This is a genomic window from Stenotrophomonas maltophilia group sp. RY12688 (assembly GCF_052149045.1).
Classification (GTDB): domain Bacteria; phylum Pseudomonadota; class Gammaproteobacteria; order Xanthomonadales; family Xanthomonadaceae; genus Stenotrophomonas; species Stenotrophomonas sepilia.
In genome coordinates, this window is sequence record NZ_CP197389.1 from 1 (window position 1) to 227,116 (window position 227,116).

At 67.3% G+C, this 227,116-nt stretch carries 198 protein-coding genes, 1 pseudogene and 2 riboswitches (1 of these 201 cut by a window edge); of the genes and pseudogenes, 118 read left to right on the forward strand and 81 right to left on the reverse strand.

All coding sequences use genetic code 11. From position 1 onward, the window contains the following. Window positions 1-100 precede the first annotated feature (100 nt). The 15 genes from dnaA to ACS0OT_RS00075 all read left to right on the forward strand — a co-directional run bounded on the left by dnaA (window position 101) and on the right by ACS0OT_RS00075 (window position 17,091). Window positions 101-1,432 (forward strand): chromosomal replication initiator protein DnaA, encoded by a 1,332-nt coding sequence (gene dnaA / locus ACS0OT_RS00005; protein WP_329953717.1) that lies wholly within the window; start codon window positions 101-103, stop codon window positions 1,430-1,432. A gap of 275 nt (window positions 1,433-1,707) precedes the next feature. Beyond that, complete coding sequence (dnaN, locus tag ACS0OT_RS00010; protein WP_005411731.1) at window positions 1,708-2,808, forward strand: DNA polymerase III subunit beta; 1,101 nt, start codon at window positions 1,708-1,710, stop codon at window positions 2,806-2,808. Window positions 2,809-3,795: 987 nt separating this feature from the next. Beyond that, complete coding sequence (gene recF, locus ACS0OT_RS00015) at window positions 3,796-4,890, forward strand: DNA replication/repair protein RecF (protein ID WP_005421208.1); 1,095 nt, start codon at window positions 3,796-3,798, stop codon at window positions 4,888-4,890. Window positions 4,891-5,002: 112 nt separating this feature from the next. Then, a complete protein-coding gene (gyrB, locus tag ACS0OT_RS00020; protein WP_005421206.1) occupies window positions 5,003-7,462 on the forward strand; it encodes a DNA topoisomerase (ATP-hydrolyzing) subunit B in 2,460 nt (819 codons plus the stop codon). A gap of 67 nt (window positions 7,463-7,529) precedes the next feature. Continuing rightward, on the forward strand, window positions 7,530-8,375 hold the full coding sequence (locus ACS0OT_RS00025; RefSeq protein WP_442255964.1) for a CPBP family intramembrane glutamic endopeptidase: 846 nt from the start codon (window positions 7,530-7,532) through the stop codon (window positions 8,373-8,375). Between the two features lie 71 nt (window positions 8,376-8,446). Beyond that, complete coding sequence (locus tag ACS0OT_RS00030; protein WP_005421202.1) at window positions 8,447-9,253, forward strand: M48 family metallopeptidase; 807 nt, start codon at window positions 8,447-8,449, stop codon at window positions 9,251-9,253. A 132-nt stretch (window positions 9,254-9,385) separates the two neighbouring features. After that, window positions 9,386-10,579 (forward strand): tetratricopeptide repeat protein, encoded by a 1,194-nt coding sequence (locus tag ACS0OT_RS00035; RefSeq protein ID WP_005421200.1) that lies wholly within the window; start codon window positions 9,386-9,388, stop codon window positions 10,577-10,579. Window positions 10,580-10,722: 143 nt separating this feature from the next. Beyond that, on the forward strand, window positions 10,723-11,391 hold the full coding sequence (locus tag ACS0OT_RS00040; RefSeq protein ID WP_005421199.1) for an energy transducer TonB: 669 nt from the start codon (window positions 10,723-10,725) through the stop codon (window positions 11,389-11,391). A 94-nt stretch (window positions 11,392-11,485) separates the two neighbouring features. Beyond that, window positions 11,486-12,247: a TonB-system energizer ExbB gene (exbB, locus tag ACS0OT_RS00045; RefSeq protein ID WP_005411738.1), complete on the forward strand. Its 762-nt coding sequence runs from the start codon at window positions 11,486-11,488 to the stop codon at window positions 12,245-12,247. Window positions 12,248-12,308: 61 nt separating this feature from the next. After that, on the forward strand, window positions 12,309-12,734 hold the full coding sequence (locus ACS0OT_RS00050; RefSeq protein ID WP_005421196.1) for an ExbD/TolR family protein: 426 nt from the start codon (window positions 12,309-12,311) through the stop codon (window positions 12,732-12,734). A 3-nt stretch (window positions 12,735-12,737) separates the two neighbouring features. Continuing rightward, on the forward strand, window positions 12,738-13,151 hold the full coding sequence (locus tag ACS0OT_RS00055) for an ExbD/TolR family protein (protein ID WP_005411740.1): 414 nt from the start codon (window positions 12,738-12,740) through the stop codon (window positions 13,149-13,151). A gap of 182 nt (window positions 13,152-13,333) precedes the next feature. Further along, a complete protein-coding gene (gene cls, locus ACS0OT_RS00060; RefSeq protein ID WP_005421195.1) occupies window positions 13,334-14,794 on the forward strand; it encodes a cardiolipin synthase in 1,461 nt (486 codons plus the stop codon). A 40-nt stretch (window positions 14,795-14,834) separates the two neighbouring features. Continuing rightward, a complete protein-coding gene (locus ACS0OT_RS00065; protein ID WP_049438866.1) occupies window positions 14,835-15,104 on the forward strand; it encodes a hypothetical protein in 270 nt (89 codons plus the stop codon). A 9-nt stretch (window positions 15,105-15,113) separates the two neighbouring features. Next, window positions 15,114-15,857, forward strand: coding sequence for a pyridoxine 5'-phosphate synthase (locus ACS0OT_RS00070; protein WP_005421190.1), 744 nt, complete (start codon window positions 15,114-15,116; stop codon window positions 15,855-15,857). A 142-nt stretch (window positions 15,858-15,999) separates the two neighbouring features. Further along, window positions 16,000-17,091 (forward strand): PA0069 family radical SAM protein, encoded by a 1,092-nt coding sequence (locus ACS0OT_RS00075; RefSeq protein WP_262090445.1) that lies wholly within the window; start codon window positions 16,000-16,002, stop codon window positions 17,089-17,091. A 55-nt stretch (window positions 17,092-17,146) separates the two neighbouring features. Here ACS0OT_RS00075 and ACS0OT_RS00080 read toward each other — a convergent pair whose 3' ends face one another. The 3 genes from ACS0OT_RS00080 to ACS0OT_RS00090 all read right to left on the reverse strand — a co-directional run bounded on the left by ACS0OT_RS00080 (window position 17,147) and on the right by ACS0OT_RS00090 (window position 20,527). Then, window positions 17,147-17,854, reverse strand: a complete 708-nt coding sequence (locus tag ACS0OT_RS00080; RefSeq protein WP_414604504.1) for a 2OG-Fe(II) oxygenase — start codon at window positions 17,852-17,854, stop codon at window positions 17,147-17,149. A 108-nt stretch (window positions 17,855-17,962) separates the two neighbouring features. Continuing rightward, window positions 17,963-18,979, reverse strand: coding sequence for a class 1 fructose-bisphosphatase (locus ACS0OT_RS00085; RefSeq protein WP_065179052.1), 1,017 nt, complete (start codon window positions 18,977-18,979; stop codon window positions 17,963-17,965). A gap of 345 nt (window positions 18,980-19,324) precedes the next feature. Continuing rightward, the gene (locus ACS0OT_RS00090; RefSeq protein ID WP_053496721.1) at window positions 19,325-20,527 is read right to left on the reverse strand and encodes an amino acid aminotransferase; all 1,203 of its coding nucleotides are present in this window, start codon (window positions 20,525-20,527) and stop codon (window positions 19,325-19,327) included. 171 nt (window positions 20,528-20,698) lie between these two features. On the opposite strand from ACS0OT_RS00090, the gene ACS0OT_RS00095 reads away from it, so the two are divergent. Then, a complete protein-coding gene (locus ACS0OT_RS00095) occupies window positions 20,699-22,792 on the forward strand; it encodes a TonB-dependent receptor family protein (RefSeq protein ID WP_442255966.1) in 2,094 nt (697 codons plus the stop codon). A 156-nt stretch (window positions 22,793-22,948) separates the two neighbouring features. On the opposite strand, the gene ACS0OT_RS00100 is transcribed toward ACS0OT_RS00095, so the two are convergent. Beyond that, window positions 22,949-23,293: a hypothetical protein gene (locus tag ACS0OT_RS00100; protein ID WP_053496719.1), complete on the reverse strand. Its 345-nt coding sequence runs from the start codon at window positions 23,291-23,293 to the stop codon at window positions 22,949-22,951. A gap of 146 nt (window positions 23,294-23,439) precedes the next feature. Here ACS0OT_RS00100 and ACS0OT_RS00105 point away from each other — a divergent pair, with 146 nt between their 5' ends. The 3 genes from ACS0OT_RS00105 (at window position 23,440) to ligD (ending at window position 27,412) form a co-directional block, all read left to right on the forward strand. Next, complete coding sequence (locus tag ACS0OT_RS00105; protein WP_442255967.1) at window positions 23,440-23,838, forward strand: hypothetical protein; 399 nt, start codon at window positions 23,440-23,442, stop codon at window positions 23,836-23,838. A 163-nt stretch (window positions 23,839-24,001) separates the two neighbouring features. After that, window positions 24,002-24,922, forward strand: a complete 921-nt coding sequence (gene ku / locus ACS0OT_RS00110) for a non-homologous end joining protein Ku (protein WP_065186799.1) — start codon at window positions 24,002-24,004, stop codon at window positions 24,920-24,922. Between the two features lie 3 nt (window positions 24,923-24,925). Further along, window positions 24,926-27,412 carry a DNA ligase D gene (ligD, locus tag ACS0OT_RS00115; RefSeq protein WP_442255968.1) on the forward strand — a complete coding sequence of 829 codons (2,487 nt, stop codon included), beginning with the start codon at window positions 24,926-24,928 and terminating at the stop codon, window positions 27,410-27,412. A 71-nt stretch (window positions 27,413-27,483) separates the two neighbouring features. Here the strand turns inward: ligD and ACS0OT_RS00120 are convergent, their stop codons facing one another. From ACS0OT_RS00120 to ACS0OT_RS00135, 4 genes are all read right to left on the reverse strand, one after another. Next, window positions 27,484-27,876: a hypothetical protein gene (locus ACS0OT_RS00120; RefSeq protein WP_442255969.1), complete on the reverse strand. Its 393-nt coding sequence runs from the start codon at window positions 27,874-27,876 to the stop codon at window positions 27,484-27,486. Window positions 27,877-28,025: 149 nt separating this feature from the next. Beyond that, complete coding sequence (adhP, locus tag ACS0OT_RS00125) at window positions 28,026-29,054, reverse strand: alcohol dehydrogenase AdhP (protein ID WP_053496716.1); 1,029 nt, start codon at window positions 29,052-29,054, stop codon at window positions 28,026-28,028. Window positions 29,055-29,150: 96 nt separating this feature from the next. Beyond that, window positions 29,151-29,789, reverse strand: a complete 639-nt coding sequence (gene eda, locus ACS0OT_RS00130) for a bifunctional 4-hydroxy-2-oxoglutarate aldolase/2-dehydro-3-deoxy-phosphogluconate aldolase (RefSeq protein ID WP_065186797.1) — start codon at window positions 29,787-29,789, stop codon at window positions 29,151-29,153. 111 nt (window positions 29,790-29,900) lie between these two features. Then, window positions 29,901-30,491, reverse strand: coding sequence for a cysteine dioxygenase family protein (locus tag ACS0OT_RS00135; protein WP_065179059.1), 591 nt, complete (start codon window positions 30,489-30,491; stop codon window positions 29,901-29,903). A gap of 239 nt (window positions 30,492-30,730) precedes the next feature. Here ACS0OT_RS00135 and ACS0OT_RS00140 point away from each other — a divergent pair, with 239 nt between their 5' ends. Beyond that, entirely contained in the window at window positions 30,731-31,786 is a 1,056-nt protein-coding gene (locus tag ACS0OT_RS00140; RefSeq protein WP_065186796.1) for a LacI family DNA-binding transcriptional regulator, read from the forward strand. A 105-nt stretch (window positions 31,787-31,891) separates the two neighbouring features. On the opposite strand, the gene phhA is transcribed toward ACS0OT_RS00140, so the two are convergent. Continuing rightward, window positions 31,892-32,785 (reverse strand): phenylalanine 4-monooxygenase, encoded by an 894-nt coding sequence (gene phhA / locus ACS0OT_RS00145; RefSeq protein ID WP_329953781.1) that lies wholly within the window; start codon window positions 32,783-32,785, stop codon window positions 31,892-31,894. A gap of 125 nt (window positions 32,786-32,910) precedes the next feature. On the opposite strand from phhA, the gene ACS0OT_RS00150 reads away from it, so the two are divergent. After that, window positions 32,911-33,396, forward strand: a complete 486-nt coding sequence (locus ACS0OT_RS00150; protein WP_329953782.1) for an Lrp/AsnC family transcriptional regulator — start codon at window positions 32,911-32,913, stop codon at window positions 33,394-33,396. A 39-nt stretch (window positions 33,397-33,435) separates the two neighbouring features. Here ACS0OT_RS00150 and ACS0OT_RS00155 read toward each other — a convergent pair whose 3' ends face one another. Further along, a complete protein-coding gene (locus ACS0OT_RS00155) occupies window positions 33,436-34,428 on the reverse strand; it encodes a patatin-like phospholipase family protein (protein WP_053496711.1) in 993 nt (330 codons plus the stop codon). Between the two features lie 234 nt (window positions 34,429-34,662). Continuing rightward, a complete protein-coding gene (locus ACS0OT_RS00160) occupies window positions 34,663-35,679 on the reverse strand; it encodes a TIGR00266 family protein (protein ID WP_005421115.1) in 1,017 nt (338 codons plus the stop codon). A 159-nt stretch (window positions 35,680-35,838) separates the two neighbouring features. Between ACS0OT_RS00160 and ACS0OT_RS00165 the strand changes: the two genes are divergently transcribed. After that, the gene (locus tag ACS0OT_RS00165) at window positions 35,839-38,109 is read left to right on the forward strand and encodes a TonB-dependent receptor (RefSeq protein WP_164230492.1); all 2,271 of its coding nucleotides are present in this window, start codon (window positions 35,839-35,841) and stop codon (window positions 38,107-38,109) included. Window positions 38,110-38,221: 112 nt separating this feature from the next. Here ACS0OT_RS00165 and ACS0OT_RS00170 read toward each other — a convergent pair whose 3' ends face one another. After that, complete coding sequence (locus ACS0OT_RS00170) at window positions 38,222-39,061, reverse strand: acid phosphatase (RefSeq protein WP_164230490.1); 840 nt, start codon at window positions 39,059-39,061, stop codon at window positions 38,222-38,224. Window positions 39,062-39,322: 261 nt separating this feature from the next. Between ACS0OT_RS00170 and ACS0OT_RS00175 the strand changes: the two genes are divergently transcribed. Both ACS0OT_RS00175 and ACS0OT_RS00180 read left to right on the forward strand, forming a co-directional pair. After that, window positions 39,323-40,201 (forward strand): hypothetical protein, encoded by an 879-nt coding sequence (locus tag ACS0OT_RS00175; protein WP_070488845.1) that lies wholly within the window; start codon window positions 39,323-39,325, stop codon window positions 40,199-40,201. Window positions 40,202-40,212: 11 nt separating this feature from the next. After that, entirely contained in the window at window positions 40,213-41,415 is a 1,203-nt protein-coding gene (locus ACS0OT_RS00180; RefSeq protein WP_065179780.1) for a DUF4785 domain-containing protein, read from the forward strand. Window positions 41,416-41,539: 124 nt separating this feature from the next. Here the strand turns inward: ACS0OT_RS00180 and ACS0OT_RS00185 are convergent, their stop codons facing one another. Next, window positions 41,540-42,361 carry an ABC transporter ATP-binding protein gene (locus ACS0OT_RS00185; RefSeq protein WP_053496707.1) on the reverse strand — a complete coding sequence of 274 codons (822 nt, stop codon included), beginning with the start codon at window positions 42,359-42,361 and terminating at the stop codon, window positions 41,540-41,542. Between the two features lie 151 nt (window positions 42,362-42,512). On the opposite strand from ACS0OT_RS00185, the gene ACS0OT_RS00190 reads away from it, so the two are divergent. The 4 genes from ACS0OT_RS00190 to ACS0OT_RS00205 all read left to right on the forward strand — a co-directional run bounded on the left by ACS0OT_RS00190 (window position 42,513) and on the right by ACS0OT_RS00205 (window position 46,586). Beyond that, complete coding sequence (locus ACS0OT_RS00190; protein WP_072167421.1) at window positions 42,513-43,715, forward strand: DesA family fatty acid desaturase; 1,203 nt, start codon at window positions 42,513-42,515, stop codon at window positions 43,713-43,715. Next, window positions 43,712-44,044, forward strand: coding sequence for a hypothetical protein (locus tag ACS0OT_RS00195; RefSeq protein ID WP_005421108.1), 333 nt, complete (start codon window positions 43,712-43,714; stop codon window positions 44,042-44,044). The genes ACS0OT_RS00190 and ACS0OT_RS00195 overlap by 4 nt, the downstream gene beginning before the upstream one ends. A 19-nt stretch (window positions 44,045-44,063) precedes the next feature. Then, complete coding sequence (gene mutM / locus ACS0OT_RS00200) at window positions 44,064-44,876, forward strand: bifunctional DNA-formamidopyrimidine glycosylase/DNA-(apurinic or apyrimidinic site) lyase (RefSeq protein WP_005421105.1); 813 nt, start codon at window positions 44,064-44,066, stop codon at window positions 44,874-44,876. A 105-nt stretch (window positions 44,877-44,981) separates the two neighbouring features. Then, entirely contained in the window at window positions 44,982-46,586 is a 1,605-nt protein-coding gene (locus tag ACS0OT_RS00205) for a glucan biosynthesis protein (RefSeq protein WP_065179774.1), read from the forward strand. Between the two features lie 513 nt (window positions 46,587-47,099). Here ACS0OT_RS00205 and ACS0OT_RS00210 read toward each other — a convergent pair. Continuing rightward, window positions 47,100-47,720, reverse strand: a complete 621-nt coding sequence (locus ACS0OT_RS00210) for a thymidine kinase (RefSeq protein WP_005421101.1) — start codon at window positions 47,718-47,720, stop codon at window positions 47,100-47,102. A 124-nt stretch (window positions 47,721-47,844) separates the two neighbouring features. Then, window positions 47,845-48,516 carry an SEL1-like repeat protein gene (locus ACS0OT_RS00215; RefSeq protein ID WP_005421099.1) on the reverse strand — a complete coding sequence of 224 codons (672 nt, stop codon included), beginning with the start codon at window positions 48,514-48,516 and terminating at the stop codon, window positions 47,845-47,847. A 99-nt stretch (window positions 48,517-48,615) separates the two neighbouring features. On the opposite strand from ACS0OT_RS00215, the gene ACS0OT_RS00220 reads away from it, so the two are divergent. Next, window positions 48,616-50,592 carry a UvrD-helicase domain-containing protein gene (locus tag ACS0OT_RS00220; protein WP_442255971.1) on the forward strand — a complete coding sequence of 659 codons (1,977 nt, stop codon included), beginning with the start codon at window positions 48,616-48,618 and terminating at the stop codon, window positions 50,590-50,592. Between the two features lie 260 nt (window positions 50,593-50,852). Further along, window positions 50,853-51,377, forward strand: coding sequence for a GNAT family N-acetyltransferase (locus tag ACS0OT_RS00225; protein WP_442255972.1), 525 nt, complete (start codon window positions 50,853-50,855; stop codon window positions 51,375-51,377). An 88-nt stretch (window positions 51,378-51,465) separates the two neighbouring features. On the opposite strand, the gene ACS0OT_RS00230 is transcribed toward ACS0OT_RS00225, so the two are convergent. Further along, window positions 51,466-52,119: a YceH family protein gene (locus tag ACS0OT_RS00230; protein WP_164093077.1), complete on the reverse strand. Its 654-nt coding sequence runs from the start codon at window positions 52,117-52,119 to the stop codon at window positions 51,466-51,468. A 101-nt stretch (window positions 52,120-52,220) separates the two neighbouring features. Here ACS0OT_RS00230 and ACS0OT_RS00235 point away from each other — a divergent pair, with 101 nt between their 5' ends. The 5 genes from ACS0OT_RS00235 to plsB all read left to right on the forward strand — a co-directional run bounded on the left by ACS0OT_RS00235 (window position 52,221) and on the right by plsB (window position 58,812). Further along, on the forward strand, window positions 52,221-53,144 hold the full coding sequence (locus ACS0OT_RS00235; RefSeq protein WP_005421086.1) for a 5'-nucleotidase, lipoprotein e(P4) family: 924 nt from the start codon (window positions 52,221-52,223) through the stop codon (window positions 53,142-53,144). Then, window positions 53,141-53,866, forward strand: coding sequence for an orotidine-5'-phosphate decarboxylase (pyrF, locus tag ACS0OT_RS00240; protein ID WP_005421084.1), 726 nt, complete (start codon window positions 53,141-53,143; stop codon window positions 53,864-53,866). The genes ACS0OT_RS00235 and pyrF overlap by 4 nt, the downstream gene beginning before the upstream one ends. A gap of 218 nt (window positions 53,867-54,084) precedes the next feature. Then, window positions 54,085-54,906, forward strand: coding sequence for a S1 family peptidase (locus tag ACS0OT_RS00245; RefSeq protein WP_065185523.1), 822 nt, complete (start codon window positions 54,085-54,087; stop codon window positions 54,904-54,906). A 316-nt stretch (window positions 54,907-55,222) separates the two neighbouring features. Next, window positions 55,223-56,176 carry a hypothetical protein gene (locus ACS0OT_RS00250; protein WP_032954728.1) on the forward strand — a complete coding sequence of 318 codons (954 nt, stop codon included), beginning with the start codon at window positions 55,223-55,225 and terminating at the stop codon, window positions 56,174-56,176. Then, complete coding sequence (plsB, locus tag ACS0OT_RS00255) at window positions 56,176-58,812, forward strand: glycerol-3-phosphate 1-O-acyltransferase PlsB (protein WP_032954727.1); 2,637 nt, start codon at window positions 56,176-56,178, stop codon at window positions 58,810-58,812. The genes ACS0OT_RS00250 and plsB overlap by 1 nt, the downstream gene beginning before the upstream one ends. A gap of 155 nt (window positions 58,813-58,967) precedes the next feature. Here plsB and ACS0OT_RS00260 read toward each other — a convergent pair whose 3' ends face one another. Beyond that, complete coding sequence (locus tag ACS0OT_RS00260) at window positions 58,968-59,171, reverse strand: YdcH family protein (RefSeq protein WP_005421068.1); 204 nt, start codon at window positions 59,169-59,171, stop codon at window positions 58,968-58,970. A 91-nt stretch (window positions 59,172-59,262) separates the two neighbouring features. Here ACS0OT_RS00260 and ttcA point away from each other — a divergent pair, with 91 nt between their 5' ends. The 3 genes from ttcA to ACS0OT_RS00275 are packed head-to-tail and all read left to right on the forward strand — an operon-like array spanning window position 59,263 to window position 61,964. Continuing rightward, a complete protein-coding gene (gene ttcA / locus ACS0OT_RS00265) occupies window positions 59,263-60,183 on the forward strand; it encodes a tRNA 2-thiocytidine(32) synthetase TtcA (protein ID WP_170944947.1) in 921 nt (306 codons plus the stop codon). A 36-nt stretch (window positions 60,184-60,219) separates the two neighbouring features. Further along, the gene (locus tag ACS0OT_RS00270) at window positions 60,220-61,125 is read left to right on the forward strand and encodes a recombination-associated protein RdgC (protein ID WP_005421064.1); all 906 of its coding nucleotides are present in this window, start codon (window positions 60,220-60,222) and stop codon (window positions 61,123-61,125) included. Window positions 61,126-61,184: 59 nt separating this feature from the next. Next, a complete protein-coding gene (locus ACS0OT_RS00275; RefSeq protein ID WP_065185525.1) occupies window positions 61,185-61,964 on the forward strand; it encodes a M48 family metallopeptidase in 780 nt (259 codons plus the stop codon). A gap of 293 nt (window positions 61,965-62,257) precedes the next feature. Here the strand turns inward: ACS0OT_RS00275 and ACS0OT_RS00280 are convergent, their stop codons facing one another. Continuing rightward, entirely contained in the window at window positions 62,258-63,124 is an 867-nt protein-coding gene (locus tag ACS0OT_RS00280) for a methylglyoxal synthase (RefSeq protein ID WP_065178669.1), read from the reverse strand. A 167-nt stretch (window positions 63,125-63,291) separates the two neighbouring features. Between ACS0OT_RS00280 and ACS0OT_RS00285 the strand changes: the two genes are divergently transcribed. After that, entirely contained in the window at window positions 63,292-65,700 is a 2,409-nt protein-coding gene (locus ACS0OT_RS00285) for an ATP-binding protein (protein ID WP_065185526.1), read from the forward strand. On the opposite strand, the gene ACS0OT_RS00290 is transcribed toward ACS0OT_RS00285, so the two are convergent. From ACS0OT_RS00290 to ACS0OT_RS00300, 3 genes are all read right to left on the reverse strand, one after another. Then, the gene (locus ACS0OT_RS00290) at window positions 65,686-67,131 is read right to left on the reverse strand and encodes an FAD-dependent oxidoreductase (RefSeq protein WP_235649674.1); all 1,446 of its coding nucleotides are present in this window, start codon (window positions 67,129-67,131) and stop codon (window positions 65,686-65,688) included. The genes ACS0OT_RS00285 and ACS0OT_RS00290 overlap by 15 nt on opposite strands. 155 nt (window positions 67,132-67,286) lie before the next feature. Next, on the reverse strand, window positions 67,287-71,741 hold the full coding sequence (gltB, locus tag ACS0OT_RS00295; RefSeq protein WP_235646186.1) for a glutamate synthase large subunit: 4,455 nt from the start codon (window positions 71,739-71,741) through the stop codon (window positions 67,287-67,289). 173 nt (window positions 71,742-71,914) lie between these two features. Then, a complete protein-coding gene (locus ACS0OT_RS00300) occupies window positions 71,915-72,304 on the reverse strand; it encodes an I78 family peptidase inhibitor (RefSeq protein ID WP_032954733.1) in 390 nt (129 codons plus the stop codon). A 111-nt stretch (window positions 72,305-72,415) separates the two neighbouring features. Between ACS0OT_RS00300 and ACS0OT_RS00305 the strand changes: the two genes are divergently transcribed. Beyond that, window positions 72,416-73,474 (forward strand): DNA topoisomerase IB, encoded by a 1,059-nt coding sequence (locus tag ACS0OT_RS00305; RefSeq protein WP_164093485.1) that lies wholly within the window; start codon window positions 72,416-72,418, stop codon window positions 73,472-73,474. On the opposite strand, the gene ACS0OT_RS00310 is transcribed toward ACS0OT_RS00305, so the two are convergent. Next, complete coding sequence (locus tag ACS0OT_RS00310) at window positions 73,462-73,770, reverse strand: hypothetical protein (RefSeq protein ID WP_139726565.1); 309 nt, start codon at window positions 73,768-73,770, stop codon at window positions 73,462-73,464. The genes ACS0OT_RS00305 and ACS0OT_RS00310 overlap by 13 nt on opposite strands. Before the next feature lie 196 nt (window positions 73,771-73,966). Between ACS0OT_RS00310 and ACS0OT_RS00315 the strand changes: the two genes are divergently transcribed. From ACS0OT_RS00315 to ACS0OT_RS00325, 3 genes are all read left to right on the forward strand, one after another. Continuing rightward, a complete protein-coding gene (locus ACS0OT_RS00315; RefSeq protein ID WP_139726566.1) occupies window positions 73,967-75,073 on the forward strand; it encodes an SDR family oxidoreductase in 1,107 nt (368 codons plus the stop codon). Between the two features lie 117 nt (window positions 75,074-75,190). Next, window positions 75,191-76,606 carry an XVIPCD domain-containing protein gene (locus ACS0OT_RS00320; RefSeq protein WP_442255975.1) on the forward strand — a complete coding sequence of 472 codons (1,416 nt, stop codon included), beginning with the start codon at window positions 75,191-75,193 and terminating at the stop codon, window positions 76,604-76,606. A gap of 3 nt (window positions 76,607-76,609) precedes the next feature. Continuing rightward, on the forward strand, window positions 76,610-77,422 hold the full coding sequence (locus ACS0OT_RS00325; protein WP_134956120.1) for a hypothetical protein: 813 nt from the start codon (window positions 76,610-76,612) through the stop codon (window positions 77,420-77,422). Here ACS0OT_RS00325 and ACS0OT_RS00330 read toward each other — a convergent pair. Continuing rightward, complete coding sequence (locus ACS0OT_RS00330) at window positions 77,381-78,478, reverse strand: serine hydrolase domain-containing protein (RefSeq protein ID WP_005421041.1); 1,098 nt, start codon at window positions 78,476-78,478, stop codon at window positions 77,381-77,383. The two genes, ACS0OT_RS00325 and ACS0OT_RS00330, sit on opposite strands and share 42 nt — an antisense overlap. A gap of 188 nt (window positions 78,479-78,666) precedes the next feature. Between ACS0OT_RS00330 and ACS0OT_RS00335 the strand changes: the two genes are divergently transcribed. Continuing rightward, entirely contained in the window at window positions 78,667-79,053 is a 387-nt protein-coding gene (locus ACS0OT_RS00335) for a BlaI/MecI/CopY family transcriptional regulator (protein WP_005421039.1), read from the forward strand. A 3-nt stretch (window positions 79,054-79,056) separates the two neighbouring features. Then, entirely contained in the window at window positions 79,057-81,048 is a 1,992-nt protein-coding gene (locus ACS0OT_RS00340; protein ID WP_442255977.1) for a M56 family metallopeptidase, read from the forward strand. A gap of 67 nt (window positions 81,049-81,115) precedes the next feature. Here the strand turns inward: ACS0OT_RS00340 and ACS0OT_RS00345 are convergent, their stop codons facing one another. The 3 genes from ACS0OT_RS00345 to ACS0OT_RS00355 all read right to left on the reverse strand — a co-directional run bounded on the left by ACS0OT_RS00345 (window position 81,116) and on the right by ACS0OT_RS00355 (window position 85,017). Continuing rightward, entirely contained in the window at window positions 81,116-81,430 is a 315-nt protein-coding gene (locus tag ACS0OT_RS00345) for an I78 family peptidase inhibitor (protein ID WP_072167401.1), read from the reverse strand. Window positions 81,431-81,508: 78 nt separating this feature from the next. Then, window positions 81,509-82,531: a ribonuclease H-like domain-containing protein gene (locus ACS0OT_RS00350; protein ID WP_088496777.1), complete on the reverse strand. Its 1,023-nt coding sequence runs from the start codon at window positions 82,529-82,531 to the stop codon at window positions 81,509-81,511. Further along, window positions 82,528-85,017, reverse strand: a complete 2,490-nt coding sequence (locus ACS0OT_RS00355; RefSeq protein ID WP_442255979.1) for a DEAD/DEAH box helicase — start codon at window positions 85,015-85,017, stop codon at window positions 82,528-82,530. The genes ACS0OT_RS00350 and ACS0OT_RS00355 overlap by 4 nt, the downstream gene beginning before the upstream one ends. A 210-nt stretch (window positions 85,018-85,227) precedes the next feature. On the opposite strand from ACS0OT_RS00355, the gene ACS0OT_RS00360 reads away from it, so the two are divergent. Together ACS0OT_RS00360 and ACS0OT_RS00365 are read left to right on the forward strand one after the other, a co-directional pair. Next, entirely contained in the window at window positions 85,228-85,746 is a 519-nt protein-coding gene (locus tag ACS0OT_RS00360) for a hypothetical protein (RefSeq protein WP_061479909.1), read from the forward strand. 40 nt (window positions 85,747-85,786) lie between these two features. After that, window positions 85,787-86,461 (forward strand): hypothetical protein, encoded by a 675-nt coding sequence (locus ACS0OT_RS00365; protein ID WP_065178684.1) that lies wholly within the window; start codon window positions 85,787-85,789, stop codon window positions 86,459-86,461. Between the two features lie 110 nt (window positions 86,462-86,571). On the opposite strand, the gene ACS0OT_RS00370 is transcribed toward ACS0OT_RS00365, so the two are convergent. Genes ACS0OT_RS00370 through ACS0OT_RS00410 form a run of 9 tightly spaced genes read right to left on the reverse strand, consistent with a single transcriptional unit; the run spans window position 86,572 to window position 98,922 of the window. Then, window positions 86,572-88,380 (reverse strand): hypothetical protein, encoded by a 1,809-nt coding sequence (locus ACS0OT_RS00370; RefSeq protein WP_262220137.1) that lies wholly within the window; start codon window positions 88,378-88,380, stop codon window positions 86,572-86,574. Then, window positions 88,377-90,545: a hypothetical protein gene (locus tag ACS0OT_RS00375; protein WP_164230198.1), complete on the reverse strand. Its 2,169-nt coding sequence runs from the start codon at window positions 90,543-90,545 to the stop codon at window positions 88,377-88,379. Before ACS0OT_RS00375 ends, ACS0OT_RS00370 begins: the two co-directional genes overlap by 4 nt. Continuing rightward, window positions 90,542-91,663, reverse strand: coding sequence for a BatA domain-containing protein (locus tag ACS0OT_RS00380; protein ID WP_164093490.1), 1,122 nt, complete (start codon window positions 91,661-91,663; stop codon window positions 90,542-90,544). Before ACS0OT_RS00380 ends, ACS0OT_RS00375 begins: the two co-directional genes overlap by 4 nt. Continuing rightward, window positions 91,660-92,556: a DUF58 domain-containing protein gene (locus ACS0OT_RS00385; protein WP_139726573.1), complete on the reverse strand. Its 897-nt coding sequence runs from the start codon at window positions 92,554-92,556 to the stop codon at window positions 91,660-91,662. Before ACS0OT_RS00385 ends, ACS0OT_RS00380 begins: the two co-directional genes overlap by 4 nt. A gap of 7 nt (window positions 92,557-92,563) precedes the next feature. Further along, window positions 92,564-93,547, reverse strand: coding sequence for an AAA family ATPase (locus ACS0OT_RS00390; protein WP_442255981.1), 984 nt, complete (start codon window positions 93,545-93,547; stop codon window positions 92,564-92,566). Between the two features lie 16 nt (window positions 93,548-93,563). After that, the gene (locus tag ACS0OT_RS00395; RefSeq protein WP_005421001.1) at window positions 93,564-94,271 is read right to left on the reverse strand and encodes a DUF4159 domain-containing protein; all 708 of its coding nucleotides are present in this window, start codon (window positions 94,269-94,271) and stop codon (window positions 93,564-93,566) included. Beyond that, window positions 94,271-95,605 carry a TldD/PmbA family protein gene (locus tag ACS0OT_RS00400; protein WP_065178690.1) on the reverse strand — a complete coding sequence of 445 codons (1,335 nt, stop codon included), beginning with the start codon at window positions 95,603-95,605 and terminating at the stop codon, window positions 94,271-94,273. The genes ACS0OT_RS00395 and ACS0OT_RS00400 overlap by 1 nt, the downstream gene beginning before the upstream one ends. Before the next feature lie 20 nt (window positions 95,606-95,625). Beyond that, a complete protein-coding gene (locus ACS0OT_RS00405) occupies window positions 95,626-97,260 on the reverse strand; it encodes a TldD/PmbA family protein (protein WP_262220139.1) in 1,635 nt (544 codons plus the stop codon). Window positions 97,261-97,290: 30 nt separating this feature from the next. Continuing rightward, the gene (locus ACS0OT_RS00410; protein ID WP_164093493.1) at window positions 97,291-98,922 is read right to left on the reverse strand and encodes a TldD/PmbA family protein; all 1,632 of its coding nucleotides are present in this window, start codon (window positions 98,920-98,922) and stop codon (window positions 97,291-97,293) included. Window positions 98,923-99,282: 360 nt separating this feature from the next. Between ACS0OT_RS00410 and ACS0OT_RS00415 the strand changes: the two genes are divergently transcribed. The 3 genes from ACS0OT_RS00415 to ACS0OT_RS00425 all read left to right on the forward strand — a co-directional run bounded on the left by ACS0OT_RS00415 (window position 99,283) and on the right by ACS0OT_RS00425 (window position 101,499). Next, the gene (locus ACS0OT_RS00415) at window positions 99,283-99,576 is read left to right on the forward strand and encodes a transposase (protein ID WP_032954795.1); all 294 of its coding nucleotides are present in this window, start codon (window positions 99,283-99,285) and stop codon (window positions 99,574-99,576) included. After that, entirely contained in the window at window positions 99,573-100,433 is an 861-nt protein-coding gene (locus tag ACS0OT_RS00420) for an IS3 family transposase (protein WP_065185370.1), read from the forward strand. Before ACS0OT_RS00415 ends, ACS0OT_RS00420 begins: the two co-directional genes overlap by 4 nt. Window positions 100,434-100,884: 451 nt before the next feature. Beyond that, on the forward strand, window positions 100,885-101,499 hold the full coding sequence (locus ACS0OT_RS00425) for a DUF938 domain-containing protein (RefSeq protein WP_005420993.1): 615 nt from the start codon (window positions 100,885-100,887) through the stop codon (window positions 101,497-101,499). A 72-nt stretch (window positions 101,500-101,571) separates the two neighbouring features. Here the strand turns inward: ACS0OT_RS00425 and ACS0OT_RS00430 are convergent, their stop codons facing one another. Then, the gene (locus ACS0OT_RS00430) at window positions 101,572-105,258 is read right to left on the reverse strand and encodes an indolepyruvate ferredoxin oxidoreductase family protein (RefSeq protein ID WP_442255983.1); all 3,687 of its coding nucleotides are present in this window, start codon (window positions 105,256-105,258) and stop codon (window positions 101,572-101,574) included. A 170-nt stretch (window positions 105,259-105,428) separates the two neighbouring features. Between ACS0OT_RS00430 and ACS0OT_RS00435 the strand changes: the two genes are divergently transcribed. Beyond that, on the forward strand, window positions 105,429-106,064 hold the full coding sequence (locus ACS0OT_RS00435; protein ID WP_139726577.1) for a tetratricopeptide repeat protein: 636 nt from the start codon (window positions 105,429-105,431) through the stop codon (window positions 106,062-106,064). 624 nt (window positions 106,065-106,688) lie between these two features. Here ACS0OT_RS00435 and ACS0OT_RS00440 read toward each other — a convergent pair. Further along, window positions 106,689-108,173: an AAA family ATPase gene (locus tag ACS0OT_RS00440; protein WP_005420987.1), complete on the reverse strand. Its 1,485-nt coding sequence runs from the start codon at window positions 108,171-108,173 to the stop codon at window positions 106,689-106,691. Between the two features lie 123 nt (window positions 108,174-108,296). Between ACS0OT_RS00440 and ACS0OT_RS00445 the strand changes: the two genes are divergently transcribed. The 9 genes from ACS0OT_RS00445 (at window position 108,297) to ACS0OT_RS00485 (ending at window position 117,273) form a co-directional block, all read left to right on the forward strand. Beyond that, window positions 108,297-108,926: a ParA family protein gene (locus ACS0OT_RS00445; RefSeq protein ID WP_005420986.1), complete on the forward strand. Its 630-nt coding sequence runs from the start codon at window positions 108,297-108,299 to the stop codon at window positions 108,924-108,926. 49 nt (window positions 108,927-108,975) lie between these two features. Further along, complete coding sequence (locus ACS0OT_RS00450) at window positions 108,976-109,452, forward strand: SixA phosphatase family protein (protein WP_005420985.1); 477 nt, start codon at window positions 108,976-108,978, stop codon at window positions 109,450-109,452. A 4-nt stretch (window positions 109,453-109,456) separates the two neighbouring features. Further along, on the forward strand, window positions 109,457-110,074 hold the full coding sequence (locus ACS0OT_RS00455; RefSeq protein WP_005420984.1) for a YceI family protein: 618 nt from the start codon (window positions 109,457-109,459) through the stop codon (window positions 110,072-110,074). Next, window positions 110,071-112,128: a phospholipase D family protein gene (locus ACS0OT_RS00460; RefSeq protein WP_262090518.1), complete on the forward strand. Its 2,058-nt coding sequence runs from the start codon at window positions 110,071-110,073 to the stop codon at window positions 112,126-112,128. Before ACS0OT_RS00455 ends, ACS0OT_RS00460 begins: the two co-directional genes overlap by 4 nt. A 10-nt stretch (window positions 112,129-112,138) precedes the next feature. Continuing rightward, a complete protein-coding gene (locus tag ACS0OT_RS00465) occupies window positions 112,139-112,573 on the forward strand; it encodes a hotdog fold thioesterase (RefSeq protein WP_049414459.1) in 435 nt (144 codons plus the stop codon). Window positions 112,574-112,691: 118 nt separating this feature from the next. Next, window positions 112,692-113,483 carry a lysophospholipid acyltransferase family protein gene (locus ACS0OT_RS00470; RefSeq protein ID WP_065185546.1) on the forward strand — a complete coding sequence of 264 codons (792 nt, stop codon included), beginning with the start codon at window positions 112,692-112,694 and terminating at the stop codon, window positions 113,481-113,483. Window positions 113,484-113,535: 52 nt separating this feature from the next. Continuing rightward, window positions 113,536-114,525: a YheT family hydrolase gene (locus tag ACS0OT_RS00475; protein ID WP_442256464.1), complete on the forward strand. Its 990-nt coding sequence runs from the start codon at window positions 113,536-113,538 to the stop codon at window positions 114,523-114,525. 56 nt (window positions 114,526-114,581) lie between these two features. Then, window positions 114,582-116,651, forward strand: a complete 2,070-nt coding sequence (locus ACS0OT_RS00480; protein WP_065185547.1) for a tetratricopeptide repeat protein — start codon at window positions 114,582-114,584, stop codon at window positions 116,649-116,651. 10 nt (window positions 116,652-116,661) lie between these two features. Further along, window positions 116,662-117,273, forward strand: coding sequence for a YbhB/YbcL family Raf kinase inhibitor-like protein (locus tag ACS0OT_RS00485; RefSeq protein WP_065185548.1), 612 nt, complete (start codon window positions 116,662-116,664; stop codon window positions 117,271-117,273). Between the two features lie 126 nt (window positions 117,274-117,399). Here ACS0OT_RS00485 and ACS0OT_RS00490 read toward each other — a convergent pair whose 3' ends face one another. The 3 genes from ACS0OT_RS00490 to ACS0OT_RS00500 all read right to left on the reverse strand — a co-directional run bounded on the left by ACS0OT_RS00490 (window position 117,400) and on the right by ACS0OT_RS00500 (window position 119,719). Further along, window positions 117,400-117,858, reverse strand: a complete 459-nt coding sequence (locus ACS0OT_RS00490) for an META domain-containing protein (protein WP_065185549.1) — start codon at window positions 117,856-117,858, stop codon at window positions 117,400-117,402. Window positions 117,859-118,025: 167 nt separating this feature from the next. Next, window positions 118,026-118,850, reverse strand: a complete 825-nt coding sequence (locus ACS0OT_RS00495) for an META domain-containing protein (protein WP_442255986.1) — start codon at window positions 118,848-118,850, stop codon at window positions 118,026-118,028. Window positions 118,851-118,924: 74 nt separating this feature from the next. Then, window positions 118,925-119,719: an undecaprenyl-diphosphate phosphatase gene (locus ACS0OT_RS00500; RefSeq protein ID WP_065178699.1), complete on the reverse strand. Its 795-nt coding sequence runs from the start codon at window positions 119,717-119,719 to the stop codon at window positions 118,925-118,927. Between the two features lie 223 nt (window positions 119,720-119,942). Here ACS0OT_RS00500 and glnA point away from each other — a divergent pair, with 223 nt between their 5' ends. From glnA to ACS0OT_RS00555, 11 genes are all read left to right on the forward strand, one after another. Continuing rightward, a complete protein-coding gene (gene glnA, locus ACS0OT_RS00505) occupies window positions 119,943-121,352 on the forward strand; it encodes a type I glutamate--ammonia ligase (protein ID WP_005420964.1) in 1,410 nt (469 codons plus the stop codon). A gap of 341 nt (window positions 121,353-121,693) precedes the next feature. Then, window positions 121,694-122,032, forward strand: coding sequence for a P-II family nitrogen regulator (locus ACS0OT_RS00510; protein ID WP_004134334.1), 339 nt, complete (start codon window positions 121,694-121,696; stop codon window positions 122,030-122,032). 22 nt (window positions 122,033-122,054) lie between these two features. Beyond that, window positions 122,055-123,485 (forward strand): ammonium transporter, encoded by a 1,431-nt coding sequence (gene amt / locus ACS0OT_RS00515; RefSeq protein WP_235649684.1) that lies wholly within the window; start codon window positions 122,055-122,057, stop codon window positions 123,483-123,485. 217 nt (window positions 123,486-123,702) lie between these two features. After that, window positions 123,703-124,449: an N-acetylmuramoyl-L-alanine amidase gene (locus tag ACS0OT_RS00520; RefSeq protein WP_235649685.1), complete on the forward strand. Its 747-nt coding sequence runs from the start codon at window positions 123,703-123,705 to the stop codon at window positions 124,447-124,449. Between the two features lie 67 nt (window positions 124,450-124,516). After that, a complete protein-coding gene (mltA, locus tag ACS0OT_RS00525; RefSeq protein WP_329888639.1) occupies window positions 124,517-125,683 on the forward strand; it encodes a murein transglycosylase A in 1,167 nt (388 codons plus the stop codon). Between the two features lie 107 nt (window positions 125,684-125,790). Continuing rightward, entirely contained in the window at window positions 125,791-126,105 is a 315-nt protein-coding gene (locus ACS0OT_RS00530; RefSeq protein WP_262090526.1) for a hypothetical protein, read from the forward strand. Between the two features lie 103 nt (window positions 126,106-126,208). Further along, a complete protein-coding gene (locus tag ACS0OT_RS00535) occupies window positions 126,209-128,254 on the forward strand; it encodes a TonB-dependent receptor (RefSeq protein WP_329888640.1) in 2,046 nt (681 codons plus the stop codon). Window positions 128,255-128,425: 171 nt separating this feature from the next. Next, the gene (locus tag ACS0OT_RS00540; RefSeq protein WP_111176882.1) at window positions 128,426-129,487 is read left to right on the forward strand and encodes a two-component system sensor histidine kinase NtrB; all 1,062 of its coding nucleotides are present in this window, start codon (window positions 128,426-128,428) and stop codon (window positions 129,485-129,487) included. Further along, window positions 129,480-130,928 carry a nitrogen regulation protein NR(I) gene (gene ntrC / locus ACS0OT_RS00545; RefSeq protein WP_329888641.1) on the forward strand — a complete coding sequence of 483 codons (1,449 nt, stop codon included), beginning with the start codon at window positions 129,480-129,482 and terminating at the stop codon, window positions 130,926-130,928. Before ACS0OT_RS00540 ends, ntrC begins: the two co-directional genes overlap by 8 nt. A 93-nt stretch (window positions 130,929-131,021) precedes the next feature. Then, entirely contained in the window at window positions 131,022-131,591 is a 570-nt protein-coding gene (locus ACS0OT_RS00550; RefSeq protein ID WP_049439225.1) for a superoxide dismutase family protein, read from the forward strand. A gap of 32 nt (window positions 131,592-131,623) precedes the next feature. Further along, window positions 131,624-132,250 carry a superoxide dismutase family protein gene (locus tag ACS0OT_RS00555; protein WP_053497798.1) on the forward strand — a complete coding sequence of 209 codons (627 nt, stop codon included), beginning with the start codon at window positions 131,624-131,626 and terminating at the stop codon, window positions 132,248-132,250. Window positions 132,251-132,371: 121 nt separating this feature from the next. Here the strand turns inward: ACS0OT_RS00555 and ACS0OT_RS00560 are convergent, their stop codons facing one another. Continuing rightward, entirely contained in the window at window positions 132,372-133,259 is an 888-nt protein-coding gene (locus tag ACS0OT_RS00560) for a hypothetical protein (RefSeq protein ID WP_329953168.1), read from the reverse strand. 93 nt (window positions 133,260-133,352) lie between these two features. On the opposite strand from ACS0OT_RS00560, the gene ACS0OT_RS00565 reads away from it, so the two are divergent. Beyond that, window positions 133,353-134,648: an acetyl-CoA C-acetyltransferase gene (locus tag ACS0OT_RS00565; protein WP_005420942.1), complete on the forward strand. Its 1,296-nt coding sequence runs from the start codon at window positions 133,353-133,355 to the stop codon at window positions 134,646-134,648. Window positions 134,649-134,809: 161 nt separating this feature from the next. Here the strand turns inward: ACS0OT_RS00565 and ACS0OT_RS00570 are convergent, their stop codons facing one another. From ACS0OT_RS00570 to ACS0OT_RS00580, 3 genes are all read right to left on the reverse strand, one after another. Beyond that, the gene (locus ACS0OT_RS00570; RefSeq protein WP_139726583.1) at window positions 134,810-136,105 is read right to left on the reverse strand and encodes a heme biosynthesis HemY N-terminal domain-containing protein; all 1,296 of its coding nucleotides are present in this window, start codon (window positions 136,103-136,105) and stop codon (window positions 134,810-134,812) included. Between the two features lie 6 nt (window positions 136,106-136,111). Next, complete coding sequence (locus ACS0OT_RS00575) at window positions 136,112-137,089, reverse strand: uroporphyrinogen-III C-methyltransferase (protein ID WP_442255988.1); 978 nt, start codon at window positions 137,087-137,089, stop codon at window positions 136,112-136,114. A 105-nt stretch (window positions 137,090-137,194) separates the two neighbouring features. After that, window positions 137,195-138,004 (reverse strand): uroporphyrinogen-III synthase, encoded by an 810-nt coding sequence (locus ACS0OT_RS00580; RefSeq protein ID WP_065195988.1) that lies wholly within the window; start codon window positions 138,002-138,004, stop codon window positions 137,195-137,197. A gap of 35 nt (window positions 138,005-138,039) precedes the next feature. Between ACS0OT_RS00580 and ACS0OT_RS00585 the strand changes: the two genes are divergently transcribed. The 5 genes from ACS0OT_RS00585 to ACS0OT_RS00605 all read left to right on the forward strand — a co-directional run bounded on the left by ACS0OT_RS00585 (window position 138,040) and on the right by ACS0OT_RS00605 (window position 141,125). Further along, entirely contained in the window at window positions 138,040-138,507 is a 468-nt protein-coding gene (locus ACS0OT_RS00585) for a YiiD C-terminal domain-containing protein (protein WP_005407593.1), read from the forward strand. Window positions 138,508-138,539: 32 nt separating this feature from the next. After that, complete coding sequence (locus ACS0OT_RS00590; RefSeq protein ID WP_061479368.1) at window positions 138,540-138,965, forward strand: hypothetical protein; 426 nt, start codon at window positions 138,540-138,542, stop codon at window positions 138,963-138,965. A gap of 57 nt (window positions 138,966-139,022) precedes the next feature. Then, on the forward strand, window positions 139,023-139,460 hold the full coding sequence (locus tag ACS0OT_RS00595) for a rhodanese-like domain-containing protein (RefSeq protein ID WP_053497787.1): 438 nt from the start codon (window positions 139,023-139,025) through the stop codon (window positions 139,458-139,460). A 100-nt stretch (window positions 139,461-139,560) separates the two neighbouring features. Next, window positions 139,561-140,079 (forward strand): protein-export chaperone SecB, encoded by a 519-nt coding sequence (secB, locus tag ACS0OT_RS00600; protein ID WP_005407596.1) that lies wholly within the window; start codon window positions 139,561-139,563, stop codon window positions 140,077-140,079. 20 nt (window positions 140,080-140,099) lie between these two features. Further along, window positions 140,100-141,125 carry an NAD(P)H-dependent glycerol-3-phosphate dehydrogenase gene (locus tag ACS0OT_RS00605; RefSeq protein ID WP_065195990.1) on the forward strand — a complete coding sequence of 342 codons (1,026 nt, stop codon included), beginning with the start codon at window positions 140,100-140,102 and terminating at the stop codon, window positions 141,123-141,125. 143 nt (window positions 141,126-141,268) lie between these two features. Here ACS0OT_RS00605 and ACS0OT_RS00610 read toward each other — a convergent pair whose 3' ends face one another. Beyond that, complete coding sequence (locus ACS0OT_RS00610) at window positions 141,269-141,724, reverse strand: YybH family protein (RefSeq protein WP_139726586.1); 456 nt, start codon at window positions 141,722-141,724, stop codon at window positions 141,269-141,271. A 136-nt stretch (window positions 141,725-141,860) separates the two neighbouring features. Here ACS0OT_RS00610 and ACS0OT_RS00615 point away from each other — a divergent pair, with 136 nt between their 5' ends. After that, window positions 141,861-142,535: a hypothetical protein gene (locus ACS0OT_RS00615; protein ID WP_065178710.1), complete on the forward strand. Its 675-nt coding sequence runs from the start codon at window positions 141,861-141,863 to the stop codon at window positions 142,533-142,535. A gap of 13 nt (window positions 142,536-142,548) precedes the next feature. On the opposite strand, the gene ACS0OT_RS00620 is transcribed toward ACS0OT_RS00615, so the two are convergent. From ACS0OT_RS00620 to ACS0OT_RS00640, 5 genes and pseudogenes are all read right to left on the reverse strand, one after another. After that, window positions 142,549-142,923, reverse strand: a complete 375-nt coding sequence (locus tag ACS0OT_RS00620; protein WP_065178711.1) for a hypothetical protein — start codon at window positions 142,921-142,923, stop codon at window positions 142,549-142,551. A 487-nt stretch (window positions 142,924-143,410) separates the two neighbouring features. Further along, window positions 143,411-144,442 (reverse strand): ACR3 family arsenite efflux transporter, encoded by a 1,032-nt coding sequence (gene arsB, locus ACS0OT_RS00625; RefSeq protein WP_005420922.1) that lies wholly within the window; start codon window positions 144,440-144,442, stop codon window positions 143,411-143,413. 13 nt (window positions 144,443-144,455) lie between these two features. After that, window positions 144,456-144,959 carry an arsenate reductase ArsC gene (locus ACS0OT_RS00630; RefSeq protein ID WP_235646199.1) on the reverse strand — a complete coding sequence of 168 codons (504 nt, stop codon included), beginning with the start codon at window positions 144,957-144,959 and terminating at the stop codon, window positions 144,456-144,458. A gap of 36 nt (window positions 144,960-144,995) precedes the next feature. Continuing rightward, a pseudogene (gene arsN2 / locus ACS0OT_RS00635) lies at window positions 144,996-145,415 on the reverse strand (arsenic resistance N-acetyltransferase ArsN2); the annotation flags it as partial. A gap of 1 nt (window position 145,416) precedes the next feature. Then, window positions 145,417-145,746: an ArsR/SmtB family transcription factor gene (locus ACS0OT_RS00640; RefSeq protein ID WP_442255991.1), complete on the reverse strand. Its 330-nt coding sequence runs from the start codon at window positions 145,744-145,746 to the stop codon at window positions 145,417-145,419. A 17-nt stretch (window positions 145,747-145,763) separates the two neighbouring features. Here ACS0OT_RS00640 and arsH point away from each other — a divergent pair, with 17 nt between their 5' ends. After that, window positions 145,764-146,492 carry an arsenical resistance protein ArsH gene (gene arsH, locus ACS0OT_RS00645; protein ID WP_065185559.1) on the forward strand — a complete coding sequence of 243 codons (729 nt, stop codon included), beginning with the start codon at window positions 145,764-145,766 and terminating at the stop codon, window positions 146,490-146,492. A 15-nt stretch (window positions 146,493-146,507) separates the two neighbouring features. Here the strand turns inward: arsH and ACS0OT_RS00650 are convergent, their stop codons facing one another. The 3 genes from ACS0OT_RS00650 to ACS0OT_RS00660 form a co-directional block, all read right to left on the reverse strand. Continuing rightward, window positions 146,508-147,194 carry a murein L,D-transpeptidase gene (locus tag ACS0OT_RS00650; RefSeq protein WP_139726589.1) on the reverse strand — a complete coding sequence of 229 codons (687 nt, stop codon included), beginning with the start codon at window positions 147,192-147,194 and terminating at the stop codon, window positions 146,508-146,510. Window positions 147,195-147,352: 158 nt separating this feature from the next. After that, the gene (locus ACS0OT_RS00655; protein WP_005420910.1) at window positions 147,353-147,625 is read right to left on the reverse strand and encodes a hypothetical protein; all 273 of its coding nucleotides are present in this window, start codon (window positions 147,623-147,625) and stop codon (window positions 147,353-147,355) included. A 212-nt stretch (window positions 147,626-147,837) separates the two neighbouring features. Next, window positions 147,838-148,833: a DUF2268 domain-containing putative Zn-dependent protease gene (locus ACS0OT_RS00660; protein WP_442255993.1), complete on the reverse strand. Its 996-nt coding sequence runs from the start codon at window positions 148,831-148,833 to the stop codon at window positions 147,838-147,840. A gap of 161 nt (window positions 148,834-148,994) precedes the next feature. On the opposite strand from ACS0OT_RS00660, the gene ACS0OT_RS00665 reads away from it, so the two are divergent. The 4 genes from ACS0OT_RS00665 (at window position 148,995) to ACS0OT_RS00680 (ending at window position 151,817) form a co-directional block, all read left to right on the forward strand. Then, window positions 148,995-149,570: an OmpO family porin gene (locus ACS0OT_RS00665; protein WP_442255995.1), complete on the forward strand. Its 576-nt coding sequence runs from the start codon at window positions 148,995-148,997 to the stop codon at window positions 149,568-149,570. A 182-nt stretch (window positions 149,571-149,752) separates the two neighbouring features. Beyond that, window positions 149,753-150,085: a YecR family lipoprotein gene (gene yecR / locus ACS0OT_RS00670; RefSeq protein WP_065185560.1), complete on the forward strand. Its 333-nt coding sequence runs from the start codon at window positions 149,753-149,755 to the stop codon at window positions 150,083-150,085. A gap of 254 nt (window positions 150,086-150,339) precedes the next feature. Then, window positions 150,340-151,314: a Dyp-type peroxidase gene (locus ACS0OT_RS00675; protein WP_139726591.1), complete on the forward strand. Its 975-nt coding sequence runs from the start codon at window positions 150,340-150,342 to the stop codon at window positions 151,312-151,314. Between the two features lie 86 nt (window positions 151,315-151,400). After that, window positions 151,401-151,817 carry a hypothetical protein gene (locus ACS0OT_RS00680; protein WP_164093071.1) on the forward strand — a complete coding sequence of 139 codons (417 nt, stop codon included), beginning with the start codon at window positions 151,401-151,403 and terminating at the stop codon, window positions 151,815-151,817. 59 nt (window positions 151,818-151,876) lie between these two features. Here the strand turns inward: ACS0OT_RS00680 and pnuC are convergent, their stop codons facing one another. From pnuC to ACS0OT_RS00705, 5 genes are all read right to left on the reverse strand, one after another. Next, window positions 151,877-152,446: a nicotinamide riboside transporter PnuC gene (gene pnuC, locus ACS0OT_RS00685; protein WP_005420817.1), complete on the reverse strand. Its 570-nt coding sequence runs from the start codon at window positions 152,444-152,446 to the stop codon at window positions 151,877-151,879. A gap of 8 nt (window positions 152,447-152,454) precedes the next feature. Next, window positions 152,455-154,644, reverse strand: coding sequence for a TonB-dependent receptor (locus tag ACS0OT_RS00690; RefSeq protein ID WP_442255998.1), 2,190 nt, complete (start codon window positions 154,642-154,644; stop codon window positions 152,455-152,457). A 70-nt stretch (window positions 154,645-154,714) separates the two neighbouring features. Further along, window positions 154,715-154,810: riboswitch (TPP riboswitch) on the reverse strand. A 98-nt stretch (window positions 154,811-154,908) separates the two neighbouring features. Beyond that, window positions 154,909-156,033: a phosphotransferase enzyme family protein gene (locus ACS0OT_RS00695; protein ID WP_065185564.1), complete on the reverse strand. Its 1,125-nt coding sequence runs from the start codon at window positions 156,031-156,033 to the stop codon at window positions 154,909-154,911. A gap of 128 nt (window positions 156,034-156,161) precedes the next feature. Continuing rightward, window positions 156,162-156,569, reverse strand: coding sequence for a glycine zipper 2TM domain-containing protein (locus tag ACS0OT_RS00700; protein WP_065185565.1), 408 nt, complete (start codon window positions 156,567-156,569; stop codon window positions 156,162-156,164). A gap of 436 nt (window positions 156,570-157,005) precedes the next feature. Next, complete coding sequence (locus ACS0OT_RS00705; protein WP_065178373.1) at window positions 157,006-157,644, reverse strand: response regulator transcription factor; 639 nt, start codon at window positions 157,642-157,644, stop codon at window positions 157,006-157,008. A gap of 75 nt (window positions 157,645-157,719) precedes the next feature. On the opposite strand from ACS0OT_RS00705, the gene ACS0OT_RS00710 reads away from it, so the two are divergent. After that, window positions 157,720-161,319, forward strand: a complete 3,600-nt coding sequence (locus ACS0OT_RS00710) for an ATP-binding protein (protein ID WP_235646193.1) — start codon at window positions 157,720-157,722, stop codon at window positions 161,317-161,319. Here ACS0OT_RS00710 and ACS0OT_RS00715 read toward each other — a convergent pair. Together ACS0OT_RS00715 and ACS0OT_RS00720 are read right to left on the reverse strand one after the other, a co-directional pair. Further along, entirely contained in the window at window positions 161,313-161,714 is a 402-nt protein-coding gene (locus ACS0OT_RS00715; RefSeq protein ID WP_053497753.1) for a c-type cytochrome, read from the reverse strand. The genes ACS0OT_RS00710 and ACS0OT_RS00715 overlap by 7 nt on opposite strands. Before the next feature lie 65 nt (window positions 161,715-161,779). Next, a complete protein-coding gene (locus tag ACS0OT_RS00720; RefSeq protein ID WP_164093067.1) occupies window positions 161,780-163,456 on the reverse strand; it encodes an electron transfer flavoprotein-ubiquinone oxidoreductase in 1,677 nt (558 codons plus the stop codon). 301 nt (window positions 163,457-163,757) lie between these two features. Between ACS0OT_RS00720 and ACS0OT_RS00725 the strand changes: the two genes are divergently transcribed. After that, on the forward strand, window positions 163,758-164,921 hold the full coding sequence (locus ACS0OT_RS00725) for an acyl-CoA dehydrogenase family protein (RefSeq protein WP_442256000.1): 1,164 nt from the start codon (window positions 163,758-163,760) through the stop codon (window positions 164,919-164,921). Window positions 164,922-165,255: 334 nt separating this feature from the next. Here the strand turns inward: ACS0OT_RS00725 and ACS0OT_RS00730 are convergent, their stop codons facing one another. Together ACS0OT_RS00730 and ACS0OT_RS00735 are read right to left on the reverse strand one after the other, a co-directional pair. After that, window positions 165,256-165,735, reverse strand: a complete 480-nt coding sequence (locus tag ACS0OT_RS00730) for a tRNA (cytidine(34)-2'-O)-methyltransferase (protein WP_164093066.1) — start codon at window positions 165,733-165,735, stop codon at window positions 165,256-165,258. A 69-nt stretch (window positions 165,736-165,804) separates the two neighbouring features. Beyond that, a complete protein-coding gene (locus tag ACS0OT_RS00735; RefSeq protein ID WP_014035556.1) occupies window positions 165,805-166,281 on the reverse strand; it encodes a hypothetical protein in 477 nt (158 codons plus the stop codon). A gap of 416 nt (window positions 166,282-166,697) precedes the next feature. On the opposite strand from ACS0OT_RS00735, the gene ACS0OT_RS00740 reads away from it, so the two are divergent. From ACS0OT_RS00740 to ACS0OT_RS00755, 4 genes are all read left to right on the forward strand, one after another. After that, window positions 166,698-169,547, forward strand: a complete 2,850-nt coding sequence (locus tag ACS0OT_RS00740; RefSeq protein WP_164093065.1) for a M16 family metallopeptidase — start codon at window positions 166,698-166,700, stop codon at window positions 169,545-169,547. Window positions 169,548-169,691: 144 nt separating this feature from the next. Further along, window positions 169,692-170,009, forward strand: a complete 318-nt coding sequence (locus ACS0OT_RS00745) for a DUF4156 domain-containing protein (RefSeq protein WP_005407628.1) — start codon at window positions 169,692-169,694, stop codon at window positions 170,007-170,009. Window positions 170,010-170,111: 102 nt separating this feature from the next. Continuing rightward, window positions 170,112-171,128: a 3-oxoacyl-ACP synthase III gene (locus tag ACS0OT_RS00750; RefSeq protein WP_005420782.1), complete on the forward strand. Its 1,017-nt coding sequence runs from the start codon at window positions 170,112-170,114 to the stop codon at window positions 171,126-171,128. Window positions 171,129-171,268: 140 nt separating this feature from the next. Continuing rightward, window positions 171,269-172,159 (forward strand): alpha/beta fold hydrolase, encoded by an 891-nt coding sequence (locus tag ACS0OT_RS00755; RefSeq protein ID WP_065185569.1) that lies wholly within the window; start codon window positions 171,269-171,271, stop codon window positions 172,157-172,159. Window positions 172,160-172,235: 76 nt separating this feature from the next. Here the strand turns inward: ACS0OT_RS00755 and ACS0OT_RS00760 are convergent, their stop codons facing one another. After that, entirely contained in the window at window positions 172,236-172,667 is a 432-nt protein-coding gene (locus ACS0OT_RS00760) for a YkgJ family cysteine cluster protein (protein WP_005407630.1), read from the reverse strand. Between the two features lie 104 nt (window positions 172,668-172,771). Here ACS0OT_RS00760 and oleC point away from each other — a divergent pair, with 104 nt between their 5' ends. The 3 genes from oleC (at window position 172,772) to ACS0OT_RS00775 (ending at window position 175,656) form a co-directional block, all read left to right on the forward strand. Next, window positions 172,772-174,430, forward strand: coding sequence for an olefin beta-lactone synthetase (gene oleC / locus ACS0OT_RS00765; RefSeq protein ID WP_005420778.1), 1,659 nt, complete (start codon window positions 172,772-172,774; stop codon window positions 174,428-174,430). After that, window positions 174,427-175,419 (forward strand): 2-alkyl-3-oxoalkanoate reductase, encoded by a 993-nt coding sequence (oleD, locus tag ACS0OT_RS00770; protein ID WP_164093063.1) that lies wholly within the window; start codon window positions 174,427-174,429, stop codon window positions 175,417-175,419. Before oleC ends, oleD begins: the two co-directional genes overlap by 4 nt. Window positions 175,420-175,500: 81 nt before the next feature. Next, window positions 175,501-175,656, forward strand: coding sequence for a DUF1328 domain-containing protein (locus ACS0OT_RS00775; protein ID WP_005407633.1), 156 nt, complete (start codon window positions 175,501-175,503; stop codon window positions 175,654-175,656). Window positions 175,657-175,732: 76 nt separating this feature from the next. Here the strand turns inward: ACS0OT_RS00775 and ddlA are convergent, their stop codons facing one another. Then, window positions 175,733-176,827: a D-alanine--D-alanine ligase gene (gene ddlA / locus ACS0OT_RS00780; protein WP_065178469.1), complete on the reverse strand. Its 1,095-nt coding sequence runs from the start codon at window positions 176,825-176,827 to the stop codon at window positions 175,733-175,735. A 497-nt stretch (window positions 176,828-177,324) separates the two neighbouring features. On the opposite strand from ddlA, the gene ACS0OT_RS00785 reads away from it, so the two are divergent. The 4 genes from ACS0OT_RS00785 (at window position 177,325) to ACS0OT_RS00800 (ending at window position 181,026) form a co-directional block, all read left to right on the forward strand. Then, the gene (locus tag ACS0OT_RS00785; RefSeq protein WP_005420772.1) at window positions 177,325-177,960 is read left to right on the forward strand and encodes a ubiquinone biosynthesis accessory factor UbiJ; all 636 of its coding nucleotides are present in this window, start codon (window positions 177,325-177,327) and stop codon (window positions 177,958-177,960) included. Continuing rightward, on the forward strand, window positions 177,957-179,612 hold the full coding sequence (ubiB, locus tag ACS0OT_RS00790) for a ubiquinone biosynthesis regulatory protein kinase UbiB (protein ID WP_139726598.1): 1,656 nt from the start codon (window positions 177,957-177,959) through the stop codon (window positions 179,610-179,612). Before ACS0OT_RS00785 ends, ubiB begins: the two co-directional genes overlap by 4 nt. Before the next feature lie 32 nt (window positions 179,613-179,644). Beyond that, entirely contained in the window at window positions 179,645-180,196 is a 552-nt protein-coding gene (locus ACS0OT_RS00795; protein ID WP_065185663.1) for an O-methyltransferase, read from the forward strand. Between the two features lie 86 nt (window positions 180,197-180,282). Further along, complete coding sequence (locus ACS0OT_RS00800) at window positions 180,283-181,026, forward strand: pseudouridine synthase (RefSeq protein WP_139726599.1); 744 nt, start codon at window positions 180,283-180,285, stop codon at window positions 181,024-181,026. A gap of 75 nt (window positions 181,027-181,101) precedes the next feature. On the opposite strand, the gene ACS0OT_RS00805 is transcribed toward ACS0OT_RS00800, so the two are convergent. Further along, the gene (locus tag ACS0OT_RS00805; protein ID WP_005420757.1) at window positions 181,102-181,635 is read right to left on the reverse strand and encodes a DUF2059 domain-containing protein; all 534 of its coding nucleotides are present in this window, start codon (window positions 181,633-181,635) and stop codon (window positions 181,102-181,104) included. A 133-nt stretch (window positions 181,636-181,768) separates the two neighbouring features. Here ACS0OT_RS00805 and arfB point away from each other — a divergent pair, with 133 nt between their 5' ends. The 3 genes from arfB to dcp all read left to right on the forward strand — a co-directional run bounded on the left by arfB (window position 181,769) and on the right by dcp (window position 185,074). Beyond that, the gene (gene arfB / locus ACS0OT_RS00810; RefSeq protein WP_005420755.1) at window positions 181,769-182,200 is read left to right on the forward strand and encodes an alternative ribosome rescue aminoacyl-tRNA hydrolase ArfB; all 432 of its coding nucleotides are present in this window, start codon (window positions 181,769-181,771) and stop codon (window positions 182,198-182,200) included. 4 nt (window positions 182,201-182,204) lie between these two features. Next, window positions 182,205-182,807: a lysophospholipid acyltransferase family protein gene (locus ACS0OT_RS00815; protein ID WP_005420754.1), complete on the forward strand. Its 603-nt coding sequence runs from the start codon at window positions 182,205-182,207 to the stop codon at window positions 182,805-182,807. A 110-nt stretch (window positions 182,808-182,917) separates the two neighbouring features. Further along, window positions 182,918-185,074 (forward strand): peptidyl-dipeptidase Dcp, encoded by a 2,157-nt coding sequence (dcp, locus tag ACS0OT_RS00820; RefSeq protein WP_065178394.1) that lies wholly within the window; start codon window positions 182,918-182,920, stop codon window positions 185,072-185,074. Between the two features lie 36 nt (window positions 185,075-185,110). Here the strand turns inward: dcp and ACS0OT_RS00825 are convergent, their stop codons facing one another. The 3 genes from ACS0OT_RS00825 to ACS0OT_RS00835 form a co-directional block, all read right to left on the reverse strand. Beyond that, complete coding sequence (locus ACS0OT_RS00825) at window positions 185,111-186,370, reverse strand: hypothetical protein (RefSeq protein WP_155761135.1); 1,260 nt, start codon at window positions 186,368-186,370, stop codon at window positions 185,111-185,113. A 182-nt stretch (window positions 186,371-186,552) separates the two neighbouring features. Then, window positions 186,553-186,999, reverse strand: coding sequence for a 3-dehydroquinate dehydratase (locus ACS0OT_RS00830; protein WP_004153636.1), 447 nt, complete (start codon window positions 186,997-186,999; stop codon window positions 186,553-186,555). A gap of 3 nt (window positions 187,000-187,002) precedes the next feature. After that, window positions 187,003-187,404, reverse strand: coding sequence for a hypothetical protein (locus tag ACS0OT_RS00835; RefSeq protein WP_061480257.1), 402 nt, complete (start codon window positions 187,402-187,404; stop codon window positions 187,003-187,005). 275 nt (window positions 187,405-187,679) lie between these two features. Between ACS0OT_RS00835 and lepB the strand changes: the two genes are divergently transcribed. Together lepB and ACS0OT_RS00845 are read left to right on the forward strand one after the other, a co-directional pair. Further along, entirely contained in the window at window positions 187,680-188,306 is a 627-nt protein-coding gene (gene lepB, locus ACS0OT_RS00840; protein WP_065185576.1) for a signal peptidase I, read from the forward strand. Between the two features lie 124 nt (window positions 188,307-188,430). Continuing rightward, window positions 188,431-189,687: an MFS transporter gene (locus ACS0OT_RS00845; RefSeq protein ID WP_065185577.1), complete on the forward strand. Its 1,257-nt coding sequence runs from the start codon at window positions 188,431-188,433 to the stop codon at window positions 189,685-189,687. Window positions 189,688-189,779: 92 nt separating this feature from the next. Here ACS0OT_RS00845 and ACS0OT_RS00850 read toward each other — a convergent pair whose 3' ends face one another. Both ACS0OT_RS00850 and ACS0OT_RS00855 read right to left on the reverse strand, forming a co-directional pair. Then, window positions 189,780-190,688 (reverse strand): LysR family transcriptional regulator, encoded by a 909-nt coding sequence (locus ACS0OT_RS00850; protein ID WP_005420736.1) that lies wholly within the window; start codon window positions 190,686-190,688, stop codon window positions 189,780-189,782. Between the two features lie 339 nt (window positions 190,689-191,027). Beyond that, complete coding sequence (locus ACS0OT_RS00855) at window positions 191,028-191,996, reverse strand: LysR family transcriptional regulator (RefSeq protein WP_053499296.1); 969 nt, start codon at window positions 191,994-191,996, stop codon at window positions 191,028-191,030. A 110-nt stretch (window positions 191,997-192,106) separates the two neighbouring features. Between ACS0OT_RS00855 and aceB the strand changes: the two genes are divergently transcribed. From aceB to ACS0OT_RS00875, 4 genes are all read left to right on the forward strand, one after another. Continuing rightward, window positions 192,107-193,729, forward strand: coding sequence for a malate synthase A (aceB, locus tag ACS0OT_RS00860; protein ID WP_005420731.1), 1,623 nt, complete (start codon window positions 192,107-192,109; stop codon window positions 193,727-193,729). A 64-nt stretch (window positions 193,730-193,793) separates the two neighbouring features. After that, the gene (gene aceA / locus ACS0OT_RS00865; protein ID WP_061480262.1) at window positions 193,794-195,095 is read left to right on the forward strand and encodes an isocitrate lyase; all 1,302 of its coding nucleotides are present in this window, start codon (window positions 193,794-193,796) and stop codon (window positions 195,093-195,095) included. A 437-nt stretch (window positions 195,096-195,532) separates the two neighbouring features. Next, window positions 195,533-196,573 (forward strand): GGDEF domain-containing protein, encoded by a 1,041-nt coding sequence (locus tag ACS0OT_RS00870; protein ID WP_032954692.1) that lies wholly within the window; start codon window positions 195,533-195,535, stop codon window positions 196,571-196,573. A 13-nt stretch (window positions 196,574-196,586) separates the two neighbouring features. After that, window positions 196,587-199,079 carry a putative peptide modification system cyclase gene (locus ACS0OT_RS00875; protein WP_235646194.1) on the forward strand — a complete coding sequence of 831 codons (2,493 nt, stop codon included), beginning with the start codon at window positions 196,587-196,589 and terminating at the stop codon, window positions 199,077-199,079. 7 nt (window positions 199,080-199,086) lie between these two features. Here the strand turns inward: ACS0OT_RS00875 and ACS0OT_RS00880 are convergent, their stop codons facing one another. Next, on the reverse strand, window positions 199,087-199,383 hold the full coding sequence (locus ACS0OT_RS00880; RefSeq protein WP_065178400.1) for an NHLP-related RiPP peptide: 297 nt from the start codon (window positions 199,381-199,383) through the stop codon (window positions 199,087-199,089). A gap of 138 nt (window positions 199,384-199,521) precedes the next feature. Between ACS0OT_RS00880 and ACS0OT_RS00885 the strand changes: the two genes are divergently transcribed. Beyond that, window positions 199,522-200,688 (forward strand): putative peptide maturation dehydrogenase, encoded by a 1,167-nt coding sequence (locus ACS0OT_RS00885; protein WP_065178401.1) that lies wholly within the window; start codon window positions 199,522-199,524, stop codon window positions 200,686-200,688. A gap of 19 nt (window positions 200,689-200,707) precedes the next feature. Here the strand turns inward: ACS0OT_RS00885 and ACS0OT_RS00890 are convergent, their stop codons facing one another. The 3 genes from ACS0OT_RS00890 to ACS0OT_RS00900 are packed head-to-tail and all read right to left on the reverse strand — an operon-like array spanning window position 200,708 to window position 205,501. Beyond that, entirely contained in the window at window positions 200,708-202,690 is a 1,983-nt protein-coding gene (locus tag ACS0OT_RS00890) for an acetyl-CoA carboxylase biotin carboxylase subunit (RefSeq protein ID WP_065185581.1), read from the reverse strand. A gap of 26 nt (window positions 202,691-202,716) precedes the next feature. Further along, window positions 202,717-204,327 (reverse strand): carboxyl transferase domain-containing protein, encoded by a 1,611-nt coding sequence (locus ACS0OT_RS00895; RefSeq protein ID WP_111174940.1) that lies wholly within the window; start codon window positions 204,325-204,327, stop codon window positions 202,717-202,719. A 10-nt stretch (window positions 204,328-204,337) separates the two neighbouring features. Next, window positions 204,338-205,501 carry an isovaleryl-CoA dehydrogenase gene (locus ACS0OT_RS00900; RefSeq protein WP_053499282.1) on the reverse strand — a complete coding sequence of 388 codons (1,164 nt, stop codon included), beginning with the start codon at window positions 205,499-205,501 and terminating at the stop codon, window positions 204,338-204,340. Between the two features lie 158 nt (window positions 205,502-205,659). Between ACS0OT_RS00900 and ACS0OT_RS00905 the strand changes: the two genes are divergently transcribed. From ACS0OT_RS00905 to ACS0OT_RS00915, 3 genes are all read left to right on the forward strand, one after another. Beyond that, window positions 205,660-206,277: a TetR/AcrR family transcriptional regulator gene (locus tag ACS0OT_RS00905; protein ID WP_442256001.1), complete on the forward strand. Its 618-nt coding sequence runs from the start codon at window positions 205,660-205,662 to the stop codon at window positions 206,275-206,277. 195 nt (window positions 206,278-206,472) lie between these two features. Further along, on the forward strand, window positions 206,473-206,991 hold the full coding sequence (locus ACS0OT_RS00910) for a c-type cytochrome (protein ID WP_065178404.1): 519 nt from the start codon (window positions 206,473-206,475) through the stop codon (window positions 206,989-206,991). Between the two features lie 173 nt (window positions 206,992-207,164). Next, entirely contained in the window at window positions 207,165-208,610 is a 1,446-nt protein-coding gene (locus ACS0OT_RS00915; protein ID WP_065178405.1) for an ExeM/NucH family extracellular endonuclease, read from the forward strand. Window positions 208,611-208,683: 73 nt separating this feature from the next. Here ACS0OT_RS00915 and ACS0OT_RS00920 read toward each other — a convergent pair whose 3' ends face one another. Then, window positions 208,684-209,541: an EamA family transporter gene (locus tag ACS0OT_RS00920; RefSeq protein WP_065178406.1), complete on the reverse strand. Its 858-nt coding sequence runs from the start codon at window positions 209,539-209,541 to the stop codon at window positions 208,684-208,686. A gap of 43 nt (window positions 209,542-209,584) precedes the next feature. Between ACS0OT_RS00920 and ACS0OT_RS00925 the strand changes: the two genes are divergently transcribed. The 4 genes from ACS0OT_RS00925 to ACS0OT_RS00940 all read left to right on the forward strand — a co-directional run bounded on the left by ACS0OT_RS00925 (window position 209,585) and on the right by ACS0OT_RS00940 (window position 215,559). Then, window positions 209,585-210,256, forward strand: coding sequence for an alpha/beta hydrolase (locus ACS0OT_RS00925; RefSeq protein WP_065178407.1), 672 nt, complete (start codon window positions 209,585-209,587; stop codon window positions 210,254-210,256). Continuing rightward, window positions 210,253-211,353, forward strand: a complete 1,101-nt coding sequence (gene zapE, locus ACS0OT_RS00930; RefSeq protein WP_065178408.1) for a cell division protein ZapE — start codon at window positions 210,253-210,255, stop codon at window positions 211,351-211,353. The genes ACS0OT_RS00925 and zapE overlap by 4 nt, the downstream gene beginning before the upstream one ends. Window positions 211,354-211,989: 636 nt before the next feature. Beyond that, window positions 211,990-214,392 carry a ribonucleoside-diphosphate reductase subunit alpha gene (locus tag ACS0OT_RS00935; RefSeq protein ID WP_053499270.1) on the forward strand — a complete coding sequence of 801 codons (2,403 nt, stop codon included), beginning with the start codon at window positions 211,990-211,992 and terminating at the stop codon, window positions 214,390-214,392. A 147-nt stretch (window positions 214,393-214,539) separates the two neighbouring features. Continuing rightward, on the forward strand, window positions 214,540-215,559 hold the full coding sequence (locus tag ACS0OT_RS00940; protein ID WP_005420683.1) for a ribonucleotide-diphosphate reductase subunit beta: 1,020 nt from the start codon (window positions 214,540-214,542) through the stop codon (window positions 215,557-215,559). A gap of 102 nt (window positions 215,560-215,661) precedes the next feature. Here ACS0OT_RS00940 and ACS0OT_RS00945 read toward each other — a convergent pair whose 3' ends face one another. Continuing rightward, window positions 215,662-216,297 (reverse strand): LysE family translocator, encoded by a 636-nt coding sequence (locus ACS0OT_RS00945; protein ID WP_329844326.1) that lies wholly within the window; start codon window positions 216,295-216,297, stop codon window positions 215,662-215,664. Between the two features lie 90 nt (window positions 216,298-216,387). On the opposite strand from ACS0OT_RS00945, the gene ACS0OT_RS00950 reads away from it, so the two are divergent. The 3 genes from ACS0OT_RS00950 (at window position 216,388) to ACS0OT_RS00960 (ending at window position 218,899) form a co-directional block, all read left to right on the forward strand. Next, on the forward strand, window positions 216,388-216,789 hold the full coding sequence (locus tag ACS0OT_RS00950; RefSeq protein ID WP_021203756.1) for an acyl-CoA thioesterase: 402 nt from the start codon (window positions 216,388-216,390) through the stop codon (window positions 216,787-216,789). Window positions 216,790-216,832: 43 nt separating this feature from the next. Continuing rightward, window positions 216,833-217,639: an NAD-dependent protein deacetylase gene (locus ACS0OT_RS00955; RefSeq protein ID WP_188239508.1), complete on the forward strand. Its 807-nt coding sequence runs from the start codon at window positions 216,833-216,835 to the stop codon at window positions 217,637-217,639. Window positions 217,640-217,798: 159 nt separating this feature from the next. Then, window positions 217,799-218,899 (forward strand): NADH:flavin oxidoreductase/NADH oxidase, encoded by a 1,101-nt coding sequence (locus tag ACS0OT_RS00960; RefSeq protein ID WP_188239507.1) that lies wholly within the window; start codon window positions 217,799-217,801, stop codon window positions 218,897-218,899. Window positions 218,900-218,902: 3 nt separating this feature from the next. On the opposite strand, the gene ACS0OT_RS00965 is transcribed toward ACS0OT_RS00960, so the two are convergent. Further along, complete coding sequence (locus tag ACS0OT_RS00965; protein WP_053499298.1) at window positions 218,903-219,814, reverse strand: LysR family transcriptional regulator; 912 nt, start codon at window positions 219,812-219,814, stop codon at window positions 218,903-218,905. 114 nt (window positions 219,815-219,928) lie between these two features. On the opposite strand from ACS0OT_RS00965, the gene purU reads away from it, so the two are divergent. After that, window positions 219,929-220,780 (forward strand): formyltetrahydrofolate deformylase, encoded by an 852-nt coding sequence (gene purU, locus ACS0OT_RS00970; RefSeq protein ID WP_442256403.1) that lies wholly within the window; start codon window positions 219,929-219,931, stop codon window positions 220,778-220,780. Window positions 220,781-221,068: 288 nt separating this feature from the next. Here the strand turns inward: purU and pncA are convergent, their stop codons facing one another. The 4 genes from pncA to ACS0OT_RS00990 form a co-directional block, all read right to left on the reverse strand. After that, window positions 221,069-221,695, reverse strand: coding sequence for a bifunctional nicotinamidase/pyrazinamidase (gene pncA / locus ACS0OT_RS00975; RefSeq protein WP_442256002.1), 627 nt, complete (start codon window positions 221,693-221,695; stop codon window positions 221,069-221,071). Window positions 221,696-221,750: 55 nt separating this feature from the next. Then, window positions 221,751-222,422, reverse strand: a complete 672-nt coding sequence (locus ACS0OT_RS00980; protein WP_061480745.1) for an epoxyqueuosine reductase QueH — start codon at window positions 222,420-222,422, stop codon at window positions 221,751-221,753. A gap of 139 nt (window positions 222,423-222,561) precedes the next feature. After that, window positions 222,562-222,775: riboswitch (cobalamin riboswitch) on the reverse strand. Between the two features lie 98 nt (window positions 222,776-222,873). Next, window positions 222,874-224,283 (reverse strand): nicotinate phosphoribosyltransferase, encoded by a 1,410-nt coding sequence (locus tag ACS0OT_RS00985; protein WP_139726613.1) that lies wholly within the window; start codon window positions 224,281-224,283, stop codon window positions 222,874-222,876. 64 nt (window positions 224,284-224,347) lie between these two features. Beyond that, the gene (locus tag ACS0OT_RS00990) at window positions 224,348-225,397 is read right to left on the reverse strand and encodes a bifunctional nicotinamide-nucleotide adenylyltransferase/Nudix hydroxylase (RefSeq protein ID WP_065178416.1); all 1,050 of its coding nucleotides are present in this window, start codon (window positions 225,395-225,397) and stop codon (window positions 224,348-224,350) included. A 239-nt stretch (window positions 225,398-225,636) separates the two neighbouring features. Between ACS0OT_RS00990 and ACS0OT_RS00995 the strand changes: the two genes are divergently transcribed. Then, window positions 225,637-227,116: the 5' portion of a patatin-like phospholipase family protein gene (locus ACS0OT_RS00995; protein ID WP_065178417.1), read on the forward strand. It continues 368 nt past the right edge of the window; 1,480 of the gene's 1,848 nt are visible here — the first part of the coding sequence; its start codon is at window positions 225,637-225,639; its stop codon lies beyond the right edge, outside the window.

The following is a 227,116-nucleotide window of genomic DNA, read 5'->3' on the forward strand; positions in this document are numbered from 1 at the left end:
GGCGCTCGGTGGTAGTCTGAGCCATCCATTTCCCCCCTTTCCGGCCTGTGTTTGGGCGCCTTGTCGCGTCCATGCCCCGGCCACCGGACGATTATTGCTGATGGATGCCTGGTCCCGTAGTCTCGAGCGCCTCGAAGCGGAGTTCCCGCCGGAAGACGTTCATACCTGGTTGAAGCCGCTGCAGGCCGATCTGCGCGTGGACAGCCTGGTGCTGTATGCACCGAATGCCTTCATCGTCGACCAGGTCCGCGAGCTGTACCTGGCCCGGATCCGCGAACTGCTGGCTCACTTCGCCGGTTTCAGCGACGTTTTTCTTGAAATCGGCTCGCGCCCGCGCCCCGTGGAGGCGCAGAACGCGCCGGTTTCCACGTCGTCGGCGCATGTGTCCAGCGAACCGCAGGTGCCGTTTGCCGGCAATCTGGACAATCACTACACCTTCGCCAACTTCGTCGAAGGCCGCAGCAACCAGCTGGGCTTGGCCGCTGCCTTCCAGGCAGCGCAGAAGCCGGGCGACCGGGCCCACAACCCGCTGCTGCTGTACGGAGGCACCGGCCTGGGCAAGACCCACCTGATGTTCGCCGCCGGCAACGCGATGCGCCAGGCCAATCCAGTCGCGAAGGTGCTGTACCTGCGTTCGGAACAGTTCTTCAGCGCCATGATCCGGGCCCTGCAGGAAAAGACCATGGATCAGTTCAAGCGCCAGTTCCAGCAGGTGGACGCGCTGTTGATCGATGACATCCAGTTCTTCGCCGGCAAGGACCGCACGCAGGAAGAGTTCTTCCACACCTTCAACGCGTTGTTCGATGGCAAGCAGCAGATCATCCTGACCTGCGACCGCTATCCGCGCGAGGTCGAAGGCCTGGAAGCGCGCCTGAAGTCGCGGCTTGCCTGGGGCCTGTCGGTCGCGATCGAACCGCCGGACTTCGAGACCCGCGCCGCGATCGTGCTGGCCAAGGCGCGCGAACGCGGTGCCGAGATTCCCGATGATGTTGCGTTCCTGATCGCCAAGAAGATGCGCTCCAACGTGCGCGACCTCGAGGGCGCGCTCAATACCCTGACCGCCCGCGCCAACTTCACCGGCCGCGCGATCACCACCGAATTCGCCCAGGAAACCCTGCGCGACCTGCTGCGCGCCCAGCAGCAGGCGATCAGCATTCCCAACATCCAGAAGACCGTTGCCGACTACTACGGCCTGCAGATCAAGGATCTGCTGTCGAAGCGTCGGACCCGCTCGCTCGCTCGCCCCCGCCAGGTCGCCATGGCCCTGACCAAGGAACTGACCGAGCACAGCCTGCCCGAGATCGGCGACGCCTTTGCCGGTCGCGATCACACCACGGTGCTGCATGCCTGCCGCCAGATCCGGACCCTGATGGAAACCGACGGCAAGCTCCGCGAAGACTGGGACAAGCTGATCCGGAAGCTGAGCGAATGATGCACGGATGCCGATGAGGCGTCATCGCACAAAACGGTGCAGAATCCGGTAGCAAGCGCGGGACACGTTGTGGATAAAAATGGCGTCTGAAATCCCGTCGAATTTATCCACAGCTTTCCCCACCCCTTGGGGGTCGGTAATACAGAGGGTTTCGATGCCTGAAACTCCTTTATTTACAAAGACTTAGCATTGTTTTCCAGCGATTCTGTCTCTACCAGCACCACCAAGCTTTTGATTTATTCCACATTTTTTAAAGCATAGGGGCACGGAACCACATGCGTTTCACACTGCAGCGCGAAGCCTTTCTCAAGCCGTTGGCACAGGTCGTCAACGTGGTCGAACGCCGCCAGACCCTTCCGGTTCTGGCCAATTTCCTGGTCCAGGTGCAGAACGGCCAGCTGTCGCTGACCGGTACCGACCTGGAAGTGGAGATGGTGTCGCGGATCGCGGTTGAAGACGCCCAGGACGGCGAAACCACCATTCCCGCCCGCAAGCTGTTCGAGATCATCCGCGCCCTGCCCGATGGCAGCCGGATCACCGTCTCGCAGACCGGAGACAAGATCACCGTGCAGGCCGGTCGTAGCCGCTTCACCCTGGCAACCCTGCCCTCCAATGACTTCCCGTCGGTTGACGAAGTGGAAGCCACTGAGCGCGTGGCCATCGGCGAAGCGACCCTGAAGGAGCTCATCGAGCGCACCGCGTTCGCGATGGCGCAGCAGGACGTGCGCTATTACCTCAATGGCCTGCTGTTCGATCTGCGCGGTGACGCCCTGCGTACCGTTGCCACCGACGGCCACCGTCTGGCGCTGTGTGAAACCGACCTGGCCAAGCCGAGCGGTTCCAAGCGCCAGATCATCGTGCCGCGCAAGGGCGTGACCGAGCTGCAGCGCCTGCTGGAAAGTGGTGATCGCGAGATCGAGCTGGAAGTCGGCCGCAGCCACGTTCGCGTCAAGCGCGACGATGTCACCTTCACCTCCAAGCTGATCGACGGCCGCTTCCCGGATTACGAAGCGGTGATTCCGATCGGTGCCGACCGTGAAGTGAAGGTTGATCGTGAAGCGCTGCGCGCCTCGCTGCAGCGCGCTGCGATCCTGTCCAACGAGAAGTACCGCGGCATCCGCGTGGAAGTGTCGCCGGGCAACCTGAAGATCAGCGCGCACAACCCGGAGCAGGAGGAAGCCCAGGAAGAGATCGAAGCCGATACCACGGTCAGCGATCTGGCCATCGGCTTCAACGTGAACTACCTGCTGGATGCCCTCTCCGCCCTGCGCGATGAGGAAGTCATCATCCAGCTGCGCGACTCCAACTCCTCGGCGCTGGTGCGTGAGTCCAGCAGCGAGAAGTCGCGCCACGTGGTCATGCCGCTGCGTCTCTGACATCAGCCCGGTTCCACGTGGAACATAACGACGCCCGGGAAGCTCCCGGGCGTTTTTTTTTACGTTCCACGTGGATCATCGGGCTGAACCCTTTCCAGCACGGAATTCGAACGGACACCATCTTCCTTGATGAACCCGGTTGCGTGCGCTTTGCTTCCCACGCCGAACTGGCGACGGGACTTTGAGTCGATGCCAGGGACTGCCTCCGAATCATGTTTGATCGGGGCCGGTACCTGGGGTCTCAACGCAGTTGCTATGGACCTGTCTGGTCGGATGCCGAAGCGCATCCACGCTGCGGCGACCGTGCTCGCTGTTCCTGAAATCCTCTCTGTCCACAGGACCCATTCGGGACAGATCGGGCCAAGCCTAGCTTCTAAATCTGGGTATAAATCTAAAGCGTGGTGGTGATGGTAGAGCCAGATTTCGTGGAAAAATTTGTTATCTACATGATTTAAAAGGAATTTATGAGGGTGAAACCCCCTGTATAGAGGCGCCTCAGGCTGGGGGGGAACCTGTGGATAGTTTCCAGACCCAGGCAAAAGGGCTTTTTTATCCACAGATTGCCCATACCTTGTGTATAAGTCATACAGTCCCGCTGTGGACAGCGTGAAACGAATGGTCCGGATTCTTTGAAATCTGTGGAACCTCCCAGGGCATCGGATCTCAGATTTGGAGGAATCCGGGCGCCCGCCCGCTCACCCGGCCGGGCAAGCGCTCATCAAACACCTGCGGCCGTGGTCCTGAAATCTTGAAATCTGGCGGGCCACGCCCCGCAACCCTGTGCAGAATTGAAGGAATTTCAGCTGCGTCCGGAGCTGGAAACGGGCATGCGGGTGAACCGGCGCCACGTGGAACCCGCGATCAGTTGGTGCGCGGGAGCTTCTGCTCCGCATCGATGCGGGGGCAGCGCGTCCGGCTTGACCGATGCAGTAAGCTGATGGATTCCCTTCCCCTCTACCGCCTCGAGCGGATGGTCGTTCGCGCCCCATGCTTATCCGCCGCCTCGCCTTGCACCAACTGCGTCGCTTCAGTGCGGTGGATCTCTTGCCCCAGCCGGGGCTGAACCTGCTCACTGGCGACAACGGTGCCGGCAAGACCAGCGTGCTGGAGGCCCTGCATCTGATGGCCTATGGCCGAAGCTTCCGCGGCAGGGTTCGCGATGGACTGGTGCGCCAGGGCCAGGAGGCGCTGGAGATCTTCGTGGAATGGGACGAACAGCGTGCCGACCACGCGCCGCATCGCCGAAAGGCCGGCCTGCGCCACAGTGGGCAGGACTGGAAGGGACGATTGGACGGTGAAGATGTGGCTCAGCTCGGCAACCTCTGCGCAGCGCTGGCGGTAGTGACGTTTGAGCCCGGCAGCCATGCGCTGGTCAGCGGCGGTGGCGAGCCCCGCCGTCGCTTCCTGGATTGGGGTTTGTTCCACGTGGAACCTGATTTCCTGTCCTTGTGGCGCCGCTATTCAAGGGCGCTGAAGCAGCGCAATGCCCTGCTCAAGCAGGGCGGCCCGTCGCGGATGCTGGACACCTGGGATCACGAGTTGGCTGAGGCCGGAGAGCCCCTTACCAGCCGGCGTCAGCACTACCTCGAGCGGCTGCAGCAGCGTGCCGTGGCGCTGGCTGCCAGTTTGGCGCCGCAACTCGGCATCCAGGCCCTGGAACTCAGTCCGGGCTGGCGTCGGCATGAGCTTCCCCTGGCAGATGCTCTGCTTCTGGCCCGGGATCGTGACCGCCAGGCCGGGTACACCTCGGTTGGGCCGCACCGGGCGGACTGGAGCGTGGATTTCCACAGCATTCCTGGTCGCGATGCATTGTCACGCGGTCAGGCCAAGCTGACCGCATTGGCGTGCCTGCTGGCGCAGGCCGAGGACTATGCAGAACAGCGCGGCGAATGGCCGGTGATCGCACTGGACGATCTGGCCTCCGAACTGGATCGGACCCACCAGGCGCGGGTATTGGAGCGCCTGCTCACCGGCCCGGCGCAGATCTTCGTCACCGCTACTGAGCCTCCGGCGGCCCTGCAGGAATTGACCCAGATCGCCCGGTTCCACGTGGAACATGCACAGATCGTGGCTGTGCCATAGTGGGCACATCAGGGCCACTCGACCCCGGCTGGTATAATTCGGGTTGGAATCCTTTCATTCTCGGCACATCGCCCCAAGCGGTGCCCGACCTGCGGAGCCTACGGCAAGCGCAATGAGCGACGAACAGAACACCCCGGCAAACAACGGCAATTACGACGCCAACAGCATTACCGCCCTGGAAGGCCTGGAGGCTGTCCGCAAGCGACCCGGCATGTACATCGGTGACGTGCATGACGGCACCGGTCTGCACCACATGGTGTTCGAGGTTGTCGACAACTCGATTGACGAAGCGCTGGCCGGCCACGCCGACCATGTCGCGGTGACGATCCACGCTGACGGCTCGGTCTCGGTGTCCGACAACGGCCGCGGCATTCCGACCGGCAAGCACGAGCAGATGAGCGCCAAGCTCGGTCGCGAGGTCTCCGCCGCCGAGGTGGTGATGACCGTCCTGCACGCAGGCGGCAAGTTCGACGACAACAGCTACAAGGTTTCCGGCGGCCTGCACGGCGTCGGCGTCAGCGTGGTCAACGCGCTGTCGCAGAAGCTGCTGGTGGACGTGTTCCAGAACGGCTCCCACTACCAGCAGGAATTCAGCAACGGCGCAGCCGTGACCCCGCTCGCCAAGCTGGAAGCCACCACCAAGCGTGGCACCACCGTGCGCTTCTGGCCGTCCACCGTCGCCTTCCACGACAACGTGGAATTCCACTACGACATCCTGGCCCGCCGTCTGCGCGAGTTGTCGTTCCTGAACTCCGGCGTCAAGATCGTCCTTGCCGACGAGCGTGGCGACGGCCGTCGCGATGACTTCCACTACGAAGGCGGCATCCGCAGCTTCGTGGAGCATCTGGCCCAGCTGAAGACCCCGCTGCACCCGAATGTCATCTCCGTCACCGGCGAGCACAACGGCATCGTCGTGGAGGTGGCGCTGCAGTGGACCGACTCCTACCAGGAGACGATGTACTGCTTCACCAACAACATCCCGCAGAAGGACGGCGGTACCCACCTCGCCGGTTTCCGTGGTGCGTTGACCCGCGTGCTCAACAACTACATCGAGCAGAACGGCATCGCCAAGCAGGCCAAGATCAACCTGACCGGCGACGACATGCGCGAAGGCATGATCGCGGTGCTGTCGGTGAAGGTGCCGGATCCCAGCTTCTCCAGCCAGACCAAGGAGAAGCTGGTCAGCTCCGACGTGCGTCCGGCGGTGGAAAACGCCTTCGGTGCGCGCCTGGAAGAGTTCCTGCAGGAAAACCCGAACGAAGCCAAGGCGATTGCCGGCAAGATCGTCGACGCCGCGCGTGCACGTGAAGCCGCCCGCAAGGCCCGCGACCTGACCCGCCGCAAGGGCGCGCTGGACATCGCCGGCCTGCCGGGCAAGCTGGCCGACTGCCAGGAAAAGGATCCGGCGCTGTCCGAACTGTTCATCGTCGAGGGTGACTCGGCAGGTGGCTCGGCCAAGCAGGGCCGCAACCGAAAGAACCAGGCGGTGCTGCCGCTGCGCGGCAAGATCCTCAACGTGGAACGCGCGCGCTTCGACCGCATGCTGTCCTCCGACCAGGTCGGTACGCTGATCACCGCGCTGGGCACCGGCATTGGCCGTGACGAGTACAACCCGGACAAGCTGCGTTACCACAAGATCATCATCATGACCGACGCCGACGTCGACGGCGCCCACATCCGCACCCTGCTGCTGACGTTCTTCTACCGTCAGATGCCGGAGCTGATCGAGCGCGGTTACGTCTACATCGGCTTGCCGCCGCTGTACAAGATCAAGCAGGGCAAGCAGGAGCTGTACCTGAAGGATGATCCGGCGCTGGACAGCTACCTGGCCAGCAGTGCGGTGGAAAACGCCGCGCTGGTGCCAGCCACCGGCGAACCGGGCATCGAAGGCCTGGCACTGGAGAAGCTGCTGCTGGCGTACGCCGCCGCGCTCGATTCCATCGAACGCAACGCGCACCGCTATGACCGCAACCTGCTCGAAGCGCTGGTCGATTTCGTGCCGATGGACATGGACAGCCTGCGCAATGCGGGCGAAGGCGAAGGCCTGGATGCGCTGGCCAAGCGACTCAACCAGGGCAGCCTGGGCAGCCCGCGTTTCAGCCTGGAACTGCAGGACGCCAACGAGGAACGCCCCGCCGCTGTGCTGGTGACCCGTCGCCACATGGGCGAGGAGCACATCCAGGTGCTGCCGATGTCGGCGTTCGAGAGTGGCGAACTGCGTGCGATCCACCAGGCCTCCAAGCTGCTGCACGGCCTGGTGCGCGAAGGTGCAACGATTTCCCGCGGCGCCAAGTCGATCGAAGTCGACAGCTTCGCGAAGGCGCAGAACTGGCTGCTCGAGGAGGCCAAGCGCGGCCGCCAGATCCAGCGATTCAAGGGTCTGGGTGAAATGAATCCGGAGCAGTTGTGGGATACCACGGTGAACCCGGAGACCCGTCGCCTGCTGCAGGTGCGCATCGAGGATGCGGTCGCTGCCGACCAGATCTTCAGCACCCTGATGGGCGATGTCGTCGAGCCGCGTCGCGACTTCATCGAAGACAATGCGCTGAAAGTCGCCAACCTGGATATCTGACACAATCGGGACCTGGCCGGTGCGCGGGGAGCTGCACCGGCCTTCGTCCCTTGAACACAGGTACCTGATGTCCGCATCCACCCCGGTCTCCGCCGCCCCGCCCCCGGTTCCGCCGGTGTCTACCCCACCGCGCGCCGTGGCACCGTTGGCAGGCTTCTTCATCGACCTGGGCATCGCCGCCGTTACCCTGGTCGGCATGAGCATGGTCTCCGGCCTGTTCTGGGGCTTCTACCGTGCAATCGTGGTCAGCCGCGCCAACGCCGAGGCCAATGGCGGACTGACACCTGACGCTGTCGGCGCGGCAGTGGGCCAGCCCGGTGCCCTGGCGCAGATCCTGATGGCCCTGATCGCCACCGGTGGCGCCGCGCTGCTGCTGTACTTCTGGCGACGCCCGGCAAGCGCCGGCGAACGCATGGCGTCGCGACAGGCGTTGCTGCGGCCGTCCACCTGGGGCTGGACCCTGCTGGTGGCCACGCTGATCGTGCTCGGCAGCAACGGCATCGCCTTCCTTTCCAAGCAGTTCGGCATCGAGCCGGTGCCCACCAACGTGGAACTGATGCAGAGCGCGATCGCTCGCTTCCCGCTGTTCCTGGTGCTGTTTGCGGTCGTCCTCGCCCCCGCCTACGAAGAGCTGCTGTTTCGCCGCGTCCTGTTCGGGCGCCTGTGGCAAGCCGGCCGCCCCTGGCTGGGCCTGATCCTCAGCAGCCTGGCGTTCGCCCTGGTCCATGAAGTGCCCGGTGTCAGCAAGAACTCGCTGCTCGGCATGGCGCAGCTGTGGCTGGTGTACGGTGGTATGGGCGCCGCCTTCTGCTGGCTGTACCGCCGCACCGGCACCCTGTGGGCGGCGATTGCCGCGCATGCGCTGAACAACGCGGTTGCGCTCGCCGCGATGGTGTTCCTGGGGTCAACGTAACGCCGTGCCCGCTTGACGAAAGATTAAGCAGGTACGCTACACACTGCGCACATGAACACGGGGGCGGACCCATGAAACAACTGCTGCTGGCTCTAGTCATCACCACCTTGGTCAGTGCCTGTGCAACCACCACCTCGCCAACCGGACGACGGCAGATGGTGGGCGGTGTGTCGCAGGCACAGCTTGACCAGCTCGGTGCGCAGGCGTTTGCCGAGACCAAGCAGAAAGAGAAGATCAGCACCGATGGCCGCCAGAACGGCTACGTGCAGTGCGTGGTCAATGCGCTGGTCGCACAGCTGCCGCCTCAGTACCGTGGGGTACGGTGGGAGACTGCCGTATTCGTCGACAAGGAACCCAACGCCTTTGCCCTGCCCGGCGGCAAAGTGGGCGTGAACACCGGCATCTTCACCGTCGCCAGGAACCAGGACCAGTTGGCTGCCGTGATCGGTCATGAGATCGGCCACGTGATCGCGCGTCACCACGAGGAACGCATTACCCGGCAGATGGGCGCGCAGACCGGCCTGGCCGTGCTGGGCGCGCTGGCCGGTGCCGCCTATGGCGATGGTGCCGCCAATACGGTCAATCAGCTGGGCGGCATGGGCGCGCAGGCGGCCTTCTTGTTGCCCGGCTCGCGGACCCAGGAAAGCGAGGCGGACGTGATCGGCCAGCGGCTGATGGCGCAGGCCGGATTCAACCCGGCCCAGGCCGTGGATCTGTGGCAGAACATGATGGCCGCCAGCGGCGGTCGAAGCCCGCAATGGCTGTCCACCCACCCCGATCCGGCCAACCGGATCCAGGAGCTGCGACGCGACGCGCCGGGCCTGGCGCCGGTCTATCAGCAGGCCCAGGCGGCCGGGCTGCGGCCAAAGTGCGGATGAGTGCGCAGTTCTATGCTGTATTGCAGCACATAAAACGATTTCTCACGCCATCTGTTTCTGATACGTTTGGCGGCTCAGATTTTTCTGACAGTCCGACTTTGCCGCTATCCGGCGGTTCGATCGAGGTGAACGATGATTTTCCGTAACCACAAAGCTGTGCTTTCCGTCCTCGTCGCGACCGCCCTGACCGGCGCCGTGGTCACCGATGCCTTCGCGCAGTCCTCGCGTTCCTCCGACCGTGGCAGCCGCGGCGGCAGCAGCAAGCAGGCCAAGGCCGAACCGCTGTACCCGAATGCGACCCGCCAGGAGCCGACCGCCAAGGCCTCGGCCAAGATGGGCAGCAAGCTGCAGAAAATGATCGACAGCTACAACAAGGAAAAGTTCCCGGAGACGCGCACGCAGGCTGACGCGATCCTGGCTGACAGCGCCTCCAACGAGTACGACAAGTCGCTGGCCGCGCAGCTGGCCTCGCAGGCCGCCTACCAGACCGACGACACCCCGGCCGCCATCGCCTACCTGAAGCAGGTCATCCAGTTCAACGGCCTGGACAACAACGGCCACTTCCAGTCGATGCTGATGCTGGGCCAGCTGCAGCTGCAGGAAGACCAGACTGCCGAAGGCCTGGCCACCCTGGACAAGTACTTCGCCGAGAGCAAGTCGACCAAGCCGGAAGAGCTGATTGCCAAGGGCCAGGCGCTGTACCAGCTGGAGCGCTACCAGGAAGCGATCCCGGTGCTGAAGCAGGCCATCGCGGGCGCTGCCGAGCCGAAGGACAACTGGAACCAGCTGCTGATGGCGGCCCTTTCCGAAGCCGGCCAGACCGGTGAGGCCGTGCAGGCCGCAGAAGCGCTGGCGGCCAAGAACCCGTCGGACAAGAAGGCCCAGCTGAATCTGGCCAACATGTACATGCAGGCTGACCAGATGCCGAAGGCCGCCGCGGTGATGGACAAGCTGCGCAGCAGCGGCCAGCTCACCGAAGAGCGCGAGTACAAGCAGCTGTACTCGATCTATGCCAACACCGAGAACAAGGAAAAGGACGTCATCGCGGTCATCAACGAAGGGTTGCAGAAGGGCATCCTGAAGCCGGATTACCAGGTCTACCTGGCGCTGGCCCAGTCCTACTACTACTCCGACCAGGTGCCGCAGGCGATCGATGCGTGGCAGAAGGCCGCCCCGCTCTCCAAGGACGGTGAGACCTACCTGAACCTGGCACGCGTCCTGCATGCCGAAGGTCGCGTCCCCGAGGCCAAGCAGGCCGCCCAGCAGGCGCTGGCGAAGGGCGTGAAGAACCAGGCTGATGCCAAAAAAATCATCAACCTGAAGTAAGTAGGAATAACGCCTGAATGCCTGCTCAGTTGATGCGCAGGCGCTCAGGATTGGTATAAGCTTGGAGGTTCCTGCGGTGTCATGCACCGCTGATCAGGGATCCCGCCCCCGGGATTCCGGCCCCACTATTGAGCTCTTGGCGCATGACGGAACAACTAGTCGTTCACCGGTACGAACAACCCGATGACAAGGGGCTGAGCTGGCCTCGCATCGTCGGCATCGCGTTTGTAATTGCCCTGCATCTGGCCGCCTTCATGATGCTCCTGATTCCCGCCGTGGCTCCCAAGGCCGTCGCGGAGAAGGAGCGCAACGTCATGGTGACCATCGTCGACGCGCCGCCGCCGCCCCCACCGCCGCCGCCGCCGCCGCCGCCGCAGGATACTCCGCCACCGCCGGTGAAGAATCTGTCGCCGCCGAAGCCGTCGCCCGTACCGCCGCCGCCGCAGGCGCCGGTTGTCGACGTGCCGGAGCCGCGCCCGAACGATATCGTCACCCCGCCGTCGCCTCCGGCGCCGCCGGCACCGCCGACCTCGATCGAGGCCAGCGTGGACATCTCGTCGAAGGCCATGAATCCGCCGCGCTACCCGCCGGCAGCCTTCCGCGCAGGTATCCAGGGCGAAGTGATCCTGATCATTGATGTCGATGCCAGCGGCAACGTCACCAATGTCACGGTGGAAAAGTCCAGCCGTAACCGCGACCTGGACCGTGCTGCGATGGAAGCGGCTCGCAAGTGGCGCTTCAACGCCGCTGAAGCAGGCGGTAAGAAGACGGCAGGTCGCGTTCGCGTCCCGGTCAACTTTGCGCTGAACTGATGCGCCCGGGTGTCCGCCTGGCCACCCCCGCTCCCGGTTCGATTGTTTAGCTTAGCTACACCCTTTATCACCACACACAACAAAGGTAAGCGTCATGCTGCAGGAAATTTTCATCGCCGCTGCTGCCGGGGGCAATCCGTCCAACGCCCTGTCGCAGATGGGCTTCGAGCACCTGATCCACGAAATGACCACCAAGCCGGGTGATTTCGCGGTTTCCTGGGTCGTGCTGCTGACCCTGATCGCCATGTCGGCCATGTCCTGGTACTGGACCGTCATCAACATCTTCCGTGCCACCCGCCTGAAGAGCGCCGCTGATCGCGTCGTCAGCCTGTTCTGGGACACCCCGAACGCGCAGGACGCCATCCGTGCGATGGAAGAGCAGCCGGCTTCGGAGCCGTTCTCGAAGATCGCCCTGGACGCTGCCCAGGCAGCCGCCCACCACCAGCGCGCTGAAGGCGGTGCTACCGGCGGCGTCGGTGAGAACCTGAGCCGTTCGGAGTTCGTCGACCGCGCTCTGCGTCAGGCCGTCACCCGCGAAAGCAACAAGCTGCAGTCGGGCATGACCCTGCTGGCTACCGTCGGCGCGACCGCTCCGTTCGTCGGTCTGCTGGGTACCGTGTGGGGCATCTACGGCGCGCTGATCAAGATCGGTGCCACCGGCTCCGCTTCGATCGACGCCGTTGCCGGCCCGGTGGGTGAAGCGCTGATCATGACCGCGATCGGTCTGTTCGTCGCAATCCCGGCCGTGTTCGCCTTCAACTTCTTCAGCAAGATCAACAGCGCGACCATCAGCAAGTTCGATACCTTCGCGCACGACCTGCACGACTTCTTCGCCACCGGTTCGCGCGTCCGCTGATTGCGGCGCGCGTCACCCAGCGACGAAGTAAGTAGTCACCAAGATCTAGACGGAGCCCGTTATGGCTTTCAGTAGTGGTAACAGCGGCGGCCCCATGGCCGACATCAACGTTACGCCCCTCGTGGACGTGATGCTGGTGCTGCTGATCATCTTCATCATCACGGCGCCCCTGATGTCCCACAAGGTCAAGGTGGATCTGCCGGAAGCCAACCTGATCCAGAAGCCGGAAGATGCTGAAAAGCGTCCGAACCCGATCACGCTGGCAGTCAAGGAAGACGGCTCGATCTACTGGAACGACGAAGAAATCAACAAGCAGACTCTCGAGTCCCGCTTGGCGACCGCCGCACAGCAGACCCCGCAGCCGCCGCTGAACCTGCGTGGTGACCGCACCACCAAGATGCGCGTCATCAACGACCTGACCAAGGTCGCGCAGGAACAGGGCATGCTGGACGTCGGCTTCGTTGCGACCAAAGAAAAGGGGCAATAAGCCATGGCATTCAGTAGTGGTGGTGGCAAGGGCCCCATGGCAGACATCAACGTCACGCCCCTCGTGGACGTGATGCTGGTTCTGCTGATCATCTTCATCGTGACCGCGCCGATCATGACGTACCCGATCGCCGTGGACCTGCCGCAGCGTGTGCTCAACCCACCGCCGCAGCTGGTCGAACCGCCGCCGCCGATCGAACTGAAGATCGACGCCAGCAACCAGGTCTCGTGGAACAACAGCCCGATCAATACCAGCGAGCTGCAGCAGCGGATGGAGCAGGAGGTCCAGCGTGACCCGACCAACCAGCCGGAACTGCGCATCGACGCCAGCCCGGATTCCGAGTACGACGTGATGGCCAAGGTTCTGGCCGCCGCGAAGAATGCTCAGATGAAGAAGATCGGTTTTGTGCAGCAGTAAACGCGACACCGCAACACAACAGTCATGACGCGACTGCAGACGCCCCTGGAGACAGGGGCGTTTTTTTGTCCTCGTCCTGGCACATGGGATCTCGTCCTGGCACATGGGATGGGGTCAGAACGCCTTTCCTTCGGAAAAGGGATCTGACCCCATCCGGCAGCATGCGCCGCTATGATCGGCGCATGCTTGCCCTCTTCGATTCCCTGCGCCATTGGCTCGACGGTATCGCCCACCTCGGCACGATCCTGGCGGTGGCTTACCTGCTGTACCTGTTCGCGCTGGCGGGCTGGATCATGCTGCAGAAGCGCGAGCCGGTGGCCACGCTGAGCTGGATCCTTTCGTTGGCACTGCTCCCCTATCTGGGGCTCTTCATCTACTACCTGCTGGGCCCGCAGAAGGTGAAGCGGCAACGGCTGCGTCGTGGCCGTGCACGCTCGGGCATGGAGCACTACAGCGATGTCTGCCCGCCCGATTCGGACTGCACCGAACTGGCCAAGGTTGCCCAGGCAACGACCGGACTGGCCCCAAGCAGTGCCACCGAAGTGACCTGGCTGGTGGACGGTGCGGCGACCTACGCGGCCTTGCTGGAAGCCGTTGCACAGGCGCACGATCACATCCATCTGGAGTACTACATCTTCAATCCGGATCACGCAGGCACCGCCCTGCGCGATGCCCTGGTCGAGCGCGCACGTGCCGGTGTGCAGGTGCGCCTGCTGCTGGATGCGGTGGGCTCATCCGCCCTGCCCCGCCGTTTCCTGCAGCCCCTGCTCGACGCCGGCGGTGAAGCGATCTGGTTCCACCCACGGCAGCTGCTGAAACCGTTCAAGCGCCCGTGGCTGAACCTGCGCACGCACCGCAAGCTGGTGATTGTCGATGGCCGCCTGGCCTTCACTGGCGGCATCAACATCACCGACGAGGAAGACGAAAGCCGCAGGCCCGACGCTTATCGCGACCTGCACATGCGCATCCGCGGTCATGTGGTGCGCAGTCTGCAGCTGGTGTTCGCCGAGGACTGGCTCTACGCCAGTGGCCAGGAACCCTCGCGGATGGATATCGCCCGCTTGTGGCCGGCCGATATGCCGCTGCGCGGGGATGGCGCGATCAACGCGCAGGTATTGGTGTCCGGCCCGGATTCGGGCTGGGAGACGATCCACCGGCTGCACGTCGCTGCCATCCAGGAAGCGCACGAACGGGTGTGGCTGGTGACGCCCTATTTCGTGCCGGGTGAAGCGGCGCGGATGGCGCTGACTTCGGCCGCGCTGGGCGGCCTGGACGTGCGCCTGCTGGTACCGAAAATGAGCGATTCGTGGTTCGTCACCCAGGCCGCGCGCTCGTACTTCGATGAGCTGTTGCATGCCGGCGTGAAGATCTACGAGTACGGCCCGCGCATGCTGCACACCAAGGCGTTCATCGCCGACGACGACGTCTGCATTGTCGGCAGTGCCAACTTCGACCACCGCAGCTTCCGCCTGAACTTCGAGCTATCGATGATGATCAGCGACCGGGACCGCGTGGCGGCCCTGGCCGAGCTGCTGCAGGGTGAATTCGATCGCGCCACCCGGGTGCATGACCAGGCCGGGCGCTCGCTGTGGCTGCACCGCCTGCCCGAGGCCTTCGCCCGGCTGGCCTCGCCGCTGCTGTGATGCAGCGCTACACTGCGGCGATCATCCGGGGAGCCCGACTATGTACTGGTTGTACCTGCTGCTGGCGCTGGGCTGCTTTGCCTTCGCGCTGAAGACCCCGAGCGCGGGGTTGATGACCCTGTGCCTGCTGGCGGCGCTCGCCTTCCTGCTGGCCTGGGTACGCGGTCGTTACGTGGCCCGTTTCGGCGACCTGCAGCGCGACCCGGCCACCCTGATCGATGCCGAGGAACTGCGCCGCCTGCGCGAGCAGGCCCAGGCGCGCCGCAACGATGACGCCAACGACAACGATCCGTCCCCTCTTTCCAAGTAGTTCCGTTCCATGACCCAGCTCAGCGTCAACGTCAACAAGATCGCCGTCCTGCGCAATTCGCGCGGCGGTGCCGAACCGGACGTGGTGCGCGCCGCCCAGGCCTGCCTGGATGCCGGCGCGCATGGCATCACCGTGCATCCGCGGCCGGACCGCCGCCACATCACCGCTGAGGACGTGCTGGCCCTGTCCACGTTGACCCGCGCGCGTGGCGTGGAATTCAACATCGAGGGCAATCCATTTGCGCCGCCGCGCGAGGGGTACCCGGGGCTGCTGCCGCTGTGCGAACAGACCCGTCCGGCGCAGGCCACCCTGGTGCCCGACGGCGATGGCCAGATCACCTCCGACCACGGTTTCGACTTCGAACGCGACGCCGAGCGCTTGCGCCCGTTGATTGCCCAACTGAAGGCGATGGGCTGCCGGGTCAGCCTGTTCGTGGATGCGGGCAACCCGTCGCTGGAGCAGGCTGCCGAGGTCGGTGCCGACCGCATCGAGCTGTACACCGGCCCCTACGCAGAGGCGCATGCGGCGGGCGACGCTGCGGCAATGCTCGAACTGTTCGCCACTGCGGCGCGGCGGGCGCAGGCGGTGGGCCTGGGCGTCAACGCCGGGCACGACCTGTCGCAGGACAACCTGCGCGATTTCCTGGGCCACGTGCCGGACGTGCTGGAGGTGTCGATTGGCCACGCGCTGATCGGCGAGGCACTGTATGACGGGCTGGATGCCACCGTGCGCGGGTACTTGGCGCTGCTTTGATGCATTGCAGCCGAGCGTAGGCTCGGCTCTACAAGGTATCCGTATCCACTGTAGAGCCGAGCCCACGCTCGGCTCAGACTTGCCCTGAACCCTTCAGACAGCCGTCGCAGCCATTGAGACGGTGGCGACGTACCCTGCCGCAATGGGTATTGCGATCAAGGGACGAGGTTCCACGTCCCACCTTGCTGGGCGCTTCGAAAGCACCGTCAGCGAGGCGGTGGACGACGGCTGGGCGGTCGATGAGAGCGAGGAGTTCCTCGCGCCGCGCCTGCGCACCGAGGTGCGCGCCGAGACCGCGCGCAGCATCATCACCCGCAACACTTCGCCAGACGTCGGCTTCAGCCAGTCGGTGAATCCGTATCGCGGTTGTGAGCATGGGTGTTCCTACTGCTTCGCGCGCCCTTCCCATGCCTATCTGAACCTGTCACCTGGCCTGGACTTCGAGACCAAGCTGTTCGCCAAGACCAATGCGCCTCAGCTGCTGCGCAAGGAACTGTCGAAACCCGGTTACGTGCCGCAGCCGATCGCGCTGGGCATCAACACCGATGCATATCAGCCGATCGAGCGCAAGTTCAAGCTGACCCGCCAGCTGATCGAAGTGATGCTGGAAACCAGGCATCCGTTCTCGCTGATCACCAAGAACGCACTGGTCGAGCGCGACATTGATCTGCTCGCGCCGCTGGCGGCGGAGAACCTGGTCAGTGTGCATTTCTCGGTGACCTCGCTGGACCCGCATCTCTCCGCGAAGCTGGAACCGCGCGCATCAGCACCCCATGCACGATTGCGCGCGATGAAGCGCCTGCATGACGCGGGTATCCCGGTGGGCGTGATGGTGGCACCGGTGATTCCGTGGATCAACGACAGCGAACTTGAAGCGGTGCTGGAGGCTGCGCACGATGCAGGCGCCAGTACCGCAGGCTACGTGCTGCTGCGCCTGCCGCTGGAAGTGGCGCCACTGTTCCGCGACTGGCTCGATACCCATCATCCCGATCGCGCCGCGCACGTGATGAGTACCATCCAGCAGCTGCGTGGTGGCAAGGACTACGACAGCCAGTTCGGCACCCGCATGCGCGGCCAGGGCGTGTATGCCGATCTGTTGAACAACCGCTTCAAGCTGGCGCGCAAGCGGTTGGGATTCAATGCGCAGAACAGCCATTGGCCGAAGCTGGATTGCAGCCGGTTCCAGAAGCCGTTGCCGCTGAAGAAGGATTCGCCGCAAGGGTCGTTGTTCTGAGGCCATCAGTCGAGCATGGCTCGACTGTACATCAAGGCCGACGAGCAGTTCGGCGTCACCCCCCAAACAACTTCTGCGCACTCTGGAACAGGATCCAGCTGGTGGCGATGAACTTGTCGCCACCCTGTGGCCGATTGCCGCGATGGGTGTGGGTGAACGCCGTCGGCGCAATCAGCAAACTGCCGGTGCGCGGCGCGATCTTCCGCCCCTGGAACAGGAACTCGGTTTCGCCCTCGTCGAAGTCGTCATTGAGGTACAGCGTCCACAGTACATGCCGGTGCAGGGTCTCGGCCTGCGCATCCTTCGGGTACAGCTCGCAGTGCCAGTACGGGTAGCCACCCTCGCCCGCGGCGTACCACTGCAGGTTGATCGCACCCGGACGAAGGCAGGTGCGGGCCAGGTCGGCCAGCTGCTGTTGCGGCATGTCGGGAAAGTCCTCGGCAGACAGGCGTCGCGGTTGGCTATTGCTGTCCTGGATCTGCAACATCAGCGGCGCGATCAATGCCTGTGGATAACGGCGTAGATAAGTCAGCAGGCCGTTGAACACCGCGATCTGCAGCTGCTGGTCGACGTCCTGCCAACCGTCCAGGCCACTGATGCGCAGATCCTTGCTGTGCTTGAGTTCGGGGAACACGCCACTGCCCACCGCACCGGGCAGCAGGCCACGCGTGGCACGCATGCGCTCGACGATGGCCGCGCAGACCTCACTGGGGACGGCGTTGTGGATGACTTCGATGAAATCGACCGGGCCCTGCTCGTGCATGCGTGCATTCCTTCGGCGGCAACGGCTTGATGGTGCCGTTTGCCGCCCGCGGTGTCACCCTGCGGTCATGTCATCGAACTGCCATGACCGCCGTCAGGCGTCGAGCCGTCAGCCCTGCGCTTCGTCGTGCGCGTGGTGGTAACGCACCGCTTCGGCCACTTCCTCGCGCGAACCCAGGAACACCGGCACGCGCTGGTGCAGCTGGTCGGGCTGGATGTCGAGGATGCGCTCGCGGCCGGTCCAGGCGGCGCCGCCGGCCTGTTCGACCAGCAGGCCCATCGGATTGGCTTCGTACATCAGGCGCAGCTTGCCGGCCTTGGACGGATCCTTCTTGTCCCACGGGTAGATGAAGATGCCGCCGCGGGTCAGGATGCGATGCACGTCGGCCACCATGCTGGCGATCCAGCGCATGTTGAAGTTCTTGCCGCGCGAGCCTTCCTTGCCGGCCAGCAGATCACTGACGTAGGCCTGCATCGGCGCTTCCCAGTGACGCTGGTTGGACATGTTGATGGCGAATTCCTGGGTGGCCGCCGGAATCTGCATGTTCTCGGTGGTCAGCACGAACTCGCCCTTCTCGCGGTCCAGGGTGAAGGCGTGGGTGCCATGGCCGACGGTCAGCACCAGCTGGGTGCTGGGCCCGTAGATGCAGTAGCCAGCGGCGATCTGCTTGCTGCCCGGCTGCAGGAAGGCGTCATCGCCCGGCAGCTCGACGTTGGTCGGGCAACGCAGCACGGAGAAGATGGTGCCGACGGAGACGTTGACGTCGATGTTGGAGCTGCCGTCGAGGGGATCGAACAGCAGCAGGAAATCACCGCGCGGGTAGATGTCCGGCACCGGCTGGCTGTGGTCCATTTCCTCCGAGGCGCAGGCGGCAAGGTGGCCACCCCAGGCATTGGCTTCGAGCAGGATCTCGTTGCTGATCACGTCCAGCTTCTTCTGTGCTTCACCCTGCACGTTGCCGGTACCGGCGTCGCCGAGCACGCCACCGAGGGCGCCCTTGCTGACTGCGATGGAAATGCTGGTGCAGGCGCGGGCGACCACGGCGATCAGCTGGCGCAGGTCGGCATTGATGCGGCCGGCGTGCTGTTCCTGGATCAGGAAGCGGGTCAACGAAGTACGGGACATGGTCGGGCAGGTCTCGGCAGCGGGAAAACGCCTATTGTCGCCCGTCTGGCGGGGGCGTGCGTGAGCGCGGGAAGGCGTAATCGTTTCCAGATGCGTTGCGCTCGTGGCGCCTTCCTTCATGGAGGCACAGGGCGAGGTACACCGTGGCCAGGACACGCCGTAAACCCATCCATGGGGGCTCGGTCGGCGCATCCATGCGCCTCACGGTCCTGGCCACGGTGTACCTCGCCCTGCGCTTCAGGGTTCGCCGCGAGCGCGGAGGGTGTGGCAAAGGCAGAGGCAAAGCAGAAGCAAAAACAAAGGCGCCTTTCGGCGCCTTTGTTGTCAAACCACTGGTGCGTTGCTTCAGCCCTTGGCGACGGTGGCCACGGCCTTGGCGACGTATTCCAGGTTGTTCTGGTTCAGCGCGGCCACGCAGATGCGGCCGGTGCCGACGGCGTAAATGCCGAACTCGTCGCGCAGGCGTTCGACCTGCTCACGGCTCAGGCCCGAGTAGGAGAACATGCCAGCCTGTTCGTTGATGAAGCCGAACTGCGGCGCACCGGCAGCGGCCAGCTTTTCGACCAGGCCCTGGCGCAGGGCGTGGATGCGCTCGCGCATCTCGGTCAGCTCCTGCTCCCACATCGCGCGCAGTTCCGGGTTGGTCAGCACGCCGGCCACCAGCGCGGCACCGTGGGTGGACGGGCTGGAGTAGATGGTGCGGATCACACGCTTGACCTGCGACTGCACGGCCTTGGCGTCAGCAGCGGTCGGCGCCACCATCGACAACGCACCCACGCGCTCGCCATACAGCGAGAACGACTTGGAGTACGAGTTGGCGACGATGAAGCTGTCGATGCCGGCTTCGGCGATGATGCGCACGGCGGCGCCATCCTGCTCGATGCCCTTGTCGAAGCCCTGGTAGGCCATGTCGATGAAGGGGAACAGCTGCTTGTCCTTCAGCAGTTGCGCGACCTGCTTCCACTGGCTGACCGTGAGGTCGGCACCGGTGGGGTTGTGGCAGCAGGCGTGCAGCAGCACTACGGTGCCGGCTTCCAGCTTGCCGAGGTCGGCCAGCATGCCGTTGAAGTCGACGCCATGGCTGGCCGGATCGAAATAGGTGTAATCCAGCACCTCGAAACCGGCCGCGCTGAACACCGCACGGTGGTTCTCCCAGCTCGGGTTGCTCAGCGCCACGGTGGCGTGCGGCAGCAGCTTCTTCAGCACGTCGGCGCCGACGCGCAGCGCACCGCTGCCACCGACGGTCTGTGCGGTGGTGACGCGGCCGGCGGCCAGCAGCGGCGAGTCTTTGCCGAACACCAGCTCTCGCGTGGCCTGCGTGTATGCCGGCAGGCCATCGATCGGCAGGTAGCCGCGCGGTTTGGCGTCAGCGGCAAGCTGCTGCTCGATCTGCTTGACGGCGCGCAGCAGCGGGATGCGGCCGCTCTCGTCGTAGTAGATGCCCACACCCAGGTTGACCTTGGTCGGGCGGCTGTCGGCGTTGTACGCCTCGGTCAGGCCCAGGATCGGGTCGCCTGGCACCAGTTCCACGTTTGCAAAGAAGGACACGGCGGTACTCGTTCGGTAGACGGAAAGGGGGAGGAAGTGCGCTACGCGGTCTGCGGCCTTGCAGCCGGAAACAGCCCATCGTAACAAAGCCTGCCGGGGCTGGCCGCCGCCGTCGTCATCCGTAGCCCCGTACCATGGCGTGCGTTGCCGCCTGATCCATCAACCTGAATCATGAATCCCGCCGCACGTCGCCATTGCCTGCCGTTGTCCATCCTCCTGCTGTCGCCCTGGGCGGCCGTGGCCGGGCCCGCACCGACCGCCCTGCCCAGCGTGCAGGTGCAGGCAGCGCGGGTGCCGGGCATCGACCCGTTCGCGTTGCCGGCCAGCCTGGACACGGTCTGGATCGACGCCGGCCGCGCCGGCGCCGGCGCACAGCTGTCCGAGGCGCTGGCCGGGGTCCCGGGCCTGGTCGCCCGTGACCGCCAGAACTTCGCGCAGGACACCCAGCTGTCGATCCGTGGCTTTGGTGCGCGCTCGACCTTCGGTGTGCGTGGGGTGCGGGTGTTGATCGACGGGGTGCCGGCGACCATGCCCGACGGACAGGGCCAGCTGTCGCATGCCAGCCTGCTCGGTGCCGAACGGATCGACGTGCTGCGCGGACCGTTCTCGGCGCTGTACGGCAATTCCTCCGGCGGCGTGCTGCAGGTCTGGAGCGCACAGGGCCAGGCCGGCGACCCGTGGCGGCTGCGCGTCAACGCGGGTGCCGACAACACGCTCAGCGTCGGCGCGCAACTGAAGGGTGCCGGCCGTGTTCTGGATTACAACATCGCCGCCAATCACTTCCGCACCGATGGCTGGCGCGACCACAGCCGTGCCCGCCGCGAATCGCTCGCTGCGCGTATCGGTGGCGATCTCGGCGGGGGGCGGCTGGAGCTGCTGCTCAATGCCTTCGATGCCCCCGATGCGCAGGACCCGCTGGGCATGAACCGTGCCCAGGTGGCGGCCGATCCGCGCCAGGCCACCGCCGTGGCGCACCAGTACAACACCCGTAAATCGGTGCGCCAGCAGCAGGCCGGCCTGCGCTGGACCCGTGAAACCAGGGCGCAGCGTTGGCAGCTGATGGGCTATGCCGGCCAGCGCGCGGTACGCCAGTACCTGCCGATCCCGCCGGCAGCTCAGACCAACAGCCCGTTGCATGCCGGCGGGGTGATCGACCTGGAGGGCGGCTATGGCGGGCTGGACGCGCGCTGGGGCTGGCACGGCGACCTCGCCGGCCGGCCGCTGGATCTGGTGGCCGGGCTCAGCGCCGACCGCCAGCGCCAGCATCGCACCGGCCATGAGAACTTCATCGGCAGCGCTCTCGGCGTGCGTGGGCAGCTGCGCAGAGACCAGATCGACACCGTGCAGAACGTCGATCAGTTCGCCCAGGCGTGGTGGCAGTGGAGTCCACGCTGGTCATTGCTGGCTGGCGTGCGTCGCAGCGCCGTGCGCTTCGAATCCGACGATCGCTACATCACCGCCCGCAACCCGGACGACAGCGGCCACCGCCGCTACCAGGCCACCACGCCGGTGGCCGGGATCAGCTTCGCGGCCAGCCCGCAGTGGCGGCTGCACGCGGCGGTGGGCCGTGGCTTCGAGACGCCCACCTTCAACGAGCTGGGGTATCGCGCCGACGGGCAGGCGGGACTGGCGCTGGATCTGGCGGCGGCGCGCAGCCGCAGCCTGGAGGTGGGCAGCAAATGGCATGCACAGGACGGAACCCAGCTCGATATCAGCCTGTTCCGCGCAGATACCGACGATGAGTTGGCAGTTGCCAGCAACATCGGCGGACGCAGCACCTATCGCAACATCGGCCGCACCCGCCGCCAGGGCGTGGAACTGCGCTACCGGCAGCCGTTGGCAGAACAGTTGGAACTGCAGGTGGCCTGGACCTGGCTGCAGGCGCAGGTGCGTGCGCCGTACCTGACCTCGAACACCTGGGTTTCCGCTGGCAGCCGCTTGCCCGGCGTACCGCGCCAGCAGGCGTTTGCCCGGCTGCAGTGGACCCCGGCCGACTGGCAGTGGGCGCTGGAGGCCGCCGCCAGCACCGATACCCTGGTCAACGACGTGGCCACGGAGCGGGCGCCGGGCTACGCGTTGCTGAACCTGGAAGCCGGTCGTCTCTGGACACTGCCAGGTGGCGAGCTGCGCGCCTTCGCCCGGCTGGAGAACGTGCTGGACCAGGCCTACATCGGCTCGGTGATCGTCAACGACGGCAACGGGCGCTTCTACGAACCGGGGCCGGGACGGCGAGCCAACGTCGGCCTGCAATGGTCGTGGCGCTGAAAGGGGTAGTGCGGGCCGCTGGCCGGCATCGCGCCGTGCACGACGTCAGGAGGTTGCCGGCCAGCGGCCGGCACTACCCGTAAATCGGGGCCGCTGGCCGGCATCGCTCTGTGTAGGGCAGCCCAGACCTTGCCGGCCAGGGGCCGGCACTACCCGTCAGTCGGGCGCCTTGGCCGGTACGAACGGCGAGGTCGGGTCGCTGGCCGGGAAGGTCTCCTCCAGCGCCTCGTCCTGGTTGTCGCTGGCGCGCTGCTTGCGTTCGCGACGTTTGAGCGGGCTTTCCTGGCCGCCGCGATGGCGGTCGCCGCCATCCTTGCGGTCCTGGGCGGCCTGTTCAGCCTCGTGCTTCACCGGCAGATGGTCGCCACCGTGCTCGGCGTCGTAGAAAGGTGCGCCGGTGCCGCGGTAGTCGGCATTGTCGGCATCGCGCTTGCCGCGCTGTTCACCGGGAATGGGCGGGTGGTTTTCCCGCAACGGGTCTCGGGAATTCTCTCGGCTCATGGTCTGGCTACCTGCGCTCGGGGCTCCCACTACACCGCGCCACAGGTAAAGCCGCCGCGAACCCGGCGTCATGAACATCTCGCTCACCCCCCGGTAACAGCACCGCGCGTATTCCTGCCCACCCGCCCCCGCTGCAGGAGCCGGCCATGCCCCGTCTTGAACGACCCGCACCGTCCGTGTTCAACGCCCTGCTCGATCCGCTCGGCCAGCGCACCGCACAACGCCGCACGCGCCGCCATGAAGATCCGCAGGCGGTGGCGCAGGACTACCTGCAGTACATGCTCAGCGACTACGAAGAGCGTCGCGGGCAGAACCACCGCAACTGGCGCGATCTATGCCCGGTCTATGCCTTCGCATTGACCACCCACGCTGCGGACTGGCCGCGCGGTGACGCCGCGGATACCTGTGAGGAACTGGCCGAACACTGGGAACAGATGCGCGGGCAGTCGGGGTTGAGCTGGTCGCAGGCACGGCCGGTGGTGGAAGACGCCTGGCGCGCGCTGGATCATATTCCTGCGGCGGCGGTGAGGCCGCTGCTGCAGTAGTGCCGGCCGCTGGCCGGCAACCTCAGGAAACTTCAGGCCGCGAGCTCTGCCGGCCCGCAGCCGGCACTGCCGTTCTCCGTAGAACCCACGTGCACGGTATCGACACGGGTGGTTTACACCGCCCATCCGAAGCTGGATGCCCTGCCCCGCCAAAGGTACGCCCATGGCCCGCCCGATCTGGACCGGCACGCTGTCGTTTGGCCTGCTCAACGTGCCGGTGTCGCTGATGTCAGGCGAACGCAAGGTCGATCTGCAGTTCCGCATGCTCGACTCCCGCGACCGCAAGCCGATCCGCTTCGAGCGGGTCAACGCCGATACCGGCGAGGAAGTGCCATGGAAGGACATCGTCAAAGCCTATGAGTACGACAAGGGCAGCTATGTCGTGCTGGAGGAAGGCGATATCCGGTCTGCGGCACCGGAAAGCCACGAAGCGGTGGAGGTGGAATCGTTCGTGGACGCCGCGCAGATCGACCCGCGCTACTTCGAGAAACCCTACCTGCTGGTGCCCGGCAAGAAGGCCGAAAAGGGCTACGTGCTGCTGCGCGAGACATTGCGCAGTACCGGCAAGGTGGGCATCGCCCGGGTGGTGGTGCGTACCCGCGAATACCTGTGCGCGGTGATGCCGCACGCGGACGCGCTGGTGCTGATGATCCTGCGCTATCCGCAGGAACTGGTGGATCCCGAAGATTACAAGCTGCCCACCGGAAAGCTCGCCGATTACCGCATCAGCAGCAAGGAAACGGCGATGGCCGAGCAGTTGATCGAGTCGATGTCCGGTGATTGGGATCCGTCGCAGTACCACGACGAATTCCGCGAACGCCTGCAGCAGGTGCTGAACAAGCGCATCAAGTCCAAGGGCGGTACCACCCGGGTGGAGGATGAGCCTGTACCGCGCGAGGATGCCAGCACCAACGTGGTCGATTTCATGGCGCTGCTGCAGAAGAGCCTGGACGCGAACAAGCGTACGCCGGCGAAGAAGACGGCAACGCGGAAAGCAGCCACCAAGCCGACGGTAAAGAAAGCCGCAAAGAAGGCAACGAAGAAGGCCGCAAAGAAAACCGCTGCACGGCGCAAGGCAGGTTGAGCCATGTCGTTGCACCAGTACCGGCGAAAGCGCCGGCTTGGCGGTGGCCTCGGGCAGACACCGGAACCTGACGACACACCCGCACACGGCAACCCGAAGCGGCGGCCGATCTTTGTCATACAGCTGCACCATGCCACTTCGCGGCACTATGACTTCCGCCTTGAGATGGACGGTGTGCTGAAAAGCTGGGCGGTGCCGAAGGGTCCTTCGCTTCGCGCTGGTGACAAGCGGCTGGCCGTGGAAGTGGAAGACCATCCGCTGTCCTACGCCGGTTTCGAAGGAGATATTCCCGAAGGCCACTACGGCGCTGGCCACGTGGAGGTCTTCGATCACGGCACATGGGCCTGCGAAGGCGATCCACTGCAGGCACTGGCAGCGGGAAAGATCGACTTCGTGCTGCATGGGCAACGTCTGGCTGGCGGCTGGAAGCTGGTGCGCACAGCGATGAAGGGACGCCAGGTACAGTGGTTGTTGATCAAACGCGACGACGAGGAAGCGCGTGATGCCGAAGCAGATGATCTGCTCCAATCCCTCATGCCGAAACGCACATCCGCAGTGAGCAAGCGCACGGTGGGCAAGTCAACGCGCGCCGCACCGGCTGCACGATCGGCGACCCGCAAGGCCGATGCGCGTTGGCATGCGCGAGCGCTGAACCTGGATGGCGCTCGTGACACGCCCTACCCGCGTGCTTTCAAGCCACAGTTGACCGATCATCGCGACAGTGCACCGGACGGCGAGCGCTGGTTGCATGAGATCAAGTGGGATGGCTATCGCCTGCTGGCCGATCTGCACGAAGGCAAGGTGACGCTGCGCTCCCGCAACGGCCTGGATTGGACCGGTGATTTCCCCGAGGTGGTACAGGCCGTGCAGGCACTGCCGGTGCGGGATGCGCGCCTGGACGGTGAGCTGGTGGTGCTGGACCGGGATGGACGCAGCGACTTCGCCGCGCTGCAGCGCGTGATCGACGGGAGTTCGAAGCAACCGTTGCGTTACATCGTTTTCGATCTGCCGGGTGTGGCCGGCGTGGACATCAGTCGTTCACCGCTGCTGGAGCGCAAGGCGCTGCTGAAGGATCTCATCGGTCCCACGCCCGGAACCCTGGCCTTCAGCGAGCACGTGATCGACCATGGCCCGCAGGTATTCGATGCCAGCGGCAAGGCGGGATTCGAAGGCATCGTCAGCAAGCAGGTGGATGCGCCCTACGTGAACACCCGTGCACGCAGCTGGGTGAAGGTGAAGCACGAAGACACCGACGAGTTCGCGATTGTCGGCTACACGGCACCGAAGGGCTCCCGGGTGGGGTTCGGCTCGCTGCTGCTGGCGACGCCGGACAAGGGCGGCTTGCGCTATGTGGGCCGCGTTGGCACCGGCTTCGACGACGAAAGCCTGCGCGCGCTGCACAAGGCGCTGCAGCCGTTGGCGGTGAAGACGCCTGTGCTGCAGCTGCCGGCGCACGTGCCGTTCCGTGCCGCCAGCGTGCGCTGGGTGAAGCCGGTGACGGTGGCGGAGGTGGCATTCCGTGGCTGGGGCAAGGAAGGCCTGCTGCGCCAGGCCAGTTTCAAGCGGCTGCGCAGCGACAAGCAGAAGGAGGACCTGGGAGTGGCCGTCTCGAGTGCTGAAGCCGGGGGCGAGGTCCAGATCACCCATCCAGAGCGGGTGGTGTTCCCAAGGCAGAAGCTCAGCAAGGGCGACGTGGCGGACTACTACCAGCGCGTGGCGCGCTGGATCCTGCCCGAAATTGCCGGGCGGCCCTTGTCACTGCTGCGCTGCCCGGATGGCGTGGGCAAGGCCTGCTTCTTCCAGAAGCACCATGGCCCCGGCCTGGGCGATGCCGTGCACGCGGTGCCCCTTCAGCAGAAGAGCGGCCGCGAGGACTACGTCTACATCGACGATGTGCGGGGCCTGCTGCAACTGGTGCAGATGAACACCCTGGAGCTGCATCCGTGGGGCGCGACCGTGGCCGATCCCGAGCACCCGGATCGCTTGGTGTTCGATCTCGATCCCGGTGAAGGGGTGGGTTGGGCAGAGGTGAAAGCTGCTGCGCGTGATGTCCGTGACCGCCTGCAGGAAGTCGGCCTGAAGAGTTTCGTGCGGCTGTCCGGTGGCAAGGGCGTGCACGTGGTGGTGCCGCTGCGGCCCAAGGCCGACTGGGAACAGGCCAAGGCGTTCTGTGAGGCGTTCGCCCGGGCGATGGCGGAGCGGGCGCCCGACCGCTACGTGGCGACAATGAGCAAGGCCAAGCGTGGCGGCGTCATTTTCATCGACTGGCTGCGCAATACGCGGGGTGCCACCAGTGTGTGCTCGTGGTCGTTGCGTGCGCGCGATTCCGCCGGTGTGGCAGTACCGCTGCGCTGGGATGAACTGGCTCGTATCAATGCCGCCGACGCATTTCCCATGGGCAAAGCGCTGGCGAGGGCGCAACGCCTGAAGAGTGACCCATGGCAGGGCATCGCGCAGTTGAAGCAGACGCTGCCGTCGCTGAAGCGGTAGTGCCGGCCGCTGGCCGGCAACGGCAGGATGGCCGAGGTTGCCGGCCAGCGGCCGGCACTACCTGCATGCGCTCAGCGCGGATCGCGCGAGGCGCGACGGCCGAACCACCAGCCGGCCAGCAGTTGCAACGGCAGCGACGCCAGCAGTGAAATGACGAACCAGAACGGGAAATCCGCACCCGCCGTCCACATGGCGTAGCCACAGCCCAGCGCGACCAGCGACCAGATCGAGAAGCCGTGCGATCGCGGCCAGCAGGGCGCGTAATAGGTGGCAAAGGAAACCCCGGCGATGCCACCGAGCACGCTGAAGGTGAGATCCCAGCCCAGCTGCACGCTGTTGTTGTCCGGCGACAGGCCCAGCAACGGTGGCAGCCAGCTGGCGACGCTGCTGACCAGCGCAAGCGACAGCACACCGCCGATCAGGGCAGCGAGGGACAGGAACAGGGTCTTGAGCATGCCAGGCATGCGCGCATTGTACGGCTGCGGCGGAGAACCCGGCATGCCGGCCAGCGACCGGCACTACCGAAATGTGGGGGGAACCGATCCGATGAATCGGCATGGCCGCCGCGTCCGTGGGAGAGGGGGACGGAGCGACGGCGGCCATGCACAGGGGGTCAGGCGGCGAAGTCGAGCACCACGCGGCCTTCGATGGTGCCCGCATGCATGCGCGCGAACACGTCGTTGATGTTTTCCAGGCGGTCGGTGCTGACCGTCGCCGCGACCTTACCCTCGGCGGCGAACTGCAGCGATTCCTGCAGGTCCAGGCGGGTACCGACGATCGAGCCGCGCACGGTAATGCCGTTGAGCACCATGCCGAAGATGTCCAGCGGGAAGTTGCCGGGCGGCAGACCATTGAGCGAGACAGTGCCGCCACGGCGCACCATGCCCAGTGCCTGTTCGAACGCCTTCGGCGATACCGCGGTGACCAGCGCACCGTGGGCGCCGCCGATTTCCTTCCTGAGGAACGCGGCCGGGTCGGTGGTGCGCGCGTTGACGGTGACCTGCGCGCCCAGCTGGCGGGCCAGTGCCAGCTTGGTGTCGTCCACGTCCACTGCGGCCACGTTCAGGCCCATCGCACGGGCGTACTGCACCGCCATGTGGCCCAGGCCACCGATGCCGGAAATCGCCACCCAGTCACCGGGCTTGGTGTCGGTGACCTTCAGGCCCTTGTAGACGGTCACGCCGGCGCACAGCACCGGCGCGATCTCGACGAAGCCCACCTCCTTCGGAAGCAGGCCGACATAGTTGGCATCGGCCAGCGCGTACTCGGCGAAGCCGCCGTTGACCGAGTAGCCGGTATTGCGCTGCGTCTCGCACAGCGTTTCCCAGCCACCCAGGCAGTGTTCGCAATGACCACACGCCGAGTACAACCAGGGGATGCCGACCCTGTCGCCTTCCTTGACGTGCCCTACCCCGCCTCCCACGGCCACGACGTGCCCCACGCCCTCGTGGCCGGGGATGAACGGCGGGTTCGGTTTCACCGGCCAGTCGCCCTCGGCGGCGTGCAGGTCGGTATGGCAGACGCCACAAGCCTCGATCTTGACCAGTACCTCGCCCGCCCCCGGGCGCGGTACCGAGACTTCCTCGATCACCAGTGGCTTGCCGAACTCACGCACGACAGCGGCCTTCATGGTGGAATTCATGTTCGGATCTCCGTAGTGCGCTTGCCCACAGAATGACGCCGGCGCGAGGCCGGCGCTTTGATCACGATCAAACCTTTGAAGATCCGCGAAGCAGGTTCAGCTGGCCAGCACCGAGGCCTCGCGGGCCAGGCGCTCGATGGCGTCCCAGTCGCGGGTCTGCAGCAGCGCCGGGGTGGTCAGCCACGAACCGCCCACGCACAGCACGTTGGGCAGGTGCAGGAACTGCGGCGCGGTCTGCGCGCTGATGCCGCCGGTCGGGCAGAAGCGCACATCGGCGAACGGGCCGTGCCAGGCGGCCAGCAGCGCGGCGCCGCCGGCCTGCACGGCCGGGAAGAACTTGAAGGTGTCCGCGCCGTGCTCCAGGCCCTGGATCAGGTCCGAAGCGGTGGCAGCACCGGGCAGGTACGGCAGATCGGCATCACGCGCGGCCGCATACAGTGCCGGCGTGGCACCGGGGGAAACGGCAAAACGCGCACCGGCCTGCTTCGCCGCCTGCATCTGCGCGGCGTTGAGTACGGTGCCGGCACCGATCACCGCGTCCGGCACGGCCTCGACCATGGCCTTGATCGCATCCAGCGCCTGCGGCGTGCGCAGGGTCACCTCGATCACCGGCAGCCCACCACGGAACAGTGCCTGGGCTACTTCGACCGCTTCATTCACATCTTCGGGGGTGTACACCGGGATCACCGGTGCCAGCTTCAACAGCGCGCGCAGGCGCGGATCAGCGCTGGACATCGTCTTGCTCCTTGCCCGCCAGGGCATCGCGGATGCTGCCGGTGCCGGCAGCGCAGCGGCGCATGATGCCATGCGGACCGCGATGGTGCCCTGCTCCGCACCGCGCCGGATTCAGGCCGGGTCGGCCTGCAGCGCCTGGATGCGGCGCTGGTACCAGTCGCCACCGAGCGGATCGAACACCGCCGAGCGCTCCATCTGCGCCTCGTACACGTGTACCGAGATCGCCAGTGCCTCATCGCTGGCATTGCGCAGGGTGTGGTACTCATGCGGGGGGATCAGGCTGCCGGCACTGCCGCAGCCCCCGCGCAGCGCGGCGTGGCGGCGGAAGCGCCAGCGCTCGCCGGCGCACTCCAGCAGCTCGTAACGGGTGATCTCCAGCTCGCCCAACCACACGCCCTCCACACACCACATGGCATCGTGGTCGTGCAGCGGCGTGCCCTGCCCTGGGCCCCAGCTCATGGCAATCACGCTGTAGCCGTGTTCGCGGCTGTGGTACAGCGGACGTCGCGCGTAATGATCACTGACCGGCCGATGCACGCATTCGGGCAACTCGATGCGGTTGTCGGTTATGGCTTCCTGCAGCGCCAGCTGCAGGTCGGCCGTGATGCGCTCGGGATCACCGGAGCTCATCGCCGCGTCGACTGCGGCGATCAACCGGTCGCGGCCGCGGAACGGCGGAAACGGAGAAGTCTGCAGGTCCATGCCTCGAATGTAGCGGAGCATGGTTAAGGGAATGTTGGCGTTCGCGCGCGTCGCGTCCACATCCAGGGTGAATACGCGCGGAAGAACGGTTCAGATGCAGAAGCAGTAGAGCGATCACAATGGAACCTTGCGCAGCAGAACCTGTCGAACACGACACGATTCAGATCCGCTGCGACATTCCGCAACTTCGCGCCCGACGGGCGCAAGGCTAGAATTCTCCGACTTACCTGGTTCTATACATGTCAGTGCGAACTATTAGCGATGCCGCGTTGCCGGCATCGAAGGGCAAGGCTGCCACGATCAACGACATCGCACGACTGTCGGGAGTTTCCAAGAAAACGGTTTCAAGAATCATCAACAACTCGCCGCTGGTGCGCAAGGACACCCGCGACAAGGTCGAGGCGTTGATGCGCGAGGTCGGTTACGTGCCCGATCCTCTCGCGCGCGGGCTGGCATTCCGCCGCTCCTTCCTGATCGGCCTGGTGTATGACGATCCGGGTGCCCAATGCATCGTCGACCTGCAGCACGGCGCGCTGGACGCGCTGCGCGGCACTGGCTATGAGCTGGTGGTGCACCCCTGCGACAGCCAGGATCCGGAATGCCCGCAGGGCGTGCGCCGTTTCGTGCAGCAGCAGAAGCTGCACGGCGTGATCCTGGGGCCGCGTGCGTCCGAATCGGCTGCGCTGGCGCAGATGCTCGATGACATCGACTGCCGCTACGTGCGCATCAACGCGCATGCCTCGGAGGATGAGAACCATGCCGTGGTCACCCATGACCGCGATGGTGCTGCCGCTGCGGCGGGCTACCTGCTTTCGCTTGGCCACCGCGACATCGCGGTGATCACCGGACCGGGTGACCGGCGTGCCGCGCGCGAACGGACGCATGGTTTCCTTGATCGGCTGGCGCAGGTCGGCCTGACCCTGCCCGGCGAGCGCGTGCTGGAAGCGGGCGACACCTTCGAGTCCGGCGTGCATGCCGCCGAACGGCTGCTGATGGGCGAGCAACGCCCCAGTGCGATTTTCGCCGGCAACGACGAAATCGCCGCAGGTGTGTACCAGGTGGCATTGCGTGCAGGCATCGCGGTGCCGCAGCAGTTGTCGATCGTCAGCTACGACGACAGCCCGTTGGCATCGCGGCTGTGGCCGCCGCTGACGTCGGTGCGGCGCCACGTTTCCGACATCGGCCGCACCGCCGCCGCCATGCTGGTCCAGGCCGACGTGCCCGACGCACCGACCGCGGCCAGCGTGCATCCGCAGTTGATGGTGCGCGGTTCCTGCCGGGCCGTGGATGGCTGAGTGTCCTGCCCTCGCCTGCGCCGCTGCAGTGGCGCAGGCAGGCAACAACGAAAGCGGCGCACCCATGTGCGCCGTTTTCAGTGCAAAGCCGTGCGCGTTGTGTGCTTACACGTCGCCGCCGTCGGCCCAGCCTTCGCCGGTGCCCTTCTGGAACACGCGGTCGTCGCCCTGCACTTCACCGGCCGGCAGATGCGCCTGGTTGGCCAGGGCCGCGTAGATCGGGGTGAAGTCCGGCGAGGTCGCCTGCATGAGCTGTTCGAAGCTGTCGATGACGAAGTAGGTCTTCTGGAAGGTATCGATGCGGTACTTCGTGCGCATGATCCGCTGCAGGTCGAAGCCGATGCGGTTGGGCGCGGCCGATTCCAGCGAGTACAGCGACTCGCCCTTCGACGACACGATGCCGGCACCGTAGATGCGCAGGCCCTCGGGCGTATCGATCAGGCCGAACTCCACCGTGTACCAGTACAGGCGGGTCAGGTTCTGCAGCGCATCCGGGCCGATCGCGTGGGCTTTGACGCCGCCACGGCCGTATGCCTCCATGTAGTCGGCGAACACCGGGTTCATCAGCAGCGGTACGTGGCCGAACAGATCGTGGAACAGGTCCGGTTCGGCGATGTAGTCGATCTGGTCCGGGCGGCGGATCCACCAGGTCACCGGAAAACGGCGGTTGGCCAGATGGTCGAAGAAATCCAGTTCCGGCAACAGGCCTTCAACCCCGACCAGGGTCCAGCCGGTGGCCGCGCCCAGCACTTCGTTGAGCTGGTCGAAGCGCGGAATCATGTGTGCGCTCATGCCCATCTCGTCCTGCGCATCCAGGAACTCCTGGCAGGCACGGCCGACCAGCAGCTCGCGCTGGCGCTGGTAAAGCGTGCTCCAGGTCGCGTGGTCGTCGGCGCTGTAAGTGTCCCATCGCTGCTCGACGAGCGCGGTGGTATACACCGGCACGTAGCCCTTGTCGGTCTGCTGGTGTTCGACGCGGCGGGGCTGGGCGAGGTCCATGCGGCACTCCTGGATGGGATACCCATGATGCTAGGGCAGGGGACGCGCAACAGGGTTGCAAAAGTTGCGCCGATTGGCCTTGTTGGCGCAATATCCTTGCGTACTCACCATGTTGCGGGGCAACAATGGCCGGAGAAGTCCAGTTCGATCGCACGGATATACGCCTGCTGGCCGAAATCCAGCGGGATGGGCGCGCCACCAACGCCGAACTGGCGGCGCGGGTGAATCTCTCTCCTTCGGCCTGCCTGCGGCGGTTGCAGCGGCTGGAAAGCGAGGGCGTGATCGTCGGCTATGGCGCGCGGCTGGAGCCACGGCAGCTGCGGCTGGGCCTGCAGGCCTTCGTGCGCGTGCAGCTGGAAAAGCACGACCAGGCCGCCATCGGCCACTTCGTGGACAGCGTGCAGGCGTGGGACGAGGTGGTGGCCTGCCACGCACTGACGGGTGACATGGACTACCTGCTGCACGTCTACGTGCGCGACCTGGAGCACTTCTCGCGCTTCCTGCTGGACCGGCTGCTCAATGCCGGTGGCGTGGCCGATGCCAATTCCAGCTTCGTGCTGCGCACGGTGAAGTGCTTCCAGGCGTTGCCGCTGTCGCAGCTGGAGTCCTGAGCAACCACCGGGCGGGCCCGGTGGCCTGACTTCAATGGATCAGCACTTGTCCTTGCGGCCCATCAGCTTGCCCAGGCGCGAGGCTTCCTCGCACTTCGGCGCGGCCACCGGTGCCGGTGCGGCTGCTGCGGCGCGCGCGCGCTGCAGCTGCTGGATCCTGGCGCGGATCTGCGGCATCGCTGCCATCGCAGCCTTTTCGCCTTCCAGGATCGCGGTGCCACGCTGGCTGAAATCGGCGGCACCGATGTCCAGTACCTTCGGGCGGATGACGATGTCGGCGCGCGCCAGTTCCTGCTCGCCCAGGCGCTGGCCCATGATCGAGATGGACTGGTTGACGATGCCCAGCATGTCGGTCGGCGCCTTGCCGCTGGCCTTGCTGGAGATGTCCACGGCGATCACGAAGTCGGCGCCGAGCTGGCGTGCGGCATCCACCGGCACCGGGCTGACCACGCCACCGTCGATGTAGTTGCGGCCGCCGATCTTCACCGGTTCGAACACGCCGGGGATGCTGCTCGATGCGCGCACTGCCTGGCCGACGTTGCCGCGCACGAAGATTGCGCGCTCGCCGGTTTCGAGCTGGGTGGCGACGGCGGCGAACGGCTTCTTCAGGCGCTCGGCGGGACGGTTGGCGACCTGCTCGTTGACGTAGTCCTGCAGCTTCTGGCCCTGCACCAGGCCACCGGAGAACAGGCGCACATCGCGGATGCTGGCTTCGTCCAGCGCGACGGCCTTGCTCTGCATCTGGAAGGCATCCATGCCGCTGGCATACAGGGCGCCGACCACGCTGCCGGCGCTGGTGCCGGCGACCACGGCCGGCTCGAAGCCGTTGGCCTCCAGCATCTTGATCACGCCGATATGGGCAAAGCCTTTGGCCGCGCCGCCGCCCAGGGCGATGCCGATCTTCACCGGCTTGGCCTGCGGGACCACGGTCGGCGCAGGCGGCGGCGTGGGGCGGACCGGATCGCCACCGCAGCCGGCCAGCAGGCCGATCAGGGCGACGGACAGCAGCATGCGGGGGCGGAACAGGCTCATCGGCAGTGCGCGCGCGGCGCCGGATTCAGGAAAGGGCGCCAGCATACCGAAGCCGCGGCGGGGCGGGCAGGGTGGGAAATATCGCCCATTCATAAAGGTAGTGCCGGCCGCTGGCCGGCAACCATAGGGAAACTGGCAACGGTCCACGGGGCTGCCGGCCAGCGGCCGGCACTACCGGGATGCGCGCCAAGGTCCATGAGGTTGCCGGCCAGCGGCCGGCACGACCGGAGGCGGTCAGAACCGGTTGTCACCATCCAGCATCCGGCCCAGGCCGCCCAGCACCGAGCCTTCGCCGCGGCTCTGGCCGCCGCCCTGCGGTGCGGCCATCCACATGCGGCCGGCCAGGCGTGAGAACGGCAGCGACTGCAGCCAGACCTTGCCGGGGCCGGTCAACGTGGCCAGGAACACCCCTTCGCCGCCGAACAGCATGCTCTTGATGCCGGCCACCCGACGCACGTCCATGTCCACCGTCGGGTGGTAGGCCACCACGCAGCCGGTATCCACGTCCAGGCGTTCGCCGGCGGCCAGCTCGCGCTCCACCACGCAGCCGCCGGCGTGGATGAACACCCAGCCGTCGCCCTCCAGTTTCTGCATGATGAAACCCTCGCCCCCGAACAGGCCGGTCATGATCTTGCGCTGGAACTGCACGCCGATCTGCACGCCGCGCGCGCCGGCCAGGAAACTGTCCTTCTGGCAGATCAGGCGGCCGCCGTGCTGGTCCAGCTTCATCGCCAGCACCGTCCCAGGGTAGGGCGCAGCGAAGGCGACCTTGCCCTTGCCATGGCCGCTCTGGGTGTAGACGGTGGCGAACAGGCTTTCGCCGGTCAGTACGCGCTTGCCGGCAGCCATCACCTTGCCCATGAAGCCGCCGCCCTGGTCGCCATTGGCGGCGCCGAACACGGTATCCATCTGCACCGTGGCGTCCTTGAACATCAGCGCGCCGGCCTCGGCAATGGCGCTCTCGCCGGGATCAAGCTCGATTTCCACGAACTGCATTTCATGGCCGACGATGCGGAATTCGATGTCGTCGGCGCGGCCGCTGGCGGCGGCGGGGACCGGGGGTGGGGTGTGGGGCATGCCCGGGGCCGCGGATTGCAGTTCAGGCACTTCGGCAATCGAGGTCCATCCGCTCATGCCCTGGCACCAGGCCAGCGCGCGCGGGTTGGCCTGCGCGTAACGGCGCGCGGCCGGGTCATCGAGCGGTCCGATTCGGTCGGCCTGGGCCGAGGCATGGAAGTACCACTGGGTCATTGCGGCGGCTCCGCGGCGCTGGAAAACCCCGAGTCTAGCGAGCGCCCCGGGGGCAGGGCGACGGGGCCATGAACGGCCGGCATTTGCGGGGCAGGTGCTGTATTGCAACAATTATCTGGTAGCGCCGTTTTACCACCCCTCCAAACACAGCCTACCGCCATGTCCCCGACCCGCACTTCCCGTGGCCGCTTCCCGGTCGCGCGCCCTCTCGTTGCCGCTCTTTCCGCCCTGCTGCCGCTGGTAGCAGCCGCCCAGGAAACCCCTGCCGCCAAGGATCCGGTTGCCCTCGACACCCTGCAGGTCACCGCGCAGCGCCGTGTCGAGAACGCCAAGGACGTACCGGTCGCAGTCAGCGCGATCCAGGGCGAGAAGCTGGATGTGCTCGGTTCGGCCGGCGATGACATCCGCTTCCTGGCCGCACGCGTGCCCAGCCTCAACATCGAGTCGTCCTACGGTCGTGCCTTCCCGCGCTTCTACATCCGCGGCCTGGGCAACACCGATTTCGATCTCAATGCCTCGCAGCCGGTGTCGCTGGTATACGACGACGTCGTGCAGGAAAGCCCGCTGCTGAAGGGCTTCCCGCTGTTCGACCTGGCCAACGTGGAAGTGCTGCGTGGCCCGCAGGGCACCCTGTTCGGCCGCAACACGCCGGCCGGCGTGGTCAAGTTCGATTCGGCCCGCCCGTCGCAGGATGCCGACGGCTATATCCGCGTCGGCTACGGCAGCTACAACAGCTGGAACGTGCAGGGCGCCTACGGCGGCCCGCTGACCGACCGCTGGTCGGCGCGCGTCTCGGCGATCTACCAGCGTCGTGACGACTGGGTCGACAACACCCGTGTGGGCGCGCCCAACAGCGGCTTCGAAGGCTATGACGAAGCGGCAGGCCGCGTGCAGTTCCTGTACGAAGGCGATGACTTCGAAGCGCTGTTCAACCTGCACAAGCGCAAGCTCAACGGCACCGCCCGCCTGTTCCGCGCCAACATCATCCAGAAGGGTGGCAATTCGCTGGTCGAGAACTTCGACCGCGACAAGGTGGCCAACGACGGCGTCAACTTCTCCGACCTGGAGACCTGGGGGGGCAGCGCGCGCCTGCAGTGGAACCTCGGCTCGGTGACCCTGCACTCGATTACCGGCTACGAGACCGCCGAATCGCTCAACCGCGGTGACATCGACGGTGGCTACGGTGCGGCCTTCCTCGGTGCCGGCAACTACGGCCCGGGCCTGATTCCGTTCTCCTCGGAGTCGGCTGATGGCCTGCCGCACCATCGCCAGTGGACGCAGGAATTCCGCGTCGAGTCCAACGAGTGGGGCCGCTTCGACTGGCAGGCCGGCGTCTTCTACTTCGATGAAGACGTGACCATCAACAACTTCAACTACGACTCGCTGGCCCCGGGCAATCCGCAGACCGGCCACGTGGTGCAGAACCAGCGCAACAAGGCCTGGGCAGTGTTCGCCTCGGGTGACTTCGACGTCACCGACCGCTTCAAGCTGCGTGCCGGCGTGCGCTACACCCAGGACAAGAAGGACTTCAGCGCCAGCGTGCTGCAGGCGGTTCCGTTCGGCACCCCGGTCAGTGGCCCGTACCTGGCCAACACCGACGTCAACGACGTCAGCTGGGACCTGAGCGGCGTCTACAAGCTCACCGACGACATCAACGCCTACGCCCGCGTGGCCAAGGGCTTCCGCGCGCCGTCGATCCAGGGCCGCCTGGCCTTTGCGCCGGGTCTGTCGCAGGCCGATTCGGAGAAGGTCATCTCGTACGAGGCCGGCATCAAGGCCGACCTGTTCGAGCGCCGCGCGCGCCTGGGCCTGAGCGTGTTCCGCTACGACGTCGATGGCCAGCAGCTGATCGCCGTGGGCGGTGCCAACAACACCGCCACCCTGCTCAACGCCGACAAGACCATCGGCCAGGGCGTCGAGCTGGACCTGGAGGCCTACCTGGCCGACAACGTCCTGCTGACCTTTGGCAGCAGCTACAACGACACCGAGATCAAGGACAAGAACCTGGCGGTGGCGATCTGCGGCGGCGGCTGCACCATCACCGACCCGACCACGGTGATCAACGGCCAGACCTACGCGCTGGTGAACGGCAACCCGCTGCCGCAGGCGCCGAAGTGGATCCACAACGCGACCCTGCGCGTGGGCTTCCCGCTCAGCGATGGCAGCGAGCTGTACGCCTACACCGACTGGGCCTACCGCAGCGCGGTGAACTTCTTCATCTACGAGTCGCCGGAATTCCGCGGCCGTAGTTCGCTGGAAGGCGGCCTGCGCCTGGGCTACAACTGGGAGTATGGCCAGTACGACGTGGCGGTGTTCGGCCGCAACCTGACCAACCAGACCCGCGTGGTCGGTGCGATCGACTTCAACAACCTGACCGGCTTCCTCAACGAGCCGCGCACCTGGGGCGTGGAGTTCACCGCGAAGTTCTGATGCGGTCGCTGCGGTAGTGCAATGAAGAAGGGCCGGCGCAATGCCGGCCCTTCTGCTTCGCACCCACCGGTAGTGCCGGCCGCTGGCCGGCAATGACCGATCGCGCAGGCGCCTACAGCGCGCTCTGCGGACGCACCTTCAGTACCGCGTTCTCGGTGGTGCAGTCGCGGCTGGAGTGCAGGCCGGCCGTGCGCGCGGCAGCGATCTCCTTGCGTGCGGCCAGCAGGTCCTTGTTGAACGCGGCGTTGTCGTGCAGGCGGGCCACGGCGGCGGCACCCATGAAGCGGCCTTCGAGGATGTCGCTCTGCCAGTGCACGTTGCATACCAGGCGGCTCTCGCCGTAGTTGCGGCCGCGGGCCTGGATGGCATCGGCGCGGTCCGGCACGATCTCCGACAGGATCAGTGCCCAGGCCCAGCCGATCGAGGTGTGGCCGGATGGATAGGAACCATTCTTGCGCAGGCCATCCTCGTCCTTCGGCGAGCAGGTCGGCTCACCGTTGACCATGAACGGGCGCGGGCGCTGGTAGTGGTTCTTGGCTGCCTTGGTAGCGGCGCTGGCGTCGATCCGGCTGCGCTCCAGCAGTCGATACAGCGCCGGAGTCTTCACCGCATCGACGTCGATGTCGGCGGCGCAGGAGAAGTGGTTTGCACCTTCGGGGAAGCCGAGTTCCGCATCGATGCCGGCCTGGGCGAAGCGCGGGCTGCCACGCAGCGCGCGGGCTTCACGGCTGACCTGTTCGTCCAGGGCGAGGGCGGCCGAACCGGCCACCGGCGGTGCCGGCACCAGATCGAGGCTGGCCGGAACAGCGCTCTTGTCCAGATAGCCCACGGCCTTGGTGGTGATGTTGGCTTCGACGGCGGTCGGTTTGGTGGCCGTGGCAGCACAGCCGGCCAGGGCCACGGCAACGGCGAGGCCGAGCAGCGGGCGGGCGGGGTGGGAAATCAACGACATGGACGGGCTCCGGAGGAAAAACACCGCGTCATGATCGCAGCCCGTATGCGGCACCGCAGTGGCCATCGGTCATACGGCCAGACCCGGCATGGTCATCACAGGAGATGAAGAACGTCATCGAAGCGTGCCAGTCTGCTGAATCCGGGCGCAGCGCACGGACTTTCACGCGGCCGCACCGTGAGCATCGGCACATCGGCAGTCACCAGGGGCCGTCCAGTTCCAGCCGGGTCGGGGGGATCCGAAGACAGAGGGAGAGAAGCGATGCGCAGCACCGCAACAGGAAGTACCGTCCTGGCCCTGCTTCTGGGGCTGGCAGCAGCACCGGCGCAGGCCGCCGACGTGGTCGGCGTGGCCTTCGTGCATGGCACCGGCGCGCAGACCAATGCCACCCAGGACTACTGGCAGCCGGCGATCATCGACACCGTGCGCCAGGGCCTGCCGAACAGCAGCAACTATGTGGTCATCAACTGTGACTTCACCCAGTACATGTGGAAACCGGAGGCCGCCGGCTGCCTGGCCAACCAGCTGACCAGTTTCATCGACAGCCGTGGCATCACCCAGCTGGTGGTGATTACCCATTCCAACGGCGGCAACGTGATGCGCTGGATCCTGTCCAATCCGACCTACGACAGCCGCTATCCGAAGATCATCCGCACGGTGCGCAAGGTCAACGCACTGGCACCGTCTTCGGCGGGCACGCCACTGGCCGATGCGGTGCTCAACGGCAATACCTTCGAAACGTCGCTGGGCTGGCTGCTGGGCTACAAGAACGACGCGGTACGCCAGCAGCAGGTGGCCAGCATGGCCACCTACAACGCGCAGAACCTGTACGGCACGGCCGGTCGCCCGGCGCTGCCCAGGCCGTTCCGCGCGGTGGTCGGCAGTGACGTGGAATCGGCGGTGTGGGACAGCAACAGCTACTGCGGTGGCTATGCCGCCAACGTCGGCCTGGAGTTCACCCAGAACTGGTTGTCGTCCTGCTCCGATGGCTTCCTGGAGTGCAGCAGCCAGAAGGCGGCCGGCACCACCTGGTTCACCGACAAAGCGCGCACCCAGGGCGCAGAACCGCTCAGCCACAACCAGAGCCGGCGCGAGTGCTTCGGCCTCGGCACCCTGCTGCGCAACGACCTGACCCAGTGAGGGAGATGACCATGACGACCCATTCCACCCTGCTGGCCAGTGCGGTGCTGGCAGTACTGTCCCTTTCCGCCGCGCAGGCCGCGCAGCCTCTGCAGGCGGCCCGCGCGGGCGATCAGGTGCCTGCCGCATTGGTGGCCGCGCCGCTGCCTGCCGATGAAAGCGAACACGCGCCATTGTCGTTTGCCTGGGCGCTGGACCCGGCGCAGCCGCTGCAGGCGGCCACGCCATATGCCTCGGTCAGCCGCAGTTACTGGCAGCAGGTCGATGGCACGCAGCTGCAGCGCGGCCTGGACCTGCCGCTGACGGCGCCCGATGCGGTGATCCAGCTGAGTCCGGCCGCAGGAGCCCGCGCGCTGCCGGCCAATACCCTGCAGGTGCGCGACCCGGCTGGCCGCAGCAGCGTGGCCCGCAGTGTCGATGCGCGCGCGCTTCAGGATGCCGGCATGCCGGTGAGTGATGGCAGCAGCATGCTGCGCACCGGCGCGACCAGTGCCGCCGGTGCGTACACCCTGCAGAGCACGCAGGCGCAGGGCCGCTATGTGGTGCAGGTGCTGGAGCCCAACAGCCCGCTGCGGTTGGAAGTGCAGGCCAACCAGGCGCAGGTGCTGGCCGGTGGCAACGTGCAGCTGCAGGCACGCCTGCTGGAAGACGGCGCCACCACCGCGCAGCTGGCATCGCGTCGTGGCGGCCTGGGGGGTGAAGCCCTGCTGGTCGCACCGGATGGCCGCAGCTGGCCGCAGCGCCTGCTGCGCACCACCGATGGCAGCCTGCGCGCGCAGGTGCGGATCCCGACCGACATCGGCACCGTGCAGGGGCTGTGGGAGCTGCAGGTGTTCGCCCAGGCCGATGGCGTGCTGCGCGATGGCAAGGTGGCCTTCGCGGTGGCACGGCCGACCGCGCGTTTCAGTGGCCAGGCAGCACCGGACCCGTCCAGCCGCCAGGTGGCGCTGCCGCTGCAGGTGGCTGCGGCAGGCCGCTACGAGGCACGCGGCACGCTGTATGCCACGGCCCGCGATGGCCGGATGAAGCCGGTCGCGCAGGCACATGCAGCCGCGTGGTTCGATGGCCCAGGCGCCGGCCAGCTGGTGCTGCCGTTCGGCGAGGCCGCGTTGCCGGCCGGTTTTGGCGCACCGTACGAGCTGCGCGACCTGCAGCTGCAGGACCAGAGCCGGATGGCACCGATCGAGTCGCGCGCGCTGGCGTTGCGGTTCTGAGGTTGCGTGCAGCGGGCCGGGGTCCGGCCCGCTGCTCCTGTGTAGAGGCGAGCCCATGCTCGGCGGCCGTTTGCCGTGATCAGGAGCAGCCGAGCATCGGCTCGGCTCTACAACGGCATGCCGATCACCCCGCGTATGCGGTCAGCCGGCCTTCCTGCTCGCAGACGGTGATCGCGCCGCCGAACACCGCAGACAGCGGTTCGTTGCGCAGCAGCTCGGCGCGGGTGCCGTCGGCCAGCACGCGGCCATCGCGCAGCAGTACCACGCGCTCGATCTCGGGAATGATCTCTTCGATGTGGTGGGTCACCAGCACCAGGGTGATGCCCTGCTGCGCCAGCACCCGCATGGTCGCCACCAGCTGCTCGCGGGCGACCAGGTCCAGCCCGGTGGAGGGTTCGTCCAGCAGCAGTGCCTGCGGCCGGTTGACCAGCGCGCGGGCGATCAGCACGCGGCGGGTCTCGCCAGCGGACAACTCGGCGTAGGCGCGGTCGCGCAGGGACAGGGCGCCGGTCATCGCCAGTGTCTCGCCCACACGTGCGCGCATATCGGCGGTCACTTCGCGGAAGGCCGGCACCACGTAGCTGGCGAAGAAGCCGGACAGCACTGCCTGTTCCACGGTCAGGCCCGGCATGTCGGCCAGATTGCTGCTGAGATCGCCGGTGACGATGCCGAGCTGCGATCGCAGCCGGTCCACCTGCCAGCGGTTCTGCCCCAGCACCCTTACCGCCACGGAGCCGTCGACCTGCGCCAGCGGGTACAGCTCGCGGGTGATCAGCTTGATGAAGGTCGACTTGCCGCAGCCGTTGGGGCCGAGCAGGGCGGTGTGCTGGCCCTGCGCGATGCGCAGGCTGAGCCCGTGCAGCACCTTCACCTGGCCGCGCACCACGGTGGCGCGGTCCAGTTCGATCAAGGGGGGCAGCTCCGCAACGGGCGGGGCGGCAGTCATGGTGCTGGCGCGTGGATCAAGGCTCGACAACTCAGGTCCCCAACTGTGAACGGTGCCACGGATGGCGATGCGATACATCGCCGCAGGGATGCAGTTTGCAACGCAAGCGCCCATCATGTCTGCCATCCCCGCGTCGATCCGGAGAGCTGCCATGTCTGATGCCCTGATGTCCCTGTTGACCGGTGGTGTGCTCGGCCTGGGAGGGTGGGCCATGCTGGCGGTGTTGCTGGTCTTCACCCAGATCACCATCTTCTCGGTAACCCTGTACCTGCACCGCAGCCAGGCCCATCGCGGGGTCGATTTCCATCCGGCGCTGGCGCACGTGTTCCGCTTCTGGCTGTGGCTGACCACGTCGATGATCACCCGCGAGTGGGTGGCCATCCATCGCAAGCACCACGCCAAGGTGGAGACCGAGGACGATCCGCACAGCCCGGTCACCCGCGGCATCGGCAAGGTGTTCTGGCATGGCGTGGAGCTGTACCGCGAAGCGCGCGGCATGCGCGCGGACATCGAGCAGTACGGGCGCGGCACGCCGGACGACGCGATCGAGCGCCACCTGTATACCCCGCACGCCACGCTGGGGCCGGTAGTGCTGCTGGCGATCAACAGTGTGCTGTTCGGCCTGCCCGGCGTGGCGCTGTGGGCGATCCAGATGGCGTGGATCCCGTTCTGGGCGGCGGGCGTAGTCAATGGCCTGGGCCACTGGTGGGGGTACCGCAACTACGAGTCGGCCGATACCTCCACCAATCTCACGCCGTGGGGGTTCTGGATCGGTGGCGAGGAGCTGCACAACAACCACCATGCCTTCCCCAGTTCGGCGCGCTTCGCGATGCGGCGCTGGGAGTTCGATATCGGCTGGAGTGCGATCCGCCTGCTGCAGGCGCTGCGCCTGGCCAGGGTGCTGCGGGTGGCGCCGGCCATGGACGTGCGCCCGAACATCGCCGTGCCCGATGCCGAAACGCTGAAGGCGCTGCTGTCGCACCGCTTCCAGGCGATGACCGATTACCAGCGCAACGTGTTCATGCCGGCCCTGCGCGAGGAGGCCGCGCAGGCCGGGGCCAAGCTGCGCCGCCTGCTGCCACGCCGGTTGCGCCGTGGCCTGGTCAACGATGGCCGCTGGCTGAAGCCGGACAGCCGCGCCCAGCTCAGCGCATGGGTGGCGCAGCGGCCGCGCATCCGCACCCTGGTCGAGTACCGCGGGCGATTGGCTGCGCTGCTGGAAGCCCGTGGCCACGACGCCGCCGAGCGCCTGCATCAGCTGCAGGCGTGGTGCCGGGAGGCCGAGGAAAGCGGTATCGCGGCGTTGCAGGCCTACGCCGCACGGTTGAAGGGCTACAGCCTGGTGGGCGCGTGAGGGCAGGGTACGGGCTTCTGCTGGCGGCGCTGCTGCCGGGTGCGGCGCTGGCCCAGGTCACCGACACCGCCAGCTATCTGCAGCGGATGGACAGCGATGGCGACGGCAGGGTCAGCGAGGCCGAGTACGTACAGTGGATGCTGTATGCCTTCGATCGCATGGACCGCAACGGTGATGGCGTGCTGAGCGCCGACGAGCTGCCCGGCGGCAAGGGCAGGGCAATCCGCCGCGAGCAGCAGCGGCAGGTGATCGTGCAGCGCTTCCACAAGCAGGATGCCAACGGTGATGGCTTCCTGGATGCCCGCGAGCTGTCCGCGCCGCCGCGTTGAGCGGGCGTAGAATCGCCCCATGCCTGAACTGCCCGAAGTCGAAACCACCCGCCGCGGCCTGGCGCCGCACCTGCAGGGCCGGCGCGTGCATGGCGTGATCCTGCGCCGCGCCGACCTGCGCTGGCCGATTCCACCGGAAGTGGCCGAGCTGCTGCCGGGGCAGCGCATCGAGGACATCCGCCGGCGCGCCAAGTACCTGCTGCTGGATACCGCCATCGGCAGCGCCGTGCTGCACCTGGGCATGTCCGGCAGCCTGCGCGTGCTGCCCGGTGATACCCCGCTGCGGGCGCATGACCACGTCGACATCAGCCTGGACAACGGCCGCCTGCTGCGCTTCAACGACCCGCGCCGCTTCGGCAGCCTGCTCTGGCAGCCGGCTGGGGAGATCCACCCGCTGCTGCAGGGGCTGGGCCCGGAGCCACTGGACGACGCGTTCGACGGCGACTACCTGTTCGCCCGCAGCCGGGGCCGCAGCGCGCCGGTGAAGACCTTCCTGATGGACCAGGCGGTGGTGGTGGGCGTGGGCAACATCTACGCCGCCGAGAGCCTGTTCAAGGCCGGCATCAGCCCGTTGCGCGAGGCAGGAAAGATCTCGCGAGAACGCTACCAGCGGCTGGCCGACGCGGTGAAGGAGATCCTGGGCTACGCCATCACCCGCGGCGGCACCACCCTGCGCGATTTCATCAGCCCCGACGGTGCGCCGGGCTACTTCGAGCAGGAGCTGCTGGTGTACGGCCGCGACGGGCTGCCGTGCCCGAACTGCGGGCGCGCGCTGAAGCACGCCACCATCGGCCAGCGCGCGAGTGTCTGGTGCAGCCACTGCCAGCGCTGAGCCGGCGGCCAGCGGCAGCTGAACGGGCAGGGCGCGTCTCCGCTGCCCGTTAACGTTTGTCTGCCTATGATGGCCGACCTTCCTCCCTGTGCCTGACGCGCCTGCATGCAACGACGCGACTTCATCCGCAATGCCTCCCTCGCCCTGGCTGCATTCGGCCTTCCGTCCCTGCCCGCGTGCGCGGCCAGCCGGCGCGGCCAGATGGGCCTGCGCCGCCTCGGCCAACCGCAGCCGTTCGACTTCGCCACCCTGAAGGGCCAGGCGCGCGCGCTGGCACAGGCACCCTACAAGAGCCACAAGCGGGTGCTGCCGGGCCGCCTGGAAGGCTTGGACTGGGACCAGTACCAGTCGATTGGCTACCGCCAGGACCATGCGCTGTGGGCCGACCAGCCCGGCAAGTTCCAGGCCAAGTTCTTCCACCTGGGCCTGTACTTCCATTCGCCGGTGCGCATGTTCGACGTGGTCGACGGCAAGGCGCAGGAACTGGCGTATGACGGCGCGGCGTTCAACTACGGCAAGAGCGGCATCAAGGATGGCGAGCTGCCGGCCGATCTGGGCTTCGCCGGGTTCCGCCTGAACACCCGCAAGGACACCGACCGCGACTTCGCCGCCTTCCTGGGCGCCAGCTACTTCCGCGCGGTCGGCAAGGAAGGCCAGTACGGCCAGTCCGCGCGTGGCCTGGCGATCGACACCGGCATGGGCAAGCCGGAGGAATTCCCGGATTTCATCGCCTACTACCTGGAACAGCCGTCGGCTGATTCGGAGACGATCGTGGTCTATGGCCTGCTGGATTCGCCCAGCGTGGCCGGTGCCTATCGCTTCGCGATCACCAACGGTGACGTGCTGCTGATGGACATCGACAGCGCGCTGTACCCGCGCAAGGCGATCGAGCGGTTGGGCATCGCCCCGTGCACCAGCATGTACCAGGTGGGCGAGAACGACCGCCGCATGGGCTGGGACTGGCGCCCGGAGATCCACGATACCGATGGCCTGTCGCTGTGGACCGGTGCCGGCGAATGGATCTGGCGCCCGCTGCTGAACCCGCGCAACCTGCGCTTCAACATGTTCGTGGACCGCAACCCGCGCGGCTTCGGCCTGCTGCAACGCGACCGCAACTTCGACCATTACCAGGACGACGGCGTGTTCTACGAGAAGCGCCCGTGCCTGTGGGTGGAGCCGAAGGGCGAATGGGGCGAGGGCTCGGTGCAGCTGGTGGAGATTCCCACCGTGGACGAGACGTTCGACAACATCGTGGCGTTCTGGAACCCGAAGGAAAAGCCGCAGCCGGGCCAGGAGCTGCTGGTCGGCTACCGCTTGTACTGGGGCGCCGAACCGCCGGCGCGCCCGCCGCTGGCGCACTGCGTGGCCAGCCGCACCGGCCTGGGCGGTGTGGTCGGCAAGAAGCGTGAGTACTTCAGCTGGCGCTTCGCGGTGGACTTCGAAGGTGGCGAACTGGCCAGGCTGATCGACAAGGCCGAGGTCGAAGCGGTGGTGGAAGCCAGCCGTGGCCGGGTCGAGATCGTGTCGGCGCGCCCGCTGCGCGAGATCAACGGCTATCGCGCGATGTTCGACCTGGTGCCGCCGGAAGGCAGTACCGAGCAGATCGACATCCGCCTGTTCCTGCGCAGTGGTGGCAAGACCCTCACCGAGACCTGGCTGTACCAGTACACCCCGCCGCCGGCCGGTGCGCCGGAGCGCACGCTGTACTGAGTGGTTTGGGATTGCAGGGCTTGCAGCCCTGCACCCGCTTCAAGCCAAGGCAACGTCAAATGCGTGCATTCCGTGGGATGGCGGGGTGGGTCCGGTTGAGGGGGGCGGCGTAAATACGTCCATGTAGCCTCGGTCGCGCCATCCATGGCGCTCACGCCCCCTCAACCGGACCCACCCCGCCTTCGACAGATCTCCGCGATCTGTCGGAACAGCTCATGGGGTCAGATCCGTTTTCCGAAGGAAAACGGATCTGACCCCGGAATTTCATTCGATATCTGACAGATTTCATCCACTCATGGCGTGGATCTACTGGCCGCCGACCAATTGTCGAAGGCGGGGCACTGTGGGTTTGCGGGGTGTGAGCCGCATGGATGCGGCGACCAAGGCTACATGGACGTACTTGCGCCGTCCCCGCACACCCACAGTGCCCCGCCATCCCACGGAATGCCAGCTTTCGCTGTTGACGTTGCTGTTGCCTCTGCAGGTGCAGGGCGCAGCCCTGCCGAACACCCCTTACAGCGGCAGGGGCGCCTGCGCCGGATCGATCCGGCCTTCGCCGCGGGTGATCTTCTTGAACTCCGCGCGGCTGACCGACACGTAGCGCTCGTTGCCACCGATCTCCACCTGCGGGCCGTCCTGCACGGCGTGGCCATGCTCGTCCACGCGCACGGTCATCGTCGCCTTCTTGCCGCTGTGGCAGATGGTCTTGATCTCCTGCATCTCGTCGGCCCAGGCCAGCAGGTACTGGCTGCCTTCGAACAGCTCGCCGCGGAAGTCGGTACGAAGGCCGTAGCACAGCACCGGAATGCGCAGCTGGTCGACCACCTCACTGAGCTGCCAGACCTGGGCGCGGGTCAGGAACTGCGCCTCGTCCACCAGCACGCAGCCCATCGGGCCGTTGGCTGCCAGATCCTGCTCCACCCAGCGCTGCAGGTCGGTATCGCGGTCGAAGGCCATGCCGTCAGCGCGCAGGCCGATCCGCGAGGCAACCACGCCGGCGCCGGCACGATCGTCCAGGCGTGGGGTCAGGATCGCCACCCGCATGCCGCGCTCGCGGTAGTTGTGCGCGCTCTGCAGCAGGGTGGTGGTCTTGCCGGCGTTCATCGCCGAGTAGTAGAAGTAGAGCTTGGCCATCGGCCAATTCTAGTCGCCACCCGGCCCGCCGTCGCGGATCGGCCGTGGCCGGGCGATCACGTGCCGGCTGTCGCGTACCCCGGTGCCAGCAGCGCCGAGGCAACGATGGCCTGGCAGGCGTGGCTCATCGCCCCGATCTGGCCAGCTCCTCGTCCTGCCATTGCCGGTAGGCCACCGGGTCCCAGTAGCGCGCCAACTGGTGCTTTTCCGGTTGCAGCACACGGGCCCCCGCATCGCCACGGCCCTGGCTGCGCATGGCGCCGTTCCAGCCGGCGCGGCTGCCGGTCTGCCGCATGCTGCCGGCCCGCAGTTCACGTTCCAGCCGCGGCGTCGCGGCCGGGTCGCCGAACTCGGCATACAGCGCGCGGCCCTCGCGTACCGCGCGCTCGCGCTCGTCGGCGGACAGCGCCTCCCAGAAGCGTTCGCGCTGTACCACCAGCCACTCGGTGCCGCGCTCGGCCGCCAGGTCCATCCATGCATAGCCCAGGGCGCGGTCGACCGGACCGCCCTGCCCGTTCCAGAGCATGTCGGCCAGCGCTGCCTGTGAGAGCTTGTCGCCGTAGCGCGCGGCATTGCGGAAGTCGTTGCGGGCCTCTTCGTGGCGGCCCCGCTCGCGGGCCTGCATGCCGAGCCCACGGAAGCGCAGGTCCGGATGGTAGACGAGGAACTCGTGCGACTGCAGCACGATCGTTTCATAGGCGTCGGCAGGCGGTGCCGGGCTGGACCCGGCCGCAGGCACGGCCAGCAGGCCCAGCAGGGTAGCCACCAGCGGGCGGGCGATGATGTTCAAGGACATGGACCACGCTCCTGTGTTCCGGAGTCGACTCAATACCTTAGGGCCAGGCGTCATGCAAGTCAGGTCGGCCCGCCGGCACCCCGCTACAATCCTGTCCCCATGCACGGTCTCAATCCCCCCCAAGCCGCCGCCGTCCTGCACATCGAAGGCCCCTTGCTGGTGCTCGCCGGCGCCGGCAGCGGCAAGACGCGGGTGATCGTGGAGAAGATCGCCCACCTGATCGGCAGTGGCCGCTATCCGGCGCGCCGCATCGCGGCGATCACCTTCACCAACAAATCGGCCAAGGAAATGCGCGAGCGCGTGGCCAAGCGCCTGCGCGAGCAGGACGCCGACGAGGTGACCATCTGCACCTTCCATGCGCTGGGCCTGAAGTTCCTGCAGATCGAACATGCCGCCGTGGGCCTGAAGCGCGGCTTCTCCATCTTCGATGCCGATGATGCCGCCGCGCAGATCAAGGACCTGATGCACGGCGCCAAGCCCGATGACATCGAGGACATGAAGAACCTGGTGTCGCGCGCGAAGAACGCCGGGCTGTCGCCCGAGCAGGCGATGGCCGCCGCACGCAGCAACCGCGAGAAGGAAGCGGCCAGCGTCTACGAGCGCTACCAGCTGCGGCTGACCGCGTTCAATGCGGTCGATTTCGATGACCTGATCCGCCTGCCGGTGCAGATCCTGGAAGAGAACCCCGAGATCGCCCTGGCCTGGCGCGAGCGCATCGGCTACCTGCTGGTGGACGAATGCCAGGACACCAACGACGCGCAATACCGCCTGCTCAAGCAGCTGGCTGGTGAGAAGGGCAATTTCACCTGCGTGGGAGACGATGACCAGTCGATCTACGCCTGGCGTGGCGCCAACCCGGAGAACCTGCAGCAGATGGGGCGTGACTACCCCACGCTGGAAATCATCAAGCTGGAGCAGAACTACCGCTGCTCCAACCGCGTGCTGCGTGCAGCCAATGCGCTGATCGCCAACAACCCGCACGAACACCTGAAGAAGCTGTGGAGCGACCAGGCCGACGGTGAGCGCATCCGCGTGTGGGAGTGCCGCAACAGTGAGCACGAAGCGGAAAAGGTCGCCGCCGAAATCGCCTTCGTGGCGCAGTCGCGCAACGTGCCGTGGAGTGATTTCTGCATCCTGTTCCGTGGCAACTTCCAGTCGCGGCCGCTGGAAAAGGCGATGCAGCTGCTGCGCATCCCCTACCACCTGACCGGCGGCACGATGTTCCTGGAACGCCAGGAAGTGAAGGACACGCTGGCCTGGCTGCGGCTGCTGGTGAACCCGGACGATGACACCGCGTTCATGCGGGCGGTGCAGTCGCCCAAGCGCGATGTGGGTGCCGGTACGCTGGCCAGGCTGGCCGAGCTGGCGCAGGAAAAGGACATGCCGATGGCGCATGTGGCCGAGACCATCGGCGCCCTGCAGCAGTTGCCGCCGCGCGCGGCCAACAGCCTGGCGCGCTTCACCGACATCCTGCGCGACCTGCGGGCGCAGATGCGCCAGGTGACGTCCGGCGACATGATCCGCAAGGTGGCCAAGGAATCGGGGTTGCTGAGCGAGCTGCGCCAGCAGGCCAAGGAAGAGGCCAGCTACCAGCGCCGGGGGAACAACATCGAGGAACTGGCGCAGTGGTTCGAGGGCGGCCCGCGCGGTGCCACCGCCGCCGACCTGGCCGGCCAGCTGGCGCTGCTCTCGCGCAGCGACAAGGACGAGGGCGGCAACCAGGTGCGCATGATGACCCTGCACGCTTCCAAGGGCCTGGAGTTCCCGTACGTGTTCATCGTCGGCTGCGAGGACGGCGTGTTGCCGCACCAGGTCAGCCTGGATGAGGGCAACCTGCAGGAAGAACGTCGCCTGCTGTACGTGGGCATCACCCGCGCCAAGATCCAGCTGTGGATGAGTTACAGCAAGCTCACGCGCAAGTTCGGCGAGCATGTGCGGCTGAAGCCGAGCCGGTTCTTCGATGAGATCCCGGCCGAGGAGATCCAGCGCGACGGTGCCGATCCGGTGGCCGATGCAGCGCGGAAGAAGGAACGGGCGAGCGCGGGGTTGGCGGCGATCGAGGCGTTGTTCGACTGATCGGCGAACGGCGCGGCCCCTCGTGGTTGGCGCCGTTCGCAATGCACTCGTGGGGGGCCGGGCGGGTGGGCCGGTCGCGACACGCCGTAAACCCATCCATGGGGGCTCGGCCGCGGCATCCATGCCGCGGACGGTCCCGCCCAGCCCACCCGCCCGGCCCCTGACAGTTTCCGTGCGCGCCAGCCACGGAAAGAAAAAAGAAAATCAAAAGCAGCAGCCGGGGTTGAGGCAGAATCGGGGTTTCGGCTGGAGGTCTGCCTGTGCAACCGATCGAGAGTGAACGTCTGCGCCTGCGTGCGATCGAGCCTGATCGCGATGCGGTGCCGATGCTGGCGCTGTTGAATGATCCGGGCTTCTTGCGTTTCATCGGCGACCGCAACGTACGCAGCGAGGAGCAGGCGCGGGAGTACATCGCGCTGCGCGTGCTGCGCAGCTATGCGTTGAACGGCTTCGGCATGTATGCGATCGAGCGCCTGGCCGATGGCGCGTGGCTGGGTAACGCCGGCCTGGTGCGGCGTGATGGCCTGCCGGGGCCGGATATCGGCTATGCGGTGCTCTCGGAATTTGCCGGGCAGGGCTACGCCGGTGAGGCGGCGCGTGCGGTGTTCGCGCATGCACGCGGAGCGCTGAGCTTGCGGAATCTGTATGGCATTACCGATCTGGACAACGTGGTGTCCGGGAAGATCCTGCTGGGCTTGGGCATGCAGGAGCGCGGAGTGATCCAGCTGCCGGGCGTGGACAGTCCGAGCCGGCTGTATGCCACGCCGGGAGCGGCGGAGGTCTGATCCCTGATGATCGTAGGTGCCGGCCGCTGGCCGGCATCCAGGCATCACCGGGTTGCCGGCCAGCGGCCGGCACTACCGGATGTGGACCTCAACCGCGCAGTTCTGCCAGCTGCGCCTGCAGCTCGGCCACGGCCGCTTCCAGCTGGGCCACGCGCTCGGCCAGGCCCGGATCGGCCGCATCGCTGCTGCCCCCGCCACTGCTGGCGTACTTGGCCGCCAGCGCCGCGCCATCCACTTCACCGCACAGCAGGTGCATGTAGCGGTCTTCGCGTTGGCCGCTGGCGCGCGGCAGCACCACCAGCAGCGCGCGCTGCTGCAGGCGCTCGACGGCGTGGCGGGCTTCGTCGATATCCGCGAACCGGTACAGACGCTCGCTGCGCGACACCAGCTCGCCCAGGGTCTGTGGGCCGCGCAGCAACAGCAGCGCCAGCAGCACGGTCTGCTGCCGGGTCAGGTCCAGCGCGGCCTGCAGGCGGTGCTCGTAGCGGTCGGCGCGCGAGGAGAAGTGCTGGCGAGCCAGGCCCAGTGCTTCCAGCTGGCGCAGCGCGTGCTGCACGCTGCCGGCGTCGACGTTCATCACCGGCTCCCGGGCGGTCTTCTGGTTGGCGGCCGACTGGGCCGCATTGACCGTCAGCGGGTAGGTGTCCGGTGTGGTTGCCTCCTTCTCCACCAGGCAGCCCAGCAGGCGGGCCTGCACCGCATCGAGCAGGGGGACGTCAGGGGTCTGGGTGGAATCGGTCATGGCGGCCTCCGGAAGAGCAGCGGGTCAACCACCAAGCATAGCCGTCCCAGGGCCGGCTTTGCCGGTAAAATGCGCCGGTATATCTGATTGCCGGTGAATCCATGCGTCGTCCTGTTTCCCTGTCCCTGACCCTGCTCGCCACCGCGGCGCTGGGCCTGTCCGCCTGCAAGCGCGTGGACGCGCCTGCCGCTGAAGCCGCGGCGCCGCAGGCCCCGGCGTCCGCCGCCAAGGCCGATGGCGCGCGTGATGCCACCGCCAACGACAACCTCAACGCCGTGCTGTGGATGCAGCGTGCGCAGGAGTACAGGGCGATCACCGAGCAGACCTACCGCGCCGCCGCCGACCACCTGGACGTGGCGCTGAAGGAAGCCCATTGGGATGCTCTGGTGCCGGAAGAACGCGGCAACGAGGCCAAGGGCCTGAAGCCGGCCGTGGTGCTGGACGTGGACGAGACAGTGCTGGACAACTCGCCCTACCAGGCGCGCCTGGTGCGCGACGGCAAGGAATACGACGAGCTGAGCTGGGACCAGTGGGTGGCCGAAAAGAAGGCCAAGGCGATCCCGGGCGTGGTTGATTTCGCCAAGGCGGCCAACGCCAAGGGCGTGACCCTGCTGTACATCTCCAACCGTGCTGTGCACCTGAAGGACGCGACCCTGGCCAACCTGCGCGAGCAGGGCCTGCCGGTGGCCGATGACAGCGTGTTCCTGGGCCTGGGCACCGTGGTCGAAGGCTGCGAGCAGGCTGGCAGCGAGAAGAACTGCCGCCGCCGCCTGGCCGGGCAGAAGTACCGCGTGCTGATGCAGTTCGGCGACCAGCTGGGTGACTTCGTGGAAGTGACCGCCAACACCAACGAAGGCCGTGACGCCCTGCTGCAGCAGTACCACGACTGGTTCGGCGAGCGCTGGTGGATGCTGCCGAACCCGACCTACGGCGGCTTCGAGCCGGCGCAGTTCAACAACGATTACAGCCAGTCGCGCCAGGCCCGCCACGACGCCAAGCGCGCCGCGCTGGACTACGCACCATGAGCCGCGCACCGCTGCCGCTGCGCGATGACGAGCGCCTGATCTTCGCGCTGGACGTGCCTGACCGCGCGCAGGCGCTGGCGTGGGTCGACCGCCTGGGCGACAGCGTGGCGTTCTACAAGATCGGCATGGAACTGCTCGCCTCCGGCGAGTACTTCCAGGTGCTCGATGAGCTGGCCCGCCGCGACAAGCGCGTGTTCGTCGACCTGAAGTTCTTCGACATTCCGGCCACCGCTGCGGCGGTGATCAAGCGCCTGTCGCAGTGGCCGGTCAGCTACGCCACCATCCATGGTTGGCACCCGGCCATGATGGAGGCGTGCGCGGCCGCCAACAGCGGCGACATGCGCCTGCTGGCAGTGACCGTGCTGACCTCGATGGGGCGCCCCGACCTCGCACAGATGGGCATCGACCGCGAACCGGTGGACGTGGTGGTCGAGCGCGCGCTGGCTGCCCAGGCCGCCGGCATCGATGGCGTGATCGCTTCGGGCCAGGAAGCCGGCCCGATCCGCGCTGCCACCGGCAGCGGATTCTCGATCGTCTGCCCTGGCATCCGCCCCGGTGGCCCGGTCGGCGATGACCAGAAGCGTACCGTTGGCGTAGCGCAGGCCTTTGCCGATGGCGCCGATGCCATCGTGGTCGGTCGCCCGATCCGCCTGGCCGCCGATCCGCAGGCCGCAGCGCGGGCGATCCAGCAGGAAATCGCGTCGGCTCTGGCTGCACGCTGAGCCCACCACCGACGCCGGTCACGCTGGCACCACGAACGCCATCCCGATCCATGCGGGATGGCGTTCGCATTTGTGGGGCTGCATCTGTCGCACGCAGCGCCAGCCACGAGAACTGTGCGCACGTTCGCGCTGCGGGCCTCTCCACTGCTCCCCAATCGATGCACCGGTACGGACCGCGGCCGCACCGGTTCCAACCATCGACAGAGGAGTACAGGGAAATGTATCGCAGCACCTCTTTGTTCATCGGCCTGCTGTTGGCCGCGTCTGCCGTACCCGCCATCGCTGCGCCGCAGCTGCGCGATGCGCCGCGCATCATCGGCGGCGAAGCGGCGCCGGCCGACGAGTACCCGTTCATGGTCAGCATCCAGGGCATCTTCGACGGCGATTCGGACCACGACCGCCACTTCTGCGGGGGCACCCTCATCTCGCCCTCGTGGGTGCTGACGGCCGCGCACTGCATGCAGCGCGAAGCGCCTGGTGGCATCGCCGTTGTCGGCAAGGTCACGACCCTGTCCACCGACGCCGCGCCACGACCGTCCAACGTCAAGGCGATCCACGTCCATCCGGCATTCAACAGCGGCAATTCGCTGGAGCACGACGTCGCCCTGATCCAGCTCAGCGCACCGCTGGACGGCGCACAGCCGGTGGCACTGCGGCTGCGGCCCGACGCCAGCTATCTCAAGCCGGGCCGTGAATTCACGGTGATCGGCTGGGGAGACACCGACATCGGCGATGGCCGGGTCTATCCGACTCAGCTGCAGACCGCGCAGGTGCCGTTCGTTTCCTTCACCGAATGCCAGCAGGCCTACGGCGGTGAACTGTCACGTGGAAAGGTCATCTGCGCCGGCCGCGAGGGCATCGACAGCTGCCAGGGGGATTCCGGAGGCCCCCTGCTGCTGCGCCTGCGTGAAGGCTGGACCCAGTTCGGTGTCGTCAGCTGGGGCGAGGGCTGTGCGCTGGCCGGCTATCCGGGGATTTATGCCCGAATCGCCGAAAAACACGCCGTAGATTTCATCGAAGCGGTTTGGCAACGCGATTGATACAATAAAATCAAATACATACATGGCATTACGTGAAGTGTTGCCTTAACTTGAACGGCAGCGTAGGATCGCCGCCATCCGGTCCTCGGGCCGGACATGTGCCACAACACTGTCCTCCGGCCCCGCGCCGGCTTGAAGAGCCTGTGATCCCCGTGATCCGGGCTCTTTTTTTATCCCGGTGGCGGCGCTGGGGTCAGATCCCTTCTGCCGCAGCAGAGGAGATCTGACCCCCCTCGGCTGGAAACCGTGACGTCCCGGCTTGCCGCTGTCACGTCGCAGGCCGCAAGATGCGGGCCGGTCCGGGGAGTCCGAGTGCATGAGCGTGGCGGTGCGAGGAAAGTCTGCGCGTGGATGGGGGCTGGCGGCCATGCTGCTGCTGGCCGTGGCGGGGTGTCGCGAGTCTGCCAACGATCCGGCCAGGCCGGCGGCCGAGCCGGTGGCTGCAGTACAGGCGATGGCGTTGCGCCTGGCCGAAGATGATCTGGTCGGCTACGCAAAGCTGTCGGTGCCGCCGGGCCAGTACCAGCGCCTGCAGCAGGCGTGGGTGGAGGGCCACAGCCAGTGGCCGCTGACCGAGCTGCCACTGGGCGACCAGCTGCTGCCGATGCTGGCCGCACTGCGCAAGCCCGGTGCCAGCGCCGAACTGCAGCGCAGCTTCGATCGCCAGCTGGCTGGCCAGGCCGGCGCCGTGCGCCAGGCCGCACAGTCGATGGGCAACTTCGGCGTGCAGTACCTGCGCCACCAGAAGGGCTACACGCCCAGCCAGCAGGCCCACTACATCGCCCTGGTCGAGACCCTGGCGGGGTGGGCGCAGGCTGCCCCGATCAGCGACCGCGCACGTGCCCGCAGCACCATCGCCGCGCTGGTCGGCGCCGCCAGCAAGGTCGGCTTCGATGACGAAGCCGGCCTGCAGGCGGCCGGCATGGAAGGCAGCCTGCAGCAGCTGGCGCCGTTCATCCACACCCTCAAGGCGGTGCTCGGCAGTTACGGGCTGGGCGTGGACGACGCGCTGCGCAGCGTGCGCGGCGAGCTGCTCTCGGTAGAGGGCGACAATGCGCTGGTGCGCCTGCACTACGACCTGGCCGGTCGCGAGATGACCCTGCAGCTGCCACTGAGCCGGCGCGAGGGCCACTGGTACCTGACCCGCACCCTGGCCGATACCGATGCGCTGCTGCGCAAGGCCGATGCGGCCCGCGCGGCTGCGTCGCCAGCACCGGCTGAAGCCCCCGCCGAGGGTGGGGAAGCGGCAACACCGCCGGCTAAGCCATAATGGCGCCGATGTCGAAACAGAACCCGCTGCCGTTCCCCGGCGAAGAATCCCAGTCGACGCCCGCCGATACGGTGCCGGCGTCCCCCTCGACCGGTACCGGCCCGAACCCGGTACCGCCGCCCGCGCACGCGCGTCCGGCTGGCCGCCGCCCGCTGTGGGCGCGGTTGCTGGGCCGCCTGATCGAGCCGTGGCTGTCGCTGAAGATCGAGCCGGAAGACCCGGGCCAGTACAACGATGGCCGCCCGGTCATGTACGTGCTGGAAGACTACGGCCTGTCCAACGCGCTGATCCTGGACAAGGCCTGCCGCCAGGCCGGCCTGCCGTCGCCGCTGGTGCCGCTGGCCGGTGATCCGACCGGCCGCAAGCGCGCCTATCTGGCGCTGTCGCGGCGCAGCTCCAGCAACTCGCTGATTCCCGAGCAGCGCGGCGCCAAGACCCACTCCGATTCGCTGGCCAAGGTCCTGCAGGCGCACCGCGTGCGCGATGACCTGGATGTGCACCTGGTGCCGGTGTCGATCTTCGTCGGCCGCGCGCCGGACAAGCAGAGCGGCTGGTTCGCGGTGTTGTTCTCGGAAAACTGGGCGCTGGTGGGCCGCTTCCGCCGCCTGCTGGGGCTGCTGCTGAACGGGCGCAATACCATCGTGCGCTTCGCCCCGCCGATCTCGCTGCGCAGCACCGTCGACGAAGGCCTGGAGCCGGAGCGCACGGTGCGCAAGCTGCAGCGCGTGCTGCGCACCCATTTCCGCCGCATCCGTGAATCGGTGATCGGCCCGGACCTGTCGACCCGGCGCCTGCTGGTGGACCAGGTGCTGGCCGCCGAGCCGGTCCGCGAAGCGATCGCCGCACAGGCCAAGCGCGACAACTCGAAGCCGGCCGATGCCTGGAAGAAGGCGCACGCCTACGCCTGGGAAATCGCTGCGGACTATTCCAGCCCGGTGGTGCGCTCGGCCAGCTTCATGCTCAGCCACGTGTGGAACCGCATCTATGCGGGCGTGCTGGTGCACCACCTGGACAAGTTCAAGGCCGCCGCGCCGGGCCACGAAGTGGTCTACGTGCCCAGCCACCGCAGCCACATGGACTACCTGCTGCTGTCCTACCTGCTGTACGACCGTGGCATCGTGCCGCCGCACATCGTGGCCGGCATCAACCTGAACCTGCCGGTGGTCGGCACCCTGCTGCGCAAGGGCGGTGCTTTCTTCATCCGCCGTTCGATCCGTGGCAATGCGCTGTACTCTGCGGTGCTCAGTGAGTACGTCGCGCAGCTGGTGGCCGGTGGCTATTCGCTGGAGTACTTCGTCGAAGGCGGCCGCTCGCGTACCGGGCGCCTGCTGCAGCCCAAGGGCGGCATGATCTCGATGACGCTGCGTGCATTCCTGCGCCAGCCGCGCAAGCCGGTCCTGTTCCAGCCCATCTACATCGGCTACGAGAAGCTGATGGAGGGCGGCAGCTACCTGGACGAACTGTCCGGCCGGCCGAAGGAAAAGGAGTCGATCTGGTCGCTGCTGTGGGGCATCCCCAAGGTGCTCAAGCAGAACTACGGCCAGGTGGTGGTGAATTTCGGCGAGCCGATCGCGCTGAACGATGTGCTGGCCGAGAAGGCCCCGGAGTGGAAGGGCGAGGCGGTGCCCGAGGACGAGAAGCCGGCCTGGCTGTCGACCACGGTGGATACGCTGGCCGAACGCATCCAGGTACGCATCAACGGCGCTGCCGACGTCAACCCGATCAACCTGCTGGCGCTGGCCCTGCTGTCCACGCCGAAGCACGCGATGGGCGAGGCCGACCTGATCGCGCAGATCGAGCTGTGCAAGACGCTGCTGGTCGAGATGCCGTACTCGGACCGGGTGACGGTGACCCCGCACTCGCCGGAGCGGATCATCGCCCATGCCGAGGAGATCAACGTCCTCACCCGCATCAAGCACCCGCTCGGCGATGTGCTCAGCGTCAGCGGCGACACCGCGGTGCTGCTGAGCTACTTCCGCAACAACGTGGTGCACCTGTTCACCGCATCGTCGTGGGTGGCCTGCTGCTTCCAGAACAACCGCCGCATGAGCCGTACCGGCCTGGTCCAGCTGGGCCGCACGGTGTACCCGTTCCTGCAGGCCGAGCTGTTCCTGCCGTGGAGCGAGGACGAGTTTGCGCAGCGCATTGACCGCACCATCGACGTGTTCGTGCGCGAAGGCCTGCTGCAGAACGTCAACGATGACGACGGCGGCATCCTGGCGCGCAACACCGGGCAGACCGACGAGGTGTTCCGCCTGCGGGCGATCGGCCATTCGCTGCAGCAGGCGTTCGAGCGCTACTACATCGCCATCTCGGTGCTGGTGAAGAACGGCCCGGGCGTGCTCGGTGCGGCCGAGCTGGAAAGCCTGTGCCAGCAGGCCGCGCAGCGCCTGAGCCTGCTCTATGCGCCGGCCGCTCCCGAGTTCTTCGACAAGGCCCTGTTCCGCGGCTTCATCCAGAAGCTGCGCGAACTGCGCCTGGTGTGGCCGGACGAGAACAGCAAGCTGCTGTTCGACGAACGCCTGGATGCCTGGGCCAAGGACGCCAAGTTCATCCTGGGGCGCGAGCTGCGCCACACCATCGAGCGGGTCAGCCCGGAAGCAGCGCGCCCGGACGAGCCTGCGCCGCAGGATTGAAGGTCGCGCCGGACAATGCGGTGGGTGCGGACCTTGGTCCGCACACTTCCACCCGTGCCAACCAAGGTTGGCACCTACCGGAGAGGGAGGCCAACCAAGGTTGGCACCTACCGGAGAGGGAGGCCAACCAAGGTTGGCACCCACCCGGACCCGGCTCAGGCCGGCTCGTCGGGAATCTGCAGGCTTTCCAGCCTGGCGATGCAGTCCTTCAGCTGCAGCTTGCGCCGCTTCAGGCGCTTGGCTTCCAGTTCGTCCTCGCCGTTGGCCGCCATGCGGGTGATCTGTTCATCCAGCAGGCGGTGCTCGGCGCGCAGGGCGGCGAGGTGCTCGACGATCTCGGCGGGGCTGTAGGTATCCACAGCCTCCGAGCATACACAGCGTTGATGACTGCCGGGAGAGGGGAAACCCGATCCCCGGCCGGGGCGGCTCCGAGCCGTTAGAATGGAACCCATGAGTGCCGTGATTTCCCTTCCCGATCCCCAGCCGCGCGCCGCCCGCGATCCACGCGTGGCCGAGCGCGAGCAGCACAAGCTGGCCAAGCGCCTGCGCCGCCAGGTCGGCGAGGCGATTGCCGACTTCGGCATGATCGAGGCCGGCGACAAGGTCATGGTCTGCCTGTCCGGCGGCAAGGACAGCTACACCCTGCTGGACGTACTGCTGCAGCTGCAGAAGAAGGCGCCGGTGCCGTTCGAGCTGGTGGCGGTGAACCTGGACCAGAAGCAGCCGGGCTTCCCCGAGCACATCCTGCCGGAGTACCTGGCAGGGCTGGGCGTGCCGTACCACATCATCGAGCAGGACACCTATTCGGTGGTCAGCCGGGTCATCCCGGAGGGCAAGACGATGTGTTCGCTGTGCTCGCGCCTGCGTCGTGGCGCGCTGTACAACTACGCCGAGACCCACGGGTTCACCAAGATCGCGCTGGGCCATCACCGCGACGACATGGTGGCCACGTTCTTCATGAACCTGTTCCACCACGCCAAGCTGGCGGGCATGCCGCCGAAGCTGCGCAGCGACGACGGCAGGCACGTGGTGATCCGGCCGCTGGCCTACGTGCGCGAGAGCGACATCGTCGACTACGCGCAGGCACGCCAGTTCCCGATCATTCCCTGCAACCTGTGCGGCAGCCAGGAGAACCTGCAGCGCCGCCAGGTCGGCCTGATGCTCAAGCAGTGGGAAAAGGACCATCCGGGCCGCATCGAGCAGATCGCGCGCGCCATGGGTGAAGTCCGGCCCTCGCAGCTGGCCGACACCACCCTGTTCGACTTCATGGCGCTGGGCCGTCGCGACGACACGCCGCTGCCCGACGCCCATGCCTGGCTGGCCGGCTCCCCGGCCGATGCCGACGCAGATCCCGAGACGCCCACCGTTTAAGGTCGGTCGCCCTTCCTCTTCGCCATCCGGAATTCCATGTTCTTTCGCAACCTGACGTTCTTCCGTTTCCCGACCACCACCGATTTTTCCGAAGTCGATACCCTGCTGCCGCACGCCGTGCTCAAGCCTGTTGGCGCGCTGGAAATGAATTCGCGCGGCTTCATTTCGCCGTTCGGCCGCGAGGAGAAGGAACTGCTGTCCCACCGCATCGCCGAACACCTGTGGCTGACCGTGGGCGGCGAGGACAAGATCCTGCCGGCGGCGGTGGTCAACGACCTGCTCGAGCGCAAGCTGGAAGAGATCGAGGAGAAGGAAGGGCGGCGCCCGGGTGGCCGCGAGCGCAAGCGCATGAAGGACGACCTGCTGCATGAACTGCTGCCGCGCGCCTTCGTGAAGTCCTCGCGCAACGACGCCTTCATCGACCTGCAGCACGGCTACGTGGCGGTGGATACCTCCAGCCGCAAGACCGGCGAATACTTCATGTCCGACATCCGCGGGTTGCTCGGCAGCTTCCCGGCGATGCCGCTGAACGCCGAAGTCGCGCCGCGCTCGATCCTGACCGGCTGGATCGCCGGAGAGCCGCTGCCGACCGGGCTGAGCCTGGGCGAAGAGTGCGAGATGAAGGATCCGGTCGAAGGCGGCGCGGTGGTCAAGTGCCAGCACCAGGAACTGCGCTGCGACGAGATTGACAAGCACCTGGACGCCGGCAAGCAGGTGACCAAGCTGGCGCTGATCTTCGAGGACAACCTGTCCTTCGTGATCGGCGACGACCTGATCGTGCGCAAGCTGAAGTTCCTCGACGGCGCCCTGGACCAGCTGGAGCATGCCGACGAAGACGGCCGCCGTGCCGAGTTCGATGCCCGCTTCGCCCTGCAGAGCGCCGAGATCCGCCGCCTGTTCCTGTTGCTGGAAGAAGCGTTCAAGCTCAGCAAGGCTGACTGAACAGGCAGCTCGACGGTCGCCGGTCATCCGGCGGCCCGAAGCAGCGCTATGCTGGGCGCATGAGCCGTCTGCTGCGCCGCCTGATCACGCCGCCCCCGCCCGCCACCGTACAGCGCGACACCGTTCGCCTGCGCCTGGAGGATGCCGAGATCGAGGTGCTGCGCGTGCGCGATCCGCGCGCGCGCCGCATCAAGCTGAGCGTGGACGAGCGTGGCGCGCGGTTGACGTTGCCACCGCGCGCAAGCCTGGTAATGGGCGAGCGCTTCCTGGAACAGCACCGCGACTGGCTGGCGCTGCAGCTGCGGCAGTACCAGGGGCAGGGCCTGCCGGCATCGCTGCAGCCCGGCGAAGACGGCGTGCTGCCATTGCGCGGTGAACTGTTGCCGCTGCGCTGGCAGGAAGGCCGCTACGCGCGGCTGGAGATCGACGGGCACGGTGCCTGCGTGCAGTGGCCGACCCGTGGTGGTGACGCCACCCTGCGCCGCCTGCTGCGCGAGTTCTATGAAGCGCAGACCCGCGCCGACGTCGGCCGCTGGCTGCCGAAGTACCTGCCCACCCTGCCGCGCGCTCCCAGCCGCCTGCGCCTGAAGGTGATGTCCTCGCAGTGGGGCTCGCTGGCCCCCGATGGCAGCATGGCCCTGGACCTGGCCCTGGTGCTGGGTCGTCCGGAAGCGTTCGAGTACGTGCTGGTGCACGAACTCTGCCACCTGATCCAGCCGAATCATTCGGCCGCGTTCTGGCATGAAGTCGAACAACGTTTCCCTGCCTGGCGCGAACAGCGCGACTACTTCCAGCTGGAAGGTCGGCGCCTGAAAGCCATGCTACGCCAGCTGCTGTAGAGCCGAGCCCACACTCGGCTGCCGTTGAATGCAGCCGAGCATGGGCTCGGCTCTACACAAGCGCGCGCAGCGCGCGACCCGCTCCTGCTCTTCTTTCTTCCGTGGTGGGCACACCGGAATCTGTCCGTGGCCGGGCGTGGTGGGTTGCGCAGGGGCGTGAGCCGCATGGATGCGGCGACCGAGCTTACAGGGACGTACTTGCAGCGACCCCTGCGCAATCCACCCCGCCTGGCCGAGCACGGCTTCTGGTTTGAACGACCGACCACGAGGGGCGCAGCCGTTGGCCGAAACCCTCACCCCGCCCGCAATGCCGCCGCGGCCGCCCAGCGTGCCGCCACCCGCGGCGCGGTGAGGCACACCGCCTGGTCGGTCACCGTCGTCACCGCGCGCTCCAGCAGCTGGATATCGGCCTCGTGCTGGCGTGCCACATGCGGGTCCTCGAAGAAGATCGCGCGCTGGCAGCGCCCCTCCAGCACACGGTCGGCAATCTGCGCATCGCCGCCCATCGGGCCACTCTGGTAGCGCGTCACCCACGGCGTATCGCTGGGCCAGCCGCGGCTCCAGGCCAGCTCGTTCAAGCGCTGGCCGGTGGTGCCGGTCGCCACGCGCTCGCCGAACCGTGCCAGCACATCGAAGTGCTCGTCAGCGAAGGCCAGCATCGCCGGCTTCATCGCGTCGTGCGCGATCAGCGCCAGCGTCTGGTGCTGGAAGGCATGCAGATCGTCGGCACCGGCATCAGCAGCCAGCCCGGCGTGGATGCGCTCCACCTCGATCCAGTCACGCGCAGTGGCCACGGTTGAAATGAACGGCTTGCCGTGGATCACGCACTGCCGCTTGAGCGCGGTTGCCTCCGGAAACACCGAGGAAGGATCGACCGGGTCGATCAGGTAGATCGCACCGTCCAGGGTGCGATCCGGCCCCATGCCAACCACTTCGGCCACCAGTTTCATCAGGCCACCCTCGCGCCCGTAGGGGTAGCGGTGCAGGCCGCCGTAGCCGGCCAGGAAGCCCTGCCGTTCGATCGCATCGTGGGTGCGCCCGACCGCGTGCAGCGATACGCCCAGTTCACGCAGCCCGGCCTCGCTGGCACGCAGCCAGCGGAACAGCGCGGCGCGCGCATCGTGGTGATGGAGACGGTTGGCGGCCAGGCCGATACGCATCGAGCGCTCCGTAGGGACGGGTAGAAGCGGCAGTGTATGTCGGCATTCGCCGATAGGGATGTTTTTCCAATTTTTCTCATTGTCGCGGAAGCGCGCCTCGCTAGCGTGGCTGGCAGCGGTACCGCTGCGCGGCCGTGGTTCCTGCCCGCGAAATGAGGATGTCTACCGTGAATGTCGCCGGCCGCCGCGCCGTCGCCGCTGTCATGGCATCGCTGTTGCTGCCCGGCATCGCTGCTGCGTCCGGCTGTGCGAGTCCACTGCAGGTGGCATGGCGTTCCGATCGGCCGCCGCTGTCATACAACGCGCAGGGCGACCTTGCGGGGTTGGCTGCGGATTACCTGCCGCTGCTGGGCCCGCAGGCGGTGCAGCATGCGCGGCCGTTGCCCGCAGCGGTGCTCACCGATGACCCGCTGCCGGCTGGCACCCAGGTGCTGCTGGGCTGGCCGCGCGCACAGCTGCCGACCGGCTGGGTGGCCAGCAGCCCCTACCTGGAAGTGCCACAGGTGATCGTGCGGCGCGAGGGTGCAGCGCCAGTGCTGGGGTTGGAGGGACTGCGTGGCCGCAGCGTGGCCAGCCCGGACCGGCTGCCGCTGGACGCATTGCTGGCCGAACAGGCCCCGGGTGCGCAGCTGCTGGCACCGGCGCCGCTGGACCACGCGCTGTCACTGCTGCGCGCCGGGCTGGTCGATGCCGTGGTGGCCAATCTCGCCGAAGTCGAAGCCGCGCTTCGCGCCGTGCCGGGTGACCCTCTGGTGATCGCAGCACCCGCTGGCTTCGGCGATGCACTGGTGCTGGCCGCTGTACCGGCCTGTGCCGCGGTGGTCGCTGCCTTCGACCGGGAGCTGCAGCGGGAGGGCGATGCGCGTCGGGCATCGGTTCGCAGTGCCTGGCTGCCGGAACTGCCACGTGCGCGTCCCGCCGGTTCGGCACTGCGCTGGCTGGTGCCGGTGTCGCTGATCCTGCTCGCGCTCATACTGCTGCATGCCTTCGGCTACTGGCGCGTGCATCGCGAGAGCGTGCGTCGCCGGGTGCTGGAGCAGCGCTTGCATGAAGTCACCGCGAACCTGCCGGCGGTGGTCTACCAGGCGCGCCGTTCGGCAACCGGCCACTACAGCCTGGCGCAGATCGCCGGCGACGTGCAGGCGCTGTTCGGCGTAGCCGTGGAGACTGAGCGGATCGACCATCTGCAGCTGCTGGCGGCCGTGCATGCCGGTGACCGCAGCCGGGTGATGGCGAGCATCGAAGCGGCCGCGCTCGTGCGCGGTCCGATCGACGTCACCTTCCGCACCCGGTCGGCACAGGGCTGGCGCTGGGTCCGATCACAGGGACGACCGTTGCCGTGCGATGACAGCAGCGTGGAGTGGAGCGGCTACTGGATGGACGTCAGCGAAGCCCAGGCGCGTGCAACGGCGTTGGCCGAGGCGCGCCGCGCGGCCGAGCAGGCGGCACTGGCCAAGGGCCATTTCCTGGCGACCATGAGCCACGAGATCCGCACGCCGATGAGCACCCTGCTGGGCATGCTGGAGCGGCTGGCTGGCACGGACCTGGATGCGGGCCAGCGGCAGGTGCTGACCACCGTCGGTGACGCTGCGCAGATGCTGCGGCAGATCCTCGACGATGTGCTGCACAGCCAGCGCCTGCAACCGGCGCCCCTGCAGCTGCGTCCGACCGATCTGGCGGCGCTGGTGGGCGCGGTGCAGCAGCTGTTGATGCCCGTCGCGGCCAGCCGCGGGCTGCACCTGTGCAGCGAGATCGACCCGACGTTGCAGCCCTGGTCGCTGGCTGACGGGCTGCGCCTGCGGCAGGTCCTGTTCAACCTGGCCGGCAATGCGCTCAAGTTCACCCTGCAGGGAAGCGTGGTGTTGCAGGTCCGCGTGCTGCAGCAGCGCGACGGCGGCCAGCGACTGCGCCTGCAGGTGACCGATACGGGCGTGGGCATCAGCGTGGAGCGGCAACAGGCGGTGTTTGCCGCCTACGAGCAGGCCGAGGCGTCGACCACGCGCCGTTTCGGCGGCAGTGGCCTGGGGCTGTCGATCTGCCGCGAGCTGGCGACGTCGATGGGCGGGCGTCTGCACCTGCGCAGCGTGCCCGGCAAGGGCACCACCGTGTGGCTGGAGCTGGACCTGGCGGCCTGTGCGGCCCCCGCTGCGTGCCCGGCGACGGCACGGCCCGCGCAACGACCGTTGCCGCCGGCGCGGGTGCTGGTGGCCGAGGATCATCCGACCAACCTGCAGTTGCTGGCACAACGTCTGTGCGAGCTGGGACTGCAGGTGCACGCCTGCAGCGACGGCCTGCAGGCATGGGAGGCCTGGCAGGCGCAACCGTTCGACCTGGTCATCACCGACTGCCACATGCCGCACATGGATGGCTTCGCGCTGGCCCGGGCGATCCGGAGCGACGCCTGCGCCACCCGTGCGCGGGTCCCGATCATTGCGCTGACTGCCAGCGTGCTGGAGCGCACCCGTGAGGCCTGCCGTGATGCGGGCATCGACCATTTCCTGGCCAAGCCGCTGGAGGTGCACGAACTGCGCGCGCTGTTGGAAGTGCTGCTGTTGCCGGACTCAGTGTGCCAGTAGGCGGACGATGCTGGCAGCGGCGTCGCGGCCTTCGGCCACCGCGGTTACCACGAGATCGGCACCACGCACCGCGTCGCCACCGGCGAACAGGCGTGGATGCGCGGTCTGGAACGGCAGGCGGTCCTTGCCACCGGCGAGGATGCGGCCATTGGGCTGGCCTTCCACCCCCAGTTCCGCCAGCCACGCCGGCACGCTCGGCGAGAAGCCGAAGGCGATGATCACCACGTCTGCTTCCAGCAGCGACTCACTGCCTTCGATCGGCACCGCGTTCTGGCGGCCATTGGCATCGGGCTCGCCCAGCCGGGTCTCGACCACGGTCACGCCGATCACCTCGTCGTCGGCGCCGGCTTCGATCGACAGCGGCTGCCGGTTGAACAGGAAGCGCACCCCTTCCTCGCGTGCATTGGCGACTTCGCGCGCGCTGCCGGGCATGTTGGCTTCGTCGCGGCGATAGGCGCAGGTGACCTTGGCCGCGCCCAGCCGCACCGCACTGCGCACGCAGTCCATGCCGGTATCGCCACCGCCCAGAACCACCACGCGCTTGCCGTTGAGGTCGGGCAGGGCGATGGTGTCTTCCCAGCCGGCGATCGGCCGGCCCTTCGGATCATCGCCGCCGACGATGCGGCTGTTCTGCACCAGGAACGGCAGCGCCGGCAGCACGCCCTTCAGGTCCTGGCCGACCAGGCCACCATCGGTATAGCGGTAGGCGCCGGTGCCGATGAACACCGCATCGTGGCTGTCCAGCAACTGCTGCACGCTGACATCACGGCCGATCTCCACGCCGAGGCGGAACTGCACGCCCATGCCTTCCAGTACTTCACGGCGGCGATGGATCACGTCCTTGTCCAGCTTGAAGCTGGGAATGCCGAACTGCAGCAGGCCACCGATCTGCTCGTAGCGGTCGTAGACCACGGCGGCAATGCCGGCGCGTGCCAGGCGGTCGGCACAGGCCAGCCCGGCCGGGCCGGCACCAATCACCGCCACACTGTGGCCGGTCGGCTGCACCGCGCCCAGGTCCGGGCGCCAGCCACTGGCCAGTGCGGTATCGACGATGTACTTCTCCACCGCGCCGATGGTGACCGCGCCGAATTCCTCCAGCGTGCAGCTGCCTTCGCACAGCCGATCCTGCGGGCAGACCCGGCCGCACACTTCCGGCAGCGGATTGGTGCTGTGGCACAGCGTGGCGGCCTCGTGGATGCGGTTCTCCTGTACCAGCTGCAGCCACTGCGGAATGGCGTTGTGCACCGGGCACTTCCAGCTGCAGTACGGGTTGCCGCAGTCCAGGCAGCGGCCCGCCTGGTACTGGGCGTCTTCCTTGCCGAACTTGCCGTACAGCTCGCCCCAGTCGCCGGACGTGCGCAGTTCCACCGGGATGCGCTGCGGCATGGTGCGGGGCAGGTCGAGGAACTGGAAGGCGTGCTTGCGGCTCATGGCGGACTCTGTGGTGTTTTCCGGATGCCGGCCAGCGGCCGGCACTACGTGATCCTGGGATGCCGGCCAGCGGCCGGCACTACGTGATCCTGGAATGCCGGCCAGCGGTCGGCACTACGTGATCCTGGGTTGCCGGCCAGCGGCCGGCACTACCGTTATGCGGCGCGTCGCAGGGTTTCGGTCAGCGACTCGATGCTGGCGGCCTTGGGTTTGACCAGCCAGAACTTGCCGATGTAGTCGCGGAACTCGTCCAGGATCTGCTGTGCCCAGATGCTGCCGGTCAGCTCGCGGTGGCGGCCGATCAGGCGGTGCAGGTGCTGGCGGTAGTTCTCGAAGCCTTCGGCGGAGACGCGATGGATGTCGATCAGCTCGTGGTTGTAGCGGTCGACGAAATCGCGGTCCACGTCCAGCACGTAAGCCAGGCCACCGGTGAAGCCGGCGCCGAAGTTCAGCCCGACCTTGCCCAGCACCAGCACCACGCCATCGGTCATGTACTCGCAGCAGTGGTCACCGGCACCTTCCACCACTGCCAGCGCGCCCGAATTGCGCACCGCGAAACGCTCGCCGGCGCGGCCCGCGGCGAACAGCTCGCCACCGGTAGCGCCATACAGGCAGGTATTGCCGATGATGGCGGTGCTGCGTGCCTCGAAGCGGGCGCCACGCGGCGGACGCACCACCAGCCGGCCGCCGGCCATGCCCTTGCCGACGTAGTCGTTGGCCTCGCCTTCCACTTCCAGGTGCAGGCCGCCGACGTTGAAGGCGCCGAAGCTCTGCCCGGCACTGCCGCGGAAGCGCAGTTCCAGCGGTGCTTCGGCCATGCCCTGGTTGCCGTGCGCGCGCGCCACCGCGCCGGCCAGGCGGGTGCCGATGCTGCGGTCCGTGTTGTGGATCAGGAAGCGATGCTCGCCACCGCGCTTGTGCTCGATGGCCGGGGCCAGCAGGCCATCCATCTGCGTGGCCAGGCTGTCCGGCGATTCGTACAGGCGCTGCGCGGCGCAGTGGCTGCCTTCGTAGCGGCTGTCGGCCAGCAGCCGCGACAGGTCCACGCGCACGCCGTCGCGCGGCGCGGCGTCGATCTGGCGCAGCAGGTCGGTACGGCCCACGATTTCTTCCAGCGAACGCGCGCCCAGGTACGACAGCCAGCCACGCACTTCCTCGGCCAGCAGGCGGAAGAAGTTCTCCACGCGCTCGGGCTGGCCGGTGAAGTGGTTCTCGCGCAGGCGCTCGTCCTGGGTGGCCACGCCGGTGGCGCAGTTGTTGAGGTGGCAGATGCGCAGGTATTTGCAGCCCAGCACGATCATCGGCGCGGTGCCGAAACCGAAGCTGTCCGCACCCAGCAATGCGGCCTTGACCACGTCCAAGCCGGTCTTCAGGCCGCCATCGGTCTGCAGCAGGGTGCGCCCGCGCAGGTCGTTGGCCAGCAGCGCCTGGTGCGCTTCGGCCACGCCCAGTTCCCACGGCACACCTGCGTAGCGGATCGAGCTGACCGGCGAGGCACCGGTGCCGCCGTCATGGCCGGAGATGGTGATCAGGTCCGCACCGGCCTTGACCACGCCTGCGGCAATCGTGCCGACGCCGGCATGGCTGACCAGCTTCACCGACACCAGCGCGGTCGGGTTGACCTGCTTGAGGTCGTAGATCAGCTGCGCGAGGTCCTCGATCGAATAGATGTCGTGGTGCGGCGGCGGCGAAATCAGGCCGATGCCCGGGCGCGCATAGCGCAGGCGTGCGATCAGCTCGTTGACCTTGTGCCCCGGCAGCTGGCCGCCCTCGCCGGGCTTGGCGCCCTGCGCGACCTTGATCTGCAGCACTTCGGCATTGACCAGGTATTCGGCGGTGACGCCGAAGCGGCCCGAGGCCACCTGCTTGATCTTGCTGCGCTTGGCGGTGCCATAGCGTGCGGGATCTTCTCCGCCTTCGCCGGAATTGCTGCGGCCACCTAGGCGGTTCATCGCAATCGCCAGCGCCTCGTGCGCTTCCGGCGACAGCGCACCCAGGCTGATCGCTGCGGTATCGAAGCGCGGGAACAGTTCGCTGGCCGGAGCCACTTCATCGAGCGGCGCGGGCGTGGCGGCCGGCACCAGATCCAGCAGGTCGCGCAGCGCCGACGGCGGACGCGCATGCACCGCATCGCAGTACTGCTGCCAGGCACGCGGATCGCCGCTGCGCGCCGCGCGCTGCAGGGTGGTGACCACGTCCGGGTTGTACATGTGGTACTCGCCGCCGTGCACGTACTTCAGCAGGCCGCCGACATCCACGTCCTGCTGCGCGTCCCACGCCTGCGAGCACAGCTCGCGCGCGTCGGCATCCAGGCGCGCGAAACCGGCGCCGCCGATGCGCGAGGCGGTGTCCGGGAAGCACATGTCCACAACCTCGCGTTCCAGGCCGATGATCTCGAACAGCTGCGCGCCGCGATAGCTGGCCACCGTACAGATGCCCATCTTCGAGATGATCTTCGACAGGCCCTTGTAGATGCCCTTGCGGTAGCGGCGGCCGATCTGCGACTGCTCGCCGCCCTTGCTGAGCTTGAGGATGCCGCGTCGGCCCAGGTCGAACAGGGTCTGGTAGGCCAGGTACGGATATACCGCGGTGGCACCGAAGCCGAGCAGGCAGGCCATGTGGTGCGGGTCGCGCGCGGTGCCGGTTTCGACGATCAGATTGACGTCGCAGCGCAGCCCCAGCCGCGAGAGGTGGTGGTGGATGGCGCTGGTGGCGAGCAGGGCATGCACCATCGGCCGACCGGCCACCGGGTAGCGGTCGGACAGCAGCAGCATCACCATGCCCTCGCGCGCGGCCTGCTCGGCCTCGGCACAGATGCGCTCGATGCCGGCACGCAGGCCCTCGTCTTCGCTGTAGGACAGATCAAGCAGGCGGTTGGCCTGCACGTACTGGTCCATCTTCAGCAGCTGGCGCAGCTTGCGCTGGCTCAGCACCGGCGAGTTGAGGATGACGTGGTTCACCGTCTCCGGGCCGGCATGGAAGATGTTGGTCTCCTTGCCGAGCTGGGTGGACAGGGACATCGCGCAGTCTTCGCGCAGCGGATCGATCGGCGGGTTGGTGACCTGCGCAAAGGCCTGGCGGAAATAGTCGTACAGCGGACGGCTGCGCTGGCTCAGCACCGCCATCGGTGTGTCGTCGCCCATCGAGCCGGTGGCTTCCTGCTCGGTCTCGGCCAGTGGCCGCAGCACCTGTTCCACTTCCTCGCTGCTGAGCTGGTAGAGCTTGTGATAGCTGCGCAGGGTGGCTTCGTCGAACGGCTCTTCCACCAGCGACGGGTCGATCAGTTCGGTCTGCAGGTAGGTCACGCCCTGCTGCAGCCACTGCTTGTACGGCGCGCGACCGCGGTTGATGCGGTCCACCGCGTCCGAATCGAGCAGGTCGCCGCGCTTGAGGTCGATGGCCACCATTTCGCCGGGGCCGAGCTTGCCCTTGCGCACCACGCGCTCGGTCGGCACTTCCCACACGCCGGCTTCGGAGGCGACCAGGAAGTGGCGGTCGGCGGTGAGCATCCAGCGCGCCGGGCGCAGGCCGTTGCGGTCCAGCGTGCACACCGCGTAGCGGCTGTCGCAGGCGACGATGCCGGCCGGGCCGTCCCACGGCTCGCTGTTGAGGCCGTGGAATTCGTAGAAGGCTGCCAGGTCGGGGTCCTTGAACTCCAGCGACTGGGTGGCCGGCGGCACCAGGATGCGCAGCGCCTGGATCAGCTCCATGCCACCGGCAACCATCAGCTCCAGCATGTTGTCCAGGCTCTGCGAATCCGAACCGTGCATGGAGATCACCGGATCGAATTCGGCGATGTCGAAGCGTGGCGTCTTCCACACCTTGCTGCGCGCCTGCGCCCAGCGACGGTTGCCTTCGATGGTGTTGATCTCGCCGTTGTGGGCGAGCATCCGGAACGGGTGCGCCAGCGGCCAGCGCGGCAGCGTGTTGGTGGAGAAGCGCTGGTGGAACACGATCGCGCTGGAGGCCAGTTCGCGGCGTTGCAGGTCGGGGAAGAAGCGGCTGAGCTTGTCCGGCAGCACCATGCCCTTGTAGCTGATCGCATCCGGGGTGAGGGTGGTGACGTAGAAGTCGGCATGGTCGCGCAGCTGCTGTTCGCTGCGGCGACGGGCCAGGAACAGCGCCAGCGCGAAGCCGGCATCATCCTGGCCGACGCCGGCATCGACGAACACCTGCTCGATGCGTGGCAGGGTGTCGCGCGCCAGCTGGCCGCAGACGCTGTCGTCGGTGGGTACCTCGCGCCAGCCGGCGACCTTGCAGCCGACCGCTTCGACCTGCGCCTGCAGCTGCGTGCGGCAGGCGTGTGCAGCCTCGGCATCGTGCGGCAGGAACACCAGGCCGGCAGCGAAGCGTGCGGCGACGGCGATGCCGGCTTCACTGGCCAGCAGTTTCAGGAACGCATCGGGGCGGCGCAGCAGCAGGCCGCAGCCATCGCCGGTCAGGCCATCAGCGGCGACGCCGCCACGGTGGGTCATGCGCGAAAGCGCGGCGATGGCGGTATCAACCAACAGGCGCGAAGGTTGATCGTCGAGCTGGGCGACCATGCCAAATCCACAGGCATCGCGCTCGGAGCGCGGGTCGTAAAGCCCTTGGCGGTTGCGGGGGGCCATCTCTACCTCGATGCGTATAGGGTTGGCGGCGACACTCGTCCCCGCTCATTCCCTGGAGCGCATCGTGAGGCCACCGGATGCCTCGACTAGATCACAGGTTGCTGCAGCGCCGCAATACACGGTTGCAGGTGCAACAGAACGCGCCGGCATCCCGTGCCGGCGCGCGGTCGGGCTCAGCCGCAGCGCACGCCGCTGACCAGGCCCTTGTCGTCCACTTCGATGTTCAGGCGGTCGCCGAGGAACTCCATGGTGGCGACGTCATTGGGCTTCATGACGCGCAGCTGGTGGGCACCGGCATCTTCCTGCGCCTGCTTGCCCAGCGCGTCGGCGTAGGCCTGGCCGACCAGGCTCTGCACCTGGCTGGCATCGCAGGTGCCGACCGGCGGTGCCTCGGTGGCCTTGCCGGTTTCGTCGGCCGGTGCCTTGGCGGCTTCGGCCGCCTGCTGGGCATGGGCAGTGGCCGAATCCTGTTCATCCAGCGCCGGAGCCTGGCAGGCGGTCAGGGCCAGCACGGCCGGCAGCAGCAGGGCGGAGAGCGAACGGGCGCGAATCGGGAACGACATCATGACTCCGGAAGGGATTGTGAAAGCCCGAGCATAGCGGCGAACCGACCCTCACGTGTTTGTCTTCTGTTATCGACAGGTTCGCGGCATCGCGACGGCGACACTGCGGTCATGCCAACCTCCTCTACCCCCGAACGACAGGCCGCGCGCGCGGCCGGCCTGCGCTATGTCGATGACACCCAGCCAGGCATCAGCCGGCGTCGCGCCGGCAAGGGCTTCAGTTACCGCGATGCCGATGGCCACGCGGTTCGCGATGCCGCCACCCTGCAGCGCATCCGTGCGCTGGCGATTCCACCTGCGTATACCGCCGTGTGGATCTGCGCCCACGCCAATGGCCACCTGCAGGCCACCGGCCGCGATGCGCGTGGACGCAAGCAGTATCGCTACCATGCCGATTGGGCGAAGGAGCGCGATGCCGGCAAGTTCGACCGCATCATCGCCTTTGGCGAGGCATTGCCCACGCTGCGGCGGCGGCTGTCGCGCGATCTGAAGCAGCCCGGCTTCCCGCGCGACAAGGTGCTTGCGGTGGTGGTGGCCCTGCTGGCCGACACCCTGATGCGGGTGGGCAACAAAAGCTATGCACAGGAAAACAAATCCTACGGGCTGACAACGCTGCGCAACCGCCACCTGGACCTGCTGCGCGGTGGTCGCGTGCGCATGCGCTTCCGGGGCAAATCCGGGCAGTTGCACGAGGTGGTGGTGGGCGATCGGCGGCTGGGCACGCTGGTGCGCGGCATCCAGCAGCTGCCCGGGCAGGCGCTGTTCCAGTACCGCGACGACGAAGGCGCGCTGCAGCCGGTGGATTCCGGCGCGGTGAACGACTACCTGCGCGAGGTGATGGGCGAAGACTTCACCGCCAAGGACTTCCGCACCTGGGGCGGCACGCTGGCGGCGGTACAGGCATTGGCCGCCACCGAACTGCCGGAACCGGCCAGCCAGCGCGCGCTGGCCAAGGCGCAGCGCGAAGTGGTCTGCCAAGTGGCGGCACGGCTGGGCAACACGCCGGCCGTGTGCCGCAAGGCCTACATCGACCCGTGCGTGTTTGCCGGCTGGGAGCGCGGTGAGCTGGCCTCGCTGGCCGGCCTGCGCGGCCCGCGGCAGTGGGAGCAGGCCACCCTGAAAGTGCTGCGCCGGGCGCGGCGGCTCAGTCGCAGTCGTCAGCCGCAGTAGATCGCAACGATGTTGTTGGTCCGGCCCTTCTCGATGATCAGGCGGTCGCCGCCTTCGCTGGCCGGCGGCACCCTCGGGCCGTCGTGGCGCAGGACCCGCACGTGCAGGCTGTCGCTGTCCACGCGTGCGCGGGCCACAGTGGCGTCCGAGGCGGCCAGGCCCACCGCGCCGCGCACCCTGTCGCTATGGCACTGGCCGGAAATCACACCGTCGATCGGCTGCACCTGGGCCATCGGTGTGCTGCTGCAGGCGGCAAGGGCAAAGCAGGCGGCGGCGGTGGCGATGGCATGTTTCATGGAGGCACTCCTGGTGTGATTGCGTGCAGGGTGCGACGTCAGACGTGGTGGCGGAATGAATGCCGTGCACATCGTGGACACGGCGCGCTCACCGCCGCCAACAGCGTGGGTGGAGACACTGCAGGAGCGGCATGGGCCGCCCCCCGGTAGTGCCGGCCGCTGGCCGGCAGCCCCTTTCCCTCCCGAGGAGACCTGCATGGCCACCACCAGCAAGACCCCCGCCCGCCGTAAGGCATCGCCGAAAGTGCGCAAAGGCAGCACCCCGACCAAGACGGTCGCCGACCCTGATCGCCCGCGCGTGGTGAAGACCGCAACCCGCAAGGCAGCCGCCAGTGATCCACGGGCGGCACGCGTCGCTGCACGGCAGCGGCGCCTGCAGGACCAGGAGAAGGCCAAGGACGCCCGCGCGGCCAAGAAGGCAACGAAGAAGACCGCCACCCAGGCCGGCGCACGCCGGCAGCCGGAGGCGATGCCGGCACAGCAGCTGGCCAAGCCCGGGCACGAGCACGAACTGGAGCTGGCGCCCCGTTTCCTTGCGCCCGACTACAAGGGCAGCGGCAAGCTGCAGGGCATGCGTGCGATCGTCACCGGTGGCGACTCAGGCATTGGCCGTGCGGTGGCAGTGTTGTTCGCGCGCGAAGGTGCGGATGTGGCGGTACTGCACCTGGACGAGGCCGAAGACGCGGACATCACCCGCCAGCACGTGGAACGCGAAGGCGGCCGCTGCGTGGTGATCGCCGGCGATGTGCGCGATCCGCGTTTCTGCAACAAGGCCGTCAAGCAGGTGGCCAAGGCGTTCGGCGGCATCGACATCCTGGTCAACAACGCCGCGTTCCAACTGCACTGCGAGCGCCTGGAAGATCTGGAGGATGCGCACCTGCAGGAAACCCTGCAGACCAACATCGGCGGTTACATCCAGATGGCGCGTGCGGTACTGCCGCATCTGGGCGAAGGCGCCAGCATCATCAACACCGGCTCGGAAACGGGGATCTTCGGCAGCAAGGCGCTGATCGACTACTCGGCCACCAAGGGCGCGATCCATGCGTTCACCAAGGCGCTGGCCAGCCAGCTGCTGCCGCGCGGCATCCGCGTGAACTGCGTGGCGCCGGGGCCGGTATGGACGCCGCTGAACCCCGCCGACAAGCAGGCCGAAGACGTGGCGGAGTTTGGCAAGGACAGCGACATGGGCCGGCCTGCACAGCCTGAAGAGCTGTCACCGGCGTATGTGTTCCTGGCCTCTCCGGCCTGTGCCAGTTACATCAGTGGGGTGATCCTGCCGGTGATGGGCGGGCCACGGGGCTGAGTGATGGCGTGATCTGCCTGAATGCGGCGTGGCGGCGAAGGTGTGCGGTGCGTCAAAAAGCCCCAGCAGGTGGCTGGGGTAGGCTGACTCCGTACTGATCACGTCCAAGGAACGACCATGCCCGAGATGGATATCGATGCGGCGGCCAACGAAGTCGTCGCCCTGCTGCGACAGAACGACGCGCGCGCTGCAGCCGCCCGCCTGAACGCCCTGCACGACGGGCAGAGCGCCGTGGTGCAGGAAGCGCTGGATCGCTACGTGTCGGTGCGCGCCGCCACCGAGCTTGAGACATTGCGGCGCAGCGGAGGTGTTGCCGCAGCTGATGCGACGACGGTGAACCCGATGCTGGACCGTCTGAGCAACGCGGAGCGTCCACCACGGATGCCCGACGCGGCTGAGACCGCAGGCCTGAGCCAGGCCCAGCATTACGACGTTTATGGCAGCATCGTGGCCCAGCGCGGCAACACCGCGGCGAATGACGCGATGGCGACGCAGGACCGCGTGGTGCTGGGGCTGCGCGACGAGAACCGCACCACCGAGGCACGTGGGCGTGGGGTCTACGACGACCGCATCGTAGTGCTGTGGAAGGATGCGCAGGGCCAAGGCCATGTGCGCGAGTTCAACCAGGCCACGACCGAGCCGACCGCCCAGTACGACGGTCATGCCAAGACCACGCCGCGCAGCCCGGGCTTCGGCAATGTGGCGCCACGCACCAAGACCGAGGGTGAGGATGTCAACGGCGACCGGGTCAAGGACCTCGGACGCCTGGGCGAAGGCACTACGGAGATGCGCGCGACTACTCATCCACGCAATGGCCATCCCGATGAGTTCGCGCTGCGTCCTTCGCAGGATGCAATCACGGCGGGCACCGGACGGGTGGAGCGCGACAGCAATGGCGACGGCTGGTTCGATGCGCGCGATACCCAGGGCGTGCAGGACCTCAACGACACCTTCAAGATCCATCGCGGCAGCCGGTCCAACACCGATTCGGCCGGCTGCCAGACCATCGGCGGCGGCGAGTACGACGACTTCGTGTCGACGGTGCGCGGCACGCCTGGGCAGAACCGCTGGCAGTACGTGCTGACCTCGGTTGCACCCGGCCAGGCGCGCGAGCTGGGGCAGGATGTGCCGCTCGCGGCCAACGACGATCCCCGTCAGCCGCAGCATCGCGACCATGCCCTGCAGCAGCAGATCAGCACCCGCCTGCACGCCCTGGGTGGACGCTACGCCGAGCATGCCGACGACTACAGTCTGGTGATGCTGCGCGAAGCGAAGGCCGCGGGCATCACCCGGGTCGACCAGATCGTGGCCAGCAATCCCAGTGCTGGACGTGCGGCGGGCGAAACACTGTTCCTGGTGCAGGGCAGTCCGGGCGATCCTGCGGCGCTGCGCGCAGGGGTCAATGCAGCCGAGGTGCGCGACACCGCGGTGGAATCCAGCCTGCGCCAGCTGCAGCAGCAATCGCGCGAACAGGCGGCACCCGTGGCCGCGCCTGCACAAACGCAGGAAGCGCCGGCGATGGGAGGGCGTTGAGCGATGATCCGATCACACCTGAGTCTGACCGTTTCGTTGATGCTGCTGCTGGCCTGCAGCGCCTGCGCGCCCGCTGGAGAGCGCGTCGCACCGGTAGCGCCTGCCGCCAGCTCACCGGCGAAACCGGAGGCCTTGCCTTTGCAGACCCTGCCCGCTGATCGCGGATTGCCCGCACTGCCGGAAGCCTCTGGCAGCGCCCACCCCGGCGGCCGCTACGAAGCACTGCCGGAACCGGCCAGGCAGGTGCTGGCGCAGTTGAAGTGCAAGGTGGAGGGCGCCAGCAAGGTGCAGGTGCTTTCCATTCCAGCGCAGGGTGGCCAGCAGGACTTCATGGTTACCGACAGCAGCGGGCCGCGTTTCCGCTACTGGATGCGGTCGTTCTCCGGCAGTGGCGGTATCACCGGCTATCTGGTGCAGCTGCAGGGCTGCCCGGCAACCACCACGGGCATGCGCGCCTACATCGCAGAGGGAGCCGCACCGCTGCAGGATGTCACCGCATCCATCCTGGCGCAGGCCGGGTTGCCCGATGCGGCGACCATGACGGCCTACGAGGACAAGGGCGCGGGCGATCTGTTCGCCTTCATCGGCGTGCTGGACAAAGTGCCCGTGCTGCGTTGGGTGGCCGAAGCCGACCCCGAACAGCCACTGACCGCCGATGCACGCAGCTTCGACCATGGCAATGCCATGCACGGCGGTTTCCTGCGCTGGAACCAGGATCACTTTGAAGTGTCCAGGACCGTGCCGGCCGGGTTATGGCCCTGCGATGACAGCCCGCTATTGCCGTGCCAGGGCGACCCGTTCGTGACCGGGCGTTGAGGCATCGCGCGCATAGAAATCGGCAATGCGTGGAATGAACTGCTGTGGATTGGCACCGACAAGATTGGTCAGTACCACCACCGCCACGCCGCGCTCGGGATAGACCACGAAGGCCGAGCGCGCACCGCCGATACCGGCCACCTGAAGGTCGGGCGATGCGTGCAACACCGGCCAGCCACCCGCCCACGGGCCGGCACGGCCATCCGCCAGGCGCTCTACGCTCCACATCCGCCGCAGGGCCGTCTCCGGCAGCAGGCGGCCTTCGGTCAGCGCGACCAGCCAGCGCGCGGTGTCGTCGGCGGTGGTGAGGATGCCGCCACCCGCCCACAGCGAAGGCGGTATGTCGTAGAACCAATGCGACAGGCGGGACGGCGCATCTACATCGTCGGTGGCACGCGGGGCCAGGCTGTACATCGTCGCAGCATCCGGAATCAGGTCGTAGCTGTCGCCGAAGGTGGTGCGGGCCATCCGCGCGCTGCTGAACTGGCCGGTGGCGAGGAAACGTTCGTAGGGCATGCCGGATTGCTGCGCGATGATCCGTGCCAGCAATACGTAGTTGGTCTGGTTGTAGGCGAAGCGCTGCCCAGGCGCCGCTTCCAGCGGTCGAGCTGTCACCGCCGCCCATGCCTGTGCTTCGGAACCTCCGCCCAGCAGCCCGTTCGCATCAAGGATGTCCGGAAGGCCGGAGGTATGCGCCAGCAGCTGGTGTACGCGTACGTCTCTCCACGCTGGCGGAAGATCACCCAGATATCGCGAGGCCGGCGCGTCCAGATCCAGCTGCCCTTGCTGAGCCAGCTGTGCGGCAGCCACGCCGGTAAACGCCTTGGTGGCCGAATTGAGCGGGAAGCGGGTGTCCCGCGAGGCAAGCACGCCGTTCTCGACGTTGGCCAGGCCGTAGGCTTCGGAGAGCACGATCTGCCCGTCCTTGACCACCGCGACCTGCAGCCCGGGGATGCGCTGCTCCAGCATGATCTGGCGGATCAGGCGGCGGGTCTGGTCGTTGGCCTGGTCCTGGCTGGCAGAGACGGCGGCGAAGGGCAGGGCACTGATGAGCATGAGCACGACTCGGAGCGTTGGGCGGAACATGCGGAATTCCAGCGGGCGTTGCGAATCGGATGCAGACAGCGCGTCGAAGGTTTAAGCGCTCGGTGCCCTACCGTTCGTCGGCCCGTGACTTCCGGGGGGTTGACTACAGCTGTCGTCAAGCTGACAGTGGCGACACGTGTAGTCAAGGGAGTGGTATCATGCGCGGCAAGACCATCGGGGACCAGGAACTGGCCCTGCTGCAGTACATCGATGAACATGCGCCGGCCAGTGTCGGCGAGGTCGCCAGTGGCTACGGCGAGGCCCGCGGGCTGGCCCGCTCCACTGTGCTGACGATGATGGAGCGCCTGCGGGCGAAGGGGTATCTTCAGCGCCGGCAACAGGACGGTATCTACCGCTACCAGGCCACCCGCGGCCCGCAGAGCGTGCTGCAGGGCGCGGTGGCGCAGTTTGTCGACAACACCCTGCAGGGCTCGGTGTCGCCGTTCGTGGCCTATCTGTCGCAGCGGCAGAAGGTCAGCGACAACGAACTGGCCGAACTGGAAGCGCTGGTCGCCCAACTCCAATCGCGTCGCCACGAGGGCTGAGCCATGGACACCACGATGCTGATCCCGATGCTGGAACGCCTGGGCTGGACCAGCCTGCAGACCGTGCTGCTGGTAGCCCTGGTATATGGCGTGTGCCGCGCGCTGCCGTCACTGTCGGCGGCGACCCGCTGCCGCCTGTGGTGGCTGGTATCGCTGCAGGCCGTGCTTGGCCTGTTCTGGAGCCAGCCGCTGCAGCTGGCCTGGCTGCCCGCACCGCAGGCGGTGGCGATGACCGCAACCGATGCGGCTGCCGACGTGGTCTATCCGCTGGCCCCGGAAGCCTCGGCGCAGCTGCTGGCGACGATGCCGATGCCTGCAGCAGACACGCCAGCAGTGGCGTGGTGGGCCATCGCACTGGCCGGCCTGTGGATGTCCGGCGTGCTGTTGACGGCCCTGCGCACCCTCGGTGAGTGGCGTCGCTGTCGCGCGCTGCTGGCAGCGGCCTATCCCTGCGAGGACCAGGCGTTGGTGCAGGCCCTGCAGTTGGCTTCCGATGCACATGGTGTGCGGCCTGCGCCGCGGTTGTGGATGAGCACGCAGGTGGACGCACCGCAGCTGGTCGGTCCGTTCCGCCCGGTGCTGCTGTTGCCGGCTGGCGAGAACGCCCTGCAGGGCGACGCGCTCGACCTGGCCCTGACCCACGAACTGCAGCACCTGCAGCGGCGGGACCTGCAGTGGGGCCTGCTGCCTGCGCTGGCCCAGCACCTGTTCTTCTTCCATCCGCTGCTGCGCCTGTCGGTGCGTGAATATGCACAAGCGCGCGAAGAAGCGGTGGACGCAGCGGTGGTGGGCCAGCACGCTGCCAGCCGCCAGGCCTATGGCCGTCTGTTGCTGCAGCTGGGGGTGGCACCGCAGCCGCACCTGGGCGTGGCCAGTGCCGCACCGGATGCCACCAGCCTCAAGCGTCGCCTGCTCTCGCTGCAGCCGCGCCGGGCCTGCCCCCGCATCCTGGCGATGGCGCTGACTGCTGTGGTGGTGGTGGTGGGCGTGGCGCCGATGCGACTGGTCGCAGCGCCGGTGCCGCCGGCACCGCCCGCGCCACCGGCGGCACCCAAGGTCGTGGCGCCAGCACCGCCGAAGGCTCCCAAGGCTCCGGCCGCACCGCCATCCGCCGCGGGCGTGCCGGCGGCCCCGGCCGCGTCTGCAGCACCGGCCACGCCGGCCGAACCCGCTGACGCGACCGGGCCCGACGATGCCGATGTGGCCGATGTCGACGATGCCACGGGCATGGCCGAAGACGATGAAGGCACGACGTCGGCCGCCACCTCCATCACCACCTACGGTCGCCTCGACCTGGGCAGGTCGCCCCGGGAGGCCTTCGTTCTGGTTGATGGTGATTCGACCTTCGCCAACGGCGGCATGGACGACGTGACGGTGGCCCGCAGGCAGCTCGGCAAGGGCCCGGCGTTGTGGTTCCGCCAGGGTGACAAGCGCTACGTGGTGCGTGACCCGATGCTGATCCAGAGCCTGCAGCGTGCCTACGGCGGTGCCGTAGAGCTGGGCCGCCAGCAGAGCGAACTGGGCCGCCAGCAAAGCGTGCTGGGTCGCCAGCAGGGCGAACTCGGCAGGCAGCTGGGTGAAATGGGCCGCCTGCAGGGCGAGCAATCGCGCCGCATTGCACTGATCGCCGCCGAGGCCGCGCGCAGTGCGATGGCCGCGCATGACATCAACCGCGAGGCGGCGGCGGAAGCGGCAAAGGCGGCGCGGGGCGCGACCTACGATGTGGCCGTTGCCCGCGAGGCGGCACGTGAGGCCGCCGCACAGGCACGTCGTGCGATGCAGGACGTGGACAACGAAACCGCGCGCGCCAGCGACACCCGCGAGATGCAGCGCCTGGCCAGCCAGCAGTCTGAACTGGCCAGCCGCCAGGCTGCGCTGGGCAGCCAGCAGGCCGCGTTGGGCGAGCGCCAGGCACGCGTGCATGCCCAGGCGTCGCAGCAGGCGCAGCAGGTGATCGCGCGCGCCCTGGCCAGTGGCAAGGCCGAGCGACTCTGATCGGTAGTACCGGCCGCTGGCCGGCAATGTGGGGTGCCGGCCAGCGGCCGGCACTGCCCTGGGGCGATCAACCGCAGCTGGCGCGCTCGATCCGGTTCTGCGCATCCACCTGCACCGTCACTCGGTCCTGGCGGAAGTCCATGGTCACCGCCATGCCCGGCTTGACCACCCGTGCACCGCGCGCGCCGCTGGCGGCCACCAGCTTCTTGATGGTGGCTTCGTCAGCCGTCTTGCCGGTGAAGGCCTCGAGCGCCTCCGGCTTGCATTCGTGCGCGGCGTCGGCCACGGGCGCCGGCGTGGGATCGTGGGCGGTGCTGCCGCCGGCGTGACTGCAGGCGGCCAAGGGCAGGATGGCGAGCAGGACAAGGGGACTGGGACGCATCGTCGGGCTCCAGGCGTGGATGGTGGTGGCAGTGTCACCGCTGCCACCGTCAGGGCATGTCAACGCGGCCCCGTGTCATTACTGCCCGACCAGCGCCAGTGTCTCGCGCTCGCGCTGTTCCTCGCGCACCAGCCGCTGCAGCAGCAGGGCCAGGGTCACCACGTCCTGGTGATTGTGGTCGGCCACCCGGCGCAGGTTCACCGCGTCGCCGCCTCGCAGGAAGCGCAACCACGCACCGGGTGCCTCCGAGCCCGGCAGATCGTCCTCGCGCACCACGCGCAGCAGCTGGCGTTCGATGGTGGACAGCTTGCAGTTCTCCCACGTGCCGCGATAGCGGCGGCGGGTGGGGTAGAGCAGGTCGACATGGTCCAGCGCGCTGATCGGGTCGCGTCGCCGGGCAAGCCGGTAACGCGCTTTCAGCAGCGGTGCGTCATAGCTGCGGCCGTTGTAGCTGCAGAACACGGTGGACGGTTGCAGCCAGCCGGCGAAGGTGGCCAGCATCGCGTCCTCGGCGGCCATGGTGGCCATCAGCAGCTGGCGGATGCGCAGGCCTTCGCCACGCCGCGGGCACACATGCCAGTCCGCAGCGCCGATCATGAAGGCGCGGGTGCCGGTGCCGCCGGCCAGGCCGGTGGTTTCGGTATCGAAGAACAGCAGGTCACGCGCAGCCACGTGCTCGCCGTCGCGACGGGCGAAATCAAGCGACAGCGGTTGTGCCGGGATCGCCTGCGGCTGCAGCGATTCGATCAGGAACAGGCCCGGTGCGATCTCCTCACCTGGCAACTGACGGTCCTGTGCGCTGGCGCGAGCAGGAGCGGCGCCGCCGCGCGTGCGCAGGCCGAGCAGGCGATGCAGGCTGCCCACTTCGGGCCGACGCAGTGCGGGCTGCGCCGTGGCAGATGCCGCAGCGCCGGTCGGCTTGTGGCGGATCTCCTGCTCGACCCAGGCGAACACCGAACGCTCGGCCGGTGGTTGCCGCGCATCGTTGGCGGCCATGGGTGCCGGTGGCGCAGGGGGCACGTCCGGCACGGCCGGTGTGCTCGCCTTCGGGTCGCCGGCCTGCCTGCGCAGCAGGCGCAGCTTGTCCAGGCTCAGGCTCACGGTGCCAGCAGCTCCATCGGATCGCGCGTGGTCACCACCACGTCGGGTACGTGCCGGCAGGCCTCGGCGTCGAACAGGTCGAGCACGCGCAATGCCAGCGCACGTGGCGAGGTTTCATCCTCTTCCTGTGCAGCCAGCACCGGGCCGACGCAGGCCGGGCAGCCGGCCTTGCAGTCGCAGCGTTGCACCAGTTCGCGCGCGCGCTGCACCAGTTCGGCCTGGCGCTGCCACAGCGGTTCGCTGAGGCCGACGCCGCCGGGGAAGTTGTCGTACAGGTACACGGTGGGCACGAACTCCTGCAGCAGCTCCACCCCACCGGGATCGCCCTCGCTGCCGCGCAGCTGGCCGCGGCCGCTCTGGTCGGCGATCGCGAACCAGGAACCATTGCCGTTGCCCACCGACTTCTGCAGGTCGCGCGCATCGGCCATCACCGCCACGGTGGCGACGATGTGCAGCGCATACGCCGCACCGAGGAAGCCATCGAGCGCATCCTGCCTGCTGGCGAACGCGCGCAGCAGCAGTGCCTGCGGCAGCTGCCACCACACTGCGGTGGTGTGCAGTTCCTGGTCGGGCAGGTTCACCGGGCCGTAGCCGATGTTCTCGTGGGTGTAGTAGCGGATCTTCTTGTAGCCGGCCACGCGCCGCACCACGTGCACTTCGCCATGGTGCGAATCGCCCCGGCCGGCCACGCCGCCATCGAAACGGTCAAGCACCTTGAGCTTGGTGAAGTCGATGCTGTCGGTGTAGTAGTCCACGTGGGTGCGGGTGACGTAGGCCTTGCGCCCCTCCCAGTCCAGCGTCTCCACCTGGTACGGCGTGGACTGCACCATGTGGATGGCGCCCTCGTACAGGGTGAGCGCGGCGGCGGAGTAATCGACCTCGGCGATGATCTGCTGGCGGCCATCGCTGCGGTCGACCACCACGAAGTTGCCGTCGGCCACCGCACGCAGGCTGACCGCGTTGGCCGGATAGCTGTCGGCGATCCATTCCCAGCGCTCGCCTTCGCGGTGGATGACTTCGGTTTCGGCCAGCGCTTCCAGGAATACCTCCGGATCGATCGGGCCGAAGCCATCGCCGACCCGGAACGGCAGTTCAAAGGCCGCGCAGCGGATATGGTCGAACAGGATCAGCGGCTGGTCTGGCGCAATGCGCGCATGTTCGGGCGAGGCTTCGGCGAAGAAGTCCGGGTGCCGCACCACGTACTGGTCCAGCGGCTGCGAACTGGCCACCATCACGCCGAGTGCGGGTTGCTGGCGGCGACCGGCACGACCGAAACGCTGCCAGGTGGCGGCCACGCTGCCGGGGTAGCCATTGAGGATGACCACGTCCAGGCTGCCGATATCCACGCCCAGTTCCAGCGCCGAGGTGCTGACGATGCCGTCGATGTTGCCGGCACGCATCGCACGCTCGGTCTCGCGGCGTTCGGTGGGCAGATAACCGCCGCGGTAGGCGCGGATGCGGGGCGGCTTGCGCGGGTCGTGGTCGAAGATGTCCTTCAGGTACTTGGTCAGCACCTCGACCATCAACCGGGTCTGCGCGAACACCAGGGTCTTCAGCCCGGACTTGATCGCGATGCGGGCGATGCGGTTGCTCTGCGAGCGCGCCGAGGCACGCAGGCCCAGGTCGGGGTTGATCACCGGCGGGTTCCACAGCAGCACCTGCTTCGGCCCGGTGGGCGCGCCGGATTCGGTGACGGCGGTGACCGGTGCCTCGATCAACGCCTCGGCATGTGCCTGCGGGTTGCCGATGGTGGCCGAGCACAGGATGAACTGCGGTTGCACGCCATAGAACGCGCAGATGCGCTTGAGCCGGCGCAGCACGTTGGTGACGTGGCTGCCGAACACGCCGCGATAGGTGTGCACCTCGTCGATGACGATGTAGCGCAGGTTCTCGAAGAACTGTGCCCACTTGGTGTGATGCGGCAGGATGGCCTGGTGCAGCATGTCCGGGTTGGACACCACGATGTCGCCATGCAGGCGGATCGCCTGGCGCGCATCGCCGGGGGTGTCGCCGTCGAAGGTGAAGGCCTTGACGCCGAGATCGCCGGCACGATTGAGTTCCAGCAGCTCGGCCACCTGGTCCTGGGCCAGTGCTTTGGTCGGGAACAGGTACAGCGCCTTGGCCTTGTCCTGCATGGCCGCGCTGACCACCGGCAGGGTGTAGCACAGCGACTTGCCGCTGGCGGTGGGGGTGACGATGGCTACGTGCTCGCCGCGCTGGCTGGCCTCCCAGGCTTCGGCCTGGTGGCTGTAGAGCTGCTCGATGCCACGTGCCTTCAGTGCAGCGGCCAGCGCCGGTGGTACCGAGTCGGGAATGGGCGCGTAGCGGCCTTCACGGCCGGGAATGGCGAAGCTGCCGGTGATGCGGTCCTGGTAGCGGCGCTGCAGGCGCGCGCTGAGCAGAGCGCCGTCGCGGGCGGGCAGGCCATCGCGGGTGGCGAGCTTCTGCTCGGCATCGGCGGTGCGCTTGGCGAGTTCGTAGGCCATGGAAGAGGAAGCGGGGACGGATTGCGAGGGGTCACATGGCACCACATCCATGTCTCAGGATGTGAGACACCACACACGGAGACGTGAACCGTTCAGTGCTCGCGTCCCGTGGTGTGGCCGCATCTCCCTTGGCTGAACAGCGGCCAGTGCAGCAACGAAATCTGAAGCCGGCATCCGTATGCTTGGGCGCTGGACGCAACCAAAGGGTGGATGGCTGTGGCACGACGTGGAACGCAGGGAGCACTCCTGGCCGGCATGCTGCTGACCGGCATCGTACAGGCGCAACAGGCTGCGCCGGTGGCGGTGCCCGATCCTGCACCCGTTCCCCCTGAAGATGCGCCGCCTGCCCCCACCGCACCGATCTCCACCACCTTGCCGCAGGACAACGTCACCACCCTCGGCGAAGTGCGTGCGCTCAAGCCCGATGACGAGCCGCTGGACCTGTACCGCTTCAAGAACCCGGTGAAGTTCGGCGATAACCGTTTCAGCCGCGACTGGAGCGAACCGCCATCGCCGGAGCAGGTCAGCATGGGCGGTGGCTACATCATGATGGGCGTGGTCAAGGGTGTGCTGGCGGCAGCCAAAGGCATCAACAAACTCACCGGGGGTCCCGACCAGATCCAGGCGGCCGTGGCGCGGCCACCGCCAGAGCTCAGTGCCGAACAGCAGCAGCGCGCGCTGCGGTTCTCACAGGAGCAGGATGCCGGCGACACAGCGCCAGTGAAGTAGGCCGGTATATCCTGCGGGCTCCCCCACCGGTAATGCTGTCATGTCCCTGCGTTCATTCTGCCTGCTGGCCGCGTTGCTGCCGGCCTCCGCGTTCGCGTCCGATATCGCCGATGGCGGCGCCTGCCGCAATGGCGCGTTCCCCTCCCAACAGAGCCGGTTCGCGCTGGCGCGGGTGGTCGATGCACCGCGCCTGTACCTGCTCGGCGACATGGAGGGCTGCCCCGCCAAGGGCGAACCGGCCTGCCGCCAGCGCAGCTATGTGGTCAGCGGCGATACGGTGGTGACCGGTCGCGACCTGGGCCGCTACCGCTGCGCGTTCTTCCCCAACAAGGTGGGCGGCAGCGCCGGCTGGGTCGACCGCAGCAAGCTGCAGCCGTTGCCGGTGGCCGTGCCCACGCTGCAGGACTGGACGGGCCACTGGAAAGATGGCGACAACGGCCTGCGCATCACCGTGCAGGGGGGGCAACTGCACGTGGATGGCGACGCCTACTGGCCCTCCGCCAACCCCACGCCGGAACAGCGCCCGTATGGGCCGAACCTGGGCCAGGTGGAAGCGCGTGCCACACCGCAGGGTGCCGATGTCGAGTTCGCCGAGGATACGTGCCGGGTGCGTGTGCACTCGCTGGGTGAGGTGCTGATCGTGGCCGACAACAGCGAATGCGGTGGCATGAACGTGCGCTTCAATGGCGTGTATCGGCGCGCGGGAACGCGTTGAAGGACGCATGAGGGTGGGGCTGGTAGATCCACGCCATGCGTGGATGCCGTTCGCGATCCGATCGGTGGGGTCAGAACCCTTTCGCTGGCGAAAGGGTTCTGACCCCAGGATCAGCGCCGTCGCTCCAGCCACCACAGCAGCGATGCGCACAGCACGAACGCCAGCCACCACGGCCAGCGCGATCCCGGCACGGGTTGCATCAGCGACGCGGTTGCCGGGGAGCTGCCCGCCAGCGCCTGCGTGGTTGCATCGATCATTGCCTGCTGATGCAGCGCGGGCGCGTCCTTCGGGTCGAATGCATAGCGCCAGAGGGTAGCGTCGCCGTGCTGCAGGCGCTGCCAGCCCGCCTCGCGCGGCCACCAGCCCGCGCAGCGCAGGTCTGACGTCGCGCCATCGACGATCAGCGGCGTGCCTTCGCCGCGTGCGTTGAAGGCCAGCAGCGGCGCCTGCACGCCGCATAGCGCCTGCCGTTCGCCCGCCCAGCTGATCGGCTGTGGCGACCACAACGCCTCAGCGCTGCCCTGCGCCCGCGCCAGCGTGGCAACCACGCCGCTCCACAGTTCGCCGTGGCGGTCATCGCGGCCGGCAAGTACCCAGCGCCAGCTGTCGGTGATGGGCAGCAGGCCGATGCGGCCTTTGCCGGTAGCGCGCCAGCCACCGACAGCCTTGCCAATGCGATCGTGCAGCAGCGCGTTGCTGCCAGGTACCTGCAGCGCCAGTGCTTCCAGTGTGGGCAGCGCGGCGTCGTGCGAACTGCGGTCTGCCTCTTCGCCGTAGCCGGTCGGCAGCGTACCCGCGGCGAGCGGGCCACGTCGTGCGGCGAGGACCGCGCTCTCGCCGTCGCCGGGAAGTTCGAGGACCTGGCTGCTGCCATCACCCCGCAGCGGCAGGCCCAGATCGTGCAGGCGTTGGCGCGCGCTGGCCGAAGGGGCGCCCGCACTGCGTACCAGCACGCCCAGTCCTTCGCGCAGCGCCTGCCGCACAGCGGCCAGCTGGGCGGCATTCAATGCCGCCAGGCTGCGCTCGTCCAGCAGCAGCAGATCGCTGCGCGCCAGCGACGCCGCGTCCAGCGGCAAGGCCCCGTCGCCAACGCTCAGGCCGGCCCCGGTATCGGCCTGCACCTGCACGCGGATGCCGGCATCGGCTGCCCAGCGGCGCAGGTACTTCAGTTCGGGGCCCGGCGCGCTGGCACGCACCTGCAGGCGCAACGGCGCCGCCGGCAGGGTCTGCTGCGGCACCGGTGCGCTGTCCACCACATGGCCGTCGGCATCGAGCAGGCGCAGCTGGAATACGCTGCGGCCTTCGGCGCGGGTGATGCCACTCAACTGAACGTGGCCGTCTTCGGCAACATTCGCGCGATCGACCACGCTGCCGGCCGGGTCGAGCAGTTCCGCCTTTGCCCTGGCAACGCCACGCGCCTGTGCCTGTACCTCGAAGCGTGCGCCGGGCGCGGCGTCGGCCGGTGGCTGCAAGGCGACCCAGCCGCGCGGCGGTGCTGTCGGCTGCCAACGTACGTCGCGTGGCAGTACTGCGTCGCGGTCACGCGCGGCCAGGCCCGCACCGACCAGCGTCAGCGTGGAGGCTGGATGCTGGCGCAGCGCGGTGGCCAGGTCGGGTACGCGCTGTGCGCCGGGCACATCGGCAGCTTCGGGCAACAGCAACAGTGGGCCTTCGCTGGCCGGGAGTGCGCCAGCCCGGTCGGCATCGATTCCCAGCACGACCAACCCGCCTGCGGGCTGCTGGCGATTGAGGGGTACGAGGCAGACATACAGCAGCATGGCAGCGGCGATCTGCAGCGCAATGCCGATCCAGCGGCGACCTCGGTGCGCTGTGCTTCCACGCAACTGGCGCACGCTGGCGATGACCACGACCACAGCAAGTGCCAGCGCAATCCACAGGTTCGGGCTGGAGGGGGTCATGGCTGCGCCTCCAGCGCATCGAGGTAGCGCTGGCCCATCGCATCGGCCGCACTGCGCCGCATCGCCTGTGGCAGTGGACGTTGCAGTGCCCGCCACAGCTGTGCGCGCAGGCGCAGGCGGCAGTCGTGGCAACCGGGCTCGATGCGCAGCTGCTCGATGGCGGCGGCCAGATCCAGTGCATCGGGCAGGTAGGCGGCATTGTGCTGCTGCCAGGCAGCGAGTGCATTGAGGTCGGGCACGCTGGTGTCATCACCGAGGCGCTGCCAGGCTTCAACGATGGCCCGGTCGGGCGGGGTTCGGGCGGCCAACGGCAGTTCACGACTGGCCAGTCCGGCGCGATCACCGCCGAGGCGACGGCCTTCATCGATCGGTGGTAGCTCTGGCCCGACCCGCGCCAGATAGATGCGTTCGGCCTGCTGCACCTGCTTGATGAAACCCAGCGCCTTGTAGGCAAACGGCAACGCCTGCTCTGGCCGGCCCTGGCGCAGCTCGCCTTCGGCCGACCACATCTGGTCCAGCGCGGCCTTCAGCGTGGCCCGGGTCTGCGGGTCGAGCAGGGTCGCGGCCTCGGCATGGTCATGGGTGTGGCCGTATTCGGAGAGCACATCGGTGGCGCTGCCGAACACCGGTGGCGAATCGGCATTGGACGCCTTGCCGCCGTGATCGTGGCCATGCTCATCGTGTGCCCCGGCCTCGGTGCCATGGTCGTGCTCGTGCTCGGTGTCGTGGCTGCCTGCAGCTGGCGCATCGCTGGTGGGCAGGTCGCTGGTCGGCGGCGGCTTCGGTGCGCCTTCGCTTTCCTCACCCAGGAACTGGCCGTAGCGCAGGCGCAGGATGCGCTGGTCGACACCGATCGCATCGCTGCGCTTCACGAAGTCCTCGGCAGTGAGGCTGCGTCGCTGCCGGATCAGCGCTTCGGCATCGATGATGATCTGCCGCTGGCTGCGGAAGTAGGCCGGCAGCGTCTTCTTGATGCGGCCTTCCAGTTCGGCACCGAGTGCAACCTCGGCGCTGGGCAGGCGCAGGATCACGCTGCTGCTGCGCCCAGCCTGCGGTGTTGGCGCGTGGTTGTCGCGTACTTCCAGCTGGGCGATGACATCGCTGCCGGGCTGCGCGCCCAGCGCAGCCAGGTCGAGGGTGTACGCGAAACGCCGTGCAGTCGCTTCGCCGCTGCCGGTGAGGCCGACACTGCGGCGAACGAAGGTGATGTTCTCGCCGCTGCCCTGGGTAATGGTGATCGACAGCGTTGCCTGCGTGGCCACGGCGTAGTCATCGCTGGCTTCGAAGCGCAACGACCACTGGCGTTGCCCGGGCGTGCCCAGCACCAGGGTCGCGGCGGGCTCCAGCACGCGCACGCTGGGCGCACGATCAGCGACCACATCCAGGCGATGCAGGTGGGTTTGGGCCAGTGCAGGTTCGCTCACCACGCGGTACAGCACAGGCACGCGCGCCACATCCTGCGCCAGCCACTGCCCATCCTGCTCGCTCAGCGGCAGCCGGCGGCCGTCGTGGAACTGAAGCCATGCCTTGTCCGGCGCGCGATCGAAGCGCAACGACCACGACAGCCGGCTGTCCGCGGCGACCTTGGCATCCAACGCGTTCTGGGTGCGCGTGGCTTGGCCGGTATAGGCCGGCGCGTCGATCCGCAGGCGGGTGGACTGAAGGTGCAGCGGGCCGGCGGCAGCCATGCTGACAGGCGCCGATGTGCGCGCCGGTGCGGAGCCGGGGCCGGAACGTGGCCAGCCGAATGCCAGCGCAGTGATCGCCAGGCCTGCGACCCAGCTCAGGGCCAACGCCCTGCGCGGCCAGCGCGGACGCAGGTCCGGTGTCGCGCGCTCCAGCGTGGCCAGCACATGCGCGCGCTGGCGCTGCTGCAGCGGATTGAGCGTTGCCATATCGGCGAACAGCAGGTCGGCACTGTCCTCGCTGGCACCGCCGGCATCGAGCTGACGCTGCACCCACTGTGGGTCCAGCTGGCGGGCACGTGCCGTGGCGAGCGCTGCGCAGGCGAGCACGCTGACCGTGCCGACCACGCAGGCGATATCGAAGCCCGCCAGGCGCAGCGCCAGCGTCGTCGCGGCCAGCGCCCACGGCAGGCCCAGCAGCAGGGTAACGAGTGCACGGCGACGGCGTGCGCGTTGCCAGGCGTACTGCAGGGTGTTCATGCGGCCCCCCTGCGCCGGCGACTGCTGGCCATCCAGCGCTCCAGCGCGAACAGCAGCACGATGGCCAGCAGCAACCACGTGGTTGGCTCACGCGCTGGGGGCGCTATGGCGGGCAGTGCGGCCCGGCGTGGTGCCTGGTCCTGTGCATCGCCGAGGCGCGGTGACGCTGGCGGTTGCAGCGCCAGCAGCAGGGCACGCGGCAACCGCGGGTCGCGCAGCGCAGCGTTGCCTGAGGCATCCCAGTCGCCCGGCAGTGACAACAGGACGCCGTGGCCGATGCGCTGTTGCCACAGCACTGGTGAGCCGTCGGCGTTGCGCAGCAGGATGCCGGCGTCGCCAGCAGGCTTGCCGGCGCTCACTGCACGACCGCCGTGGCGCAGCCATGCCTGCCAGCTCGCCGGCAGTGCATCGCTGCGGCTCCATACGCCGATCTCGCCGCGTTCGGGCAGGGCATCGGCCGACAGAGGAGCGAGCGGCGCCTGCATGCCCCACGCGCGCTGCAGTGCGTTCACCCAGTGCTGGGCGGCGGCCGGCGCATCGCTGTGCACGCGTAGACGCGGCATCGTCGCGGCACTCGGTTGCGGAGTGGCCGGTATCGGTTGCGGCCGCCACTGCACTTCGCGCGACAGCTGCACGCGGGCGCCATCCAGACCGGGCAGGGGATCGGGAACGTGCACGGTCAACGCGGTGCCGGCGGGCAGCTGTGCATCCAGCTCACGCAACAGGCTGGGCAGCGATGTGCTGGATGCCGGCGGTGCCTGATCGATGCTGGGGAAGCCGGGTGCCAGCCAGTGCCAGTTGCCCTCTTCGGCGGTGCCGCGCAGTGCGGTCGCGTCCAGTCCGGGAGCCACTACCGTCCAGGCAGTGGGGACCGGGGCAGGGCCGACCAACGCAGGGCGCGCCAGCAGCATGGCCAATGCAGCCAGCAGCAACAGGCGCACCAGCAGCAACGGCCAGTCATCGAAACGGATGCGCTGGCGCGGGCGGATCTGTGCACGCAGCCAGCGCAGCGCGGCGAAATCCAGCGGCGTGTACGGATGGCGCCGGGCCAGATGGATCAGCAGCGGCAGCAACCACGCAGCGAGCGCGGCCAGGCCCAACGGGAACAGCAGGGTCATGCACCGCCCCCACGACCGAACAGCACCTGCAGTGGATGATCCAGCGGCTGGTCGAGCCAGCCGGTGGCACTGGCGATGCCGCTGGCCTGCAGGCGCGACTGCAATGCGTTGCGTGCGTCGGCGAAGCGCTGCAGGTAATCGGCGCGGATCGCCGCGCCATCGCCCAGCAGTTCCTCGCCCGTTTCCGGATCGCAGAAGCGATGGCCGGCGTCGAACGGGAAGTCGCGCTCGTCGGCGGTGAGGATCTGCAGCAGTGCCACTTCACGGCGTGCGCTGGCCAGTTGCTCCAGCAGCACGATGCAGGCCGCGTCGAAGCCATCACCCATCGCCAGCAGCAGGTCGCCCGGGCGCACACGCTCCCACAGCGGGCGCAGGCGATCGGCCACGGGCCAGGTGCCGCGCGCATGCAGGGCATGCAGTTGCAGATGCACGCGGTCACGCTGGCGTACGCCGTTCGCTGCGGGCACCAACTGCAGTCCATCGCCATTGATCGCCAGCAGGCCGAAACGGTCGCCCTGCTGCAGCGCCAGTTCCACCACGCAGGCGGCCACGCCGCGCATGTGATCCAGGCGCGTGCGCTGCGGTGCCGCGCGATCGGCCTGGCCGGCCGAGGCGGTGGCATCGAGCAGCAGCCAGACCGTGATCGGGCTTTCGCGTTCGGATTCGCGCACGAAGAAGCGGTCCGAACGCGCGTACAGCTTCCAGTCGATCTGGCGCAGCTCGTCGCCCGGTTCGTAGGCCCGGTACTGGGCGAATTCGAGGCCGGCACCGCGGCTGCGGCTGGCGTGCTGGCCGATGCCACTGGCGCCGCTGGCCAGGCGCGGCCGCAGCCGCAGCAGGCGCAGGCGCGCACGCAGTTCCGGAGGCAAGGTCAGCGGGGTACCGGCGTTCACGCGTGGCTCAACCCGGGAACGGCACGGCCTGCAGCAGGGCGGCGACCACGTCGTCGGCACGCTTCTGCTCGGCCTCGGCGGCGAACGACAGAAGCAGGCGATGGCGCATCACCGGTGCGGCCAGCGCCTGCACGTCCTCGCGGGTGGCGGCGAAGCGGCCCTGCAGCAGTGCGCGCGCTTTTGCCGCGAGCACCAGCGACTGGCCGGCGCGCGGACCGGCGCCCCACTTCACCCATTGGTTGATCGCCGCCGGGGCGCCTTCGCCTGGGCGGCTGGCGCGCACCAGGCGGGTGATCCAGGCCAGCACGTCGGGGCTGACATGCACCTGCCGCACAGCCCCCTGCAGGGCGATCACCGCCTCGGCATCCATCACTTTCGGCACCGCGTCGGTGGTACCGCCGGTGGTCTGTTCCAGGATCCGCCGCTCCTCGTCTTCGCTGGGGTAATCCACCAGCACGTGCAGCAGGAAGCGGTCCAGCTGTGCCTCTGGCAGCGGGTACGTGCCGGCCTGCTCGATCGGGTTCTGCGTGGCCAGCACGAAGAACGGAGCGGGAAGCGCGTAGGTGGTTCCGGCGTAGCTGACGGTGCGTTCCTGCATTGCCTCCAGCAGTGCGGCCTGGGTCTTGGGCGGGGTGCGGTTGAGTTCGTCGGCCAGCAGCAGGTGGGTGAAGATCGGGCCCTGCTGGAAGCGGAAATGGCGATGGCCGGTGCCATGGTCTTCCTCCAGCAGCTCGGTGCCGAGGATGTCACTGGGCATCAGGTCGGGGGTGAACTGCACGCGCCGGAACTGCAGTTCCAATGCCTGGCCGAGCGAGCGTACCAGCAGGGTCTTGCCGAGCCCGGGCGCACCTTCCAGCAGGCAGTGGCCGCCGGCCAGCAGGCCGATCAGCAGCTGCTCGACCACGGTGTGCTGGCCCACCACCGCGCGTGCGAGCGCGGCGCGCAGTTCATCCAGGCGCGGCAGCAGGGAATCGAGGTCGGAGGAATTCATGGGCGTGCAGGTCCTGTCAATTGTTCAACGCGTACATCACGATGTTGACGCCAAAGCGGGTGTTGTCTTCGGCCAGGAAGCGCTTGTTGCGCCAGTCGTAGTCCCACTCGCAGCCATAGTCCTTGTTGCTGTAGAGCAGGCCCAGCCGACCATCGACCTCGATGCCCTTCAGATAGTCGTGCACCAGGTCGTCGCCCCAGCCGTTAAGTTCGAAGCTGGTGGCGGGCGGACCGTCCGGGAAGCGGAAGAAACTGCGGTACAGCGCGTGGCTGTTGGGCAGTTTCTGCAATGCCTTCGGACCGAACAGGCGGCCCATCTGTGCCTCGAACGAGGTGGCGAACAGCCCGTCGATGTCATGGTTGCAGTCATCGACGAAGACGAAGCCGCCATTTCGCACGTAGCGCACGAAGTTCTGCCGTTCGGCGGCGTTGAACTCCACCAGCGTGTGCCCGGCCAGGTAGCAGAACGGCGCTTCCAGCATGCGCGGGTCGGCCAGGGCCACCACGTGTTCCTGCGGGTCCACGCGCAGCGATGTGTAGTCGATCAGCGAGGTGATCAGGTTGGATGGCATGCGCGCGTCCACGTCCCAGTCACCGGAGTCGTACTGCAGGCGGGTGAACCAGAAGTCATAGCGCGAACTGCGCGGGCCTGCCTGTGCCCAGGCCGGCAGCGCCGCCGCCGAAGCGGCAGCGGCCAACCAGCGCAGGCAGGCCCGGCGATCCATCAGACCGCGTCGGACAGCGAGGTGAAGGTGAAATCGCGCAGCTTCATCGGCGGGATCATCATCACGTAGCTGGATTCATCACCGGCCACCCGCACCGGCTTGCCCAGCTCTTCGATGTTGTTGAGCATGATCACCGGCGACTCGTTGAAGCGGAAGTTCTTAACCGGGTACTTGATCTGGCCGTTCTCGATGTAGAAGGTGCCGTCGCGGGTCAGGCCGGTCAGCAGCACGGTCTGCGGATCGACCATGCGGATGTACCAGGTACGCGTGACCAGGATGCCCTTCTGGGTGCCGCGCACCAGCTCGGCGGTGCTCTTGTCGCCACCGCTCATCAGCAGGTTGCCCGGCGAGGCCTTGGCGGTCTTGCCCTGCTTCTGCGCCCAGAAGCGCGAGTAGTCCAGATTGGCGATCCTGCCGTTCTCGATGATGGCCATGCGTTCGCGCGGCAGCCCTTCGTTGTCCCACGGCAGCACCGGTGCATCCGGATGCCACGGGTCGGCGATCATGGTCACGCGCGGATCGTAGACCTGCTCGCCCAGCTTGTTGCCGCCGCCCTTCTTCGACAGGAAGCTGCGGCCTTCATCGGCCGAGCGTGCACTGAAGAAATTCATCATGAAGCTGATCAGGCCTGCCGCTGCGGCCGGCTCCAGGATGACCGTGTACTTGCCCGGTTCCAGTGCCTTGGCTTCGGCCGATTCGGTGGCCTTGCGCATGGCGATGCGGATGTCCTGGTCAGCCTTGAAGTCCGCCGCGTCCTTCAGGTTGCGGCCGACCCAGCCCGAACCGCGGCCATCTTCGGTGCGCACAGTGCAGGTGTAATCGAAGTTGGTGGTGCGCTGGTAAGCGAAGTTGCCGTTGCTGTTGGCGGTGGCCTGGAAGCCCTGGCCGTCCTCCAGGAAGCCGGCGGCGACCAGGCCGTGGCCGCGGCACGGGGCGATCGAATCGGCAGCAACCTTGGCACGGAAGGCCGGATCGATCGCGGCGGTGGATTCGCTGAAGGTCGGGCTGGCGCGGTAGCTCTGCTTGCCGATGGCCGGCATGAACTCCGGGTTCTCCGGGGCCAGGCGGGCCAGGTCTTCGGCACGGCGTACCACGCGTTCCAGCGCGGCGTCGTCGAACTCGTTGATCGAGGCAGTGCCGACGCGCTTGCCGAAGGCGACGGTGACCGCCAGTTCGGTGTTGTCGACGATGCCGCTGGTGGAGACATTGTTCAGCGCGAAACGGATGTTGCCGCTGATTGCACCGGCCAGCACGGCGGTGCACTCGTCGGCCTTGGACAGGGCGATGACCTTGTCGAGGATGGCCTTGGCCTGGGCTTCGGTGAAGATACTCATGTGTAAGGGCTCCTGACCGGTCAGCCGAGGCTGCGTGCGGTGTTGATGACGTTGATGCCGTTGAAGCGCGCGGTGGACGAGCCGTGCGAGACCGCCGAGACCTGTCCCGGCTGGCCCTTGCCGTCGAAGAACGAACCGCCCAGGCGGTAGTCGCGCTCGTCGGCCACGGCGGTACAGGCGTTCCAGAATTCCGGCGTGCGGATCTGGTAGGCCACGTCTTCCAGCATGCGGGTGATCTGGCCGTTCTTGATCTCGTAGAACAGCTGGCCGCCGAACTGCGCGTTGTAGCGCTGCTGGTCGATCGAGAACGAACCGTCACCGATGATGTAGATGCCGTTCTCCACGTCCTTGATCAGGTCCGGCACGCTCAGCGGCTTCTTGCCCGGTGCCATCGACACGTTGGCCATGCGCTGGAACTGCACGCTGGACCACGAGTCGGCATAGCAGCAGCCGTCGGACTCGGTCTTGCCGAGGATGTGGGCCTGGTCGCGGATGGTCTGGTAGTCCACCAGCTTGCCGTTGCTGATCAGGTCCCAGCGCTTGCACTTCACGCCTTCGTCGTCGTATGCCACTGCGCCGAGGCTGCCTGGCTGGGTCTTGTCGGCGAAGATGTTGACCAGCTCGCTGCCATACTGGAAACGCTGTTCGCGCTTGTCCAGGGTGGCGAAGCTGGTGCCGGCGTAGTTGGCTTCGTAGCCGAGCACGCGGTCCAGTTCCAGCGGGTGCCCAATCGACTCGTGGATGGTCAGCCAGGTGTGCGACGGGTCGAGCACCAGGTCGTACTTGCCCGGCTTCACCGACGGTGCTTTCAGCTTTTCCTGCGCCTGCCGGGCGGCGGCGATGGCGTCTTCCTTCATGTCGTAGGAAGAACTGTAGTTGACCACGCCATTCGGGCTGACCACCTTGCCCGCGGCGGCGCCGTCCAGGTATTCGTAGCCCAGGCCCATCGGCGAGGACAGGCCCGATCGGGTGCGGAACTTGCCGCTGCTCTTGTCGATGGCGGTGACCGTCATCGGCGCCCAGATGCGGTGCACGTCCTGGTCGATGTAGGAGCCATCGGTGGAGGCGAAGTACTTCTGCTCGTTGACCAGGAACAGCATCGAGTTGACGAAGCTGGCACCGGCGCCCATTGCGGCGGCGTTGACGTCCAGCAGCAGGCCGACCTTGTCCTTGATCGGCACCTCCATCGCATTCTTGTGGATCGGCGTGCGCCAGCTCACCTCACCCACGCCCGGTGCCTTGGCCAGCTGCACCGGTGCGGTCTGCACGCCGGCATTGGCCTTGGCGATCGCGGCCGCCTGCTGCGCCGCCTTGGCCACGTCGGCGGTGCCCAGCGCATTGGTGGCGGCAAAGCCCCACGCACCATTGACGATCACGCGGATGCCCACGCCGGTGGACTCGGTGTTCACCACGTTCTGCACTTTGTCTTCGCGGGTGATCACGAACTGCCGCAGGTAGCGGCCGATGCGCACGTCGCAGTAGGTGGCACCGGCCTGGCGGGCGGCAGCCAGCGCCGCATCGGCCAGGCGCTTCTTCAGCCCCAGGTCCAGCGTGCTCTGCAGCTGCTCGGCGGCGATCACCTTGCCGAAGAAGGAGGGCACGATCAGCCCGCCCGCGGTAAGCCCGGTCAGGGCCAGGAAGTCACGTCTTTGCAAGGCTGCTCTCCATATCGAAGGATGGGTGGCTCAAGCGCCGAGACTGCGCGCGGTGTTGATGATGTTGATGCCGTTGAAGCGGGTGGTGGACGAACCGTGCGAGACCGCCGAGACCTGGCCAGGCTGGCCCTTGCCGTCGAAGAACGAACCGCCCAGGCGGAAGTCGCGTTCATCGCAGATGGCCGTGCAGGCATTCCAGAATTCCGGCGTGCGGATCTGGTAGGCCGCATCCTCTACCATGCCGGCGATCTTTCCGTCCTTGATCTGGTAGTACAGCTGGCCGCCGAACTGCGCGTTGTAGCGCTGCTGGTCGATCGAATACGAACCGCGGCCGTGGATGTAGATGCCGTTCTCCACGTCCTTGATCATGTCCGCGACGCTGAGCGGTTGCTTGCCCGGCGCCAGCGAGACATTGGCCATGCGCTGGAACTGCACGCTGGACCAGGAATCGGCATAGCTGCAGCCATGCGATGCATCGCGGCCGAGGATGTGGGCTTCATCGCGGGTGGCCTGGTAGTCGACCAGGATGCCGTCGCGCACCAGGTCCCAGCGCTGGGTCTTGACGCCCTCGTCGTCGTAGCCGACCGCACCGAGGCTGCCCGGCTGGGTCTTGTCGGCGAAGAAGGTGACGATGTCGCTGCCCCAGCGGAAACCGGCATCTCGCTTGTCCAGCGTGGCGAAGCTGGTTCCGGCGTAGTTGGCTTCGTAGCCGAGCACGCGGTCCAGCTCCAGCGGGTGGCCGACGTTCTCGTGGATGGTCAGGAACAGGTTGGATGGGTCCAGCACCAGGTCGTACTTGCCGGGCTTTACCGACGGCGCCTTCAGCTTCTCGCGGGCGTGGCGGGCAGCGGCGATGGCGTCCTCGACCGGGTCGTAGGAATCGCGGTAGGCGGTGATGCCACCCGGCAGATGCACCTTGCCGCGCGCATCGCCATCAAGGAACTCATAGCCCATGCCCATCGGCGAGGACAGACCGGCGCGGGTGCGGAACTTGCCGCTGGCCTTGTCGATGGCGGTGGCGGTGAACGGCAGCCAGATGCGGTGGATGTCCTGGTCGATGAACGAGCCATCGCTGGAGGCGAAGTACTTCTGTTCGTTGACCAGGAACAGGGTGGAATTGATGTAGTCGGCACCCGCATTCAGCGCGGCGGCGTTGAGCGCCAGCAGCAGTTCGACCTTGTCCTGGATCGGCACCGCCATTGCGTTCCTGCGGATCGGGGTCTGCCAGCGCACCTCGCCGACCGACGGCGTCGGCGCCAGTTGCACCGGCCGGGTCTGGATGCTGGCGTTGGCGCGGGCGATTGCCGCCGCCTGCTCGACTGCCGCGCGCACGGCGGCCTCGGTCTGCTGATGGGTTGCAGCAAAGCCCCAGGCACCGTTGACGATCACCCGCACGCCCACGCCGGACGATTCTCGGTTGGTCACATTGCCGACCTGGTGCTCGCGGGTGATGACCGACTGGTTGAGGTAGCGGCCGATGCGCACATCGCAGTAGCTGGCCTTGGCCGTGCGTGCGGTGGCCAGCGCGACCTCGGCCAAGCGCCGGCGCTGGGCGGTATCGACCGGCGCCAGCAGCTGCTCGGCGGCGATGGCACGGGAATGCGGCAGCAGCAGGCCGGCCAGGCCCAGGCCGGAAAAAGCCAGGAACTCACGTCGTTGCACAGCGTTTCTCTCTCTCGCTTGCGGTCGGCAACGCGCCGGACCGATCACGTCCACTCCTCGACTTTCGCCAGCGCGGCGCAACCGGGCAAGTGACTGCAGTCATGGTTGGGGAGGGTTTCGGCAGGGCTTGCAGCCCTGCACCTGCTCAATGCAACGGCAACGGCCAAAGCCAGAGCCAGAGCCAGAGCCAGAGCCAAAGCCAGAGCGGCATTCCGTGGGTGGGCGGGGCGGTGTCGGATTGCGGGGACGCCGTGAATCCGTCCATGGAGGCTTGGCAGCCGCATCCATGCGGCTGACTGATCTGGCCCCCCGTCAGCGGACGCCAAGAAGCGATACTTTGATCGCACTTGGAGGTCCCTTATGTCCCGTATCACCCGTCGTAGCTATACCGATGAGTTCAAGCACCAAGCCGTGGAGTTGGCCGAGTCGCTCGGGCCTGCCGCAGCAGCCCGTCAGCTGGAGATGTCGGTCAAGACGCTGGCAAATTGGCTTGACGCGGTCCGTGCTGGCCGGTCTCTGACCTCTGAGGCTCGCAGGCCAACCACCGACCTGGAAAGCGAGATCAGCCGCCTTCGGGCCGAGAACGCCAATCTGAAGATGGAGCGGGAAATCCTAAAAAAAGCGGCGGCGTTCTTTGCCAGAGAGTCCAAGTGAGGTACGCCTTCGTCGCCAGTCAAAGGACTCACTACCCGACCAGGTTGTTGTGTCGGGTTCTTGGGGTTTCTGTCTCTGGATTCCATGATTACCTGCGTCGGCAATGTGCCCAAGCGTGCGATGCCGATTCGGCCCTGCGTACCGAGCTTCGGGCCATTCATGTGACCAGCAAGCGCAGTTATGGGCGACGTCGGCTGGTCAGGGCCTTACGAGCCAGGAATCATCCAGTCGGCCACAAGCGCGTGGCACGGTTAATGGCCGAGGAGCGAATCCAGGGCAAGACCAAAGGCCGATTCCGACCCAAGTCCTCCGGCGGCTCATCTCAGCTCGCCCCCAACCTGCTGGATCGGCAATTTGCCCCCGGAACCGGACCGACGGCGTGGGTCGGGGATATCACGTATGTCCCCACCCGCCAGGGATGGCTGCATCTGGCCGTGGTCATCAGCGTCCAGACCCGGCAGGTGCTGGGCTACAGCGTTTCCAAGCGTCTGACTGAAGAGCTGGTGGTGAAAGCATTTGCCAATGCCTGGGCTCTGCATCCACAACGACCCGGCCTGATCTTCCATTCAGATCGTGGTGGGCAGTACTGGGGGAACGAGTTTCGCCAGCTGCTGCAGTCCCATGACGTGGTCCAAAGCATGAGCCGGCCTGGCAATTGCTGGGACAACGCGGTGGCCGAGAGCTTCTTTGCGACGCTCAAGACAGAAGAGGCTGCCGAGCCTTACGCCAGTAGGGAACAAGCCAGCCAGTGCATCGCTGCTTACATCCACGGCTTCTACAATCCAGCCCGGCTACACTCGGCGCTGGGCTACCACTCGCCTAACAACTACGCCCGGCAGCTCCGGGCTGCCGCCTGAAACGGCTTCATGGCGTCCGTTTTCAGGGGGCCAGATCAGACACCCCGCAATCCGACACCGCCCCAGCTCTGACAGATTCCTGCGGCTGTTGGTAGGTGTCGACCTTGGTCGACACGATTTTTCTGTCAGATATCGAAATGAATCCGGGGTCAGATCCGTTTTCCTGCGGAAAACGGATCTGACCCCAAGAGCCGTTCCAACAGATCGCTGGAAACTGTCGAAGGCGGGGTGGGTCCGGCTGCGGGCTTGGCTGCGGCATGGATGCCGCGGCCAAGCCCCCAAGGACGGGTTTACGGCGTCCCCCGCAACCGGACCAACCCTGCCATCCCACGGAATGCCAGCTTTTGACGTTGCTCTGGCTCTGGCTCTGGCTCCGGCGGGTGCAGGGCTGCAAGCCCTGCAGACACCCCCTCGTGCACAATGGGGCCGACCCCGCCTGGACACCGTCCTGATGTCGAGCAAGCCGTATTCAGAAGCCTGCGAGCGCAACCGCGAACCCATCGCCACCGCACTCGACCCGTGGATGGGCGACCGCCATCGGGTGCTGGAGATCGGCAGTGGTACCGGCCAGCACGCAGCCTTCTTCGCCGAGCGCTGGCCATGGCTGCGCTGGCAGCCCAGCGACCATCCGGACCATCTGCCCGGCATCGAAGCCTGGCGTGCGGAGGCCGCGCTGCTGAACCTGCTGCCGCCGGTGGCGCTGCAGGTGGAGCTGCCACCGGCAACGGGCCTGGACCTTCCAGAAAGCAGCACGTTCGACGCCGCATTCAGCGCCAACACGCTGCACATCATGGGCTGGGAGTACGTGCAGGTGCTGTTCGGCGCGCTGCCGCCACTGTTGCGTCACGGTGCGCTGCTGGCGATCTACGGTCCGTTCAACTATGGCGGCCGCTATACCAGTGACAGCAATGCGCAGTTCGATGCCTGGCTGAAGGCGCGCGACCCGCGCAGCGGTATCCGTGACAGCGAAGCGGTGCAGGCGCTGGCGGCGGACAACGGGTTTACCCGGTTGGGTGACGTGGCGATGCCGGCCAATAACCGGCTATTGCTGTGGCGGTTGGGGTGAACCACCGGCAGTGCCGGCCGTTGGCCGGCAACCGATTGCCAGGAAGATGCCGGCCAGCGGCCGGCACCACCTTCAGGCCACCTGCACGATATGCAGCGCCTTCGGATTGCGCCACTGCGCCAGCAGGGCCGCTTCGCGCGCCTTGGCCTGCTCGAAATGCGCTTCCTTGACATGGCCGAAGCCGCGGATGTGCTCGGGAATGCTGGCAATCTCCACCGCCAGCGACAGACGGTCATCCTCCAGCCCGTCCAGCAGCATCTGCACCGTCGCCTCGTAATCAGCAATCAGCTTGCGCTCCATGCGGCGCTCCTCGGTGCGTCCGAACACATCGAAGCGGCCGCCACGCAGGAACTTCAGCTTCGCCAACAGACCGAAGACCTTGAACATCCACGGGCCGTATTCCTTCTTCAACAGCCGTCCCTGCTCGTCCTTCTTCGCGAACAGCGGCGGTGCCAGATGGAAGCGCAGCTGGTAGTCGCCCTCGAACTGCTGCTGCAGGCGGCGCTGGAAGTCACCGCTGGTGTACAGGCGCGCCACTTCGTACTCGTCCTTGTAGGCCATCAGCTTGAACAGGTAGCGCGCCACGGTCTCGGTCAGCGCAGTGGAACCGCCGATGCGGTCGGCTTCGGTGGCGCGTACGCGCGCTACCAGGTCACGGTAGCGCTTGGCGTAGGCGGCATCCTGGTACTCGACCAGGAACGCGGCGCGGCGCTCGATCATTTCATCCAGCGAGCGCGACAGGCGGGCGTCGTCCAGCGGCAGGAACGCCACGTCGCCACCGTGCGAGGGCAGGCCACGCAGTTCGCGTTCGTCGCCGGTGTTGCGCGGTGCCGCAGTGGCACCCCATTCATTGCCCTCCCACTCGCCTGGCGGCAGCGGATGCAGCGGGCCCGGGGTGGATTCGGTATCGGTATGGCGGTTGCGCACCAGGCCGGCCGCCTGCTGCACGGCCTGCGGATCGACCACGGCCAGGCGGCCCCAGGCGAAGGCCTGCTGGTTCATCGCCACGGCGGCGCCATTGAGCTCGATGGCGCGCATCAGTGAATCGAACGACAGCGGCACCAGGCCCTGCTGCCAGGCGTAGCCGAGGATGAACAGGTTGGCGGCAATGGCATCGCCCAGCAGCGCGGTGGCCAGCTGGGTGGCATCGAGCAGCAGCGGCTCCTGGCCGCCCAGTGCCACGCGCACGCCGGCGATGATGTCGGCGGCGGGGAACTGCATGTCCGGGCGGGTGGTGAAGGTGCCCGGCATCGCTTCGTAGGTGTTCAGCACCACCTGCGAACGGCCGGCACGCACCTTCGACAGTGCCCAGTAGTCATTGACCACCACCATGTCGCAGCCCAGCACCAGGTCGGCCTCGCCAGCGGCGATACGCACGGCATGGATGTCTTCAGGGCGACGGGCAATGCGGATATGCGTGGTCACCGCGCCGCCCTTCTGCGCCAGGCCGGTCTGGTCGAGCACGGTTGCACCCTTGCCTTCCAGGTGGCCGGCCATGCCCAGCAGCGCACCGATGGTCACCACGCCGGTACCGCCGACGCCGGTGATCAGGATGTTCCAGGGCTGTTCCAGGCTGCCGCGGAGGGTCGGCGCCGGCAGGTTGTCCAGCAGCGTGGAGGCGTCGCGCTTGCTGCCTTTGCGCGGCTGGCCACCGTGCACGGTGACGAAGCTGGGGCAGAAGCCGTTCACGCAGGAATAGTCCTTGTTGCAGTTGGACTGGTCGATCTCGCGCTTGCGCCCGAACTCGGTTTCCTTCGGCAGCACCGACACGCAGAAGCTCTTCTTCCCGCAGTCACCGCAGCCTTCGCAGACCAGCGAGTTGATCATCACCCGCTTCTGCGGGTCTTCCAGCTTGCCTCGCTTGCGGCGGCGACGCTTCTCGGTGGCGCAGGTCTGTTCGTAGATCAGGATCGACACACCCTTTACTTCGCGCAGGCGCTTCTGCACTTCGTCCAGTTCGCTGCGGTCATGGAACTCGACGTCGCTGGGGAAGTGCTCGCGCTGGCCGGTCCACTTGCCGATGTTGTCCGACAGCACCACGATGGTGTGGATGCCTTCGGCGCGCATCTGCTTTGCAATGTCCGGCACGCTCAGCGGACCGTCCACCGGCTGGCCGCCGGTCATCGCCACCGCATCGTTGTAGAGGATCTTGTAGGTGATGTTGACGCCGGCGGCGACCGCCTGGCGGATCGCCAGCGAGCCGCTGTGGAAGTAGGTGCCGTCGCCGAGGTTCTGGAACACGTGCGGGGTATCGGTGAACGGCGCCTGCCCGGCCCAGGTCACGCCTTCGCCGCCCATGTGGGTGAAGGTGTCGGTGCTGCGGTCCATCCAGGTCACCATGTAATGGCAACCAATGCCGGCCAGCGCACGCGAGCCTTCCGGCACGTTGGTGGAGGTGTTGTGCGGGCAGCCCGAGCAGTAATGCGGTACGCGCGGGAAGCTGGCGCGCGGCAACGCAAGCTCGGCTTCCTTCTCCTGCATCCACTGCAGCCGCTGCTCGATCGATGCGTTGTTGAAGAACTTCTGGATGCGGCGGCCGATCACGCCGGCGATGGTGGCCGGGGTCAGCTCGCCGGTGGACGGCAGGATCCATTCGCCAGTCTCGTCATACTTGCCGACGATGGACGGGCGCTGGCCCCAGCTGGCCGGCCAGTTGAAGAACTGTTCCTTCATCTGACGCTCGATGAAGGCACGCTTTTCCTCCACCACGATGATGTCTTCCAGGCCCTGCGCGAAGCGCGCGATGCCCTGCGGCTCCAGCGGCCAGGTCATGCCGACCTTGTACACGCGGATGCCGATGTCGGCGCAGGCGGCTTCGTCCAGGCCCAGGTATTCCAGCGCCTGCAGCACGTCCAGGTAGCTCTTGCCGGTGGTGACGATGCCCAGCCGCGCGCGCGGCGCGTCCATCACCACCTTGTCGATGCCGTTGGCGCGGGCGAACGCCTGTGCGGCCTTCACCGCATAGCGGTGCAGGCGCATTTCCTGGTCCAGCGGCGGGTCCGGCCAGCGGATGTTGAGACCGCCCGAAGGCATCTCGAAGTCTTCCGGCAGCACGATGCGGCGCGCCATCGGGTCGACCTCGACCGAGGCCGACGATTCGACTGTCTCGGCGATCGTCTTGAAGCCGACCCAGCGCCCGGTATAGCGGCTCATCGCCCAGCCCAGCAGGCCCATGTCGAGGATGTCCTGCACACCGGCCGGATTCAGTACCGGCATCATCGCGCTGACGAACTCGTCCTCGCTGCCATGCGGCAGGGTTGAACTGCGGCAGGCATGGTCATCGGCGGCCAGTGCCAGCACCCCGCCGTAGCGCGAGGTGCCGGCGGCATTGGCGTGCTTGAACACGTCGCCGCAGCGGTCCACGCCCGGGCCCTTGCCGTACCACATGCCGAACACGCCCTGCACGTTGGCGCCGGGGAACAGGTTGGTCTGCTGGGTGCCCCACACCATGGTGGCGCCCAGGTCCTCGTTCAGGCCGGGGGTGAACTTCACCTTGGCCGCGTCGAGGTGTTTGCGTGCGCGCCACAGCTCCAGGTCGAAGCCGCCCAGCGGGCTGCCGCGGTAGCCGCTGACGAAGCCGGCGCTGTCGATGCCTTCGTGTGCGTCGCGCAGCCGCTGCATCAGCGGCAGCTTCACCAGCGCCTGCACGCCACTCAGATAGATCCGCCCCTCGTTGCGGGTGTACTTGTGGTCGAGCGTGTAGTCACGGTCGATCAGGTCGGTGGAGGAGGGCGACGTGAGTTGCGCGGTACTGGTCATGGCTGGCCCGGTCAGGATCGGCTGGCACCGGCCGCGTGCAGGCACGCGACGGGAAAGGCGCGAATTGTAGCAGCGAGGCCCGGCCGCCCCGGCACTCGCGCCGGCGGCCATGCTGGGGTTAGGATCGGGGAGAGAGAGAGGGGGCTGCGGTTGCGGCCTGGGGAGAAGGGATGTCAGTTGCAGGAAAGATCCTGGGCAGCATGTTGCTGGTCTCGGGAACGGCCCCGGTGTGGGCCGCGCCGGCGGTGCCGGCACCACAGGAGTTCTATTTCGACAGCGATGCGGCCGCCGTGCCCATGATCGTGGTCCAGTCCGACGGGGATGAGCTGGTGGCGCAGCTGCTCAAGCAGCGCGAGCGCGGCCGGCGGACCGTGGAGGCCACCGTGCAGCTGGCGTCGGTGGCCATTGCCCAGGGCCGTACCGAACTGGGTGAACAGCTGTATCGCGAAGCGCTGAAGGATGCGCCGGTGCAGGGCAGCCTGGGCCGTGGCGTGCGCTGGAACTACGGCTGGGACCTGCTGCGTCAGGGCCAGCCCGAAGCCGCCCTGGAGCAATGGCAGGCCGCTGCCGGTGGTTCGCTGAGCAAGCCGGGCTGGTTGCCACCGACCTATGCGCTGGCGCTGTGGCGGGCCGGGCAGAAGCAGGAGGCGGTGCAGTGGTATGCCGCCGCAGTGCGTACCGAGCCGACGCAATGGAGCGACAGCAGCCGCTATGCGCAGTTGCTGCCGTTGTGGCGCGACGACGAGCGTGCCTCGCTGGCCGAAGTGCAGCAGGCCTGGGCGGCCGCGCCGCCGGCCTGGCCCTGAGGGAGGGGGTTGCGCCGGGTTGCACCCGGCACCCGCAGAGGCAACAGCCGAAGCAACAGCAACAGCGGGCAATCCGCGGGATGGCGGGGTGGTGTGGGTTGGCAGGACACGCCGTAAACCCCGCTCCGCGGCCCGGCCCAGCCGCTGGAGGCTGGGCGTTCGGGCGCTTGCGAAGCAGTGCTTCGCAAGCAAAGCGCCCTCACCCATGGGGGCTCGATGGCGCCATCCATGGCGCCATCGGTCCTGCAGCCCCAGACCGCGTCGACCCCGACAGGTTATCGGCGGCGGTGGGTAGATCCACGCCATGCGTGGATGAATCCGCATCGGAATCAACTATTCGATATCTGATCGAAATGCAGCCGAGCGTGGGCTCGGCTCTACAGAAAGCGGCCAGCCGACCGGCTTTTGCTTTTGATCATCTTTTTTCTTCTCCGTGGCGGACGCCCCCGGAAACTGTCAGGGGGCGGGTGGGTAGGCTGCGCAGGGGCGTGAGCCGCATGGATGCGGCGACCGAGCTTACAGGGACGTACTTGCAGCGCCCCCTGCGCAGCCTACCCACCCGGCCAACCACGACTGTCGCTTTGAGCGACCAACCACGAGGGGCTGCGCCGTTCGCGGGAAACCTCAATCGTCCGCGGAAACCGTCCGCCCCGACGCCCACGCGCGCAAGGCCTCGACCTGCTCGGCCATCAGCACCGACAGCGGCCTCGTCGCGCGGATCTCGTTCATCAGCAGCTCGGTGTCCAGCGGCCGGCCTTCGGCGTGCGCTGCGTACAGTCCGGCCACGATCGCCTGCTCGATCTCCGCGCCGGAGAAACCATTCGCCGCGGCCGCCAACGCCGGCAGTGCAAAGTCGTCCCCATTGAGCTGGCGTCGCCCCAGATGCAGCCGCAGCAGTTCCACGCGCACTTCGGGGGTGGGCAGGTCGACGAAGAAGATCTCGTCGAAACGGCCCTTGCGCAGCAGCTCGGCCGGCAGTTCGTGCACCTGGTTGGCGGTGGCGACGATGAAGACCGGCGCCTTGCGTTCGGCCATCCAGGTCAGCAGGTAGCCGAGCACGCGGCGCGATACGCCACCGTCCTCGCCACCACTGGCCAGGCCCTTCTCGATCTCGTCCATCCACAACACGCAGGGCGCCAGCTGCTCGGCCGAGGCCAGCGCCTGGCGCAGGTTGGCCTCGGTCTCGCCGTGGTACTTGTTGTACAGCGCACCCACGTCCAGGCGCAGCAGCGGTACACCGAAGCCGGCGGCGGTGGCCTTGGCCAGCATCGATTTGCCGCAGCCCTGCACGCCCAGCAGCAACATGCCGCGCGGCGGGTCCAGGCCGGCCGGTGCCGAGCCGGCGATGAAGGCCACCCGGCGCTGGCTGATCCAGCGCTTGAGCCGGTTGGCGCCGGCCACGTCGCCGAAGCGTGCGCTGTCGTGCTCGAAGAACAGGTGGCCGCTGCGGTTGAGCAGCTCGAACTTAAGCCGTGCCAGCTGCGGCAGGTCGTCGTCGCGCAGCGCGCCATCGGCGTAGATCAGCTGGCGGGCAATGCGGCGGGCATCGACCAGGCTCAGGCCCTGCAGGTTCTTCAGGATCTTCTTCACCGCCTCGCTGTCGACCTCGACGCGGCGGCCGCCGTGTTCGCGCGCATAGGCGTCGGCCTCCTCGCGCAGCATCTTCAGCAGGGCGTTGGCATCGGGCAGGCGCGGGTTGAAGCGCACCGCCAGTGCTTCCAGCTCGGCCGGCAGCTCGACCTTGGCGCCGATCAGCACCAGCACGTGCGGTTCGCTGTGGCGGCGCTGGATCAGGTCGCGCAGTGCGCGCTGGTGGCTGGCATAGCCCAGGTAGGGGTGGAAATCGAGCAGCAGGTAGACACCGCGCTGATCAGCCTGGCGGATCATCTGCAGCGCGGCGCTGGCATCGGGCGGGCCGACCGGCGGATCCTCGCGGTCCAGGTCGATGCGGCGCAGGCCCTCGGTGATGGACCAGCGGTGCAGGGCCCGCCACACGTGCATAAGCGTCTGCCGGAACAGTTCAACGATGCGCCCCTCATCCTGGGTCTCGATCACGATCAGGGGGGTATTGGCGCGGATCAGTGCGCTCAGGTCCTGCAGTTCGCTCATGCCGGTTCGATCCTTCGGGGGCGCCACGATAGCAAAGGCGATGGCCACGGGTTCAGCACGGCGCTACCTCCCGTCACCACCGCCGGTGTACGCTCGGGGCACGTACCCGGAAGCGAGGCTGGCATGAAGACGATCCTGGTGGCCGGTTCCAAGGGCGGGGTGGGCAAGACCACCGTCGCCACCCACCTGGCCGCGTACGCGGCATTGCAGGGCAAGGCCACGGTGATCGCCGATGCCGACCCGCAGGGCTCCAGCACCCGCTGGGCACAACGGCGTGCCGGGCTGGAAAGCGCGGTGCTCCCCATCGATGTGTATCGGAAGAAGCAGTGGGCGCAGAAGCTGCCCGACGGTACCGATACCGTCATCATTGATGCACCCGCCGGTGCGCTGGCCGACGATATCCCCCATTTCCTGGACGCGGCCGACGCCGTGGTGGTGCCGGTGCTGCCCTCGGCGCTGGATATCGAAGCCATCGTCGGCTTCCTCAACAGCCTGGCCCAGAACCCGCGCGTGCACAGCCGCAAGCTGCCGGTAGGGCTGGTCCTCAACCGCACCAAACCCTGGACCCAGACCTCGCAGCAGGCATTGCAGATGCTGGCCGAATGGCCGTACCCGGTGGTCGCGCAGCTGCGTGACAGCCAGAGCTACGTGGTCATGACCGGCCTGGGCCGCAGCCTGTTCGACTATCGCTCCGCCCAGGTGCGCGAACACCAGGCGGACTGGGAACCGCTGCTGTCCTGGCTCAAGCTTTGATGCCTGCCTCACTTCTCCTGCTGCATCCTCTTCTCCATGGAAACCCGCGATGCGTGAACTGATCCTGCTGCGCCATGCCCATGCCGAACCCGCCGTTTCCGGCCAGGCCGACCTCGACCGGCCGCTGTCGCCGGTGGGGCTGGCCGAAGCTGAAGCCGCCGGCAAGTGGTTGAAGGAAAACAACCTGCTGCCGGACTGCGTGCTGTGCTCGCCGTCGCGACGTACCCGTGAGACCCTGGAAGCGGTGATGACGGCCATCGGCTATGTCGAGAAGCGCCTGGAAGACCGGATCTACGAAGCCACCCCGGGCACCCTGGCGGCGCTGGTGGACGAACGTCGCGACCTGGACCGGGTGCTGATCGTGGGCCACAACCCGGGCCTGGAGCAGCTGGTGGCCCTGATGACCGACGGCACCAGCAGCGACTACCGGGGCATGCCGCCGGGCGGCGTGGCCGTCCTCGGCTTCCCGCGCGAGGTCTCGATCGAGCCGGGCGTGGCCAGCCTGAACGCGTTCTGGTGGCCGTGATCCGATGAGCCAGGCGCGGCGCAGCCGCTTCCTGCTGCCCGCGTTGCTGGCGCTTGGCCCGGCCTGGGCGGCTGTGCCCCCACCAACGCCGTTGCCGCCGGTGTCCGCCGAAGCGCCGCGGGTACTGCGCCTGGATACCCAGCGCTCGCGGATCGGTTTCGAGGTGCGGACCCGTTTCGGCCAGCGCATCGAAGGCGTATTCCCGCACTTCGAGGGGCGCATCGAGATCCTGTCCGACGGGCGCCACCAGGTGCACCTGAAGATGTTCACCCGTTCGGTGGAGATCCCTGGCAAGGCGCGCTACACCGGCTGGATGCGCGGCGAAGAGTTCTTCGATGCAGGGCGCCATCCGGTGGTCGAGTTCGACTCGCTGCCATACTGGCCGGAGACGGTGGAACAGGGTGGCGACATCAACGGCCGGCTGACCCTGCGCGGCGTCAGCCATCCCGAGTCGCTGCGGGTCGAGAAGGCGGAGTGCGCCCGACCCGGCTATGATTGCGATGTCGTCAGCCGCGGTACCGTGCAGCGAGGCCGGTATGGAATGGACAGCTGGCAGCTAGCCCTGAGTGACCGAGTGACCTTCGTATTGCGTGCGCGCCTGAGCGAGGCGCCGAAACCGTGAACCTCCTGCTGCGTTTACTGGCGCTGGCAACGGTGTTGCTGGGCAGCGGTTGTGCATCGCTTTCGCATGCCGAGCGCGACCGCGCCGAAGCGATCGCCGTGCAGGCGCGCTCGACCGTGGTCGGCTGCCAGCGCGCCGACCGCTGCGCGCAGGACTCACCGCTGCGTGCGCTGGCCGGCCGGGCGTTCACCGAATCCACCCCGGAACAGCCGCGCCACTACGCCACCCTGCTCGACGAGGGCGAAGGTGCGCTGGTGGCGCGCCTGAACCTGCTGCGCAGCGCCACCCGCAGCATCGACCTGCAGACCTACATCTTCGACAAGGACGACAGCGCCCGGCTGGTCATCGACGAGCTGCTGGCTGCATCGCGGCGCGGGGTGAAGGTGCGCGTGCTGATCGATCAGCTCTCGGCGATCTCCGACCTGCAGATCCTCGGCGCGCTGTCCAGCGCGCACCAGAACTTCCAGCTGCGGGTCTACAACCCGACCTTCGGCAAGGCCCGGCTGAACTACTTCGACTATGCCGGCAGCGTGCTGTGCTGCTTCCGCCGCTTCAACCAGCGCATGCACAACAAGCTGCTGGTGATCGACGATGCGATCGGCGTGGTCGGTGGCCGCAACTACCAGGACGACTATTACGACTGGGACCGCGAGTACAACTTCCGCGACCGCGACGTGCTGATCGCCGGCCCGGAGGCGCGGGCGATGGCCGCCAACTTCGATGCCTTCTGGCATGCCAGGCGCAGCGTGCCGGCCGAGCGCCTGAACGATGTCGGCCGCACCCTGCTGCGCGAGGGCGTGCCGACCCTGCCGCCGGCCAGCTTCCGCCGCCCCGAGCGGGTGCAGCGGGTCAGTGCCGAAGCCAATGACATGGACTTCGTCAGCCGTTCCTTCGTCGATACCGCGTTGCCGGTGGCCTCGGTGCGCTATGTCGCCGACCTGCCACGCAAGCACCGGCGCGAGAAGGCCGATGCGCCACTGGCGGGCCAGCACGTGACCGAGCCGCAGCTGGATGCGCTGATCGCCGGCGCGCAGGAGGAGGTGATCCTGCAGACGCCGTACCTGGTGTTGTCCAAGCCGGCGCAGAAGCTGTTCCGCGAGCTGCGCAAGCGCCCGCAGCCGCCGCGGGTGGTGGTGTCCAGCAACAGCCTGGCGGCCACCGACAACCCGATCGTGTATGCGCTGTCGTACAAGTACAAGCGGCGCAACATGCGCGAACTGGGCTTCAACATCTTCGAATACAAGCCGTTCCCGCTGGATGCACCGGTCGACTACCGCAACCTGTTGCCAGATCCGATCGCCGCGCCCGGAGGTGACGACGACGGCGGGCGCAATCCGCTGATTGGCGGCAGCGCCGCGGGCAGCAATGCCGGCGACAGCCGCGATCGCGATGAGCATCCGGCACCCACCGGCAAGCAGGGGCCGGTGAACCACCCGCGCACCGGCAGTGCCTACCAGAACGCGCGCGAGCGCCGCCGCGCGGCCGGCAGCGAGGTCGAGACCCGCCTGCTGCGCACCGAGACCCGGCCCTCCTTCCTGGGCAGCAAGGCGGTCAACAAGCCGTTGCCGGTCACCCGCAAGGGCGCGCGCATGGGCCTGCATGCCAAGTCGCTGGTGGTCGACCGCCGCATCGGCGTGGTCGGCACCCACAACTTCGATCCGCGCAGCGAGAACTACAACACCGAAGGTGCGGTGATCATCGACGACCCGGCCTTCGCCGAGCAGCTGGCCGAGAGCATCCTGCGCGATACCCACCCGCAGAACTCGTGGACGGTGGCGCCGCGGGCCAAGCCGCCGGTGCTGTCCGGGCTCAACTACAGCGTCGGCAAGGCCTCCGAGGCACTGCCGATCCTCGACTTCTGGCCGTGGCGCTATGCCACCGACTACGAGTTCAAGCCCGGCCCGGACTGCCCGCAGCCGCTGCCCCGGCAGGACCCGGACTTCCACCGCTGCTATGTCGCCGTGGGCGATTTCCCCGAGGTCAATGTCGGCCCGAAATGGCTGCTGGTCCGAATGCTGACCGCATTCGGCGCCGGCCTCGTTCCCATCCTCTGAAGGTGCCCGCATGACCCTGGTGTTCCGCGAAGCCGTTTCCCTCGAGCAGCTCAACACGCTCAGCCGCAACACCGCGATCGAGTCGCTGGGCATCGTCTTCAGCGCGGCCGGCGACGATTGGCTGCAGGCCACCATGCCGGTGGACGAGCGCACCCGCCAGCCCTACGGCATCCTGCATGGCGGCGCGTCGGTGGTGCTGGCCGAGACCCTGGGCAGCAGCGCCGGCAACCTGTGCGTGGATACGGCCAAACAGATCTGCGTAGGGCTGGAGATCAACGCCAACCATGTACGCGCCGTTCGCTCGGGCACCGTGACCGGCACCGCACGTGCACTGCACGTCGGCCGCAGCACCCAGCTGTGGGAGATCCGCATCGAGGACGAGCAGGGCCGCCTGGTGTGCATCTCGCGGCTGACCCTGGCGGTGGTGGCGGCCGGCCACGGCTGAGCCCCGGACGGCCGGTGACGGCAGCGGAACCCAGCGTTCCCCGCCGATTGCCCCGGTTGATGGGTGTTATGGCCTAAATCGGCTGGCAGCGATGACGGCCCTCCGGTATCGTGCGCGGATGACTTCCCCCACTCCGGCCCCCCGCGGCGGCGTGGCGCGTGTGTGCCGTTACCTGTACCGCGTACCGCTGCTGTTGGTCCACATCATCGTGTTCCTGCCGCTCATCCTGATCGGCATGCTTCGGCCGTGGGGCGAACTGCGCGTGGGCGAGGCGACCCTGGGGGCCAAAGTGGTCAACTGGTGGCAGGGCGGGCTGATGTGGATCTTCGGCTTCCGCCTGGTGCAGATCGGCACGCCGCTGCCCGGCGCCGTGCTGTTCGTCGCCAACCACGTCAGCTGGGTCGACATCTGCATCCTGCACAGCCAGCGCATGATGGGCTTTGTCGCCAAGCGCGAGATCGCCAGCTGGCCGCTGGTCGGCTGGCTGGCCGCGCGTGGCCAGACCATCTTCCACCAGCGCGGCAACACCGAATCGCTCGGTGGCGTGATGCAGGTGATGGCTGACCGCCTGCGCGAAGGCAAGGCGGTGGGCGTGTTCCCGGAAGGGCGCACCCGCGGCGGCCACGAAGTAGGCCCGTTCCATGCCCGCATCTTCCAGGCCGCGGTTGAAACCGGCGTGCCGGTGCAGCCGGTGGCACTGGTGTACGGGCTCAAGGGCGATGCGCAGACCATTGTCGCGTTCGGCCCCGGCGAGAGTTTCTTCGCCAATTTCCTGCGCCTGCTCGGTGAGCCGGCGCGGCGTGCAGAAGTGCACTTCCTGACACCGATCGGTGCGCAGGACCTGGAAGGCCGTCGGCGCATCGCGGAGACGTCGCGCGCGCGCATCGTGGCGGCCATGAGCACCGAGTGAGGGTGCGGTGGCCCTGATCCCGCCACCCGTCCTGGACGCCGGCACGCCGACGTTGCACGCGGCTGACTACCAGCCGCCGCGCTGGCTGCGCAACCCGCACCTGCAATCGATGCTCAGCTCCAGCCGCATGCGCCTGCAGCGCGGCCTGCTGCTGCTGGCCGCGACCGGCGCGATCAGCGAAGAACTGATCCTCGACGGCGGTGATGGCGTGCGCCTGCAAGGCTGGCACAGCCACATCGAAGGCCGCGAACCCAAAGGCATGGCCCTGCTGCTGCACGGCTGGGAAGGCAGCGCCGAATCCAGCTACATGCGCATGGCGGCCGCGCGCATGCTCGAACAGGGCTTCGACGTGGTGCGGCTGAATTTCCGCGACCACGGCAATACCCATCATCTCAACCCTGGCATCTTCCACTCCAACCTGATCGACGAAGTGGTGCATGCCGCGGGCGATATCGCCCAGCGCTGGCCGCAGTTGCCGCTGGTGGCCGCCGGTTACTCGCTGGGCGGCAACTTCGTGCTGCGCCTGGCCCTGCGCGCGCCAGCGGCCGGCGTGCCGCTGCTGCGCGTGGCCTCGGTATGCCCGGTGCTGGACCCGGCGCTGACCATGGAGAGCATCGAGAACGGCCCGGCGATGTACGGCTGGTACTTCCGCCGCAAGTGGGCCGGTTCGCTGCGGCGCAAGCGCGACCTGTTCCCCGAACTGAGCGACTGCGACGACCGCGTACTGAAACTGGACATCCGCGCGCTGACCGCCTGGCTGGTCGAGCGCCACACCAGTTTCGGTTCGTTGCAGGCCTATTTCGATGGCTACTCGATTGCCGGTGATCGCCTGTCCACGTTGCAGGTGCCGGCCGACATCCTGATGGCGCAGGACGACCCGGTGATCCCCTACGCGACCTTCAGCGACTGGCAGCTGCCGCACCAGGCGCATCTGGAAACCGCCAGCTGGGGCGGACACTGTGGCTTCCTGGAAAACTGGCGCGGTGACGGCTTCTCCGAGCGCTGGGTGGCGCAGCGCCTGCAGCGCGTGCTGCAAGGCTGAACCGGCACGGGCGCGCAGGCCGCTACAATGCGGGTTTGCCCTTGAACCGGACCGCCATGCAAGACCAGATCATCCAAGCGTTGCGCCAGAACGAGGCCGACCGGGCCGTGCAGCTGGCCCAGGCGTGGACCCGTGATGAACCCGGCCAGGCCGAGGCCCACCGCTGGCTGGCGCTTGCGCTGCAGCAGCAGGGCAAGGCCGAGGACGCGATGGAGGCCCTGCAGCAGGCGCTGCAGCTGGCCCCGGACAACGCCCAGCTGCACCTGCAGCACGCCGGCCTGCTGCTGGCCCTGCGCCAGTTCGACGGCGCAGGCGAAGCACTGACGCGCACCACCGGGCTGGACCCGAACGCATTCGCCGCGTACCTGATGCAGGCCCACCTGGCGATCGGTCGCAACGATTTCGATGAAGCGCAGCGCCTGTCCACGCTGGCCTCGCGTGTCGAACCGGACCACCCGGAGCTGCTGACCATCGATGGCATGATCGCGCTGCGCCGCGATGATGCCGATCGCGCGCTGACGCTGCTGTCGGCCGCCAACCAGGCCCTGCCCAACGACATCCGCGTGCTTTACGCACTGGGCTTCGCCTACCTGGGCAAGAACATGCTGGCCTTCGCCGAGCAGGCGTTCCGGCGCGTGCTGGAACTGAACCCGACCATCGCCTCATTGCATGGCCTGGTGGTGCAGCTGGCCATGCGCCAGGGCAACCTGGAAGCTGCGGCAGAGGCGATGCAGATCGCGCTGCAGCAGGAAGGCCTGGATACGCCTTCGATGCGCCGCCTGGCCGGCGAACTGGCACTGCGCAGCGGCCAGCCGCTGCAGGCGCTGGAGCACCTGCTGCCGTTGCTGGAATCGCTGCCTGATGACCGCGACGTGCTGCAGCTGCTGCTGATGTCCTGGCAGCGCCTGGGCCGCGAAGACGAGGCCCGCGCCCGCCTGGATGCAGCCCTGGAGCAGCACCCGCAGCTGCACGACCTGTGGCTGGCACGCCTGGCGGTGGAGGAGGTCGGCAGTGCCACCGCCGCCGCCACGGTCGAGCGCTGGATGGACGCGATGCCGGGCCACCTGCCGGCGCTGGAAGCGCGCCTGCGGCTGCACGACATGGTGGGCGAACACGCCCAGGCCGAAGCGATCGCCGAGCGCATCGTCAGCCTCGAACCGGGCCGCGTCAGCGGCGAAACCCGCCTGGTCGAAGGCCTGCTGCAGCGCGATCCGGCCGCTGCGGTCGCCCGCGTGCAGGCGCTGATCGGCATGGCACCGGAAGGCCACCGCGCCGACCTGCGCACCTGGCTGGGTGAGATCCAGGATCGCGCCGGGCAGCACGAAGATGCGCTGCAGACCTGGCTGGCCCTGCAGGCCGACCAGGCCCCGCAGCGCCTGCCGCTGCCGCCGCAGGCCAAGGCACCGCCGAGCTGGCCGGACAAGGGCGAGATCGACGGCGATGCCACCTCCGCGCCGATCTTCCTGTGGGGCGCGCCAGGGTCGGGCGTGGAGCGCGTGGCGACCGGCCTGGCCGCGGCCAGCCCGGTGCTGCGCAGCGACCGCTATACCTCCAACGCACCCGACGACGCCTTCCAGAACTACCACACGCTGCAGGACCTCGCTTCGGGCGTGCTGACGCCGGAGCGGCTGGTGCAGCGCTGGCGCGAACAGCTGCCGTCGCGCGGCGTGCAGGACGACGCGATCATCGACTGGCTGCTGTGGTGGGACAACGCGCTGCTGTGGGCGCTGCGCCCGCAGTTGCCGCAGGGCCGCCTGCTGGTGGTGCTGCGCGACCCGCGCGACATGCTGCTGGACTGGGTGGCCTATGGTGCCGCCGCGCCGCTGGCGATGACCTCGCTGGCCGAAGCCAGCGAATGGCTGGCGCGCGCGCTGGCCCAGGTCGCCGCTTTGCACGAGGACGATCTGTACCCGCAGGTGCTGCTGCGCATCGACCAGATCGGCAACGATCCGCAGGCGATGGCCGAACTGCTGGGCCGACTGTTCGAGCGGCCGATGCCGCCGGCCGCGCAGCTGGGCGCGCCGCGCTTCCCGCCGGGCCACTGGCGCAACTACCGCGACGTGATGAGCGCCGCCTTCGCCAAGCTCACCCCGATCGCGGTGCGCCTGGGTTACCCGGAAGAGTGAGGACACGCCGATGCAACTGAGCAGCCACAGCCTGACCAACGGTGCACCGATCGACCGCGAATTCGCCGCAGGCGATGCCGCGGGCTTCGCACCGGACCGCAATCCGCACCTGGCCTGGAGCGATGTGCCGGAGGGCACCCGTTCGTTCCTGCTGGTATGCGTCGATCCGGACGTGCCGACCGTGCCGGAGACGGTCGGCCGCACCGACATGAGCGTGCCGCGCGACCAGCCCCGCTGTGATTTCGTGCACTGGGTGATGGCCGATATTCCGGCTTCGGTGCGCGAGATTGCCGCAGGCAGCTGCAGCGACGGCTTCGTGGTGAAGGGCAAGACCACGCCGGCCGGGCCGGCCGGCAGCCGCCAGGGCCTGAACGACTTCACCGGCTGGTTCGCCGGCAACCCGGACATGGCCGGTGACTACCTGGGCTACGACGGCCCCTATCCGCCGTTCAACGACGAGCGCGTGCACCGCTACTTCTTCCGCGTGTTCGCGCTGGACGTGGCATCGCTGCAGCTGCCGGAACGCTTTACCGCCGCCGACGCCTACCGGACCATGCACGGCCACGTGCTGGCCGAAGCGGCACTGCACGGCACCTACACGTTGAATCCGGCGCTGGGCTGAGGCGGCATAACGGGTCGTGCCGGCCGCTGGCCGGCAACGCCCGTGTGCTGCTGCATTCGCCCGTGGCAGCCGGCCAGCGGCCGGCTCTACCGCTGACGAAGACGGGCGACCCTGCGGCCGCCCTTTTCATTCGTCCGTACCGGCTACCGGCGCGAACACCAGCACATCGCCGTGCGCATTGCGCAGCAGCAGGCGGCCACGCTCATCCAGCGCAAGCGTCATCTCTGCGCGTGCATTCACCAGCGTGCCGGCGACACGTTCCTGTTCGGCCACCTCGGCCCGCATGCAAGCGGCTGTGGTGATGATGCCGCCCTCAAGAACCAGCCGGTCACCTTGCAGGTGATAGGTGCTGCTTGACTGGTTGCACAGGTTCAACTCGCTCATGTAGCCGGGTTGGAAGCGCAGCGTGTAGGGCGGTCGACCGCGCACGAACAACGCATCAATGCGCCGGCCCTGCGCGTCGGTGGCGCGCGCGAGTTGCCACGGATGTGCCTCGAGCTGCCCGGTGGTGGGCGTGCTGGCAGCGGCCACATCCGTAGACATGGCCAGCAGCGCGGCAATGATGAGGGCGGGGACGTGCTTCATGCCGATCTCCCTGATGCATGCGGGTAGTGCCGGCCGTTGGCCGGCAACATCCGTGTGTTGGCGGTGCTCCGCAAGGCAGCCGGCCAGCGGCCGGCTCTACCCACCACGAAGAAGGGCGACCTCGCGGCCGCCCTTCAAGAGCCAGCCGACTAACAGTCGGCTCTACATCACTTCTCGATGGCCGACTCGACCACCATGTCCAGCACGTAGGCCTGCGACGGCGCATCGGCCGGTGGGTTCTTCACTTCGTAGCGCTTCACGCGCACTACGTTGCGCACGCCGTCTTCGTGGGTGTAGCCCTCGATGTTGCCGTAGAAGTTCTCGAACTTGCCCGGCTCACCCTGCTTCAGGCCCTTGTCGTCGAACTTCACTTCGCGCACCTGCAGGCACTGGAAGTCCGGGATCAGCGGGTGCGAGCACTTCTCGGTCTTCGCGGCCACTTCCAGGAACACGGTTTCGCCGGCGCCGCCGTAGCGGGTTTCAGCGGTCGGTTCCGGGTTGAACACCAGCACGTCGCCCTTGGCATTGGTCAGGGTCAGCTTGCCATCGGCATCCTGCTCGGCCTTCAGTTCGCCCTGCAGGCGGCTCGACACGGCTTCGTCCAGCGCCATCAGCGCCTTGTCGGTGCAGGCCATCATGGTCGAGGCCATCGCACTGACCGTCAGCTTGCCGTCGGCCAGGGTGTAGCCGCCGCCCATGCGGTTGCAGGTGTTGCTGACCGACAGGCGGCCATCAGCGAAGTCCAGGGTGACCGGCTTGTCTTCGCGGGCGAACAGCGCGTCGATGCGCTTGCCGTCGGCGCCGGTGGCCTGCTGCAGCAGCCAGTGCTGGCTCTGCAGGCGCTGCGCATCCAGGTGCGCCAGCGTCTGCTGGTCCGCTGCCTTGGTCGCGGCCGGGGCCACGTCGTCGCCGCCATTGCCGGCCGGGGCCGGGGTCTGGCTGCAGGCGGCCATCAGGGCCAGCGGGAGGAGCAGGGTGAGCTTGCGGTTCATGGTGATTCTCCTTGGGGAACCGTGGGGAAAACGGGGTGGGGCCGGCAATGGGGTTACCGTGCGGCCGGCGCTGTTCAGCTGCCGGAGGGCAACCACAGCAGCAACGCAGCGCCCAGCGCGATGCGGTAGATCGCAAAGGCGGTGAACCGGTGCGACTTGATGTAGCCCATCAGCCACTTCACTACGACGAAGCCGGTGATGGCCGCGGCAAGGAAGGCCACGCCCACCTCGGTCCAGTTCTCGCTGCCCAGCTGCCCGTCCCTGGCCAGTTCCAGGAAGGTGTAGGCGCTGGCGGCGAACATGGTGGGAATGCCAACCAGGAACACGAACTCGGCGGCAGCGGCGCGGCGGCTCAGGCCCAGCAGCATGGCCAGGAAGATCGCCGAGGCCGAGCGCGAGGTACCGGGGAACACGCCCGCCACCACCTGCGCCAGGCCGACGCCGATCGCCACGGTCCAGGTCACCTGGTCGCGGTCGGGCAGGCGCGCGGTGTAGGCCTCCACCAGCAGCATCCAGACGCCACCGATGATCAGTGCCCAGGCTACCGGGCTGACCGTCTCCGGCAGCGACCAGCCGGCCTTGCGCACCACCAGGCCGACCACGGCGGTGACCAGGAACGCAGCGCCCAGCTTGAACACGTACTCACGGTTCTCGCGTTGGTTCAAGCCGGTGGCCAGCTGCAGCAGGCGCTGGCGGAACACCAGCACCACGGCCACGATCGCGCCGGCCTGGATGACGATGTTGAAGAAGTCCGAGCGGGCACCCAGCCAGTGCTGGGCGATGAGCAGGTGGCCGGTGCTGGAGATCGGCAGGAATTCGGTCAAGCCTTCGAGGATGCCCAGCAGCAGGGCGGAGAGCAGGTCGGACATGGACGGTGCGGGCACGCGCGGCGGAAGGAAGAAGGTCGAGAGGATAGACGATCCCTGCTGCACCAAACGGGTGCGTCTGTTGGCGGGCGCACCGGTTTGGTGCGCACCGTTCTGCACCGGCGCGGGGCAGCCATATTGGAATCAACGACTTGCGGGTATCGAAAAGTTGGCACGGTCATTGCTGTACCTCAGCAGGCATTCATCCCCATCCGAGGTCGTACCGATGTCCGTGGAAAACGTTGAGAAGCTGATCAAGGACAACCAGATCGAGTTCGTCGATCTGCGTTTCGTGGATATGCGTGGCGTCGAGCAGCACGTCACCTTCCCGGTCAGCATCGTCGAACCGTCGCTGTTCGAAGAAGGCAAGATGTTCGACGGCAGCTCGATCGCCGGCTGGAAGGGCATCAACGAATCGGACATGGTGCTGCTGCCGGACCCGTCCAGCGCCTACGTCGACCCGTTCTACGCCGATCCGACCATCGTGATCAGCTGCGACATCCTCGATCCGGCCACCATGCAGGCCTATGGCCGCTGCCCGCGCGGCATCGCCAAGCGTGCCGAGGCCTACCTGAAGTCCTCCGGCATCGCCGAAACCGCGTTCTTCGGCCCGGAGCCGGAGTTCTTCATCTTCGACTCGGTCCGTTTCGCCAACGAAATGGGCAACACCTTCTTCAAGGTCGACTCGGAAGAAGCGGCGTGGAACAGCGGCGCCAAGTATGACGGCGCCAACAGCGGCTACCGTCCGGGCGTGAAGGGTGGCTACTTCCCGGTTCCGCCGACCGACACCCTGCACGACCTGCGCGCGGAAATGTGCAAGACCCTGGAACAGGTCGGCATCGAAGTGGAAGTGCAGCACCACGAAGTGGCCACTGCGGGCCAGTGCGAGATCGGCACCAAGTTCAGCACCCTGGTGCAGAAGGCCGACGAGCTGCTGCGCATGAAGTACGTCATCAAGAACGTCGCGCACCGCAACGGCAAGACCGTCACCTTCATGCCCAAGCCGATCGTCGGCGACAACGGCAGCGGCATGCATGTGCACCAGTCGCTGTCCAAGGGCGGCACCAACCTGTTCTCCGGTGACGGCTACGGTGGCCTGAGCCAGCTGGCGCTGTGGTACATCGGCGGCATCTTCAAGCACGCCAAGGCCATCAATGCCTTCGCCAACTCGGGCACCAACAGCTACAAGCGCCTGGTGCCGGGCTTCGAGGCGCCGGTGATGCTGGCCTATTCGGCCCGCAACCGTTCGGCCTCGTGCCGCATTCCGTGGGTGTCCAACCCGAAGGCGCGCCGCATCGAAATGCGCTTCCCGGATCCGATCCAGTCCGGCTACCTGACCTTCACCGCGCTGATGATGGCCGGCCTGGACGGCATCAAGAACCAGATCGACCCGGGTGCACCGAGCGACAAGGACCTGTACGACCTGCCGCCGGAGGAAGAGAAGCTGATCCCGCAGGTCTGCTCCTCGCTGGACCAGGCGCTGGAAGCGCTGGACAAGGACCGCGAGTTCCTCAAGGCCGGCGGCGTGATGAGCGATGACTTCATCGACGGCTACATCGCGCTGAAGATGCAGGAAGTGACCAAGTTCCGCGCGGCCACCCACCCGCTGGAATACCAGCTGTACTACGCCAGCTGACCGGGCGCGATGGCGGTGGGTCCCCCCTCCCACCCGCCGCCATCGCTTCCGTTCTCGCGGCTGGGGAGCCGCAAGGCGGGCGCAGGCCCGCCGTTGTAGAGCGGGTCGCTGGCCCGCTGCAGTACAGCGGACTGCCGGTCCGCTGAAACAGGGGCAAGAGAGACCGGATACGCGACCAGGGCCGCCCTCCCTCCCGCGTCGGTCGTGCAAGGAGAGAGGCACGGCCGTCCCGGCCCTGTACGTGTCCGGTGCAACAGCCACGGTCATCACCTGATGACCCGTGGTTGCCTGATGCCAACGCGCGCTGGCGCGCTGGCCCCATCCACCCTCGGGACATGCGCATGAAACTGATCTCCGCCATCATCCGACCGTTCAAGCTCGACGAGGTCCGCGAGGCCCTGTCCGATGCAGGCGTGTCGGGCATCACTGTGACCGAAGTGAAAGGTTTCGGTCGCCAGAAGGGCCACACCGAGCTGTATCGCGGCGCCGAGTACGTCGTCGATTTCCTGCCCAAGATCAAGATCGAAACGGTGGTCACCGACGAGCGTGCCGACGCGGTGATCGAAGCGATCCAGTCGTCGGCAGGCACCGGCAAGATCGGTGACGGCAAGATCTTCGTCACCGCCGTCGAACAGGTCATCCGCATCCGCACCGGCGAAATCGGTGCCGACGCGCTGTAACCCCCTTCCGGAGACTCCCCCAATGAAGATGCGCCTTCTCACCGGGTGGCAAGCCCGGTTCCACCTGGTGTGCCTGTTGATGCTGCTCAGCGCGCTGGCCGCCGGTGCGTGGCCGGGCAGCGCCCATGCCCAGGCACAGGTGTCGCCGCTGCCGAGCGAAACCGTGGCGGTGGAGCCGCTGCACGATCCGGCCGCCACCGCCGCTGCGCCGGCCGTGGCCGAAGCGGCCGCCGCGTATGATCGTGGCGACGTCGCCTGGATGCTTACCTCCACGTTGCTGGTGCTGCTGATGGTGGTGCCCGGTCTGGCCCTGTTCTACGGCGGACTGGTGCGTTCGAAGAATGTGCTGTCGGTGCTCAGCCAGATCCTGGTGGTGTTCTCGCTGGTGCTGCTGCTGTGGGTGGCCTACGGCTACAGCGCGGTGTTCAGTGCGGGCAATCCATTCTTCGGTTCGTTCACCGAATTCGCCTTCCTCAAGGGCTTCACGCCCGACTCGGTGGGCAACACGCCGATCAAGGGCCTGCCGGACTACCTGTTCGTCGCCTTCCAGTCGACCTTCGCCGGCATCACCACCGCGCTGATCGTCGGAGCCTTTGCCGAGCGCATCAAGTTCCGTGCGGTACTGCTGTTCTCGGCACTGTGGTTCACCCTCAGCTACATCCCGATGGCACACATCGTCTGGGGTGGCGGTTACCTGGGTGAACTGGGCGCGATCGACTTCGCCGGTGGCACCGTGGTCCATATCAACGCGGGCGTGGCCGGCCTGGTCGGCGCGTGGTTCGTCGGCAAGCGCCTGGGCTACGGCCAGACCGCGCTGAAGCCGCACAACGTACCGTTTACCTACATCGGCGCCATGCTGCTGTGGGTGGGCTGGTTCGGCTTCAATGCTGGTTCCGCCGCCGCCGCCGATACGGTGGCCTCGCTGGCCTTCCTCAACACCGTGCTGGCCACCGCTGCCGCGGTGCTCGGCTGGACGCTGGTGGAAGCGATCGGCAAGGGCAAGCCGTCGGCACTGGGCGCGGCCTCGGGTGCGGTGGCCGGCCTGGTCGGCATCACCCCGGCCTGCGGCACGGTCGGCCCGCTTGGCGCGATCGTGATCGGCTTCGTCGCCGGCGTGGTCTGCGTGTGGGGCGTGACCGGCCTCAAGCGCCTGCTCAAAGTGGACGACACGGCCGACGTGTTCGGTGTGCATGGTGTCGGCGGCATCGTCGGCGCGATTCTCACCGGCGTGTTCAGTGCACAGTCGCTGGGCGGTACCAAGGCCGATCTGGATATCGCCCATCAGGTGTGGGTGCAGGTGGTCAGCGTCGGCCTGACCGTACTGTGGTCGGCGGTGGTGACCGCGGTCATCCTGCTGGTGGTCAAGGTCGTGGTCGGTCTGCGCGTGACCGAAGAGGCTGAACGCACCGGCCTGGATGTGACTTCGCACGGCGAGTCTGCCTACGAGGCCTGAGGCATGACGGGCGGCCCGGCGGGGCCGCCTTTTGCGTTTGGTCGGTGCCAGGCTTGCCTGGCACTGCTCCTGCTCTGGTGGGTGCCGACCGTTGGTCGGCACGGCCGGAGTGGCGCATCCACGCATGGCGTGGATCTACCGCATCCTCTCTGGTGGGTGCCAAGCTTGGTTGGCACGGCGGCATGCATCATCGGGCCTGATCGCGCACAATCGGGCCATGCACCCGATCCGCACGTCCCTGATGCTCTCGGCCTGCCTGCTGGTGGCCGCCTGCGCCTCCACGCCGCAGGAAACCCGCAACCCGCTCGCCACCTGGGTGCCGTCACCCAACCAGAACGCGCGCACGCCGGTCATCATCGTCATCCACCACACCGAGCAGAAGTCGGTGCAGCAGAGCCTGCATACGTTGCGCACCGCCAACAGCGGTGGACCGGTCAGTGCGCACTACCTGATCGGCGCCGATGGCCATCGTTACCAGCTGGTCGCCGATGAGCGCCGTGCCTGGCACGCCGGGGCCGGGCGCTGGGGCACCATCACCGATCTCAATTCGGCCTCGATCGGCATCGAACTCGACAACGATGGCCGCAGCCCGTTCAGTGCGGCACAGATCGAATCGCTGATCGTGCTGCTGCGCGACCTCACCACGCGCCTGAACATCCCGCCGCGCCAGGTGATCGGCCATGCCGACCTGGCGCCGACGCGCAAGCAGGATCCGAGCCGCTTCTTCCCATGGCAGCAGCTGGCCGAGGCCGGGTTCGGCGTGTGGCCGCGCGCGGCCGATGGTGCCGCACCGGAAGGCTTCGATGGGTGGAATGCGCTGGCCCGCTTCGGTTATCCGCTCGACAACCGCGACGCCACCGTCGCCGCCTTCCACCGCCGGTTCCGTGGCCGCGACGACCTGCCGAAGACGCTGGATGCCGAGGACGCCCGTATTCTGCATTCGTTGCTGCTGCAGATGCCGTGACCCCGCGCATGAACGCTTGACCTCGCGCTGGGTTGCCGCCCAGCGGCCGGCACTCCACCATGGCGGCATGATCGATTCCGCTACCTTCTTCAAGCGCACGCACTGGACCCTGTTGGCAGCGGTGGTGCTCGCAGGCTGCTCCACCACCGCTCCGCGCGCAGGCTCCGAAGCGCCCACGCCGACCTCGCCGCCGGCGGCCACCTACGCCAAGGTCGACTGGAAAGCCCTGCCAGTGGTCTCCGATGCTGATCTGCAGGCCGGCTTCGTGGCTTGGCGCAGCAGCTGCGCCCGCCTGAAGAACGACGCTGTCTGGGCCAAACCCTGCGCCACCGCCGCCGCGGTATCCGACAAGGACCCGGCCGCGATCCGCCAGTTCCTGCAGCGCGATCTCGATGCCTACGCGCTACGTGCCGGTGGCCATCAGGCCGACGGGCTGATTACCGGCTACTACGAGCCGATCTACCCCGGCAGTCTTACCCGTACCGATAAGGCCACGGTGCCGGTGTACGGCACGCCGGATGATCTGGTGGTGGTGCAGCTGGAGAGCCTCTACCCGGAACTGAAGGGCAAGCGCCTGCGCGGGCGCGTCGAAGGCAAAGTACTCAAGCCCTATGACGACGCCGGCACCATCGCGGCCAAGGGCGCCAAGGCGCCGGTGCTGGCCTGGCTGACCGACCCGATGGACCTGCAGCTGCTGCAGATCCAGGGGTCCGGCCGCGTGCGCCTGGCCGATGGCAAGCAGGTGCGGCTGGCCTACGCGGAACAGAACGGCCACCCCTACCGTGCGATCGGCCGTTGGCTGGTGGACCAGGGCCAGCTGAAGAAGGAAGACGTCACCATGGACGCCATCCGCACCTGGGCACGGGCCAACCCCGCGCGCGTGCCGGAACTGCTGCGCAGCAATCCCAGCTACGTGTTCTTCGTGCGCACCCCGGACAGCCCGGAAGGCCCGCGCGGTTCACTGAATGTGCCGCTCACCGCCGGCTACAGCGTGGCGGTGGATCGCACCGTGGTGCCACTGGGCAGCCTGCTGTGGCTATCCACCACGCGCCCGGACGGTAGCCCGGTGGTGCGCCCGGTGGCCGCGCAGGACACCGGCGGCGCCATCGCCGGTGAAGTGCGCGCCGACCTGTACTGGGGCAGCGGCGATGCCGCCGGCAAGCTGGCTGGCGACATGAAGCAGAAGGGCAACATCTGGATGCTGTGGCCAAAGGGCGTGCCCCTGCCGAACTGAACCAGCAGGGGTCGGATCCCTTCCAAAGGAAAGGGCTCTGACCCCGGATGCCTGATAATGGCGCCATTTCGTACTTTCCGGCCGCGCCTGCGGCCAGGGCTCCTGCAATGACCTACGCAAAGCACACCGCAAAATCCGGCGCGAAATCCGCCGCAAAGAAGTACTACAAGCACTGGGCCGAATCGGGCCTGGGCAAGGGCAACGTGCTGATGGAAGCCCGTGGCGAGAAGATCGTGCGGCAGGTGGAAATCTACGGCACCAAGATGGTCTGGGCCGACGAGCATGCCCACAGCGACGACCGCTTCCTGCTGGCCGACCAGCCAGTGTCGTTCCTGGATTTCGAGGAGGACGACGAAATCTCCGCGCGTGAATTCGAAGCCGCCTGGAAGAAGGCACGGGAAGCCACCGGTTACCCGGTGTAATCCCCCCGGCACCCGCCCTTGTAGTGCCGAGCCTTGCTCGACGCTGCAAAAGTGGGCACGTGAAATGTTATATGATTACATTTCATCGCAACCGCCCCTTTCCATGAAGACTCCCACCCTGGTGGCCGCCCTCGCGGCCGCACCGTTCGCCCCTGAAGCCTTCGCACAGTCGGCCGACGCCGCGCTCACTCTCGGAAAGGTGCAGGTACACCAGCACGGCGAAGGCCAGCTCAGTGCGCACCAGGTGCTGACCTCGGTGGACGTGCTGGGTGCAGACCAGATCGAAAACCGCAACGTCTCGCACAGCTGGGAATTGCTCGGGCAGATGCCCGGCATCCAGCTCACCGAAACCCGGCAGGGCGCCGAATCGGGCAAGGTCAGCTTCCGCGCCTTCAACGGCGAGGGCTACCTCAACGCCATCAAGACGCTGATCGACGGCATCCCCAGCAACGTCAACAGCGGCAACCAGCGCTTCATCGACATGCTGTTCCCGCTGGACATCAGCTACATCGAAGTAGTGCGCGGTACCAACGATCCGCGCTATGGCCTGCACAGCATCGGCGGCAACGTGAACTTCGGTACGCGCCAGGGTGGCAGCTACACCGATGCGCGCCTGGCCTACGGCAGCTATAACACCCGCGATGCGCAGCTGGCAGTCGGCCGTGAAGCCAATGGCTTCGCGCAGAACTATTTCGTCGGCACCCAGGCCAGCGACGGCTACCGCGACCACGACACCTCGAAGAAATATTCGCTGGGCGGCAAGTGGTTCTACGGCTCGCTGGACGACGGCCTGCGCGTGGGTCTGACCGCCCGTGCGTACCACCACGAAGCCGACGAACCCGGCTTCATGACCGCCGACGAGCTGCGCACGCACCGCCGTGGCAGCGACCTGCGCAACGGCAACGATGGCGATGACCGCGACATGCGCCAGCTTGCCGTGCACCTGGACATGAAACTGTCCGACGCAATCACCTTCGGCACCCGCCTGTACTACAACCGCTACGAAGACGACCGTCGCGTGACCTTCAGCGATCTCCCCACCGGCAACCTGCCGCGCCAGCGCCGCGTATGGGACGAGCGGCAGCATGGCCTGCTCAGCACGCTCACCTGGCAGGCCAGCCCCACGCTCACCGTCGAGGGTGGCCTGAACTACGAGCAGCAGGACAACGGCTACCTCCGCGAGCGCTACGCCTACGCTGAACCCACCGATTTCAGCCAGCCCCCCGCGCGGGTGCAGAACAATGATCGCCACAGCTTCGACAACTGGGGCGCCTACGTGCAGGCCGTCTACCAGCCCGTCGAGGCCTGGAAGATCGTGCCGGCCTACCGCGTCGACCGTTTCAGTGGCCGCACCCACCTGATGAACGGCCTCAGCGGCCGCCTGCAGGATTACGGCAGCATCGGCCAGCCCAAGCTGAGCATCATCCACACCCTGGGCCAGACCACCCACGTCTACGCGAACTGGGGCCGCACCTTCCAGGTGCTGACCGGCTCCACCGCACCGGCCTACCTCACCCCGGGGCAGGCGCCCTTGCAGCCGTCCACCAACACCGGCATGGAGCTGGGCCTGAAGTTCCAGCCGTTCGCGGGAAGCCAGGCACGCCTGGCGGTGTGGCAGCAGGATGCGGAAAACGAGGTGTCCAACATGCCAGCCACCGGCACCACGGTCACCCTGGGCAAGACCCGCCGGCGCGGCGTGGATGCGCAGCTGAGCCTGCAGCTGGGCGAAGACTGGACGGTGTGGGCGTCGCACGCCTACCAGGAAGCGAAGATCACCCGCGACGACCGCGATGCCAGCATTTCACTGCAGGGCCGCGAAGTGGCCGCCACCCCGCGCCATATCAGCAACCTGGGCGTGGATTACCGCGCCCGTGATGCGCTGCGGTTGGGCCTGCAGGCACGTGCACAGGGCGATTACTACCTGGAAGAGCGCAACGTGGCCGGCAAGTTCGGTGGTTTCGCCGTGCTCGACCTCAGTGCTGCCTATCAGCTCACCCCGCGTTTCAGCGTGGACCTGCAGCTGAAGAACGTGACCGGCCGCGAGTACGCCTACGCCTGGTACGACAGCTTCTTCTGGGACAGCGCCCGCCCGATGTTCTCGCCGGCGCCGGGCCGCAGCGTGTTCGTCGGCCTCAACATGAAGCTGTAACCGGCCACGCATGTGGTCGTGGTCGAGCTTGCTCGACCTGCGGCAGGGGTCAGAGCCCTTTCCAGGCGGAAAGGGATCCGACCCCGGACCCCGCAGCGCATGCGGTCAGATCCCTTTCCGCGAGGAAAGGGCTCTGACCCCGAACCCCGCGTTTTGCACTACATTGGTGCAATGTCCGACCCCGCACCGCCGCCGACCCTTGAAGCCCTGGGCACGCCGCTGGCCTGGGCCGGGGCCGATGGCTGCATCGCCGGCTGCAATCCGGCGTTCGCCCGCTGGCTGGGCGTCAGCGCCCGGCGACTGCTGGGTCGCCCATTGGCCGCGCTGGAAGTGCAGGGCGAGGCACTGGCCCATTTCCTGGCCCGCGATGAGCGCGACAGCCTGCGCTTGAACCGGCTGGCGCTGGCGGTGCCCGGCGAAGCGCCGCGCTTCGCCGAGGGCTGGATGAGCCGGCGCGACGATGGTGGCTGGCTGCTGGAGGCGCATCCGGTCGATGAATTCCCCGGGCTGGACCCGACCCAGGCCCTGCCCAGCGCGCTCAGCGCGGCGCTGAAGGGCTTGGCCCACGAGCTGCGCAACCCGCTGGCCGGGTTGAAGGGTGCGGCCCAGCTGCTGGCCCGTCGCGCGGCCCAGCGCGAGGCCAGCGAACGCGAGCTGATCGAGCTGATCGGCTCGGAGATCGAGCGCCTCAACGGCCTGCTTGACCAGCTGTTGTCGCCGGCCCCGGCCGCGCCGCATGCGGAACTGAACATCCATGCCGCGCTGGAGCGCGTGCTGCGCCTGGCCGAGAATGAGGCCGGCTGGGCGGTGCGCCTGCAGCGCGACTACGACCCCAGCATTCCCGAATTCCACGGCGACGCCGACCGCCTCACCCAGGCGGTGTGGAACCTGGTGCGCAACGCGATCCAGGCCGGCGCCGGCAACATCACCCTGCGCACCCGCGTGGAGCATGGCGTGCGCATCGCCGAGCAGCTGCACACGCTGGCGCTGCGCCTGGAAATCGCCGACGACGGCCGCGGCGTGCCCGAGGAACTGGCCGAACACCTGTTCCTGCCCTTGGTGAGTGGCCGCGCCGAGGGTACCGGGCTGGGCCTGGCGCTGGCCCAGCAGGTGGCGCGCGAGCATCGCGGCACGCTGACCTACCGCTCGCGCCCGGGCCATACCGTGTTCACCCTGCTGTTGCCGATCGGCAACGGCGCCGCCCCGGCCGAGGAGGCCCCGCGCGATGTCTGAGACCCCCACCACCGCGCAGCGCATCTGGGTGGTCGATGACGATCGTGCGGTGCGCTTCGTGCTGTGCACCGCGCTGCGCGAGGCGGGCTACCAGGTTGTCGATTTCGACAGCGCTGCGGCTGCCCTGCAGGCCCTGGGCGAAGGCGCGCCGCCGGCGCTGCTGTTCACCGATGTGCGCATGCCTGGCGACGATGGCCTGGTGCTGCTGGACAAGCTCAAGGCCGCGTTGCCGCAGCTGCCGGTGGTGGTGATGTCGGCCTATACCGATGTCGCCAGCACGGCCGGTGCGTTCCGCGGTGGCGCGCATGAATTCCTGTCCAAGCCGTTCGATCTGGACGATGCGGTGGCACTGGCGCAGCGGGTGTTGCCGGCCGTTGCACCGGCACTCGCGGCACCCGCACCTGCGGCGGAAGCGCATAGCGACCAGCCGCCGCAACTGGTGGGTGATACGCCGCCGATGCGCGCGCTGTTCCGCGCCATTGGTCGCCTGGCGCAGGCACCGCTGGCGGTGCTGATCACCGGCGAGACCGGCACCGGCAAGGAGCTGGTGGCCAATGCGCTGCATCGCGAATCACCGCGCGCGCTGGGTCCGTTCGTCGCGCTCAATACCGCTGCAATCCCGTCCGAGCTGCTGGAAAGCGAGTTGTTCGGCCACGAGGCCGGTGCCTTCACCGGTGCGCAGCGCCGCCACATCGGCCGCTTCGAGCAGGCCAACGGTGGCACGCTGTTCCTGGATGAGATCGGCGACATGCCGTTGCCGCTGCAGACCCGCCTGCTGCGTGTGCTGGCGCAGGGTGAGTTCTTCCGCGTCGGTGGCCGCGAGCTGATCCGCGTCGACGTGCGCGTGGTGGCCGCCACCCACCAGGATCTGGAGGGACTGGTCGCGCAGGGGAAGTTCCGCGCAGATCTGCTGCACCGCCTGGACGTGGTGCGCCTGCAGCTGCCGCCACTGCGCGAGCGCCGCGAGGACATCGCGCAATTGGCCAGCACCTTCCTGGCTGCCGCCGCACGCAAGCTGGATACGCCGCCGAAGCGCCTGACCGCCGCGGCCCTGCAGGCGCTGCGCGAGCACGACTGGCCGGGCAATGTGCGCGAGCTGGAGAACGTGTGCTGGCGGATGGCCGCGCTGGCCGCCGCCGACACCATCGGCGTGGCCGATGTCGATACCGCGCTGAACCGCGCGCGCGGGCGCCGCAGCAGTACCAGCGCCGCCGATCCGGGGCAGTGGGAAGCGCTGCTGGCCGAATGGGCGCGCCGTCAGCTGGCCGAAGGCGTGGAGGGGCTGCACGCGCAGGTGCGCGAGCGGGTTGACCATGCCCTGCTGGAGGCCGCGCTGCAGATCACCCACGGCCGCCGCGCCGAAGCCGCTGCCCGTCTCGGCCTCGGCCGCAATACCCTTACCCGCAAGCTGGGCGCCGGGCGCCGTCGCGGGGGCCATTGAACGGTCCCTGCACGCGATCCTCGCACCGGCTTGCCGAACCGTTGATCGTTCATGGACGATGCCGTCCGTAGTGTCACCTGCAAGGAGTCTTCGATGCGTCTGTCCTTTGCCATCCTGCCGTTGTCCGCCGCCGTGCTGCTGTCTGCCTGTGGCAGTGCACCGAAGAAGGCCGAACCCACGCCGCCACCGCCGACCGTGGTCAGTGCTGCGAAGCAGGGCGAGGCCAATCTCGCGCCGGCCTCGGCCAGCATCGTCAGTGGCCGCATCGCGCTGATGGTGGAGCCCGGTGGCATCCACATCACCGGCCTGGTCGGTGGCCTGCAGCCGATGCAGCAGGCCGGCTTCCACATCCATGAGCGCGGCGACTGCAGTGCGGTGGATGCCAGCAGTGCCGGCAATCACTTCAATCCCGGTGGCGCTGCGCATGGCCGCGCCGGCACCGGCAAGCACCACCTGGGCGACATGGACAATCTGCGTGCCGACGCCCAGGGCCGCGCCAACGTCGATATCCACCTCAAGGGGGTTACCCTTGGCGGAGGCGCCGCCACCGATATCGCCGGACGCGCACTGGTCGTGCATGCCAACGCCGACGACTATCGCAGCCAGCCCGCCGGCAATGCCGGCGTCCGCATCGCCTGTGGCGTGATCCGGGTCGTCCGCTGATCACTGCAGGCATCATCGAGGGAGAGATTCCAATGCGTCTGATCCACACTTCGCTGTTTGCGGCCATCGCCGCGCTGGGCCTGGCGGCCTGCAACCAGCAGCCCGCCGCGCCGCAGACTGAAACCCCGCCGGCCGCGCCGGCTGACGGCGCCACCACCGAACCGGCTGCAGCGCCGGCACCGGCGGCTGCACCGACGGGCGATGCTTCGGCAACGGCCGAACTGGCACCGACCCAGGGCAACGAGACCAAGGGCAGCGTCACCTTCAAGGTGGTTGATGGCAAGGTCCACGTGACCGGCCAGATCACCGGCCTGAAGCCGGGCAGCGAACATGGCTTCCACATCCACGAGAAGGGCGACTGCAGCGCGCCGGACGGCATGAGCGCCGGCGGCCACTTCAACCCGGGCAAGCAGGATCACGGCAACGTCGCCACCGATCCGCACCACGGCGGCGACATGCCCAACATCAAGGCCGACGACAAGGGCGTGGCCACCATCGACGGCCCGGTGTCGAGCAACGTCAACATCGGCAAGGGTGATGACTTCGACATCATCGGCCGCGGCCTGATCGTCCACGCCGACGCGGACGACTACAAGACCCAGCCGACCGGCAACGCCGGCGCGCGCCTGGCCTGTGCGGTGATCCAGAAGGCCCCGTAAGAAACAAAGAACGCCGGCACAAGCCGGCGTTTTTCCTGATGGGTAGTGCCGGCCGCTGGCCGGCAATCACAGATCCGGAGGGTGCCGGCCAGCGGCCGGCACTACCCACATATCACCCGGATCAGCGCGCCAGCAGTTCGCGCGCGTCCTGCCCGGCCTCGCAGTGCACGAACAGTACCGGCACGCCATGTGCTTCCAGCACCGCGGCCATCTGTCGCTGGCGCATCAGGAACTGCTCGTAGATGCCCTTCAGGCGATCGCAGTCGTTCTTGCTGTGACTGTAGTGCGCGCACCAACCGGCCGGGTCGAACAGCGCCATGCGTGCTTCGCCATGCGTATAGCGCAGCAGCGGCTCGGGCGCGGCATTGAGCCACTCGTCCTCGCCCGGCGCCATGATCGCGGTCTCGATCAGCGGCCACAGTGCGGCCAGGCCCTGGTTGTCGTACTGCATCGACATCATCGCGGCCAGGTCGTTCACGGTGAAATAGCGCGCGTGCTCGATGCGGGCACCGAAGGTGTTCTGCGCCATCAGCGCGGTGTCGGCGTGCGCCATGCCGTTGGCCAGCAAGGTTTCTTCCAGCGCATCGGCGACCGCGCTGGTGGTGGCCACGTCGCTGCCGGTCAGCAGGAACGGCACCACGCGCAGGCCACCGCCCACCAGCGTGGCATCGGCCTGGAGCGGCAGTGGCACGTCACCTTCGGCATCGGTACCGAAAGCCAGCAGGCGCGGGCCCTGGTTGCGGCCCGGGGCACGCATCTGCAGTTCTTCCAGGCGGCGATGGATCGGCCAGCCCGGACGCAGCACTTCGGCCGGGTCGAAATGCGCGGCGGCGAACACCAGGTCCAGCTCGGCCACCTGTGGCACCAGCTTGGCCAGGTCACGGCCGACGCGTTCGGCCAGTTCACCGGCCTGTTCAGCGCTGAGCACCGCCTGGCGGGGGATTTCGCCGCCGGCCAGTTCCAGGGCCAGCACGCCAAGGGCATTCATCGCGGGGTCGGGTTTGCTCATGGTTCCACGGTTGGCCCATCACAGGGCGGCAGCTACACTTGGCTCCATTATGCCTGCTCCGTCGTGCAGGCCATGTTGCAGACACCCTCATCCATGCCAGGTATCTCCATGCCCAACGCTCGTCCCGTCGCCATCCTCGGTGGCGTCCGCATTCCGTTCTGCCGCCAGAACACCGCGTATTCGGATGTCGGCAACCTCGGCATGTCGGTCCGTACGCTGGGTGCGCTGGTCGAACGGTTCGGCCTGCATGGCCAGCAGCTGGGTGAAGTGGCGATGGGCGCGGTGATCAAGCATTCCAGCGACTGGAACCTGGGCCGCGAAGCCACGCTGTCGTCCGGCCTGTCGCCGCTGACCCCGGGCATCACCCTGCAGCGTGCCTGCGGTACCTCGCTGGACAGCATCATCACCGTGGCCAACAAGATCGCGCTGGGCCAGATCGAATCGGGCATCGGCGGTGGTTCGGACACCACCTCCGACGTGCCGATCGTCTACGGCAAGAAACTGCGTGCACGCCTGCTGGCGGCCAACCGCGCCAAGAGCACCGGCGACAAGATCCGTGCGCTCACCGCCGGTTTCAAGTTCTCCGAGCTCAAGCCCGAGTTCCCGGGCGTGGCCGAGCCGCGCACCGGCAAGAGCATGGGCGACCACTGCGAGGACATGGCGAAGGAGTGGAACATCTCGCGCGACTCGCAGGATGAGTGGGCGGTGTCGTCGCACAAGAAGCTGGCCGCCGCCTACGAGCGTGGCTTCTTCAACGACCTGATCGCACCGTTCCGTGGCGTCGAGCGCGACAACATCCTGCGCCCGGACACCTCGCTGGAAAAGCTGGCCACGCTGAAGCCGGCGTTCGACAAGGTTTCCGGGCGTGGCACGCTCACCGCCGCCAACTCCACCCCGCTGACTGACGGTGCCGCTGCAGTGCTGCTGGCCAGCGAAGAGTGGGCACGCGCGCATGGCCATGAACCCCAGGCTTACCTGCGTGACGCGCACGTCGCCGCGGTGGACTTCGTGCACGGCGAAGGCCTGCTGATGGCACCGACCATCGCGGTGCCGGAGATGCTCAAGCGCAACGGCCTGACCCTGCAGGACTTCGACATCTACGAGATCCACGAAGCCTTTGCCGCACAGGTGTTGTGCACCCTGCGTGCGTGGGAGAGCGAGGACTACTGCCGCAACCGCCTGGGCCTGGACGCGCCGCTGGGCCGCATCGACCCGGACAAGATCAACCTGCTGGGCTCGTCGCTGGCCACCGGCCACCCGTTCGCCGCTACCGGCGCACGCGTGATCGCCACGGCAGCCAAGCAGCTGGCCGAACGCGGCGGTGGCCGCGCACTGGTGTCGATCTGCACCGCTGGCGGCATGGGCGTGGTGGCGATCGTCGAACGCTGATCGCATCCATCGGTGGGTGCCGACCGTTGGTCGGCACGATCCGGCCGGCACTCCTGGAACTGAAAACGCCGCCCATCGGGCGGCGTTTTTTTTGTTCGGATTGTTGCTCTGGTGGGTGCCAAATTCACCGGTGGATGCCGGCCAGCGGCCAGCACTACCCATCAGGGCAACCGCGGGTTGCCGAATTCGTCGCGCTCTTCGTTGGCGTCATACACCGGCGGCTGTGCAACGATGGGCTGCTCCTCCACCGTGGCGCGCAGCGGCGTCTCGGTGCCACGCACCAGTTCCACGCTGTCCTCGCCGCGCTGCAGGCGCAGCGCATTGGCCAGGCACTGCGCGGCCAGCGCGTGTTCGCCACGTTGCGCGAACACTTCACCCAGCGCTTCCCACGCCGGTGCACCGGCGCCAGCGGCAATGGCCTCGTGCAGGAACGCATCGGCGGCATCCCATTGCTGCTGGCCCAGGGCCACGCGGCCCTGGGCCAGGCGCAGCGCGGCCGAGCCGTCATGCACGTTGCGCCAGCGCGCCAGATTGGCCTGGCGGGTGGCCAGGCGCTCGGCGGGCAGGCGGCCATACAGCGCCACCAGATCGTCATTCCAACGCTGGTCCAGTGCCTGTTCCAGCGCCAGCAGCGCCGGCTCATCCCAGTCCAGCGCCACCGCACGGCTGGCATAGGCGCCCACCACGTCCGGGGTGGGGCGCAGCGCCTTCGGGGTGGCCTCCCACTGTGCGGCCAGCGCGTTGACGTCGGCCGCTTCCAGCAGCGCCTGTGCGGCCAGGCGTGCCTCCAGTTCGCTGTTCGCGTCGGCCGGCAGCACCTTGCTCTGGCGCAGCGCACCCAGCTGGCCATACGCTTCGTGGGCGCGGCCGGCCTGTGCCAGCGCTTCGGTACGCAGCCACAGGCCGCGTGGTGGCAGCGGCTGGATCGCCGCTACGTCCAGCGCGTTGATCGCATCGACCGGCAGATCGCGCGCCAGCAGCTGTTCGGCGCGCAGCAGTGCCTGCAGGGTGGCGTCACTTTCACCCAGGCGCTGCAGCAGCGCCTCTCCGGCGGGGCCATCGGCCCGTGCCTGCGCGCTGCGCACGGCGGTGGCCAGTGCCACCGCGCTCACTTCCGGGTCCCTGGCGGCGCCGTCCAGCAGCTTCTCCGCACGCTGCCACTGGCCATGCTCGTAGGCCTGCAGGCCGTCGATCAGGCGCACCCGGCCCTGCTTGCGGCGGTAGCGGCCCCAGGCACGGAACGGTGCAGCGATCAGGCTCCACAGCAGCCACAGCACCAGCACCGTGATCACTGCCAGCAGCGCTACCTTCGGCAGGTTGCTGTGATAGTCGTAGCCGCCGTAGCGCAGGGTCACTTCGCCGAAGCGGTTCAGGTCATCGGCGCCGAGCCATTGCGCGGCGACCACGCCGATGGCCACGGCCAGCAACAGCACGACCAGGGATTGCAGTGGTTTCATGCGGGCTTACCTCCGGTCGGTCTGGGTGCGCAGTTGTTGCAGGGTGCTGCCAAGGACAGCGTCGTTGGCCTGCAGCGGCAGTTCGCGCAAGGCCTTCAGTTCAGCACGTTGCGCGCGCAGGGCCGGTGAATCCGGCCAGCGCCGCTGTGCCCACTGCTCCACGCGGTCCAGAGCGGTGTTGCGGCCCGCGCGGTCGCCGCGCTCGATCGCGGCGCGCGCCAACGTCAATTCCAGCTGCAGGGCATCGTCGGCGTTGCGCTGTTCGGCGGCCGTCAGCGGGCCGTTCTGGCGGCTCGGGGTGATGTCCACGAACGGTGCCAGCGTGGCCTGCCACCAGGGCTTGGCGGTGCTGCTGCCGGTCGTGCCGGTGATCTGCGAGGGCAGGCCCTGCAGCGCGCGGGCCACGGCATCCAGGCGCTGCAGCGACTGCACGCGCGGGCCGGTGCCGAGCGCATCCAGCGCCTCGCGCTCCTGCACCAGCGCCTGGCGCAGGTTCAGGCCATCAGCGTCGGGCAGTTCGGCCAGTGCGGTGGCCGCCTGTGCATACAGGCGGCGTGCGCCGTCCACGTCGTCGGCGTAGTTCAGACGCTGCGCAGCCTGGGTCAGCAGCAGCTCGGCCTCGTCGCGCTGCACCGCCTGGCGGCCCTGGTTGGCGCTGTCGGCCAGCTTGGCCAGGTTCTCTTCCAGCAAAGCGCTGCGCTGCGAGAGTCCCAGCATCTCGTCGCGCAGCACGCGGTTGGTGGTCGCCGCGTCCTGCAGGCGCTGGCTGGTCGCACGCTGGTCACGGCGCAGCGCATCCAGCGTGGCCTCCAGGCCCTTCAGCTGTACGGCGGTGGTCTGTGCCTGCGCTGCCTGTTCGTTCTGTTGCTGCTGCCAGACGTACCAGCCGGCATAGCCGCCCGCGCCGAGCACGACCACGGCGGCCAGCGGCAGCAGCCAGCGCACGGGTCGATGGGGTGGGGGTGCGGGCGGAGTATCGTTCATCAGGCTTCCTTGTCGGCAACGTCGCCGGTCGGGGTGCCGGCAGGCTGCGTTGTGCACAGCATCACCGTTGCCGACGGCAGCGGCAAGCGTGATCCACGTCCCTGTTCAGGTCGCTGCCGGGACGGTGAGCGTGGCGTGTGCAGCGGCCACCAGCTGCGCAGCGGTGGGGCCGGCGCTGCGTGTGATGCGCTGCAGGCCGAGCGCCTGCGCCTGTTCGCCGAGGCGGTCACTGGCAACCACCACGCGGGCAGACGCCCGCAGGCGCTGCTGCCCGGCCGGCGGAAGCTGTTGCCAGAAATGCTGCAGCGCTTCGCCACTGCTCACGGCCAGTACCCACGGCTGTGCTGAATGCGCCAATCGCGCCAGCGTTCGCGGGGGCAGTCGCAGCAGGCGACGCTTGTAGACGTCGGCACGTTCGATCGTGGCGCCCGCCGCCTGCAGCTGCGCGGCAATCAGGCCACGCCCGGCGGGCGCGGTCACCAGTCCGATGCGCAGGCCCTGTACGTCGGCCAGCACCGGCAGCGCCAGCAGGCCTTCACTGTCCATCCGCTGCGGCGCGTGCACCTCGGTGATGCCATGTGCCTGCAATGCGCGCGCAGTGCCTTCGCCCACGGTCAGCCACGGGCTGCGCTGCACGCCGGCCAGCGGCAGCAGGGACGCGGCTGCGGCAACGGCGGCCGGGCTGGTGAACACCACCCGGTCGCAGTTCAGCGCGCGTTGCAGCTGGCGCACCACAGCCGTGCCCTGCAGGCGCTGCAGGCGCCAGGGCGCCAGGGCCAGGACATTCCCGCCCAGCCCGGCAACGGCGCGGCGCAGCGCCACGTTCTGGCCCCGCGGGCGCAGCGAGATCAGGGTCCAGCGCGGGCCGGAACGGGTGGCGCCAGTGGGTATCGTATGGTCGACCATTGCCTGCATTATGCGGGCCCTTCGTTGTCGTGGTCGCTGCTCCGATGTCCGTTGATGCCCTGACTTCCTCGTTGGCCGCCCTGCAGGACGTGCTGGACTGCATGCCGGCGGTCCGCGCCATGCAGATCCAGCTCGACGGCTATGCCGATGGCGTGCTGCGCATCACCGCGCCGCTGGCGGCCAACGTCAACGACAAGGGCAACGCCTTCGGCGGCAGCCTGGCCTCGGTGCTGACCCTGTCCGGCTGGGCGCTGGTCAGCCTGCGCCTGCGCCTGGCCGGCCACGATGCCGAGGTCTATGTGGCCGACAGCAACCTGCGCTATCTGGCGCCGGTCTATGAGGACCTGCACGCCCACGCCGAAGCGGCCGAAGCCACCGGCTGGGACGCCTTCCTGAATACCTTCCGGCAGCGCCGCAAGGCCCGCATCAGCATCATCGCCACCCAGCCCGGTGCCGATGGCAAGCCCGCCGCCGAATTCAGCGGTCGCTTTGTTGCCTTCGCCAAAGGGTAGGATGGCAGGCTGACGTTCTGGGGAAACCACCGATGCGCCGCCTCATCCAGTTCCTGATGTATTCCCTGCTGCTGGCCAGTGCCGTGGCCTCGGCCGACGACCTCAGCCGCAAGCAGCGCAAGCTGCTGGAAGAGACCCAGATCGCCTACGGGGCGACCATCCGCTGGGGCAGCATGGACGATGCCATCGGCTACCTCGACCCCAAGCTGCGCAAGGAAAAGCCGCCGACCGAGTTCGAGCTCAACCGATACGCGCAGCTGCGCGTGTCGTCCTATCGCGAGCGCAGCAGCGCCTCGCTGGACGGTGGCCTGGTCGAGCGCCGGGTCGAAATCGGGGTGATCAACCAGAACACCCAGGCCGAGCGCACCGTGGTCGTGGTCGAGCGCTGGCGCTGGGATCCGGAGGCCAAGCGCTGGTGGCAGACCGCCGGCCTGCCGGACCTGTGGAAGGGGCAGTGACGGGCCGCGTCCGGCTTGTGCGACAATCGGCGCCCGCTTAATCGACCCGTGACCTGAGTGAATTACGAAGAGTTGCTGGCCTTTGCAGGCCGAAACCCGATGCTGTCCGCGGCCCTGGTCGGCCTGACCGTGGCCATCATCGTCACCGAGATCCGCCGCCTGTTCCGGGGCTTCAAGGGCATCAAGCCCGCCGAACTGACCCAGCTGATGAACGCGGGCGGCACGGTGGTGGTCGACCTGTCGGCCAGCGGTGACTTCGAAAAGGGCCACATTGCCGGCAGCCGCAATGCCCAGGCCAGTGCCTTCGGCCCGGAAAACAAGCTGGTGGCCAATGCCAAGCAGTCGCCGGTGGTGCTGGTGTGCCGCAGCGGCAACGCTTCGGAAACCGCCGCCAAGGCGCTGAAGAAGGCCGGTTTCGAGAAGGTCTACGTGCTCGATGGCGGCATTCCCGCCTGGCAGCAGGCCGAACTGCCGCTGGTCAAGGGCCGCAACTGATTGCCGCAGGTGGCGGATCCGGCCTTGTCTGGGCCTGGTCCCGCCCCCATCGCAGTAGTTCGACCATCGTTTTCATTGCATTCACCTGGAGTTACTGGAAATGTCCGAAGAGATCACCAACGGCGCCGCTGCGCCGGTCGATGCCGCTACCGGCCCCGCTTTCACCGTCGAGAAGATCTACGTCAAGGACGTCTCCTTCGAGTCGCCGAACGCGCCGACCATCTTCAATGACCAGGTGCAGCCGGAGCTGCAGCTGAACCTGAACCAGCAGGTGCAGCGCCTGGGTGAGAACGCCTTCGAAGTCGTGCTGGCCGTGACCCTGACCTGCCAGGCCGGTGAGCGCACCGCCTACGTGGCCGAAGTGAAGCAGGCCGGCGTGTTCGGCCTGGTCGGCCTGGACCCGCAGTCGATCGACGTGCTGCTCGGCACCCAGTGCCCGAACATCCTGTTCCCGTACGTGCGCCAGCTGATCAGCGACCTGATCCAGGCCGGCGGCTTCCCGCCGTTCTTCCTGCAGCCGATCAACTTCGAAGGCCTGTACGCAGAAACCCTGCGCCAGCGCCAGGAGCAGGGCGACGCACCGTCGCTGGCTGACTCCGAGCCGGCCGGCAACGCCTGATTCCTGCCGCGACGTCACGGATGAGCACTCCCGCTGACAAGATCGCCGTGCTCGGCGCCGGTTCCTGGGGAACCGCGCTGGCCAGCCTGCTCGCACGGCACGGTCACCCGACCGTGCTGTGGGGGCGCGACGCGGCCGTGGTCGAGGCCATCGACCAGCGCCACGAGAACCCGCGCTACCTGCCGGGCATCCCGCTGCCGGACAGCCTGCGTGCCACCACCGATCTGGCGTCGGCGGTGCAGGGCGCGGCCTGGATCCTGGTGGTGACGCCGTCGCACGCGTTCGGCGAGACCGTGCGTGCGCTGGCGCCGCTGCGACCGGCCGGTGCCGGCGTGGCCTGGGCCACCAAGGGCTTCGAACCCGGTTCGGGCCGTTTCCTGCATGAAGTGGCGCGCGAAGTGCTGGGTGAGGATGTGCCGCTGGCCGTCGTCACCGGGCCGTCGTTCGCCAAGGAAGTCACGCAGGGCCTGCCGACCGCGATCACCGTGCACGGCGACGTGCCCGAGTTCGCGCAGACGGTGGCCGAGGCGATGCATGGCCCGGCGTTCCGCGCCTACACCGGCGACGACATGGTCGGTGCCGAGCTGGGCGGCGCGATGAAGAACGTGCTGGCGGTGGCCACCGGCGTGGCCGATGGCATGCAGTTGGGCCTCAACGCCCGTGCCGGCCTGATCACCCGCGGCCTCAACGAAATGCTGCGCCTGGCCGCTGCGATCGGCGCCAAGCCGGAAACGCTGATGGGCCTGGCCGGCCTGGGCGATCTGGTGCTGACCTGCACCGGCGACCTGTCGCGCAACCGCCGCCTGGGCCTGGCCCTGGGCCGCGGCCAGACGCTGCAGGATGCCGTGCGCGAGATCGGTCAGGTGGTCGAGTCGGTGCAAACCGCCGACGAAGTGATGCGACAGGCACGCCGCCATGGCATCGACCTGCCGATCTCCGACGGTGTGCGTGCCGTGCTGCATGGCGAGCAGACCCCGGAAGAAGGCTTGCGCGCACTGCTGGCGCGGGAACAGAAACCGGAGTATCCGGACACGCTGTTCAAGTGAATCGAAAAACCCCGGCCAGGTGCCGGGGTTTTTTCTTGTGCGCCTCATCCACGCATGGCGTGGATCCAGGACGGAACCCGCTTCTGGTAGCGGCCAACCTTGGTTGGCGCCCAGTAGCGCCGGGCCATGCCCTGCGGAATCCCTCACCGCGCCGGCGGCGGCGCGTTGCTGTTGTCCATGTCCGAAAAGATCAGCCAAGGCCCATCACGCTCACGCTTCAGCGTGAGCGTGAACTTGCCGGTATCGCCCACGTTGTTGCCGTAGCTGTACGCACCGACGATGTAACCCGTGTTCCCCTCCACCGCATATGCCAAGGCACGCAACCGCAACGGACTGCCGCCCTGTCCGGCATATGCAGCCTCGATCGCAGTGCGCCCGCGCACGGGTGGCTGGTTGCTCTGCAGCACAAAGCCATCCTCGGCGAAGAGCGCAGCCAGTGCCCTGGCATCACCCCCGCGCCACGCCTGCTCGTAGTTGCGCAGCACACGGTCCAGCGGTGCGGGCAGGGCTGCGTCCGGGAGAGGCTGCGCAGGCTCCGCGCCTTCTGCATCGTGGACATTTGCCGGCGATGCCATCAGCAGGGCACTGCAGAAGATCATGGCGAGTCGTGTGCGGCGCATGCGTCCAGGCCCTGGCGATGATGGGAAGACTTCAGACGCATCCTAGCGCGCCGCTGGTTAGAATCACGCGGCCGCCGATTCGGTGGATGCAGCGCAGATCAGACAAGGACACGCGATGAAGACGCGAATCACAGGGATGGCGATGATGGCCGCGCTGCTGGCAGCCTGCGGACAGGCACCGGAGAAGACTGGCGAGGCCGCGCCTGCTGCGGCGCCAGCACCAACCACCGAAGCTCTGGCCGCCACGGCCACGGTGGTCGAGAAGGAACCGTCCATCGAAGACAGCGTGGATCCCGCGGTGTGGGACAACGAAGGTGAACCGGAAGACCCCAGTGCCGGCGGCGAACAGACCTGTGCGGACAATCCGCTGGCGACCCACTTCTTCACCCTGGTCGGCGGCAGTACCGTGGACGACTGCGGCCGCAAGGACCCGAAGGTGCTGGCGGCCTTCAACAGCCTGATGAAGGGTACTTCGGCAGCCGAATCCAGCGACAAGGAGATTCCCTCGCTGCGCCAACGCCTGTTGAGCGGACCCAGTGGGCCCGGCGAGCTGCTGGTGCTGCAAGGCGAGCCATGGTGGTTCTACACCGCTTGCCAGGCCCACGACTGCCCCGGCACCGCGTTGGCGATGCTGTATTCGCCGACGGAAGCGAAGATGGTCGGCCGTCTTACCGCGCGCTGCCGTGTGTGGTGGCTGGGCGAGCCGACGGCGGAACAACGTGAGCAGATCGAACAGCGCCAGCCACTGCAGGATGCCGCGTTGAAGGAAGACAGCGCGCTCTGCGAGTGATGTGGCGCCGGCGTCACCCGTCCGGCTGCATGCGCGCGCTGGCCTGTGCGTTCATCGTCAGGCACGCCATGATCAGCCCTTCCATCACCCGGTCGCCCACGTACTCGGCCTCCGCGCCGTTCTGACGCACGCGCTCGGCCGCCAGCAGCAGCTCCAACGTCACGCGTTGGCCGGCCAGTGCACAGTCCGCATCGGCCAGCGCCATGCAACGGCCCGGCATCTGGTGACGCTCCGGCCAGGGTTGGCCATCGGCGGCCGCGCCTTTGCCGATGCGGTGAAGCGTGGCGATGAAGGCGTTCGGGTCGGTCGCAGCCGCGTGCTTTGAGGGCTCACCGCCAGTGGCGGACGAGCGATGCGGATGCAGGCGGGGGAAGTCCGGTGAGGTCATGGCAGTGCTCCGTGCAGGACAGACGGTAGCCGCCACGCAAAGGTGGCGGGCGGAGACGTGGCTCGAAAACCGGGAGATCACGAACAAGACCGGCAGGCGCAAGGCCTCCACGCTCCGCCCGCCATAGCCGGCAGACGGAATGCCAGCCGGCGCCACGCGGGGTGACGCCGGCTGGCAAGCGCAAACAACGTTCGTGATCTGACGGGTTTTCGAGGCCCGGCCACCCGTCTTCCGGTGGCCCGCCATCTGTACCGCTGTCGCTGCGCAACGCCAATCAGACGAGTTGCAAACAGCGTTTGATCGAAGACGCTTTCAGCATTCTTGCACGCTGTTAAGCCGTCGCGGACGCAGGTGCCGCAACGTCCGTAGCAGCATGGAGAATATGCGACATGATTCGAACTTGATGACAGGGATGTGGGTACCCCACCAGGCCGATGACGACAGTGCGCAGCGAAGAACGTAAATCGAACTCGCCCCACTCTGGTTGTCAGCGCTCTTCGGGTCCTTCGTACCAAGCCTGAGTACGGTTCACGATCCGCACCACGGACAGCATGACCGGTACCTCGATCAGCACACCCACCACGGTGGCCAGCGCCGCTCCCGAGTGCACGCCGAACAGTCCCACCGCTGTGGCCACAGCCAGTTCGAAGAAGTTGCTCGCACCAATCAGCGCTGACGGGCCGGCCACGCAATGCGCCACGCCCAGACGGCGGTTCAGAAGGTAGGCCAGGCCCGAAGTGAAATAGACCTGGATCAGGATCGGCACCGCAATCAGCGCGATCACCAGCGGTTGCTTCACGATCTGCTGGCCCTGGAACCCGAACAGCAGCACCAGCGTCAGCAGCAGGGCGGACAGCGACAGCGGGCCCAGCCGTCGAAGCGCACGCTGCAGCCCCGTCTCACCGCTGCGCGAAAGGATCCAGCGCCGCAGCAACGCGGCCACCAGCACGGGCACCACGATGTAGAGGCCAACCGACAACAGCAGGGTGTCCCACGGCACGCTGATCGCCGACAGGCCCAGCAGCAGCGCAACCACCGGCGCGTAGGCAACCACCATGATCGCGTCGTTCAACGCCACCTGGCTCAGGGTGAAGTTGGCATCACCGCGGCACAGGTTGCTCCACACGAACACCATGGCGGTGCAGGGCGCGGCCGCCAGCAGGATCAGCCCGGCGATGTAGCTGTCGATCTGTGCTGCAGGCAACCAGTCCGCGAAGGCATGGCGCAGGAACAGCCAGCCCAGCAGCGCCATCGAGAACGGCTTCACGGCCCAGTTGATGAACAGCGTCACGCCGATGCCCTTCCAGTGCTGCTGCAACTGGCGCATCGCAGTGAAGTCGACCTTCAGCAGCATCGGGATGATCATCAGCCAGATCAGCACCGCAACCGGCAGGTTGACTTTGGCCACTTCGGCGGAGGCCAGCACCGCGAAGGCATCGGGCAGGACGTGGCCCAGCAGCGTGCCCATCGCAATGCACAGCACAACCCACAGCGTCAGGTGTCGCTCGAACAGGCTCATGGCAGTGGCACCGTCATTGTGCGCCGTCGGTCGGCAGCAGCTGGCCGATCCGGTCCAGCGCGTGCTGCAGCGCTTCGCGTTCGGACCACACCGATTCGGGCAGTGCGAGCAGCGCACGCAGGCGCGTTTTCACGATGGCATGGGCCAGTGCGAAGGCCGCGGCCTTGTCGGCATCGCTGCCTGCCACGGCGGCGGGATCGGGCAGGCCCCAGTGGCTGCGGATGAAGTCACCGAACACCACAGGGCAGGCTTCGGCAGCGGCCGCGTCACACACGGTGATCACCAGATCCATCGGGGCCGCATCTACGAACTCATCCCACGACTTGCTGCGCAGCCCTTCAATGGGCATTCCTTCGGCCTGCAACTGGGCGAGCGCGAAGGGATTGATCTGGCCAGTGGGCTGGCTGCCCGCACTGAAAGCCCTGAAGCGATCGCCGCCCCAGGCGCGCAGGGTGGCTTCAGCCAGCACGCTGCGCGCGCTGTTGCCGGTGCAGAGGAACAGGACATTGCGGGTCATGTGGCTTCCGTGGTCAGTGAGTGGCTTGGACATGCAAAGCGCGCTTGCCGGGCAGAGACTAGTGAACTCGGCAGAGCTGCGGATCGCCTCGGCTATCTGCGCGCGATCGCATCCGGCATAGCCGTGCCGCGCGAACCATGGGCCTGCCGACGTTGTCAGCAGCACCAGTTCCCTGACCTGCATGCGGCGGGCCATGTCCTCGGCCGCTGACAGCAACGCGCGCCCAAGGCCGGTATTGCGTCGGTCGTCGGACACCACCAGCGAGCGAAGCAGGGCCGACGCGCCGAAGATCTGCAATCCAACGGCACCCACGGGAACGCCGTCGAGGTCTGCGACGAGAAACGCCACCTCGCTGCTTTCCAGATCGGCCACGGGCAACTGCGCCTGCTGCAGAAGGTCACGGATGGAGCACAGGTCGTCGCGCGTGCCTGCACGAATCACCGGGTCGGGTTTCATCTCAGCACCTGCATGCCGGTTCGCTCACCGTGCACCGCTCATCCGGGGAGCCCGAGCAGCAGTTGTGCGTCAGGTACTGGACCAAGCCGTTCATCGCATCGAAGTTGGCGCGGTAGCAGACGTGGCGGCCTTGGCTTTCGCTCTCCACCAGCCCGGCCTGCACCAGCTCCTTCAGGTGGAAGCTGAGCGTGGCTGGGGGTACCTGCAGGGCCGTGGCGATGTCGCCCGCCATGCGCCCTGCCGGGCCCGCCTCCACCAGCAGTCGGAAGGCAGCCAGGCGGGTGGCATGGCCGAGGGCGGTCAGGGCGGTGATTGCATTAGATGTTTCCATATTTCTAGAATAGTCGAATGAATGAGCCAATCACAAGCCTGGACCTGCCCAACCTGCTGGAATCGTCATTGCCCCAGCCCAATCATCACCAGCTCGCCGCGGCAGATCTGGGGCCGCCACGCATTCTCCTGCTCTACGGCTCGCTGCGGCCCCAGTCGTTCAGCCGCAAGCTTGCGCTGGAAGCCGAGCGGCTGCTGCGCCACCTGGGGTGCGAAACCCGGGTGTTCGATCCGCATGCGCTGCCGATGCTGGACAGCGTGGACAGGAATCACCCCGAAGTGCAGCGACTGCGCGAATGGTCACAGTGGTCGGAAGGGCAGGTCTGGGTCAGCCCCGAGCGGCATGGCACGGTCACCGGCGTGTTCAAGAACCAGATCGACTGGTTGCCGCTGGAAGATGGCAGCGTGCGGCCCACGCAGGGCAGGACGCTGGCGGTGATGCAGGTGAGCGGCGGCTCGCAGTCGTTCAATACCGTCAACACGTTGCGCGTGCTCGGCCGCTGGATGCGCATGCTGACCATCCCCAACCAGTCGTCGGTGGCCAAGGCCTGGCAGGAATTCGATGACGACGGCCGGATGAAACCCTCGCCGTACTACGATCGGGTGGTGGACGTGATGGAAGAACTGGTGAAGTTCACGCTGCTGACGCGGGGCCGGTCGGACTACCTGGTGGACCGCTACAGCGAGCGGAAGGGCGACGCGCACGCCGCGGCCTTGGCGCGGGCTGCAGGGGCGACGGCTTCCTGAGTTCCAGCACGCGCGCTACCTGCTCGCGCGCTGCGCGCCCTTGCTGTTCTCGTCCTTTGCATCGCCACGGCTCTGCGCGAACGCCGGGAACGTCTTCGCGATCGAATCCTTGTCCGGCAGGATGTAGAACACACCGCCCTTCTGGAACGTGGATTGCACGATCTGTTCGTAGAAGCCGGGCGAAACGTTGATGCAGCCGTGGGTGACGCGGTTGTCGTCCGGCGTCGGCGTCGCCAGTCGTTCGGCGCGCTTTTCCTTCGGGCTGCCCGGTGGCAGCGGATGCATCGAGACGGCGGAATCGTAGTCCACCCACAGCACGCGCCCGGCATCGTCGGAGGGGCCATAGGCGCCAATGAAGCGGCCCGCAGGCGTGGTGCGGTCGTGGCCGGGAATCGCGCTCAGAGCAAGCTTGGCGACGCCCGGTGCGGAATGATCGCCGATGGCCGAACCGAACAGTGCCGGCGCGGCGCCGCGCAGCTTGCCGTCGCCGCCGAAGACCAGGACCTGCGCGGCGGCCTTGTCCATGATCGCGAACGGATAACCCTGATTGTCCTTGCTGGCGACCACCCAGCCGGCCAGCTCGATCACTGTTTCGGAGACGCTCTGGTCGGGCGGAAGTTCATCAACGGCGGCCGCCTGTGGTGCGGGTGCGTCCTTGTCCCTGGCGTTGGCTACGCCGCTGCATGCAACGGCCAGTGCCACGGCCAGAGTGGCGTGCAGGGCGCGGTGTGCAGGGGAGGAGGAGGTACGAATGAGACGGCTCCTGGCAATGCAGATCTGAGGTGGAAGGACGCCAGTGGCCGGCGAGGGCCACTGGCTCCCGATACACAGGTGGATCAATTCAAACAGTGAGGGAGCGATCAGCCGCGCGGCTTGCGTCCGACGGGTGCCCTTTCAAGCTGCTGCACGCGGCCTTCGATCTGGTCCAGGCGCTGGTTGGCCTGCTGTGCCGACTGGTTGGCGGACTCGGCACTCTGTGCAGCGCCCTGCACCTTTACATCGAGCTGATCGAGGCGCGAGTTGATGGTTGCGAACTCGTCCTTGTAGGTGGCACAAGCGCCAAGGCTCACGGTGGCGATGAGCGCGACAGCAAGTGCGCGGGCCGTCTTCATGTGTTGCGGGTTCAGGTTCATTGCACTCCCTCCTTCGTCTGGGGAAGCTGGAATATAGCGGCGTTTGTTCCCCACGCTGACAAGCGCTTTCAGCTGAAGTTGGAAGACGTGGAAGGGTTGTGAAATATGTTCGTCAGCGAAGCTTAACGAGTGAGATCAGGCGAGCTGATGTGCGCAGAGGCGACGGCCTTGCGGTTGCTCGAATCGCCCAATTCATCAGCCTGAAGACGGCCTCATTCTTTCCCGTTTTCCACTGGCCCACACGTCGGGCGCCATTCACTTGCGGCGAACAATGCCGGCGCACTTTCCGGGCGCACCTCCAGCAGCGTGGCGACGGCACCGGCTTTGTCATCGGTGCGGGCAACGTAGTCAGCGGCAATGCGGTAGCCGATCCAGTAACCAAGATCGCCGCGGCGCGTTTCGTCGCCCGCTCCGTTGTAGAGCCATTGCGACAGATCAGTACCGGCGCTGTCCCGGGCGAACTGGCGTTCCAGGGCGCATTCGCGGCCCTGCGTCCAACGACGCAGATGCGCGTTGGCCGGTTGCCCCGAGATCAGTTCGCCCACGTACTCGGCGCCTCCTTCCAGCAGCGTCTGATAGAGCAGGGTCGGTTGCGCGACATCGACGCTCGCACCGGGCTGCTGCACGTCCACGTACTCATGGGCGATCAGGTGCACGAAACGATCGCCGATGTCGGGCTGCATCCAGTCGGCGTTGCACAGCGCCTCCAGTCCGATCACCACGCCGTCGGGGGTGGTGACACCGCCGCTGTTTCCCCGACCCACCAGCACGGTGACCGGCGGAAAACGTGCGGAGGGAAGCAGCGTGCCCAACCGATCGAGTGCCTTGGCAACCCGCTCGCGGATCTCCGGCAGCGCCGTCGCACAGGTACGGGCTTTGGCAAACAGCGCAGGTTTGTGCTGGATCGCATCTGCAAGACGATCCATCGAGCCGATACGGCTGTCAGTGAAGCTGCGTAGTGCATCCGTACCCGCATGCAGATAGCCGCGCTGCAGATCGTCGGCACTTGGCTTCCCTCCGCTTGCATCCAGCACGCTGAAGAAGCGCGCGACATCGTCGGTCTGAATCACGATGCGCCCGGAAGGGCGGGTACGCTCGGCTGCGTTGGCTACCTGCAGCATCATCGGCAGGGCGAAGAGCAGCAAAGCCCGCACTGTGCGCCGGGCATGAAGCGGAAACAGCAGTGACGCGATGGATGCATGCGGCATGAGGAGTTCCCTGAACGCCAGCCTTATTTATACACCAGTCAGTTCAATATTCAGGGTCGATTAGACCCCCTAACGGATAATTCACACCTGTCGACCGCCTCCTCTCTCTCCCCCTCCCGGGAGGCGGCCGACGAAACCAAAATAATTAAAGGTGTGTCCCGATGAACAAGAATTCGCTGCTCGCCCTGGGTCTTCTGGTTGCCCTGCCGTTCGCTGCATCGGCAACCGATGGCCTGTCGTACAACTACGTTGAAGGCGGCTATGTGAACACCGATGCCAAGGGCGGCGACGCCGATGGCTGGAAGGTGAAGGGTTCCGTGGCGGTGCACCCGAACTTCCACATCTTCGGCGACTACAGCGCGCAGGAGACCGACACGTTCAAGAACGACGTCGACCAGTGGCGCATCGGTGCCGGCTACAACTACGGCATCGCACCGAACACCGACCTGGTGGCGCGTGTCGCGTACCAGAAGTTCGACATGAAGCACGGCCTGGACTTCAACGGCTACTCGACCGAAGTCGGCGTGCGTACCGCGTTCAACCCGTACGTGGAAGGCTACGTGATGGCCGGCTACGAGGACTACGCCAAGAAGCACGGTATCAACCCGGACGGCGAGTTCTACGGCCGCGTCGGCGCCACCGCCAAGTTCAACCAGAACTGGGGCCTGAGTGGCGAAGTGAAGCTGGCCAAGGCCGGCGACCGCGAGTGGTTCGTGGGCCCGCGCTTCACCTGGTAACAAACGCCTGTCGTTAGAGCGTGTTGTGCTGGCGTGTGACTCTCTCTCTCTCCCACACGCCAACCGAAGCCCGGCCTCGCGCCGGGCTTCTTCTTTTCTGTGCATCCGGTAGAGTGCAGGGCCGCAGGGCGGTCCTGCAGAGCCTGGCGCGGCGGATTCCAGCGCAATCACGATCAAGGGACATGATGAAGATGAAGGCGATCACTGCTGTGGCAGCACTGCTGCTGCTGGGAACGGCGCAGGCGCGTTCGAGCGCCGAGTGGAATCTGAAAGGCGCCAACCGTTCGGAAGGCCGGGTTGTGCTGACCCTGGTGAGCAAGACGCCCGAACTGACACCAGCCAACCGGCAGGCGGCCGAACAGACCGCAACGCGCCAGTGTGCAACCTGGGGCCTTCCCGCTGCCGAACTGAACGGTGAGATCGAGCGTGCGTGCGATGGGCGCAGCCGTTTCGGCAAGTGCAAGCGGTGGCAGTTCACCATGCCCTTGCAGTGCAGTGCCGCGGTTTCACAGTGACGTCGTGTCGTTTGCCGCAGGGCATGGGGGTGCCCCGGCGAGGTGTTCGACTGGCTGCGCGAACGCGGTCTGCCAAGCGGTCGCTGCCAGCGTATCGCCCGGAGTGGGCCGCAGCAGTTCCATGTAGCGCAGGAATGCACGGTACTGCGCGCAGGACGGAACGAGAACTGCTCCGTCGCCGGTCAGGCGGTTCCGCTATGATCCCGGCACGTCGCCATTGACGATGCACCCGCCTCAAGCCAGCAGGAACTGCCGTGAACACCCAGCCCGCCCAGATCACCGCTCTCAATCACACGCCCGACAACGAGCCGCAGCAGATCACCGCGCCACTCACCCATTCGGCGGCGTTCCTGGTGCTGAAGGTGAAGGACGACGTGGCGTCGATCGCCAAGGCGCGCGAGGTGCTGGCCAGCACTGATGATCTGATCAAGAACACCGCCATCCGCGAGATCGAGCGCACTTTCACCTGCAACGTGGCCATCGGCCATCGCGTGTGGCAGCCGCTGGTGGGCTCCACGCCGCCACGCGAGCTGAAGCCGTTCCGCGAGATCAAGGGCGCGACCCACACCGCTGTGTCCACGCCCGGTGACCTGCTGTACCACATCCGCGCACGCACCATGGACCTGATCGTGGCGTTCGAGCGCAACCTGCTGATGGCCTTCGGTGATGCGGTCGAGGCGGTCGATGACGTGGCCGGCTTCCGCTACTTCGATGGCCGCGACCTGCTCGACTTCGTCGATGGCACCGCCAACCCGGAAGGACTGTCGCTGCCGGAAGCCACCATTGTTGGCGATGAAGACCCGGAGCATGCCGGTGGCAGCTACGTGGTGGTGCAGAAGTACCTGCACAACCTCGATGCCTGGCGCGCGCAGAAGACCGAGGCGCAGGAGGCGATCATCGGACGCACCAAGCACGACAACATCGAGCTGGATGATGCGCCGGCCGATGCGCAGAAATCGCACAAGACGCTGTGCACCATCGAAGACGCTGACGGCGAGCACGAGATCCTGCGTGACAACATGCCGTTCGCCAACCCGGGCCGTGGCGAGTACGGCACCTACTTCATCGGCTACACGCGCCGCCTGTGGGTGATCGAGAAGATGCTCGAGCGCATGTTCATCGGCAATCCCGCGCCGCTGCACGACCGCATCCTCGACTTCTCCACCGCCACCACCGGCGTGACCTTCTTCGCGCCGTCGCGCAAGGTGCTGGCCGACCTGGGCGAGTGATCGCGCCGGGCCATCACGGCCCGCCATCTGCCTGTCATCTATGGCGCCGACCATGGCGCGCTGGATGGGAGTGCAGGAGGCTGGCGATGGTCATGGCAGGGAACAGGACCGGCGTACGCCGCTGGTGGCGGCCACTTGCCGCGTTGTTCGGGGCATTGGCACTGGGGAGTGCCAGCGTTTCCGCGCAGGAGGCTCCCGCACACTGGATGGCCTACGCCACCACCGTGGGTGGCCAACTGCAGCAGCGCCTGCAGCAGGAGCAGGACCCGCAGGCGCAGCGCGTGCTGGAATGGCTGCAGGCACATCCGGACACACCGACGCCGCTACCGGTAAGCCTGTGGATCGCCGCGGACGGCCGCATTTCGAAACTGGAATTCGACAGCCTGGGTGATGCCCAGGTCGATGCCGACCTGCGCGCGACGCTGCAGGCTGCGCCGTTGCAGGCGGCCCCACCGGCCGACATGCGCCAGCCGCTGCGTCTGGGTTTGGCCCTGAGCCCGTAGATCCACGCCATGCGTGGATGGCGCGCCGATTGCCCGCAACAGCCACGCATGGCGTGGCTCTACTGCGTTGCCACCTGCGGCTCGCGCGCGGCCGCGCTCCATGCGCGCAGGCCGAACACGGCCAGGCCGAGGAAGAACACGTACAGCGCGGCGGTCACATGCAGCGACTTGAACAGGTACGCACCCACATAGACCACGTCCACGGCGATCCATACCCACCAGCAGGCGACGTGGCGGCGTGCCTGCCACCACTGGCCGACCAGGCTCAGTGCGGTCAGCATCGCGTCCAGCCACGGCAGCGCGGCATCGGTGAAGGTGTGCATCCCGGCGCCCAGCATCACGCCGCCGCACAGGCCGATGGCCAGGTCACGCAAGAGCTTGCCGCGCGCCAGCGGCACGATGCGGATGCTGCCCTCATCGGCGGCGTGCTGGCGCCAGTTGAGCCAGCCATAGACCAGGAAGCCACCGAAGGCGACCTGCAGCAGGGTGTCCGAGTACAGCTTGGCCTCGGCGAACACCAGGCCATACAGCGTGACCGACAGCAGGCCCACCGGCCATGCAGACAACCGGCGGCGGGCCATCAGCCAGACGCCGAGGATGCTGCACAGCGCGGCGCTCCACTCGAGCATCACGCTGCTCACAGCGCGAACGTCACCGACAGGCGGGCCTGTCGTGGTGCACCGGGGAACAGGTAGTAGTCACCGCCGCTGCTGCCGGTATCACGCCAGTAGAAGCGGTTGAACAGGTTGTCCACTGACAGGTTCCAGGTCACCGCGCGCTCGTGCAGGCGATGCTGGAAGCGCAGGCCGGCATCGAATACCGAATAGTCCGGTGCGCGCACGCCGCCGTCGGCACGTGCCACGTTGGCACCGGCATAGCGCCAGCCGCCGGTCACGTCCAGGCCCCGCACGAACGGCAGCGCGTAGGCCACGTGCACGCTGGCGCGTACCTTCGGCACGTTCACCAGCTGATGGCCTTCATAGGCTGGCGTGCCGGTGTCGCGCGCACGCGCCTGCAGCACGCTGGCGCTGGCCACGATCTGCAATGCATCCGTCAGCTGACCGTTGGCGGTCAGCTCCAGCCCGGTGTGGGTCTGCGTGCCTTCCTCGACGAAGGTGTAGCCCACGTCGCTGTTGTCCGGCTTGGCGTACTGGTACGGCTGCGAAATGCGGAACACGGCTGCGCCCAGGGTCAGCGCCTCGACCGGCACGTACTTCAGGCCCACTTCCAGCTGCCGCGACTGCACCGACGGCAGGAAGGTATCGGCATTGCTGGTCCAGAACGGCGCTTCCTGGCCCAGCGAAATGCCGCGCACGTAACTGGCGTAGGCGTTGAGCTGGTCGGTGGCTTTCCACACCACGGCGGTCTGTGGCAGGAAACGCGACAGGCGGCTGTAGCGTTGCGGGGTGCCGCGCTTGTCAAAGGCGCGCTCGTCCAGGCGGACGAAGCGGCCACCGGCCAGCCACTGCCAGTCGTCACCGAAGCTCATCCGGTCCAGCGCGAAGAACGCGGTCTGGCGGCTGTCCAGGCGTCGTGCGGATGGGCCCGGCATCTTCGGCGATGGCGCGAACACCGGCACCGGTGCCTCGTGGATGTTGCTGGTACCGACGTACTCGTTGACGCTCGGGCGCCTGTCCACGGTGCGGCGGAAGTAGTCGGCACCGAGGGTCAGCTGGTGGCCGACGCTGCCGGTCTCGAAGCGGCCACGCAGTTCGGCACGGGCCTGCTGGTTGCGGCGGGTGTCGTCCGGGCTGCGGTAGTCGTAGATGTCATAGTCGCCGTTGGGTGCGAAGTAGTTGCCCGGCACGCTGCCATCGGCACATTGCGCGGCGTAGTAGCAGCCGTAGGCGAAGGCGACGTTGTCATCGATCACCGAACGGCTATGGCCCACCGATACACGTGATTGCCAGGCGTCGTTGAAGTCGTAGGTATGCAGCGCGGTGATGTTGGTGCTGGCGATATCCACCGGGCGCTGCCACGGCTGGTAGCCGAGCAGATGCTCGCGGTCGACACCGCGCGGCAGGTCACGCGCCCCCAGCAGCTGGTAGCCGGACACCGAGCGCTGCGAGCTGGTCTGGTAGTTGGCATCCACTTCCAGCTTGCCGCGCTCGCCGATCAGCCAGTCGGCGGCCAGCGAGTAGAAGTTGCGGCGGCCATCGGCGTGCTCGACGTAGGAATTGCTGGAATCCCATGCGGCATTCAGGCGCACGCCGAAGCGCGGGGTGATCCAGTGGCCGACATCGACGGCAACGTAGCGCGAGCCTTCCGAATCGGTGCCGAGCGTGGCGGTGCGCACTTCCGCCGGGCGCTTGCCGATGTAATTGATGATCCCGCCCGGCGCCATCACCCCTGCCGCCAGGCCGGCTTCACCCTTGAGGATCTCCACCGACTGCACGTTCTCCAGCGCCAGGCGTTGTTCGCCGGCGATGGACAGCCCGTTGAAGCGGTAGCCGGTGGCCGCGTCCAGTGCGAAGCCTCGGATGGCGATGTTCTGGTAGTAGCCCACCGGCGCGTAGGCATCACCCAGCGAGGCATCGTTGCTGGCCAGCTCGGACAGCGAACGTACCTGGCGGCGGTCGAGGTAATCGCGCTCGAGCACGTTCATCGACGCGGGCGTGTCCTTCCAGCTGCCGCCACCGAAGGCATTCACGCGCGAGGTATCGGCCTTCGGTTTGCCGGCCTGCACGCGCACCGCCGCCAGTTCGGTCGGCGAGCGCTCGGCGCCGGTGGCAGCCGCATCGGGGGACGCTTCGGCCTCGCTGGCGTGCAGCGGCAGCGCGGCGCAGAGTGCGAGGGAGAGCAGGGTGGGGCGCAGGCAGCGGTTCATTCGGTTCGTCTTCGGACAACAAGGGAGACGAAGCGACGGCGCGCAGGTGCACCGGCCCATGACGGGGGTGTGGCTGCGGCTCAAAGCTCCCTACGCCGGTGCAAACCGGATCAGGTTCCAAGGGACTCTCTCAGCCTGGCAGATCCAGGCACCCCCGCTTCAGGTGACCATTTCACTACAAATGGTACGGATTTGCGAGCGCCACCCAGGGTCAGATCCCTTTCCTGCGGAAAGGGATCTGACCCCAACGCTGCATCAACCGGATCACGCGGCGGCGTGCAGGGCCTGCAGCAGTGCCTGCCCCGGGGCGGTATGGAACCACGCCGGATGGCCAAGCATGAAGGGCTGCCACGCCACATCGGCATTGGCGGTCGAGCCTGTGACGCCCTCGAAATACTCCACTTCGGACAGTGCGAAGTCGAAATGCACCATCGGCAGCAGGTCGGCCAGCAGGTGCACGCGTGCCGCCGACAGCGGCAGCACCTGGCGGTAGCCATCGAGCAACGCCAGCGCGATATCGATGCGCACCGCCTCCATGCCGCGCTCCAGCTCCAGCCATGCCACGGCGTTGCGCTCGATGGCGGTAGCCAGGTCGAACAGTGCACTGGTGGGCGAGGCCAGGCCGAAATCCAGCACGGTGCTGACCTGCCCGTCGCGCCACAGCAGGTTGGAGACATGCCAGTCGTTGTGCGCCCACAGCCGTGGTTCGTCGCGCAGGCGCTCGGCCAGTCCCGTGTGCCAAGGCAGCACGTCACGCCGCAGCTGTGCTTCCCACGGAATGCGCGCGAGATAGCGGGCCAGGCCGGGGCGCTCGTGCAGCCCTGCCTTGATTGCCGCCACCGGATCGTCGGCGCGGATCAGATCATCGCGCGCGACCAGCAGATGGGTGCTGCGCTGGGGCGCGCGGTAGCCGTCGGCAGCACGGTGCAGCTGGGCCAGCATGCGTCCGGCTTCACGGGCCTGCGCGACGTCGGTCAGCAGCGACCACGACACCGCGTCGCGGTACAGGTCGTCGCCTACGCCGACGTCGTGCAGTTCAAACGTCCATTCGCCGTGTTCGACCGCGGTGTGACCATCGGTCGCTGCCAGCACCTGTGCCACCGGCACGCCAGCAGCGTCGAGATGGGCGATGAAGCGGTGCTCTTCCTCCAGGCAGGCCGCGTTGCGCACGCTGTGGTGATGGCGCTTGATGAACACCGCGCCGCGCGTGCCATCGACGATGGCGGCAGCCGACAGCGGTCGCGGGCTGTGCCAGCGCGGCTGGCTGCCGCTGTGCAGCTGCGGATAGCACTGCCGCAACCACGCGATGTCCGCCGCGCTGATCGGTGGCCAGTCGGCAGCGACCTCGTCGTTGTTGAGGCCCTGCACGCGGTGGGAGGAAGACGTCATGCCGCAGCCCGAGAGGGGAAAGTCACATCCAAGGCTGCGCATTCAACGCCATGCGCGCGGCCAACGCAAACGGGCGGGTCATCGACCCGCCCGTCTCTGCCATCGGCAGGGTAACGCCGCTGTGCCGCTTACCAGCCGCGATGGCGACCGCGGTCGTGGTAGTAGCGGTTGTCGTAGTAACGCTCGCGCTGCCAGCGGCGGTCGTCGCCACGATCGTAGTAACCGCTGCGGTAGTAGCCACGATCGTAGCGGCGGTCGTAACGGTTGTCGTAGTAGCGATTGTCGTAATAACGACGGTCGCGGCGGTCGGAGGTGGTCAGATTGCCGATCGCGCCGCCGGCCACGGCACCACCGACGGTGGCGGCAGGATCACCGTTGGAGAGCAGGTTGCCGGCCACGCCACCGACCACGGCGCCGACCAGGGTGCGCTTGTCCTTCCTCGACATCGCGCTGGCATCGCTGACCATGGCGACACCGGCAACCAGTGCCAGAGCCATCGCCAGACCACGGAAGCTGAGTGTGGAAGTACTGAGCATGTTCGTTCTCCTGTGAGGTGCATGCCACGCTGGGCAGGGAGGGCGCGGGGCGCCCCGGCTGCCGTGATGTCCACGCTGGCGTTCCAACATTGCCGGAACATTGCCTGGTGCACCGAGCGGCTTGCGCATTCATCTAGCGGCAGGCGGCATGAAGCAAGGCTGAAAGCGGCTGCGGCCGCTCAGCTGGCGGAAAGGAAAAGGGCCGCGGAGGTGGCCCCTCCCTTCTCTGCCAAGGCGTTGGCATGTCCGACGCCCATCGCTTTCTGGGCCTGCCGCGCCTGCTCCTGCGGGGTCTCCTGCTGCGGCTGCAGCACGTCAGGCGCGCTCTGCACCGAACCGCTGCGAAGCGCCAGGCTCTGCCCGCTGGCGGCCGGACATGCGCCGGTCGATTCCTTCGACCTCGCATTGTTGCCGGTGCGATTATGTGAATCGCGTCTCAGATTTTCCCGTCACGCAGATAGTCGAACAATTCGGCATCGCCCTTCAGCCCCAGCTTGAGCATCGCATCGCCTTTCTGCCGGCTGATGGTGCTGACGCTCTTGTGCAGCAGCAGCGAAATCTCCTTTACCGTCATGCCGGTGCCGAGCAAGCGCAGCACCTCCACCTCGCGCGGGGACAGCGGCTTGCCGTCGCCCTCGCGCATGCGCCAGCTGCCGGCCGCTTCCACCCGCTCGCGCAGGCTGCGGCTGATGTAGGGCTGGCCGCGGTAGACCGACTGGATGGCCTGTGGCAGTTCGTCCATCGACGAACTCTTGTCGACCAGGCCGAGCACGCCGCTGTCGAGTACCATGCGCAGGATCGCCAGGTTGCTGGAGACGCTGAGCATCAGCACCGGCAGTTCGGGATGGCGGCGGCGGATCATGCCGATCATGGCGAAGCCGTCGGCCTGCGGGCTGCCCGGCATGGAGTAGTCGGTGACCAGCAGGTCACAGGGCTGGCTGGCGAGCAGGGTCATCAGCGCCTGCGCGCTGTCGGCCTCGCCGACCACGCGGCCGACGCCGCTCGACTCGATGACGGCGCGGGTACCGATACGGACCACGGGGTGATCGTCTGCGATGATGATGCGCAAGCTCATGCTCTAGTATGGCCATCGGGCACGCCGGACCGCGACCATCGCGGTCCCTGGCAGGATTCTAGGAGATCGACGCAGATGCGTAGGTGGGCTGTTCGCGGGCTGCTCCTGCTGCTGGCGGTGCTGGCGCTGCCCGTGGCCCAGGCACAGCCGGCCCCTGGCCTGCTGCCGCTCAGCCCGTTGCAGCGCGAATACCTGGTGGCGCATCCGACCATCGTTGTCGGGCAGTATGACAGCGGCTGGCCGCCCTTCGAGTCCCTCCGTGATGGCAAGCAGGTCGGGCTGGGACCGGACTACCTGTCGCATCTTGCTCGCCAGCTCGGTGTGAAGGTCGAGGCGCGCCGCTATCCGGACTGGACATCCGTGCTGGATGCGGCATGTCGTGGCGAGATCGACGTGGTGATGAATGTCGGCCTCAGTGCCGACCGCACCCGCTGCATGGTCTATACCGCAGCCTACAGTGAGGCGCCGCTCGCTCTGGTGGGCCGGCCCGATGACCTGCGTGCCTCCGACATGCCGGACCTGGATGGGCTGAGGGTGGTGATCGAACAGGACTTCCTGACCGGTCCGCAGGTGCGCGCCCGATTCCCGCGTGCCCGCCAGCTTGTCGCAAACGACACGTTGAGCGCATTGCAGATGGTCATAGACGACAAAGCGGACGTCTACATCGGCAATGCCTTCGTCGCCACCGAGCTGATTGCCAGCCGGCGCCTGCAGGGCGTGGCGCTGTTGCGGCCGAGCGACCTGCCCCCCGAACGGTTGCACTTCGGCATTCCCAACAGCAAGCAACCCCTGGCCGAAGCCCTGGACCTGGCGCTGGCCGCGACCAGCCAGGCCCAGCGCGATGCCCTCGCACAACGCTGGTTGTCACCGCCGCACTGGTCGGCATCGGCGCAGCTGGCGCTGAGCCAGGCCGAGAAGCGTGTGCTGGAGCAGCCGCTGATGATCGGTTTCGCGCCGAATGCCGCGCCCCTGTCGTTCACCGGCGAGGATGGCCGGCCCAGTGGCCTGACCAGCGAGTACCTGCAGCGCCTGATGCAGGCCGGCGCCAACCTGAAGGTCGAGAACAGCCACGACTGGTACGAGGTGCGTGAGAAGGCCCGCCGCGGTGAACTGCAGGCGGTGATGGGCATACCCGTTGATTCGCGCTACCTGGGCCCGGACTGGGTGTTCAGCCAGCCCTTCATCAGCGTGCCGAACGTGATTGTGGTCAGGAGCGATGGCGAATCGCTGCTGGGCCTGGCCGACCTGCAGGGCAAGCGCGTGCTGCTGTCCGACCCGGAGCGCGTGCGTGGCTATGTGCAGCAACAGGCGCCGCAGGCCCGGATCATTGCTGCGCGGAGTGCCGAGCAGGCGCTGCAGCGCCTGCTTGAGGGTGAAGCCGATGCCTATGTGGGCAACCTTGCCGTGGTCGATCACCTGCTGCGCAGCCGTTTCCCGGGGCGGATGCAGGTCGCGGCTCCGGCCGGTTTCAACGACCAGCTGGCGCTGGCGGTGGATCGCCGCCATGCGGCCCTGGCCACGACCTTCGATCGCCTGCTGCTGCAGATGACCCCACGCAAGCGCGAGGCGTTGCGCAGCGCCTGGCTGGCGGTGGAGTACCGCAATGGGGTCGACTGGAGCAATCTGCTGCGGTGGGGCGTGCCCGTGCTGATGGTGCTGCTGACCGCACTGCTGGTGCATGGCGTGGGCCATTGGCGGCTGCGCCGTGAGGTGGCAGGACGCCGCCAGCTGGAGCAGCGCCTGGCCGAGGTGACCGACAACCTGCCGGCGGTGGTCTACCAGGCCCGTCGCGATGCCGATGGCACGCTGAGCTTCCCGTTCATCGCCGGTGACCTGCCTGCGTTGTTCGGTATCACCCGTCAGCAGGCCGAACAGGATGCGAGGGTGTTGCTGGAACGCGTCGAGCAGGAGGACCGCGCGCGCATCCTGCATTCCATCGAGCAGGCCGCGCACCAGTTCGCGCCGTTGATCCTGGAGTTTCGCCTGCGCAGCGACGGGGAAGGCGTGCGCTGGGTGCGCAGCCAGGCCCATCCCTACGCCGCCGAAGAAGGCGCGGTGATCTGGAGCGGGTACTGGGTGGATGTAAGCGAGGCGCGGATGCAGGCCGATGCACTGGCGGCGGCGAAGGCGGACGCCGAGCAGGCCGCTGAGGCCAAATCGCGTTTCCTGGCCACGATGAGCCACGAGATCCGTACGCCGATGAGCGGCGTGCTGGGCATGCTGGAGGTGCTGGCACACTCACCGCTGGACAGCGAGCAGCAGCGCATCCTCGGCGTGATCGAGGATTCGGCGCAGATGCTGCGGCAGATCCTCGACGACATCCTCGATTACTCGCGGCTGGAAGCGGGTGCACTGCGCCTGGAGCCGGTACCGCAACCGCTGCGGCCGCTGCTGGAAAGCGTGTGCCGGTTGATGTCGGCGCAGGCCAGTGCACGCGGGCTGGAGCTGCATGTGCAGATCGACCCTCAGCTGGCGGCAGCGCACGAAGTGGATGGCGTGCGCCTGCGCCAGATCGTGTTCAACCTGCTCAGCAATGCCATCAAGTTCACTGCGCGCGGCGAAGTGCGGCTGCAGCTGGAGGTACTGGGCCCGACCGCCGACGACGGCAGCCAGCCGCTGTGCCTGAGCGTCACCGACACCGGCATCGGAATCGCACCGGAACAGCTGCAGCACCTGTTTGCGCCGTTCACCCAGGCCGGTGCCTACATCCAGCGCGACCATGGTGGTACCGGCCTCGGCCTGAGCATCTGCCAGCGCCTGGTGCAGATGATGGGCGGCGAGCTGGAGCTGCACAGCACGCTGGGCGAGGGCACCCGCGCCGAGGTGCGGCTGGCGCTGGTGGAGGCAGGCAGGGGTGACGTTGAAGCGCTGGTTGCGGAGCAGGAGCAGGCGGCGCTGCTGCCGCCGGCGTTGCGCGAGGCACGCGTGCTGGTGATCGAGGACCACCCGACCAACCAGGCGATGATGGCGTGGCGGCTGCAGCAGCTGGGCGTACCCCATGTACTGCTGGGCGATGGCCAGCAGGCACTGGACCGCTTGTCATCGGAGGCCTTCGACCTGGTCATTACCGACTGCCGCATGCCGGTACTCGACGGCTTCGGTTTCACCCGCCTGTTGCGCGAGCGCGAGGGCCGTACCGGCCAGCCGCGGCTGACGGTGCTGGCGCTGACCGCCAGCGTGCTGGACGACGATGCGCGCCGCTGCCGCGAAGCCGGCATGGACGAGGTGCTGGCCAAGCCGCTGTCGCTGGCCACGCTGCGCACCGCGCTGCTGCGCTGGCTGCCGCAGGCACAGGGCCAGTCATTCGATGCGCCGGTGCAGGAGACTGTCGCCGACGACGCTGAAGTGCTGCCTGATCTGGCCACCCTGCAGCAGCGCTATGGCTCGCGCGCCGTGGCTGAGCAGCTGCGCGACAGCCTGTTGCAGGCCAGTGAAAGTGATCTGGCGGCGGTGCAGCGCGCCGTGCGGGCCGGTGACCGCGCGACTGCGGCGCTCCACCTGCATCGCCAGGCGGGCGGTCTGGGGGCGATCGGGGCAAGCGCACTGGCCGGGCAGGCCAACGCGCTGGTCGAGCGCCTGCAGGATGCGACCGAGGCCGATCCGGCACCGGTATTCGCCGCTGTAACGGCGTTCGTGGCAAGGCTGCAGCATCAGCTGCAGCGACTGGCTCACTGAGCCGACTGCTGTTGCAGGTAGGCGATCACCAGCGCGCGGCGTTCGGCGCTGGGAAAGGCGTTGTACATGCGCGTGCCGGGCACCACGTGGGTGGGCGACTGCAGGAACGCGTCCAGGGTCTGCGCGCTCCAGGTGATGTCGGCGCGGCGCATGCCGTCGGAATAGCCGTAATCGGGCAGGCTGCCGGCGCGACGGCCGATCACGCCGTGCAGGTTGGGGCCGAAGCGGTGGATGCCGCCAGGCTGCACGGTGTGGCAGCCGGCGCACAGTTCGAACGCGCGCTGCATGGCCTGCTGCCGGGCCTGTTCGGGCGTCGCCGGCGCCGCAGGCGGGCGCTGGCAGGCCGTGGCAAGCAGGGCCACGGCAACGGTGGTGAGCAGGCGGGAGGCACGCATGGGCGGGCAGGATAGCGGTGCGGTGGAGCGGCCGGGCTGCGACACGCGGTCGCAGCCCGGGGCGATCACATGCCCGAGTAGTTCGGGCCGCCGCCGCCCTGCGGGGTCACCCAGACGATGTTCTGGGTCGGATCCTTGATGTCGCAGGTCTTGCAGTGCACGCAGTTCTGCGCGTTGATCTGCAGGCGCGCGTTGTCGGCGTCGCCGACGAACTCGTACACGCCGGCCGGGCAGTAACGGGCTTCGGGACCGGCGTACTCGGCCAGGTTCACCTTCACCGGAATGCTCGGATCCTTCAGCGTCAGGTGGCTGGGCTGGTTCTCGTCGTGGTTGGTGCTGCTCAGGAACACCGAGCTGAGACGATCGAAGGTCAGCACGCCATCGGGCTTGGGGTAGGCGATGCGGGTGTGCTGCGACGCCGGCTCCAGGCAGGCGTGGTCCGGCTGGGTGCGGTGCAGGGTCCACGGCGGATTGCGCACGCCCAGCTTCGGCAGCAGCCACTGCTCCACGCCGGTCATCAGCGTGGCAACGGTCTGGCCCTTCTTGAACCACTGCTTGAAGTTCTTGGCCTGCTGCAGTTCGGTGAACAGCCAGCTGGCTTCAAACGCCTTCGGGTAGGCGCTCAGTTCATCGTGCTGGCGATCGGCGGCCAGCGCGTCGAACGCGGCGTCGGCGCACAGCATGCCGGTCTTGATCGCGGCATGGCTGCCCTTGATGCGGCTGGCGTTGAGGTAGCCGGCTTCGCAGCCGACCAGCGCCCCCCCGGGGAACACCGTCTTCGGCAGCGACAGCAGGCCGCCGGCGGTGATCGCACGGGCGCCGTAACCGATGCGGGTGCCGCCCTCCAGGTGCTTGCGGATGGAGGGATGGGTCTTGAAACGCTGGAACTCCTCGAACGGGCTCAGCCACGGGTTCTTGTAGTCCAGGCCGACCACGTAACCAATGGCGACCTTGCCGCCGTCGGCGTGGTACAGGAACGCGCCGCCGTAGGTGTCGCTGTCCAGCGGCCAGCCAGCCGCATGCACCACCAGGCCCGGCTCATGCCTGGCCGGGTCGATCTGCCACAGCTCCTTGATGCCGATGCCGTAGGCCTGCGGGTCCTTGCCTTCGTCCAGTTTGTAGCGGGCGATCAGCTGGCGACCGAGGTGGCCGCGCGCACCTTCGGCGAAGATCGTGTACTTGGCGTGCAGCGCCATCCCACGCTCGAAGGCCGGGCCGATGCTGCCGTCCTTCTCGATGCCCATGTCGCCGGTGGCCACGCCGATCACCTCGCCGTTGTCGCCGCACAGCACTTCTGCAGCGGCGAAGCCAGGGAAGATCGCAACCTCCAGCGCCTCGGCCTGTTGCGCCAGCCAGCGGGTCACTTCGCCCAGGCTGATGATGTAGTTGCCTTCGTTGTGGAAGCACTCCGGCAGCAGCGCGTTGGGGGTGCTGCGCGCGCCGGTCTCGCTGAGGAACAGGAATTCGTCGCGGGTGACCTTCTGCTTCAGCGGTGCGCCGCGCTCGGCCCAGTCCGGGAACAGCTCGGTCAGCGCGCGCGGATCCATCACCGCGCCGGACAGCACGTGCGCGCCCGGTTCGGAACCCTTCTCCAGCACGCACACCGACAGCTCTCGGCCGGCTTCGATCGCGCGCTGGCGCAGCCGGATCGCGGTGGCCAGGCCGGCGGGGCCGGCACCGACGATCACCACGTCGAATTCCATTACTTCACGCGGGGGCAGGGCGTTGGCTTCAGCGCTCATCGATTGCATGACTCGTGGGTAGGGCCGGCATCGGGGCCACCGGCGGTGCCTGGGAATCGCGCGTGATGCCACGGGCGAAACGGTTGTTTGAATGTGTCAGGGTACCGGGCCGCGCGTGATCGAGCTAGATCGATGATGTTCACGTCATGATTGCTGCATTGCAGCGAACGCGGCTTCGGTGGTCGCCAACCTTGGTTGGCACCGGCAGAAATGCCAGCGCCGACCAAGGTCGGCCTCTACCCGTGCACCAACGCTGCGCGGATGACCGACAATGGCCGGGTCCTGACTGCGTGTGAGTGCCATGGCTTTGCATCCGTACGATCTGTTCGATGTCCGTTCCCTGTTCAACGAGGAAGAGCGCGCAGTGCAGGAGAGCGTCGCCCGCTTCACCAACGAGCGCGTGCTGCCGATCATCGGCGATGCCTTCGACCAGGCCCGCTTCCCCGATGAACTGGTGCCTGAGATCGCCTCGTTGGGCCTGCTGGGCGCGACCCTGCCGGCCGAGTACGGCGGCGGTGGCCTCGGCGCGGTCAGCTATGGCCTGATCTGCCAGGAGCTGGAGCGCGGCGATTCGGGCCTGCGCAGCTTCGTGTCGGTGCAGAGCTCGCTGTGCATGTACCCGATCTACGCCTATGGCAGCGAGGAACAGCGCCAGCAGTGGCTGCCGGCGATGGCGCGCGGCGAACTGATCGGCTGCTTCGGCCTGACCGAGGCGCACGGTGGGTCCGACCCGGCCAGCATGAAGACCCGCGCGGTGCGCGACGGCAGCGACTGGCGCATCAGCGGCAGCAAGATGTGGATCACCAGCGGCCCGGTGGCCGACCTGGCCATCGTCTGGGCACAGACCGAAGATGGCATCCAAGGCTTCGTGCTGGAAAAGGGCATGGCCGGCTTCACGACGCAGGAGATCAAGCACAAGATGAGCCTGCGCGCGTCGCTGACCGGCGCGCTGTTCTTCGATGACGTGCGCGTGCCCGACAGCCATCGCCTGCCGAACGTGAAGGGCCTGAAGGGGCCGCTGGGCTGCCTGACCCAGGCCCGTTACGGCATCAGCTGGGGGCCGATCGGTGCGGCGATTGCCTGCCTGGATGAAGCGCTGGGCTATGCCAAGGAGCGCGTGCTGTTTGGTCGTCCGCTGGCGGCCACGCAGAGCGCGCAGATCAAGCTGGCCGAGATGGCCCGCCGCATCACCACCGCGCAGCTGCTGGCCTTGCAGCTGGGCCGCCTGAAGGAAGCCGGCCAGCTGCAGCCGCAGCAGGTCAGCCTGGCCAAGTGGAACAACTGCCGCATGGCGATTGACATCGCCCGCGAGTGTCGCGATCTGCTTGGTGGGGCTGGGATCACCACCGAGCACGTGGCGATCCGCCACGCGCTGAACCTGGAATCGGTGATCACCTATGAAGGCACCGAGACCGTGCACCAGCTGGTGATCGGCCGCGAACTGACCGGCATCAACGCGTTCTGAGTGCACCGGTAGTGCCGGCCGCTGGCCGGCATTGCCAGGTAGGGTGCACGCGCCCCGGGAAACGCAAGGGCGCCCACTCCTGATTGATCCAGGCGGAAGGCATCCACGCATGGCGTGGATTTACCGCGCGGCTGTTGGGTCCGCCTTGAAGCGAGCCGAGCACCACAGGACCGACGGGGGCGAAGAGGCGCGGGTGTCTGAGCGCAGCGAGTTCCGCGCCGTCCCCCGGCGGGCCGAGGAGCGCAGGGTACCGGTGCAGAGCACCGGCTCGCGGGCGGCGGCGCGTTTCTTTGGTTACTTTCTTTGCGCGAGCAAAGAAAGTAACACACGTGAGCTACGCCCCACCGGCAAACCCATGCTGCCGCCACGCCTCGTACATCACCACCGCAACGGTGTTGGAAAGATTGAGGCTGCGGTTGTCCGGCCGCATCGGCAGGCGCAGGCGGCGGCCGTCGGGCAGGGCATCGAGCACCTCCTGCGGCAGGCCACGGCTTTCCGGGCCGAACAGGAACGCATCACCGTCTTCAAAGGCCACGCTGTCGTAGCGCCCGCTGGCGCGGGTACTGAGTGCGAACAATCGATTCGGTGCGATCCGCGCCAGCGCGGTGTCCAGGTCGGGGTGCACCTGCAGGCGCGAGTACTCGTGGTAGTCCAGGCCGGCGCGCTTGAGCTGCTTGTCTTCCAGTGCGAAGCCGAGTGGCTCGACCAGGTGCAGCTGCGCGCCGGTGTTGGCGCAGAGCCGGATCACATTGCCCGTGTTGGGCGGGATTTCCGGTTGGAACAGGATCACGTGGAACTGGGGCGCGGCATTCATCGGCGCAGTGTACCTGCGACGACCGCCGCCTTTACGGCGCACGCCCTGCACGGGGCAGGGCGGCACCGGTTACGGGCGCAGCAGGACCTGGGCGGTTTCGGTGGCCAGGGCCTGCAGGTCGGCGGCGCTCGGGCGCACCTGCAGGGCCGGCAGGTTGACGATGACCGAGTTGGCGACGTTGGTGGCAGCGGCAGCCAGGGTGGCGGCGTAGCGCTGGGCTTCCAGTTCGGCGGCCAGGGCGACGCGCTGTTCCAGGCTCGGGCGCACTTCCACCGAGGCCAGCGTGGTGATCGGCATCGCGGCGGCGACCGGGGCGGCGACGTAGCCGTTGCGCTCGGCCAGCTGGTCGGCGCTCGGGCGCACTTCCACGGTGGCCAGGGTCGGGATGCCGCTGGCCTGTTCCCAGGCCTGCTGGGCCAGCTGGTCGGCGGCCGGGCGAACCTGCACGGTGGACAGGGTCTTGATGGATTCGGAGGCCTGCACCGACGAAACAACCGCGGTGCCGGCGATCAGGGCGATGGCGATGGCAATGGTCTTGGCGTTCATGACGGGGCCTGTTTAGTGTTGGTGAGCAGTGGTGTGGTAGTAAGGTAGTACACTAGTTCTGGGCATGCAAGAGAAATTTTCGATTTCCTGCATCTGTTCAGTCTTCAGTCAGCTTTTGTCTGAAGCCCTTCCTTGCGCAGGAAGTACCAAGCAATCCGCGTGCCAACTTTTAGTTATTGATTTGAAAGGCTTTTATGTGGTCCCGAAAGTGTCCGCTGGGCGGACACCTGTCCATTCGATAAGCCGCGGACACTGTCCGGACGCCTTCAGCCGGCGTCTGTGACGTTTCAAGAGCGCCCCTGGGCGTCGGGCTGGATGGTCATCTGGGCAAACACCCCCAGTGACTGGCGACCGATTCCGGCCGCCGCGCGCGCAGGCTAGGATCGGGGTTCACCTTCGTGACCAAGGATCCGGATATGTCTCTCGCCCTTCGCCCGCGCGCTGCACTGCTGGCCGTCGCTCTCAGCACCGCCCTGGGCACGCTCGCGCCCACCCATGCGCTCGCCGCCAAGCCGGCGGCACCGGCCAAGGTCGATATCCCGTACGAGCAGTTCACCCTGCCCAACGGCCTGCGCGTGATCGTGCATACCGATCGCAAGGCGCCGATCGTTGCGGTCAACGTCTGGTACCACGTGGGCAGCAAGGACGAGCCGGCTGGCCGTACCGGCTTTGCGCACCTGTTCGAACACCTGATGTTCCAGGGCAGCGAAAACCACGACGGCGAGTTCTTCGAGCCGTTCAAGCAGGTGGGTGCCACCAACCAGAACGGCACCACCAACACCGACCGCACCAATTACTTCGAGAACGTGCCGACCACCGCGCTGGACATGGCACTGTGGATGGAATCGGACCGCATGGGCCATCTGGTCGGTGCGATCGACCAGGCCGCGCTGGACGAGCAGCGTGGCGTGGTGCAGAACGAGAAGCGCCAGGGCGAGAACCAGCCCTACGGCCAGGCCTGGGACCAGCTCAACAAGGCGCTGTACCCGGTGGGCCACCCGTACCACCACGGCGTGATCGGGTCGATGAACGATCTGAACGCGGCGTCGCTGGATGACGTGAAGACCTGGTTCCGCACCTGGTACGGCCCGAACAATGCGGTGCTGGTGCTGGCCGGCGACATCGACCTGGCCACCGCCAAGGAAAAGGTCGCCAGGTACTTCGGCAGCATCCCGGCCGGCCCGACCATGGCGCAGCCGGCGGTGAACGTGGCCAAGCGTAGTGCCGACACGCGCGAGACGATGACCGACAAGGTGCCGCAGGCGCGCATCTACCGCGCCTGGAACGTGCCGCAGGTCGGCACCACCGAGGTCGATCAGCTGCAGTTGTTCGCGCAGGTGCTCGGCGGTGCGAAGTCTTCGCGCCTGAGCCAGCGCCTGCAGCACCAGGACAAGCTGGTGGACAGCATCGCGTCGGGCCTGTCGACCTCGCAGTTGGGCTCGAACTTCGTGATCATGGCGACGGTCAAGCAGGGCCAGGACCCGGCCAAGGTCGAGAAGATCATCGACGAGGAACTGGACCGGCTGATCAAGCAGGGCCCGACCGCGGCCGAACTGGAGCGTGCCAAGACCGGTGCCCGCGCAGGCTTCATCCGCGGCATCGAGCGCATCGGTGGCTTCGGCGGCAAGGCCGACGCCCTTGCAGAATGTGCGGTGTTCACCGGCGACCCGGGCTGCTTCCGTACCTCGCTGGCCAACATCGAGAAGGCCAGTGCTGCTGATCTGAGCCGGCTGGGCGCGCAGTGGCTGGACAAGGGCAGTCACACCCTGGTGATCGCACCGGGTGAGCGCGTGGCGCTGAAGGAAGACCCGAGCCAGGCGCCGAAGCCGTTCACCGTGCCGGCGGTGGACCCGAAGTACAGCACCCTGCCCGAGCAGGTCGACCGCAAGGCCGGCGTGCCGCAGACCCGCGAGTTCCCGCAGCTGAAGTTCCCGGCGCTGCAGCGTGCCACGCTGAAGAACGGCACCCAGGTGATCCTGGCCGAGCGCCACGAGATTCCGGTGGTGCAGTTCAGCTACCAGTTCCCGGGCGGCTTCAGTGCCGACCAGGGCCGCAAGCCGGGCACCGCCAACTTCACCATGAGCCTGATGACCGAAGGCGCCGGCAAGCTGGGCTCGCTGGCCTTCGCCGACGCCGCGGATGCGCTGGGCGCCAGCCTGGATGCTTCGGCCGGCCTGGATTCGATGAGCGTGGACCTGTCGGCACTGAAGGAAAACCTGGCACCGTCGCTGGCGCTGTACCGCGACCTGCTGCGCGAACCGCGCTTCGAGCAGGGCGAGATCGACCGGGTCAAGGCGAGCTGGATCGCTGGCATCCAGCAGGAGAAGGTGAACCCGGGTGCGGTGGCGATGCGCGTGCTGCCCCCGCTGCTGTATGGCAAGGGCCACCCGTATGCCATTCCGTTTACCGGTAGCGGTGACGAGGCGGCGATCAACGGCCTGACCCGCGAGGACCTGGTCGACTTCCACCACGACTGGCTGCGCCCGCAGAACGGCACCCTGATCGTGGTCGGCGACACCACCCTGGCCGAGATCGTGCCGCTGCTGGACAAGCAGCTGGGCGACTGGAAGGCCAGTGGCGAGGCCCCGCAGGTGAAGGCGGCCACCGACGTTGCGCTGCCGAAGGGCCCGCGCGTGTTCCTGATCGACCAGCCGGGCGCGGTACAGGCCAACCTGTTCGCCGGCCAGGTGGTGGCACCTTCCAGCGCCACCAGTTCGACCCGCTTCGACATCGCCAACGGCGTGATCGGCGGCGACTTCACCTCGCGCCTGAACATGAACCTGCGCGAGGACAAGCACTGGTCGTACGGTGCGCGCAGCAGCGCGGTCAGTTCGGTGGGCCAGCGCCCGTGGATGGCCAGCGCGCCGGTGCAGATCGACAAGACCGGCCCGGCACTGGCGGAAATGCGCAAGGAAATCGCCGCGTTCGCCGATGGCAGCAAGCCGGCCACCGCTGCCGAGGTCAACCGCATCCGCAACATCCAGACCCTGAGCCTGCCCGGTGCCTACGAGACCGCCAGTGCGGTGGCGTCGACCATCGGTTCGATCGTGCAGTTCAAGCGCCCGGACGACTACGTGCTGCGGCGCAAGGCCGAGATCGAAGCGATGACCCCGGCGCAGGTGCAGCAGGCCGCCGCCGAGATCAAGCCGCAGGCCCTGACCTGGGTGGTGGTGGGTGACCTCAAGCAGACCGAAGCGGCCGTGCGCGCGCTGAACCTGGGCGAGGTGACGGTGATCGACGCCGAAGGCAACCCGGTCAAGAAATAAGGCAAGACCCGGCCCGCCATGTGGCGGGCCGGCTCCCCCCGGGTAGTGCCGGCCGCTGGCCGGCAACTCCGTGACCCCGGCCTCGGCTACCCCCGATTCAGGCTGTTCAGGCAGAATCCCCCCATACCCTTCCAGGATCTGCCCATGCGCGTTCTGCTGCTTTCCTCCCTGCTGCTCACCGTCACCGCCTGTACCTGGGTGCCGATCGAACCGGCCGGCAAGGCAACCCGCGTGCTGCCGGCAGGGCCGGTTCCGGCCGGCTGCATCGCCAAGGGCGAGGTGGTGGTCACCGTGAAGAGCAAGGTCGGCTTCTACAACCGCAACCCGCTGCGGGTGCAGGAAGAGCTGGAAACCCTGGCCCGCAACGAGGCCCCGAGCGCCGGCGCCAATGCCGTCCAGGCCGCTGCGGCCCCCGCCGATGGCAGCCAGCGCTTCGCCGCGTTCCAGTGCCCGCCGCGCTGAACGCTTCACCATACGGCCGAGGCTGAATTCGTAAAGATGCGGTGAAAGCCCGGGGGTTATAGAATAGCGCCCCCTTTTGCCTGAGCCTTGGCGCTAACCTCGATGCTCTTCAAGAATGTCTCGATCGCCGGCCTGGCACACGTCGACGCACCGCATACGCTGACGACCAAGGAAATCAACGAACGCCTGCAGCCGACGTTGGATCGCCTGGGTATCCGCACCGATGTGCTCGGCGACATCGCCGGCATCCACGCCCGCCGCCTGTGGGACAACGGCGTGCTGGCGTCGGACGCCGCCACCATGGCCGGCCGTAAGGCACTGGAAGACGCGGGCATCACCGCGACCCAGGTCGGCCTGCTGGTCAACACCTCGGTCAGCCGCGACTACCTGGAGCCGTCCACGGCCTCCATCGTGTCGGGCAACCTCGGTGTCAGCGACGAATGCATGACCTTCGACGTCGCCAACGCCTGCCTGGCCTTCATCAACGGCATGGACATCGCGGCGCGCATGATCGAGCGCGGTGATATCGACTACGCGCTGGTGGTGGACGGCGAGACCGCCAACCTGGTGTACGAGAAGACCCTGGAGCGCATGACCGCCCCGGACGTCACCGCCGATGACTTCCGCAACGAGCTGGCCGCGCTGACCACCGGGTCGGGCGCCGCCGCGATGGTGATGGCGCGCGCGGAGCTGGTGCCGGACGCGCCGCGCTACAAGGGCGGCGTGACCCGCTCGGCCACCGAGTGGAACCAGCTGTGCCTGGGCAACCTGGACCGCATGGTCACCGACACCCGCCTGTTGCTGATCGAAGGCATCAAGCTGGCGCAGAAGACCTTCAGCGCCGCCAAGATCGCACTCGGCTGGGCCGTGGAGGAGCTGGACCAGTTCGTGATCCACCAGGTCAGCCAGCCGCACACCGCCGCGTTCATCAAGAACTTCGGCATCGACCCGAAGAAGGTCATGACCATCTTCGGCGAGCACGGCAACATCGGCCCGGCCTCGGTGCCGATCGTGCTGAGCAAGCTCAAGCAGCTGGGCAAGCTGAAGAAGGGCGATCGCATCGCGCTTCTGGGTATTGGCTCGGGCCTGAACTGCTCGATGGCTGAAGTGGTCTGGTAAGCAGCCCGTTGCCCGACCTCCTGTAGAGCCGAGCCATGCTCGGCTCACGCGCGCAGCGCGGCTCTTCCGCAGCGGACCGGAGAGCAGCCGAGCAACGGCTCGGCTCTACATTGCGCCGCGACTCTCCTTAGGTGCTCCGCATGCGCGATCTTCCCGGTTACCCCGCCCACCCGCAGCGCTTCGAGGTCCGCCCCGGCCTGTCGATGAACTATCTCGACGAGGGCCCGCGCGATGGCGAGGTGGTGGTGATGGTGCACGGCAACCCGTCGTGGAGCTACTACTGGCGCACGCTGGTGGCCGGCCTGTCGGACACCTACCGCTGCATCGTGCCGGACCACATCGGCATGGGCCTGTCGGACAAGCCGGACGACAGCCGCTATGAGTACACGCTGCAGTCGCGCGTGGACGATCTTGATGCGCTGCTGAAGCACCTGGGCATCACCGGCCCGGTGACCCTGGCCGTGCACGACTGGGGCGGCATGATCGGGTTCGGCTGGGCGCTGTCGCACCACGAGCAGGTGAAGCGCCTGGTGGTGCTCAACACCGCTGCCTTCCCGATGCCGGCGGCAAAGAAGATGCCTTGGCAGATCGCACTGGGTCGCCACTGGAAGATCGGCGAGTGGATCATCCGCAGCTTCAACGCGTTCTCGTCCGGTGCCTCGTGGCTGGGCGTGGAGCGGAAGATGCCGGCCGATGTGCGCCGCGCCTACGTGTCGCCGTACAACAGCTGGGCCAACCGCATCAGCACCATCCGCTTCATGCAGGACATCCCGCTGTCGCCGGCCGACAAGGCCTGGTCGCTGCTGGAACGCGCCGGCAAGGCGCTGCCGTCGTTCGCCGACCGTCCCGCCTTCCTCGGCTGGGGCCTGCGCGACTTCGTGTTCGACCATCATTTCCTGAAGGGCTTCCAGGCCGCGCTGCCGAATGCCCAGGTGCATGCCTTCGAGGATGCCGGCCACTATGTGCTGGAAGACAAGCAGGACGTGCTGGTGCCGGAAATCCGCGCGTTCCTGGACGCCAACCCGATCTGATCGATGTGCCGACCAACGGTCGGCACCCACAAGTGGAAGGTATGGGTGGGTGCCGACCGTTGGTCGGCACACCGGATTATGCGGCGACCGGCGCCTGTGGTGGCGAGGACGGGCTGTTGCCGTTGTCGTCCGGGTGATCGTCGTCATTGTCGGCGTCATCGCGCCAGCGCCAGTCGGCCGGCGTCAGCGGATCCAGGCCATAGGCAATGCGCGCCTTGTCGCACTGCGGGCTGGCCTTGCCGTATTCCCACGATGCATCCACCTCACGGCACACGCTGGGCCGGTTGGGGTGGATCGTGCAGCGTGAATACACGCCGATCTGCGCATCCAGCGCGACGCAGCGCACCGGCTTGGAATGGGTGCCGCGCATGCACAGGCGGTGCGGATCCAGCACCTCAGTGAGCTGATGCGGCACGCCGCCGGGGGTGACCTCGTCCGATTCCATCCAGTGGAAGGCCACGCGGTACTGGGTGCAGCAGGCGCCGCAGGTCATGCAGGGATGTTGCATGGGCAAGCCGCCTCGGGCGGCAGTCGGAATCGGGAACGAGGGTGCGGATTTTCCACGAAGTGGGCCGCCGCGCAAGAAATTCCGTAAGCGGCGACAATGAACGGATGAACCGACCCTGCAACATTGCGGCCCGTTTGCCTGAACTGGCGCGTGAACGCCCCGACCAGATCGCCATCCGCTGCCCGGGCCGCCGCGGCGCCGGCAACGGCATGGCCGCCTACGATGTCACCCTCGATTACCGTCAGCTGGACGCCCGCAGTGATGCCATGGCCGCCGGCCTGGCCGGCTACGGGATCGGCCGTGGCGTGCGCACGGTGGTGATGGTGCGGCCTTCTCCGGAGTTCTTCCTGCTGATGTTCGCGTTGTTCAAGCTGGGCGCAGTGCCGGTGCTGGTCGATCCGGGCATCGACCGGCGCGCGCTGAAGCAGTGCCTGGACGAGGCGCAGCCGCAGGCCTTCATCGGCATTCCGCTGGCGCATGTGGCGCGGCTGGTGCTGCGCTGGGCGCCGTCGGCCACCCGGCTGGTGACGGTCGGCCGCCGCCTCGGCTGGGGCGGTACCAGCCTGGCCGCGCTGGAACGTGCCGGTGCCAAGGGGGGGGCCATGCTGGCCGATACCGATGGCGAGGACATGGCGGCGATCCTGTTCACCAGCGGCTCCACCGGCGTGCCCAAGGGCGTGGTCTACCGCCACCGCCACTTCGTCGGCCAGATCCAGTTGCTGGGCAGTGCCTTCGGCATGGAAGCGGGTGGGGTGGACCTGCCGACCTTCCCACCGTTCGCGCTGTTCGACCCGGCGTTGGGCCTGACTTCGGTGATCCCGGACATGGACCCGACGCGGCCGGCGCAGGCCGACCCGGGACGCCTGCACGATGCCATCCAGCGCTTCGGCGTAACCCAGCTGTTCGGCTCGCCAGCGCTGATGCGGGTGCTGGCCCGGCACGGGCGGCCACTGCCGACGGTGACCCGGGTGACCTCGGCCGGGGCACCGGTGCCGCCGGACGTGGTCGCCACCATCCGCAGCCTGCTGCCGGCCGATGCGCAGTTCTGGACTCCCTATGGCGCCACCGAGTGCCTGCCGGTGGCGGTGGTCGAAGGCCGCGAACTGGAGCGCACCCGCGCGGCGACCGAGGCCGGTGCCGGCACCTGCGTGGGCAACGTGGTGGCCCCCAACGAGGTGCGCATCATCGCCATCGACGACGCACCGTTGGCCGACTGGTCGCAGGCACGTGTGCTGGCCACCGGCGAGGTGGGCGAGATCACCGTGGCCGGGCCGACCGCCACCGACAGCTACTTCAACCGCCCGCAGGCCACTGCGGCGGCGAAGATCCGCGAGACGCTGGCCGATGGCAGCACCCGCGTGGTGCATCGCATGGGCGACGTTGGTTATTTCGATGTGCAGGGCCGCCTGTGGTTCTGCGGGCGCAAGACGCAGCGCGTGGAAACCGCGCGCGGGCCGCTGTACACCGAGCAGGTCGAGCCGATGTTCAACACCGTGGCCGGCGTGGCGCGCACTGCGCTGGTTGGCGTGGGGGCCGCCGGTGCGCAGGTGCCGGTGCTGTGCGTGGAGCTGCAGCGTGGCCGGTCCGACAGCCCGGCACTGCAGGAAGCGCTGCGTGCCAAGGCCGCTGCATGCCTGGCCGGAGCCGGGCTGGAGCACTTCCTGGTACACCCTTCGTTCCCCGTCGATATCCGTCATAACGCCAAGATCGGCCGCGAGAAGCTCGCCGTCTGGGCCAGCGCCGAACTGGAGAAGCGCGCATGAAGATCCTGGTCACCGGTGGCGGTGGTTTCCTTGGGCAGGCGCTGTGCCGCGGGCTGGTCGAGCGTGGCCACCAGGTGCTGGCGTTCAACCGCAGTCATTACCCGGAACTGCAGGCGATGGGCGTGGGCCAGATCCGCGGTGATCTGGCCGATGCGCAGGCGGTGCTGCATGCGGTGGCCGGCGTCGATGCGGTGTTCCACAACGGCGCCAAGGCCGGCGCATGGGGCAGCTATGACAGCTACCACCAGGCCAACGTGGTCGGCACCGACAACGTCCTCGCGGCCTGCCGCGCGCATGGCATCAACCGGCTGGTCTACACCTCCACGCCCAGCGTGACCCATCGTGCCACGCACCCGGTGGAAGGCCTCGGGGCTGACGAGGTGCCGTACGGCGAAGATTTCCAGGCGCCGTATGCGGCTACCAAGGCAATCGCCGAACAGCGCGTGCTGGCCGCCAACGATGCGTCGCTGGCGACGGTGGCACTGCGCCCGCGCCTGATCTGGGGCCCAGGCGACCAGCAGCTGGTGCCGAGGCTGGCCGAGCGTGCGCGGCAGGGCCGCCTGCGCCTGGTGGGGGATGGCAACAACAGGGTGGACACCACCTACATCGACAACGCCGCACTCGCGCACTTCCTCGCCTTCGAGGCACTGGCGCCGGGCGCTGCGTGTGCGGGCAAGGCCTACTTCATCTCCAATGGCGAGCCGCTGCCGATGCGCGAGCTGGTCAACAAGCTGCTGGCCGCTGTTGGCGCGCCGACGGTGGGCAAGGCGATCAGCTTCAATACCGCGTACCGTGTCGGCGCCATCTGCGAGCGGCTGTGGCCGCTGCTGCGCCTGCGTGGCGAGCCGCCGCTGACCCGCTTCCTGGCCGAGCAGTTGTGCACGCCGCACTGGTACAGCATGGAACCGGCGCGCCGTGACTTCGGCTACGTGCCGCAGGTCAGCATCGAAGAGGGGCTGCGCAGGCTGAAGGCTTCATCTGCTGCATAGATCGCCGTCACTGGTTGCACACCGCAGGATCGGGAGGATGGACCCACGCCATCCAAGGCTCGACCACCCGCGAGGAGCGCCATGCTGCACTACGCCATCATCTTCTTTGTCATCGCCATCATCGCCGCTGTTCTGGGTTTCTCCGGAATCGCCGGCGCCGCAACCAACATCGCCTGGATCCTGTTCGTGGTGTTCCTGATCCTTGCGGTGATCTCGATGTTCCGCAAGCGCGGCTAGCCGGTAGTGCCGGCCGCTGGCCGGCATCGCTTTCCGCAGAGTCGAGCCATGCTCGACTCTGCGGGCGATCACGACGTTACACAGCGCTCTGCAGCCCGCGATCGGCCTCATGGCGCTCCAGCGCCAGCTCGATCAGGCGGGTGATCAGCGTGGTGTAGTCCACGCCGCTGGCACCCCACAGCTTCGGGTACATGCTGATGCGGGTGAAGCCCGGCAGCGTGTTGACCTCGTTGATGATGATGTCGCCGCCCGCAGTGAGGAACACATCCACGCGCGCCATGCCGGCACACTCCAGCGCCTGGTAGGCCCGCAGCGCGATCTGCTGGATGCGTGCCTGGGTGCCGGCATCGATATCCGCGGGTACCACCACTTCGGCACCATCGGCGTTGATGTACTTGGTGTCGTAGGCGTAGAACTCGTCGTGCACCACCACCTCGCCGCACAGGCTGGCCTGCGGATGTTCGTTGCCCAGCACCGCGCACTCGATCTCGCGGCCGATCACCGCCGATTCCACCAGCACCTTGTGGTCGTAGCGCAGCGCCAATGCCAGCGCTTCGGCAAAGCCCGCCGCATCCTTGACCTTGCTCACGCCTACCGACGAGCCTTGGTTGGCCGGCTTCACGAACAGCGGCAGGCCAAGCTGGGCAATCACCGCATCGACATCCACTTCCGCCACCTGGTGGCGGCGGATGCACAGCCACGGCGCCACCTGCAGCCCGGCGTCGCGCAGCAGACGCTTGGTCACGTCCTTGTCCATCGCCACTGCCGAGCCCAGTACCGGCGAACCGACGAAGGGCAGGTTGGCCATGCGCAGCAGCCCCTGCAGCGCACCGTCCTCGCCCAGAGGCCCGTGCACGATCGGCAGCACCACATCGATCTGGCCCAGCACGCTGGCCGCATCGGAGGGCTGCAGCTGTGCCTGCTCGGCACCGGGAAAGACCGCCAGCGACTGGCCGGAGCGATGCAGCGCGATGCGTGCCGGATCATCGGCATTGAGCAGGAAGGTCGCAGGCTCGCTCAGATGCCACTGGCCCTGCTTGTCGATGCCGACCAGCACCGGCTCGAAGCGCTCGCGATCAAGCGCATCGAGGATGTTCTTCGCCGACTGCAGTGAAACTTCGTGCTCGGAAGACTTGCCCCCGAAGATGATGCCGACCCGGGTCCGTGCCATGGGGAGTGCGATGTCCTGTGCGTTGCGTGGCCCCATAGCATGAACCTTCATCGGCCCACCGCGTGAGGCACAGATGAACCAGAAATCCATCCACGCATGGCGTGGATCTACCGTCCTCATGGCCCATCAACAGGGGTCGGAGCCCGTTGCGCAACAACGGGATCCGACCCCACGGACGACAGGAAACTGTCGAAGGCGGGATGGGTCCGGTTGCGGGGGTGTCCGCGGCATGGATGCCGCGGCCAAGCCCCCATGGGTGAGGGCGCTTTGCTTGCGAAGCACTGCTTCGCAAGCGCCCGAACGCCCAGCCGCCAGCGGCTGGGCCGGACCGCGGAGCGGGGTTTACGGCGTCCCCCGCAACCGGACCCATCCCGCCATCCCACGGAATGCATGCTGTTGCTGTTGGTGTTGAGGTTGCCGGCCAGCGGCCGGCACTACCGCGGGTGCCGGGCGGCAGCCCGGCCCAAGCCCCCCACCCACGCAGGTAGAATGCGCCCATGGCTCTTTCCCTGCTCAAGTCCCTCAAGCCGGTCGCTGGCCGCGCCCTGCAGATCGCCCTGAACCGCGCGCTGGCGCTGGATCCGGATACCCGCCATGCCCTGGCCAGCCTCGATGGCCGGCACATTGACCTGACCCTGGAAGCGCCGTCGCTGGCGATGCGCATCAGCGTCGACGGCGACCAGCTGCGGGTCGGCCCGGTGGATGCGCAGGAAGCCGACCTGGCCGTGCGCAGCAGCCTGGCCGGCGTGCTGGCGCAGCTGCCGCTGCTGGCCAACGCACGGCGCGGCGAGTCCAACAACAAGGGCCGAGTACGCGTGGCCGGTGACGCCGAACTGGCGCGGCGCCTGCAGCAGCTGGCCAAGGGCTTCGACCCGGACTGGCAGCAGCCGTTCGTCAGCGTATTCGGCGAGGTACTGGGCGTGCAGGTCGCCAACACCCTGCGCAGCGCCCTGCAGCACGCGCGCCAGGGGGCGATCGACCTGGCCCACAGCGCCGCCGAATTCATCACCGAGGAATCGCGCGACGTGGTGCCGCGCGCCGAACTGGATGCCTTCCATGATGATGTGGACGTGCTGCGCGATGACGTCGAGCGTCTTGGCGCGCGCGTGCAGCGCCTGCGGGGTGCCGCATGAAGGCCGTGCTGCGGGCGAGCCGCATCGGCCGGGTGATCCTGCGTTACCGCCTTGACGACCTGTTGCAGGGCACGCCGGCCGAGCGTTGGCTGCGCCTGGCCAAGCCGTTCGTGCCGCGTGCCTCGGCCGACATCGCCGCGCAGTCGCGCGGTGCGCGCCTGCGCCTGGCGCTGCAGGATCTCGGCCCGATCTTCGTCAAGTTCGGCCAGATCCTCTCCACACGCCGCGACCTGGTGCCGCCGGATGTGGCCAATGAGCTGACCCTGCTGCAGGACCGGGTCAAGCCGTTCGACGGTGACACTGCGCGCCGCATTGTCGAGGAAGCGCTTGGCCTGCCGGTCAGCGAGGCGTTCGCCAGCTTCGATACCGAACCACTGGCCTCGGCTTCGATCGCGCAGGTGCATGCGGCCACGCTGGCCGATGGCCGCCAGGTGGTGGTCAAGGTACTGCGCCCCGGCATCGAGAAGCAGATCGATGCCGACATCGCCCTGCTCAACTCGCTGGCCGCGCTGGTCGAGCGTACCCATCCGCGTGCCGACAAGATCCGACCGCGCGAAGTGGTGGCCGAAGTCGAGAACACCCTCGCCGCCGAGCTGGACCTGCAGCGCGAAGGCGCCAATGCCAGCGTGCTGCGCCGCTTCTGGGAGAACAGCGACGACCTGTATGTGCCGGAAGTGATCTGGAGCCATACCGCCGAGCGCGCGCTGACCCTGGAACGCGTGTGGGGCATTCCGTCCGACGACATCGCCGCGCTCGACAAGGCGGGCATCGACCGCAAGGCACTGGCCGCCAAGGGCGTGCGGGTCTTCTACACCCAGGTGTTCCGCGACAACTTCTTCCATGCCGATGCGCACGCCGGCAACATCTGGGTCGACACCGATCCGGGCCGCCGCGCCAACCCGCGATTCATCGCGCTGGACTTCGGCATCATGGGCCAGCTGTCGCAGGAGGATCAGTACTACCTGGCTGAGAACTTCATGGCCATCTTCAACCGCGATTACCGCCGCATCGCCGAACTGCATGTGCAGGCGCGCTGGATGCCGGACAACGTGCGCATCGATGATCTGGAAGCGGCCGTGCGTTCGGTGTGCGAGCCGTACTTCACCCGCCCACTGTCGCAGATCTCGCTGGCCGAAGTGCTGATGAAGCTGTTCCGCGTGGCGCAGCGCTACCAGCTGACCCTGCAGCCGCAGCTGATCCTGCTGCAGAAGACCCTGCTGAACATCGAAGGTGTCGGCCGGCAGCTGGATCCGCAGATCGATATCTGGGCGGTGGCCAAGCCGGTGCTGGCGAAGATCCTGCGCGAGCGCTACAGCCCACGCCGGGTGGTGCGCGAGATCGGCAAGCGGTTGCCGGAAATCATGACCCACGCGCCGGACATGCCGCGCCTGGTACACGCTTGGCTGACCCAGCAGGTGGAGGGGCGCCACGAGCTGGCGATGCGCTCGCGCGATCTGGTTGCGCTGGATGCCAGCGTGCAGCGCCTGCAGAGGCGCGCGGTCGGCGCGATCACCGGCGTCGGCCTGCTGGCCATCGCCGCGCTGATGTACGTGCTGCAGCCACCGGGCTGGTACTGGGGCGACCTGCCGATGTGGAGCTGGGTGTCCGGTGCCGTCGGCGCGCTGGCGCTGGCGCGCGCGTGGTGGAGATAGACCCGGTGCTGCAGACGCTGAAGAACGAACTGATGCACTTCGGTGCTGAAAACGACGCGCATGAAACCGAGCGCGCTCGGCGCATGCTCAACATCACGCCGGATACCGGTGAATTCCTGTCGGTGCTGGTGCGTTTCGGCACCGCGCGACGGGTACTGGAAATCGGCACCTCCAATGGCTACTCCACGCTGTGGCTGGCCGAAGCCGCAGCCGCCATCGACGGCCACGTGACCACGCTGGAAGTCGCCGAGGACAAGGTGGCGTTGGCGCGATCCACGTTCGCGCGCAGCGGGTTGGCCGCGCACATCACGCTGGTGCATGGCGATGCCGGGCAGTGGTTGGCAGAGGCCGGCGAAGGCTGCATCGACCTGTTGTTCCTGGATTCGGACCGCGGGCAGTACGCCGGCTGGTGGCCGCAGCTGCGCCGCGTGCTGCGGCCGGGGGGCCTGCTGGTGGTGGACAACGCCACCTCGCACGCGGAAGAGATGGAGCCCTTGTGCCTGCTGCTGGATGCCGATCCGGACTTCAGCACCAGCGTGGTGCCGGTGGGCAACGGCGAACTGCTGGCCGTGCGCAACGCCTGATTGCCACGCCACAGACCCGGGGTCAGATCCCTTTTTCCCGTGGAAAAGGGATCTGACCCCATACAGGGCACCCTTATAATCCCGCGGTGAGTACCGAACCTGACACCCTCGCCGCGGTCGAGACTGAAACCGCGCCCCTGCAGCTGCTGCACCTGGATGAGCGCCTGGCCGTGGTCAACAAGCCTGCCGGGCTGATGGTCCACGACAGCAAGCTGGCCCGTGGCGAAGATGATTTCCTGGCCGACCGCCTGCGTGAGCAGCTGGGGCGGCCGATCTTCCTCGTGCACCGCCTGGACCGGGCCACCAGTGGCTGCCTGCTGCTGGCCTTCGACCGCGAAACCGCCAGTTCGCTGGGCAAGGCACTGATGGGTGGCGTAGTGGCCAAGGACTACCTGACAGTCTGCCGAGGCTGGCCGGCCGAGCTGTCCTGGCGGGTGGACCATGATCTGGACGGCGGGCCGGGCAAGCCGGTGAAGAAGCCGGCGATCACCGATTTCCAGCGCCTGGCCACTGGCGAGCTGTCGGTGCCGGTGGGCGAGTTCAGCAGCTCGCGCTACGCGCTGCTGCGCTGCCAGCCGCAGACCGGGCGCTTCCGGCAGATCCGCCGTCACCTCAAGCACCTGTCACATCACATGATCGGCGATACCAGCCACGGCGATGGGCGCCACAACCGCATCTTCCGCATGCAGGGCGTGCACCGCATGCTGCTGCACGCCGAGCGCCTGCGCTTTCCGCATCCGGAGGGCGGCAACGTGGATGTCAGTGCGCCGCTGGACCGCCAGTTCCAGAAGGCACTGGACCTGTTCGGCTGGCAGGTGGACGCAGTTTGACGGTAGTGCCGGCCGCTGGCCGGCAGCTGCGTGATTCCAGGTGTACTGGGGAGCCGGCCAGCGGCCGGCACTACCTCATTCTCGTTTCTTTTCCGGCTCGTTGACGATCGCTTCCAGGTCTTTCTGCAGGTCCGCAAACAGCGGCTGCATGCGCGCCTGGATGGCCACCATCACGTTCTGCATCAGTGCCGGGGTCTTGTCCAGCAGGCTCTGGCCTGCCGCGCTCTCGTAGAACTCGGCCATCGCCAGCACGTCTTCCTTGCTGAACGTCTTCTTGTACAGGTCCACGTACATCGGCCGCAGCTGCTGCCACGACATGGCCTGGCGCAGGGTCTGGCTGGTCCGCGCCTGGATCCGCTTCAGCTGCTCCTGCTGCTGGGCGGTGAGCTGGCGCTGCGCGGCCACCTGCTGGAACTGCTGCTGCTGCATGGCTTCGATCTGCGGCACCATGGTGTCGATCATGCTCTGCGCGCGCGAGGCCGACAGCAGGCGGTTGATGTCGCCGTCGGTCGGCGGGGCGGCCAGGGCCGGGACGCTGGCCGTGGCCAGTGCCAGCAGCAGGGCGGCGCGGCGCAGCAGGGACGGCAGGGCGGGTGCGAAGCGGGTCATGCGGGCTTCCTGCGGTACATGGGACCGCCAGCATACCTGCAGCCCAGGCGAAGGCGGCGTGTTCGGCGCCTGATCGGCGGCATACGGGGCGCGATGGCGCACTCCACCACGTGGCTGCCGCTACAATGCGCGGATGGGCAGTGGACCGGTCACCATCAGCGCGCAGCTTGAAATCCCCGACGGCGAGATCGTCGAGCGGTTCGTGCGCGCCAGTGGCGCCGGCGGCCAGAACGTCAACAAGGTGTCCACTGCGGTGGAACTGCGTTTCGACGTGGCCAACTCGCCCTCGTTGCCCGAACCGTTGCGCGCGCGGCTGTTGGCGCGGCGTGACCGGCGCATGACCGGCGAAGGCGTGCTGGTCATCGACGCGCAACGTTTCCGCACCCAGGATCGCAATCGCGAGGATGCGCGCGAGCGGCTGGCGGCCTTCATCCAGGCCGGGCTGAGCGTGCCCAAACCGCGCAAAGCCACCAAGCCGACCCTCGGGTCGAAACTGCGTCGTCTGGACGCCAAACGCGGGCGCGCGCAGATCAAGCGCGGGCGCTCATCACGTGACTGGGAGTGATTGCTTGAACAACCCGACTTCGTTGCTGCCGGCCGTGCCGCCGCAGATGCCGCAGGTCAAACCCAACGCCTTCCTGCGCTGGCTGGCGCGCTGCACCCTGCGCATGGGGGGCTGGAAGGTGACCGGCACCCTGCCTGACATCCCCAGGCTGGTCTTCATCATCGCCCCGCATTCGTCCAACTGGGACGGGCTGTGGGGCATGGCGGCCAAGATCGCGCTGGGCATGAAGGTGAAGGTGCTGGGCAAGGCCTCGCTGTTCTGGTGGCCGCTGGGCCCGCTGCTGCACCGGCTGGGCGTGATTCCGCTCGATCGCAGCTCGCCACAGGGTACGGTGGGCCAGGCGGTGGACCTGCTGCGCAACAACGAGAAGATGTGGTTCGCCATCACCCCCGAGGGCACCCGCAAGGCGGTGAAGGAGTGGAAGGCCGGCTTCCTGAAGATCGCCCGGATGGCCGACGTGCCGATCCTGACCGCGTATTTCCACTATCCGGAAAAGACCATCGGCATCGGTCCGCTGTTCACCCCGAGTGGCGACGATGTGGCCGACATGGCTGCCATCCGCGAGTTCTACCGGCCCTGGATCGGCAAGACCCGCGGTACGGTCTGAGCCGGCCGCAGGCCGCCGCATAGACGCCACGTCCGGCACATGCCGGGCGAGCGCGACAGGAGTAGGGTGGAGGGCTGGTATCCATACCGTCTGCCCAAGGAGCGTTTTACATGTCGCGTACCGTAGTCCTGGCCGCCGCCATCAGCCTGGCGTTGGCGGCCTGTTCCGGCAAGGAGTCCACCCCCGTGACCGATGCCCAGAAAGCCCCGGCCCCGCAGCCGGCCGAAGCCTCCACCAATCCGCTGCTGAGCGCCAGCACGCTGCCGTTCCAGGCGCCGCCGTTCGACAAGATCAAGGACAGCGACTACCTGCCGGCGTTCGAAGAAGGCATGCGCCAGCACCTGGCCGACGTGCGCAAGATCGCCGACAGCAGCGAGCCGGCCACTTTCGACAACACCATCGTGGCGATGGAGCGCAGCGGCGAGACCCTGACCCGCGTGTCGCGCATCTTCTTCGGCCTGGTCCAGGCCGACACCAACGATGCGCGCCAGAAGATCCAGGAAGAAGTGGCGCCGAAGCTGGCCGCGCACCAGGACGAGATCAACCTCGATCCGAAGCTGTTCGCGCGCGTGAAGTCGCTGTACGACCAGCGTGACACGCTGGAGCTGGACCCGGTGCAGAAGCGCTTGGTCGAGCACTATTACGATGGCCTGGTGCGCGCCGGTGCGCAGCTGTCCGACGCTGACAAGGCGACCCTGCGCAAGCTCAACGTGGAAGAGACCACGCTCTCCACCCAGTTCCACACCCGCCTGGTGGCCGCGACCGCCGCTGCGGCTGTTGTCGTTGACGACAAGGCCAAGCTGGCCGGCCTGGACGAGGGCGCGATCAACAACGCTGCGGCCGCCGCCAAGGATCGCAAGCTGGATGGCAAATTCCTGCTGCCGCTGCAGAACACCACCCAGCAGCCGGTGCTCGGCTCGCTGAGCGATCGCGACCAGCGTGCCGCCGTTCTGAAGGCCTCTGAAACCCGCGCCGAGCGCGGTGATGCCAACGACACCCGGCAGACCGTGCAGCGCCTGGCACAGCTGCGTGCGCAGAAGGCCAAGCTGCTCGGCTTCGACACCTTCGCCGACTATCAGCTGGGCGACCAGATGGCCAAGACTCCGGCTGCCGCGCTCAAGCTGCTGACCGACACCGTGCCGGCCGCCACCGCCAAGGCGCGCGCCGAGGCCGGTGAGATCCAGAAGGTCATCGACGCGCAGAAGGGCGGATTCCAGGTCGCCGCTTCGGACTGGGACTTCTACGCCGAGCAGGTGCGCAAGGCCAAGTACGATCTGGACGAGTCGCAGATCAAGCCGTACTTCGAACTGGACAACGTGCTGCAGAACGGCGTCTTCTACGCCGCCACCCAGCTGTATGGCATCACCTTCAAGCCGCGCACCGACATTCCGACCTACAACCCGGACATGAAGGTGTACGAAGTGTTCGACAAGGACGGCACCTCGCTGGCCCTGTTCTACACCGACTACTTCAAGCGTGACAGCAAGTCCGGCGGCGCCTGGATGGACGTGTTCGTCGAGCAGGACGGCCTGACCGGTGCCAAGCCGGTGGTCTACAACGTCTGCAACTTCACCAAGCCGGCCGCCGGCCAGCCGGCGCTGATCAGCTTCGACGACGTCACCACGATGTTCCATGAGTTCGGCCATGCGCTGCACGGCATGTTCTCGAACGTGAAGTACCCGTCGATCGCCGGCACCGCCACCTCGCGTGACTTCGTCGAGTTCCCGTCGCAGTTCAACGAGCACTGGGCACTGGACCCGAAGGTGTTCGCCAACTACGCCAAGCACTACAAGACCGGCGAGGCGATGCCGCAGGAACTGGTCGACAAGATTCTCAAGGCGCGCAGCTTCAACCAGGGCTATGCGACCACCGAGTATCTGTCGGCCGCGCTGCTCGACCTGGCCTGGCACACGCAGAAGGCCGATGCGCCGCTGCAGGATGTCGGTGCCTTTGAAGCCAGCGCGCTGAAGAAGTTCAAGGTCGACCTGCCGCAGGTGCCGCCGCGTTACCGCACCACCTACTTCGACCACATCTGGGGTGGTGGTTACTCGGCCGGTTACTACGCCTACTTCTGGGCCGAAGTGCTGGACCATGACGCCTACCAGTGGTTCACCGAACACGGTGGCCTGACGGCGGCCAACGGCCAGGAGTTCCGCGACAAGATCCTCTCGCGCGGCAACAGCGTGGAGCTGTCGACCCTGTACCGCGATTTCCGCGGCAAGGACCCGTCGGTGGAACCGCTGCTGAAGTTCCGCGGGCTGAAATAAGAAAGCGAAAACGGCGGGGGCAACCCCGCCGTTTTTCTAACTGGCATGGTGGAGAATATCTTCCGCCGCAACAAGCACATAGCCGGGCTTCGCTTTTGCTTCACTTATCGGCGAAGAGTCCGAGTGAACCAGTCCGAGCGTTCCAAGCAAGCCACCAATTGCGGAGCCAGGACCTTCCGTCGCAAGGCACACTGCTGATACACATAGGCCAAGAATGCCAATTGCGTTTCGTTGAAGGGATCTCGAGCGAGAGGTTGCAATGGCCAGCTCAGATCGGACCTGCGCTGCTTGATCTCGAAGTTCGGCAACGGTGTCCGCCCAGTTCGTCGCTTGTTGTGAATTGTCGGGCGACGATAGTCTTCTAGCCATGAACTCTCGGAGAGCTGGCAACGCGGATTTTGCTTCATTTCTCAGTTCTAGAGTTTGACGAACAGTCAATCCTGAAACCCACGGAAGATTCGCCGCTCGGTCAGCGGAGAATGCTCTAAGATCCCATGAGTCAAGTACTCTGCCATCCTCAGACAGCAGCGCAGTTATTCCTGCGTTTGAGTTGGAGAATACGCTTCCTTTGAGCCAGCTTGCGCTTTTTGCGTCAAGAAAGATGGAGCGAATTGAGCTTCTAAGGACAGATCTTATTATTTCATCGTCTCTGTTTGATTTTGCAAATTCTTCGTCAATGTATATGTGGATAGCAGGGGTATATACTGAAGCAAAGTCCATTGAAGTCCCATTTGAGCTGCGCTCGACTTTTATCTCCTTCCCTAATTGGAGAAAAGCGCGATCTGTGATTTCTTCAATTTTCTCGTTGAATGATTTCATGCATCCTGAGCAGGCTCCAATGAAAGGAGGGGAGAACTTGAATAGTCCCGCCTCAATGAGTGGATAAATTGTCTTCAGTACGATTAGATCAGACAGAAGAGGGTATATCTCGTCGTTTCTTGGCCTTGAACGCAGTCTCATTATTTTTTCGAATATTGAATCGCTCGCCGTGACTGTGTCAGCCATTAGCGCAATACTTCGAGAGATCTGGGTCGCGTAGCTGACCCGACAAGGTAAGGCTTGGCAAGCGCCTTCTCCGGCGAAGAGGTTTAGGCCTCCGCTTAGTATGGCGTTGAAATTTCTCTCATCAGATTCATTGGGTTTCTTTGAAAGAATGTCTTCTACGACAGCTTGGTCCTTCAGCTCTCGCAGCATACCCTTCAGTTTTCTGGCAGCGCTTCGATGATCTGAAAATTCGAACTTTTCATTGAGGAGCAAGGCAATGTGAGGCGGAATGCCGGGAGATGCGTCAATCATTCGCGTGATCCTCCTTGTGGTAGGCGCTCGTCTGCACGATGTGCAACTTTCCATTGCTTACAGCATCGCATGAGCTGCCTCCGTTTGGAGGACCTAAATTGTGGGGAAAGCGGCGAAACATGTTCACCGCTTCTTCGGAGTTGCATCTGCCCAACGCTTAGCTGTGTAGTTTGATTGCAGCGTTACGTCCCCACGTGCACCCGGTTGGCCTGCTCGGCCAGGCCCAGGTGATCGAGCGCGATATCCAGCGCCAGCACATAACTCTGCGCGCCATACCCAGCAGCAATGCCCAGGCGCTGGCCGACACCGGCTGGCAGGCACGGTTCGGCCACTGCGCCGTCGTCATGCACCTCTACATACGCGTTGTGCAGATAGGGCAGCAGCCGCTGCAGGCGCAGACTGTTGGCGCACGCACCCGGATCGAGCAGCGTCACCTCGCCACGGCTGTGGTCGGCCACGCGCAGTGCATCGAGCAGTTCCTGTTCCGAACCGCAGGCGCGGATCGCCACGCTGGTGCCGGCGTCGATCGCGCGATGCACCAGCGACTTCAGGACCGGTGCCGGCAGCGGCATCGCGGTGCGGATCAGGGCGCCGGCCGCTTCCGGGCCGCGGATGATGAAGATCGACATGACTCAGCTCTCCTGCGCCAGACGGCGGCCGACAATGGCCAGCGACAACGGGTAACCGGCCTGCTGGCTGCGCTGGTCGACCACCACGGCGGCGGGGCCGTGCTGCAGGCGCAGGCGTGCATCCAGACCAGGTTCGCTGGGCGCCTGCAACTCGATGTACTGCGCCGGTAGCCGTTCCAGCGCCGCCTGCAGCGCGCCACCTTCGGCCTGCCATTGCGCCTCGTCGGCGGCACCGACATCCAGCAGTACCCAGTCGGCCGAGCGCGCCTGCGGTTGGCACAGGCACTGGCGTACCTCGGACAGGCTGGCACAGTCACTGCACAGCACGCGATGGCCGGCCAGCTGTGCCGGCAGTTGGGGACGCGGTGCCGACGAAGAGGCGTGGCGGATCACCAGGAGGGTCATACAACACCTTGCGGAATGCGCCGTGTGGCGCGGTGGGCACACGATGCGCGTGCTGCCCGTAAAGGTGCGATGCCGGTGGCCGGACCGGGGCGTAAAACCTGCGTAACCCTTCATGTAGAGCCGAGCCTACTCTCGGCTGCTCTGCGCCCCAGTCGGGCAACCTCGACGCTACAAAGAACAAGCCGAGCGTAGGCTCGGCTCTACAGGAGCGCGGCGCGGGAACCTCTTGCGCCCAGATGTGGTCTGATGCAGCCACCACCCAACCGGAGCCTGTCATGGATGCTGTTGCCCGTCCCCCCCTTTTCCAACGCGCCGTGGCTTGGCTGAAGAAGGAGGCATTGCCGCTGCTGGTGATGCTCGGCCTGCTCGCCGCCGCCCGCGATACCCTGGCCAACCATTACGTGGTGCCGAGTGGTTCGATGCAGCCGACCCTGCAGCCCGGCGACCGGGTGGTGGTGGACATGCGCGCCTACGGTCTGCGTCTGCCGTTCACCAACACGGAACTGATGGCGACCGGCACCCCGCAGCGTGGCGAGGTGGCGGTCTTCGACTCACCGGCCGACGGCACCCGCCTGATCAAGCGCGTGGCGGCGGTGGCCGGTGACCATGTGCAGATGCGCGAGGGCCATCTGAGCATCAACGGGCAGCCGCTGCAGATGGCCGACCTGCAGGACGTGGAAGCCTTCGGCGAGCGACGCGCCCGCCTTGATCTGGACATGGGCGGCGGTCCGGACATCGCCGACCTGGTGGTGCCGGCCGGCAAGGTGCTGGTGCTGGGTGACCACCGCGGCAACAGCTTCGATGGCCGCTTCTTCGGCTTCGTCGACGCCGACAAGCTCTACGGCCGCGCGGTGGCGGTGTACTACCGCCGGGGCGACGGCTTCGAGTGGCAGCGCCTGTAAGCTGAATTGATACTTCTCGTATATCAATCATGACCTATCAGGTTATGGATCGACTGGATAGACGGGCCTAGTCTGAGGCCCGTTCCCTCCCGCGCTTGGCCGCCCCCACCGGCCCATCGATCCCATGACTGGCGAAACCGCGGCGGCCGTCGAACGCCGCCCCCCCACTGTCGACCCCAGCGCCGAGACCCGCATCCAGCAGGGCACACCGGCCTTTCGTCGCACCGCGCTGGCACTGTTCCTGGCCGGCTTTTCCACCTTCGGCCTGCTGTACACGGTGCAGCCGCTGCTGCCTGAGTTCAGCCGCCATTTCGGCGTGTCCGCCGCCGGCAGCGCCATGTCGTTGTCGCTGACCACCGGCACCTTGGCCGTGGCGATGCTGCTGGCTGGTCTGCTGTCCGATGCGGTCGGCCGCCGCCCGTTGATGATCGTCGCGTTGCTGGCCTCGGCCATGCTGTCGCTGAGCTCGGCGCTGGTGGATGACTGGACCACGCTGCTGGTATTGCGCACGCTGCTCGGCCTGGCGCTGAGCGGCGTGCCGGCGGTGGCGATGACCTACCTGGTCGAGGAAATGGACAGCCGTGCGCTGGGCCTGGCGATGGGCCTGTACATCGGCGGCAATGCCATCGGTGGCATGAGCGGGCGCCTGCTGGCCGGCATCATCGCCGACCACTGGGGCTGGCGCTGGGGTATCGGCGTGGTCTCGATCATCGCGGTGGCCAGCACGGTGCTGCTGTGGCTTCAGCTGCCGCCGTCGCGCCACTTCCATCCCCGTCGTGACGGCCTGCGCCAGTTGCCGTCGCGCTGGCGCATGCTGTTCGCCGACCCGGGCCTGCCGTGGCTGTTCGCCACCTCGTTCGTGCTGATGGGCGTGTTCGTCACCCTCTACAACTACCTGGGCTACCACCTGCTGGCGCCGCCCTACCACCTCAGCCAGACCGTGGTCGGCCTGATCTTCAGTGTCTACCTGGTGGGCACCTTCAGTTCGGCGTGGATGGGCCAGCAGGCCACGCGCTACGGCCGCGGCCGCATCCTGTCGATCTCGTTCGCGCTGATCGGCGCCGGCATCGTGCTGCTGGCAATGCCGTGGCTGAGTGCGATGGCACTGGGTATCGCGCTGGTCACGTTCGGCTTCTTCGGCGGCCACTCGGTGGCCAGCAGCTGGGTTGGCAGCCGCGCCGGTACGATGCGCGCCGAAGCCTCGGCGATGTACCTGTTCGCCTACTACCTGGGATCCAGCGTGCTGGGCGGGGTCGGTGGCCTGGCCTATGCGGCCTGGGATTGGCTGGGTGTGTGCCTGTTCGCTGCCGTGCTGACCCTGATCGGTGGTGGCATCGTCTGGGCACTGCAGCAGCGCGCGCCGCAGCCGGTCACCGCGTGATCCACCGCTACGGTAGTGCCGGCCGCTGGCCGGCATGCCGGCCCATGTGGGGTTGCCGGCCAGCGGCCGGCACTACCCGGGTGGGTTGCACTTCACCCTTCGGCGAACGCCTCACGCAGTAGCGTGGCGAAATTGCGGATCAGCGGCGTTACCCGTTCGCGGTGCCAGGCCAGCTGCACTTCCGAATGCGCGCCGGCATCGGCCAGTGCCACGAAGCGCGATCCTTCCACGCGTATGTGATCGCATGACGACGGCAGGATCGCCGCACCCAGGCCCGCGGCGGCCAGGCTGATCAACGTCGATGCTTCACCGGCTTCCTGCACGATGCGCGGCGTGAAGCCCGCCGCCGCGCACAACGCGATCATGTGGTCGTGGATGCCCGCGCCGGCGCTGCGGCGGAACGCTACGAACGGCTCCTGAGCGAAGTCGCGCAGCGACAGCGTGCCCTGCTTCGACAGCCTGCGCAGGGCAGGGTGGTCGGCGTGCACGATCAGCGCCAGCGGGTCGACGAACAGGCTGTGCGCCACCAGTTCCGGCGGCAGCGCGCGCTTGCGGATGATGCCCACGTCCAGTGAACCGTCGAGCAGCGCGTCGATCTGCTGCAGCGTGTTCATCTCGCTCAGCTGCAGCCGCACCTGCGGGTACTGCTGACGGTAGCGCAGGATCGAACGCGGAATCTGCGGCGACAGCGGCGTGGCGCGAGTCAGACCGATGTGCAGTTCACCCTGCTCACCACGCTGTGCACGCTGCACCTCGTCCACGGCCGTTTCCACCTGCTGCACGATGGCGCGTGCACGTTCCTGCAGCAGTTCGCCCGCAGGCGTCAGCTGCACGCGGCGATGGCTGCGCACGAACAGGCGCGCGTCAATCAGTTCTTCCAGCTGGCGGATCTGTTGGCTGAGCGGCGGCTGTGACATGCCCAGCCGCTCCGCCGCCTGGCCGAAGTGCAGCGTATCGGCGACGGCGAGGAAGTAGCGCAGGTGGCGGAGTTCGATGGACATGGGGCCAGTTTATTCATCGTCAGCCGGAAATGAATCAGAGGCGGGGTCAGAGCCCGTTGCGCAGCAACGGGATCCGACCCCGTGCCGACCAACGGTCGGCACCCACCATGGGAAGCATTTCCCACAGTTCGCAGAAAACAGTCGAAGGCGGGGTGGGTCCGGTTGCGGGGGCGTGAGCGCCATGGATGGCGCGACCGAGCCTCCATGGACGGGTTTACGGCGTCCCCCGCAACCGGACCCACCCCGCCATCCCACGGAATGCCCGCTGTTGCCGTTGACGTTGCCGTTGCTTCGGCCTCTGCAGGTGCAGGGCGGCAACCCTGCAAACCAGAACACCCCTCACCGCTCCGAATGCCCGCTCTGATCGTAATCGCGCGGACTGAACAACTCCGGCTGGATCAGCTCGATGAACGCCCGCGCCTGCGCCGACAGCGCCTTGCCCCGGCGCACGATCACCCCGTAGCTGCGCTCGGGGAACCAGCGCTTCATCGACCGCGCCGCCAGCCGCTCGTGGTCGGCCTCGTTCAGGCACAGCGCCGGCACGATGGAAATGCCCATGCCCATCGCCACGTACTGCTTGATCACTTCCCAGCCCCCCACTTCCAGCGCCACGGTGTAGGCGATGCGGTGGCGCTGGAACACCTGGTCCACCAGGCGGTAGGTGATCTGCCGCTTCGGCGGCAGCACCAGCGGATAGCGCGCGATGTCGGCCAGCTCCAGCTCGCCGCCCTTGGCCAGCGGATGATCGTGCGGTGCGATCAGCACCTGCTCGAAGCGGTAGGCCGGGGCGTAGGTCAGGTCGGCCGGCACATCGGTCATCGAACCTATCGCCAGGTCGGCGGCATCCTCGCGCAGCAGGTCGGTGCCGTCGGCGCTGATCGCGTTGTGCAGGGTCAGGCGCACGTCCGGGTGGTGCAGGCGAAAGCGTTCGACGATCTTCGGCAGCAGGTACAGGATGGTCGAGCTGTTGGCGGCAATGTTCAGCTCGCCCGCGTCCAGGCCGCGCACCTTGTCGCGGAAGCGCGCCTCCAGCCCGTCCAGGTTCTCCACCAGCGGCTGTGCCATCTCGTACAGCAGCTGGCCCTCGCGGCTGGGCACCAGGCGCCGCCCGCTGCGCTCGAACAATGGCACCCCCAGCTCCCGTTCCAACGCCTGCAACTGCAGGCTGATGGCCGGCTGGCTGACGAAAAGTGCCTCAGCCGCCCGTGAGACCGAGCCGAGGCGCACGGTCTGGCAGAATGCGCGCAGCGGCTTGAGCCGGTCGGATTTGTAGGAAAAACGAGGACTTGGCGGGGCGCGTGTGCTCATCGTGTAACGAGTATTAGCACAACTTATGTAAAACATTGCAAAAACTGTTTTGCCAAATACTGAGGCCCAGCGGCACCGTGGAGACGTTCCCCCACCGCTGGAGTAGCCCCATGTCCGCCGTCGCTTCCGCCGTTCCCACCCCCGCCACCAAGGCCACCCCCGGCATCGCCCTGGCGACCCGCGTGGCCGGCCAGGACACCGTGCTGCCGGCGCCGCTGCTGGCCCTGCTGGTGTCGCTGCACCGCGCGGTGGAACCGGGCCGGCAGGCGAGGCTGCAGGCCCGCCGTGAACGCCAGGCGTTCTTCGACCAGGGCGGCCTGCCGGACTTCCGTGAAGACACCACTGCGATCCGCAGCGGCGACTGGCGCGTTGCGCCGCTGCCGGCCGCGCTGCAGGACCGCCGCGTCGAGATCACCGGCCCGACCGACCCGAAGATGGTCATCAACGCGCTGAACTCCGGCGCCAAGGTGTTCATGGCCGACTTCGAGGATTCGACCTCGCCGACCTGGCGCAACCTGCTGGCCGGGCAGCAGTCGCTGGCCGCGGCGGTGCGCGGCGATCTCGAATACACCGCCCCCAATGGCAAGCATTACACGCTGCGCCCATACGACGAACAGGCGGTGCTGATCGTGCGCCCGCGTGGCTGGCACCTGGACGAGAAGCACGTACGCGTCGACGGCCAGTTCCTCGCCGGCGGCCTGTTCGACGCAGCGGTGTTCGCCTTCCACAACGCCCGCTCCCTGCAGGCCAAGGATCGTGGCCCGTACTTCTACCTGCCCAAGCTGCAGAGCATGGAAGAGGCGGCGCTGTGGGAAACCGCGCTGTCGCACATCGAAGGGATGCTCGGCTTGCCGCACGGCCAGATCAAGGTGACCGTGCTGATCGAAACGCTGCCGGCGGTGTTCGAGATGGACGAGATCCTGCACGCGCTGCGTGATCGCATCGTCGGCCTGAACTGCGGGCGCTGGGACTACATCTTCTCGTACCTGAAGACCTTCCGCCGCCACGCCGACCGCGTGCTGCCCGAACGCGGCCAGGTGACCATGACCCAGCCGTTCCTGAAGGCGTATTCGGAACTGCTGATCCAGACCTGCCACCGCCGCGGTGCGCATGCGATGGGCGGCATGGCCGCGCAGATTCCGATCAACCACGATGCCGCCGCCAACGAACAGGCCATGGCCCGCGTGCGCGCCGACAAGCTGCGCGAAGTCAGCGCCGGCCACGACGGCACCTGGGTCGCGCATCCGGCGCTGATTCCGGTGGCGATGGCGATCTTCGACGAGCACATGCCCGGTGCGAACCAGCACAGCGTGCTGCGCCAGGACGTGCGCGTCGGCCGCGACGAACTGATCGCGCGGCCGCCGGGCACCATCACCCGCGCCGGCTTCGAAGGCAACGTGGAAGTCTGCGTGCGTTACCTGGCGGCGTGGCTGGATGGCAACGGCTGTGTGCCGATCCATCACCTGATGGAGGACGCGGCCACCGCCGAGATCAGCCGCAGCCAGTTGTGGCAGTGGCTGCATACGCCGGGCCAGCAGCTGGACGATGGCACCGCGATCGACCTGGCCCTGCTGGATTCCACCCTGTCGCAGCTGCCGGCACGGCTGGGCGATACCGCCGCGCTGCCCGGTGGCGCGCGCATCAGCGAGGCCATCGCCCTGCTCGGCGAACTGAGCCGCAGCGAAGAACTGACCGATTTCCTGACCCTGCCGGCCTACGCGCGCATCGATTGACTGCCGCCCGCGTCTACCGCCGTTTCCCTCCCCGCTGCACGCACGAACCGAACTGGAGAAAGACATGAGCAAGCTGCCCACTGCCGAACAGATCCAGCACGACTGGGATACCAACCCGCGTTGGGAAGGCATCCAGCGCAACTACAGCGCCGCCGACGTGGTGCGCCTGCGCGGCACCGTCCACATCGAGCATTCGCTGGCCCGCCTGGGTGCGGAGAAGCTGTGGGCGTCGCTGCACGAGCGCGAGTTCGTCAACGCGCTGGGTGCACTGACCGGCAATCAGGCCATGCAGCAGGTCAAGGCCGGCCTGAAGGCGATCTACCTGTCCGGTTGGCAGGTGGCGGCCGACGCCAACCTGGCCGGCCAGATGTATCCGGACCAGTCGCTGTACCCGGCAGATTCGGTGCCGGCGGTGGTCAAGCGCATCAACAACACGCTGCTGCGCGCCGACCAGCTGCACCACGCCGAAGGCAAGGATGACATCGACTTCCTGCAGCCGATCGTGGCCGATGCTGAGGCCGGCTTCGGCGGCGTACTCAACGCCTTTGAACTGATGAAGGCGATGATCGAGGCCGGCGCCGCCGGCGTGCACTTCGAGGACCAGCTGGCCTCGGTCAAGAAGTGCGGGCACATGGGCGGCAAGGTGCTGGTGCCGACCCGCGAGGCGATCGAGAAGCTCAACGCCGCACGCCTGGCCGCCGACGTGATGGGCGTGCCGACCCTGCTGGTCGCGCGCACCGATGCCGAAGCTGCGGATCTGCTGACCAGTGACATCGACGGCAACGACAAGCCGTTCACCACCGGTGAGCGCACCGTCGAAGGTTTCTACAAGACCCGCAACGGCCTGGACCAGGCGATCAGCCGCGGCCTGGCCTATGCACCCTATGCCGACCTGGTGTGGTGCGAGACCGGCAAGCCGGACCTGGAGTTTGCACGCAAATTCGCCGAGGCGATCCACGCGAAGTTCCCGGGCAAGCTGCTGGCCTACAACTGCTCGCCCAGCTTCAACTGGAAGAAGAACCTGGACGACGCCACCATTGCCAAGTTCCAGCGCGAACTGGGCAGCTACGGCTACAAGTTCCAGTTCATCACCCTGGCCGGGTTCCATGCGTTGAACTACGGCATGTTCAATTTGGCCCACGGCTACGCGCGCCGCCAGATGAGTGCGTTCGTGGAACTGCAGGAAGCCGAGTTCGAAGCGGCCGAGCGCGGTTTCACTGCGGTCAAGCACCAGCGTGAGGTCGGTACCGGCTATTTCGATGCGGTGACCCAGGCGATCCAGCAGGGCCAGTCGTCGACCACCGCGCTGACCGGATCGACCGAGGAAGAGCAGTTCCACGGCGGGCGCAGCGAACGCGCGGCGTGATCCGGTGCGCGGCGTGATCCGGTAGTGCCGGCCGCTGGCCGGCAATCACGGGATGCTCCGGGCGCTGCGTGGCAGCCGGCCAGCGGCCGGCTCTACCGGGGCCTGGAAATCCGATCAGGGTGGCCAGGGAAGGGCCAGGCAACGCCGGCCGGTCGGGGGACCTGCCGGCGTTGTTGTATCGATGCAAGGGGGGCAGCCAGCGGGCAGCGTCAATCAGGCGCACCCCGGGTTCCGGCAACTTGGCCGAAACCCTGTGAAACCCGGCATCGAATTGATCCAGCAGGGGTTTTGCCCGGGCACCCGTGACCAGAACGGGCCACCACCGATCTTCACGTCAATCAAGATCGGCAGAACGGTCAAAATGAGATAGGGCGCACACTTTAAAGCGGTGCTATGCTCCGCGGCTCACCAGGGGACGCTGGCGGCGGGTGCAGGGAATGACCGGCAGGGGTGCGGCCGAGAACAGTGATGTGACGACAGGTATCGCCCGGGTGGCGATGGCCGAGATCGTGCACGCGCTGTTGTCAGATGCCGAGGTGGCATTGTTTGCCAGATTCGCCCGCGCATGCAAGCTCCGTGCCGGACAGTGGCTGTTCCAGCGTGGCCACCGCGGCGAGCGCATGTATGTGATCCTCGAAGGCCAGATCGAACTGGACTTCGGCGAGGACCTGGTGATCAAGACACTCGGGCAGCATGAGTTCTTCGGAGAACTGGGCCTGCTGGTCGGCGACCACCTGCGCAGCGCCAGCGCGCGCGCGCTGGTCGACTGCGATGTGCTGGAACTGGGGCCGGCTGATTTCCACCGGCTGGTCGAATCCGATCCGGGCCTGGTGGCCTACTTCCTGCGCCGCACGATCATGCGCGTGCTGGCCAACGAACAGGCCCTGATCAGCCAGTTGCGCCGGCGCAACCACGATCTGGAAACCGCGCTGGACAACCTCTACATCACCACCCACCAGCTGACCCACACCCGCGAGCTGGTGCGTACCGATGAACTGACCGGTCTGCACAACCGCCGTGGCCTCACCCTGTACCTGCAGGAGTGCCGCGAGCGTGCCGAGGGGCCGCCGCAGGCGCTGCTGCTGATCGATTGCGACCGTTTCAAGCAGATCAACGACCGCCACGGCCACCAGGCCGGCGACCGCGTGCTGCAGAGCATGGGCAACATCCTGCGCTCGATGGCTGGCGAACAGGACCTGGCCTGCCGGCTTGGCGGTGATGAGTTCTGCCTGATGCTGCGCCGTGGCAACCGCGAGATCGTGCAGCACGCTGCCGAGTTCATCCTCAGCGCGGTGCACGGCCTGCTCGAGCGCAGCCATGGCACGCCGCATGTAAGCCTGGTCAGCATCGGAGCCAGCCTGCTGGATGCCGACGCGGACTGGAGCGAGTGGTATGCCAGCGCCGATCGGGCGCTGTACCGGGCCAAGCGTGATGGCGGCAACTGCCTGCGCTGGGTGGATGATCCGGACGGCCAATAGGGAGATGCAGGCGATGAATGGCGACAACGGAACGTCAGCCCCGCATAGCCCACAGCTACGCGCCCTGCTGTTCACTGATCTGTGTGATTCGCTGCAGCTGGTCGAGCGGATCGGCGACGTGGCGGCGGCGAGCCTGTTCCAGGAACACGACCGCCTGGTGCTGGTGCTGCAGCACCGCTGGAATGGCCAGCTGATCGATCGTTCGGACGGCCTGTTCATGCTGTTCGAGCGCGCCATCGATGCCCTGGGCTTCGCCCTGGACTACCAGCGCGAACTACATGCGCTGGGCCAGCAGCGTGCGATTGAACTGCGCGCGCGTGCCGGCCTGCATGTGGGTGACGTGCTGACCTGGGAAAACAGTGCAGAGGCGGTCCGCGCCGGCGCCAAGTCGATGGAAGTGGAAGGCTTGGCCAAGCCGATGGCGGCGCGCCTGATGATGCTGGCGCGGCCCGGCCAGATCCTGTTGTCGGCGGTAGCCGAATCGCTGACCCGCCGTGCCACCGATGCGTTGGGCGAGCGCGGCACGCGCCTGTTGTGGAAGTCGCACGGGCGCTGGCGCTTCAAGGGCGTGGCGGTGGTACAGGAAGTGATCGAAGTGGGCGAGATCGGCTCCGCACCGCTGCGCATGCCGCGTGCCAATGCCAAGGCCCGCCGCGACATGCCGTTGTGGCGGCAGCCGCTGGTGCTGGCCGCCGAAGGCCTGGTGCTGGCGGTGGCGGTGCTGGGCGGCTGGCTGCTGCTGCGGCCGGAACCGGCGATTGCGTTCGCCGAGCGCGACTGGGTGGTGCTCGGCGATGTCGACAACCTCACCGGCGACCCGATCTTCGACGACTCGATGCGGCATGCGATCCGGATCGCGCTGGAGCAGTCGCGCTACGTGAACGTGCTGTCGGAGGGCAAGATCCGCGAAAGCCTGGAAATGGCGCGGCTCTCCGGCGATACCCGGCTCAGCCGCGATACCGCGGCCAACGTGGCGGTGCGGGAAGGCGCGCGCGCCGTGCTGTTGCCGACCGTGCGGCAGAAGATCGGTGGCTACGAGCTGGCCATCGACGTCGCAGCACCGGGCAGCGGCCAGGTGATCCAGACGTTCACCGCCACCGCGGATCGATCCGATCAGATGGTGTTCGCGGTGGACGATGTGGTCGGGCGCCTGCGGCGCGGACTGGGCGAATCGGTGGCGAGCCTGGAACAGTCGTTGCCGCTGCCGCGGGCATCGACCCAGGACCTGCGCGCACTGCGTGCATTCGCGCTGGCGGAGAGTGCACTGGGCCAGCGTCGCTTTGAGGAGGCGCGCAACCTTTACCAGGCGGCGATCGATATCGATCCCGGTTTCGCCCTGGCCTACATGGGCGTGGCCAAACTGCATGCGCGCGTCGAGGAAGGGCGGCGTGCACGCGAAGCCATGCAGCATGCGCTGGACCTGCAGGATCGGCTGCCGCCACGCGAGCGGCTGTACCTGAAGGCCTGGATGGCCGAGCTGGAGCCGGGTGGCTGGGCGCTGGAGCAATGGCGCACGCTGGCCAAGGTCTATCCGGATTCGTTCGCGGGGCTGTCCAACACGTCCTGGTACCTGCTGCAGGCCAACCAGTTCAGCGAGGCCGAGCCCTATGCGCGTGCCGCCGCAGTGCCGCAGGATCCGCTGCGGCTGTATCCCCTGGTCCACCTGGTGCGGATACAGATCGCTGCCAACCAACCGCAGCTCGCTGCCGAAACACTGGCACAGGCGCAGATCCTGCGCGGCCGTGATGACGCCGATGAGACCGGCGTGGATGTGCTGGTGGCGCAGGGGCAGTACGCCAAGGCAGCGAAGCTGTTGCCGCAGATCCATGCCAGCGATGCCCTGCAGCAGCGGATGAAGCTGCGTGCGCAGCTGCTGCTGGCGGCCGCGCAGCGCGACTGCCCGGCGATGCAGCGGGCGATACGCGAAGATGCAGCGGCGCCGACGCTGGTCGATCTTCAGGTGCAGCAGCGCCTGCAGCATGCCAGCGTGGCGGCGTTGTGCCCGGGCGCTGACCGTGCCGGGCTGCAGGCCATTGCGGCGCTGCTGCAGCCGACGCTGCAGGAGCGTGATGATCCCATGCTGCATGCCCGTGGCCTGCAGTGGCTGGCACTGGTCCACCTGGCGCAGCGGCAGGGCCAGTTCGAACTGGCCAGGCGTTGGCTGGACGAGCAGCGGCCCCTGCTGCGCAGCCTGCGCAGTCCGGTCGCGGACCGCTGGCTGCGCATCGTCAGCGCCATGGATGAGCTGCAGATGCAGCGCCCCGAGGCTGCCCGCGCCCTGATCGAGCCGATGCTGGATGGCAGCGAGCCGGTGCAGGCGCGCGTCGTGCTGCTGCTCGCGCTGCGTGCGCAGGGCGATGAAGCCGCCGTGCGCCGCCAGCAGGCCTGGCTGGCCCAGCATCGCGGCCAGGCCATTGCCGAGGTCACCGCCCTGCAGGTGTGGCAACCGCTGAACGTGTATGACGTCTCCACGTGGGCTACGCCGGCCACGGCCGGCGCGCCCTGATGGCGGGTCAGCCGTCGATGCGCTCGCCGACCTTGCCGGCTTCGAAGCAGAACACCACGGTCATGGCCGCCACCGACCCGGACAGGTGGGCCTGCAGCCCGTCACGCACTTGGCTCAGCTCCTCGACCGAGGCCAGGGTGCCGATCTTCATGCAGTCGTTCTCGCCAACGGCACCGTCCAGCCCGATCGAGGCCAGGGCCTTGGCCGGCGACGCGGTGAAGTGGCGGCGGAAGTCGTCGCTGCCGATCAGGTGGTCCAGCAGGGTGCTGGCGTCTGCGGCGGAAAGGCGGGGATGGGTGCTCATGGGGATCGTCCGTAGGTGGAGTTTCTCGTATCGGCCGCGACAGCCTGCCATTGAGGGCCGCGCTGCGCACATCGCTAAAGTTGGCCGCGCCGCGGTCGTTGCTGCTATGCCGGTTGTGCGGCAGAAGGAAGGAAACTTATGCGCCTGCGCCGCTGCGCCAGCCTGATGTTCGAGCCCCGCGAGGCGGTCACCCTGGACCTGCGCGCGATGCTGGCCGGCCACGCCGAGATGGACAGCCAGATCAGCTGGGTGGCGCTGGCCGCGCATCTGGACCAGCCACTGCCGGTGGACGCCGAGGAGCGCCAGCTGCTGGGCGAGCTCAGCGCGCACCGCTGGAGCGAACCGCCCGCCGATGCCTCCCCGGCGATGCTGGCCCGCCTGGTCGAGCAGGGCCTGCTGCTGACCGACCCGCCGAGCGAGGTGGGGCATCAGTTGCGCGACGAGGCACTGCGGCGCAGCCAGTGGTGGCCGCTGGCCGCGCTGGCCCATCGCCATGCGCGCTGGCAGGCCGTGGACAGCGTGGAGGACATGCGTCGGCAGGGGTTGGACACCGCTGCCGGCCTGCGCCAGCGCCTCGGGCCGCCACCGCCGGTGGTGCAGCCCATGCAGGGCGACTACCAGCCGCTGCCGCGCAGCGAAGAGGCCGCGTTCGATGCACTGCTGGCGCGCCGCACCACCTGCCGCAATTTCGACCCGCAGCGCGCGCTGCCGCTGCCATTGCTGGCCCAGGTGCTGCAGCGCACGCTGATGGCGCACGCGGTGCAGAAGGTCGAGCGCGACACCGAGTTCCTGAAGAAGAACGTGCCTTCCGGTGGCGGCCTGCATCCTACCGAAGGCTTCCTGCTGGTGCAGAACGTGGAAGGACTGGCACCGGGCCTGTATCACTACCACCCGGTGCAGCACGCCGTGCTGCCGCTGCCCTCGCCACCGTCGCAGGCACTGCCGGCGCTGGCGCGGCGGATGCTGTCCGGGCAGGCGTGGTTCGCGGATGCGCCGGCGCTGCTGGTGCTGGCGCCGCGCTATGACCGCTGCTTCTGGAAGTACCGCAACCACGCCAAGGCGCATCGTGCGGTGACGCTGGATGTCGGCCACATCTCGCAGCTGCTGTACCTGTGCGCGACCGAGCGCGGCCTGGCCGCCTTCGTCACCGCAGCCATCAACGATGCCGATGTCGATCGTGCCTTCGGCTTCGATGGCATCGGCCAGAGCGCGATGGCCATCTGCGGCCTGGGCTGGCGCAGTGCCACACTGGACACGGCAGAATTCGATCCCGCTGGTCGGGTGACGGCGGGCGACGACCGCTGAGCGACCGTCGCCCTGGCGTTCACGCCGCTTCGAAGTCCACCAGCACCGCGCCGTCGTTGACCTGGTCACCGGCCTTGGCGCGGTAGCCCTTCACCGTGCCGTCGGCCGGCGCCTGCAGGGTGTGCTCCATCTTCATCGCTTCCAGCACCACCAGCGGCGTGCCGCGCTTGACCTCGGTACCGGCGGCGACCAGCGTGGCCACGATCTTCCCGGGCATCGGTGCCAGCAGGCTGCCGGCATCGGCCACGGCGTGGTCCGATTCGCTCACCGGATCATGCAGGGTGAAACGGTGCTGGCCGTCGGTGCCGAACAGGTACAGCTGGTCACCGTCGCGCAGCAGCTGCAGTGTCCAGCGGCGCCCGCCCAGCTGCACCGCCAGCCCCCGCACATCGGCGGTGCCGATCACCTGCACGGGTGCCGCGTCATCGCACTGCACGCGCCAGCCATCGGTCTGCGCCCACACCTTCAGCGTGTGCCGGCGTTCACCCTGCTGCAGCGGAAGCACGCGCGGCGCGGGCGCGCCAAGGCGCCAGCCATCCTGCGCCTGCCACGGCGAATGCGGGTCGCGCGCGTCGCTGGCTGCACCTGCAGTAGTGGCCACGGCGGCCACCGCCGCCAGCAGCCACAGCGCATCATCGCTGTCACCCACCCGGCCCAATGCGGCCTGCTCGCGCTCGATCAGCGCGGTATCCAGCTTGGCATGGGTAAACGAATCGGTGTTCACCAGGCGGCGCAGGAAGCCGGCATTGGTGGTCACGCCCACCACCTGGCAGTCGGCCAGGGCCTGGCTCATGCGGCGCAGCGCGGCGTCGCGGTCCACGTCCCAGACGATCAGCTTGGCAATCATGGGATCGTAGTACGGCGTGATGCTGTCGCCTTCCTCGACACCGGTATCCACGCGCACATGAGTCGACGGCGACGGCAGGCGCAGGCGGCGCAGGAGGCCGGTGGACGGCAGGAAACCACGGTCGGCGTCTTCGGCATACAGCCGCGCCTCGATGGCGTGGCCGTGGATCGCCAGCTGCTCCTGGCGCAGCGGCAGTGGCTGGCCCGAGGCTACGCGCAGCTGCCACTCCACCAGGTCGGTGCCGGTGATGTACTCGGTGACCGGATGCTCGACCTGCAGGCGGGTGTTCATTTCCATGAAGTAGAAATCGCCGTCAGGGCCGGCGATGAACTCCACCGTTCCGGCGCCGACGTAGCCCACCGCGCGCGCGGCATCGACCGCGGCCTTGCCCATCGCCGCACGACGTTCGGGGCTCATGCCCGGGGCGGGCGCTTCTTCCAGCACCTTCTGGTGGCGGCGCTGCACCGAGCAATCGCGCTCGAACAGGTAGACCGCATCACCGTGGCTGTCGCCGAACACCTGGATCTCGATATGGCGCGGGCGCTCGACGTACTTCTCGACCAGCACTTGGTCGTTGCCGAATGCCGAGGCCGCCTCGCGCTGGCAGCTGGCCAGTGCATCGACGAAATCTTCGCTGCGTTCGACCTTGCGCATGCCCTTGCCACCGCCACCGGCGCTGGCCTTGATCAGTACCGGGTAGCCGATGGCATCGGCCTGCGCGCGCAGGAAATCCGGCGCCTGCTGGTCGCCGTGGTAGCCCGGCGTCAGCGGCACACCGGCCTTGGCCATCAATGCCTTGGCCGCGCTCTTGTCACCCATCGCGCGGATCGCGCTGGCCGGCGGCCCGATGAAGGTGATGCCGGCGGCGGCGCAGGCATCGGCGAAGTCGGCATTCTCGGACAGGAAACCGTAACCGGGGTGGATCGCCTGCGCGCTGGTCAGGCGTGCGGCGTCGAGCAGCGCGTCGCCGCGCAGGTAGCTCTCACGCGCGGCAGCCGGGCCGATGTGGATGGCCTCGTCGGCCAGGCGTACGTGGCGTGCATTGCGGTCGGCATCGGAATACACCGCCACGGTGGCGATGCCGAGGCGGCGGCAGGTGGCGATGACGCGGCAGGCGATTTCGCCGCGGTTGGCGATCAGGACTTTGGTGAACATGGCAACAGGCTCGGTCATGGCACGGGTTACATGCGGAACACGCCGAAGCGCGTCTGCTGCGGGGCGGCATTGAGGCTGGCCGACAGCGCCAGCGCCAGCACCCGGCGGGTGTCGGCCGGATCGATCACGCCGTCGTCCCACAGGCGTGCGCTGGCGTAGTACGGGTGGCCCTGCTGCTCGAACTGGTCGCGGATCGGTGCCTTGAACGCGTCTTCCTCCGCTGCCGGCCACTGGCCGCCCTTGGCCTCGATGCCATCGCGCTTGACCGTGGCCAGCACGCTGGCGGCCTGTTCGCCACCCATCACGCCGATGCGCGCGTTCGGCCACATCCACAGGAAGTTCGGCGAATAGGCGCGGCCGCACATGCCGTAGTTGCCGGCACCGAACGAGCCACCGATCACCACGGTGAACTTGGGTACCCTGGCGCAGGCCACCGCCATCACCAGCTTGGCCCCGTCCTTGGCGATACCACCCTGTTCGTACTTGCGACCCACCATGAAGCCGGTGATGTTCTGCAGGAACACCAGCGGGATGTTGCGCTGGGTGCATAGCTCGATGAAGTGCGCGCCCTTCAGTGCCGACTCGGAGAACAGGATGCCGTTGTTGGCGATGATGCCGATCGGGTAGCCGTTCAGATGGGCGAAGCCGGTGACCAGCGTTGCGCCGTAGCGCGGCTTGAATTCGTCGAAGCGTGAGCCATCGACCAGCCGCGCGATCACTTCGCGTACGTCGTAGGGCTTGCGCGTATCGGCCGGGATCACCCCGTACAGTTCGTGTGCCGGCAGCAGCGGTTCCTCGGGCGCCTGCACCGCCATGGCCGGTTCCGGCTTGCGCCAGTTGAGCTGGGCGATGATCGCGCGCACCCGTGCCAGTGCCTGCAGGTCGTTGTCGGCCATGTGGTCAGCCACGCCGGAGATGCGCGTGTGCACATCGGCACCACCCAGTTCCTCGGCCGTCACCACTTCGCCTGTGGCCGCCTTCACCAGCGGCGGGCCGCCGAGGAAGATCGTGCCCTGCTCGCGCACGATCACCGTCTCGTCGCTCATCGCTGGCACATAGGCACCACCAGCGGTGCAGCTGCCCATCACGCAGGCGATCTGCGGAATGCCCTGCGCCGACAGATTGGCCTGGTTGTAGAAGATGCGGCCGAAATGGTCACGGTCGGGAAAGACTTCGTCCTGCAGTGGCAGGAACGCACCACCGGAATCGACCAGGTAGATGCACGGCAGGTGGTTCTGCTCGGCGATCTCCTGCGCGCGCAGGTGCTTCTTCACCGTCATCGGGTAGTAGGTGCCGCCCTTGACCGTGGCATCGTTGGCCACGATCACGCATTCCACGCCACTGACGCGGCCGATGCCGGCCACTACGCCAGCGGCCGGCACGGCGTCTTCGTACATGCCGTGCGCGGCCAGCGGCGCGATTTCCAGGAAGGCGCTGCCGGGGTCGAGCAGCGCGTCGATGCGGTCACGCACCAGCAGCTTGCCGCGCGCGGTGTGCTTGGCGCGTGCGGCTTCGCTGCCACCCAGCGCGGTGCGGGCGAGGGTGGCATGCAGGTCGTCGACCACGGCCTGCATGGCCGCGCGGTTGCTTTCAAACGTTTCGCTGCCCGGTTGCAGCTGGGTGCTCAATACGGTCATCGCAGTGGCCTTACAGGGTGCGCTGGAACAGTTCGCGGCCGATCAGCATGCGGCGGATCTCCGAGGTGCCGGCGCCGATCTCATACAGCTTGGCATCGCGCCACAAGCGGCCGGTCGGGTATTCGTTGATGTAGCCGTTGCCGCCGAGGATCTGGATCGCCTGACCGGTCAGCCAGGTGGCCTTCTCGGCGGCGTACAGGATGGCACCGGCGGCGTCCTGGCGGGTGGTGCGGCCCTGGTCGCAGGCACGTGCCACGGCATAGACATACGCGCGGCAGGCACCCAGGCCCACGTACATGTCGGCGATCTTGGCCTGGATCAGCTGGAAGCTGCCGATCGGCTCGCCGAACTGGTGGCGCTCGTGCACGTACGGCATCACCACGTCCATCGCCGCAGCCATCAGGCCCAGCGGGCCACCGGACAGCACCACGCGCTCGTAGTCCAGGCCGGACATCAGCACGCGCACGCCACCGCCAACCTGGCCCAGCACGTTCTCTTCAGGAATCTCGCAATCCTGGAACACCAGCTCGCAGGTGGGCGAAGAACGCATGCCCAGCTTGTCCAGCTTCTGCGCGGTGGAAAAGCCCTTCATGCCCTTCTCGACCAGGAACGCGGTGATGCCCTTGGCGCCGGCCTCCATGTCGGTCTTGGCGTAGACCACCAGCACGTCGGCATCCGGGCCGTTGGTGATCCACATCTTGTTGCCGTTGAGCACGTAGCGGTCGCCGCGCTTGTCCGCACGCAGCTTCATCGACACCACGTCCGAACCGGCGCCCGGTTCGCTCATCGCCAGCGCGCCCACCTTGGCGCCGCTGCACAGGTCGGGCAGGAAGCGCTGCTTCTGTTCCTCGTTGCCGTTCTTGCGCAGCTGGTTCACGCACAGATTGGAATGCGCGCCATAGGACAGGCCGATGCCGCCGGACGCGCGCGAGATCTCTTCCATCGCCACCACGTGGGCCAGGTAACCCATGCCGGTGCCGCCGTATGCTTCTTCCACGGTGAGGCCCAGCAGCCCCTGTTCGCCCAGCTTCGGCCACAGCGCCAGCGGGAACTGGTTGCTGGCATCGGCCTCGGCGGCCAGCGGAGCGACCTCGGCGGCGGCAAAATGGGCCACGCTCTGGCGCAGCAGGTCGATGTCTTCGCCAAGATCGAAGTTCAGGGATGGCACGTGCATTGTGGTGGCTCCACGGCGGGATGGCAGGAATGGACGCACCCGGCGGGGGAGTGGGGGGCGGTCTGCAGGACCGCCACCCACACGGGCGATGGCCCCAGCGTAGCGGGGTTCGGGTAAGAAGTGAATACGAATTCAAAAATTGAAACTAGAATCAGAACATGGCTTATAAACGCTCTGCATTGATGGAAGAACGCCTGGCGGGCGCCCGTGAACGGATCCTGCTGGCCACCCGCGAGCTGGTCGCCACGGGCGGCTGGCGCAATGCCCCGGTGACGGCCGTGGCGACCCAGGCCGGGGTGTCCACCGGCCTGATCTATCGCCACTTCCCGTCCAAGGCAGAGCTGTTCGTGGAAGTCCTCAATGCCGCCGTCGCCCACGAGGTCGCGATCATGGAGCGCATCGCCAGTGGCCCGGAGGCGGCCAGCGAGCGGCTGCGGCTGGCGATCACCGCCTTCGTCCGCCGTACCCTGGCCGGGCCGGGGCTGGCGCACGCCTTCATCGTTGAACCGGTCGACCCGGACGTGGAAGCCGAGCGCATGCGCGGCCGTCGCGCCTTCGGCGACGTGTTCCTGCGGCTGGTGGAGGAGGGCGTAGCGGCCGGCGAGCTGCCTGCGCAGGACGCGCATGTGGCCGCCGCCTGCCTGGTGGGTGCCTTCACCGAAGCGATGGTCGGCCCGACCGCACCCAGCCGCGAAGCGCACCGCGACGAAGACGCGCTGGTGGATGCGATCTGCAGCTTCTGCCTGCGCGCGATCGGCGCCCCGGCAATCCGGTAGCGCCGGCCGCTGGCCGGCTTCTGTTGCTGGGGTCAGATCCCTTTTGCGGCGCAAAAGGGATCTGACCCCAGCCCCGGCATGCTGCGCCGCATCAGCAGTGACGCCTGTTGTCGCACGCAAAGTGCGTTCTATACTCGGCCCATCACGCAGTCGCTCAGCCGTGGTCCAACGACTATCAGCCAGGGGTAACGAAGAGTGCGGAATTACGATCTGGAGTTCCTGAAACGCTTCTCCATGGTGATCGCGCTGCTGGCGACCATCACCCTCGGCCTCATCCTCCTTGCCGCCTACATCCACACCCGGATTCCGCCCGAGGTGTCGCCGACCGCGGCCAAGCGCACCGAACAGCGCATCTCGCCCACCGGCGCGGTCTATGCCGGCAGTACCGGCGCTGCCGCGCAGGCCGCCGCCAAGGCCGCCGCGCTGGCCAAGGCCGCGTCGCAGGTGGCCTACGGCGGCACCAAGGATGGCAAGGTGATCTTCGACAACCTGTGCACCGCCTGCCACACCACCGGCGTGGGCATGGCACCGACGCTGGACCATTCGCACTGGGACAAGCGCATCGCGCAGGGCAAGGACACGCTCTACAAGCACGCCATCGAGGGCTATACCGGCCCCGACGGCGGCATCATGCCCCCCAGGGGCGGCAACCCGGCCCTGACGGAAGAACAGATCCACGCCACCGTGGACTGGATGCTGGCCAATCTGAAGTAAGCGGTAGTGCCGGCCGCTGGCCGGCAACCACACATCGCACGAAGGTCATGAGGTTGCCGGCCAGCGGCCGGCACGACCTAGGCTTTGCCCACCAAGGTCAAAACCCCGCTCGCAGGCGGGGTTTCGCATTTCAGGGTTAGTCTGTGCGCCCTCGTCCCAGGAATCGCCCGTCGATGCGCCGCTGCTCCCTCGCCCTTGCCCTGTCCCTGCTGCTGCCGGCCGGCGCCATCGCCCAGGCCCAGCCGCAGGCCACGCCGGTCGCGACGCCGCCCGCTGCGCGCAGCAGCGCCAGCGTGGTGCTGACCGCCGCGCCAGCCGACTGGCGCGCGCTGGATGGACAGCGCGTGCGCATCGCCGCACCGCTCACCCTGGCCGGCACCGATGGCCTGGAGCGCTTCGGCCAGCTCACCGTGGCCTTCGATGGCCGCCTCTGGCAGCCGACCGAAGTGGCCGCGCCGGGTACGGCCGGCTATGAGCAGGTGATGGCCGACAACCAGCGTCGTCGCCTGGTGCTGGACGATGGCAGCGATGCCCGCGATCCGGCCAGCGTGGCCTACCTGCCGGGCAACCCGGTGCTGCGCACTGGCATGCAGCTGCGCAATGTGGAGGGCATCGTGCGCGTGGACGCGCAGGGCCGTCCGCGCCTGCAGGTCGAGGGTGCGCTGAAACTGCCGGAACTCAAGCGCCCCGCAGTGCCGACCGTGCCGGGTAGCCTGCACGTGGCCGCCTTCAACCTGGAGAACTTCTTCAACGGTGATGGCCAGGGCGGCGGCTTCCCGACCCTGCGCGGCGCCCGCACGCTGGACGAGCACAAAGCGCAGGTGGCCAAGCTGGTCGCCACGGTCAACGCGCTGGGCGCCGACGTCGCCGCGCTGATGGAGCTGGAGAACGACGGCTACGGACCGCAGTCGGCCATCGCCGAACTGGTCGATGCGCTCAACCGTGACCGCGGCGCGCAGGGCGACTGGCGCTTCGTCGATGCCGGCAACGGCCCCGGCGACAACCCGATCCGGGTCGGCATCATCTACCGCAGCTCACGCCTGCAGCCGGTCGGCACGCCGGCCACGTTGACCGGCGGCCCGTTCGTCGAGCACAGCCGCGTGCCGCTGGCGCAGGCCTTCCAGGGCAAGCAGGGCGCGCCGTTCGTGGTGGTGGCCAATCACTTCAAGTCGAAGGGCTGCCGCGACGCAAGCGGCGCCGACGCCGACCGCAACGACAACCAGGGTTGCTGGAACGCCACCCGCGTGACCTCGGCGCAGCAGCTGCATGCCTGGCTGCAGACGGATCCGACCGGTACCGGTACAAAGGACGCGGTACTGCTGGGCGATTTCAACGCCTACGCGATGGAAGACCCGATCCGCACCCTGCACGACCTGGGCTGGCAGGACGCGTTCAAGGTCGTCAAGGTCGAGCATCCCTACAGCTACGTCTACAACGGCTACACCGGCCGCCTTGACCACGCGTTGCTCAGCCCGGGCATGGCCAAGCGCCTGCGCGGTGCCGCCGAATGGCACAGCAACGCCGACGAGCAGGACGCCAGCGGTTACCAGGGCCGCAACGTGCAGGGCCCGTGGCGCAGCTCCGACCACGACCCGCTGCTGCTGGGTTTCGACAAATAACCCTCAACGCCGGGGTCGCGTCAGGGGTCGGATCCCATTCCCACGGAATGGGATCTGACCCCGATGCACATGCTCACCCCCAGGCGATCAAGCCGATCGCCAGCACCGCCAGCGCCAAACCGGCACGGTTCCACTTCGTGGTGGCCTCGCCGAAGACGAACACGCCCACCAGTGCACCCAGCACCACCACGCCGATGTTCATGCCGGCGAACACGGTGGCCGGGTTGTCCGGCATCGACTGGTGCGCATGCACATAGAACAGGATGTTGCTGCCATTGAGCAGGCCCAGCAGCGCACCCGCGCCGAGGTTGCGCCAGGCCAGCTGGCTGCGGCCACTGACATGCCGCCACAGCTGCAGGGCCAGCATCAGCACGAAGGCCACGCTGAAGCTGGCCAGCACCGCCGCCATCGACGGCGTGCCCGACAGCGCCACCTGCTTGAGCAGCACGTCCACCACCGCAAACCCGCCCCATACGCCCAGCAGCCAGCCCCAGCCGCCGGGCGAGGACGCCACCGCCGGGCCGCGCGGGCGCAGGCTGATCGCCACCATGGCGACCAGGCCCAGCGCCAGGCCGACCAGCTTCCACGGCGTCGCGCTCTGGCCGAAGAACAGGAAGGCGGCAGCCAGTGACAGCAGCAGCGACAGGCGCTGCGCCACATCGCTGCGCACGATGCCGGCCACCGCCACTGCGCGGCCCAGCACCAGGAAGATCGAGGGCAGCACCACCGCCAGCGCCAGCAATGACAGCCACGGCGCATGCGGCGCGCGCAGCGCATCCAGCGGCGGCTGCAGCACCACCGCGGTGAGCGTTGCCGCCACCAGATAGTTCCAGGTGACCATCTGCGCAACATCCAGTTGGCGGCGTCCGGCCACCTTCAACAACACCGAGACCAGCACGCTGCAGATCACGGCCAAAGACAGGTAGAGCATGGGGCGGGCACAGGGCAGGGGCGGGGGACGGTATCATGGTGCCATGCACAAGCCCTCGTTCCCCGTCGCCCCCGGCGAAACCGCCTGTCTCCAACTGGATGGCCCGGCCGGCCCGCTGGAAGTGGTCGTCGACCTGCCCAAGGCCGATGTGCCGGTGCAGCCGATCGTGGCCATTGTCTGCCATCCGCTGTCCACCGAAGGCGGCACCCTGCACAACAAGGTGGTCACCATGACCGCCACCACCCTGCGCGAGCTGGGCATCGCCACGGTGCGCTTCAACTTCCGCAGCGTCGGCGCTTCGGCCGGTACCTTCGATGGCGGCGTGGGCGAGCAGGATGACCTGAAGGCCGTCGCCGCCTGGGTACGCAGCCAGCGCCCGGACGACCGCCTATGGCTGGCCGGTTTCAGCTTCGGTTCGTTCGTTTCGCTGAAGGCGGCTGCCGCGCTGCAGCCGGAAGCGCTGATCTCGATCGCGCCGCCGGCTGGTCGCTGGGATTTCGACGGTATCGCACCGCCGGCCCGCTGGCTGGTGATCCAGGGCGAGCAGGACGAGATCGTCGACCCGCAGGCCGTCTACCAGTGGCTGGACACGCTGGACTTCCCGCATGAGCTGGTGCGCATGCCCGAGACCAGCCACTTCTTCCACCGCAAGCTGATCGACCTGCGCGGCGCGCTGACCCACGGCGTGAAGCATTGGCTGGGCGCGGCGGCATGAGTGCAACCGAGTTGACCCCGTCGCAGCGGTACGCGGAAGGGGTCGCCCGTGGTGACTGGCAGGACGACCCGGCCCAGCATGCAGCGCTGGCCGAGCTGGACCGCATCCACCTGGGACTGCTGGACAGTGCCGAGGACGGCTGGCTGGACCGCCTGTCCTCGTTCTGGAAGAAGCCCGAGCCGGTCAAGGGCCTGTACTTCTGGGGCGGCGTCGGCCGCGGCAAGACCTTCCTGGTCGACCTGTTCTACGACGGGCTGCCGATCAAGCAGAAGTACCGCACGCATTTCCATCGCTTCATGCGCAGCGTCCACGAGCGTCTGCGCGAGCACCAGGGGCAGAGCGACCCGCTGGCGAAGATCGCCCAGGAGTGGCGCAGCAACCTGCGCGTGCTGGTGCTGGACGAGTTCTTCGTCACCGACATCGGTGATGCGATGCTGCTTGCGCGGCTGCTGGAGCGCCTGTTCGCCGAGGGCGTGACCCTGGTCACCACCTCCAACACCGCAGTTGAGAACCTGTACCTCAACGGCCTGCAGCGCGAGAGCTTCCTGCCGGCCATCGGCCTGTTGCAGCGCTTCTGCGTGGAGCTGTACGCAGAAGGCACCGAGGACTACCGGATGCGCGCGCTGACCCGCTCGCCGGTGTACCGCGCACCGTTGGCCGCAGACAGCGACGACTGGCTGGCCACGCGCTGGAGCGAACTGAGCGGCGGCCAACCGGCCAGGCCCGGCAACATCGAGATCGAGGGCCGCAAGATTCCGGTCCGCGGCCGCGGCAAGAGCATCGCCTGGTTCGATTTCGCCGCGCTGTGCGAGGGCCCGCGCGGGCCCTCGGACTACATCGAGATCGCGCACGAGTTCAACACGGTACTGCTGGGCGGCATTCCGGCCTTCGATCGCCTGAACGAGGATGCCGCGCGCCGCTTCGTCAACCTGATCGACGAGTTGTACGACCGCCACGTCAACCTGGTCTGCACCGCCAGCACCTCGCCGGTCGAGCTGTACACCGGCCAGCGCCTGCAGGGCGCGTTCGAGCGCACCGCTTCGCGCCTGATCGAGATGCAGAGCGCCGAGTACCTGGGCACCCCGCACCGGGCGTGAGGGGTTCCGCGCGAATGCAATGCCGGCCAGCGGCCGGCACGACCACCCTGGGATTCCGGTAGTGGCGGCCGCGGGGCGGCAATGATCGGGGGATAGGGCGCAACGGCGTTTCCCTGCGGCCGCTCCTCCGGCCCGGCCGACATGTTCAGCCTCGCGTCGCTGCCCGGCGGGTGATCCCGGCATCCACCGGATTCCCACCGGCTGCCCACGCTCTATCCACAGGGTTGTCCCTAGCCAGTTTCATCACTGTCATGTGAAGCTGTCATTGTTCCGTTTCCGCGGTGCGTTGTGCCACCGCAGTGACGCCTTTCGGGCTTGACTGCGCAGCCCGTTCCGGCAGGTCTGAAGCGTCTGATCCGGGCGCCGTCGGCACGATCCTTGCGGCGCAAGGGATTGCCGAATTTCACTACATTTGGCGTTGACGGACCCCACTACCCCCACTATCTTGTGGCCGTCGGTCGCAGCAACCCCAGGTCTGGGGGTTGGCAGCAGCACCCATCCGCGATCGTCAACGGCAGTGGCAGGCGCAGGGTCTCATCCCCTGCGACGCCGTCCTGCCATCCTGGGCCGTCATGTCCCGGGCTGCGTCACCCCGATGCATCGAGCACCCCCAATCACGCCAAGAGGACATACGCCGTGAGCACCGAATCCAGCGCCACCATCGAGAAGGAAAGCGAGTTCCTGTTGACGTCGCCGCCGACGGCCAACGCGATGAGTGTGACCAAGCGCAACGGGACCACCGAGCTGGTGGACCTGAACAAGATCGTGCGCGCGGTGCAGCGTTCCTCCGAAGGCCTGCACGCCGTCGATCCGATGCGCGTGGCCACCCGCACCATTTCCGGCCTGTACAACGGCGCCACCACCCGCGAGCTGGACGAACTGTCCATCCGCACCGCCGCCCTGCTGATCGGTGAAGAGCCCGAGTACGGCCGCCTCGCTGCGCGCCTGCTGGCCAACTACATCGCCAAGGAAGTCTCGGGCCAGGAAATCTACGCCTTCTCGCAGTCGGTCAGCCGCGGTCATGAAGTCGGCCTGATCAACGACCGCCTGCTGAACTTCGTGCAGACCAATGCACGCAAGCTCAACGACGCCATCGACGGCGCGCTGGACCTGAACTTCGATTACTTCGGCCTGCGTACCCTGTACGACCGTTACCTGCTGCGCCATCCGCACACCCGCAAGGTGATCGAGACCCCGCAGCAGTTCTTCCTGCGCATCGCCAGCGCGCTGAGCGAGGACGTGTCCGAGACCCTGGCGCTGTACAAGCGCATGGGCAATCTGGACTACCTGCCGTCCAGCCCGACCCTGTTCAACTCCGGCACCACCCACGAGCAGCTGTCCTCGTGCTTCCTGCTGGACTCGCCGCAGGACTCGCTGGAGTCGATCTATGCCAAGTACGGCGACATCGCCCAGCTGTCGAAGTTCTCCGGCGGCATCGGCGTCAGCTACACCCGCGTGCGTTCGCGCGGTTCGCTGATCAAGTCGACCAACGGCCACTCCAACGGCATCGTGCCGTGGCTGAAGACCATGGATTCGTCCGTGGCCGCGGTGAACCAGGGCGGCAAGCGCAAGGGCGCAGCCTGCGTGTACCTGGAAACCTGGCACGCCGACATCGAGGACTTCCTCGAACTGCGTGACAACACCGGTGACGAAGCCCGCCGTGCGCACAACCTGAACCTGGCCAACTGGGTGCCGGACCTGTTCATGAAGCGCGTCGAGGCCGACCAGGAATGGTCGCTGTTCGATCCGCGCGTCGTGCCGGAGTTCACCGACCTGTTTGGCGAAGCCTTCGAGGCTGCCTACCTGCAGGCCGAAGCCCAGGGCAAGGCCAACCGCACCATCTCCGCGCGCAAGCTGTACGCCCGCATGATGCGTACGCTGGCTGAGACCGGCAACGGCTGGATGACCTTCAAGGACAAGTGCAACCGCGCCAGCAACCAGACCCTGCGTCCGGGCAACGTGATCCACCTGTCCAACCTGTGCACCGAAATCCTGGAAGTCACTTCCAACGATGAAACCGCAGTGTGCAACCTGGGTTCGATCAACCTGGGCAATCACTTCGACGAGCACAACGAGTTCGACTTCGAGAAGCTGGCCGAGACCGTGCGCCTGGCCGTGCGCCAGCTCGACCGCGTCATCGACCTGAACTTCTACCCGATCGAAACCGCCCGCCGCGCCAACCTGCGCTGGCGTCCGGTCGGCCTGGGCTGCATGGGCCTGCAGGATGTGTTCTTCCGCAAGCGCCTGCCGTTCGACAGCGCCGAAGCCCGCGCGCTGTCGAAGAAGATCGCCGAAGCGATCTACTTCCACGCGCTGGAAACCTCCTGCGAGCTGGCCCAGGAACGCGGCAAGCACCCGTCGTTCAACGACACCCGTGCCGCCAGCGGCGAACTGCAGTTCGACGCCTGGAACGTGGTGCCGGAAGACACTGCGCGCTGGGACGCCCTGCGTGAGCGCATCAAGGAACACGGCCTGCGCAACTCGCTGATGATCGCGATCGCGCCGACCGCGACCATCGCCTCGATCGCCGGCTGCTACGAGTGCGTCGAGCCGCAGGTGTCCAACCTGTTCAAGCGCGAGACCCTGTCCGGTGACTTCCTGCAGGTCAACCGCTACCTGGTCAACGAGCTGAAGAAGCTGGGGCTGTGGACGCCGGAAATGCGCGATGCCATCAAGCTGGCCGAAGGCTCGATCGCCGGCGTGGCGCAGATCCCGGAAACGCTGCGCGAGGTCTACCGCACCGCGTGGGAACTGCCGATGCGTTCGCTGATCGACATGGCCGCCGAGCGTGGCGCCTTCATCGACCAGTCGGCCTCGCTCAACCTGTTCATGGAAAGCCCGAACATCGGCGCGATGTCCTCCATGTACATGTACGCCTGGAAGCAGGGCATCAAGACCACCTACTACCTGCGTTCGCGCCCGGCCACCAAGATCGCCAAGACGACGGTGAGTGCCGCCGCACCGGCCAAGGTGTTCAGCCCGGACGAAGCCATCGCCTGCTCGCTGGAAAACCCGGAAGCCTGCGAGGCCTGCCAGTAACACGCCGCGCGGTGGGTGCCGACCGTTGGTCGGCACTCGAACACCTCGCACCTGTAGAGCCGAGCCATGCTCGGCTGCAGCACGGAAACACCAAGGTAGCGCCGGGCCATGCCCGGCGTTTTGACCCGAGAATTCAAGGAAACACCCATGGCCGACAAGCCCAAGCAGATGCTGCTCGATCCCGGTTTTGAACTGACCCTGCGCCCGATGCGCTACCCGCAGTTCTATGACATGTACCGGAATGCGATCAAGAACACCTGGACGGTGGAAGAGATCAACTTCCAGATCGACATCACCGACCTGCACAGCAAGATGTCGCCGGGCGAGCGCCACCTGATCCACCGCCTGGTCGCGTTCTTCGCCACCGGCGACTCGATCGTGTCCAACAACCTGGTGCTGAACCTGTACCAGCACCTCAATGCGCCGGAAGCGCGCATGTACCTGTCGCGCCAGTTGTATGAAGAAGCGCTGCACGTGCAGTTCTACCTGACCCTGCTCGACAACTACCTGCCGGACCCGGAAGAGCGCGCCAAAGCGTTCTCGGCGGTGGAGAACATCGACTCGATCAAGAAGAAGGCCGATTTCTGCTTCAAGTGGATCGACTCGATCCAGGACCTGACCCGCATCGAGACCCGCGAACAGCGCCGCCAGTTCCTGCTCAACCAGATCTGCTTCGCTGCCTGCATCGAAGGCCTGTTCTTCTTCGCTGCGTTCGCCTACGTGTACTACTTCCGTTCGCGCGGCCTGCTGCCAGGCCTGGCCTCGGGCACCAACTGGGTGTTCCGCGACGAAAGCGCGCACATGGAGTTCGCCTTCGAGTCGGTGCGCGTGGTGCGTGAGGAAGAGCCGGACCTGTTCGACGATGAAATGAAGCAGCAGGTCTACGACATGCTGGCCGAAGCCATCGAATGCGAAGTGCAGTTCGCCGAGGACGTGCTGTCCGGTGGCGTGGCTGGCATTTCCACCCGCGACATGCGCCAGTACCTGCAGCACTGCGCCGACCAGCACTTTGCCAAGCTGGGCATGGAAAAGAAGTACAACGTGCGCAACCCGCTGCCGTTCATGGAACTGCAGGACGTGCAGGAACTGACCAACTTCTTCGAACGCCGCGTCTCGGCCTACCAGGTCGGCGTGCAGGGCGAAGTCGCCTTCGACATGAACTTCTGATCGAACCGGTCAGGCCTGTCGCAACGAAAGACCCCGGCCAATGCCGGGGTTTTTTGTTGCGCGCCTGGCTTTTGTAGAGTCGAGCATGGCTCGACTCTACGATCAGCGCCGCCCTTCCACCGCCATGCGCACCGCCAACCCGGCCAGCACCGTGCCCATCAGCCAGCGCTGCACCCTCTGCCAGGTGGGGCGCGCGGCCAGGAAGCCGGCGATGCTGCCGGCGGTCAGCGCGATCAGGCCGTTCACGCTGACGCTGACCAGGATCTGGGTGCAGCCCAACACGATCGACTGCATCAGCACACTGCCTTCGCTGTCCGGATGCAGGAACTGCGGCAGCAGCGACAGGTACATCACCGCCACTTTCGGGTTCAGCAGATTGGTCAGCAAGCCCATCGTGAACAGTCTGCGCGGGCTGTCCTGCGGCAGCTCGCGCACCGCGAACGGCGAACGGCCGCCGGGCTTCAGCGCCTGCCACGCCAGGTAGAGCAGGTACAGCGCGCCACCGATGCGCAGCGCCTCATAGGCGAACGGCACGGTCGTCAGCAGGGCGGTGATGCCCAGCGCCGCGCACAGCATGTAGAACACGAAGCCCAGCGCCACCCCGGCCAGCGAGATCAGCCCGGCGAGCGGCCCTTGGCAGATCGAGCGCGAGATGACGTAGATCATGTTCGGCCCGGGCGTGAGCACCATGGCCAGGGAAACCAGCGCGAAGGCCAGCAGGTCGGAAAGTGCGGGCATGGGCGGTCCTGGCAGTGGGCGTGGCGCAGTGTAGCGCCGCCTGCACGGGGCCTGGCTTAAAATTGACGGACCCCACACCGAAGCACCCCCATGACCCCGATCCCCGAGACTGTGCCGCCCACTGAAGTGCGCATGGCCGAAATCGTCTTCCCCAACCACACCAACCACCTCGGCACCCTGTTCGGTGGCCAGGCATTGGCGTGGATGGACAAGGCCGCCTTCCTGGCCGCCGCCCGCTATTCGCGACGCACCGTGGTGACCGCGCGCAGCGACCAGGTCGACTTCAAGCTGCCGATCCGCATCGGCCAGATGGTGGAAACCATCGGCCGCATCGTCGAAGTCGGGCGCAGCTCGATGAAGGTCGAGGTCGAACTGGTCGCCGAGGACCTGCACAGCGGTGAGCGCAAGCTGTGTACCCGCGGCCACTTCGTGATGATCGCGCTGGACGAGGACGGCCACCCGATCGCGGTGCCGCCGCTGCCGGCCGCCTGAGCCGGCGCTTGCACGGGCGCTGCGGCGCCCCCATCTGGCAGCCATGACCTCGCCGCTGACCGACTTCATCGACCGCGCCCAGCGCCTGTTCGTGCTGACCGGCGCCGGTTGCAGCACCGCCTCGGGCATCCCCGATTACCGCGATACCGACGGCCAGTGGAAGCGCACGCCGCCGGTGACCTACCAGGCGTTCATGGGCGAAGCGGGTACCCGCCAGCGTTACTGGGCGCGCAGCCTGCTGGGCTGGCCGCGCTTCGGCCTGGCCCGGCCCAACGGCACCCACCAGGCCCTGGCCGCCCTGGAAAACAACGGCAAGCTGCAGGTGCTGCTGACCCAGAACGTGGACGGCCTGCACCAGCGCGCCGGCAGCCACAAGGTGATCGACCTGCATGGCCGCCTGGACCGGGTGCGCTGCATGGGCTGTGAGCGCCGCAGTGGCCGCGAGGATTTCCAGCAGCGGCTGCTGGACGCCAATCCGGGCTGGGATGCGCTGGAGGCCGGTATCGCGCCCGATGGCGATGCCGATCTGGAGACCGATTTCTCCACGTTCGTGGTGCCCGATTGCCCTTACTGCGGCGGCCTGCTGAAGCCGGATGTGGTGTTCTTCGGCGAGAACGTGCCGCGTGAACGGGTGGCGGCGGTGCATGACCACCTGCAACAGGCTGATGCCGTGCTGGTGGTGGGCTCGTCGCTGATGGTCTATTCCGGCTTCCGCTTCGTGCAGGCGGCCGCGAAGGCAGGGTTGCCGGTGGTGGCGCTGAACCGAGGCCGCACCCGAGCCGACGACCTGCTGTTGTTCAAGGATGAGCGGGACTGCGCTGAAGCGCTGGCCACGTGGGCTGCGCGCTGAGCCAAGCACGGGCTCGGCTCTACAAGGGGCGAGGGCTTCTGTAGGGCCGAGCGCACGCTCGGCTGCTGCAGGTCACGCGAAACAGCGATCCATCCAGATGGTTGATCCGCGAGCCGCGCAGCGGTGCAATACGCACCCCCTACGTCGTTCATCACCGTCTTGAGCCAGCTGTTCTCGCCGATTTCATTCGGCCCCCTCACCCTGTCCAACCGCATCGTCATCGCGCCGATGTGCCAGTACTCCGCCGAAGACGGTCGCGCCAGCGACTGGCACGCCATGCACCTGGGCAACCTGGCGCAGTCCGGCGCCGGCCTGCTGATCCTGGAAGCCACTGCGGTCGAGCCGCGCGGCCGCATCAGCTGGGCCGACCTGGGCTTGTGGGACGACGGCACCGAGGCCGCGCTGGCGCAGGTGCTGGCCAGCGTCCGCCGCTGGTCGCCGATGCCGCTGGGCATCCAGCTCGGCCACGCCGGTCGCAAGGCCTCGGTGAAGCGCCCGTGGGACGGCGGCGGCCAGCTGCCGGGCGATGATGCGCGTGGCTGGGCCACGGTGGCGCCGTCGCCGCTGCCGTTCCATGCCGCCGATCCGGCACCGCAGGAACTGGACGAGGCCGGCATCGCCGAGCTCATCGCCGCTTTCGCCGCCAGTGCGGTGCGCGCCGAGCGCCTGGGCTTCGAGCTGATCGAGCTGCATGCCGCGCACGGCTACCTGCTGCACCAGTTCCTGTCGCCGCTGAGCAACCACCGCACCGATGGCTACGGTGGCTCATTGCCGAACCGCCTGCGCCTGCTCGTGGAAGTATTCGACGCCGTGCGTGCGGCGGTATCGGACAAGGTCGCCGTGGGCGTGCGCATCTCCGCCAGCGACTGGGTCGATGGCGGCTGGGATCTGGTGCAGAGCGAAGCGCTGGCCCAGGTGCTGGACGCGCGCGGCTGCAACTTCCTGCACGTTTCCAGCGGTGGCTTGGACGAGCGCCAGAAGATCACCGTCGGCCCGGGCTACCAGGTGCCGTTCGCAGCAGCGATCAAGGCCAAGGTGCGCATGCCGGTGATCGCGGTGGGCATGATCACCGAACCGGAGCAGGCCGAATCGATCCTGCGCCATCGCCACGCCGATGCGGTAGCGCTGGCACGCGGCATCCTCTACGACCCGCGCTGGCCGTGGCACGCTGCTGCCGCATTGCGCGACAGCGTGGAGCCGGCGCCGCAGTACCTGCGCTGCGAGCCGCGCGAGGCGCGTGGCGTGTTCAAGGCGCGCTGAGGCTCACACCCGCCAGGCCGGCGCCATGCCGGCCTGCAGATGCTCGAACAGCGCGCGGATCTTGGCGGTGAAGTCGCGGCGGTCGCTGACGCAGAAATAGACCTCCATCGGCTCCGGGCGCCACGCCGTGTCGGCGCCGAACACCGCCTGCAGGCGGCCGTCGCGCAGGTAGGGCTCGGCCACGAAGGCAGCCAATCGTGTGAGGCCGGCACCGGCCGCCGCCAGCGACGCCAGCGCATCGATGTCATCGCAGACCATGCTCGGCGGCAGCGCGGCGTCCACGCGCTGGCCGTCCTTCAGCAGGCCCCAGCGCAGCGGCCGGCCATCGGTGGGGAAGCGGTGCAGCAGCCCGCGATGGCTGCCCAGGTCCGAGGGTTCCTGCGGCGTGCCATGGGTCTTCAGGTAGGTTGGTGAGGCGCAGAACACGAATGGCACGCGCGCCAGCTGCCGTGCGACCACACCGTCCTCCAGCTGCGCGCCGATGCGGATGCTGGCATCCACCGCCTCTGGACCATGCTGCACGGCGCGGTCGGTCAGGCGCAGCTCCAGCTGCAGTTGCGGGTAGCGCTGCTGCAGTGACGGCAGCAACGGTGCCAGCACGTGGCGGCCGAAGGCGCTGCTGCTGGCGATGCGCAGGGGACCGGCCGGTTCGATATCACCGGCAGTCACCATCGCCTGCGCGCGCGCCAGGTCGCCCTCGATGTGGCGCACCTGCGCCAGGTACAGCGCGCCGGCCTCGCTGAGGGCCAGCTGGCGCGTACTCCGGTTCAGCAGCCGTACGCCCAGATGCGCTTCCAGTCGGTTGATGTTCTGGCCGACTGCGGTGGCGCTGATGCCAAGGATGCGGGCCGCGGCGGCAATGCTGCCGGTCTCTGCGGTGCGGGTGAAGCTGCGGATCAGTTGCAACAGGTTCATGACCGACCAGCTTGCCACGGTGATTGCCAAGTATCGCTTGGGACTGAACCAAGCGGTTCGGTTGCATCGGTGATCATCCGGCTGCTGGGCAGGAAGCTGCCCTACACTGTGGAGATGCGCCCCGATTCCATCCTCACCCTGTCCTGCCCCGACCGTACCGGTATCGTCTACCGAGTGTCCGGCCTGCTGTTCGACCACGGCTGCAACATCCTCGACGCCCAGCAGTTTGGCGACGAGGAAAGTGGCCGCTTCTTCCTGCGCGTGCATTTCGACCGCGATGCCAGCCTGCTGCTGGAGACCGTGCATGCCGCGATGGCCAAACTTGCCGAAGGCTTCGGCATGGACTGGCAGCTGCATGATGGGCGCCGCCGGGCACGCCTGCTGGTGCTGGTCAGCAAGCAGGGGCACTGCCTCAACGACCTGCTGTTCCGTGCCCACAGCGGCCAGCTGAAGGTCGATATCGCGGCAGTGGCGTCCAACCACGCCGACTTTGCGCCATTGGCCGCGTCTTACCTGGTACCGTTCCACCACCTGCCGGTGACCGCCGATACGCGTGCGGTGCAGGAGCAGCAGATCATCGACCTGGTCGAGCGTGAGCGCATCGACCTGGTGGTGCTGGCGCGCTACATGCAGATCCTGTCACCCACGCTGTGCCGCGCGCTGGCCGGCCGTGCGATCAACATCCATCACAGCTTCCTGCCCAGCTTCAAGGGCGCTCAGCCGTATCATCAGGCGCACGCGCGCGGGGTCAAGATCATCGGCGCCACCGCGCATTACGTCACCGAGGATCTGGACGAAGGCCCGATCATCGAACAGGACGTGGCCCGCGTGGACCACGCGATGGCGCCGCGCGAGCTGGTGCGGCTGGGCAGCGATACCGAATCGCTGGTGCTGGCGCGCGCGGTGCGCCGCCATGTGGAGCACCGCATCCTGCTCAACGGGCACCGCACGGTGGTGTTCCGGTAATCGCCCATCCCGCGTCCGCCGGGCATGGCCCGGCGCTACCACGGGTTCTATCCGGTAGTTGCCGGCCAGCGGCCGGCAACTGCAGAGATCCCGAGGTTGCCGGCCAGCGGCCGGCACTACCGAATCCTGATTTCATCCAATGAAAAGCCCCCGGTTCGGCCGTCCCGCGATCTATAGGGGGGCGTAGTTAGGGGGCTGGATGAATCGATTGTGTTGTTGTGGGCAGGAGCGCGCAAGCGGCATAAGCGACGTGCGCGGTAGCGCCGGGCCATGCCCGGCGGTCACGCCTCAGACGATCGCAATCCCCGCCTTGCCCAGCGCTTCGCGCACCATCGCGTCGTTGGCCTCGGTCACCGGCCGGGTCAGCTCCCACAGGAACTTCACCCGGAAGCCGGATTTCACCGCGTCCTGCGCGCTCCACAGCACGCAGTAGTCGCGGGCCAGGCCGCACACATGCACTTCGCGGATGCGGCGCTCATGCAGCCAGCCGGCCAGGCCGGTGGCCGGGCGCTCGCCATCGGGGCCGTGGTTCTCGCGGAAGGCGCTGTACGAATCCACCTGTGGGCGGGTGCCCTTGCGCAGGATCAGGTCGGCCACGGTCCAGTCCACATCCGGGTGCAGGGCGGCACCCGCGCTGCCCTGCACGCAGTGGTCCGGCCACAGGGTCTGTGGCTGCGCGTGCAGCAGGATGGTCTCGAACGGTCGCTTGCCGGGGTGCTGGCTGGCGAACGAGGCGTGGTCGGCCGGGTGCCAGTCCTGGGTCGCCACCACGGTGCGGTAGCGACGCTGTGCCAGCAGGTCGGCAATCGGTGCCACCAGCGCATCGCCCTGGTCGCAGGCCAGCGCACCGCCGGGCATGAAGTCCGGCTGCAGGTCGATCACCAGCAGGGCGACATCGGCGGGCAGGGCAATCATGGCAGATCCACTACATCAGAAGGAGCGACCAGCGTGGCCGCCCCATGCCTGCACGTCAATCGCCCTGCGGCGCCTCAGCGTCCTGCCCGTAGTACAGCAGGCCGATCCTGATCCGCTCGCGGCCGTTCTCGCGGCGGTGGCGGTTGGCATCGCGCAGCGAGTACACGCAGCCGCAGTACTCCTGCTGGTAGAACTGCTCGCGCTTGCTGATCTCGATCATGCGGCTGGCACCGCCGCCCTTGCGCCAGTTGTAGTCCCAGTACTGCAGGCCTTCATAGCGCGACGCCGCGCGGATGCCGCAGTCGTTGATCTGCGCCATGTTCTTCCAGCGCGAGATGCCCAGCGACGAACTGATGGTGTCGTAGCCGTGCTCGTGCGCGTACAGCGCGGTGCGTTCGAAACGCATGTCGAAGCACATCGTGCAGCGGATGCCGCGCTCGGGCTCGTTCTCCATGCCACGCGCACGGCTGAACCAGTTGTCCGTGTCGTAGTCGCAGTCGATGAACGGAATGCCGTGCTGCTCGGCGAAGCGGATGTTCTCCTGCTTGCGCAGCTCGTACTCCTTCACCGGATGGATGTTGGGGTTGTAGAAGAAGATCGCGTAGTCGATCCCGGAAGCGGTGATCGCCTCCATCACTTCGCCCGAGCACGGCGCGCAGCACGAATGCAGCAGCAGGCGCTTGCCATCGGCGGGCAGGGTCAGGGTGGGGCGTTGGAACTCGGTCATCGTGGCGTGCGTCAGGGCGTGGGAGCGGTCTGGCCGGTTACCGTGAACAGGACGCGCGCGGCCACGCCGCCTGTACGTGCAGGCGGGCGATGGCCCCGGCGCCCTCCCCGCGGAGAGTCCAGGTCGAATCAGGGGACGGTCGTGTCCCCCGGCCGGGGCCGGTATTCGGGCTGATGGACACGGGCCGCAGCCCACCTACTCCCTGCCGCTTCCCAGGCGCGAGCCCAGTGCTGTTGGCAGGATTCGTTTCCATTCACCGCTGCGGGGCAGCTCCGGAATGGGCGCACGAAGCGCCTTCACCGGATTCCCGTTTAACTTCCTGCCGCCATCCAGCCACGGCAGGGATACCTTCGGCGTGCCCACGGTGGACGCGTTGCCGGCGTGGGTCAAGGGGCACCGGGGTTGGAGCCCTTTGCGCTGCAACGGGATCCGACCCCGGTCGGGATGCGCCTCAACGCCCCGCCGCAGCCCGCGCGCGGATCTCATCCAAGCGCTGGTCGTGCAGCAGGCGCCCGTTCTCCCACACGGTCACCATCGCATCCTCGAAGCCGGTCGGCAGCGCCTCGTCACCGCTGGGAGGCAACGCCACCGTGTGCAGGCTGCCGTCATCCAGGCGCCGCAGCAGGCGCATGCGGCCACGCTTGCTGGCCTTGCCGGCATCGGTGACCGGGTCCTTGTAGACGTCGATCCACGCACCCTCGACCCGTGCTGCCGAGCACTTCAGCGCGAACTTCTGGGTGTCGCGGTCCAGTCGTTGCAGCAGGGCGCCGCCCATGCCGAAGGCCACGTTGTCGGCCGAATAGCCGTCGTCGGTGATGCGCTGCAGGATGGCGCGGATCGTATCCGGATTGATGCCATCACCCTGGATCACCCGAACGTGGTTGAGCACGCGGTAGCCCTTGCCGTTGAGGGTGTGGCCGAACGCTTCATCCAGCCGGCGCAGGCTTTCGGCCACCACGTCCACAGGGTCACCCGAGTCGGGGCGGATGACCAGGGTGGCGCCCGAAGCGATCACTTCATCACGCAGCGTCGTGCCCCAGTGCTCACTGATCGCGCGGTAGATGTCATAGCTGTCCGACACCACTGCCACGATCGCGCCCGGCTTGCCGAACTGGCGCAGCATGTTGCGGTAGGCGTCCACTTCGCGCTCGCGGCCCCAGCTGGTGATGGTGCTGTGCTCGGCGGCGGGAATCGAATAACCGGCCATCGGCGCGTGATAGTGCGCGCGGGCCAGGCACAGGGCCGAGACGGTGTCGGTGCCGAGGAAGTTGACCAGGTGTGCGGCACCGCCCAGCGCGGCCGATTCCAGGCTCGATACACCGCGGGCGCCGAAGTCGTGCAGCTTGAACGGCAGCTGCCCCTGCGGATCGTCGCTGGTCTGCTGCAGGAACGCAGCAATGGTCTGCCGTGCATGCCAGCTGATGGTGGCCACGGTGACCGGGTACCACACGCGCAGCAGCAGCGTTTCCAGGTACGACGGCACCCAGAATGCAGCCGGGTCGGTCGACTCGACGGTCATCAGTGCCTGGTGGGTGGGTACCACGCTACCCTCGGGCACGGCACGGATGCGCACCGGCAGGTGGCCGCCGAGCCGATCGACGATATCGCGCCAGCCGGCTTCGTTGAACGGCTCGCCATGGGCGGCGAATACCGCAGCTGCGTCGTCGATGTCGGCGTGGGTGACCGGCCGTGCCAGGGCGTCCTTGAGGATCGCCTGCAGGCCGAAGAACACCGTGCGATCGTGCAGGCCGCCACGTGATTCCACGTAGAAGAACGTGGCATCGGTACCCGGCGGGTACTGCAGCCAATGGCTGGCCTTGTAGCTGTCGGTGTTGAGGAGAAGGTTATCGAGGTAGTGCATGACGGAAGCTCCTTCGCGTCGAGTGACACCAGCGGTCTATCCGCCAGTGGGAAAACCGGGCCGGTCAGCCGCGGCCGAGGAAATACTCCAGGATGTGCAGGTGGTCTTCGAACAATTGCGGGCCCATGTCCAACGCTTCACTCACCGGTATCCAGCGCGCCTTGTCGGCGTCGTCGCCACCGCGCACCGGCGGCAGGTCACCGGCCGGGAATTCGAAGTGGAAACCGTGGGTGATGGTGCGGCCGCGCTGGCTGCGGTCGGGGTGGTCGAATACCTGCTGGCCCTTCAGCGAACCCTTCAGCACCGGCAGCGGAATCTTAAGGCGGGTTTCCTCGCGCAGTTCGCGCAGGCAACTGTCCAGCAGGCTCTGCTCCTGGCCAACGAAACCGCCGGGCAGCGCCCACAGGCCCTTGCCGGGCTCCGAACGGCGCCGTACCAGCAGCACGTGGCCCGAATGCACCACCACCGCATCGGTGGTGACGAAGGTGGGCGCGTAGGGCGCATCCTTCCAGGCGGCCTTGTACTGTTCGATGAAGCGGTACTCGGCCACCAGCTGGGCATACGCAGGCGCGCTTTTGCGGAACGCTTCGAGCATGTCGTACACCGGCGCCGGCACATTGCCACGCAGCATCAGCAGCGCGCCGTGGAAGTCGACGTCGCCGGCTTCGAACAGGTAGCGCCGCAGCTCGGTGGCCGACAGGGTGGCGGTGTGCTGCACGTCCACCAGCGGCCATTGCGGGAACTCCCGCAGGTAGTAGCTGGAGGCATCCTTGTCCATGCCGATCAGGCCCACCTTTGCATCGGCGGCGGCACCGTCGTTGCGCAGGGCGTCGGCCACCTGGCGCTGCACGTTGGCGATCCACTGTGCTTCGTTGTACAGGTGGTCACGCAGCGGGCGGATCAGCAGGCGGTCGGTGTGGCCATCGAGGGCGGCCTGGATCATCACGGCGCGTTCGGCCACGGTCCAGGGATTGCGGAGGCTGCGGGGGGTATCGGCAGAGCCGACCAGGAAGATCAGCTTGCGGGCCCGGCTCAGGGCCAGGCGGGCAACGGCGGCGTGGCCGTTGTGGAAGGGCTCGAATCGCCCGATGAAGACGAGATAGTCGAATTCCATGAGAATCCCTCATGTCGTTGTGGCAGCCGCGGGTCTGTCCCTTGGCTTGCTGCAGATGCTACGCCGATGGTGTAGCCGGTCAAGCCTGCAGGCCTGCCATCTGCTGAACGCCGCAGATTCCTGCCCGGACTGCGGTGGTGTTCTCAGGCCCTGAGAAGCCGCTGCGCCATACTGGCATCCACGCGGCGGACGGTAGGCTCGGGGGCAAGACGGTGGCGGACAAGTACTGCGATCTGGTCATGAAAGGCGGCATCACCAGCGGCATCGTGTACCCCAACGCGGTACTGGCGCTGGCACGCGAGTATCGGTTCAAGAGCATCGGCGGCACCTCTGCCGGCGCCATCGCTGCGGCGGTGGCGGCTGCGGCGGCATACGGTGATCGGCGCCAGCAGGCCGGCGAGCACCTGCCCGGTGATGCCGGTTATGGCGGGCTGTCGGCGGTGTCGGCGCAGTTGTCGCGGCGGGGGTTCATCTACAGCCTGTTCCAACCGGCGCGGGGCGCGCGTGCGGCCTATCGGCTGCTGGTGGTGCTGACCGGCAATGCCAGCTTGCCGCACAAACTGCTGTGCCTGGCGGTGGCGGTATTCGAGATCGCGCCGCTGGAAGTGCTGGTGTCGCTGGCGCTGCTGCTCGGTTTGGGCGGGTGGGGCGGTGGTTGGAGCGGCGTGGCCGCGACGCTGCTGCCGTCGCTGCTGTGCGCCTACGGTGCAGGCGTGGCCGGAGCCGCGCTGCGCGTGGCGCGCGTGGCCCGGCGCAACCTGCTGGGCCTGTGCAGTGGCCTCGGTCGCGATGCACGTAAACCGGCATTGACCGAGTGGCTGCATGAATGCCTGCAGCAGTTGTCCGGCAAGCCGCTGGATGCACCGCTGACCTTTGCCGACCTGCATGACGCGCCGCGCTATGCCGGCGAGCCGGACAGCCCGCATGCGATCAGCCTGCAGATGATCACCACCTGCGTATCGCACAACGAACCACGCACACTGCCGCTGGGCGGCGCGCAGTTCTGGTTCCTGCGCGAGGAGTTCGAGCAGTTGTTCCCCGCCAGCGTGGTGCAGTGGCTGGTGACGCAGGCCGGCCCGCCGCTGGAGGTGGAAGGGCGCCGGTACTACCACCTGCCGCAGGGTCCGAAGCTGCCGGTGCTGGTGGCCACGCGCATGAGCCTGAGCTTCCCGTTGCTGATCAGCGCGGTGCCGCTGCATGAGCCCTCGCGCCGCGAACGCCGCTGCGAACCCACTGCACCTGCCGCCGATCAGGAACACAACGTGGCCGACAGCATGGAAGGGCTGACCAGCGCCGGGCAGACCTGCGGCCCGGTGATTACCGCGTTCCGCATCTGCTGGTTCTCCGATGGTGGCATCAGCAGCAACTTCCCGATCCATCTGTTTGATGCCGCGCTACCGCGCTGGCCGACCTTCGCCATCAACCTGGTCTACCCGCAGCATGCCGAGGACGTGGGACGTGGCAGTGATGGCCGACAGGCGCTGGAACGTGCCGTGTTCCTGCCCACCGAAAACCGCCACGGTTGGCAACGGCATTACCAGTCCATTGCCACGCCGCTCGCCGCAGCCGAGCTGGGGCGCTTCCTGTTCGCAGTCGTGGCGACCATGCAGAACTGGCGTGACCTGCTGCAGGCACGCGCGCCGGGTTACCGCGACCGTATCGTGCACGTCAGCCTGCAGGGCGACGAAGGCGGCATGAACCTGGACATGCCGCAGGAGG

Bases quoted from the DNA above. Each gene is read 5' to 3' on its own strand.
- dnaA (WP_329953717.1), top strand. From the start codon at position 101: ATGGATGCCTGGTCCCGTAGTCTCGAGCGCCTCGAAGCGGAGTTCCCG.
- dnaN (WP_005411731.1), top strand. From the start codon at position 1,708: ATGCGTTTCACACTGCAGCGCGAAGCCTTTCTCAAGCCGTTGGCACAG.
- recF (WP_005421208.1), top strand. From the start codon at position 3,796: ATGCTTATCCGCCGCCTCGCCTTGCACCAACTGCGTCGCTTCAGTGCG.
- gyrB (WP_005421206.1), top strand. From the start codon at position 5,003: ATGAGCGACGAACAGAACACCCCGGCAAACAACGGCAATTACGACGCC.
- ACS0OT_RS00025 (WP_442255964.1), top strand. From the start codon at position 7,530: ATGTCCGCATCCACCCCGGTCTCCGCCGCCCCGCCCCCGGTTCCGCCG.
- ACS0OT_RS00030 (WP_005421202.1), top strand. From the start codon at position 8,447: ATGAAACAACTGCTGCTGGCTCTAGTCATCACCACCTTGGTCAGTGCC.
- ACS0OT_RS00035 (WP_005421200.1), top strand. From the start codon at position 9,386: ATGATTTTCCGTAACCACAAAGCTGTGCTTTCCGTCCTCGTCGCGACC.
- ACS0OT_RS00040 (WP_005421199.1), top strand. From the start codon at position 10,723: ATGACGGAACAACTAGTCGTTCACCGGTACGAACAACCCGATGACAAG.
- exbB (WP_005411738.1), top strand. From the start codon at position 11,486: ATGCTGCAGGAAATTTTCATCGCCGCTGCTGCCGGGGGCAATCCGTCC.
- ACS0OT_RS00050 (WP_005421196.1), top strand. From the start codon at position 12,309: ATGGCTTTCAGTAGTGGTAACAGCGGCGGCCCCATGGCCGACATCAAC.
- ACS0OT_RS00055 (WP_005411740.1), top strand. From the start codon at position 12,738: ATGGCATTCAGTAGTGGTGGTGGCAAGGGCCCCATGGCAGACATCAAC.
- cls (WP_005421195.1), top strand. From the start codon at position 13,334: ATGCTTGCCCTCTTCGATTCCCTGCGCCATTGGCTCGACGGTATCGCC.
- ACS0OT_RS00065 (WP_049438866.1), top strand. From the start codon at position 14,835: ATGTACTGGTTGTACCTGCTGCTGGCGCTGGGCTGCTTTGCCTTCGCG.
- ACS0OT_RS00070 (WP_005421190.1), top strand. From the start codon at position 15,114: ATGACCCAGCTCAGCGTCAACGTCAACAAGATCGCCGTCCTGCGCAAT.
- ACS0OT_RS00075 (WP_262090445.1), top strand. From the start codon at position 16,000: ATGGGTATTGCGATCAAGGGACGAGGTTCCACGTCCCACCTTGCTGGG.
- ACS0OT_RS00080 (WP_414604504.1), bottom strand. From the start codon at position 17,854: ATGCACGAGCAGGGCCCGGTCGATTTCATCGAAGTCATCCACAACGCC.
- ACS0OT_RS00085 (WP_065179052.1), bottom strand. From the start codon at position 18,979: ATGTCCCGTACTTCGTTGACCCGCTTCCTGATCCAGGAACAGCACGCC.
- ACS0OT_RS00095 (WP_442255966.1), top strand. From the start codon at position 20,699: ATGAATCCCGCCGCACGTCGCCATTGCCTGCCGTTGTCCATCCTCCTG.
- ACS0OT_RS00100 (WP_053496719.1), bottom strand. From the start codon at position 23,293: ATGAGCCGAGAGAATTCCCGAGACCCGTTGCGGGAAAACCACCCGCCC.
- ACS0OT_RS00105 (WP_442255967.1), top strand. From the start codon at position 23,440: ATGCCCCGTCTTGAACGACCCGCACCGTCCGTGTTCAACGCCCTGCTC.
- ku (WP_065186799.1), top strand. From the start codon at position 24,002: ATGGCCCGCCCGATCTGGACCGGCACGCTGTCGTTTGGCCTGCTCAAC.
- ligD (WP_442255968.1), top strand. From the start codon at position 24,926: ATGTCGTTGCACCAGTACCGGCGAAAGCGCCGGCTTGGCGGTGGCCTC.
- ACS0OT_RS00120 (WP_442255969.1), bottom strand. From the start codon at position 27,876: ATGCCTGGCATGCTCAAGACCCTGTTCCTGTCCCTCGCTGCCCTGATC.
- adhP (WP_053496716.1), bottom strand. From the start codon at position 29,054: ATGAATTCCACCATGAAGGCCGCTGTCGTGCGTGAGTTCGGCAAGCCA.
- eda (WP_065186797.1), bottom strand. From the start codon at position 29,789: ATGTCCAGCGCTGATCCGCGCCTGCGCGCGCTGTTGAAGCTGGCACCG.
- ACS0OT_RS00135 (WP_065179059.1), bottom strand. From the start codon at position 30,491: ATGGACCTGCAGACTTCTCCGTTTCCGCCGTTCCGCGGCCGCGACCGG.
- ACS0OT_RS00140 (WP_065186796.1), top strand. From the start codon at position 30,731: ATGTCAGTGCGAACTATTAGCGATGCCGCGTTGCCGGCATCGAAGGGC.
- phhA (WP_329953781.1), bottom strand. From the start codon at position 32,785: ATGGACCTCGCCCAGCCCCGCCGCGTCGAACACCAGCAGACCGACAAG.
- ACS0OT_RS00150 (WP_329953782.1), top strand. From the start codon at position 32,911: ATGGCCGGAGAAGTCCAGTTCGATCGCACGGATATACGCCTGCTGGCC.
- ACS0OT_RS00155 (WP_053496711.1), bottom strand. From the start codon at position 34,428: ATGAGCCTGTTCCGCCCCCGCATGCTGCTGTCCGTCGCCCTGATCGGC.
- ACS0OT_RS00160 (WP_005421115.1), bottom strand. From the start codon at position 35,679: ATGACCCAGTGGTACTTCCATGCCTCGGCCCAGGCCGACCGAATCGGA.
- ACS0OT_RS00165 (WP_164230492.1), top strand. From the start codon at position 35,839: ATGTCCCCGACCCGCACTTCCCGTGGCCGCTTCCCGGTCGCGCGCCCT.
- ACS0OT_RS00170 (WP_164230490.1), bottom strand. From the start codon at position 39,061: ATGTCGTTGATTTCCCACCCCGCCCGCCCGCTGCTCGGCCTCGCCGTT.
- ACS0OT_RS00175 (WP_070488845.1), top strand. From the start codon at position 39,323: ATGCGCAGCACCGCAACAGGAAGTACCGTCCTGGCCCTGCTTCTGGGG.
- ACS0OT_RS00180 (WP_065179780.1), top strand. From the start codon at position 40,213: ATGACGACCCATTCCACCCTGCTGGCCAGTGCGGTGCTGGCAGTACTG.
- ACS0OT_RS00185 (WP_053496707.1), bottom strand. From the start codon at position 42,361: ATGACTGCCGCCCCGCCCGTTGCGGAGCTGCCCCCCTTGATCGAACTG.
- ACS0OT_RS00190 (WP_072167421.1), top strand. From the start codon at position 42,513: ATGTCTGATGCCCTGATGTCCCTGTTGACCGGTGGTGTGCTCGGCCTG.
- mutM (WP_005421105.1), top strand. From the start codon at position 44,064: ATGCCTGAACTGCCCGAAGTCGAAACCACCCGCCGCGGCCTGGCGCCG.
- ACS0OT_RS00205 (WP_065179774.1), top strand. From the start codon at position 44,982: ATGCAACGACGCGACTTCATCCGCAATGCCTCCCTCGCCCTGGCTGCA.
- ACS0OT_RS00210 (WP_005421101.1), bottom strand. From the start codon at position 47,720: ATGGCCAAGCTCTACTTCTACTACTCGGCGATGAACGCCGGCAAGACC.
- ACS0OT_RS00215 (WP_005421099.1), bottom strand. From the start codon at position 48,516: ATGTCCTTGAACATCATCGCCCGCCCGCTGGTGGCTACCCTGCTGGGC.
- ACS0OT_RS00220 (WP_442255971.1), top strand. From the start codon at position 48,616: ATGCACGGTCTCAATCCCCCCCAAGCCGCCGCCGTCCTGCACATCGAA.
- ACS0OT_RS00230 (WP_164093077.1), bottom strand. From the start codon at position 52,119: ATGACCGATTCCACCCAGACCCCTGACGTCCCCCTGCTCGATGCGGTG.
- ACS0OT_RS00235 (WP_005421086.1), top strand. From the start codon at position 52,221: ATGCGTCGTCCTGTTTCCCTGTCCCTGACCCTGCTCGCCACCGCGGCG.
- pyrF (WP_005421084.1), top strand. From the start codon at position 53,141: ATGAGCCGCGCACCGCTGCCGCTGCGCGATGACGAGCGCCTGATCTTC.
- ACS0OT_RS00245 (WP_065185523.1), top strand. From the start codon at position 54,085: ATGTATCGCAGCACCTCTTTGTTCATCGGCCTGCTGTTGGCCGCGTCT.
- ACS0OT_RS00250 (WP_032954728.1), top strand. From the start codon at position 55,223: ATGAGCGTGGCGGTGCGAGGAAAGTCTGCGCGTGGATGGGGGCTGGCG.
- plsB (WP_032954727.1), top strand. From the start codon at position 56,176: ATGGCGCCGATGTCGAAACAGAACCCGCTGCCGTTCCCCGGCGAAGAA.
- ttcA (WP_170944947.1), top strand. From the start codon at position 59,263: ATGAGTGCCGTGATTTCCCTTCCCGATCCCCAGCCGCGCGCCGCCCGC.
- ACS0OT_RS00270 (WP_005421064.1), top strand. From the start codon at position 60,220: ATGTTCTTTCGCAACCTGACGTTCTTCCGTTTCCCGACCACCACCGAT.
- ACS0OT_RS00275 (WP_065185525.1), top strand. From the start codon at position 61,185: ATGAGCCGTCTGCTGCGCCGCCTGATCACGCCGCCCCCGCCCGCCACC.
- ACS0OT_RS00280 (WP_065178669.1), bottom strand. From the start codon at position 63,124: ATGCGTATCGGCCTGGCCGCCAACCGTCTCCATCACCACGATGCGCGC.
- ACS0OT_RS00290 (WP_235649674.1), bottom strand. From the start codon at position 67,131: ATGAGCCGCAAGCACGCCTTCCAGTTCCTCGACCTGCCCCGCACCATG.
- gltB (WP_235646186.1), bottom strand. From the start codon at position 71,741: ATGGCCCCCCGCAACCGCCAAGGGCTTTACGACCCGCGCTCCGAGCGC.
- ACS0OT_RS00300 (WP_032954733.1), bottom strand. From the start codon at position 72,304: ATGTCGTTCCCGATTCGCGCCCGTTCGCTCTCCGCCCTGCTGCTGCCG.
- ACS0OT_RS00305 (WP_164093485.1), top strand. From the start codon at position 72,416: ATGCCAACCTCCTCTACCCCCGAACGACAGGCCGCGCGCGCGGCCGGC.
- ACS0OT_RS00310 (WP_139726565.1), bottom strand. From the start codon at position 73,770: ATGAAACATGCCATCGCCACCGCCGCCGCCTGCTTTGCCCTTGCCGCC.
- ACS0OT_RS00315 (WP_139726566.1), top strand. From the start codon at position 73,967: ATGGCCACCACCAGCAAGACCCCCGCCCGCCGTAAGGCATCGCCGAAA.
- ACS0OT_RS00320 (WP_442255975.1), top strand. From the start codon at position 75,191: ATGCCCGAGATGGATATCGATGCGGCGGCCAACGAAGTCGTCGCCCTG.
- ACS0OT_RS00325 (WP_134956120.1), top strand. From the start codon at position 76,610: ATGATCCGATCACACCTGAGTCTGACCGTTTCGTTGATGCTGCTGCTG.
- ACS0OT_RS00330 (WP_005421041.1), bottom strand. From the start codon at position 78,478: ATGCTCATCAGTGCCCTGCCCTTCGCCGCCGTCTCTGCCAGCCAGGAC.
- ACS0OT_RS00335 (WP_005421039.1), top strand. From the start codon at position 78,667: ATGCGCGGCAAGACCATCGGGGACCAGGAACTGGCCCTGCTGCAGTAC.
- ACS0OT_RS00340 (WP_442255977.1), top strand. From the start codon at position 79,057: ATGGACACCACGATGCTGATCCCGATGCTGGAACGCCTGGGCTGGACC.
- ACS0OT_RS00345 (WP_072167401.1), bottom strand. From the start codon at position 81,430: ATGCGTCCCAGTCCCCTTGTCCTGCTCGCCATCCTGCCCTTGGCCGCC.
- ACS0OT_RS00355 (WP_442255979.1), bottom strand. From the start codon at position 85,017: ATGGCCTACGAACTCGCCAAGCGCACCGCCGATGCCGAGCAGAAGCTC.
- ACS0OT_RS00360 (WP_061479909.1), top strand. From the start codon at position 85,228: ATGGCTGTGGCACGACGTGGAACGCAGGGAGCACTCCTGGCCGGCATG.
- ACS0OT_RS00365 (WP_065178684.1), top strand. From the start codon at position 85,787: ATGTCCCTGCGTTCATTCTGCCTGCTGGCCGCGTTGCTGCCGGCCTCC.
- ACS0OT_RS00370 (WP_262220137.1), bottom strand. From the start codon at position 88,380: ATGACCCCCTCCAGCCCGAACCTGTGGATTGCGCTGGCACTTGCTGTG.
- ACS0OT_RS00375 (WP_164230198.1), bottom strand. From the start codon at position 90,545: ATGAACACCCTGCAGTACGCCTGGCAACGCGCACGCCGTCGCCGTGCA.
- ACS0OT_RS00380 (WP_164093490.1), bottom strand. From the start codon at position 91,663: ATGACCCTGCTGTTCCCGTTGGGCCTGGCCGCGCTCGCTGCGTGGTTG.
- ACS0OT_RS00390 (WP_442255981.1), bottom strand. From the start codon at position 93,547: ATGAATTCCTCCGACCTCGATTCCCTGCTGCCGCGCCTGGATGAACTG.
- ACS0OT_RS00395 (WP_005421001.1), bottom strand. From the start codon at position 94,271: ATGGATCGCCGGGCCTGCCTGCGCTGGTTGGCCGCTGCCGCTTCGGCG.
- ACS0OT_RS00400 (WP_065178690.1), bottom strand. From the start codon at position 95,605: ATGAGTATCTTCACCGAAGCCCAGGCCAAGGCCATCCTCGACAAGGTC.
- ACS0OT_RS00415 (WP_032954795.1), top strand. From the start codon at position 99,283: ATGTCCCGTATCACCCGTCGTAGCTATACCGATGAGTTCAAGCACCAA.
- ACS0OT_RS00425 (WP_005420993.1), top strand. From the start codon at position 100,885: ATGTCGAGCAAGCCGTATTCAGAAGCCTGCGAGCGCAACCGCGAACCC.
- ACS0OT_RS00430 (WP_442255983.1), bottom strand. From the start codon at position 105,258: ATGACCAGTACCGCGCAACTCACGTCGCCCTCCTCCACCGACCTGATC.
- ACS0OT_RS00435 (WP_139726577.1), top strand. From the start codon at position 105,429: ATGTCAGTTGCAGGAAAGATCCTGGGCAGCATGTTGCTGGTCTCGGGA.
- ACS0OT_RS00440 (WP_005420987.1), bottom strand. From the start codon at position 108,173: ATGAGCGAACTGCAGGACCTGAGCGCACTGATCCGCGCCAATACCCCC.
- ACS0OT_RS00445 (WP_005420986.1), top strand. From the start codon at position 108,297: ATGAAGACGATCCTGGTGGCCGGTTCCAAGGGCGGGGTGGGCAAGACC.
- ACS0OT_RS00450 (WP_005420985.1), top strand. From the start codon at position 108,976: ATGCGTGAACTGATCCTGCTGCGCCATGCCCATGCCGAACCCGCCGTT.
- ACS0OT_RS00455 (WP_005420984.1), top strand. From the start codon at position 109,457: ATGAGCCAGGCGCGGCGCAGCCGCTTCCTGCTGCCCGCGTTGCTGGCG.
- ACS0OT_RS00465 (WP_049414459.1), top strand. From the start codon at position 112,139: ATGACCCTGGTGTTCCGCGAAGCCGTTTCCCTCGAGCAGCTCAACACG.
- ACS0OT_RS00470 (WP_065185546.1), top strand. From the start codon at position 112,692: ATGACTTCCCCCACTCCGGCCCCCCGCGGCGGCGTGGCGCGTGTGTGC.
- ACS0OT_RS00480 (WP_065185547.1), top strand. From the start codon at position 114,582: ATGCAAGACCAGATCATCCAAGCGTTGCGCCAGAACGAGGCCGACCGG.
- ACS0OT_RS00485 (WP_065185548.1), top strand. From the start codon at position 116,662: ATGCAACTGAGCAGCCACAGCCTGACCAACGGTGCACCGATCGACCGC.
- ACS0OT_RS00490 (WP_065185549.1), bottom strand. From the start codon at position 117,858: ATGAAGCACGTCCCCGCCCTCATCATTGCCGCGCTGCTGGCCATGTCT.
- ACS0OT_RS00495 (WP_442255986.1), bottom strand. From the start codon at position 118,850: ATGAACCGCAAGCTCACCCTGCTCCTCCCGCTGGCCCTGATGGCCGCC.
- ACS0OT_RS00500 (WP_065178699.1), bottom strand. From the start codon at position 119,719: ATGTCCGACCTGCTCTCCGCCCTGCTGCTGGGCATCCTCGAAGGCTTG.
- glnA (WP_005420964.1), top strand. From the start codon at position 119,943: ATGTCCGTGGAAAACGTTGAGAAGCTGATCAAGGACAACCAGATCGAG.
- ACS0OT_RS00510 (WP_004134334.1), top strand. From the start codon at position 121,694: ATGAAACTGATCTCCGCCATCATCCGACCGTTCAAGCTCGACGAGGTC.
- amt (WP_235649684.1), top strand. From the start codon at position 122,055: ATGAAGATGCGCCTTCTCACCGGGTGGCAAGCCCGGTTCCACCTGGTG.
- ACS0OT_RS00520 (WP_235649685.1), top strand. From the start codon at position 123,703: ATGCACCCGATCCGCACGTCCCTGATGCTCTCGGCCTGCCTGCTGGTG.
- mltA (WP_329888639.1), top strand. From the start codon at position 124,517: ATGATCGATTCCGCTACCTTCTTCAAGCGCACGCACTGGACCCTGTTG.
- ACS0OT_RS00530 (WP_262090526.1), top strand. From the start codon at position 125,791: ATGACCTACGCAAAGCACACCGCAAAATCCGGCGCGAAATCCGCCGCA.
- ACS0OT_RS00535 (WP_329888640.1), top strand. From the start codon at position 126,209: ATGAAGACTCCCACCCTGGTGGCCGCCCTCGCGGCCGCACCGTTCGCC.
- ACS0OT_RS00540 (WP_111176882.1), top strand. From the start codon at position 128,426: ATGTCCGACCCCGCACCGCCGCCGACCCTTGAAGCCCTGGGCACGCCG.
- ntrC (WP_329888641.1), top strand. From the start codon at position 129,480: ATGTCTGAGACCCCCACCACCGCGCAGCGCATCTGGGTGGTCGATGAC.
- ACS0OT_RS00550 (WP_049439225.1), top strand. From the start codon at position 131,022: ATGCGTCTGTCCTTTGCCATCCTGCCGTTGTCCGCCGCCGTGCTGCTG.
- ACS0OT_RS00555 (WP_053497798.1), top strand. From the start codon at position 131,624: ATGCGTCTGATCCACACTTCGCTGTTTGCGGCCATCGCCGCGCTGGGC.
- ACS0OT_RS00560 (WP_329953168.1), bottom strand. From the start codon at position 133,259: ATGAGCAAACCCGACCCCGCGATGAATGCCCTTGGCGTGCTGGCCCTG.
- ACS0OT_RS00565 (WP_005420942.1), top strand. From the start codon at position 133,353: ATGCCAGGTATCTCCATGCCCAACGCTCGTCCCGTCGCCATCCTCGGT.
- ACS0OT_RS00570 (WP_139726583.1), bottom strand. From the start codon at position 136,105: ATGAAACCACTGCAATCCCTGGTCGTGCTGTTGCTGGCCGTGGCCATC.
- ACS0OT_RS00575 (WP_442255988.1), bottom strand. From the start codon at position 137,089: ATGAACGATACTCCGCCCGCACCCCCACCCCATCGACCCGTGCGCTGG.
- ACS0OT_RS00580 (WP_065195988.1), bottom strand. From the start codon at position 138,004: ATGCAGGCAATGGTCGACCATACGATACCCACTGGCGCCACCCGTTCC.
- ACS0OT_RS00585 (WP_005407593.1), top strand. From the start codon at position 138,040: ATGTCCGTTGATGCCCTGACTTCCTCGTTGGCCGCCCTGCAGGACGTG.
- ACS0OT_RS00590 (WP_061479368.1), top strand. From the start codon at position 138,540: ATGCGCCGCCTCATCCAGTTCCTGATGTATTCCCTGCTGCTGGCCAGT.
- secB (WP_005407596.1), top strand. From the start codon at position 139,561: ATGTCCGAAGAGATCACCAACGGCGCCGCTGCGCCGGTCGATGCCGCT.
- ACS0OT_RS00605 (WP_065195990.1), top strand. From the start codon at position 140,100: ATGAGCACTCCCGCTGACAAGATCGCCGTGCTCGGCGCCGGTTCCTGG.
- ACS0OT_RS00610 (WP_139726586.1), bottom strand. From the start codon at position 141,724: ATGATCTTCTGCAGTGCCCTGCTGATGGCATCGCCGGCAAATGTCCAC.
- ACS0OT_RS00615 (WP_065178710.1), top strand. From the start codon at position 141,861: ATGAAGACGCGAATCACAGGGATGGCGATGATGGCCGCGCTGCTGGCA.
- ACS0OT_RS00620 (WP_065178711.1), bottom strand. From the start codon at position 142,923: ATGACCTCACCGGACTTCCCCCGCCTGCATCCGCATCGCTCGTCCGCC.
- arsB (WP_005420922.1), bottom strand. From the start codon at position 144,442: ATGAGCCTGTTCGAGCGACACCTGACGCTGTGGGTTGTGCTGTGCATT.
- ACS0OT_RS00630 (WP_235646199.1), bottom strand. From the start codon at position 144,959: ATGACCCGCAATGTCCTGTTCCTCTGCACCGGCAACAGCGCGCGCAGC.
- ACS0OT_RS00640 (WP_442255991.1), bottom strand. From the start codon at position 145,746: ATGGAAACATCTAATGCAATCACCGCCCTGACCGCCCTCGGCCATGCC.
- arsH (WP_065185559.1), top strand. From the start codon at position 145,764: ATGAATGAGCCAATCACAAGCCTGGACCTGCCCAACCTGCTGGAATCG.
- ACS0OT_RS00655 (WP_005420910.1), bottom strand. From the start codon at position 147,625: ATGAACCTGAACCCGCAACACATGAAGACGGCCCGCGCACTTGCTGTC.
- ACS0OT_RS00660 (WP_442255993.1), bottom strand. From the start codon at position 148,833: ATGCCGCATGCATCCATCGCGTCACTGCTGTTTCCGCTTCATGCCCGG.
- ACS0OT_RS00665 (WP_442255995.1), top strand. From the start codon at position 148,995: ATGAACAAGAATTCGCTGCTCGCCCTGGGTCTTCTGGTTGCCCTGCCG.
- yecR (WP_065185560.1), top strand. From the start codon at position 149,753: ATGATGAAGATGAAGGCGATCACTGCTGTGGCAGCACTGCTGCTGCTG.
- ACS0OT_RS00680 (WP_164093071.1), top strand. From the start codon at position 151,401: ATGGTCATGGCAGGGAACAGGACCGGCGTACGCCGCTGGTGGCGGCCA.
- pnuC (WP_005420817.1), bottom strand. From the start codon at position 152,446: ATGCTCGAGTGGAGCGCCGCGCTGTGCAGCATCCTCGGCGTCTGGCTG.
- ACS0OT_RS00690 (WP_442255998.1), bottom strand. From the start codon at position 154,644: ATGAACCGCTGCCTGCGCCCCACCCTGCTCTCCCTCGCACTCTGCGCC.
- ACS0OT_RS00695 (WP_065185564.1), bottom strand. From the start codon at position 156,033: ATGACGTCTTCCTCCCACCGCGTGCAGGGCCTCAACAACGACGAGGTC.
- ACS0OT_RS00700 (WP_065185565.1), bottom strand. From the start codon at position 156,569: ATGCTCAGTACTTCCACACTCAGCTTCCGTGGTCTGGCGATGGCTCTG.
- ACS0OT_RS00705 (WP_065178373.1), bottom strand. From the start codon at position 157,644: ATGAGCTTGCGCATCATCATCGCAGACGATCACCCCGTGGTCCGTATC.
- ACS0OT_RS00710 (WP_235646193.1), top strand. From the start codon at position 157,720: ATGCGTAGGTGGGCTGTTCGCGGGCTGCTCCTGCTGCTGGCGGTGCTG.
- ACS0OT_RS00715 (WP_053497753.1), bottom strand. From the start codon at position 161,714: ATGCGTGCCTCCCGCCTGCTCACCACCGTTGCCGTGGCCCTGCTTGCC.
- ACS0OT_RS00720 (WP_164093067.1), bottom strand. From the start codon at position 163,456: ATGAGCGCTGAAGCCAACGCCCTGCCCCCGCGTGAAGTAATGGAATTC.
- ACS0OT_RS00725 (WP_442256000.1), top strand. From the start codon at position 163,758: ATGGCTTTGCATCCGTACGATCTGTTCGATGTCCGTTCCCTGTTCAAC.
- ACS0OT_RS00730 (WP_164093066.1), bottom strand. From the start codon at position 165,735: ATGAATGCCGCGCCCCAGTTCCACGTGATCCTGTTCCAACCGGAAATC.
- ACS0OT_RS00735 (WP_014035556.1), bottom strand. From the start codon at position 166,281: ATGAACGCCAAGACCATTGCCATCGCCATCGCCCTGATCGCCGGCACC.
- ACS0OT_RS00740 (WP_164093065.1), top strand. From the start codon at position 166,698: ATGTCTCTCGCCCTTCGCCCGCGCGCTGCACTGCTGGCCGTCGCTCTC.
- ACS0OT_RS00745 (WP_005407628.1), top strand. From the start codon at position 169,692: ATGCGCGTTCTGCTGCTTTCCTCCCTGCTGCTCACCGTCACCGCCTGT.
- ACS0OT_RS00750 (WP_005420782.1), top strand. From the start codon at position 170,112: ATGCTCTTCAAGAATGTCTCGATCGCCGGCCTGGCACACGTCGACGCA.
- ACS0OT_RS00755 (WP_065185569.1), top strand. From the start codon at position 171,269: ATGCGCGATCTTCCCGGTTACCCCGCCCACCCGCAGCGCTTCGAGGTC.
- ACS0OT_RS00760 (WP_005407630.1), bottom strand. From the start codon at position 172,667: ATGCAACATCCCTGCATGACCTGCGGCGCCTGCTGCACCCAGTACCGC.
- oleC (WP_005420778.1), top strand. From the start codon at position 172,772: ATGAACCGACCCTGCAACATTGCGGCCCGTTTGCCTGAACTGGCGCGT.
- oleD (WP_164093063.1), top strand. From the start codon at position 174,427: ATGAAGATCCTGGTCACCGGTGGCGGTGGTTTCCTTGGGCAGGCGCTG.
- ACS0OT_RS00775 (WP_005407633.1), top strand. From the start codon at position 175,501: ATGCTGCACTACGCCATCATCTTCTTTGTCATCGCCATCATCGCCGCT.
- ddlA (WP_065178469.1), bottom strand. From the start codon at position 176,827: ATGGCACGGACCCGGGTCGGCATCATCTTCGGGGGCAAGTCTTCCGAG.
- ACS0OT_RS00785 (WP_005420772.1), top strand. From the start codon at position 177,325: ATGGCTCTTTCCCTGCTCAAGTCCCTCAAGCCGGTCGCTGGCCGCGCC.
- ubiB (WP_139726598.1), top strand. From the start codon at position 177,957: ATGAAGGCCGTGCTGCGGGCGAGCCGCATCGGCCGGGTGATCCTGCGT.
- ACS0OT_RS00795 (WP_065185663.1), top strand. From the start codon at position 179,645: ATGCACTTCGGTGCTGAAAACGACGCGCATGAAACCGAGCGCGCTCGG.
- ACS0OT_RS00805 (WP_005420757.1), bottom strand. From the start codon at position 181,635: ATGACCCGCTTCGCACCCGCCCTGCCGTCCCTGCTGCGCCGCGCCGCC.
- arfB (WP_005420755.1), top strand. From the start codon at position 181,769: ATGGGCAGTGGACCGGTCACCATCAGCGCGCAGCTTGAAATCCCCGAC.
- dcp (WP_065178394.1), top strand. From the start codon at position 182,918: ATGTCGCGTACCGTAGTCCTGGCCGCCGCCATCAGCCTGGCGTTGGCG.
- ACS0OT_RS00825 (WP_155761135.1), bottom strand. From the start codon at position 186,370: ATGATTGACGCATCTCCCGGCATTCCGCCTCACATTGCCTTGCTCCTC.
- ACS0OT_RS00830 (WP_004153636.1), bottom strand. From the start codon at position 186,999: ATGTCGATCTTCATCATCCGCGGCCCGGAAGCGGCCGGCGCCCTGATC.
- ACS0OT_RS00835 (WP_061480257.1), bottom strand. From the start codon at position 187,404: ATGACCCTCCTGGTGATCCGCCACGCCTCTTCGTCGGCACCGCGTCCC.
- lepB (WP_065185576.1), top strand. From the start codon at position 187,680: ATGGATGCTGTTGCCCGTCCCCCCCTTTTCCAACGCGCCGTGGCTTGG.
- ACS0OT_RS00845 (WP_065185577.1), top strand. From the start codon at position 188,431: ATGACTGGCGAAACCGCGGCGGCCGTCGAACGCCGCCCCCCCACTGTC.
- ACS0OT_RS00850 (WP_005420736.1), bottom strand. From the start codon at position 190,688: ATGTCCATCGAACTCCGCCACCTGCGCTACTTCCTCGCCGTCGCCGAT.
- ACS0OT_RS00855 (WP_053499296.1), bottom strand. From the start codon at position 191,996: ATGAGCACACGCGCCCCGCCAAGTCCTCGTTTTTCCTACAAATCCGAC.
- aceB (WP_005420731.1), top strand. From the start codon at position 192,107: ATGTCCGCCGTCGCTTCCGCCGTTCCCACCCCCGCCACCAAGGCCACC.
- aceA (WP_061480262.1), top strand. From the start codon at position 193,794: ATGAGCAAGCTGCCCACTGCCGAACAGATCCAGCACGACTGGGATACC.
- ACS0OT_RS00870 (WP_032954692.1), top strand. From the start codon at position 195,533: ATGACCGGCAGGGGTGCGGCCGAGAACAGTGATGTGACGACAGGTATC.
- ACS0OT_RS00875 (WP_235646194.1), top strand. From the start codon at position 196,587: ATGAATGGCGACAACGGAACGTCAGCCCCGCATAGCCCACAGCTACGC.
- ACS0OT_RS00880 (WP_065178400.1), bottom strand. From the start codon at position 199,383: ATGAGCACCCATCCCCGCCTTTCCGCCGCAGACGCCAGCACCCTGCTG.
- ACS0OT_RS00885 (WP_065178401.1), top strand. From the start codon at position 199,522: ATGCGCCTGCGCCGCTGCGCCAGCCTGATGTTCGAGCCCCGCGAGGCG.
- ACS0OT_RS00890 (WP_065185581.1), bottom strand. From the start codon at position 202,690: ATGTTCACCAAAGTCCTGATCGCCAACCGCGGCGAAATCGCCTGCCGC.
- ACS0OT_RS00895 (WP_111174940.1), bottom strand. From the start codon at position 204,327: ATGACCGTATTGAGCACCCAGCTGCAACCGGGCAGCGAAACGTTTGAA.
- ACS0OT_RS00900 (WP_053499282.1), bottom strand. From the start codon at position 205,501: ATGCACGTGCCATCCCTGAACTTCGATCTTGGCGAAGACATCGACCTG.
- ACS0OT_RS00905 (WP_442256001.1), top strand. From the start codon at position 205,660: ATGGCTTATAAACGCTCTGCATTGATGGAAGAACGCCTGGCGGGCGCC.
- ACS0OT_RS00915 (WP_065178405.1), top strand. From the start codon at position 207,165: ATGCGCCGCTGCTCCCTCGCCCTTGCCCTGTCCCTGCTGCTGCCGGCC.
- ACS0OT_RS00920 (WP_065178406.1), bottom strand. From the start codon at position 209,541: ATGCTCTACCTGTCTTTGGCCGTGATCTGCAGCGTGCTGGTCTCGGTG.
- ACS0OT_RS00925 (WP_065178407.1), top strand. From the start codon at position 209,585: ATGCACAAGCCCTCGTTCCCCGTCGCCCCCGGCGAAACCGCCTGTCTC.
- zapE (WP_065178408.1), top strand. From the start codon at position 210,253: ATGAGTGCAACCGAGTTGACCCCGTCGCAGCGGTACGCGGAAGGGGTC.
- ACS0OT_RS00940 (WP_005420683.1), top strand. From the start codon at position 214,540: ATGGCCGACAAGCCCAAGCAGATGCTGCTCGATCCCGGTTTTGAACTG.
- ACS0OT_RS00945 (WP_329844326.1), bottom strand. From the start codon at position 216,297: ATGCCCGCACTTTCCGACCTGCTGGCCTTCGCGCTGGTTTCCCTGGCC.
- ACS0OT_RS00950 (WP_021203756.1), top strand. From the start codon at position 216,388: ATGACCCCGATCCCCGAGACTGTGCCGCCCACTGAAGTGCGCATGGCC.
- ACS0OT_RS00955 (WP_188239508.1), top strand. From the start codon at position 216,833: ATGACCTCGCCGCTGACCGACTTCATCGACCGCGCCCAGCGCCTGTTC.
- ACS0OT_RS00965 (WP_053499298.1), bottom strand. From the start codon at position 219,814: ATGAACCTGTTGCAACTGATCCGCAGCTTCACCCGCACCGCAGAGACC.
- purU (WP_442256403.1), top strand. From the start codon at position 219,929: ATGCGCCCCGATTCCATCCTCACCCTGTCCTGCCCCGACCGTACCGGT.
- pncA (WP_442256002.1), bottom strand. From the start codon at position 221,695: ATGATTGCCCTGCCCGCCGATGTCGCCCTGCTGGTGATCGACCTGCAG.
- ACS0OT_RS00980 (WP_061480745.1), bottom strand. From the start codon at position 222,422: ATGACCGAGTTCCAACGCCCCACCCTGACCCTGCCCGCCGATGGCAAG.
- ACS0OT_RS00985 (WP_139726613.1), bottom strand. From the start codon at position 224,283: ATGCACTACCTCGATAACCTTCTCCTCAACACCGACAGCTACAAGGCC.
- ACS0OT_RS00990 (WP_065178416.1), bottom strand. From the start codon at position 225,397: ATGGAATTCGACTATCTCGTCTTCATCGGGCGATTCGAGCCCTTCCAC.